The sequence below is a fragment of the Hyphococcus sp. D3-15 genome (assembly GCF_055809375.1).
In genome coordinates this window covers 1,110,640-1,341,325 of sequence record NZ_CM147910.1, presented here as the reverse complement: position 1 = coordinate 1,341,325, position 230,686 = coordinate 1,110,640, and the positions used below count along the sequence as shown (strand labels likewise).

Below are 230,686 nucleotides of genomic sequence, written 5' to 3'. Positions count from 1 at the left end.
GGCCCGGCATCATTGAGGAGGGCGTAAACGCCATCAATGACGCGCCGTTCCTCACCTATGAGCAGAAGAAGGACATCCTCCACGACAATGCCGTGCGGTTTTTGCGGCTGGAGGAGTAAATACTAGGAAGTATCTGCGCTTACTCACACTGGCGGAATGTTAGAAGGTCTTTATCTATCGCATCAAAATGCGACATCAGCGCATCAGAACCTTGACGCTTCCAAAGCTCGTATTCTTCATGTGACAAGAAGCAAATCAATCGAAAACTATAAACTTGTCCATTGAGGGAAAAGTTCTCTTCCAAGTCACATAAGATCCCGGAAACGGAAAGTGGCAGAAGTACAACTGCGACGACCCCACGTTCTCGCAGTTTCGTATCATTAAACGCAACGACATCTGTTGGCTCCAGCCGCCGTCCTTCCAATTCAATCCCCTCCAAGTTTGAGACCACTTGTCGGATTAATTTTCTTTCGCCATCACTTACAGTGATAAAGATAGAAGGCGTATTCCTAGGAATATTGAATACAACGAATAGATCATGATCCGGCTCAATTCTTGCGGTGGCTTGGAGAAATTTTTCTTGTCGCCCGATGAACTCGGATTCAAATGTTTCGCAATCATCATCTACATGTTCCAAGCTGAGAATCCGTGAAACGATTTCTCCTTTTAGGTTTGGAACTTCCATAGATCAGCTTCCAGAAAAATCCGGCTTGCGCTTTTGCATGAAGGCCATGCCGGCTTCGCGAAATTCCGCCGACTGAAGCTGCGCCGCGAAATGCACGCCCTCTTCGCGCATCCGCGCGAGAATGGTTTCGCGGTCGCCCTTCATCAGCCGTTTGGTCAGCGCCATCGCCGTCGGCGCCTTTTCCGCAATCGCCTGCGCCGTCGCCAGCGCTGTCTCACTCAGCGCATCCGCCGCGACCACTTCGTTGACGAAGCCAAGCTCGCGGGCCCGCGCCGCATCGATCTTCTTGCCGAGGATCAGCATCTCCGCTGCGCGCTGATGACCGGCGATTTGCGGCAGCAACAGGCTCGACGCCGCTTCCGGCACAACGCCGAGATTGACGAAAGGCGTGTGAAAGGTCGCGCCCTCCGCCGCATAAACCAGATCGCAATGGAAAAGCATGGTGACGCCGACGCCCACCGCCGGTCCCTGCACCGCTGCGATCAGCGGTTTTTCAGCGGTCGCGATGGCTTCCAGAAAGCGGATCACCGGCGGCTTTTCATTACCCGGCGACGGCGTCGCCGCGCCTGACATAAAATCGGCGATGTCATTGCCGGAGGTGAACATATCCCCGCGCGATTCAAACACTACCGCCCGGATCGCATCGTCGCGTTCCGCTTCAGCGAGGCCGTCCGCCAGCGCCGCATACATGGCGGCGGTGATGGCGTTCTTTTTCTCCGGCCGGTTGAAGCCGAGGCGCAGGAGAGCGCCATCGCGCTTGATCGTGATATGATCCGTCATCAAAAAATCCGCCTTTTAAAGTTCCCCGACTTGACGCGAAGCGCGCGCCGGGATCAAGAACAGGAAGCAGCCAGAAAGCCACTTTATGCATATCTGCATTCTCGAGACCGGCGAACCGCCAGAGCCGTTGAAATCACAATTCGGCGACTACCCCACCATGTTTGAGCAGCTGCTTTCGCGCCATACGTCGCGCTTTTCCTACTCTTCCGTGGCGGCGGAAAAAGGCGCGCCAATGCCCGCGATCTCTACGTTTGACGGGCTGTTGATCACCGGCTCCGCGACCGGGGTCTATGACGGTCATGACTGGATCGATTCTTGCGCGGAGCTGGTGCGCCAGACCGCCAAAGCCGGCAAGCCGCAGGTCGGCATCTGCTTCGGCCACCAACTGATGGCGCAGGCGCTGGGCGGCAAGGCGGAAAAATCCGACAAGGGCTGGGGCGTCGGCATTCACGACTACAAGATCACGGCCGAGGCCGAGTGGATGAACCCGCCTTCCAACCGGCTCGCCTGCGCCGTGTCGCATCAGGACCAGGTGACCGAACTGCCCAAAGGCGCGCGCATTCTCGGCGGCTCGGAGTTCTGCCCCATGGGCGTGCTCGACTTCGCGCAGGGCCCGGCGATCTCCTTCCAGCAGCATCCCGAATTCGCCCATGATTATGGCGAAACCCTGCTGCGCTTCCGCAAGGGCCGCATCCCCGCCGATCGCGCCGATCCCGGCATCGCCAGCTATAAAAATCACAGCGACCGCGAATTGATGGGCCAGTGGATCGCGAATTTCTTCCTGCAGCATGAAAGGTAAGCCATGAGCGATTTCATTCTTGGCATAGGCGACAAGAATCTTTCCTCCTGGTCCTTGCGGCCCTGGTTCCTGATGACCCAGGCGGGCATTCCGTTTACGGAAGAAAACATCAAGCTCGACCGGCCGGAATCGCGCGGTGTCCTGAAGGAAAAATCTCCGTCGGGCCTCGTTCCCTATCTCAATCACGGGGACGTCAAGATCTGGGACTCGCTCGCCATCATGGAATATCTCAATGAGCGGTTTCCCGATAAACAGCTCTGGCCGGCGGATGCGAAAGCGCGCGCAATGGCCCGCTCGGTCGCGGCGGAAATGCATTCGGGATTTTCAGCCCTGCGCGCCGTCTGGCCGATGATGGTCACGCGCAAGGACATGCAGCACACCACCCAGTCCGGCGTCGCTCGCGACATTGAACGCGTCGATTTCCTTTGGAGCCTGTGCCGCAAAGAGTTCGGCGCAGGAGGCGATTTCCTGTTCGGAAAATTCTCCATCGCCGACGCCATGTTCGCGCCCGTCGCGTCGCGCTTTGTCACCTATGGGCCGCTCGATCTGTCGCCGGAAGCGGGCGCCTATCGCGACATGATGATGGCGACGACGGCGATGCAAAAATGGATCGACGGCGCGAAGGCGGAGTTGGCGGCGGGTTAGCAGCAGTCCCAGTGATAAATGGCGTTTTCGAAACGCCGCGCGTTGAGGTCTTCTTTGCGGATGAGGAAACACGCCTCGCCCGCATCGCCCCACATGATGTCGTCGGTCCAGCCGATCTGTAACAACACGGTATCGTAATCGGCCCAGCGGCTGTGTTCTCGAATGTCGCTTTGGGTGAATTTCGGATGGCCCCCCATATAAATCGCTGCGCTGGGAAGGTCGTCCAGCCAATCGTAAAACTTGTTGAGCTCCGTCGTGTCGCCGCCATGGCTGACCGCATCGGCATAGAGTTCCGCAGCGATGGTGGCGCCGGTCGGATACATGTTCCCCGTCTCAAAGCGCAGATCCCGCCCGTCCCTCATGACGCTCTCATTGAGGATCGGCGAAAATTCCGGCAGCCCCGCCTGATATTGATCGCACAGGACAAGGCCGTCGGTGTTTTCGCGATAGATCACGGCGAAGCCTTCGCCAGTCTTGGACGGAAATTCACAGCCATTCACATCGTCGTCTTCAACAAAAAACTGGAGCAGGCCTGTATCTGGAAACCCTTCAAGCGCGGGCGCCTCCGCAAAATTGATCTGGAGAAGGAAGATCATCGGACGGCCGTTTTTGCCGAGAAGCGCCGGCTCACCGGCCGGCCAGGCGGGGCCGCCGCCGAACCGGCTGGCGGACGCCGCGCCGGAGGCTGAACCCTCCTGCGGCGAACAGGAGACAATCGGCTTAGGGTCGGCGAGGATGGCCTGCTTCAGCTCTTCGATGGAAACCCGCGTCGGACCGCGCCGCCGCCCGCCGCCCAAACCGCCCGCTTTGCCAGACAGTTTTTCCATCAGTCGCGTGAAAATATTCATGAAATCCCCTTCCCGAAAGCCGCGAAAATCCACGGTTGCGAAGCTCGCCCATACCTTTTATCCCCTCGCTGATGCAAACACCTGAAGCCCAAGCCATTCTTGAACGCCTGATCGCCGACGCAAAAGCGGCGGGGGCCGAGGCCGCGGATGCGGTCCTCTATCACTCTGTTTCCAGCGGCGTTTCCTGGCGCATGGGCAAGCTCGAGGATGTCGAGCGGTCCGAGGCGGCCGATCTAGGCCTGCGCGTGCTGGTGGGCCAGCGTCAGGCTTCGGTCTCGACCACCGATCACTCGCCCGCCGCCCTGAAAGAACTGGCCGAGCGTTGCACCGCCATGGCCAAGGCTGCGCCGGAAGATCCCTATTGCGGGCTCGCCCCTGCGGAACGGCTTGCGCATGCGCCCTTCCCCGAGCTTGATCTCGGCGATTTCGCAGAGCCCTCTACCGACGCGCTGAAAACCCGCGCCGGCGAATGCGAGGAAGCAGCACTCGCCGTCAAAGGCATCGTCAATTCCTCCGGCGCCGGCGCCGGCTATGGCGAGGGCTATAAATGGCTGATGACCAGCCACGGCTTTTTCGGCCAGTCCGGCGGCTCCAACCATTCCGTCTCGGTCAGCGTTGTCGGCCAGGACGAGAACGGCATGGAGACCGATTACGACTATGATTCCAAAACCCATATTGACGAGCTGAAAAGCGCCGCCGAAATCGGCCGCAGCGCTGGCGAGCGCACCGTGCGCCGCCTCAGCCCGAAGAAAATGAAAAGCCAGACCGCGCCGGTGATCTTTGACAATCGCCTGTCGCGCTCCCTAGTCAGCCAGTTGGCGGGCGCCGTGAATGGCGGCGCGATTACGCGCGGCGTCAGCTTTCTGAAAGACAAAATGGGCGAGCAGATCTTCGCCGCCGGGATCAACATCACCGATGATCCGCATGTGCCGCGCGGCGCGGGCTCGCGTCCCTTTGACGGCGAAGGCGTCGTCAATGCGCGCATCGATCTGATCAAGAACGGCGTTCTCACCGCCTGGCTGCTGAACTCTGCGCAGGCAAAGCAGCTCGAACTGGAAACCAATGGACGCGCCACACGCGGCGCCGGCGACGCGCCGGGCTCGGGCTCGACCAATCTGACGCTTGAGGCCGGGTCGGCGAGCTTTGACGATCTGCTGCGCGACGCCAAGGACTGCCTGCTCCTCACCGATATGTTCGGCCCGCAGGTGAACCCCAATAATGGCGATTATTCCGTCGGTTGCTCCGGCTTTTGGGTCGAGAACGGCGCCATCGCCTATCCGGTGAGCGAAATCACCATCGCCGGAAACATACTCGACATGTATGCGGGTCTGGTTCCCGCAAACGACCTTGAAATCCGCGGGTCAACCAATGCGCCGAGCGTGCTCGTTCCGGCGATGACCATTGCGGGCGACTGATCTTTCGAACGGAGCTATCCATGACCGAGGAAAAACAATTGCTGCATTTCGTGTTCGGCGGCGAGCTGGACAATCTTGAAGAAGTGCATTTCCGCGACCTGTCGAAACTCGACCTTGTCGGCGTCTTCCCTGATTACGCATCAGCGGAAAAAGCCTGGCGCGCCAAGGCGCAACAGACTGTCGACAATGCGCATATGCGGTATTTCATCGTCCATATGCACAAGCTGCTCGATCCCGACGGCGACGGAAAATTCTAAACGCCTCGCATGAGCGCGCACGACAAGCTGAAGGCCGAACTCACCGACTATGACGGCAAGGCGGTGTCGATGCTTTCGGAAATCGCGGCGAGACATGCGGGCGAGAAAAATTTTCTCGATGCATTGATCGCGCTTTGCGGCGATGAAGCCGCAACGATCTCGAACGGCGCCACATGGATGATCAAGGCTCATCTTGACGATGGCGGCGCCTTGAGCGCGAAGCGCGTGGACGCGCTGGTCGCCGCTTGCCCCTGCGTCACCGGCTGGGCGGCGCAACTCCATCTCTGCCAGATCATCGGGCGCCTTTCCCTGACGCCGGCGCACGTCAAAACACTCGCGCCATGGCTGGGCGCCCTGCTGGATCACAAACGCCCATTTCTGCGCGCCTGGTCGGTCGATGCGCTCTGCGCCCTCGCGCCATTGGACACGCAATGCGCGGCGGCGGCGAAAAAGGCGCTGGCCAAGGCGAAGGACGATCCCGCCGCATCGGTGCGCGCCCGCGCACGCAACATTCAGCTTGCGTGACGCCCGCGCCAATCATGCTATGAGGCGGGCATGTCAGATCCATTGACCCGCGAAGATTTCGACACGCCCGCCGGGCGAAACCGGGCGTGGCGCGCGCTGATGCTTGGCGATCACGGATTTCTGCGCGTGATCTATGACAATTCCCACGAGCTCGCGCCGGGGAAGATGTGGCGCACCTATCAGCCTTCGCCAAAGCATCTCGACCGCTGGGCGGCGAAGGGCGTCAAAACCGTCATCAATCTGCGCGGGCCCAAACCCAGCGGGCAATTGTTTCTTGAAGAAGAAGCCTGCAAGCGGTTGGGCCTGAAGCTGATCAATTTTCGCGTCTATTCCCGCGAGGCGCCATCAAAAGAAATTTTGCACGGCGCGCGCAAGCTGTTCGATGAAATCACCTATCCCGCGATCATGCATTGCAAATCCGGCGCGGACCGGGTCGGGCTGATGTCGTCGCTGTTCCTGTTCTTTCACGAGGGTGTTCCCCTCGATCAGGCGCTGGACCAGCTCTCCTTCAAATACGGCCATGTGAAAGCCGGCAAGACCGGCGTCATCGACGCCGCATTCGCGCGCTATATGGCTTACGCGAAGGAAAAAGGAATTTCCCTTTCCGACGTGGACGGATTTTTTCGTTGGGTGGATGAAGCGTATGACCCGGACGAATTGAAAACCTCGTTCCGCTCAAAAGGCTGGGGCGACTTACTGACCGAAGTGATCCTGCGGCGGGAGTAGGCCTCCCTGGCTATTGTCATCCTGGACCGGCAAGGCCCGACCCCCAGACTAAAAGGTTAGGCGCTAAATCCGCATCACCGTCCTTCGAGACGCTAAAATCCTTCATCCTGAGGAGGCGCGATAGCGCCGTCTCGAAGGGCGAAGGATTTTAGCTCCTCAGGATGAAGAGGTGATGCGGATTTTCGTCTGGCGCCTCAAACCAACTGCAACGCCGCCTGCCGCGCATAAGCGCCCTGCCGCGCGACCAGTTCGTCATGGGTTCCGGTCTCGACCACCCGGCCCTGATCCATCACCACGATCATGCCCGCGTCTTTTACCGTTGAAAGGCGATGGGCGATGACCAGCGTCGTGCGCCCGGCGGTGAGGCGCTTTAAGGCGTCCTGAATTTTCGCCTCTGATTCCGCATCCAGCGCCGAGGTCGCTTCATCGAGCAACAGGATCGGCGCGTCTTTAAGGAACGCGCGGGCCAGCGCCACGCGCTGGCGCTGACCGCCGGAGAGATTGGCGCCGCCCTCGCCCAAGGGCGCATCATAGGCGTTGGGCAATTGCGCGATGAAGTCATTCGCCGCGGCATTCTCCGCCGCGCGAATAATCTCCGCCCGCGACGCGCCCGGCATGCCGAAAGCGATGTTTTCCATCGCCGACATATTGAAGAGAATCGCCTCCTGGCTGACCAGCGCCATGCGCGCGCGCAAACTGCGCATGGTTACGCTCGTAATGTCTTCGCCGTCGATGAGAATGCGGCCCGCTGTGGGTTCATAGAGACGCGGCAGCAAATTCATCAGCGTCGACTTGCCCGCGCCCGAAGCGCCGACCAGCGCCACCATTTTCCCGGCGGGTATGTCGAGCGTCACGCCCTCCACCGCATTCGATCCATCGCCATAAGCAAAAGACACATTTTCAAATCGGATCGCGCCGGGACCGGGCGGCAGATCGAAGGCGTCCGGCGCATTCCTGACCGACGGGCTCGCATCGATCAGCGACAGTATGCGCTCATACGCGCCGAAACCTTCCTGCACCACCGCATTCAACGTGCCGAGGCCCCGCCCCGGTTGCGACAGCATGACCAGCGCCGTCAGAAAACCGGTGAATTCGGAAAATGTCGTTGCCCCAGAGCCGATGCGCGAAGCGACCACAGCGATGATCAGCGCGATCGCCGCCGCGCCGGCGATGAAAATCACCGGCTCGTTCAGGGCGCGCGTGTAAGCCATCCTGAGCAGCACCGCGAGGCGATCGTCAAACGCCATGCTCGCCCGCGCGCGTTCCAAAGGCTCAATCTGATAGGTTTTGACCATGCGCGCGCCGGCAACGCTTTCGCCGATCAGCGCGGTCAGATCGCCCGCCTGTTCCTGCGCCTCGCGCGAGGATTTGCGCAGCAGCTTGCCTATGCGCGCGACGACGATGCCGACCACCGCATAGATCGCGATGACCACCGCGAAGAGGATCACATCGTAATAAATCATCACCGCGCAGAGCCCTGCGAATGTCACCGCATCGCGCACGCCCTTGGCGGCGCGGGTCAGCGTCTCGCGCAGCACCGTCACATCATTGGTGAAGCGCGCCATGAACTGCCCCGACACCTCGCCGCGCAATTGCGCGAAATCGAGGGCGGTCATTTTGTCGAACATGTCGTTCTGCATGTCGCGCAAGGCCGAGAGCGAAACCTTCGCGGTCAGCCGCGTGCTGAGATAAAGGCTCGCCGCATAAACCGCCGCCAGCGCCATAATGACAAAAGGCGCCAAAGCGCCGACCGCGGCGAGCGACGGCCCGCCTTCCTCGCCCGCAAGGCCGGCGAAAATCCATTTCACGGAGAGCGCAAAGCCCGCCTGCGCCGCCGAATAGACCGCCATGGCGATAAAGGCCAAGGCGAGCCCCGGCCAATAGCGCGCCAGATAGCCCCGCCAGAGCCGCTTGGCGAGTTGGCGGCTCGAGGTGTCGGGCGCTTCAGGCGCGGATTTTTCAGGCGTATTCTCAGCCACATTCGGCTCCCTTGATCATCGCCGGGCATTGTCGCGAGCGCCGCCGATTGACGCAAGCTATTGACCATCCGGGGGAATTCACCGAACTCGGATAGATGCTGAAACGCCTGCTCAAAAGCCCGATTGTCCTGCGCGCCGTCAGCGCGCTGATCGGCCTTTATATCCGCCTCGTTTATGGGACGTCGCGCTGGACCATGTCCGGCTTTGAACATTTCGACACGGCGGCGAAGGGCGGCAAGGGCGTCATCCTCGCTTTCTGGCATGGGCGGCTGCTGATGGCGGCCACGGTGCGGCGCGAAACCGAGCGGCCGGTCTATATGCTGATTTCCGCCCATCGCGACGGCGAGATCATCGCCAAGGGCGTCTCCGGCTTCGGCGTGCGCTTCATTCGCGGCTCAGCCGCCAATCCCGACAAACCCGGCAAAAATAAAAGCGGCGCCTCGGCGATCGCGCAGATGCTCGCCGCGCTGGAGGAAGGTTCGGTCATCGGCTTCACCCCGGACGGGCCGCGCGGCCCCGGCGAGCGGGCCAAGCCCGGAGTCATCCGCCTCGCCCAGATGAGCGGCGCCCCGATCATTCCCGCCGCCTATTCCGCAAGCCGGGGCAAGCAGCTTTCCACCTGGGACCGGTTCCTGCTGGCCGCGCCCTTTTCAAAAGGCTATTACGTCGCCGGCGCGCCGATTTATGTTCCCGAAGACGCCGACGCGGAAACCCGCGAAGGCTTGCGGGCGGAGCTTGAAACGGCGCTCAAAACCGTAACCCGAGACGCCGACGCCCGTGCAGGGCGCACCGAGCCGCAATCCGCCGTCCAGCCAACCGCGCAAGAGGACTGATCGCCGCCAGATGACCGTAGTTTCGCGCGAACCGCTGGGCCTTAAAATCTACCGCACGGTAAGCCGCGCCGGCGCGCCGGTGGCGTCAATGGCGCTGCAACGGCGCCTCAAGGCCGGCAAGGAAGACCCCTCGCGCATTGACGAACGCCGCGGCGTTGCGAGCAAGGCGCGGCCGGAAGGAAATCTGGTCTGGATCCACGGCGCCAGCGTCGGCGAATCGCTGTCGGTGATTCCGCTGGTGGCGCGGCTCAAGGCGGCGCATCCCGATTGTTCTTTTCTGGTCACCACCGGCACGGTGACATCGGCGAGATTAATGGAAGAGCGCCTGCCCGACGGCGCCTTTCACCAGTTCATTCCCCTGGACCATCCCGACTATGTCGCGGCGTTTCTCGATCACTGGAAACCCGATGCGGCGCTATTCGTTGAATCGGAATTCTGGCCCAATCTGGTGCTCGGCGCGCGGGCGAAAACCCGCTTCATGGCGCTGGTCAATGGCCGCGTCTCCCCGCGCTCCTTCGAAGACTGGAAGCGCCAGCCCAACGCGATCAAATTCATCCTGTCCTCCTTCGACGTCATCATCGCGCAGGACCCGCAAAATGCGCAGCGGCTTTCCACCCTGTCAGGCCGCAGCGTTGAAACCTTCGGCAATCTGAAATACGCCGCGCCGGCGCTGCCCGGCGATGAGGCTGCGCTCGCCGCGCTCAAAACCGAAATCGGTCCGCGCCCTTTATGGCTCGCGGCCAGCACCCATCCCGGCGAGGAAGAGCCCGTGCTCGCCGCGGCGAAACTGTTGAAGGGCGAGTTCCCGCATCTTCTCACCATCATTGCGCCAAGGCACCCGACGCGCGGCGCGGAAATCAGCGCGCTATGCGAAAGCCGCAACATCACCTGCGCCGCGCGCTCGGCGGCGCAGCCGGTTGGGCCGGACACGGATGTTTATATCGCCGACACGCTGGGCGAACTCGGCCTGTTCTACCGGCTTTGCGATGTGAGTTTTGTCGGCGGCAGCCTTGTCGACAAAGGCGGTCACAATCCGCTGGAGCCGGCGCGCCTCGGCGCCGCCATCCTGCACGGGCCGCATATTTTCAATTTCGTCGAGACCTATACGGAAATGCGCAAGACCGGCGGCGCCGCCCTGATCCGCAATGAGCGCGAAATCGCATCCGCCGTGCGCCGCTTATTCGCCGACGCCAAGACCCGCGACGCCATGACCCGCGCCGCGCAGCGCGCCGCAGAAGACGGCGCCGAACGCATTCTCGGCGAGGTCGTCGGGGCGCTTGATCCGCTGCTTGAAAAGAGCGTGGCGTCGGCAGGGCTGGGGGCATGAACGGGGGCCTGAACGGGGGCTTGACCGGGCGCATGATGCGCGAGCCCTGGTTCTGGCGTGCAGACACGGCGACGGCGCGCGCAATCACCGCCTTGCTGACGCCCGCCGCGCTTTTATATCAGGCCGGCCATCGCCTGCGCTGCTCGTTGACGACGCCCGCAAAGGCGAAGCTGCCCGTCATCTGCATCGGCAATGCGACATTGGGCGGCGCGGGCAAAACGCCCTTCGCTATTCTTGCCGCGACCCTGCTGCGCGAAGCGGGCGTCACGCCGGCCTTCCTGACGCGTGGCTATGGCGGCGCGATGGCCGGGCCGGTCATCATCGATGCAAACACCCATGACGCTTATGATGTGGGCGATGAAGCCTTGCTGCTGGCGCGCCATGGGCAGGTGATTGTCGCCCGTGATCGTCCCGCAGGCGCGGCCCTCGCGGAAAAGACCGGCGCGCAGGCGATCATCATGGATGACGGTTTTCAAAACCCGACCCTCGCCAAGGACCTGTCGATCCTGCTGATTGGCGAAAACGAATCCCGCTCCAATGGCGCCTTGTTTCCGGCGGGGCCTTATCGCGAACGCGCGGAAGAAGCAAAAGCCCGCGCCCACATCACTGTCGCGATCAGCAGCGCGCCATCGCCGGATACGGATTTTCACGCCTGGCTGGAGCCAGTGAACGCGCCGGCGCCGGAACGGGTCATCGCTTTCGCCGGGATCGGCGCGCCGGATAAATTTTTTGACACGCTGGAGCGAAACGGCTTCACCTTGTTGCGGCGCATTTCCTTTCCCGATCATCACCCCTTCACCGAGACCGAATTGCGGGTGCTGGAAAAAGACGCCGCAAAGCAAAAGGCGAAACTGATCTGCACCGAAAAAGACTTTGTGCGCTTGCCCGAGGCCTTTCGCGATGAGGTGCTGGTGCTGCCGGTCGCCATGCAAGTGAATGATGCGCCCGCTTTGAAAGCGCGCCTTGTCGCTGCGGCTCAAAGCTTTACGCGGGAAGAGGCGCGCGATGAGTGACGCGCAAATCAAAAGCGATCACGAGGAGACCGCCCTGCCCGCGCGGCGCGACCGGCCGATCACGCTTATGCACCGGCTGGAGCTGGCGCTGGTCATCGCCCTGACCGGATTTTTCAAGTTGGTGGGCGTTGACGCCGCTTCCGCCATCGCCGGGACGACGATGCGCCATATCGGGCCGCTGATCCGGCCCTCGTCGCGCCGCGCCGAAGACAATCTCGCGCGCGCCTTTCCCGACTGGCCGCGGGAAAAAATCCGCGCCGTCACCAAAGACGCCTGGGAAAACATCGCGCGCACCGGGGCGGAATTCGTGCATCTCGAAACCCTCGCCGACTTCGAGACCAATGTCCGGATCGAGATGATCGACCGGGAAAGATTCGACGCGCTTGTCGCGCGGCCCGAGCCGGTGATTCTATTTTCAGCCCATTTCGCCAATTGGGAGGTCGGCCCCTCCGTTCTCGCGCGCGCCGGCTATGATCTCGGCATTGTCTATCGCGCGGCGAATAATCCGCTGACGGATGAATGGATCATCAAGCAGCGCGCGAAAGTGATGTCGCGACGGCTGGTTCCGAAGGGAAAGCGCGGCGGCCGCATGCTGGTAGAGCTGTTGAAACAGAACTGCTCCCTCGCCTTGCTGGTTGACCAGAAGCTCAATAGCGGAATCTCGGTTCCCTTTATGGGCATCCCCGCCATGACCGCGCCCGCCGCCGCGCGCTTGTCATTGAAATATGGCGCGCCATTGATTCATGTCAGCATCACCCGCAAGAAAGGCGCGCATTTCAGCTTTAAGGTGCATGACCCGATCGCCTTCACGCCGACCGGCGACGATCACCACGATGTGGAAGCGCTGACAATGAAAATGAATGAAGCGCTGGAAGCGGATATTCGCGCCCAACCGGGCCAGTGGCTGTGGTTCCACCGCAGATGGCCGAAGGACGAGGGTTAGAGTTATATCATCCATTATTGGGTCACGCCTTCGACCCTTCGAGACACAAAAATTTCTTCATCCTGAGGAGGTCGTAAGACCATCTCGAAGGGCGAAGAAATTTTTGTTCCTCAGGATGAAGGCTCTGCAAGCCAACCGACTTCCGAAATGGCCTAACCGGTGACGCAGGCGCCTTCATAGGCGACGCTAACGCCCGCAGCCGCCGCGCTGCAGGCGCTCGGATAGGTGGCGCCGTCACAGCCGCAAGCGGGACGATATTCACGGGTGCAGACTTGCGGGCGTGGTTTGCAAACCCCGGCGCCATCGGCGATTTCGTAACACACGCCCGGCGCCATGGCGCAATAATCGCCTTCACCCTCACACTGGAAACCGGCTAAACCGCCGCACATGCCGCCGGTTTCGCCGGGGCCGATTTCGCCGCCGCTCTCCGCCGTCGCACAAGCGGCGACGAGGAAAAGCAGCAAAGCGAGCGCGCGCAGCATCAGTCTTCGGTCTTCATTTGCGATTGCAGGTAATTCTGCTCGCCGACCTTATCCATCAGCTCAAGCTGGGTTTCGAGATGGTCGATATGCTCTTCTTCGGACTCGAGGATCTTCACCAGCAGCGCCCGGCTCACATAGTCCTTCACGGTCTCGAAATAGGCGATCGCTTCCTTGTAGAGCGGATGGGCGCGCTGTTCGGCGCGCAGATCGCATTCAAGCGCTTCACGGACATTCTCGCCGATATAGACCTTGTCGAGATCCTGCACATTCGGCAGGCCTTCGAGAAACAGGATGCGTTCGATCAATTCGTCCGCATGCTTCATTTCGTCGATGGATTCGTCATACTCAACTTTGGCGAGCCGCTCGAAGCCCCAGTTCTTGAACATGCGCGCATGCAGGAAATACTGGTTGACGGTGGTAAGCTCCAACCGCAACGCCTTGTTGAGATAGTCGATGACCTTTTGGTCGCCCTTCACGAATACACTCTCCTGTTGATTTGTTTTTCAGGAGGATAGTGATTCACGCGCTGCGTTAAAGCGCTATCTTTGCAAGCGACTATCACTTGCGCAGAAAAATGCGCGCAACGCGCAAGCGACTCTCAATTGCAGATTTATTCGGCGGCGAGTTTGACGGCGGCGCCTTGATCGCGACCATCTTCGATGATCTGCGCCACGTCAGGCAAGCACTTGCCGCATTGGGGACGACGGCCGCAACGACGAAAAACCTCCGCCACGCTGCGCGCATCATCGGCGGCGGCGGCGAGTTCCCGGTCTTTCAGCGCGTTGCAGATGCACACATACATGGACGGCGGCTCTGATCCCAAAGGCCGACGCACCAAGTTGCGACCGGCTCTCAATAAGATGGGTCAGTTAATAATGATTGTCAATTACAAAAGCTTTAAATCGGCGGCTTTCCGCCCCGATTTTCAGCGCTATTCGCCGCCCTTATCCCCGGAGGACGCCGCGGCGTGGACCGGGACGAAGGGGTCGAGGGTCAATTGCGGATCGACCAGACGGCCTTTCCATTTGAGGCTCCAATGGAGATGCGGGCCTGTGGCCCGGCCCGTGGCCCCCACCGCGCCGATCACATCGCCTTTTTCCACGCGCTGGCCCGGCGTCACATCGACCCGGGACATATGCAGGAAGGCGCTTTCGAGCCAGTGGCCGTGATCAAGCAGGACCAGCCCGCCCTCAAAATACATGTCGCCCTCGGCCAGCCGAACGATCCCCGGCGCCGGCGCGCAGATCGCCGTGCCTGACGGCGCCGCGATATCGAGACCGGAATGCGGACGCTTCGGCTCCCCATTGAGAATGCGCTGGGAACCGAAAACGCCGGAAATCCGGCCTTGCAGCGGCCAGTCGAAACCAACCGACCAGTCGGCGATATCCTGGGTTTTCTCGCGGGCGTCTTTTTTCAGTTTCAGAATCGACAGCGATCTTGGCGAGCTGTTCTTCGGTGAACCCGGAGACTTTCGACTGGTCGAGCCCGTCAATGCGCTGCACCGGGAATTCGCGGTCTTCGATGTTAATCGCGCGGCGTTCAACCTCGCCATCCGGCAGGGTGACGACAACCAGCGCCGTCGGCGCGCTGTCGCGGCCAAAACCCAGCAGGAAGCGGCCCTCGTGATCGACCATCACCTCATCGCCGTCGAGGGTGACTTTCGCGCCCGCTTCGGTCTGGCCGAACAGGATGCCGCCCTGGGCGAAAGAGCCGTTGAGCGAAAATTTCTCCGGCTCGCCGGCGAAGACTTTCTGACGCTCGGCCACATCGTTCATCGCTTCGGCGAAATTGGCGCGGCGCGCCAGCGAATCCTTGCCATTGTCGGCGTCCACATTGCCGACTTTCGCGCCCGCCGGCGGCAATAGGTTTTCTGCTTCTTCAGCCTGATCGGTGTTTTTCAGCTCCTCCGCCATCAGCGGCGAGGCGAATGCGGCGATCATCAACGCGGCATATGCGAGTTTCATCAGTCGTTCCCCTTCAGACCGAAACCAATCATCGACGCGGCGGCGTCGGCATAAGGCTCCTGCTTGTCCACATTCCAATAGCGCAGCGCCTTTAACGGAATGCGCACGCCCGTCACCGCGCAAATCACAAACGCGCCAGGCTTCACCATATGAAATTCAGCGTCGTCATAATCGAGGACCGCCTCATCTTCGGGGCCAAAGGAGTCAAACGAGTTCACTTGCGCGCGGAGCCTTTCGATTTCTGACGCCTTCAATACCGCGCCAGGCGGGCGCTAGTCAAAGAGCCGGGGCTGACTTGGCTTTGGCGCGGATGTCCCGGTTTTGGACGCTGATTTTACTGGCGTTTTCGGGCCTTTTGATGGCGCGCCATCATCAAAATGCACGGCGCGGGCGCCGTCGGCGAACTGAATTTCGCCCGCCGCCCCTGCGGGCGCGTCGCCGGCCCGGCGCAACAAGGCGCCATCGGGACCACGCACCAGCGCAAAGCCGCGCTCAAGCACATTCTGATAGGAAACGGCGGCCAGCACCCGCGCCGACGCGGCCAGCCGCGAGCGCCGGTCAATGACGATGCGTTCCGTCCGGTCGGCGATGCGCGCCCAGCGCGTCGCAATCAGATTTTCCCGCTGGGCGAAGCCGGCGGCGAGCAGTCCCGGCGTCAATCGCCCGCTGACACCCGCAAGGGAGGTAAGCGCATTATCGAGACGGGCGCGCAATCCGGCGCGCAATCCGTCAGACGCGCGGTCAAGACGCTGGGTCGCGGCGCCGACAATATCTTCTGGCCGCCCAAGCCCGCGCGAGGCAGATATCAGCGCGGAGCGTCTTGTTTCAAACATCCGCGTCACGGCGCCGGTGAAGCGGCGTTCCTTGTTGAGGACTTCGCTCAGCAATTCCGCGCGCACGGGCACGGCGAATTCCGCCGCCGCGGTCGGCGTCGGCGCGCGCTTGTCGGCGGCGTAGTCGATCAGGGTCGTGTCAGTTTCATGGCCCACCGCAGAGATCAGCGGGATTTCGCTTTCCGCCGCCGCGCGCGCCACCACTTCTTCATTGAAGCACCACAAATCTTCCAGGGAGCCGCCGCCGCGTGCGACAATTAAAACATCCGGACGCGGAATATCGCCGCCGGCTTCGAGCGCATTGAAGCCGCGAGATCGCCTCAGCGATCTTGTCCTCGGCGCCGCGGCCCTGCACCACGGTCGGCCAGACGATCACATGGCGGGGAAAACGCTCGCGCAGCCGGTGCAGAATATCGCGAATAACCGCGCCGGATGGCGAGGTCACAACGCCGATCACTTCGGGCAGGAATGGCAGCGCGCGCTTGCGCTCCGGCGAGAACAGCCCCTCGGCGGCGAGCTTTTTCTTGCGCTGTTCAAAAAGCGCCATCAGTGCGCCGACGCCCGCAGGCTCCAGCAGAATCGATAATCAGTTGATAGCGCGACTGACCGGCGAATGTGGTCATGCGCCCGGTGGCGACGACTTCCATCCCCTGTTCGGGCTTGATCGAAAGCCGCGCGGCCATGCCTTTCCACATCACGCCGGAAATAACGGATTTGTCATCTTTGAGATCGAGATAGACATGACCCGATGCAGGGCGCGTAACGCGTCCTAATTCGCCCTTCACACGCACCAGGCCAAAAGCGTCCTCAATCGTGCGTTTGACGGCGCCGGACAGCTCAGTGACTGAATATTCGTGCAGATTGCCGATGTTTTGTTCACTCATGGCGTGTGTTAAAGCATGTTTTGGCGGCGCGCATAAGCGGCGGCGCATTTGGACCTGAGAAAACAACGGTCCGTCGAATTGGGGAGCTGCACCCTAACCAAAGTCAGTGTTTTTGCGCCAGGGCCCCGCCTAGGGAGCGCGCAACGCCATATTTCATGGCGACGAAAAGCCCGAAAATTGAAATTAAGGGGAGAATGATGAAGACCAAATTTTTATTGAGCGCTGCTGCGGCGGCGATTGTCATGGGCGGTGTTGCGGTCAAGACCCGCATCAACGGCGAAGAAGAAATTGCTGCGCCATTCCTGCATCCGTTGATGATCGCGCGCGCCTTGTGCGGCGAACAGGAAGACGGCCTCGCCAAGCGCCGGGCGTTTTTCGTGCGCGCTGCAACCGCCTATGCGCAAGCAGCCGACGAAGGTGAAAACGCTGCGCCGATGTTGCGCACGAAACTCACCGACATTTCATACGAAGTGACGACAACGCCGGAAGCACAAGCCTGGTTCGATCAAGGCCTCGCCTCGATGTTCAACTTCAATCATGGCGATGCGATCAACGCTTTCCAGCGCGCGCAGGCGATCGATCCCGATTGCGCCATGTGCTATTGGGCGGAAGCGCTGGCGCTCGGCCCCAATATCAACGCGCCGATGGCTGACGAAGCGGTCGCGCCTGCTTATGCAGCGCTGCAAAAAGCCATGTCCCTGCGCGACAAGGCGAGCGCGAAAGAAAAAGCGCTGATCAATGCGCTGCATTATCGCTATGAGCCGCAGCCAAATCCCGATCGCGCAAAACTCGACAATGCTTATGCGGACGCCATGGACGAGGTCGCCCTCGCCTATCCCGATGACGATTTCATCGCGGTCTCCGCCGCCGAAGCCAATATGGACACCCAGCCCTGGGATTACTGGACCGATGGCGGCCGTACGCCAAAGGGGCGTTCCGCCCGGACCGTATCGCTGCTGGAAGGCGTTATCGCGCGCAATCCAGACTACGCCGCCGCGATCCATCTCTATATTCACGCCACCGAAGCGTCGAACAATCCCTATCGCGCGGTTGAGCATGCGGACCGTCTGGCGGCCCTGACGCCGGGCCTCGGCCATCTCATTCACATGCCCTCGCACGCCTATTACCGCACCGGGCATTTCAAAAAGTCGCTTGAGCACAACATCATTGCAGTCGCCACAGACGAAGCTTTTATCGACAGCAATGATGCGAGCATCATGTATGAGTATGGCTATTACACCCACAATGTGCATTTCGCGCTGACCTCTGCGCAGATGTCGGGTGCGGCGGAAAGCGCGCTCGAAATGGCGCAGAAACTCGACGCGAAATTGCCTGCGGAAATGGCCTCGGCGGCGCCCTTCGTACAGCCGATCAAGGCCGCGCCTTATTACGCCATGGTGCAGTTCGCAGATCCGCAGGACGTTCTTGCGCTGGAGGATCCGGGCGATGCGATTCCGTTCCTGCAGGCCGCCTGGCGTTACGCACGCGGTGAAGCGCTGGTGAAAACCGGCGACACTGCGGCGGCGATGCGTGAAGCCGAAGCGATCAGCACGCTGATTGCCGAAAGCGATTTCACCCCGCTCATCGAAGGCAATGTGCCGGCGATTGACGTGTTGAACATTGCGCGCCTCACCGTCATCGCGCGCGCCAGCGCTGCTGACGGCGATCTCGCCACCGCAATTGAAGCGATGGAAGAAGCCGTCGCCCTGCAAGATGCGATTCCTTATATGGAGCCGCCCTGGTGGTACTATCCGGCGAAACAAACCCTCGCCAGCCTGGTTCTGCAGGACGGCCAGCATGAACGCGCGGAACAATTGTTCCTGGAAACGCTGACAGAGTCGCCGAACAACGCCTGGGTGCTGTACGGCCTTTCCGAAAGCTACAAAGCGCAAGGCGACAAATCGGCCGCAAAATATGCGGGCGCCTTGTTCAAGGACGCATGGCTCGGCGGCAAGAAGTCCCAACCGACTCTCGCGTCGCTTTAGCCCGACCGGCCCGCTCCGCCGGCGCCGCCCTTGAGCAGCGCCGGCGGACCATGGGCCCATCTTAAAAATTCACAATGTCAAAGAGCCCGGCAGAGCGGGCGCGAACGCCTCCCTGCCTGGCGCCGGAAGGACCTGTTTCGGGTATTGCGCCGTCACATGACGAGCGCCGGTTTCAAGGCCGCATCCAAACGCAAAGGTAAGTATACGGCCAGCTGAAAAGACGGGGATAACTACGCACCAAATGCGGGATTCACGCAAGAATTCATCACTTTTGATGAATTTTCAGCGCGTCGATTCCCGCTATTGGGGTGCGATTTACTGGCCGCGATGAGCGAGCGCGGATTGTAAAATCCACCAGCCCGAAGCGATGCCGATCAGCGCGGCGACAACGAACGTTCCCTCTTGCGCGACGGCGCCAAGATGCATGATGGCGGACAGCGCCCACAGGACAGCTTCGGAAAAAGCAAAGCCTTCCGACGCGACGAGGACAACCAGCGCGGCGATCCCAATTTTCTCAATCATGGAAACCTCAAAAGGAGTACGGCGCTGCATATAGGCCCGCCGGACGCCAACGCCAATCACGAAATATTTCTACGGGCGTTAATTATTTTCTTCCGCCTCTTTGAGGTCTTTTTCGAGCTGGTCGATCTCTTTTTGGGTCAGTTCGCCATCCTCGCGCAGGGTCCATGACGGCTCAAACGGCGCGGGGCCGACATTCGGCCGGTTGCCCTCAACGCCGCGCATCAAGTTGTCATCGCCTGCGTCGGGCAGGTTGTTGACGTCATCCATACTGCGGCGCGGGTCGCGCAAATCGCGGATCAGATCGTCATGCCGACGGCTCTCGATCTCGGCGGCGACCGGACCGATTGTGGGCCCGGTCACGCCATCGGCGCGTTCGCGTTTCAGCAATTCGGTGGCGCGGGTGAAATCCTCACCGCTCGCGCCCGGCCGCCAGCCGGAGCGAATTTCGCGGCGCCCGGCGCATTCCTTTTGTTTTTCCTCGTCGGTGAATTCTTCCGGACAGAAGATCGCCACGACGCCGGAATCCCCGGGCAGGATCGCCGCCTCGCCGGGCGGTAATTCGCCGCCTGAAAGATCGACGCCGGGCAGCGCCACTTCCGGCAGCACGAAACTGCGGCGGCCGAATACCGGCTCCTCGTCAAACATATCGTCGCCGGAGATTTCCGCAGGCGCGTCGGCGAGCGGCGTTTCTTCTTCCAGCGGCTCTTCCTCAATGTCCTGGCCTTCCGTCTCGGCGAGCACTTCGTCGAGACCTTGCGTTTCGTCATTGCCGGGAATTTCATCAAGGCCGGAATCGGGCGCGCCCGCCTCCTCGACTGACACCAGAGGCTGCTCGGCTTCGTCTTCCGCGATTTGCGGCTCTTCCTGCGGGGCCCGTTCAAGCAGCTTGTCGCTCAGCTTGGAGGGCGGCGCATCGGGAATGAACGGCTCCGGCTCCTGCGCGGTCGGCGCGAATTGCGGCTCGCGCTCAAGATTGAGCTCAAGCTCCGGCTCGACCGGCTCGGGTTCGGGCTCGGGCGCAAGGATTTCAGGTTCCGGTTCGGGTTCCGGCGCTGGCGCGGGCTCTTCGATGATCTCCGGTTCGGCTTCCGGTTCCGGCGCCTCTGCTTCGACTTCGGGCTCCGGCAACGGATCGGGCTCCGGTTCAGGCTCCGGCTCTGGCTCGACGATTTCAGGTTCCGGCTCCGGCTCAGGTTCGGGCTCAGGTTCGGGCTCAGGTTCCAGCTCCACCGGCTCAGGCTCGGGTTCTGGCTCGGGCGCAATATCCGGGTCGCGCAAACTCAGCTCAAACGGCAGCGGCTCCACCAGCGTCACCTGAATCGTGTCGCTCGGCGCATTCGGGATCCAGATCCGGACTTTGGCGAAAGTCGACATCAGCGTCAGCACGATCAGGTTGATCGCAATCGCCAGGGTCAGCGACGCCCGGCGCTGGCGCTGCTCTGTGGCGCCGAGATAATCGATGAGTCGCCCGCTGGTGCGGCCCCAGGGCCCGTACAGGCGCTTCCAAAGCCGGCGCAGCTGCGCCAGGGGCGTTTTCTGACGGCGGCGGGAATCGCCTTTTTCGGCGCCGCTGATTTTTCCCCAGAATCACTCATGCAACCGGACAACCGCCCCTAGCACGCGCGCAAACGGCATGATTGCGGGGGCGAAGGCCGCAACAGCGTTGATCGCGCAGCTTTGGGCGCTTAAACGCGGATAGAGAAAAACGGAGAACGCCCAAGTGAAAGTCCTGTTGGTTGGCGGCGGCGGCCAGGAACATGCGCTGGCCTGGAAAATCGCGCAAAGCCCGCAATTGTCAAAGCTCTATCTGGCGCCTGGCGGCGCGGGGCTCAATCATTTTGGTGAAGTTTTGCCGCTTTCCGGCGGCGACATTGAGGCGATTACTGATTTCGCCGCCGAAAACGCCGTTGATCTTGTTGTCGTCGGTCCGGAAGCGCCGCTAGCCGCCGGACTTGGCGATCTGTTGAAGAAAAAGCGCATTCCCTGCTTCGGACCGGATAAAGCCGCGGCCCAGCTAGAAGCGTCGAAAAGCTTCATGAAAGACGTGGCCAGCAAGGCCGGCGCGCCAACCGCCGCTTACGGGCGGTTTGAAGCCCCCGCCCCGGCGAAGTCATTTCTGCGTGAGCAGCGCCCGCCCTATGTGATCAAGGCTGACGGTCTGGCGGCTGGCAAGGGCGTCGTTATCGCCGAAACGCTGAAAGACGCGGATGCGGCGATCGATGACATGCTGGGCGGCCAGTTCGGCGACGCCAGCGCCGCCATCGTCATCGAAGAATTCATGCATGGCGAGGAAGCCAGCTTCTTCGCCATTTGCGACGGCGAAAACATTCTGCCGATGATCGACGCGCAAGATCACAAGCGCGCCTATGACGGCGATGAAGGACCGAATACGGGCGGCATGGGCGCCTATTCCCCGGCGCCGGTGTTCACCGATAAAGTCCGTGAGCGGACGATGAAGGAGATTATCGAGCCGGTGGTCGCGGAAATGAAACGTCGCGGCTGCCCTTATGTGGGCGTGCTCTATGCGGGATTGATGGTCGAAGATGAAAAGCCGCGCCTGGTGGAGTTCAATGCGCGCTTCGGCGACCCGGAATGCCAGATCCTGATGCGCCGCCTGAAAAGCGACCTCTTGCCGGTCCTCTACAAAGCGGCGACGCAAGACCTCAACACGGCAAGCTGCGAATGGTCGGACGAACCGGCGGCGCTCGTCGTCATGGCGGCGGATGGCTATCCCGGCGCCTATAAGAAGGGTACGGAAATCAACGGCGTTGATGCGGCGAACGCATTGCCGGGCGTCGTCGTGTTTCACGCGGGCACGAAACTCGAAGACGGCAAGCTGCTGGCCAATGGCGGGCGCGTGCTGAACATCACCGCAACCGGCAAGGACATCGAAGAGGCTGTCGCCCGCGCCTATGCCGGCGTCGCTGCGATTGACTGGCCCGGCGGCTTTTTCCGCAAGGACATCGCCTGGCGGGCGCTGGAACGGCGCAAGGCGGAGCCGCGCGCATGATCGCACTGACGGAGTGGCGCAAGGCCGCGCAATATTTCGACCATGCCGGGCGGCGCATTGCGTATTGGACAACGCCAAATCCCGACGCGCAAAAACCTTCGCTGCTGCTTGTTCACGGCTACCCGACCTCGTCCTGGGACTGGTCGCCCATGTGGGAGACGCTGGAAAAACGCTTCAACATCGTCGCCCTCGACATGCTCGGCTTCGGGCTCTCCGACAAACCGGCGGACATCACCTATTCCATTCTCGATCAGGCGGATTTGCAGGAAGCCTTGCTGGAGCATCTCGGGCTCGGCGAGGCGCATCTGTTCGTTCATGATTACGGCAATACGGTGGGCCAGGAATTATTGGCGCGCCAGAATGACCGCACACTGAGCTTTGCGCTCAAGTCGCTGGTGTTCTTGAATGGCGGCCTGTTCCCCGAACAGCATCGCGCAAGACTGGTCCAGAAAATCGGCTTGTCCCCGTTCGGCGGATTGCTGGGCGCCTTCCTCACGCGCGACAAGTTCCGCGCAGAATCTCGATGCGATCTTCGGCCCCGCGACCATGGCCAGCGATGAAGAGATTGACGGCCACTGGGCGCTGATCTGCGAAAATGACGGACGGCGCGTGCTCCATAAGCTGCTGCAATATATTCCTGAGCGCCGGATGATGCGCCCGCGCTGGGTCGGCGCCCTGAAAGAAACACATATTCCCTTGCGCCTTATCGATGGCGGCATGGACCCGGTCTCGGGCAAGCATCTTTACGATTATTACCTTGAGCAGATACCGAACGCCGATGCGGTGCTGCTCGCCGATATCGGCCATTATCCGCATACGGAAGCGCCGGAGCGCGTCCTGGCGGCCTTTGGCAAGTTTCACCATGACTTAGGAACATTTGCACCATGACCGCGTTTTTCACCATTTTCATCACCGTTTTCCTCGCTGAACTTGGCGACAAAACCCAGCTCGCCACCGTGCTGTTCGCCAGCGATGGCGGCAAATCGAAACTGATGGTGTTCGCTGCCGCCGCGCTGGCGCTGGCCGCCTCTACCGGTCTTGCAGTGCTGGCCGGCGCAGCCGCTGACAAATGGCTTTCCACACTGCCATTGAAGCTTATCGCCGGCGCCGGATTTGTTATCATCGGCGCGCTCATGATGCTCGATCATTTCAGGGCCGCATAAGAACGCCACGACAACACGCATAAGGAAACGCCATGACCAGCGCCGACAATGATCCATCTGGCGACTTCACCGGACTTGGCGAGACGCCGGCGCATTTGAAATTCGATGAGGGCGCGCTTGACGCCTATATGCGCAACCATGTCGAAGGCTATGCCGGACCGGCCTCGGTCAAGAAATTCAAGGGCGGCCAGTCAAACCCCACATACCTTCTCACGACGCCGGGCAAGAAATATGTCCTGCGCCGCAAACCGCCGGGCAAGCTGCTTCCCTCCGCCCATGCGGTGGAGCGCGAATATAAAGTCATGACGGCGCTGGGGACGCAAAATTTCCCGGTGCCGAAGACCTATGCTTTGTGCGAAGACGCAGACATTATCGGCACGCCGTTTTTCATCATGGATTTTGTCGAGGGCCGCATCTTCTGGGATGCAAGCTTGCCCGAAGTCGACAAGCAGGCGCGCACGCCGCTTTACCATGCGCTGATCGATACCCTCGCGGATCTGCACAATGTGGATTACGAAAAAGCAGGCCTCGGCGATTACGGAAAACCCGGCAATTATTTCGAGCGCCAGATCGGGCGCTGGTCGAAGCAATATGAAGCGGCGGAGACCGAAACGATTGAGGCGATGAACAACCTCATCAAATGGCTGCCGACCGCAATCCCCGCCGACGAGGCGACCTCCATCGTGCATGGCGATTTCCGCTTCGACAATGCGATCATGCATCCGAGCGAACCAAAAACGCTGGCGATCCTCGATTGGGAATTGTCGACCCTGGGTCACCCCCTCGCCGACTTCACGTATTTCCTGATGGTCTGGCACATGCCGTCCAGCGTCCGTGGCGGCCTGATGGGCGTCGATCTTGAAGCGGCCGGCATTCCGACCATCGAGGACGCGGTTGCGCGCTATTCCGCCCGCACGGGCCGCGACGGCGTGCCGGACGTCAATTTCTGCCTCGCCTATAACATGTTCCGGCTGAGCTCGATCATTCAGGGCGTCTACGCCCGCTCGCTGCAGGGCAACGCCTCGTCGCCGGCCGCAAAGCAGATGGGCGCACAGGTCAAGCCGCTGGCCATGCTGGCCTGGAGCTTCGCGCAAAAAGCCGGGGCGTAACGCGCCAGATCTGACGCCCCGCGCCCGACGCCCCAGATCTGACGCTGCTGCAAGCTACATGATTTCAGAACACAAAAAAGCCGGCCCGAGGGCCGGCTTTTCGTATTCGCTGTGAAGCGAAAGATCAGTTAGGCGGCTGCTTTGCGACGACGCGAAGCGAAGCCAAGGCCAGCAAGACCAGAGATCAGCAGCGGAAGCGCGGCCGGAACCGGAACTTCGCTGACAGTGAACTTGGCGACCACGAAGCCTGCTTCAGGCGTCAGAGCCGTCAGCACGAAGCGCACGCCAGCTACACCGAGCTGAGCCAGGACATCGGTATTCGTGATGTCGTAAATAAGCGAGAAGATCAGCGTGTCCGTAGCGTCGAACACTTCAAGCAAGAACTCGCCGCAAGTGCCTTCGATTGTCGTCGTATCGACATTCGTGCAGCTTGTGTCGCTACCTGCGTTGAATTCAACGTCGGTCACTTTGACCATGCTGCCAAAAGTGAATTCGATCGACTCGCCAGCATCATTCTGCGTTTGGTCGTCATTGCCGTTATCTTCTGACCAAGCGCCAAGGCCTGAGTCTTTCGGCTGACGGTCTTGGATCAGGCGGACTTTTTCGCCGCCAACATATGCGCTGACAGAAACGTCGATGCCGTCCAATGTGTAATCGAGGCTGTTCCAGTCGCCATTGTCGTCCTGAACGTTGCAGATGTCGCCCGGTGCAACTGTCGTTGCGCAGGTCGGATCAAAATCAACGCCAGAAACGCCGAGCGGCGTCACGTTATTGCCAGCGCCTTTGAAGACAAACGTCGTCGCGCTCGCCGGAGCTGCCATCAATCCCGCAGCGGCAAGGGCCGCTGCCATGTATCGAAGGGTTTTCATGGTTTTAGTCCCCCACTCAAACTGTTAATCCGGAATACGCCGGAAACCGTGCCATTAAAACTTCTTTAACGACGCCCCTAAAATCCCTTTTTCATTGACTTTGTCAATTGCTTTACATGCCTTTACCAAAAGATTTTCGCTGCAACGCAACATTGAAGCGCATACGCGCGAGGAAATTCCCGCTTAGCGGGAAAATTAACTCCTCTCGGGAGCGAAATTAAGTTTTCCCCAAGCTTCTCCGCCATTTCTGCGTGATTTAGGACAGTAAACAGCAGTTCGGATTCGCGCCTTTCGCCGGCCCGGTCGCGGGCCGCGCCGGATTGCGGCGGCTGGCGAGCCTGTTTACACCGGAATTGCTGATTTTCTGGCCTTCCCGCAGCGCGCTGGCGCCTCGCCGCCGCAGCGCATCTTCACCGCAAGGAGCCGCCCAATGCCGCGTTTCGCCGCCAAATTCGCCCCAATCGCCCTGTTTTTGCCAATGCTGGCGGCCTGCAACGGCGGCGAAGACGCAAGGCAGACTGCGTCAAACACCGAAGACGCGTCCGCAGCGATCACGATTTTCGCCGGCGGACCGATCTATACCGGCATTGACGGCTCGCCGACCGCCGAAGCGGTCGCAGTCGCTGACGGCGCCGTCATCGCTGTCGGCGCGCGCCAGTTGGTTGAGGACGCCGCCGGCGACAACGCCACGCTGATCGACTTGCAGGGGGCCGCGCTCTATCCGGGCTTCACCGATGCGCATGCGCATCTGCTCGGCATCGGGATGCGCGAACTCACACTCAATCTCGAAGGCGTCGGCTCGGTCGCGGAACTCGTTTCGATCGTCGCTTCGAATGTCCAGCATACGGGCGAAGGCGAAACCGTTTTCGGGCGCGGCTGGATTGAAACCGGCTGGCCCGAAGGGCGCATGCCGAACCGCGACGATCTTGATCCGGTCAGCCCGGACAATCCTGTCATTCTTTCGCGCGCCGACGGACATGCGCTGGTCGCAAACAGCGCCGCGCTGAACGCCGCCGGCATTGACGACGAAACCGCCGACCCCGCCGGCGGCAAGATCGAGCGCGATGAAAACGGACGCGCAACGGGCATCCTGATCGACAATGCGATGTCGCTCGCGGCGGGCCTTGTGGGCGAACCGGGCGACGACAAAAAACGCGAAGCCTACGCCAAAGCCTCCGACGTTTACGCCGCCTATGGCTGGACCGGCATTCACGCCATGTCCGTGGAGCCTGGAAATGTCGAGATGATCGAAACGCTGTCGACAGACAATGCAATCAAAATCCGCGTGTATAATTCCATCGATCAGTCCGGCCTCGCCGCGCTCGCCGAAAACGGGCCGCGCATCAATGAAAACGGCCATGTCATCACCCGCGCGATCAAGCTTTACATGGATGGGGCGCTCGGTTCGCGCGGCGCAGCGCTGATGGAGCCCTATGCCGACCGGCCCGACACAAGCGGCCTTTTGTTGATGACCAAAGAAGACGCCTTGCCGGTCCTTACCACCGCCATCGAATCCGGCATTCAGGTCAACACCCATGCGATTGGCGATCGCGGCAACAAACTGCTGCTCGACTGGTATGAAGAAGTCTTCGCCGCCCATCCGGACAAGACCGGCCTGCGCTGGCGCGATGAGCACACGCAAATTCTGCGCACGGAAGATATTCCCCGCTACGCGCAGCTTGGCGTCATTCCGTCCATGCAGCCATCCCATGCGATCGGCGATCTGTTTTTCGCCGTCGATCGCCTCGGAACCGGCCGGCTCGACGGCGCCTATCCGTGGCGCGCATTGATTGACGCCGGTTCAATCATCGCCGGCGGATCGGACGCGCCGGTGGAGCGCGGCGATCCGCTGATCGAATTCTACGCCGCCGTCGCGCGCCGCGGCCTCAATGGCTATCAGGACGAAAACTGGCGCCCCGACGAAGCCGTCACCCGCGCTGAAGCGCTGAAGATGTTCACCGCCTGGCCCGCCTATGCGTCGTTTCAGGAAGACGAACTCGGCGTGATCGCGCCGGGCAAGCGCGCAGATTTCACGGTCTTTTCAAAAGACATCATGACCGTGCCGGAAGAGGAAATTCTGACTGCGAAACCGGTAATGACAGTCGTTGACGGCGTCATTGTTTTCCGGAGCGGGGAAAAATAGTGACTCATTAGTGTCACAATACTTGCCGTGTATCATGCTATAGTTCCAGTGATTGAAATTTTCTGTGGGGAGACAGATTATGGCGTCAGGATGGGTGCGCGCCTGGAATGAGGATTTCCAGCATTTCCAGGCGGTGAAACGAACGCAAGGTTACGCCGCCGCCAAGCGCGCGCAGGCGAGTTTCCGGCGAAACTTCACGACCGAGCTGAAAGCCGACGCTGCGGCCAATGCGGCGACGCTGGCGGTGCTGGAATGGTCGGACGCGCTTGGCCTTCCAAACGGGATCGGCGCAGGCCCCTGGACGGCGGCGACCTTCATTGACGACAATGACAACGAACTCACCGGCTTTGTGAAAACCGCCGACGTGGCGGAGATCGCTTATGCGCGGCGCAAATCCGCGGCGGAAGAGTCGGACCATGATGACCGCTTCCGCGCGAAGCTGCATTTCATGAACGGCGATGACGCCTATCTGTTGTGGGGCGATATGGTTCAGATCATCAGCCGCAACAATAACGGGCGCTGCCGGGTGATGGCGCGCGGCCTGTTCGGCGAGATCGACGCCAGCGAGCTGACCGAGGAATCACTGCTGGAAGTGTATTTCGTCGATGTGGGACAAGGCGACGGCGTGCTGGTCAGCTTTCCCGACGGCCGCCACATGCTGATCGACGCCGGCATGGAGCGCCGCTTGCAAATGACCGGCAAGAACGCAGCCGACTTTGTCGACTGGAAGTTTTTCAAGGACTATGGCGACTGGCGGATCTATCTCGACGACATGATCGTCACCCATAGCGACGCGGATCACTATGGAGGCCTGCATGATCTCGTCGACAAGGATGCGGCGGGCCTTGATGAACTTGACTGTCTGGAAGTGGCGATTGAACGCTTCGCCCATCCGGGCCTGTCGCGCTTCCCCTCCTCCGTGCATTCCGACAAGCTCGGCCCCCTGGACAATGGATTTTTCACCCGGCTCATGGGCGACCGCGCCGACGCAGAAGCCCTGATCGACGGCAGCGGCGCCGACGGGCTGAAAATTAGCGGCTGGTGGAAAAGTTTCATCAAGGCGGTTCTGGATAACGACGCCGAGACAAAGTTTGAGCGCCTTGGTCTCGACGCCAGCGCCGCAGCGCAGGGCGATTTGCCGATCTATTGCGACGGCGAGGACTATGAGGTGAAAGTGCTCGGCCCGGTCACTGTCCAAAGAAACGGCGAACCGGCGCTGCCCGATCTTGGCGCGACCTCCATCAACACCAATGGCCACAGCGTCTGTTTGCGGCTGGACTATAAAAACGCCCGTCTGCTGATGACCGGCGATCTGAATTCGGCCAGCATGAAATGGCTGTCGGACAGTTTCGGCGGCGCCATGTCGGAATGGGAATGCGATGTCGCCAAAGCCTGCCATCATGGCAGCCACGACATCTCGTTCAAATTTCTTGAATCGATCAAAGCCGGCGCGACCGTGATTTCTTCCGGCGACAATGAAGGCTTCGCGCATCCGCGCCCGGAGATCGTCGCCGCAAGCGCATTGTCAGGGCACAAACAATTATCCGACGATCAGGATCGGGTCATCACCCCGCTGATCTACATGACCGAAATCGAGCGCAGCGTGCTGCTGTCCACCGTCAACCGGATCGAAGTGGAGAATCTCAATCAGGCGGGCGAGAATGCAACGATCCTCGCCAAGCCGGTGCGCGAATATTCCGGCCGCGAACTGATCGACAAACAGGGATGGGACGCGCTTGACGCCCTTCCCGACAATGCAAATAGCGACGCCAAAGACGCCGTCATCGACGCCGCCACGGATCGCACCGAACAGCATCTGGAAACGGTGGAGGTCGGCGAGGCGCAGGCGAGAACCCGCGCCACGCTTTTCGGACGCCGCCCCACCGGGGTTGTCGGCGTCGAATATCCGCTGACGCCTTTATGGCGCTCGCGGGTGATGGAAAAAAACATCTATGGGCTCGTCAATGTGCGCACGGATGGCGAAACCATCATGTGCGCATCCAAGCGCGACAATGGCGAGCACTGGACCATTCATTCCTTCGTGGCGCGCTTTGACGCATAAACCTCCGCCGGGGCTCAACTCGCAAAGAGCTGAGACGGATCGCCGAAATATTTGAACTCCAGCGCGTTGCCCGCCGGATCGAGCAGGAAGAACGTGCCCTGTTCCCCGGTCTCGCCCTTAAAGCGCACGCCCGGCTCAATGATGAAGTCGGTTCCCGCTTCGGTCAGGTGATCCGCCAGCTTGCGCCATTGCGGCTCGTCCAGAATGACGCCGAAATGTTTGGCGGGCACATCCTTGCCGTCGACCTTGTTGGTGACGGCGCGTCCACACTCTTCCGGCGCGAAATGCGTCACAAGCTGGTGGCCGAAAAAGTCGAAATCGATCCATTTTTCGTCGCGCCGCCCGCGCGGGCAGCCGAACAAGTCGCCATAAAACGCCTCCGCCGCGACAAGATCGTCAACCGGAATCGCAAGATGAAACAGCGGCGCAGTCATGGCTCTGGCTCCTCTGCGCCAATAGGGCGCTTGCATAATCAAGGATGACGGGCGAAATATCGCCCATGCGTCAATCTATGCGAATAGCGATTACTTGCCTACGGGTTCTGCCGGTCACATATGCTGTTTTTTCCGCAGCATTCGCCCCGGCCGCCGCTGCGGACGCCATGCCGACGAAGGAGGACATCTTGCCCGATCAATTCAAGGCGTTGCACGCAAACTTTTCGGTCTCCCCGCAGATCTCGGCCGCCGACATCGCCGCCGCCGCCGCAGCGGGCTACACGCTGATCGTCAATAACCGGCCCGATGGGGAAATGATCGGCCAGCCGAAAAGCGCCGAGCTTGAGGCGGCGGCCCGCGCATCGGGCTTGGCCTATATTCACATTCCCGTTGACGGGCGCGGCATCTCCATGGGCCATATTTCCGCCCTGAAAAAAGCGTTGGATGAAGCGGGCGGGAAGACTCTCGCCTTTTGCCGCTCCGGCACGCGGTCGACGATTTTGGAGTCCTATCGCGGCGCCTTTGAAGGACGCGGCGCCGACGAGCTTATCGCCGAGGCTGCCGCCGCAGGCTATGACATCAGCAGCCACCGCCCGGCGCTCGACGCCCTGAAGGCGGGGCATCAAGAGGACTAACCGCCGGACATGATTATGTTTGCGTTTTTGATTTCACTGGCGCTCCAGACGCCCGATCCCTATACGCCGCCGCCAACGCTTTACGGCGCGCCTTCCTGCACATGCCCCGCGACAGGCGACTCCGATCTCACCGTCACCGGTTTCGTCATCGACGCGGAAGTGATTCTCGGCGCCGACCGTCGCTCGGTTGAAGATCGCATGGCGACGATTTTCGATGTGACCAACTCAAGCGATTCAAGCGTCAGCGGACGAACTAAAATCTGGCACAATGTCAGTGAGGCGTCTTGCGGCGTGACATTCGATTATGGGCGGAAATATTCCGTGCCGGCGCGCTATGACGAAGATGGCGCGCTTGAGACCGATAGCTGCCTGATGGGCTGGTGACGGCGCGTCTCTTCCCGGCTTAGTAGTGAATGATGATGCGCGCGCTTGATGCGGCCGCCGGGATGACGATCGTTTCCGTCAGGGTTACACCGCAGTGCAACACAGCCATGTCGCGGCCATCCGCGTCCGTCGCGCGCCCATCCTGGCCTTCGCCGCAATCGAGAAAACTGCCGCGCTCTTTTTCGACGACGTAGAGATAATTCGGCGGCGCCGCCACATAAGCGCGGTCCGTCACCCCGCCGGAGCCGTCGCCAAGCGTGATGCCGCCAGCGGAAACACCGGGTGTTTGCGCTGCAGCAACGCCCGACAGGGTAAACACGGCCAGCATCGCTGCGAGGGCTGCGAGGGGGGCGGCGTTAAGGATTTGTTTACTTTCGACACACATGCGCAGCTCATCGCAAAAGCCGCGCCGCGCCGCCCTATCCCGCCAGTTTCAGCGCCTCACCTTGATTTTATTTCCTTGTCAGCGCGCAAAAAGCCATGTTGATTGCCACAGGGGCGGCGAACGGTCAGTTCTGGTGCGGAGCGTAGATGTCGATCTTTGGCGAGTTCAAAATTAACGGTAATCAGCTGGTGGCGACCGAAACCGGCGCGCAAATTCCGCTGAACCGCGACTTCGCCCGCGACGCGCTGCGGATTGCAAGTTTCGTATGGTTGGTGAACGCGCTCCGTGCGACGCGGGTCATGCGCGGGCGCGAACCGCGCGCGACAATTTCCTTCTTTCCGAAAAAACCGCGCTCCTATTACGCCATCTGGCCGGTCTGTCAGTTGGCAGATGTCAAGATCGTCGATGATCCGGCGGAAGCGGATTTGCATTTCTATTTTGAAGACCGCGAATTCCTCACCGCGCCGCGCATCACGCCGACCGCCAAACCGGCATTCAATGTTGGCTGTTTCGATATTCGCAAAAGCGTCGTGGCGCGCGTCTTTGAAGAGACTTTTGGCTACAATCTGCAAATCGACCCGATGACCCATAACGGGCTTGCGGTTGAAAAGTCAGAACTCAACGGCAAGCATGACGGCCGCAAAATCGAATGCCCTGTCACCTCAACAAAGCCCGGCCATGTCTATCAACGGATTATTGAGAACACCTTTGACGGCGCGGAGCATGTGGACATCCGCACGCCCATCGTCGGCGGCCGGACAACGCCATATGTCTTTTTAAAGAAGCGCACCCGCGATTTGCGTTTCACCAATGACAATCACCGCGTAGACTTGGCGCCGATTGACGCCATGCTGTCGCGCGACGAGCAGGACAAGATCGCCCGCTTCGCCGCCGCCATGCAGCTCGATTTTGGCGGGCTCGACGTATTGCGTGATCGCGATGACGGGCGGATTTACATCGTCGACGCCAACAAGACCGATATGGGCCCGCCCGCTGCGATGAAATATCAGGACAAGCTCACCGCCATGCGCGCGCTGGCCGAGGCTTTCGCCGCCGCCATCGACGCCAAGCTGGAAGCGTAAAAGCCCCATATCCTTTCAAAACTTGCCCGACCGCCCCTAACCGGGGCAGGCTCCCTCTGATCGAAATCGGGAGAGAGTGATGAAACGCAGATATTTTCTTGGAGGCATGCTTCTCGCCAGCGGCTGCACACAGGGAGCCTCAATTGACGCCGCAAAAGGCTGTCCTACACCAGCTAAAGCCCTGCGATATGAGTATTACCGGGATTCTCAGTTCGAATGGCGGTGGCGACTCCGCTCGACCGCCAATGGAAACATTATTGCGCACTCTGGCGAAGGCTATAAAAATAGAACTGCTTGCGAGGATGGCATGCGATTGGTTCAGGCATCATATATGGCCAATTGGGTCGAGACGGACCAGTAGCGAGCAACATATTAGCAATGGCAGCCATCCCCTTCGTAAAAGACATTCACTTCGCGCATGGCGTCGCGGACAAGGTTGCGCCGGGCGTGCGCCGGGTGATCGCCAATAATCCGGGCCCTTACACGTTCACCGGAAGCGGAACCTATATCATCGGCGAAGGCGATGTCGCGGTGATTGATCCGGGGCCGGATAATGACGCGCATCTGGCGGCGCTGCTCGCCGAACTGAAGGGGGAGCGGGTCAGCCATATCCTCGTCACCCACACCCATAGCGACCATTGCGGTCTGGCGCGCAAATTCGCCGAGGCGACCGGCGCGCCGGTGTTCGGCTTCAGCGCCCATCCGGTGAAGGACAAAACCCTCGATGCTCCGGCGCTCGATGAAGGGGCGGATTATTCTTACGCGCCCGACGAAATCATCACCGATGGCGACGCGCTTGAAGGATCAGACTGGCGCGTTGAGACCGTGCACACTCCCGGCCATCTGTCGAACCATCTGTGCTTCGCCCTGCCCGCGCAGAACGCGCTGTTCACCGGCGATCACATTATGGGCTGGGCGACGACCGTCGTGGCGCCGCCCGATGGCGACATGTCCGCCTATATAGACAGCCTCGACAGGCTGCTCGCGCGCGAAGACGAGATTTATTTTCCGACTCATGGCGCGCCGATTGAAAATCCGAAACGCTTTGTGCGCGCGGTGAAAACCCACCGCCTCATGCGCGATGCGCAGATCCTCGATCAGTTGAAAAAGGGCCGCACGACAATCAGGGAGATCACGGCGGCGATGTATGCGGATGTGGACAAACGCCTGCATGGCGCGGCGGCGCTGAATGTGCTCGCGCATCTGATCCGGCTCACAGAAAAAGGCGCCGTCGCTTCCGACGGCGCCTCTGACATGCGCTCAATCTTTCGCTTAACGGACTAGGAGCCGCTCATCCCCGCGGAAGCGGGGATCCATTCAAAAAAAGCATGCAATAATTTCTGGATTCCCGCTTCCGCGGGAAAGAGCGGGGAGAGATGTTTCCCTCACCCGCTTCATGGCCGGATGGCCGACCGGCTCTCGCCCCAGCTAAGGCCAGAGCCTATTTATTCGCCTTGTCGTATTTCTTGCTGAATTTCTGCCAGTCTTTGACCATGTCGGTTTCAAGCTCGACCGTGCGGTTGAATTCATCCAGCGCCGCCTGGCGCACATCAACCTCGAGATCTTCGTTTTCAGAAATCGCCGTGAGGCAGGTGCGGTATTCGTTCAGCGCCGCCTGATAGGCTTTGATTTTCTCGATGGTCGCTGCGCGATCTTCAACGCTCGCCGCCTTCGGGTCTGGCATGGCGGGCGATTCAGCAAACAGCTTGCAGTCGCCGGTTTGCGCCACAGGCTCCATCATCGCCGGTTCCGGGGCGCCCGCGTCTTCCGCTGCTTCATGGTGCTCGGCAAACGCCGCGCCCGTCATGGCGAAGCCCGCCGCCGCCGCCAGAATAAATTTTCTCATCTCCGGTTTCCTTCCGTCATTCGCCTGTCTGGCGCCTATCCGGCCCCTTCCCTCGGGGCCATTCTGTGACAGAATAACGTAAAGCCGCCTCCCGGCGCAAATTCCCCCTGCATTTTCTCGCTTACAGTCTGGCAATATTGCGCTTTGGCGCTTAGCCGGCGAGCAGCACCCGCCGCGCCTCGGCGATCAGCCGGCGCTGCACATCCGTCGGCGGGCCTTCAATCTCGGCGGCGCGTTCCAGCAGGCCCACAAGCTGGCGCTTTTCGTCATCAGTGCAAACCTCAATAACCGGGCGCAAGATTTTGCGCACATTATTGCCCGCATCATTGATCTCCCCCACCGCCATGCGCCCGAACGCATAAAGGCCGTAAGCGGTTTCCTCATCGGCCTCGAACGTGTTGCGCATGTCATCGACAATCTGCGCCGCCTGCCGGTCGGTGACCGCGCCGTCATAGGCCGCCATCTGATAAAGCAGCACGGCGGCGGCTTCGCGCGGGTCGGAGAGATTTTCAATCAGGCGCTGATCGATGCGGCGGTTCCATTTGCCCCGGCGGATGACGCCTTTCACCTCGCCAATCGCTTCGCGCCCCTCATTCGCGGCGCTCATGAAATGAGTGAACGCCCAGAAGGCCGCCGCCAGCGCGCCGAGAATGGCGATGATGATAGACATATGCGCCTCTCCTGATCCGCGAGAAGGCTACGGGAAATGGGCGGAGGCGGCAATCCGCAATCTGCCTAGTCCAGCGGTTTGATCTTGAAGATGCGCTCGGCGTTTTTATGCGCCACTTTCGCTTTGGTCTCGTCGTCCAGCGGCGCGGATTGAAGGAAATCCACCGCCGGCTTCATCGGCTGATAGGGATAATCAATCGCCCACAGAACATTGTCTGCGCCGATCTTTTTGATCGAATAATCAAGCGCCAGATGGTCCTCAACGCCGCTCGTGGTGATGACGAAATTACGCTGGAAATATTCCGCCATGGAGAGTTCGGTTTTCGGCGCGCGGTCGCCCGCTTGCGCGCGGGTGTTCATGAAATCGATGCGCCAGATCCAGAACGGGATCGCCTCACCCATATGGCCGATGCAGATTTTCAGTTTCGGGAATTTATCGAACAGGCCCGAGGTCATCATCCGCACCGCATGGGTGCCGACTTCGACGCCATAGCCCCACATGGCGCTGTCCATGCCGTAATCCTGCAGCGGGCCTTTCAAACCGTATGAGGCCGCGCGCGGGTGAATATAGATGCAGGCGTCCAGCGCTTCGGCCGCTTCAAGGAACGGCCAGTATTTCGGATCGTCGAGATATTCGTCATTGGTGTGCGAATTCAAAATGAAGCCGTTGAGCTTTAAGTCATTGATCGCGCGCTCCATTTCTTTTGCGGCGCGTTTCGGCGATTGTGGCGCGAAACTGGCGAGACCTGAAAACCGGGTCGGATGGCGTTTGCAGATGTCGGCCAAAACATCATTTGCGAGCGCGGCGAGATCGGTCGCGCTATCGGCGTCAAACATCTGCACGCCCGGCGCAGTAAGCGACAACAAATGCATGTCGACGCCATATTCATCCATCTGTCTGAGGCGCTCGCCCTCCACATCCAGCAAGCCCTGCAGGAAGTTCAGCGCGTCATAGCCCTTGCCGTCATTGGAGTCGTAAATGCCCCGGACCAGCAGCTTGTCGAGGCTCTGGCTCGGCCCGCGCGAGGCGTATTTCAGCGCTTCGGCAACCTCGGGGATTGAAAAGGCTTCCTCGGTGGCGATGGTTCTGAGTTTGGCCATGACGCGTCTCCCTGTTGTTCTGAGTAACAGGGAGATTACACAGCCACGACGCCCCGACCCCGCTGGAAAGGAAGCGGGACGGACGCGCTGGCGCAGCGATCAAGGATAAAGCTGTTCTTTGATCCAGCCGCTCTGCACATTCTTGCGACGATAGCTGAGCCGTTCATGCAGGCGGAACGGCCGGTTGACCCAGAATTCAATCTGCGTCGGCATTAGTCTGTATCCGGACCAATGATCGGGGCGCGGAATATCCCCAAGCCCGAATTTCGCGGTTTTCGCCGCCACTGCTTTTTCCAGCGCGAAACGGCTTTCCATCGGGCGCGACTGGTCAGACGCCCAGGCGCCAATGCGCGCGCCGCGGGCGCGGGTCGCGAAATAGGCGTCGGCCTCTTCCGCCGTCACCGGCTCCACCGGCCCGCGAAAGCGCACCTGGCGGCGGATCGATTTCCAGTGAAAGACGATGGCGGCCTTCGGATTGGCGGCCAGCTCTCGCCCTTTGGCGCTTTCCAGGTTGGTGTAGAAGGTCAGCCCGCATGCGTCGAAATCTTTCAGCAGGACCATGCGCACATCGGGCATGCCGCTTTCATCCACCGTGGCGAGCGCCATGGCGTTGGCGTCGTTCGGCTCTTTCTTGCCGGCCAGCGCCAGCCAGTCAGCGAACAGCGCGAACGGGTCGTCTATAGTAAACACGTCGCCCTGGTCGGCGTCGACCGCATAGGCGTCGTCGCTGGGGCTCGGGGGGATGAGATCGGACATGGCTTGCTCCTCCGCCCTTGTCGCCGGGCGGCATTAGGAATTCGATACGGATATGGCTATAAGCTCAGCCCGCGCGAAGCGATTAGTACGGAATAGGCATGTCTTTCAACAGTTTCGGTAGAGCTTTCCGGTTCACAACCTGGGGCGAGAGCCACGGGCCCGCGCTTGGCGTGGTTATTGACGGCTGCCCGCCGGGCATCCTTTTGCGCCCGGAAGAGATCCAGACCGCCCTCGACAAGCGCAAACCCGGCACTTCGAAATTCGTGACCCAGCGCAAAGAGCCCGATGCGGTCAAAATCCTCTCCGGCGTCTTCGAGGACGAACGGACGGACGGGCCGCGCACCACGGGCACGCCGATCAGCCTGATGATCGAGAATATGGACCAGCGCTCGAAAGACTATGGCGATATTCGCGACAAATATCGCCCCGGCCATGCGGATTTCACCTATGACGCGAAATACGGCTTCCGTGATTATCGCGGCGGCGGGCGTTCTTCCGCGCGCGAAACCGCCGCGCGGGTCGCGGCTGGCGTGGTCGCGGAAAAGGTGCTGGCGGAAATGTTCGGCGGCATCTGGATCCGCGCTTCCATGGTGCAGATGGGCCCTTACAAGATCGACCGCGACAATTTCGACTGGATGGAAGTCGAGAAGAACCCGTTCTGGTGCGCCGACGCCAAGGCCGCCGAGTTATGGGCCGACAAGCTCGATGAAGCGCGCAAGAGCGGATCGTCCTTCGGCGCGGTGATCGAAGTTGTCGCCTCGGGCGTGCCCGCCGGATTGGGCGCGCCGGTCTATGGCAAGCTCGATGCGGATCTGGCGAGCGCGATGATGTCGATCAATGCGGTCAAAGGCGTCGAGATCGGCGCCGGCATGGACGCGGCCGCGCTTACCGGCGAGGAAAACGCCGATGAAATCCGCATGAAAGACGGCGCGCCGCATTTCCTCTCCAACAAGGCGGGCGGCATTCTCGGCGGCATTTCTTCGGGGCAGGATATTGTCGCGCGCTTCGCAGTGAAACCGACCTCGTCAATCCTGACGCCGCGCAAAACCATCACCGCCAAGGGCGAGGAAACCACGATCCAGACCAAGGGCCGTCACGACCCATGCGTCGGCATCAGAGGCGTGCCAGTCGGCGCGGCGATGATGGCGCTGGTCCTCGCCGACCATGCGCTGCTTCACCGCGCGCAGTGCGGGTGAGCAGGACGGAATTGTTATCAAGCCAAGGCTTCGTCCTTCGAGACACAAAAATCCTTCATCCTGAGGAAGCGCTTTAGCGCTGTCTCGAAGGATATGAAGGATTTTCGCTCCGCAGGATGAAGCCTTCTCGGCGGACCACCAAAGTTAGCGGCACTCCCGGTTGAGCCATTCGGTGATTTCATGGGCGAGCCGCAGGCGGTTGCCACGAGAATGAATGATCCGCATCGAGACGCAGTTCCGTCATCTGAATGCCTTCAGCGGCGAGAAACGCCTTCATATGCTGTTCGTGCACGGAGATATCCACTGCTTCATCGCGCTCGGCCGCGATCAGGAACAGCTTTTTCCCGGCCAGTTCCGGCGCGAGCGTTGTGTTGTCAAAACTGTCTCCGGCGGCGGCGAGTTCGGCCAGCGCGGTGTCGCCGTTAAAGCCGCTCAGCATCACCGCGTCGTCGGAATAGCGCTTGAAACCTTCCAGCTCTTCGGGAGACGCGCCCGCAAGGTCGGCGCGGTCGCCCATATTCGCGGCGGCCATGCCGACAATGCAGCCGACATTTTCATCGCGGGCGCCGCCCTGCAGCGCGAAAAATCCGCCCATGGAATGGCCGACCAGAGCGATATGGTCCGTATCGACCCGCAGATTTTCATTGGCCGGATCGCGCAGGAACGCCAGCGCTGAGGCGACGTCTTCAATACCGTTGTTGAAACCGTAACTACCTTCCGAACCCCAGGCGCCGCGATAATGGAAGAACAACGCATTCCATCCCGCCCGGCGGATTGCCTGCGCCAGATCGAGGTTTTTTTCGTTGCCGGGAAAACCATGCAGCATGACCACGGTGGGGTGCGGCCCCGGCCCGTCGGCGAGGTAGATATGCCCGTTCATCCGCGCGCCCTGGGAATCGATGGCGAGTTCGTGCACCGCCGGGGGGAACGCCTCATCGATGCTTGCAGGATCTTGGGTGACGGCGGACACATCCGCCCAGACCGGACCGTCATCATTACAGCCCGCCAGCATCATCGCCCCGGCCCCGATCGCCCCAACCATGGATAAAATGCGCATTCGCCCCTCCTTCGCCCGGCGCCTGCCGCCGCTTATTGTTTGCATTACCACCTAACTGACGCTTGCACAAACCAGTATTCAAAAGTAGCCCGGAAGCGGTATGGTTGTCCCATGAAAAAACGTTTCGCCATACCGCTTATCCTCATCGCTTTGCTTGCAAGCGCTGCATTCCTGCTGCGCACGCCGGATACGGACCTGCACGCCATGACAGCGAAATATGCGAATGAAAGCTCGCATTTCGCCCATGCAGAGAGCGGCCTCAGTGTTCACTACCGCGATCAGGGCAATCCTGACGGGCCGCCCATAGTGCTGCTGCACGGCAATTCCGCAACGCTGCACACTTGGGATCTGCTGGCCGCCCGGCTTGGCGGGAAATATCGCATCATCACACTCACCCTGCCCGGTCACGGCCTCACCGGCCCAAACGCGGGTCATGATTACAGCTTCAAGGGCATGGAGGAAGCTGTTAATCTTGTTACGGAGCAATTGGCGCTCGACAATTTTGTGCTGGGCGGCAATTCCATGGGCGGCTGGATTTCCTGGCGTTATGCGCTCGCGCATCCGGAGAAAATCGACGCGCTTTTATTGCTGGACGCGTCCGGCATGCCCCTGCGCGAGGGCGAGGAAGCACCGCCCCTAAATCTTGCCTTCAGGCTGCTCGGCAATCCCATGGGGCGCTTCATATTGCGTTACGTCACGCCGCGCTCGGCGCTGGAAAAGTCCTTGCGCCAGAGCGTCAGCGTTGAAGATTTCATCGATGACGCGGTGATCGACCGCTATTGGGAGCTCTATCGCATTCCCGGCAACCGGGAGGCGTCGGGCGAACGCTTTCTCGTGGACCGCGAGCCGCAATTCGCTGACCGTATTGGCGAGATCACGGCGCCGGTGCTGATCCTGTGGGGCGCGGAAGATCAACTGATTTATGCAAGCGCCGCAACGACTTTCGCCGAGCGCCTGCCCCAGGCGGAGACCGTCATCTATGACGGCGTCGGACATATTCCCATGGAGGAAGCGCCGGATGAAACCGCCGCCGATATTGATGCGTTTTTATCCCGCGCGCTTACGCCGGCTTTTGAAACGCCATGATCTTGGTCAGGAAAGCAAGCGTCTCTTCGGTTTTCTCAAGACCGGCGCCGCCAAACACCTGACCGAGATCAGTGCGGCAATAACTGTCATAATAAGGTTCATGCAAGCCGCGCGGGAAATTTTCCAGCAGGATGTCAAACCCCGGCTCGTCGCCATATTGAATAGAGTCCGCAAGAATGAATACGCCGCCGGGCTTCAACAGCCGGGCGATTTCCATCGCCACTTCCGCGCGCACTTTCGGCGGCAATTCATGGAACAGATAGACAGCGGAGATCACGTCGAATGACCCATCCGCCAGCCCCGTCGCCTCCGCCGGTTGCTGCACATATTCAACATTCTTCGCCCGGCCCAACGCTGTGCGCGCGCGGCCAAGATAAGCGGGCGACAAATCCAGCGCAGTCAACTGAAGCATCGGCCAGTTGTCATTGACATCGGCGAGGAAACCGCCGCCGCCGCAACCAAGATCAAGCAATCGCGCCGCGCCCGCATCCTTTCCCGCCAGCGCCTTGCGCACAAAGGGCAAAGCCTGCCGGCGCATCGCCGCAGCGGAGCCGGTGAACAAGGTCTCCACCTGCATGTCGTAACGTGCGGCGGAAGCGTCAGAGAGCCAGCCATCAGTCTGGTAGTGGAAATTCTGTAAATAATAGCGCGGATATTTTTCACGCGCAGCCTCGGTCAGCACTTCCGAATGGGCGCGCTCGACTTTGCGCCGGGCCACTTTGCGCGCGTCCCGAAAATAGTCGCGGCTTTCGCGCCAGAGCTTTGTGAGGCTGGGCGCACGCCGAACCTCCGGCGGCATTTTATATTCACCCGCCTCGATATTTTTCCAGTCGCGCTGAAACAATTCGCGGAAGGCGTTTTTCAATCGCGCGCGATCAAGCGGCCCAAACTCCTCCGCATAGGGCGCCTCGCCGGGATCGGTGAGCGGGCCCATAAGCCTGCGCCCATAGGCGTAATGGCCGGTATACCAGAGAACACGCGCAGCCTGCGCAGCGCTATAGGCGGCGCGTTTCGCGCCAGTGGCGATTGTCACATTGAGAGGCGCCATCGCTCATTCCTTTGTGAAAAGGCCTGCAAGCTCAACATGGGGCGAGAAGGTGAACTGATCAACGGGCAGCACCTGCGACAAGCGGTAGCCGCCATCGCGCAGAAGCGCCGCATCGCGCGAAAAACTCACCGGATTGCACGAGACGCCGATAATTTTCGGAATGCCGGACTGCGCCAGGCGTTCCGCCTGCGCCTGCGCCCCGGCGCGCGGCGGATCAAACAACACGGCGTCATAGGTCTTCAGCTCATCAGCGAGCAAGGGCCGCTCGAACAAATTGCGCAGATGCGCATTAAGCGGATGACGCAGCCCGGCGGCGCGCGCCGCACCGTTCAGCGCGGTGATTGCGGGCGCATCAGGATCAAACGCATCCACCGCGGCGCCCTTCGCCAGCGGCAGGGAAAACGTCCCGCAACCGGAAAACAAATCGGCGATGCGTTTGGCGCCCGCCGCATGTTCTGTGACGAACGCGGTCAGCGCCGCTTCGCCTTCCCGGCTCGCCTGTAAAAATCCGCCGGGCGGCACGGCGATAGCTACGCCGCCAAAGCGCACCACCGGCGTTTCATAGGATGCTACAGGCGCGCCCTCAACCGTGAGACGGGTGACGCCGCCAGCGCGCGCGCATTCCGTCAGCGCCATGACCTCCGGTCCGGTCAAGTCATCGCTTGCGTCGCCGCCGGTGAAGGCTGCATCAATGCCATTGTCGCAAAGCGTGACGGCGAGATCGAACATGCGCCAGCGCGACGGCGCAGCTTGCGCAAGCCGCCGCAATGCAGGAAGCGCCTTGCCAAGCTCCGGCGCCAACACCATGCATTGATCGATATCGACGATCATCGCCGAACGCCGTGCATTAAACCCGAAAATTTCGGCTCTCTCGGTTCTGCGAATAGCAAAGGAAGCACGGCGGCGCGATTGCGTCGGACAGGAAAATAACGGCGCGATGATTTCGTCGCTGAAGCCTTCGCGCGTCAGCGCATCGACTACAAGTTGGCGTTTCCATGTACGGTAAAAATCCGCTGTGACATGCTGCAAGGCGCAACCGCCGCATTCGCCATAATATTTGCAAGGCGGCTCTGCGCGCAGATTGCTCGCCTCCATCAACCTTTCGATCTCGCCGCGCTGGCCGCGATAGGCGATGCGCGCGACATCGCCCGGCGCGCTCAGCGGCACGAACACACGCGCCTCGCCCACAAGCGCAACGCCGTCGCCGCGCGCGCCGATGTCGCCAATGCGCGCCTCAGCGTGTTTCAGCGGCGCCAAGGGCGCAGCCTTCGCCTTGCGCCGTCTATGCCGTCTTTGTTGCGCCAAGAAGAAATTCCTTATTGCCGTCACCGCCGGTGATCGGACTGTCGATCACGCCGGTCAGACGCCATCCTTGTGCTTCAATCCACTGCGCCATGTCATCGGCGACCGGTTTGCTTAGGCCTTCCTTCACCAGACCGCCTTTGCCGATGCCGTCGCGGCCGACTTCAAATTGCGGCTTCACCAGCGCCGCGAGCTGTGCGCCAGGCGCCGCCAGCGCCAGCGCGAATGGCAGGGCTTTTTTCAGGCTGATGAAACTGACGTCGCAGACAATAACTTCGATAGCGTCGGGAATGAGTGCCGATGTCAGATCTTTCGCATGGGTCTGTTCGAGATTGACGACGCGCGCATCGCCCGCGATTTTTTCGTGCAACTGTCCCGTTCCCACATCGACCGCGTAAACTTTCGCGGCGCCAGCGCGCAGCAGCACATCGGTGAAGCCGCCCGTCGACGCCCCGAGATCGAGACAGGTCTTTTCCGCCGGGTCTATGTTAAACGCCGCGATCGCCGCCTCGAGCTTGACGCCGCCGCGCGACACAAAAGGATGCACCTCGCCGGAAACCGCCACCGCATCGCCTTGCGCCACCTTGTGCGAGGGCTTTGAGACAATTGCGCCATTCACCAATACAAGCCCCGCAGCGATGGCCTGCTGGGCCTTGGCGCGGCTTTCGGTTAACCCTTGCTGGACGAGATATTGGTCAATTCGCATTTTTTCGACGGATAAGCGGCGGCCTTTCGTATAAAGACGGTCAGCCGTTCCGCCAAGGAGAGAAGCCATGCGCCACGCCCCTCTCACCGGCATCGTTACCGCCTGTTGCCTGGTCATGGCGTCGCCGCACGCCCATGCGGATGTAAAAGATGCGGCGAAATACAACGCCAAAAAAGGCGGCGTCTCTTTTGTGGCGGTCAGGGACGGACAGCTTCTATTCGAAAATTACCCCAATGACGGCGAGCGCGACAAAGCATTCGAACTGGCGAGCGGCACGAAAAGCTTCTCCGGCGTCATCGCCGCTGCAGCGGTTCAAGACGGGCTGTTGTCGCTCGATGAACGCGCCGCCGATACGCTCCCTGAATGGCGCAGCGATCCGCAAAAATCGCAGATCACCATTCGCCAGTTATTGACTCTCACCAGCGGCGTCAGGGGCGGCAGCGTCGGCCGGCCGCCAAGCTATGCCGAGGCGATTGCGCGGGAGATGGAACACGCGCCGGGCGCGTTTTTCGAATATGGACCGGTCAACTTTCAAATCTTCGGCGAGATCATGCGCCGCAAATTGCAGTCTTTCGAAAGCGTACGATATGACGACGCGATCGACTATTTACAGGCGCGCATTTTCGATCCGCTCGATATTCACCCGGCGCAATGGAATGAAAAGGCCGGCTATCCGACCTTGCCCTCCGGCGCGGACCTGACCGCGCGCGAATGGGCGCGCTTCGGGCAACTGGTTTTGCAAGGCGGCGCCTGGAAAGGCATGCAGCTTGTCGACCCGGCGACGCTGGCGCAGAATTTCACCGGTTCGGCGGTCAATGCCGGTTATGGCCTAACCTGGTGGTTGAACGAACAGCCAAGCGCGGAAACACTCAACGCGTCGAAAACCATGACCGTCGCGTCGGACCTGTTCACCCATCCGCGGCGCGGCGAACTGCCTGACGATTTGTTCATGGCGGCGGGCGCGGGCGGACAGCGGCTTTACATCATACCGTCGATGAAGCTCGTTGTTGTGCGGCAATATCCGCGCATCTTTGAGCGCCGCCTGGGCCAGCGCCGGCGCGGCGGCCCCTATTCTGATGTGGAGTTCCTGCTGGCGCTGCTCGACTGAGCCGAAAGCGTTTCCAACGCGTCCGGTCAGCCGGCGCGTTTACGGAATGGGCCTTCGATCAAGCCCACGACAACATAAACGCCCAAGGCGACAACGACGGAATAGATGAAATAGCCGGGGATCGGATCGACATCGCCGGCGAGCGTCGCCTGCAATGCGGGCCATAATGATAAGCCCGACGCCATGGCGTCCATGGTCGGCAGCACCAAAAGCGTCGCAAGGTTGAAGGCGACGCAGCTATAGACGCAGGCGAGCGCCGCCGCCGGTCCGCCAAAACGCGTCCGCAAACCGATCAGGGTCGCGACCACAATGGCGCCTTGCCCGAAGACGGACGTCATGGCGATCAATTCATAAATATCGGAACCGGCGAGCGCGACACCAAGGGCGCCGACGCCCGCAAAGGCAGTGCCGAAGCGCGCGATCATCAACTGACGCCCCTGACTTGAGCGCTGGTGCAGTTTTTTCAAAATGTTGATCGAAATCAGCGATGACACCGCCAGAAGGTTGGAGTCGACGGTCGACAAGATCGCCGAGAACAGCGCGCCGACAAAAAGGATCGCCAAAGCCGGCGGCAGGAATTCAACAGCAATAGCCGGAATAAAATTGTCGCCCACAGCGCCCGCCACATCGAGATGCGCGCCGGAAAGGCCGATCATCACCGGCATTAAGCCGATTGCGATGTAAAGTCCTGCTGCGGAGAACGCCGCGCTCTGCGCGACGCGGTTGGATTTCGCCGCGAGAAACCGCGTGATGATTTCCTGCGTCACAAGACTACCCACAACCGGGATCGCCCATGCGTCGGCGCGCGAGAACAAGGTCTCGCCCGGCGCGATCAGGCGCAGTTGTTCCGGCTCGATGGAGGCGACCATGGCGACGACGCCGCCAAACTGATGCGCCACGACAAAGAACAACATGATGACGCCGGCCATTAGCAACACGCCCTGAATGACGTCGGTCACCACATCGCCGATCAATCCGGCGAACATGCTGTAAAAAATAACAACGCCGGCGGCGGCGAACAGCGTCACTAGTCCCGGCAAGCCGAGCGTGGTCTCAAGGATCGCCGCGATCGCCAGCAATTGCGCGCCGGCCCAGATCACCGAAATCACGACAAGCACGATCGCCGTCACGAATTCCGCATGCTTGCCGAACCGGTCTGCAAAGAAATCGGCGATGGTGACGTAACGATGGTTGCGGATAGGGCCTGCGACAAGGAACGCCATCAACACCAGGCAAAGCGCATAGCCGAAAGGTTCGGCGCGCGCGCCGGCAAGGCCGCCCTCCGCCACCGCAGCCGATGAGCCGAGGATCGTCTCCGCACCAAACCAGGTGGCGAACAAGGACAAGGTAATCGGCAGGAATCCGAGACGGCCGCCAGCGATGTAATATTCGGTGTCGCTTTTTGTTCCGCGCGCGAACCACAATCCAATTGCGATCTGAATGACCACATAGACCGCGATGAAGAACATTAACTCGTGGCGTTCAAGATCCAGCACTGCTCAGTCCCCGTCTTACAAGCGGTCTATAGAGCCGCAAATCGGGAAGCTTGAAAAGCAGAAATATGACTTTGCTGTAAGCTTTGTCGGCGGTCGAAACGCCGCAGCGCGCGCCAGCCGGGAGATTTCCTCCCTCTAAGGGAAGGAACCCTCTAACGGCGAGCGACTTTTTTGCGTTTGGCGAAGAAAGCTTTCACCAGCCTGACACGCATGCTCGCGCATGCCGGGCAGCGCAAGCGGATATGCGATAGCCGCAGCAAACGGGCTGACAGTCGGCAAAAAAGATTTCCGCACTGACGAAACGGCGAGAAGCCCCGCCGCCGCGAAGAGCCGTTAGCCGCGCAGATTCACCACATTCGATTCCATGCCGAGGGCCTCGCGGGCGCGCTCGACAATATGGGTGGCGTTGAGCCGGGCGTGATCATACATCTTGGCGGGGCTGTCCTGATCCTGGAACACGTCAGGCAGGGTCATGGTGCGGATCTTCACGCCATTATCGAGCAAGCCGGTCTCCGAGAGATAATGCAGCACAAAGGCGCCGAAGCCGCCGCGCGAGCCCTCTTCGATGGTGATCAGCACTTCATGTTCGCGCACCAGACGCATGATCAGATCATGATCGAGCGGCTTGGCGAAACGCGCATCGGCGACTGTGGTGGAGATGCCTTGCGTCTCCAGCGTGTCGGCTGCCTTCAATGCTTCCTGAAGGCGCCCGCCAAGCGCGAGCAGCGCAACCGTCGTGCCTTCGCGCATGATCCGGCCCTTGCCGATTTCGAGGATCTTGCCCTGCTCCGGCATGTCGACGCCGACGCCTTCACCGCGCGGATAGCGGAACGCAATCGGGCCGTCATCATAGGCCGCCGCCGTCGCGGTCATATGCACAAGCTCAGCTTCGTCGCCCGCCGCCATGATCACCATATTCGGCAGACAACCGAGATAAGCGATATCAAACGAGCCCGCATGGGTCGCGCCATCGGCGCCGACCAGCCCGGCCCGGTCCATCGGGAAACGCACCGGCAAATTCTGGATCGCAACATCATGCACGACGCTGTCATAAGCGCGCTGCAGGAAGGTCGAATAAATGGCGCAGAACGGACGCAGCCCGTCCCCGGCGAGACCGGCGGCGAAGGTCACTGCATGCTGCTCGGCGATGCCCACATCGTAGCAACGATCCGGGAACGCCTCGGCGAACATGTCGAGCGAAGTGCCCGAGGGCATTGCTGCGGTGATGCCGATAATCCGTTCGTCTTTTTCGGCTTCCTTGATCAGCGTCTTGCCAAAAACTTTTTGATAGGCCGGCGCATTGGGCGTGCCCTTTTGCTGCTTGCCGGAAACCACGTCGAATTTCGCAACGCCGTGATATTTGTCAGCGGATTCTTCCGCAGGCGGATAACCGGCGCCCTTGCGCGTCACTACATGGACGAGGACCGGGCCCTCTTTCATGTCGCGGACATTTTCCAGCACCGGCACCAATTGATCGAGATTGTGGCCGTCAATCGGGCCCACATAATAGAAGCCAAGCTCTTCAAACAGCGTGCCGCCGGAAACCATGCCGCGGCCATATTCTTCCGCCTTGGCGAGCTGCTTGTAGATCGCTTTCGGCAACCGCTTGGCGAGCTGTTTGCCGAAGGAGCGGAAGCCCTGATAAACCCCGGAAGATGACGCGCGGGCGAGATAGGCGCTCATGGCGCCGACTGGCGGCGCGATCGACATGTCGTTGTCGTTCAAGATGACCACAAGCTTCGAACCGAGATGGCCGGCATTGTTGAGCCCCTCATAGGCCATGCCGCCGGACATCGAACCGTCGCCGATCACCGCGATGGAGGTTGTGTCTTTTTTCAGATGCCGCGAAGCTTCCGCGAAGCCGGTCGCCGCCGAAATCGACGTCGCCGCATGGGCCGCGCCGAACGGATCATATTCGCTTTCCGAGCGCTTGGTGAAACCGGACAGCCCGCCCGGCTGGCGCAGCGTGCGAATACGGTCGCGGCGGCCCGTCAGGATCTTGTGCGGGTAGCACTGGTGGCCCACATCCCAGACCAGCCGGTCATCGGGCGTGTTGAAGACGTAATGGATCGCCGCCGTCAGCTCGACCACGCCGAGCCCGGAGCCGAGATGGCCGCCGGTCACCGACACCGCATCGATCATCTCCGCGCGTAATTCGTCAGCGAGCTGGCGCAGCTGACTGCGCTCGAGCTTCCGCAGGTCGGCGGGGAATTTTACGGTATCGAGGAGCGGTGTTTCGATGGCCATGGGGGTCTGCCTCTTGGTGTTGTTCTTAGTGTTTTTAGGCCTTGGCGATGGTCAGCCTGCTTGGATTCTTTTCGACACTACAATTGCGAGTCGTGCGAGCCGGCGTAACCGGCTCAGTTCGGGGCTCCCAGCGGCATTTCACTGATGCTCCCCTCGCTGCAGTGCAGTAGCCGACATTTCTAGCGCTTCGGGGGATTTCTCCACCCCTTTTTCGGTGAAAAGGCGGCAATCCCGCGGAGATTTGAAGTCCGATGTGGCGAATTGGACGCGTCTTGTCTGGGTCTTTTTAGGGTTTTGTGAGCATTCGAACGATAGCGTCGGAGCCTGCGGCAGGGATGGCGCCGCACCGGCGGCGTCTGGCCTGAAGCAAGGCGTTGAGCGGAAAATGCGCCGCCTCACCCGCGCAGAAATATACAATTGTTTCGAAAAGGCAGGGCAGATGGCCTCTCATTTGAACAGCAAGCTTCGCCGGATGGCCGCGATCGGCTTGTGCGGCGCTGTGCTGTTCGGTCTCGCCGCTGCGCCGGCCCGCGCCGACGAACCCCGCCATGTCCTCGAATTCGCCAATTACCGGCAAGCCGTCGCGATGGGCGACGCCGCAGCGGCGGAGCAGCACGCCTATGCCGCCTGGCGGGCGGCGGAGACAGAACTGGGCGCAGCGAGCCTCACCAGCACGCTCGCCTTCAATTATGGCCGCGAGATCGCCATCGGCGCCCCGGCGCTGGCGCGCCCCGCCCTCAACCGGGCGCAAGAGCTGATGGATTCCGGGCTGGGCGGCGCCTCGCAGAGCCTGCTCGCGCTGTACAAGACTTATGCGGATTTCGCCCTTGGCGATCCGAAGGACCGCAAGCCCGAAGCCCTGCGCGACGCCCTGCTCGCGGCGGAACAGGCGCCGGACCGGCGCATCAGCCATGAGATCGCACTGTGGCTGGAATATGCGAAAGCGGAACTGGCGCGGGAGAATTACGACGCGGCGGCGACCGCCGCCGGCAAGGCGGAAACCGAGATCGTTCTGTCCGCGCCGGAAAACACCGCAGGATTGGCGGAGGCGTTTTTGGTGCGCGGCATTGCGGCGATCATGCCGAAGCGGCGCACGCTGAAAGACGCCGTCACCGCGCGCGAATATTTTGAAAATGGCGAGCGCCTGTTCCAGCCGCAAAAAAGCTTTGACCGCTTTGACCCGACTTTCGCCAAGCTCGCCGGCTGGAAGGTCGCCGCCGATGGCGTGATCTTGTCGCTCGCCAGCAAGGACGACCCGGCGGCGAAACCAAGCCGCGGCAAGAATACCACATTGTTTGAAGTCCCCGCAGGCCAGCCCGCCGACTGTTTGATACGTTGGGCGGCGCGCACGGCGCCGGACTATCCGCGCGGCGCAATCCAGAAATCGCATATCGGCGCAGTGATCGCCGTATTCGACCTCGCCGACGACAATGCGGTGCACAATCTGAGGATTCTGTCGGAAGTGCCGTCCAAGACATTTAGCGACGCGGTGTTGAAAGCCATGCAGGATTGGCGGCTGCAAGCCCCCTCGCTCGCCCATCCCGGCTGCCGCAAGAACAACACAACACAGTTTACATTTGTCATCGAAGAGTGATTGTTCGTCCTATGACGAACAGCTTTTCAGAAAAACTCTGCATCATCACCGGCGCCGGGTCCGGCATTGGCCGCGCGCTCGCCCTCTCGCTTGCCAGCCAGGGCGCTCGGCTCGCCCTTTCGGATATCAATGAAGACGGACTGGCGGAAACCATTCGCCTGATCGAACAACCCGCTTCCAATCATATCCGCTCCGACCGGCTCGACGTCGCCGATGCCGGCGCCATCGAAGCCTATGTGGCGATGGTGAAAGAAAGCCTGGGCGATGCGGATTATCTGTTCAATGTCGCCGGCCTGACGCGCATTGGAGATTTCACAGAAACCTCGCTCGACAATTTCGAGAAGGTGATGGAGGTCAATTTGTGGGGCGTCGTCAGGATGACCAAGGCGTTCCTGCCGCAGTTGATCGAGACCAAGGGCGGCCTGGTCAATATCTCAAGTCTGTTCGGTCTGATCGGATTTCGCGGACAGTCCCATTATTGCGCGTCGAAATTCGCCGTACGCGGATTTTCAGAAGCGCTGGCGATCGAATTGGACGATGCGGGCGTTCGCGTCACCTCGGTTCATCCGGGCGGGGTCGCCACCAATATCGTCCGCAACGCCAGTCTCGATTCCCTGCCCGAAGGCGTCGCCGACCGGGCGGAATTTGACAGCGGTTTCGACAAGCTGGCGATCACCTCAGCGGAAAAAGCCGCCGCGATCATTCTCGCGGGCGCCGCGAAAGGCAAACGCCGCGTCATTGTCGGCCCGGATGCGAAATTCATGTCCGGCCTGCAACGACTGTTTCCCCAAAGCTACGCGAAAATTCTGAAAAGGCTGCGGAAACAATAGACAAGCCCCGTCCTGCCGGTATTTGCCGGGCCTCGCATTCTATTATACGGTTATTGCGGGTTTTCTTGCGGGGGCAATCATGAAGAAAACAGGATTTCGCTGGTTTGCGCGTGTATTCGCCATCGCAACTTTGAACGCCGCGCTTGTCCTGACGCCAGCGCACGCACAGACCTATCTCGAAGAATTTGACGCTTATAATCAGGCGCTGAAATTCGGCGATCAGGAGAGCGCCGCAGAGCATGGCTACGCCGCCTGGCAAGCCGCCGAAGCCGAACTCGGCGATCACAAACTCACCGCCATACTCGCTTATAATTACGGCCAGCTTGCGCTTTTTATGGAACCCGAAAAAGCGCTTGTCGCATTGAAGCGCGCGGATGCGCTGGCCCAGGCGGGATTGGCGGAGCTGCCGTCGCCCGAATTGAAACTATACATCGCCTATGCGGAATTCGCGCTTGCAGAGGGCAAGCGGCGCGAGGCCAATGCACTGCGCGAGGCGTTGCTGCGCTGGGACAAGGAAGGGATCCCGCCGAACAGCGTCACGGTTAGAATGTGGCTTGAACTCGCCACCTCAGATCTGGAAAATAAACGATATGAGCATGGCAAGCAGAGCGCCGGCCGCGCACAAACCCATATCACCATCGTGCTGCCTGACAATTACCGCCTTCGTGCTTCGGCTATGGTCTTGCAGGGCGCTTCCTATGTCATGCTTAAACCTCGCAGAGAAGCGAACTTGATCACAGCGATTGAAATACTCCGCAACGCCAGCGCATTGTTTCCGTCTCAAAAAAGCATCGAAGATTTTGATGATGTATTCGCCAAAGTTCTGGCCTGGCGAGTAGCGACGGCTGCGCTTTTTAGTTCCGAAGGGTTTGATGAACGCGATATTCCCGAGAGTGAAGTAGCTGAAAAACCGTCGATAGAAGGTTCGCCACTCAATGCGGATGTCGTCTGCAATGACGTGTGGGAAAACCGCCCGATTCCCAAATACCCTTCCGACGCCCTTAATCGAGGCTATGTGGGCGCGGTCTTGATCGGCTATCACCTCGATGATGGCCTGACGCCCAATGGCGTACGAATTCTATCCGAAGTCCCCGCCGGCCGATTCAGCGACTCCGTGCTGAGCGCCATGGCGGAATGGAGATTGAAAGACCCAACTCCGATGCAGGACCATTGCCGTAAAAATCGGCTTACCAATGTGTCATTTGTGATCAAATAGGGTCAGCAGGGCGCGCCGCAAAACGTCCGCGCTCTACTCAAAGCTGGCTTTTGACGCTTTCGGCTTGCCGTCGCTTCCGACCACGATCTTCTCGATCTTTTCCTGGGCGGATTTCAGCGTCTTCTCGCAATGCGCCTTGAGCGCGGCGCCGCGCTCATAAAGGGCGATGGAATCCTCTAGCGCAGCCTGCCCGCTTTCGAGCTTGGAGACGATCTCTTCCAGCTCGGCGAGCGCTTTTTCAAAAGAAAGGGCGGCGATGTCATTGGGTGCTTTGGCCATGAGCGATGTTTAGCGGGCCCCGGCGGGCCATGGCAAGGTGCTTGTCGCCCTATCCTCCCCGACCGCAACCGCATAAGACCTCGCCCATGAGCAATTCCCCCCATACAGATTTCGACGTGATAGTCATTGGCGCAGGCGCCGCCGGCATGATGGCCGCGATTGAGGCCGGCCGGCGCGGGCGCCGGGTTCTGCTGGTCGATCATGCAGAACACCCCGGCGAGAAGATCCGCATTTCCGGCGGCGGGCGCTGCAATTTCACCAATGTGAACACCGCGCCGAAACATTTCCTGTCGAACAATCCGCATTTCTGCAAATCGGCGCTGAAGCGCTATCGCCCGGCGGATTTCATCAAGCGGGTCGAGGCGCGCGGCATCGCCTATCACGAAAAGACGCTGGGCCAGTTGTTCTGTGATGAGACGTCGAAAGACATCATCTCGATGCTGGTGGATGATTGCCGCGACGCCAAGGTGGAAATGCGCATGGAGACCCATCTGGGCGCCGTCGACAAGACCGCCGACGGGTTCAAGCTGTCGGCGAATGACAGCGCGCTCACTTGCCGGTCGCTGGTCATTGCGACGGGCGGCAAGTCGATCCCGAAAATGGGCGCGAGCGACTTCGCCTATCGCATCGCCAGACAATTCGGCCTTGAGATTATCGAGCCGCGCCCGGCGCTGGTTCCCCTCACCTTCACTGGCGAATTGCTAGAGGAAATGAAAGCGCTGTCCGGCGTCAGCACGCAAGCGAGCGTTTCGTGCAATGGCGCGGCGTTCCGCGAAGCCCTGCTGTTCACCCATCGCGGCATCTCGGGCCCCTGCATCCTGCAGATTTCATCCTATTGGCGCGAAGGCGATGACATCACCATTGATCTCGCGCCGGATGTTGATGCGTTCGCCCGATTGCGCGAAGCGCGGCAGACCAAAGGCAAGCTGGCGCCGCAGACCGTGCTCGCCGAATTGCTGCCCAAGCGCCTCGCCGATGCGGCGGCGGCGCGCGCCGGTCTTGAAGGCCGGATCGGCGACGCCTCCGACAAAAAGCTGAAAGTCTTGTCCGACGCCGTAAAACAATGGCGCGTCAAACCGGCGGGCAGCGAAGGCTGGCGCACGGCGGAAGTGACGCTGGGCGGCATCGACACGGATGGGCTGTCGTCAAAGACCATGGAAGTGAAAGCAACGCCGGGGCTCTATTTCATCGGCGAAGCGGTCGACGTCACCGGCTGGCTCGGCGGCTATAATTTTCAATGGGCGTGGTCGTCAGGATGGGCCGCGGGACAGGTGGTTTAGAGTCATCTGAGTGCTGGGCCAGACGCCTTCGATCCTTCGAGACACAAAAATTTCTTCATCCTGAGGAGGCCGTTAGGCCGTCTCGAAGGGCGAAGAAATTTTTGCTCCTCAGGATGAAGGCGAAGCGAGCGCTCGCTTACGCCGCGGCCTTAGCCCTCTTATCCGCCTGCGTAATCAGCGCGCGGTAATCGTCGAGGTCGCCGGCGTAAGGTTTCGCCTCGCCGTCCTTCACCAGCCAGAGCTGATCGGCGGTGGCTTCCGCGAGGAAGACGTCGTGAGTGATCAGCAGCACCGCGCCTTCATAATCATTGAGCGCGTAAATCAGCGCCTCGCGGCTGTCGATGTCGAGGTGAGACGTCGGCTCATCGAGGATCAAAATATGCGGCGCATCGAGCGACATCAGCCCGAGCAGCAAACGCACTTTCTCGCCGCCTGAAAGCTTTTCAACCTTGGTGTCGACTTTTTCATGGGAAAAGCCCATTTGCGCGGCCTTTGCGCGCTGCTTGCCCACGGGCGTATCTTTCGCCAGGGCGCGGCGGACATGGTCGAGCACGGTGTCGCCCAGCGTCAATTCGTCGAGCTGGTCTTGCGAAAAATAGCCGATGCGGATCGAACGCGGCGCCGTCAGCTCTCCGCCCAACAGCTTCAAGCGACCGGCGATGGATTTGACCAGCGTCGTCTTGCCCTGCCCATTGGCGCCGACAATCGCGATGCGGTCTTCCGGGTCAACGCGCAAATCAACATCCGACAGGATCAGCGCATCCTCGCCATAACCGAGATCGGCGCCGGCGAGATGCAGCATGGGCGGCGACAAGGGGTCTTTCGGCGCGGGAAAATGGAACGGCGTCGTGCGCTCGGCCAGCGGGATCGACACGTCCTGCATCTTTTCCAGCTTCTTGACCCGCGACTGCGCCTGACGGGCCTTCGACGCCTTGGCCCGGAAGCGGTCAACAAAGGCCTGCAAATGCGCCTTTTCCGCGTCCTGTTTGGAACGCTGGCTTTCGAGTTGCGCGACTTTCGCGGCGCGCAGTTTAAGCCACGCATCATAACCGCCGGGGCAGACTGTCAGTTGTTTGTGCTCAAGCGCCATGGTGTGGGTGACGCAGCGGTTCAACAATTCGCGGTCGTGCGAAACGATGAGCACCGTATACGGATATTTCTTGATATAGGTTTCGAGCCAGGCCGCGCCCTCAAGATCGAGATAGTTGGTCGGCTCGTCGAGCAGCAGCAGATCCGGCTCGGCGAACAAGATGCCCGCCAGCGCCGCGCGCATGCGCCAGCCGCCGGAAAATTCGCGCGTCGCGCGGGAGAGATCGCTTTCGGAAAACCCGAGGCCCTTCAGCACTTCGGCGGCGCGCGATTCCGCCGACCAGGCGTCAATGTCGATGAGGCGCGTGTGAATGTCGGCGATGCGCATGGGGTCTTCGGCGGTCTCAGCCTCGGCCATCAGCGCATGGCGCTCATGATCGGCGGCGAGCACGACCTCAAGAATGGTCTCGTCCGTCGGCGCAACTTCCTGCGCGACCCAGCCAAGCGACGCCTTGCCGCTCATGCGGATGGCGCTGTCGGCGGCGGGATTGGCGATTTCCTCGCGGATGAGGCGCAGCAATGTCGACTTGCCGGCGCCGTTGCGCCCCACCAGCCCGACCTTCCAGCCGGACGAAATCTGGGCGCTCGCGCCCTCAAACAAAGGGCGCGCCTCAACGCGGAAATCGAGATTGGTAATCGTCAACATTGGCGGGTCTTACCGCAATGCAGCAATTAGGCAAGGGGTGGACGGTTAATGGCCCTCGCCCGCCTCCCCGCGCGGCCAAAAAAACGGCGCCTCAGGTCTCCCTGAAACGCCGCTTGTTTTCGTGCAGCTTCCAACCGGAAGCCGTCGCCCGTTCGGTTACTTCACGTCGAAGCGGTCGAGATTCATCACCTTGGTCCAGGCGGCGACAAAGTCTTTCGTGAACTTATCTTCCGCGCCGGTGAAGGCGTAGGTTTCGACAACAGCGCGAAGCTCCGCATTGGAACCGAAGACCAGATCGTTTTCCGTCGCGGTCCATTTCAGATCGCCATTCTGGCGGTCGCGGCCTTCGAAAATATAATCGCCGCTTCCCGATGGCGCCCATTTGGTGGACATGTCGAGCAGGTTGACGAAGAAGTCATTCGTCAGCACGCCCGGACGCGTGGTGAACACGCCATGATCGGAGCCGTCAGCATTCGCATCAAGCGCCCGCAGGCCGCCGACCAGCACGGTCATTTCAGGCACGGTGAGCGTGAGCAGGCTCGCCCGGTCGACCAGCGACTTCGCCGGCGATCCGTCCGCACCACCAAGATAGTTGCGGAAGCCATCCGTTGACGGTTCGAGCACGGAGAATGAAGCCGCGTCGGTCTGCGCTTGCGAGGCGTCCATGCGACCCGGCGTGAACGGCACGGAGACCGTCTGGCCCGCATCTTTCGCCGCCTTCTCGATCGCCGCATTGCCGCCAAGCACGATGACGTCTGCGAGGGAGACTTTCTTGCCGCCGGTCTGCGCGGCGTTGAAGTCTGCTTGCACTTTCTCAAGCGCCGGAAGGACTTTTGCGAGTTCGCCCGGATTGTTCACCGCCCAATCCTTTTGCGGCGCAAGGCGGATGCGCGCGCCATTGGCGCCGCCGCGCATGTCGGTGCCGCGGAATGTGGAGGCCGAGGCCCATGCGGTCCGGACCAGTTCAGGCACGGAAAGACCAGAAGCGAGAATGTCGGCCTTGATCGCTGCGGCGTCCTGCGCATTGATCAGCGCGTGGTCGACCGCCGGAATCGGATCCTGCCAGATCAGTTCTTCAGCCGGGACTTCCGACCCGATATAGCGGGCGCGCGGGCCCATATCCCGGTGGGTCAGTTTGAACCACGCCTTGGCGAAAGCGAGCTCGAACTCTTCCGGGTTCTCGTAAAAGCGCTCGGAGACTTTGCGAAACTCCGGATCCATTTTCAGCGCGAGGTCGGTGGTGAACATGATCGGCGCGTGACGTTTGTCCGGATCATGGGCGTCGGGCGCCAATTGTCCGGCGGCTTCTTCGGTTGGAATCCACTGCACCGCGCCGGCCGGGCTGCGCGTCTGCTCCCATTCGAAGTTGAACAGATTGCCGAAATATTGGTGCGTCCATTCGGTCGGGTTCATCGTCCATGAACCTTCAAGCCCGCTGGTGATCGTGTCCGCGCCGGAGCCGGTCCCGCATTTGTTGGTCCAGCCAAGGCCTTGCGCTTCAACGCCGGCCGCAGCGGGTTCAACATCGAGACACTCATCGGGCTTGTGCGCGCCATGGGCCTTGCCGAAAGTGTGGCCGCCCGCGATTAGCGCAATGGTTTCCTCATCGGTCATCGCCATGCCGCGAAACGCCTGACGAATATCATTCGCCGCCGCCAGCGGATCGGGATTGCCGTTCGGGCCTTCCGGATTGACATAGATGAGGCCCATCTGGGTCGCCGCCAGCGGTTTGGCGAGTTCCCGGTTGCCATGGAAGCGATCGCCCGCGAGCATTTCCGCCTCCGGGCCCCAATCGACCAGATCGGCTTCCCAATCATCGGCGCGCCCGCCCGCGAAACCAAAGGTTTTAAAGCCCATGGATTCCATCGCGACATTGCCGGTCAGCACCATCAGATCGCTCCATGAAATGGCGCGGCCATATTTCTGCTTCACCGGCCATAACAGACGGCGCGCCTTGTCGAGGCTGACATTGTCTGGCCAGCTATTGAGCGGTTCGAAGCGCTGCTGGGCGCCGCCCGCGCCGCCGCGACCGTCATACATCCGGTAGGTGCCGGCGGCGTGCCAGGTCATGCGCACGAAAAATGGTCCGTAATGCCCATAATCGGCCGGCCACCAATCCTGCGAATCGGTCATCACCGCTTCAATGTCGGCTTTCACCGCCGCGAGATCGAGCTTTTCAAACTCCGCCGCATAATCGAAGTCGCCGCCCATGGGATCGGACACCGCCTTGTTATGGCGAAGCGGGCTGAGGTCGAGTTGTTCAGGCCACCAGAACTGGTTCGGTTTCGGCGCGCCGGCATGGGCGGCGGCAGCGCTGGCGGGCGCCGCGTCGGCGGCCATATCGCCATGCGCCGCAGGGGTTTCCGCCATGTCGGACGCCGCGCCTTTTTCAGGAGCGGGCGCGCTGGTTTCGTTGCCGCATGCGCTCAACACCAAAGCCATAGCAGAGGCGGTTACAAGGCCGAGTTTAATTGTCCGGGTCACAATAATCCTCCGTGAAAAATGGGTTACGAACTCCATACGCAGCTCGTGTGAAGGCGACAGTAGAGGTTTCGAATCGGTTGTCACTCGATACCGCATATCGACGGAATCGATCATGACTGCAGTGCAAAAATAGCAGGAAACACCGCGCCGTTCTTGACCAGGATCAAGCGCGCGGCGCGGCGCGAAAACATTAAAAAAGCGCGCCGGTTTTACAGCGCGCGTTTCATTGCGGGAAATGAGACTGGGTTTCGTTTGCAGCGCGGCGCGTTAGTGCAATGCAGCAATTTTAGACGTAAAACATGCAGTTGAGTCTGATGATAATATTCCGTGCGCATTGGACCACGGATTGAGGCACGGTCAAAAGACTCAAAAAGTTTTACGCGGCGAAAACCGCCGGGTTAAAACCCTACCCCTTCGCGCCCAGCGCTTTCACGTCGGCGCCGGTGGGTTCCTGGAAGATGCGCAAATCGAATTCCGGCGCGGCGGCGAGGATGTGGTCGAATATATCCGCCTGGATGCCTTCATAATTGATCCAGTTGGTGTCGTTGGTGAACACGTAAAGCTCGATCGGCAGGCCATGGGCGGTTGGCTGTAGCTGGCGCACCAGCAAGGTCAGCTCCGTCGAGATTTTCGGATGGCCCCGCAGATAGGCTTCGATATAGGCGCGGAAGGTGCCGATATTGGTCAGGTGGCGGCCATTGACCAGCACGGAGCGGTCGACCTTGGCCTGATCATTATGCTCGGCGATTTCGCGGCGTTTTTCGTCGATATAGCCGGCGATGTGCTGGATCTTGGAATAGCGCGCCAGCATCTCCTCATCGCAGAAACGGATCGAGGAGACATCCACATAGATCGAACGCTTGATGCGCCGTCCGCCGGTCTCCTGCATGCCGCGCCAGTTTTTGAAACTGTCATTGATCAGCGCCTGTGTCGGCACGGTGGTGATGGTCTTGTCGAAATTGCGGATCTTCACCGTGGTCAGCGCAATTTCGATGACGTCGCCGTCAACGCCGAAGCCTGGAATTTCGATCCAGTCGCCGACCGCGACCATGCGGTTGGCGGAAAGCTGAATGCCGGCGACAAGACCCAGAATGAGGTCCTTGAAGACGAACATCAACACCGCCGCCAGCGCGCCAAGCCCGGCGATAAAGGTCATCGGCGACTCGCCCAGCAGCACCGACAGAGTTGCGATGAAGCCGAGGAAATAGAGGATGAGCTTGGCGACCTGCGCGAAGCTGGTGATCGGGAAGTCGCGCGAGATCCGGAAGGTGCGGTAAATCTCAAGTCCCGCATTGACCAGCCCGTCCACGAAAAGCACGCCGACGACGATCATGTAGACAAGGCTGAGCTTCACTGCGAAGGCGGCGGGCGCGGGATAGTCGCCCAGCGCCAGCGGCGCCAGAGCGTAGATGACAAAGGCCGGCGCAAGCTGCGACAGGCGCACAAAGACGCGGCGGCGCACAAGAATGTCGTCGCGCTCCGACTTAGTGCGCTCAAGCAGGCGCCGGATCGCGACGATGATGATGCTGCGGGTGACGAGATTGGCGATGAAGGCGAGTATGGCGACGCCGAGCAGCGCGGTCAGGGCCGAGAGCGGCGCGGCGTAATCTGCGATGGCGGGAAACTGCGCGTAGAATGTTTGAATGGATTTCATTGGCTCTTAATGTGCTGAAACGTCCGCCGCCCGGTTGAAGCGGCGCACAAGAAAACGCCGGCGCGTCATGCGCGCCGCTGCGCCCTATTCCGCCGCGACTTCCGCGCCGACCGTGCGCTTGGCGCCGGGCGGTTCATAGATGCGCCATGACCAATAGCGGTTGCCGCCATCGCGTTCTGTGCGGGTCCAGCCATCACGCAGGAGCTGTCGGTCGATCATCCAGTTGAGATAGCCATGGGCGCAAAGCAACACGTCGCCCTTCGCGGTGTGCATTTCGAGGCGCGTGACAATCTCGGCCACGCGCGCCCATGCCTCTGCGCGCCGTTCTATGCCGTTCGGGGCGTAGCCCAGCAGCCAGAAAATGCGCGAAACGACGCCCCACGGGCCGGGCTTTAATTTCAGAAAATCAGGCAGCGGCGGCGGCGGCAAAGGCGCTTCCACAAACATCGGGTCGGCGGGCACGTCGCGGGCGCCGCCGGTCGCTTGGGCCGCGGTCTCGATGGCGCGCGGCAGGGTCGAGGAAAGCACCGTCTTGGCGCTGCGGGCGATGGCTATCAGGCTTTCGGGCGGGCGCTCATCGGGGTGCAGGCCGCTTTCATCATAGCGGGCCCACCAGTCGCCATATTCGCGCGCCGTGATGGTGACATCACGGGAGAGATCGGGCCGCCCGTGGCGTGCGGTGATGATGCGTCCAGTCATGAGATTACTGCTTTACCCGCCGCCCTTATGACGTGGTTTTCACACTTCCATCAAGGCTTTGACATGTGCGGCGGCGCTCGCCCCCAGAGCCGTCAGGTCATAACCGCCCTCGAGCAGGGAGACCAGCCTTCCGGCGGCCTTGTCCCGGGCGACGCCGGCAAGTTCCCTTGTGACCCAGGCGAAATCCGCCTCGGTGAGCTGCAGCCCGCCCAGGGGATCGGCCCGGTGGGCGTCGAATCCGGCGGAAATCACGATCAGCTCCGGCCCGAAATCGGACAATGCCGGCAGCAAAATGTCGCCCCAGGCGCGGCGGAAAGCCTCGCTCCCCTCGCCGCCGGCGATCGGCGCATTGGCGATATTGTCAAAAGCGCCCCGGTCCGAGCCGCGTCCCGTTCCGGGATATTGCGGATATTCGTGGGAGGAGGCGTAGAAGGCGTGTTCGTCATGCCAGAAGGCCGCTTCCGTTCCATTGCCGTGATGGACGTCGAAATCCACCACCGCGACACGCTTCGCCCCATGGGCCGCGCGCGCATGAAGGGCGGCGATCGCGGCGCCGTTGAACAGGCAAAAGCCCATGGCCCGCTCCGGCTCGGCGTGATGGCCCGGCGGGCGCGCCGCGACAAAGGCGTTCTTCGCTTCGCCCGCATAAAGCGCATCCACCGCCGCACAGGCGCCGCCCGCCGCGCGCAAGGTCGCATCCAGCGAATGGGGCCCGGCGAATGTGTCCGCATCGAACTGCGCGAGGCCTTCGCTCGGGGCGTTGTCTTCGATGAGCTCGCGGAAACGTTCGGGATGCACCAGCTCGACCTGCCCGGCATTGGCGCGCGGCGGGACGCGCCGTTCCAGCGCGGCGAAGTCTTCGCCCGCCAGCGCTTTTTCAACCGCGCCATAGCGGCCGGAATGCTCAACATGGCCCGGCGGCGTTTCATGGGCGCCGAATGAGGCGTGGGTGTAAAGTAAGGTGGTCATGGGCTGATCATATCGGCGTGAGGGGGCTTTGGAAATGGCTTCCAAAGCAGTTCGCGATCTCGACGTCAGCGCCCGCGCCACGCATAACATCACCGGGTGCAGTTTCAGGATGCAGTAATGATAAAAAAGTTGTGTTGAGTGTAACAGGAGCGATTGCGTTCCTCATACTGATCCTTGTCGCCCGCACATTGATGTTGTCCGCGCCGTCAAATCAGCCCGCGCTTTACGCCGCATACGCGCCCTATGACGGTATGGAAATCGCCGAACGGCTATCGCGCGCCATTCAGATCAAGACGATCTCCTGGGACACGCAGACGCCGCCTGACGATGCTGCGTTCAGCGCTTTCGCGGACTTTCTCGAAACCGCCTATCCGGCGGCCCACCGCGTCTTGACGCGCGAAACCGTCGGCGGTCATTCGCTCCTCTATAAATGGGCGGGCGACGGCGAGAAGAAGCCGATTGCGCTGATCGCCCATATTGATGTTGTGCCGGTTGAAACGGGTACGGAGGGTTTGTGGACCAGCCCCGCCTTTGCCGGCGCCATTCACGATGGCGCGGTCTGGGGTCGCGGCGCCATGGACAATAAAGGCCAGCTCATCGCCATTATGGAAGCCGTCGAGCACCTCGCTGCAGAAGGATTTGCGCCGTCGCGCGACATCTATTTGATGTTCGGCCATGATGAAGAACTTGGCGGTTTTGCCGGCGCCGGCGCAATCGCGAACCTAATGAAAGAACGCGGGGTGCATTTCGAATGGACGCTGGATGAGGGCTCAGGGCTGGCGCAAGGCCTGATCCCCGGCATCGCCTCTCCGGTCGCACTGATTTCAACCGGCGAGAAAGGCTCGACCACTTTGCGCCTGACAGCGCACGCCGATGGCGGTCATTCCTCGGCGCCGCGAGAAGACACAGCTGTCAGCATCGCCGCCCGCGCGGTGGTCGCGGTGACCGACAGTCCCTATCCGCTGGAGATTGACGACAATATGGTCGCTTTCCTCCACGCCATCGCTGCGGAAATGCCGTTCACTCAACGCATGGCCTTGGCCAATCTCTGGCTGACCGCGCCGCTTCTTAAAGCCCAACTCGCCAAAGACCCGACGACAGCGGCGGCGCTGCGCACCACAACCGCCGCGACCATCATCAATGGCGGCGCCAAGGTGAACATCCTCCCGCAGCAGACATCGGCGCTGGTCAATTACCGCATTCATCCGCGCGACAATGTTGAAGCGGTGAAACAACGCGCCATCCGCCTGATCAACGATGACCGCGTCAGCGTTGAGGCGGTGGGCGGGCGCGAACCGAGCCCCTCCGCCTCGACGAAATCGCCGGGCTATGGCGCAATCGAAGCCGCCACGCAAACCGTGTTCGGCCCGGTTTCGGCGGCGCCCTTTCTCACCCTGCAGGGCACGGACACCCGCCACTATATCGGCCTTGCCGACGACAATTATCGCTTCACGCCCTTTATCTATCAGAGCGACGACCTCGCCCGCATTCACGGTAATGACGAGCGCATTTCCATTGAATATCTGGCGCGCGGCGCGGCCTGGTACGAACTGCTGTTGCGTCAGAGCGCAGAATAGGCTTTCACTCGGCGTGAAACAAAGGATCAGCCCATGCCGCAATTTGACATGATCATCGTCGACCCGGAACGCGCCAAAGGCGTCGATGTCGAACAGCACACCGCCGGAAAACCCCTGCGCGAAGGCGGCGGCGATGAGACCTATCGCTGCGGCGGCTGCAAGACAAAATTACTGGTCAATGTCGGCCATCACGACGCCCATGGCGCAGTGATCAAATGCGGCAAATGCGGCAAGATCAATACCGAACCGCATCACCATCATCACTAGTCGAGCGGGGCGAGCGGCCAGCCCTCGGGGCGGGCTTCAATAATCTCGACCGCATCGCCAATGGCGATTTCGCCTTCCCCGCGCGGGGCGGCGTTCCAGCCAAACAGCACGACATTCGGCAAATCGGGATGTACGGAACGCCGTATTTTATGCAGCGTCTTTAGCGGCTCGCGCCCGGTTTTCTCGCCCGTCGCCGGATCGAGCGTGGTGACGATGCAGCGGTCGCAGGGTTTGACGACATCAATCTCCACCCCGCCAATCTTGATCGCTTTCCAGAAATCCTCCGCCCACGGATCGGCGCCCTCAACGACAATATTCGGGCGAAAGCGCGACATGGGAACCGCTTCGCCGCCATTGGCGATGATCGCTTCATTCAGCGCATCAAGCGACGCCTTGTTCGCAATCAGGATTGGATAAGCGTCAGCGAAACTGACCGGGCGTTGCGGTCCCCACCGCCCGGATGTGGCGCGCGCGGCAGCCTCATCCATAAAAAAGCCGCGCCGGGCGTCCGACCGCATCGCTGAGCCAGCGCGCGGCCTCGTCGCCCGCATCCGCCGCGTCAACCGTGTCGTTCCACACGGTAACCTGACGGCGTTGGCCGGACGGCGCCGCCAATTCGATTGACCGATCGCCCTTGCTAAGGCGCAGCACGCCCTCAATCACCGCCGCATCTATCCGCGCCAGGGCGGGCGCCGTGCGCTGGGTCAAAAATCCGCCCTGCTCATCGGTCGCTAGCCAGCGCCGGTCGCCGGCAAGCCCGCGCGCCTCGATGCGCGCCTGCGCGACATTGCTGGCGCGCATTCCCTTGACCGGATGAAGATGCAGCGACTGAACCCGCATGAATTAACCAAGCATGCCTTTCATCAGTGTTTCGGCGACGCCCGGCGGCGGGGTTGCGCTGTCGGGCACAAAGAAGTCAGGCGCAAGCTGCTTGCTCGGGTCGACACGGTATTTTTCAAAATCCTTGACGCCGTTTTCATAAAGGAAATTGTCGTCGATGATGAAATTGCCGGAGAAGTCTTTCGCCGTCTTGGTGAAGATCAGATGCGCGCAGTCGGAAAGAATATCGACGCTGCGCGAGGCCTGCATCATCGCCTCTCCGCCCAATGCGAATTTAACGGCAGCGGTTGCAATGGCCGTGCGCGGCCAGAGCGCGTTAAAGGCGATGCCGTCATTCTTGAATTCCGCCGCCATGCCAAGCACGCACATGGACATGCCATATTTCGCCATGGTGTAGGCGGTGTGACCGGCGAACCATTTCGGCGACATGTCGAGCGGCGGCGACAGCATCAGCACATGCGGATTGTCGGACTTTTTCAAATGCGGAATGCAGGTCTTGGAAACCAGAAACGTGCCGCGGGCATTGATGGAATGCATCAGGTCCCAGCGCTTCATTTCCGTCGATTCCGTGCCGGTCAGGGAAATCGCCGACGCATTGTTCACGCAAATATCGACGCCGCCGAATTTTTCCACGGTCGCCGCAACCGCCGCCTCGACCTGGTCTTCATAGCGAATGTCGCAAACGATCGGCAGCGCCTTGCCGCCCGCCGCCTCAATCTCCTCGGCGGCGGTGTAAATCGTGCCGGGCAGATGTTTGTGCGGTTCGGCGGATTTCGCCGCAATGGCGATATTGGCGCCATCTTTCGCGGCCCTGAGCGCAATCGCCAGACCGATGCCACGGCTCGCGCCGGTGATGAACAGGGTTTTGTTTTTCAAAGTCGTCATGAGCTGTCTCCTCTTGGCAGGAGCCTAGCCTTCCGGCAGCGCCATGCAACAGAATTTGGCGCCTGTTCAGTGCGCCGCGCGCTCGCAGCAACAGCCGATGGCGCAGCGCGCTTCTTCCAGAGATTTCACCCTGACGATGGTCTGTCGAAGAGGCCTGGCGCTGGTCGCATCCGAACCGGACGCATGGTTGGAAAGGCCAATAGCGACATGGTCATCAATGATGACGGAGCCGAAGCCATGAAGGTCAACGTGATGTTTGATTTCTGCCAGCAGCGACAAGTCGCGGGCGCCCTCGAACATTTTCTTCCCCTTTGATAGATCGAAAAATTGAAATGGCCGGGACCACATGGACACGGCCATCAATCTCAAGCTCCATAAACAACATGGCGATTGAATGACGCAAAGGGAATTTTTCGAATGTTGAAAAAAATAACGACGGCGCGAAAAAGTGTTTCGCGAGTCTCAAAATGAGCGCGCCATTCCGGCGCCGATCGCCGTCAGGTTTGAATAAAATTCTCGATTGCGCTAGCGGCTATCGACTCAATCCTGACGGCGGAACCTTTATTAGAAACGGCGCTTTTTATTGCGCGCGCTTTCCACTTCTTCCCAAACCCGCAGCGAATTGCCGCCGAGAATTTTTTCAATCGCAGTCTCATCATAACCGCGCGCCAAAAGCCCGTCGATCAACACCGGATAGGTCGAGACATCTTTAAGGTCGATGGGCAGCGTATCGCCGACACCGTCATAATCCGTGCCGAGCCCCACATGATCGATGCCGGCGAGCTCCACCGCGCGGTCAATATGGTCAAGCACCTGATCGAGTGTCGCAAACGGGTAAGGATGGTCCGCCATCCACGCGGCCTGAAACGCCGCCTGTTCCGAATCCGTCATTTTGCGACCGAGCCGTTTCTGCTCCGCATTGCGCGCAGCCTCCGCCGGCTTGCTGTAATTATTCGCGGTTTCATTGAGGAAAGTGGAGCCGATGGCGATCATGATCACGCCGCCATTTTCACCAATCTTGGTCGCAAGTTCGTCAGGAAGATTGCGCTCCCAGCCGGGCGTGAAATGGCGCAGGGAAGAATGCGACGCGATGACCGGCGCGCGCGTGGTCGCCAGCACGTCTTCAATCGCTGCGTCTGACAAATGGCTGACATCAACCATAATGCCGAGATCGTTCATCGCGCGCACGACCTGAAAGCCGAAAGGCGACAAACCACCCCACTTTTTATTGTCGTCATAGGACGAGTCCGAAATGTGGTTTGCCTGGGAGTGGGCGAGCGTGATGTAGCGAATGCCGCGATCGTAGAAATGTTTCAGATTGACCAGGTCGCCTTCGATGGGCGAGCCATTTTCCATGCCCAGCGGCATGGCGATTTTACCCTCCGCGAAAATCCGGCGCACGTCTTTCGGGGTGTAGGCGATTTCAAATTTATCAGGATAAAGCGCTGCGACCCCTTCCATCAAGCCGATCATGACGTCGGCGCGCGCTTTCGCCCCGCCCTTTTCTTCATACTCAGCCGCGACATAGATCGACATGAACGGCGCATCGAGCCCGCCCGCTTGCGCCCGGTCAAAATCGAAATCAACCGTCTTGGCGCCGGTGGCGAGATCGCCGCCGCCATCCGCAACCGTCGAGGGCGCATCCACATGACCATCGACGATCACATATTTATGAGCGATCTCGACCGCGCGGTCAGAGGGCTGCGCGAAGGCCGGCGCAGCGGCGAAGGCAGCCACGGCGAAGGCAGCGGCGGCAGGACGGATGAGACTTTGCGGACTTTTCATGGACTAACTCTTTCCCTGGAGGCGCGAGGCGCGAAATGATCCAGCCGTGATTTGTGCAGGGTGCGCGCCTCAAATCAACCGGTTTGCTGCGGATGCGAAAAAACAGGGGTTGGTCGTGGGGGCTGGCAGCCGCAAGTCGCCTCGGCCAGCCCCCACTTAGAGAGATGTTGCCGGAACCGGACGCAGGGGGAGAATAGCGCCAATGGCTCCGAAAACCCTTCGAATCCTATAGAGTTTTCTTCCAAATAATTGTCGCAAAGGCGACAAACTGGCTCGTTTGCAGAAGAAAATAGCGCTTAATCAGCGTCAAAATTTCATCCGCAGCGCGGTTTTCGGGCCTCCCGCCAGAATTCGCCAATGGCGACTGAATAATCTTCGCCATTGCCACGCATCGCCGCGGCGTCGTTCCATCCGATCCGCGCGCCGGGCCAGCGCACGGAAATTTGATTTGTGTACGAATTTTCCCATCTTTCGCCGGGATGGTCCGAGCCTGCGCACAGGTTCATATCGAGCTTCCCATATGGCGCATGCCCTTTGCCGCCGGGTTTGATACGCTGACAGTCAAAACCCGCCATGATGAGGGACCTCCGCGATGAGCCAAGCATCGACGTTCGACCGGCGCCGGTTTCTGGCGACGACCGCCGCTGCGGCCGCCCTCCCCGCCGTAGCGCGCGCCAAACAGGGTGGCCGGCCAAACTTCCTGTTCATCATGGCGGATGACCTCGGCTGGGGCGATCTAGGCTGTTACGGCCGCAGCGACATCGCAACGCCAAATCTCGACAAGCTGGCGCGACAGGGCATGCGTTTCACCGACGCCTATGCGAACTCTTCCGTGTGCTCGCCGACCCGCGTCGGCCTGATCACCGGCCGCTATCAATACCGTCTTCCTGTCGGCGCCGAAGAACCGCTCGGCATCGATAGCGAACACGAGCTTCCCGCCGGCGGCGCAACAATGCCGGGACTGCTGGCGAAAGCCGGTTATCAGACCTCGCTTGTGGGCAAATGGCACTTAAGCGGCATCCATAAATCGGGACCGCTTGATCATGGCTATCAAACCTTCTGGGGGATCAAGACCGGCGGCGTCGACTATTTCCGTCACAGTTTCATTTTAAACGGCGAGGAAACGCGCGATCTTTGGGATGGTGAAACGCCAATCGAAGAAGTCGGCTATCTGACTGATCTGCTCGCAGACCATGCGAGCCAGGAAATCACGCGCATGAGCGCCAATGATGCGCCCTTCCTGCTTAGCCTGCATTTCACCGCGCCGCATTGGCCATGGGAAACCGCCGAAGACATTGAAGCGGCGACGTCACTGCGCGAAAGCCTCGACTTCGAAGGCGGCTCCATGAAGATTTATCGCGGCATGGTGGAAAGCCTCGATGCGGCGGTTGGGCGCGTGTTGACCACGCTGAAAAAAACCGGGCAGGACAAAAACACCATTGTCGTGTTCACCTCAGACAATGGCGGCGAACGCTTTTCAAAAACCTGGCCGTTTAACGGCGCCAAAGGCGAATTGCTGGAAGGCGGCGTCAGAACGCCGCTGATCGTGCGATGGCCCGGCAAAATCGCAAAGGGCGGCGAAACCCGCCAGACCGCCATCAGCATGGACTGGCTGCCCACAATGCTGGATGCAGCGGGCGCGGAAATTGACGCTCCCGCTTTTGACGGCGTCAGCCTTTTGCCGGTGCTGACCGGCGGCGATGCATTCGACCGCAAATTGTTCTGGCGCTATTATGCGCATGATCAAAAAGCAGTGCGCGAAGGTCCGTGGAAATATCTCTCCATTGAAGGACATGACTATCTATTTAATGTCGATGACGATCCCATGGAACGCGCCAACAAGAAGAAAATAGAACCCGGCCGGTTCGCGCGCATGCAAAATGACTGGGCCGCGTGGAATGAATCCATGCTTTCCTATCCCGAAAACAATAAAAGCTGGAGCAATAAATTCGGCGCCTTCATGCCGGACCGATACTAAACCCGACGACCATCAACATGCGCGCCGGATAGAAGCGCGCCCACAAGCGAGTGCGAAAAGCGCCGCATCAGGGAAAGATTATGGCAAACAAGGAAGACTGGCCGTCGCCGGCGCGCGCCTATTGGGGGCTTTCCGTCCTGACGCTCGCGCTCCTGGTGGCGACGCTTGACCGCTCGATCATTTCGCTGCTGGTCGAACCGATCAAGGCGGACCTCAACCTCTCCGATACGCAATTCTCACTGCTCACCGGCTTTGCATTCGTATTTTTCTACGCTTTTCTCGGCCTGCCGATTGCGCGGCTCGCCGATGTCAAAAGCCGCCGCATGATTATCGGGATCGGCATCGCTTTTTGGAGCTTCGCCACCATGTTGTGCGGGCTCGCCAATAATTTCTGGCATTTGTTCTGGGCGCGAGTCGGCGTCGGCGCCGGCGAGTCTTCATTCGCCCCCGCCACCTATTCGATTATCACCGACAGCTTCCCGCCGGAAAAACTGCCGCGCGCTTTCGCTATTAATTCGCTCGGATTCATTGCCGGCGCGGGCGTTTCCAATCTCGCCGGGGGCGCGATCATCGCCGCGATCACCGCGGTCGGCGTCATCAATCTGCCGATCGTCGGCGATTTGAAGCCCTGGCAGATGGTGTTCATTCTTGTCGGCCTGCCCGGCTTTGTCGTCGCGGCGATGATGGCGACGGTGGTCGAACCGAAGCGCAAGGGCCAACTGAAAAAAGTCGAAGGGAAAGCGAAAGCGCTGCCGGTGAAAGAGATTTTCGCCTATCTCAAACAAGAACGCCGCACCTATGGCCCGATGTTTTTGTCTCTCGCCGTGAAAGTGCTGCTGTCCTACGGTGCGGTTTTGTGGCTGCCCGCGCTCTTCATACGCACTTATGGCTGGACCGCGCCGCAGATCGCCTATGTGCTTGGCGTCACCTCGCTCATCACCGCGCCCGCCGGTTTGTGGCTCGGCAGTTTCATCTCCGAACGCTGGGCGAAAGCCGGCCGCAATGACGCTTATATGCGCCTCGTGCTCTACGCCTCCATTGGTCTTGCGCCCTTCGCCATCGCCTATCCGCTAGTCGACAATGCCTGGCTCGCCATCGTGCTTTATGGCTGCAACACCTTCATCGCCGCCATCGGAATCGCGCCGGGCAACGCCGCGCTGCAAGTGGTGACCCCGGCGGAAATGCGCGGCCAGGTTCGCGCGCTCTACCAATTCGTGTTCAACGTCGTCGGCTATGCCGCCGGGCCTTTGATCATTGCGCTGTTCACGGATTATCTGTTCGGCGCCGAGGACCAGCTGCGCTATTCCATGGCGCTGCTTGCATTTCTGCTTGCGCCAGCGGCTATCGTGATCACCTGGTTCGGCGTAAAACCTTACGGCGAAAGCTATGCGCGGGCGATGGCGCGCTATGCGGCTGAAAACTGAGGCCCGCATGTCAATTCGTGAAACGCTGAACCAACGCCGTTCCTATCGCGCTTTCCTCGACACGCCGGTGGAACAGAGCCTGCTGGAAGATGTGTTGACGGCCGCCATGCGCGCGCCGTCCAACAGCAATATCCAGCCATGGCATGTTTACCTGGTTACCGGCGCGCGCCTGAAAAGGTTGAAAGAAGCCACGAAGGCGCGCTCCACCGTGCCGCCGCAATTCGATCCTCATATCTACAAGATCTACCCAGACCCGCTGGAAGAACCCTATGAGAGCCGCCGCTTCCATTGCGGCGAGCGGCAATATGCGGCGATGAATATCGCGCGCGAAGATCAGGCTGGGCGTCTGCGCTATGTCTATAACAACCATCAGTGCTTCGGCGCGCCGGCGGTGATGTTTCTCTACATCGACAACAAGGCCGGGCCGTCGCAATGGGCCGATCTCGGCATTTATCTGCAAACGGTGATGTTGCTGTTGACCGAAGCCGGTCTCGGCTCTTGCGCGCAGATCAGCTGGAATGTGTTTCACCAGACCGTGCGCGAGGTCTTAGGCGCGCCAGAACAACTGACGCTCTATTGCGGACTGTCGATTGGCTATCCGGATATGGACGCGCCGCAAAACGCCGTCATCGCCGACCGTGCGCCAGTCGATGAGATCATCACGATCTTGCGGGATTAATCGTCGCTAACAGGAAGCGCCGGGACTTCTTTTTGTCCGTCATAGATCGGGTTGTAGATCAGCGTGCCGAACAGTTTAACCACATCCGTGCGCGCCTGATTTGGCGGGTCCTGCGGGATTGAGCGCAACAGAGCGTTGTTGCGCGCGGCCAGCCCGTCCCTGAATTCCGGATGCGACATGATGAAAAGGTCGCCGCGATGAATGCCGCGCAGCACGCGTTCGCCGACTTCCTCCGGGTCCATGAAAATATTCGGATCAAAGGGCGGGATTTCGCGGCGCGGCGCGGTGCTCGCCGGCGCCTCATCCTGCAAATGCGCCGGGCGCACTTCGTGGGTTGTCTGTCCAAGGCTGGTGCGCACCGGACCGGGAAAGAAAACCGATGCGCCGATATTCGTTCCCTGCAAGTCCGTGGCGAGCGATTCCATCATGCCGGCGACCGCGTATTTCGCTGTGCAATAAAGCCCGGCGCCGCCGACAGCGGAAAAGCCGCCTGTCGATGAGGTGGTGACCACATGTGACGGCTCGCCATGTTTCAACATGCGCGGCAGCACCGTGACGAGACCGTTGACGACCCCGCCCACATTGACGCTCAGGTTGAAATCCCAATCCTTATAGGTGCAGTTCTGCATCGGCTTGCCGGCGATGCCGACACCGGCATTGTTCACCAGCACATGGATGTCGCCGTAAACCCGCTCAGCTTCGTCCACCGCTTTGACCCATTCATCACGGTCAGCGACGTCGAGCTTGATCGCGTGAACTGCAAAATTTGTGTCTTCAAACTCCTTCATCGCTTCGTCGAGCGCGTTCTGACGAATATCGGCGATGATGACATTCATGCCATGCCTGGCGAATACTTTCGCCATGCCAAGCCCCATGCCGCTCGCGCCGCCAGTGATGAAAGCGGTTTTCCCGTTCACATCTTTCAACATTTCAGGTTCCTTTCGGCGCGCTGGGCCCGCTCACTTATTTGTCGGTTTTGGGCAATCCAAACAGCGTGTGCATGCCCGGATGACGGCCAAGACCGTCATAAAGATCGAAGCCGCGATCAAGATAACCGCGCAGCGGTTCATCATCATGGAGCGGCGGAATTTTCGCCACGGACCCGCACCACAAAAAGGCCGCCAGCACGCAATAGTCTGCGTAGTTCGGCGTTTTTCCGCCAAGCCACGGCGTATCCGTCAGAAGATCGCGCAAGGGCTGCAATAATGGAATGACTTCCGGCAGGCGTTCTTCACGCCCCGCCTGCACCTCTTCAAGCTTGCGGCCGCCAAGAAACAAACGCTCCCGGCTTTCACGCACATAGGCCTGATCGCGCGGCATCGAAAGATCGTGATAGTCGAGGATATAGCACTGAAACCATGGGCGAATGATTTCGCGCCAGATCCACGCGTCGATGAACTTGGTCAGGATTTTCTGACTCTCATCTCCGAACAGCATCGGCCGATCAGGATATTTTTCATCGAGATATTCCGCAATCAGCCAACTGTCTTTGACCCAATGGCCGTCATCGACGATGACCGGAACCCGGTCGGAAAAACCGTTGGTCAATTCCTTGATGCCGGTGAAACCATTGGGCACGAGATCAAGCTCGAAGCCTTTGTGTTTCAGGGCGTATTTGGTGCGCCAGACAAACGGGCTGATCGTGCAGCCGGTTTCCAGATTGAGATCATAGAGGGTGATTGTGTTGTTTTTCGCCATAGGTTCTGACTCTATTTATTGTACCGATTGATACTATCCAACGCAGGAAGCAAGACCATTCCGCCGGTGCTTTCGCATGCGGAGGATGATTAATCGTTGCGCTCACGCGCCGCCACGACTGCGCGCGCGTAAGGCTTCAACGCCTTCCAGCTAAGGAACAATCCGATCGGACCAAGGATCGCCGCCGCAGCCGCCATGGACGCGCCGAGCATCGCTTCATCGCCGAACACATTGTCTGTCATCAACGCAACGATCAGCGGTCCCGCGCCGTAACCCATAACATTGAAGACAGCGATATAAAGCGCCGACACCGTGCCACGCATGCGCCCCGGCGTGATGGTCTGGATGGCGGCGTTCGCCGGCCCCGCGCCAAGCGAACCGAGAAACAAAAGCGCGCCATAAAGCGTGAACGCCATCCATGCCGCCGGAACGAGCGGATAGATGATGGCGAGCGGCACCAGGAAAATCGAAACCAGGAGGACGATGCGCATATTCGCGTCGTCATGGCCCTTTTGCGCAAGCCAGGTGGCCGCCTGCCCGCCGATGATGAGCCCGAGCGGCGCCACGACCAGCGCAATGGCGCCAAGGATCGGCCCCGGTTCGCCCGGCGCATAACCGAAACTGCGTTCAAAAAACGCCGGCGACCAGACCGCATTGCCGAAGCTGAGCATCGACTTGACGCCATTGGCGATGAACATCGGCCCGAAAGCAGCGCCCCAAAATCCGAGAAAGCCGAGCACCTTGCCGAAGGAAGGCGTTTTCGCTCCGGTCCCGGCGTCCTTGCGCGGCGGTTCAGGAACCGTCAGCACCATGAGCAATGCCCAGAGCATGCCCGGCAGGCCGACAATCACGAACGTCATCTGCCATGGTTTTAACGTGCCGACGATCGGAAATGTCTGCGGACCCAGCTCTGTCAGCCAGACAATCAGCACCCCACCCACCAGCAAGGCCATGCCGGAGCCCATCACCATGCCGATATTGATGATCGAGATCGGACGGGCGAGCTTTTCCCGCTCGAACATGTCAGCGGTCATCGAATAGGTCGCCGGTCCGTTGCAGCTTTCACCTATGCCCACGCCCATGCGCGCAATCGCAAGCTGCCAGAAATTCTGCGCCAGCCCGCACGCCGCCGTCATCAGGCTCCAAAACGCGATCCCGGCGCCGATGATCCATTTGCGCGGGCCGCGATCGACGAGACGCGAAATCGGTATGCCGACGCTGATGTAGAACAGCACGAACATGAAGCCGACAAGAATGCTGATCTGCGTGTCGGTGAGATTGAGATCCGCCTTGATCGGCGTGATCAGCAAAGTCAGCAACTGCCGATCGAGAAAGTTGAACATCAGCGCGATGGTGAAGACGAAAATCGCCCACCATGCGCGAACGGGACTTACCGGCGGTTGGGCTGTCGGGCGAGCCGCCGTAGTGTTTGAAGGCGCAGAAGCTTCGGTCATAAGCGACTATGCGCCTCCCTGTTTCATGGCGGCGCTCGCGCCCGTCATGGCGCCCACAGGCGTCTGGCTTTCGACCGGCGTCAGATCCTGCGTGAAGCGATATTTCCCGAGGAACCAGTAAAGCAGGAAGGTGATCGCCATGAGGACCGACAGAATAACAAAGACCAGATCGTAATTGCCGTATTTGTCGAAATACATGCCCACCAGCAGCGGCGACACGCCCATGCAGAATGTTTGAAACGGCGTCTGGATGCCCACAAGCGAACCAAAAGACTTCAAGCCGAAAAAGCGCAGCTGGAACACTGTGCCCATTGGCCGTTTGGCGCCGCCGGAAAACCCGATGAAGATCGTTGCGAGCAACAGGAAGGAAAAGCCCATGGTCCCTGCGCCCAGGAACAAATAGAACAACAGGCCAAGCGCCGTCATGGCGCTGAACGGCGCCGCGACCTTGGCGGTTTCAAATTTGTCCATCAGAAATCCGCCGGCAATCGTCCCGACGCCCATCGCGAACTGCGACAGCGTCGCCATCCACACCGCTGTATCGATGCTGATGCCGCGCGACAGAATAAAGGGAATGAGATGCGGCTGAAGGCCCATCGCCGGCGCCATCGCGATGACGCTGGCGAGGAGAATGAACCAGAAGTCGCGCGTTTTCATGGCTTGCATCGGGGTCAGGCCCGGCGCTTCCCCTGCCCCCGCGCCCGGCGCCGCATCAGGAATTTTCGGCGCCTCCGGCTCTTTCAGCAACAAGAGAAGAATTGGGATGACCGATAGAATAATCATGCCGAGCCCGACAAACATGCCGCGCCAGCCATAGCCATCAATCAGAAATTGAATGAGTTTGGGCGCGAACATGCCCGCAATGCTCGACTCAACGCCGAAAATCGCCAGCGCCTTGCCGCGATGCTTGTTAAAGAGCGCGCCAATAATTTTCCCGTAGCCGATCGCGGTCGTGCCTGCAAAACCCAGCACCGCGAAACCGAAATAAAATTGCCAGAGCGAACCGTCCTGCCGGGACATCGCCATGGTGATCAGGCCGACAATGAACGTGCCGCAAATGATCATCATGCGCGCGCCGATCTTGTCCACCATCCGGCCAAGGAAAGGCGCCGAACATCCGCCAACCAGCATCATCGCCGTCAGGCCGCCGGAAAATTGCGTGCGCGACCACCCGAATTCTTCGGTCATGGGCAGAGTCAAAAGCATGATCGCCATGAAAGGAAGGATCGACGAGCCGAACAATGTGCCGACCAGAATCGCAAAGGCGATCTTCATCTTGCGGAAGGAAAAATCGGATTCCTCTTCCACTTTGTCCAAAGGCGCACTCTGCCCGTCTGTCGTCATCGTAACCCTCCCAGATATTTTGATGCGCGCCGTTTGCCGGCGTCTATTTTTTCCAGATTTCCACTATTCCCTGATCGCCATCGACCTTCACATGATCACCGGTTTCGATCACTGAAAACGGATCAACGTCGAAATCAGTGATTGTCGGCGCATGGGTGACCACCGCGCCAAGCGCCGCCTTGGCGGTCATGTCCGTAAACAGCATCGCCGCCGGCGCGGTCCCGGCGAGGCGCGCAAAATGGAAAATCGCCGACCAGCCGGAAGATCCCTTGGCGCCGCGAAACAACAAAACCTTGCCGGAGAAACTCTGCCCCACAAGCTCATGCCGGGTTTCGATGATCTCGCCCTTCATCGGATTGACGCCGCCCCAGCCGGAAATGGTCTCGCGGGTCACCAGCGCTTCAGCTTCCGCAATGCCGGGCACAATGGCGCGGCCGCGAATGATGATCGGTTCTTTCAAGGCTGCGGCGCTCATGACAATTCTCCCCGCCATTTGCCGGTCAGCGCCGCGTTGATGCAGTCCTGCGTCGTGCCGAACCAGGCTTCAATGCCGAGAAAGGCCGGCAGATAATGCGTTTGCTTGGCGCTATCGAGGGCGACGACTTTCGTACCCTTCGGCACGCTTTGGGCGATCGCCGAACAAGTGTCGGTCATGACGAGACCGCCGGCCTTGTGAATAATGTCCACATAGCCTTTCGCCTGCGCCTGTGTTTTCACATAGCGCGAGGTGAAAATCCAAAGCGCCGTCGCATCGTTTAGTTTCTTGCCCTCAAGCAGGCGCGCCGCCTCTTCGATCTGCTCAATCGCCGCATGAGGACAGCCCAGCATGACATAGTCCACATCCGCCGACTTGCCGCGAAGGTTCAGATTTTCATACGTCTTGCGTCGTTCTTCCGCCCCGTAGCGAATACGGCTTTTGATCTGGTTGCCGCCAAACGCCTTGTCGCGGGTCGGCGCCTCGGGTGTGAATCCGACAAGGTGATACATCTCTACGCCGCCCGACGATGCGGCCGCCGCGCCGAAATGTTTCAACTGCGTCAGCCCGGCATTTGAAATGGCGCCGTCGATAACGGGAATTTCTTCCTGCACGATTTCGCCCACATAATAACCGAGCATGCCCCATTCGAAGATGTCGTTCACCGGCGTATCAACCTCGACGAGATGATTGCCAAGCCGGAATTCGTCGCGATGAAAGCCCCAGTCCGGAATGCGATGGGTGATCATCGCGGCGCTGGTGGATTCGCGCCCTTCCGTATTGGTGCGCGCGCCAAGCACGGAATTGCAATAGACCACCGCGGAGCTTTCCATCCACGCGCAATGCTCGCCAAATGTCGGTTCGTTGCCGGCGAGATAAGGCGTGCAGGTTTTGAGGACTTTGATGTTGTGCGCGGCGGTTTCGCGTTCGTCGCTTTGCGCATTGGCGAATGCTTCGGGCGAATAGCCTTGCTCGCGCCACAAGACAGGGTCCATGCCCCCTTGAAGGTGGCAGGCATTGCCGCTCATCACCGGAATATCGAAGGTTTCATCCGCATCGAGATCGAAATTACAAAACACCGCGCGGTAATCGCCGCCCTGGTCCTTATATTGATCCTTCAGCCATTGATGCGCAGACCCCGGCACCCCGGCGACATTTTGCGTTTCCACGAAACGCTCCGCGCCCAGCGCATTGGCGTAGCGAATAAGCAGGTCCATGGCCTTTTCCGCGGCCTTGCCCTCGCGGCCGCTCGCCATGGCTTCTTCTTCAGGCGTCAGCTGCAACATAAGCGTCCTCCGTTTTCGATTGCGGGCCGCGCACCACCATGCGGATGCCCATGACGGCAAAGGCGAGCACGATCGGACCGGCCATCATGAACAAAAAGATTTTGATGACGGGCAAGCCGCTCGACAGAAACGCGCCGCCAAGAATCGGACCGGCGACGCCGCCCAATTTGGCGATCGAAGTGGCCCAGCCGCCGCCATTGGCGCGGATGGCCGTCGGGTAATAAATGCTGGCGATGCTCAAAATGCCGTAATGGCCGCCGGAAATAAGCGCCACCGCCAGCACGCTAAGACAAAGGAATAATGGTATCGGCATTGCGACCGTGCCCATGACCAGCAGCACCGGCAATGCGGCGACCGGGAATGCGGCGATGGCGAATGGACCAAGGCGATCGGTAAAGCGCATGAGCGACATGCCCGCGACCGCGCCCGCAAGCGCCGAAGCGGAACTGACCCACGCCGCCGTCTGGCGCCCGACATCGAGATTTTCAAGGATGATCGGCCCCCAACTCGCATGGAGGTACACGGTGAGCGTGGATATCGTGTAGCCGAGCCAGATCAACGGCGTCAGCAACAACAAACGCCCCTCAAACAATTGCGACACCCGAAAGGATTTTTTGAATTTGGGTTCGTCGCTCAACACGAAGTCGGTATCGGGACCGACATCGGCAGCCGGGTCGAGCCGCTTGACGATGCGCGCGATTTCTTCCGGCCTGTCGCCCTTGGCGGTCAGAAAGCGGATGGATTCCGGCAAATTGAAATAGAGCGCAGCAGCGCAAAGAATTGTCCCGATCCCGGCGAGAAAATACACGCTTTGCCAGCCATGATCCGGCGCGACCCAGTTGGTGAGCGGTCCGGCGAAGGTCGTGCCGAGGGAATAGCCGACCATGATCAGCGTCACCACGGTCGCGCGAATGCGCTTTGGCACAAATTCAATATTAAGCGCCCAGGCGAGTGGCAGCATGCCGCCAATCGCGAGCCCGTCCAGAAAACGATAGGCGAGCAATTGTTCATAGCTCTGCGCGAAGCCAGTCATGAAGGTCAGCACGCCGAACGAGAACGCCGCGATGATTATGGTGACACGGCGCCCGATGCGATCGCCCAGATAGGCAAAGCCAAAGCCGCCAATCATCATGCCGAGAAGCCCGGCGCTGAACACATTGCCGAGCATTGTGCGATCAAGCGCCAAACCTTCGGCCATGTAAGGCGCCGTATAGGCGACCATCATCATGTCGAGCCCGTCGAAAAAAGTGATGAGCCATGACAGAACAATCAGGCGAATATTGAAAGACGACAGCCGCCTCCCGTCGATGAAGGCTGAAATGTCGAAGACGGGCTTCGCCGCGCTTTGCATCATTTAGCCTTCAATATTCGCGGCGATGCGTTTTTTGAGCGCGCCGATATCGATTTGATGAACGCTGCCTGAGCCCGCAAGATCAAGCGCATGAGCCGCCGCCGCGCCCATGGCGATGCAAGGCCCCATCACCCGAACCGAAGAAAGCGCCGCGGAGTCAGCGTCGATGCAGCGGCCAACCGCGCAAAGATTATCCGCGCCAGCGACAGTGATCGAGCCAAGCGGCACGGTGTGAACATGGTCTTCGTCAAAGACCTCCCAGACATAGCCTTCGCGATTGTGATGTTGCTCCAGCGGCCATGAACAGCGTGCAATCGCATCGTCGAACTTTTTCGCCGCGCGCACTTCGTCAATGGTCAGGTGATGGGTTCCGACAATCCATCGCGTTTGGCGAATGCCCGGCAAGCCGTAAGCGCGAATTTTCGCGTCACGGAAGGCTTCGGGGAATTCATTACGCAAGAACACAAGCGTCCGGTCGGCCTGGTCCTTGCCGTCGATCTGTTTTTCCGCCGCATCAAAAGGGTCCAGCGGCGTTTCAATATGAGTCATATTGACGATGGCGACATCGCGCCCCGGATAGCGCAAAGCGAGATCCGTCGCGGCGCATCATGCCGTAATCGCCGCCCTTGTCGAAAATGCGCTTCGCCATCTCATCCCAGTCGGGGCGTTTGGAGTCGTCGAAATTTTCGATGACGAGCATTTGCGAGCCATAGATCTGGCCGTCTTTTTGCACGCGGCAATCAAGGCCGGCTTCCCATGTTATCGCCGCATCGCCGGTCGCATCGATGAACCCGTCGGCCTTGATCCGCACATCGCCATGACGCGTGGCCGCTTCAATTGATGTGATCCGCCGCCCGTCGCGATTGACCTTGCGGATGATGGCGCCGCTGAGCGGCGTCACGCCCGCGTCGAGAATTTTCTTCTCCACCCAGCGCCCGAGCGCCACTTCGTCATACATGGCGACTTTCATCACGCCGCCGGTAATGACGTTCAAGTCGCCGCTCGCGCCAAGTTCCGCCAGCAACTCATCGGCGACGCCATGGGTCAGTTGTTTGCCTTCCGGGCCCGGCGTGTAGAGCCCGCAAAACATGCCGATGATGGAGTTCACCGCCTGCCCGCCCAGCGACGGCAGCCCGTCAATCAAAATCACTTTGCGCCCGGCGCGCGCCGCCTCAATTGCAGCCGACATGCCGGAGGCGCCGGAACCGACAACGCAGATGTCGCATCCGCGTTCGATCACATCCGGCCGGGATGCGCGCGACACAATTTTGGTTTCTGGATCGAACGGCCGGTCAAGCGCCATGGAATACCCTTCCTTGAAATGCGCCGCCCGGCGCGCCTGTTGCGTTGCAGCAAAACTTCGCGCCGCAAGACTTGGATAAGAGCATAGTTCACCGGCGCGCACGTAGGGAAACAAGAATGAATTCGTTCCTTACGATGAACGCAGCCGGACAGCTTTCACCGCGCAGAAAGTTTGATCGCCGCGCCCGCCACGCTGTAGCGTTCGCCGGTCAGTGGAGAATTCTATGAAGCGAAGTTTATTTCTGTCGGCCGCTCTCATGTCGCTGGCCGCATGCGGGTCCGGGGACGAGCCGGCGAACATAGAGGCCAATACACATTCGCAAAGCGCAGCGGCGGTCGACGGGGCGCGGCTTTCAAACGCCGGCGCAGACCTCGATAACTGGCTTACCTATGGCCGCACCTATGCAGAACAACGTTTCTCTCCGCTCGATCAGATCAACGACGCAACCATTGGCGATCTCGCCCTCGCCTGGTCCGTAGAGCTCGACACCAGCCGCGGTCAGGAAGCAACGCCGATCATCGTCGACGGCATCATGTATATCTCCACCGCCTGGTCGAAAGTGATGGCGCTTAACGCGGCCACGGGCGAGGTGCTCTGGAAGTTCGATCCGGAAAATATCGGGGCGAAAGCCGCCCATGCCTGTTGCGACGTAGTCAATCGCGGCGTCGCCGTCTGGAACGGCAAAGTCTATGTCGGCACAATCGACGGCAGGCTGATCGCGCTCGACGCCGAAACCGGCGAAAAAATCTGGGAAGAGATCACCGTCGATCAGGCGAAGCCCTACACCATCACCATGGCGCCGCGCGCCGTGAAGGGCAAAATCATCATCGGCAATTCCGGCGCGGAGCTTGGCGTTCGCGGTTATGTTTCCGCCTATGACGCAGAGACCGGCGATCTTGTCTGGCGGTTCTACACCGTGCCCGGCAACCCGGCTGACGGCCCCGATGGCGCGGCGTCAGACAAGGCGCTTGCCGAGCTCGCCCTGCCCACCTGGCATGGGGAATGGTGGACGCTTGGCGGCGGCGGAACTGTCTGGGATTCCGTTGTCTATGATGAAGAATTCAACCAGCTGATTATCGGCGTCGGCAATGGCGCGCCATGGAACCATGAGTATCGCTCCAATGGCGAAGGCGACAATCTTTTCCTGTCGTCAATCCTCGCAGTCGATCCCGATAGTGGCGCCTATAAATGGCACTATCAGGTCAATCCCGGCGAAACCTGGGACTACACCAACACGCAGCAGATCACGCTGGCCGATCTCGTCATTAATGGCGAAGCGCGAAAGGTGCTGATGCAGGCGCCGAAAAACGGCTTCTTCTATGTGGTCGATCGAAAAGACGGCGCGCTGATTTCCGCCGAGCCTTACATCTATCAGAATTGGGCGGAGCGCATTGACCTTGAAACCGGCCGGCCTGTCGAGAAACCGAATGCGCGCTATCTTGATGGACCGCAGATGATTCTGCCCGGCGGCATTGGCGGGCACGCCTGGCACCCGATGAGTTTCAATCCCGAAACCGGGCTCGTGTACATTCCGGCGATGACCGTGCCGCTGGTCTATGAAAAGAGCGACGATTTTGAAGTGCATCCAGGCCGCTGGAACACCGGCGTTTCCTTCACCGATCCGCCGGAATCCGAAGAGCTTCAAGGCGATGTAGCGGCGCGGCGCGAGCAGATGCGCGCCATGCAGAAAGGCAAGCTTGTCGCCTGGGATCCGGTTGAACAAAAAGCCCGCTGGACCATCGAGCGGGACTGGCCGTGGAATGGCGGCACACTGTCCACCGGCGGCAATCTGGTTTTTGAAGGCACGCCCCATGGGGAGTTTGAGGCGCGCGCCGCCGATACGGGCGACTTGCTGTGGTCGTTCCAGAGCTATCGCGGCATCATGGCCGGCCCGGCGACCTATCGCGTGGACGGCGAACAATATGTTGCGGTGCTGGGCGGCTATGGCGGCTCCATGGGCATGGCCACGCCAACACCTTTCGCCAAAGATCGCCCGCCGAATGGCGTCGTCATGGCGTTCAAACTGAATGGCGCCGCCACGCTGCAGCCGCCGCAAGCAACGCCCAAACCAATTCCAGCGCCGTCATCGGAAACCTTTTCCGATGCGCAGCGCGCGGTCGGGATGGAAAAATATTTCACCTATTGCGTGATTTGCCATAGCGGCCCGACCAATCCGGACCTTGATCGCACGCCCTATATGCAAAACGCCGACGCCTGGCGGGCGATCGTTATCGACGGTGCGCTGGAGGACAACGGCATGGCGAGCTTCCGCGATTACCTCTCGCCGGAGGAAGCGGAGTCCATTCGCGCTTATGTAAACTCGCTGGCGGCGGAACTCGCGGCGCAAGACCCCGCCGCGCAATAGGCGCGCTTAATGTATGGTGTCGGCCATCAGCGCACCGGTCGCGGATGTTTCCGGACCATATTCGTTGATGGTGGCGCGGCGCAGATCGCGCCGGTCGACAAAGCGATTGAAATCCGTGCCGCGATGAAGCGTGCAGCGATTGTCCCAGATCACCAGATCGCCTTTGCGCCATTTATGGGAGTAAACAAACTGCCGCTGTGTCGCAAAGGCCATGAGCTCCGCCAGCAACGCTTCGCTTTCCGCTTCTCCCATGCCCACAATACGCAAGGCGTGCTGGCCGATATAAAGCGTCTCGCGCCCATTGGCTGAGCGGCGCACCAGTTCATGCACCACCGGCGGCATCATCCGCTTCATTTCATCCGTGACAGCGCCGCCAAATTCATATTTCACCCGCGCGCCCCAAAGGTCATGCACCGCCTTCAGACCCTGCACGCGGGTTTTCAGATCACCCGGCAGCGCGTCATAAACCGCGCGCATATCGACAAATTCCGTATTCGCGCCATTTTCCGGCGTTTCATAAGCAAGCAATAGCGACCATTTCGTCGGCAGCGCGTTAAAAGAGCTATCCGTATGAAAACGCTCATTGCCGAGATTGAATTTCGTACGCGGATCATCCGCCGGAATGATGCGGCCTTCCGCATCGAGATTGGAAATATCGTAGAGCGCCGGATCGATCCGGTATTTCATTGTCGCCGGACGGTCGGACATTTTCGGCGGCAGCTCCAGCGGGCCAAAGGTACGGGCGAAACGCAAATGCCCCTCATCGCTGGGGTTCAAATCGCGCAGCACCAGCACGGCGTGCTCAGCCATCAGGTCTTCGATAAAATCCGCCTGACGGGGCGCAATGTCAGCGTCCAGATCGAAGCCGGTCATCTCCGCTGCGAAAATCGGGTGTAAGGTGTTGATCTGATAATTCATGGCCTGTCTTCCCAAAAAAAGCCGCCGCCCCGATTGTGTTGGGGCGGCGGCTCTGTTCGCTACAAGTCTAAAAGCCTAGAACCGCTTCTTGACCTGAATGTACCACTCGCGCGGCGCGGCCGGCTGGCCTTCCGTCGAGGGCTGACCAAAGGCGGTCAGATCGAACACATTGAGGAAGTAGTCGTTGTCAAAGAGGTTCGTGGCCCCGACGGCGACCTGGAAGTCGCCATCGTCATTCACATAGGTGATGCGTCCGTTAAAGACAGAATAGGCTTCCGTGAACGCGATCGCCGAGAGCGAGTTGTAATTGATCTCGCCCGAATAGAACCAGTCCATACGCGGTGTGATGGAGCCGCCCAGCGCCGGGGCCGGGATTTCATAGGCGATGCCAGCCGAACCCGTCCATTCCGGCACGTACACCGGCTTGTCGCTGACGAACGGACCGGTTTCGAGTTCCGGTGCGGTGAACTTGGTCCAGCCGCCGCTTGCGTTGATCATAAGGCCTTCGATCGGACGCCAGTCAAGTTCAGCCTCAATGCCTTTCACCGTGCCCGGCGTATTGACGTAGTTGGTTTTCGGAATACAGGTGACGCCGATGCCAGCGGCCACATTGCGCGGTCCATCCGTCAACGCATCATAAGCACGGCATGTGGAGCCGTCATCACCTGCGGGCTCCTCCACCTCGTTGCCGGCGACAACGCAATCGCCAGCGACGCCGCTGTCGATACACTCGAAGCCGCCCGCGGGGATCAGACGCTGTTCATAGTCGGTGTAGAAACCGGCGATGTTGATCCGCATGGTGTTCTCGAAGAGATCGCCCTTGAAGCCAAGTTCGTAAGCGATCGCTTCTTCACCATCGACGCCCACAAGCTGGGACGCCTGGAACGGCCGCGGATTGAATGCGCCCGGACGGTATCCCGTCGCCGCAGAGCCGTAGACAGTGATGTCTTCCGTCAGTTGGAAATCGAGACCGGCGCGCCAGTCAAAATTATCCTGCGAGATATCGAACGTCGTGTCGATGCCGCCCTGACCATTGTTGAAGCTGACGTCTTTCTGGTCATCCGAATAACGCGCGCCAAGCGTAATGCCGAGACGCGGGCCGAACGGCCGGAAGACACCCTGACCATAGACAGCCTTCGCCGTTGTATCGAACTGGATCAACGCATTCTGCTGCAGCTGAATGAAGGGGATCGCGACATGGGAAGTCGTCGTCGAGATCGCCATTGTAGAAGAAGCCGCCTACCGTGACATCCATGAAATCGGAGTTGTAGGTGACGCGCGGCTCGACGGTCCACTGTTCGTGTTCGATCTGCGTTTTTACGGTCTGAATGCCGAGCGGCGAACCGTCCGTATCGTTGATGCCGGTGGTGAAGACATCCCGGAAAGCGGCGATCATCGTGAAGGAGAGGCTTTCGGTCAGATCGGCGTTGAACTTGCCGCTGAAGCCGAACTGCTCGATGACGGCTTTGCGCTCAAGCTGGGCGCCGCCGCGATCTCCGGAACCGTTGTAGTATGTCCCGGGAATGTTCGTGCCTGCCGGAATCGGATCGGCGTAGGTGGCGTATGTCGAGTAATTGTCGTTGGTCAGGAAGCGCTCGTCATAGCTGATGCCCCAAAGAGGCTGGTAAACGAGTTGATCCAGCCGTGCGGTGCCGCCGTCAGCGATGCCGTCGCCGCCCATGACCGGCATGCCGGCTGCGTCTAGATCATCTCTTGGCGTCCCGTCAGCATTATAGCCTGTGGGCATAATCTGAATCTGCTTGTCGGCGACCGGAGACGATTGGTCATCCGTGTAGTCGCCGGTCAGCGTGAAGTCCCAGCCGGAGCCTTCATACTTCAAAGCCCCGCGCAGCGCCTGAACGTCTTCGCCGCCATAGGTGTCGATGACGCAGTCATCACCAGTATTGCCGGCGACAAAGCCGCCTGACGGATCGAGCGACGGGAAGGCGCCCGCAAGCGCCGGCGTGCCGTTCTGGAACATGGCGCAACGGAAGTCGAGAACGTCCTGATAGCCTTTGCGATGTTTCGAAACGCCCGACACGCGCAGGAACAGATTGTCCGACAGCGGATAGTTGAAACCGGCGCGCATATCCGTGCGGTTATAGGCGCCGTAGGTGGCGTCGATATAGGCTTCCGGCTCCGGTCCAGGCTCTTTCGAGATGATGTTGACCGCGCCGCCAATGGCGCCACGACCGAACAGCGTGCCCTGCGGACCGCGAAGGACTTCGACGCGCTCAATGTCGAGCAAGTCGAAAACCGAACCGGCGAGCAGCGCGTAATACTGATCGTCAACATACATGGCCACGCCCGGCTCGAAGGCCAGGTTGAAGTCGTTCTGGCCGATGCCGCGGACATAGGCGGTCACCGCGCGACCGAAAGCCACCTGCGCTTGACGGAAGCTGGCGTTCGGCACGACAGCGGCGACGTCTTCGATTGAATTGAAGGCGCGCGCTTCGAGCGCATCCGCTGTGATTGCAGTAATGGCGAGCGGCGTGTCTTGCAGGTTCGTTTCCGAACGCGTCGCCGTAACCGTGATGTTGTCGAGTCCGCCACTGGACTCACCGCTCTGCGCAAGCGCAGGCGCCGTCAGAGCAAGCGCCCCCACGGACGCGCCGAGCAAGGCGGACTTCCGCCGGCTCATCTTAATTCTTGGCTGTTTCACTTTCTTCTTTCCCTTCCCTAGACTGCGTTTAGTTGGTTAACGTCTTTGTTGTTAAATCGTTTAGAAACCCTTACTTTTTAGTGTTTCAGGGCGTTCGAACAAAGGAGATCGCCAATCACCTGGCGTCCTCCATTGGAGGCGGAACCGCTAAATTCAACGTCTTTAAAGCCGGCCTCGCGGCAGAAAGCGCCCGCCGCGTCCGAGTCGGCGGCGTCGATCGCCGCTCCGTCCCACATCGGATTCTTGAAGAAATAAGCCTGGTGGCCGCGCAAAACGGCCTCGGCGCTGGCGACCGGCGCGCGCGGCGTGTCCGGCGAAGATCCGGGCGCCGGCTCGGCGCCGACAATTTCCATCGCCTCAGGCGCGTCCGGGGCTGTAACAGTGCGCACGCCGTCAATCGGACGCAATGAACGAATGCGCGCGAAAAAGCCGAAATTCTTTTTCAGGCTGACGATTTCGTCGCCCGGCCCCACATCAAGGCAAGCGCCTTTGAAATTGTTGCGCGTGCAAAGCTCCCAGCGACCGGATTTAACCGCCGCGCTGTGAAAAGGATACCGCACGTCGATATCGGCGACCGGGGCGCTATAGGCTATCTCCCGACCGTTCATCCCGACTTTTTCATACATGACGAGCACGGGGGACTCCAAACTCTCCGCCGCCGCCCTTGCTGCAACAGCCGTCGCAACAATGGCGAAAGCCATACAAAACCGTAAAGCCCAAGGCGCTTTTGATCGCTTATCCAAAATCAAATCCCCCGGACTTGCTGCGCATCATGACTTGCTTTCTGTGCGCCTTCAACATCGTTTCAACGCACAGGCATCGCCCAACTTTCAACGCATGGGAACAATTCTCCGTGCGCAGAACATTAACAGCGCACGAACATTCCTTGAGCTGTTACGAGATTACAACAATCGCTTCGCGGATGCGGCAATTAATATTGCAACGCAACAATCCATATCGAATGTGAATCAACCTGTTGAATAGGAATGCAAAATAACAATTTTTCACGCGCGTCGGGAAACCCCGCCTCGCGGCAATCGTTTCAAATGCAACGATCGGCTTTTCGGAACGACTGAATCTTTTTCAAACGCTTGATTCTCGGTCACACTTGCAGCGCATGACATTGGTTCGCCTTTTGTCGAAACTAACTTCCGCGGCGGACGGATGGGTTAATAGCGCCCATGCCCGACCGTCTGTTGGGAGCGCCGTTCGCCCGGCGTTTATCCTAGCAGGGATCCCGTTATTCGGATGTCGCCTCGCGCCGAAAGACCGGCCGACCATCGAGCAGGGTCAACACCACATTGATGTCGCTTAACGCTGACGGGTCGACGGTCAACGGGTTTGCATCCACCAGGATGAGATCGGCCCGCTTGCCCGGTTCGATCGATCCGCGCGATTCGCCCTCGCCCATCAACACGGCGCCATTGGTGGTCAGCGCCCGAAGCATGTCTGTCACCGTGAGGCGCTGCTCCGGCAACCAGACAGGCGTATCGCCATCATAAGACACGCGCGTGACCGCGACTTCGATTGCATCAAACGGATCGGACGTGGAAACCGGCCAGTCGCTGCCCGAAACCAGAAAGGCGCCAGCATCGCGAAGCGCGCCGAACGGGTACAGCCATTTTGAACGCTCCGGCCCGACAAAGGGCTCCGTAAGGTCGGTGATGTAGCTGTCCCCATAGGCCCACAGGGTTTGCATATTAGCGGCGGCGCCGACTTCGGCGAAGCGGGGAATGTCCGCCGGATCAATCAACTCGATATGCGCGATGTGATGGTGGCGTTCGCGCGCCGGATTCACCTGTCGCGCATGCTCCACCGCATCGAGCCCGGTGCGTATGGCCAGATCGCCAATTGCGTGCATGTGAAAATCGAATCCGGCAGCGTCGAGCGCCGCCGCATATTCATTCAAGAGTTCAGGCGCCATGTTGAGAACGCCTTGATGCGCCGGCCCCGCCTCGGCGCCTATATAAGGTTCGATCAGAGCGGCGGTCTGGTTTTCCAGCACGCCGTCGAGAAAGATCTTCACCATGCCGCCGGTCAGCAAATCCGTGTTCGCCGCTTCGATCTTTGCGCGCCGCGCCTTAAGGTCTTCAATCCGCGCCGGGATCTGCGCCGCAGTGAACGCCTTGTCCGTAAAGTCCGATGTCGGCAGCATGGAAAGCTCCACACGAAGGGTGGCTTCGCCGTTTTCCACCGCCGCGATAAACGCATCGGCGACGACTTCCGGCGGCACCGACGCGTCGATAGAGGCGGTGTACCCCATCGCGTTTTGAAACCGCATGCCGGCGAGCAAATCTTCCAGCGCAGATTCCAGCGTCATGGGCGGGATCAGATCGGCGACAAGCTGGGTCGCCGATTCACGCAAGGCGCCTGACGGCTCGCCGGTCTTAGCGTCACGCTCAACCTTGCCGTTGACCGGGTCCGGCGTTGACGCATCGACGCCCGCCGCTTCCAACGCCGCCGAATTGACCCAGGCATTATGCCAGTCCGCCGCCCAGAGAATGACGGGCCGATCCGCCACTACGCTGTCGAGCATCGATTTGTGGGGATTGCCGCCCTTGAACAACGGCAACGCCCAACCGGACCCGACAATCACCTCAAGATCAGGATGCGCATCCGCATAGGCGCGCACCATCTCGAGCAACTCCTCCACCGTCTCCGCGTCCTGCACCGCGAGGGAGGTGAGCGTGTCGCCGCCATCCACCAGATGCGTATGGGCATCCGTAAAACCCGGCAACAGCATGCCGCCCTGCATGTCGATGATTTCGGTTCCCGCGCCCGCAAGCGCCATAATGTCGTCGCGGGTTCCGGCTTTGACGATCAGCCCGTCGCGGATCGCCGCCGCTTCCGCGATGGTGTTTTGCGCATCGGCGGTGAACACCGCGCCATTGACGAAGATCGTGCTGGCGGGCGGATCGGCCGGCGCCTCCTTACTGCAGCCGCCAAGCATGGCGCCGGTGATGAGGAGAGCGGCGAGAGAATGTCTGATCATGTGGGATGCCCGCAGGTGACTTGCGCCGCCGAGCTTACGCTCCTTTTCTTCGCCGCAAAATGGGGGATGTCCGCGGCAAAAAGAACCGCCCTTTCCATGCGGAAGGGCGGTTCCTTTAGTGATTGCAAGTGTTGAGGACGGCGTCGTCAGAATTTGTAGCGAAGCCCGCCATAGATCGAGGCGCCCGCACCCGGCGTGAAAATGCGCCCGTTGGACAGGGCCTGCGATTCGACCGGCGTCAGGCCAGTCGCGTATTTTTCGTCCGTCAGATTTTCACCCGAGGCGAAAATTTCAAGATTGTCATTCATGCGGTAGCCGGCGCTGAAACCGATCAAAGTATAGTTCGGCGCGGAAACTTCGTTTTCATGGTCAGCGAAATAGGCGCCGCCTGACATTTGCACATTCACGCCCGCGAACCATTTATCGCCAGCGCTGTAGCGCAGTTCCCCGCGATAGACATGCTGCGGTACGCCCGCAATGCGGTTGCCGTCCACATTCAGCGGATCAGCATCGACAAAGCGGAAATTGTTGTGGTTGTAGACGCTGCGCAAGGTCAGCGCATTGCCGGACCGCGAGAACATGCCCGGGAACAAATTGATGTCGACGCCCGCCTCAATGCCGCTATGGCGTGTCTTGTCCACATTGACGAGCGCATCGCCAAAGCCGTTGGTCTCGGGCTCTTCAACATTGATGATTTCATTTTCGATGCTGGTTTTGAAATAGGCGATGTCCCACCCGATCCAATCATTGATCCGCCCGCGCAGTCCCGCTTCATAGGAAAACGTGTCCTGCTCTTCGAGATTGATGATGTCTTCGGGATCGCCGGAAACCAGTTCGCCGAAAGATGGCGGCTCGTAGCTGCGCGCAGCATTGGCGAAGACTTCCAGCGATTTAAGCAGCTGATAGGTGACGCCGCCGCGCGCGGCCACACCGGTATAGTCTGCACTGTCGTCATTATCATCGACGGTGAGCGTTCGGTCGACCTTGATGAATTTCGCGCCAAGATCGACAACCAGCGAGCTGATCGGGTTAATCGCCGCTTCAACAAAGCCGGTCAGCTTCTTTGACTTCTGTATGGTTTCCGCAGTCAGATTGCCGCTCTCACCATCGAGATTTTCAAACCAGGCGACATCTTTTGAGCCCGAGCCGTAAGTCCCGCCGATACGCAGATCGGTGTCGAAAATCCAGATTCTGAAATTCCGGCGGGCTGTGAGGTTGGCGCCCCACTCGCTGCCGTTTTCATCGAGGATGCCGGCGAAATCGATATGCGGCGCATAGACATCGCGGCGCAGATAATGTCCGCCGCCTTCAAACTCGAGGCCGAACAAATCAAAATTCGTAACATTGGCGATGCGCGCAGTGGTCAGCTCGCGGCCAATCTCGCTGTCTTCAGCGCTGCCCGAGAACTCAATGATCGGCCCGCCGGAAAATAGCGGCCCAAGCGTGATCGCCGGCATGCCTTGCGAAGGATCGTCATCGAGCTGCGCCTGCGTCAGGCCGCCCGCATATTCATCATCGCTGCGCGAGACATCCAAAAAGAACCGGGTCCGGAAGTTCGGCGAAAATTCGTATCCGAGATTGCCGGTGAACAAGGCGTCGATGCGCTGATTATTGTCGCGGAACCCTGTCTCATAGCGCCCGGTGACGCTGGCGTAATAGTCAAGCGCGCCGGCAACCGCTGCAAGCTCCACATGGGCCTGCCCGCCTGGCGTGCCGTCCTTTGTAGAGCCGACATCGAAACGCGCAGAACGGGGCGCGCGCGCCGTGTGGCCAGTGGGCGATACGAAATTGACCGCTCCGCCCAGATTGTCGCCGACAAATTTGAAATCTCCGCCGCCGCCGCGGTAAATATTCACTTGCGAAACGGCGAGAAGGTCGACCTCCGCCAGGTTGGTTTCACCGTGAATGTCGGTCAGCGATACGCCGTCGCGAAACACATTCACTGTCGAGCGTTGCGCGCGATTGCCGACCGCATAACCGCGCATCACGATGCGTGGCTCCACAAGGTCCAGATAGTTGATAGTTACGCCGGGAGCGAAGAAGAAGGCTTCGCCCGCATCGCCGGCATAATTGTCCACATAGTCATCCGCTTCGCGAATATCGATCGCGCTGGGCTGCGCCCATACGCCGAGTTCTTCTAGCGGGCGGTCCCGCAACAGGCTTGGCTTGGCGACAAAGGGCTCGCCTTCCGCCGCGGCTGCGGTCGCCAGGCACAGCGCAAATACGCTTGCCGTCAGCGCTGGTTTGATTTTCATGCGTCGCCCCTATTTCGAATTCTTATGCGCCGGCGTCAGACTGAAACGCCGGTGAACAAACCGATATCCGTATTCGAGAAATTGCTGAGCCCCGGCAGCACGTCGTTAAGTTCTGTGTCGTTAAGGCCGAACCAGCGGCCGAAAGTCGCCGCATATTGATCGACCGATGTCGTTGGAATGAGACGGCCATTGCCGGAATCCTGCGAATGCTCAAGCACCGGCAATGGGAAACTTCCGTGCATGCGATTGCCGGCGAGCCCGCCGCCGACGACCAGATGGTGCGCGCCCCAGCCATGATCAGTGCCGTCGCGATTGACGGTCAGGGTCCGGCCGAAATCCGACGCGGTGAAAGACGTCACTTCGTTGCCGACGCCCATATCAACGGTCGCATCATAGAATGCGCGCATAGAGGTCGCGATTTCGTTGTGGCGGTTGGGAATGGAGTTCGCCTGGTCGGAATGGGTGTCGAAACCGCCAATGCCGACAAAGAAAACCTGACGGCTGACGCCAAGCACCTGGCGCAGCGCGATGATGCGCGCCACCACTTGCAGCTGTTGGCCAAGGCGGCTTTGCGGGAAGACCGTATCAAACGGCGCCGGCTGATCGAACGACTCGCTCAATGTCCGGTTGGCGTCGATCGAACGATTGACCGAGTTCACATAATCGCGCTGAAGCAGATTGGCGAGCGTTTCGTTCTCGGCGCGCAAATGCGATTCCAGCAGCGTCGGCAATGCATCGGAGCCGAGATAGCTGTTGTTTTCAATGCCGCGAATGACTGCAGGGCCATTGGTGCCGACTTCAAACTGGCTTGCGAGTTCGCCGGAGAGAAACACCTGGTTGCCGGATGTGGAGACCACCGTAAAGGTCGAATCCGGATTGGCGTTGGCCGCCAGCATGATGTCCGCGAGACGCCCGCCCCAACCGAACCGCGCGCCTTCGGGCTGCGACGCCATCCAGGTGGATTGCTGGTCATTATGGGAGAACAGGCGCGGCGGCAGCGGCCGCGACCGGTTGCGGTATTCTTCGCGATTGACCGGCACAACCAGCGGCCCGACATTCGAGACCAGCGAGCAAGCGCCGTCGCCCATCAATTCATGCAACGGCCCGAGCTCTGGCGGCAGCGCGAATTGGCGTCCGCCAAAATCCGAAGCATTCGCGAGGTTCATCGGCAGCAGGCGATCGCGCGCGCGGGTGGAGCCGCCCTCAAGATCTTCATACCGGTCGAACAACGAACTGCGGATATTCGCGTAAGCGTTGTAGTTGGCGGTGTCATAGGGAATGACCACATCGTGGCAGTCCATGCCGCCGAACAGAAAGACACAGACCAGCGCCCGGTAGCCGCCCGTATCCGCCGCAAAGGCGTTAAAGCGTGCGAGGTCGAGCGCGAAACCGGCGCCGCCCGTCATCGACAGCGCAGCGGAGGCCTTCAAAAATTGTCGTCTGGAGGGGTTCATGTGCGCCGCCCTTTTACTAACGCTGAGTGATGTAGTCGGCAGACGTCATCATCATGAGGACGGCCGCAGCAACGCGGGTTTCTTCGCGCGGATTATTCTGATTGCCCTGAATGGCGGTGACCGCTTCGATGATACGCGCCCGGCTTTCCGCCCGCAGCGTGCCATAGGTCAAAATTTCGTCGAGATGATCGACCAGCGCCGCCGGATCATTCGCCAGCGCAAGCTCGGCGGAATAGTCCGGCACATAGGTGCTGTCGGAAACGCGCTGACGCACAAAGCCTTCGATGAAATTGGCGTAGCCCGTGATGCTCGATCCCGTGGTGATCTGGAGTTCCGGCGCAACCAGCCCAGCCGCGGCGCTTTCAGAGCCCGGCAGCACAAATCCCGGACGGTAGAAGTTGAACACCGACGGAGAGCGATAAGCCTGTTGGCCGAGCCGCGACGGCGCAGAGGTGTTGCGCAGGATTTCGGCGCCGTCCGTCGTGGTTTCTTCAACGCCAAAGGCGCGCGCCCAATGGGTGAAGCGCAGCACCGGCTCGCGCAGCTTGCCAAAATTCGGATCGTCAATGCGAGCGACGTCGCGTGCTTCCGCATCGAGCAGGATCGCCGCCACAACAGCACGCATGTCGCCGCGCGTGCCGTCGCCGACGCTGCTGCCATTCGGCAGCGCGAATGAACCGCTACGGAAGGCGTCTGCAACGCGGCCGACATAGCCGCGGCTCGGATTACTGGTGACCAGGCGCTGAATAAGCTGGCGAGAGATGAAAGGCGGCGTATTCGGGTGATTGTACAACACGTCGAGCGCCATGGAGATGCTTTGATCGCCCGGCGTGTTCGCCGGTATCGTTGCGCCGAGGAAGCTCTTGGCCTCCGGCGAATGTTCTTCTTCAAACATCACCAGCGGCAGATATTCAGACTCCAGCGTTTCGGGACGTCCGAGGAAACGGTCGCGCGAGGCCCAGCTAAGGCCGGTGAAGACCTTCGCCATCTCGGTGACATCGTCATTGGTGTATGTCTCGATCGGGTTGCCCCCGCCATCGAGGCGAACCACGCCATCGGGCTCAAGCTCCAGCAATCCGATCGTGAATAGCTGCATCACTTCGCGCGCATAGTTTTCGTCCGGCACGACTTCGCGTTCAGCATCCGCTTTCTGATTTTGGAGATAGGTCAGAAAGATCGACATGGCCGGGCTGTAGGTGACATTTTCCAAAGTCTGACGGAAATTGCCAAACGCCCCGGCGGACATGATGTCCATATAGTTCGCCATCGCGACCGGGCGGTCAGCGAGTTGCGAGTCCGAAAAGGACGCCACGAGGATTTGAGACAAGGCGTAGCCAACACGCTGGCGCAACTGGTCGTCGCTGGTGATGGCGCGGGTCCAGAATGCTTCGGCGAGCGCATCCGGTCCGATGTCTTCGCCCGACGCTTCCGCGATCAACACTTCCTGCAGGATCGATTCTTGCGGCTTGGCGAATTCCGACAGCATCCAGGCCGAAACGCCCGATGCGACAAGCCCGTCAATATCAGCCTCTGAAGGACCGAATGTCGACTGACTGAGAAAGCGTGAGGCCGCTTCACTGGTCATGATATCCGCAGCGGTCGGCGGCGGCGGCGCTGATGACGCCGGCGGCGCCTCAGCATCATCGCTGGAGCCGAAACATGCGGATAGCAGGAACGCCGCAGAACAAACGGCGCCCATTCGCGTCAATTTATGAAGATCGCGCATATGCATCATCACGCCCATTTCCTACCTGGTGCGTAAGAAATTACGGGGCATCTGGTAAAAGGGCGTATACAAAAGCCCGGCAATTTGACTAAATGTCTCGCTGAAATCCGCATACGGAGCGGAATAAGCGCAGCAAATGCACACCTTACGAAAAAGAGAAGTTTGCATTTTCACTAGGCTTGAAATAAATGCGCTCGATCACGCGTTCGCCATCAATGCGTGCGACCTGAATGATAGTGTCAACGATGGACAGAATGTAATCTATCGTCTCCTGACGACCGAGCGGCAGGCCCGCCTGCATCACCATCAGCGCAAGTTGGTCTAGCGCCCCTTCGGGACTGTCTGCATGAACAGTGGTGATTGAACCCGGGTGACCGGTGTTGATCGCGCGCAAATACGCCGCTGCTTCAACGCCGCGAATTTCGCCCAGAATGATGCGGTCAGGACGCATGCGCAGCGCCGCCTCCAGCAAATCCGTGATGTTGATGCGCGCTTCACCCAGATCGCCTTTGGCGGCGACAAGGCCAAGCCGGTTTGGCTGGTTGAGACGCACTTCGCTGGTGTCTTCGACGGTGATGATCCGCTCATCTTCGCCGATCTCGCGCAGCAGCGCATTGAGAAGGCTGGTCTTGCCGGTCGACGTCCCGCCGGACACCAGAATCGATTTGCGACCGCGCACCGCAAGACGCAGGAAGTCTTCAATCTGATGCGCGTTCAGGCATTCGCAGAGTTTGCGATCGAGCGCGCTTAACGCGCCATCGCTTTTTACACGCACATTATGGAAGCCCTGTGCGCCGGCGAAATCAGAAAGCTTTAGATCGCTGACCACATGACGACGGATCGCCAGCGTCCAGTTTTCACCCGCAGCGGGAGGGCCGGCCATCTGAATGCGCTCGCCGCTGGGCAGGACCGCCGACAGCAAGGGTTGTTCGCGATTGACCGCCTGCGCACTGACGCGCGCAATCTGTCCGGCCAGACGCTGCAATAAAAGATTATTGATCGCGGCGTCTTCATGTCGCTCGAAACCGCCCGCCGCCCGCTCGATCCAGACCTCGCCGGGACGGTTGACCATGATCTCGGTGATGTCCGGCGCGCTGAGCCACCGCTCAAACGGTTTTAAAAACGATTTGAGATAAACGTCGCGGGATTCCGCCTCGTCGATCAGCGCCGGTTCGCTCATGGGCGCAGCCCTTGATCCTGCCCCTGCCCTCCGGCAAGCGGCGGAAAATAGAGATCGCGCGCAAGAAAGATGCGTATCTCCGTACCCTGCTTCACCTTCACCGTCGGCGGGATATTGATCTGTTGCGACAATGCCTGCGCGGCGATCGCCTGCGCTTCGGAAGTCGAGCCGATGATGATCGGCGAATTATTGTCATAGACCAGCGCATTGGCGCCGACATCAATCACCGACAGCAAGATCGCCGACCCAAAACGCTGAAAGAAATGCCTGTTGACCTTGCCGGGCAATCCCGCGCGCCCGAGCGTATCGGTGGCGGGCGATGCGAGTTCGATGGAAATCCCGTCCGGCGTCAGCAGTCGCGACCAGATGACGAAGGCGCGCGATTCTCCAATCGCGAGGCCGGAGCGATATTGCCCGATCAACCGGCTGCCGCGCGGGATCAGCACGGTGCGGTTGTCGAGGCTTCTAATGTCTTCGCTGACGACCGCGCGCGCATAGCCTGGCAGGTCTGAATTGATCGCGGTTTCCAGAACCCCGGAAATAATGGTGCCTTGCGGCGCGGTGCGCGACAGATCCGTGATCCGGGTCGCCCGCACGGTCTCCGTTCCGCTTGAGCCGACGCGGTTCGCAAACACATCCGATGCGGTCAGCCCTTCAACCGCCGCCGCCACAGAAGCGCCCGCCCCCGCAGTATCGGCGTCCGCCTCGCGCGGGCGGCTATTGTCGATCACCAGCGCCGGTGAGCGCAGGCTCGATTGCGACGGCGTCAGATCAGGCTCGGCATTGACCCGTTGGCGCTGATTGGCGGTGTTGTTCATTGTGATCCGCGCTTCGGCGCGGCGGGCGTCGGCCCGCGCCTGCGCCGCTTCACGGCGGGCCGCTTCCGCTTCCGATTGCGCGGCGGTGAGTTGCGTGCGCGTTTCGCTCATCATGTCTTCGACGGACGCCGCCTGACGGCCGGCGCTTAATTGGTTGAAGACAAAGACGCCGAGCATGGCGAGGGCTGCAAAGCCCACCAATGCGCCCAGACGGTCGCCGCCGTCATTGGCGACGCTTGGCATGGCGTAAGCGTTCGCTTCTTTCAGCGCGCTGTCGCTCATTTCCTGTCTCGGATCATGACCGCCGCTACGATACATCAGCCCTGCTCCTCATCGCCGCCAAAGACCCGGCCGAAAAAGCCGCGCTTTTTCGCGCGCTCGCGCGGCGCATCAGGGCCGGGATCAACCGGCGCATAGACGTCGTTGTAGATCAGCGTTTCGAAGTCGCCATGCTTCAACGAAAAGACCGGTGCAATTCGATCCACAACGACAAAACCGTCTTCAAAGCCGTGATTGACGACGCTTTCCTTATCATCCTTGTTGACCAGAAAGATCGCCGGCGCGGGCGCGCCTTCGGGCCATTTGAAATAGGTTGAACGGCCATCATCGAAAACTTGCGAGGGAACGATCTCGCGCGAGCCCTGATAGCTGTAATTGCGATTGACGACGCGCTCATCCGGCGCAGGCGGCGCGACATAGGCCGCCGCTTCCGCTTCCAGCGCCTTCGCCAGTTGCTTTTGTTCGGGATAGGTGAAGCGCAACACATACACCATCTCGCCGGGCTTGGCGTCGCTGGCGCTTTTCGCCGTCAGTTCAAAAATATAGTGGCGCAACGTGGTGACGACAGTCAGATTGGTCGCCGGCGCTTCGCTGATCGGTTTCAGGATCAACACATCGCCGCGACGATTGGGCGTCACCTGCCAGGCGGCGGAATCGCCAATCGCCACATTCTCGATCACTTCATCATCGTTGAATTCAATGATGGTCTGAAATCCGAAATGCCCGGTCAGCGAATAGACTGCGTTGTCAGCGAATGTACGGGTTTTGATGCGCGAGTCCGCATAGGCGTGCGGCGCGGCCAGAACCAAGGCGCAAACAAAAACTATGAGGCGAAAATTGATCATGCAAAGCGCCCCCGCGCCCCAAGACGGTTTTCAAAACTGCGATAGGCTTGGCCCGTGCGGCGGCTGGCATAGGTCGACGGATTGCCCTGCGCGGCGAAAGCCGTCTGCGCCGTCGCGCTGGAACGATTGTCCCGCGCCGCGCCGACGCTGCGCTCCACCGCGACGACCATGTCTGCGACGCGGCCATTGCTGGTATGCGATGCGGCGGCGGCGGATTCTGCGCTGCGCGCTTCGCTGGGCGCTATGTCTTCGCGCCCCTTCGGCAGCGCCCAGGAACCTGTAAGTTTTGCGCACATGCGCAAGACCTGAACCATGAGCAGCGCAAAGACGAAGACGGTCACGGCGAGCACGAAGACCGGTTGCGGATTGACGTCGCCGCCTGCGCGCGCATCAGCAATCGTCAGCACCATAGGTTCGACGAGAAGCAATACGCCGCCCGCCAGCGCCATCGCAAAGGCCGCAACCAGCGCATAATTCGCCAGTGTTTTCAGCCAGCCTTCAAACAGGCCGCGCGTCGCCGCAAAAAGCGCCAGCACTACCAATGCAGGGCCAAGCGCCAGCAACAGCCCAAGCACGATTTTCGCAATGATCAACACGCCCGCAGTCGACAGGGCCAGCAGGATCGCGCTGAACCAGAGCAGATTGACGATGCCGTTCGATTTCGCCGGGGTCGGCGTTTCGATTTGTTGCGGCGGCAAGCCATTAGCGAGTTCGCTGGCGCGATTGATCGCGGTGTCGTTCCACTCGCTCGCCAGCCGGATGAGTTCGCGCAATACATTATCAAGCCGCGTGAACACGCCATCGCCGCCGGAGAGCAACATCGACGCGATATGATCGGCGCCCCCGTAAAAGAGGTTGAGAAACACCGCCTGATAAGCGCCCCACCGGGTCGCGAAAGCGAGCACCAGCCCGATCAGCAACACTTTCGGCGCGAGTCCGGACAAGGAAAGCCCGCTGCGCCCTAAAATGAGCTGGAAGCCATAGATCGCGATGTAAATCGTGAGCGCGCCGGTCAGCGCCGGTTCAAGAAAGCCGAACGGGCCGAACATCGCATTATAGGTGGTCTCCACATAGGCGGCGACCTGGCAATCGACCTGATCGAGCAGCGGCGCGACAAGGCCGGTTCCATCCGTTGGGGCGCAAGCGATCTGGTTCATTCCGCCGCCTCCCGATAAGAGACTTTCGGCAGATCGAATTCGCTTGCGGCATTGCCCAGAAATGCAGGCAGCCAACAGGCCGGATCGTCGCCGACTTCGCTGCGCAACCGATCAAGCTCGCGAATACTGCTTTCGCGGCCGGAGAGAATTTTCAAGACGCCCGGCATGCCGGACAGATCGAGCCGGGCGACAACGCTATGTCCGCCCTTTTTGATGAGCACGCAGCGCGAATGTTCCGGCAGGGATTTCACAATGTCGAATTCATGCGACGTCAGCCCGAAGCCGCCGCGATATTCCGCATCCTGCGCCCGCGGGTTCGGCAGGAACATCTGCACCGCCGTCTGTTCGGTGATCGTCGCCGCAATGCCGCTATCGAGAGCATCGCGCGCAGATTGCGTGACGAAGCCGACAATGCCGTTGCGCTTACGGATGGTCTTCAGCCAATCCTTCAGGCGATGGGAAAAGACTTCATCGTCCAGCGCCTTCCAGCCTTCATCAATGACGATGGCGGTTTTCGTTCCATCAAGGCGCTGACCGATGCGATAAAACAGATAGAGCATCGCCGGGCCGCGCAGATCGGGCGCGTCGAGCAGGTCGGTCATGTCGAAGCCGGTGACCGCCGCGTCGAGATTCAGCTTGTCGGCGGGATTGTCGAACAGCCAGGCATATTCGCCGCCGCTGTGCCAGCGCGCCATGCGCGCAGTAAGGCCGCTTGCAGACATCCGGCTGGCGCCGCCAAGCATTTCAACGAAATATCGTAAACGCCGGAACGAAACATCCTGTTCGAAATTGCTGTCTACCGCGTCGGCGATGATGGCGCGTTCGTCTGACGTCAACTCGCCGCCGGGGCCCGCCGCCAGCCGCGCAATGAAGGTGCGCAGAAAGGCGCGGTTCGCCGGAATGTCATCAAGCGCCAGCGGATTAAGCCCGGACGGCGCGCCCTCGCGCAGCACATCATAATGTCCGCCAATGGCGCGTAGGAAAATTTCCGAGCCGCGATCCTTGTCGAAAAAGATCGTGCGCGTATCGAGCTTGCGCGCCTGCGCCAGCAGAAAGTTGAGAATGACGGTCTTGCCGGTGCCGGACGGACCGAGCACCAGAAAATTGCCGAGATCGCCTTCATGAAAATCAAAAAGTACGGCGTTGACGCCGTGGTTTCGAAAAGCGTGACGGGCCCGCCCCAATGACCGCCATCCGGGGCGCCGATGGGAAACCCGTGCATGGAACAAAGTCCGGCGAAATTCGCTGTCGAGATCATGGCGCGCCGGGCGATGTAGTCTTCATTGCCGGGAAACTGCGCCCAGAAAGCCGGTTCAAGATTTAGATCTTCGCGCACGGCGATGGCGCCGATATCGGCCAACGCCGCCTGCGCCAGCGCCGCTGCATTGTCGAGCGCTTCAACGCTCTCTGCGCGCGCCATGACGGTCAGATGATGCTCGCCAAACCCCGCCGCGCCGGACGAGGCGTCATCCTTGGCAGATTGCAGGCCTCGCTTCAGCGTAACAGTGTCGTCATCGGCGGCGCGCAACCGGCGCAATGCGAGGTCGATCCGCTCCTGCGCGGCCTGACGCTCCACAAAGCGGAAGCTTTCAGAAACAACCAGTTCGAACGGCAAACGCAACAGATTATCGATGACGCCGGGCGTGGTGACGGACGGATAGTCCTTCACCGACAACAGGCAGCCAAGAGACGCCGCTCCGGCGCCGCGTTGCTCCAGCGCATCGGCGCCAAAGGATGTGCGCTTATAGGGAATGTAATTCCCGCAATCATCCGCCGGCGCCATGACCGGTTGCAGATCGCCATTATAAAGAAGAGAGATAAACTCAAGCGGCTCCGAGCAACGCCCTGCAGCGCCGTCGTAACATTCAAGCAGACGCGGCCCATAGGCGCCGAGCGAGGCCATCAATCCCTCGCGCGCGCCATTGAGCGTTTTCACCGCCTGCACCCGGCGGGCGTCATCATATTTCTTGCCGCGCGGTCCAAGCTTTTGCAAAAGGCCGCGCTTGCCCGATTGCGGCCAGTAGACGAGCGTCAAAAACAGCTCATTCACAAATAGCCGCTTTTCGCCCATGCGCGCGCGCCAGAGCCGATCAATGCCGGAGGTGACAGGATCAGCGAAGCCGCCCTTCAGGTCCGGCGACACTCTGCGGCGGACGATATGGTGATAGAGCGTGAACTGGTGATTATTGATGGCGCGCAACATGGTGTCGCGCACCGCCTGGCGATGATTCAATTCTTCGGTGTCGGCGGTCTCAAAAGCCAGACCTGCAAGATGGATGGTTTGCATGACCGCGCCATCGCGCAGCAGCAAGGTCGCGCCATCCGCATGCGCCGCATAGGGCAAGCGCGCGCCGGCCCGCTGTTCTTTGCGGGTAAGACGTGACGTTTTTTGCTTGCTGGCGCGTTTTTCCATTATCGCCCGCTCACGGCATATAGCTGTTGCAACGCCAGAAGGCGTAATTCTTGATGCGAGGACAGCGGCTGACGCGCGTGATCCAGAGATCGAAAATCCGCGGATCATAAAGACAGGCGATATAACCGACCGCGTGAATGCCGAGCGCCGCAAGCAGCGACCAGCCCGAGCGCGTGATCAAAAACAGCTCTGTCGTCACCACCAGATTGATTACAAAGAAGCTGTAGGTGACGCCGGCGAACATTTGCGGCTGGGTCAGAGCGCGAAATACAGGCGCCGCATTGAGGGATTCCATAAAATCACCCTCCGGCGGCGGCGCGAATTCCCGCAACAATCGACGTAGCGCCGAAAAGAATGAAACATCCGACAACGACCGTAATGCCGTAGCGCCAGTTCAAGCGGCCGGTCAGCATCATGAAGCCGACAGCCGCAACGGCGATCACCGCCGCCGTCGTCGCAACATTGCCGAGCAGGCTTCCCTGCATCCAGTCGAGCGCCGCGATGATCGGGCCAGAGCCTTGCGGATCGGTCGCCGGGCTTTGCGCAAGCGCATGCGTCGGGGCCATTGCGGCCGCCGCCATAGCGAGCGTCGCGCGACATCGCATTAACCAGTTTAGGCCTTTACCGTCCATGCGCACACCATCCGATTCACACGGCGCGTTAAACATGCGCCACAGCATGTTCCGGTATAGGAAAAGCGGGTTTAAAAAGGATTTAACCAAACAATTGCAATTTGCGTTTGCGCCCGCCCCGCCCCATTTCGCGACGCGTATTGCTGAAAGGTAATCAACGCAGCGCGGCAGGCGACAAGCGCCGGACCGGCGCGACGCTTCTTGCGAGCAACCTTTTGTTAAGGCGGCGCGGAAGTCGCCCGTCCCGGCCAGGGTAATGTGACTTCGTCACATGCTGTGTTGGCGACCGCCGGGCTTCTGCAAGTCAGCCGTTTGGCATTTGGTTTCTATTTGCAGTGCAGCAATACACTTGAACCAAACGCGAACAAATACTTTCTCTCGCATGCTAGCCAAAAGCTGCACCAAGCGAGCAGTTAACCATTGAAGTTCATGAACAAGTTGCAATTTTTACTGCAACATATTTGCTTCACTTTGGAAAAACTCGCCGTTTTCTGTGGGAATACCTCGCTTCGGCTCTCCAATCAGACATAAAATTGCGTGTTTCGATTCAGTGTTGTGTTGCGTCTGTTTCCCCTCGGCGCGCCGGCGGGACAGACAAAGTGAGCCGGAACAAAATTAAGAAACAACGAGAGGGAAGTATGAAAAAAGCACAACTAAAGTATTCAGTTGCTTGCGCAGCAATTGCCGCCGCCGTGACACTGCCGGCGGTTCCGGCACACGCGCAAGGCGACACCGCCGAAACCAGTGACGTCATTATTACCGTCGGTACGCGACGCGACGCCCGTTCCGCGGCGGATACGCCGGCGCCAATTGACGTGATCGGCTCTGACGAGATTCTCAATCAGGGCGACAGCGATATTCAAAATATCCTGCGCACGTCCGTGCCCTCTTACAACGTCAACACATATCCGATTTCCGACGCGGCGACGATCATCCGCCCCGCCAACCTTCGCGGTCTTGCGCCGGACTCCACCCTCGTGCTCGTCAATAACAAGCGCCGCCACCGCGCGGCGGTCATTTCGTTCCTTGGCGGCGGCGTTTCCGACGGGGCGCAAGGCGCCGACATCTCCGTCATTCCGGCCATCGCGCTGAAGCAGGTTGAAGTGCTGCGCGACGGCGCATCCTCGCAATATGGCTCTGACGCGATCGCAGGCGTGATCAACTTCGTCCTGAAGGACTCTGCCGAAGGCGCGACGTTCGAAGCGGAATGGGGCCAGTCCTATGAGGGCGACGGCGAACAATATTCCATCTCTGCGAATGTGGGCTTGCCCTTGCCGCTTGCTGAAGGCGGCTTCCTGAATCTCAGCGCCGAGCTCGGCGAAACCGGCGCGACCAGCCGCTCGGTCCAGCGCGACGACGCCGCCGCCTTGATCGCCGCGGGCAACACCGCCGTCGCCAATCCGGCACAGATCTGGGGGCAGCCTGAGGTGCGCGACGACTTCTCGCTCTTCGCCAATGCGGCGCTGCCCTTCTCCGACGCCTTTGAAGTCTATTCTTTCGGCAACTATTCCGGCCGCGAGACCGAAGGCGGCTTCTTCTTCCGCAACCCGACCAATCGCGGCGGCGTGTTCGCCGGACCGCAGGTCAACCCAGCTACCGGCAACCCGCTTGTTGTGGACGACAACGGCACGCCGGGCGATCCGCTTGACGATTTCTTCCGTGACGCATTCACGTCCGCTATCGTCGCCAATCCCTCAGCCTCTGTTCGTGTGGGCGATCTTTCGGTCGACGATACCGGCGATTGCCCAGCGGGCATCCCCTAACCTCCGGGGGCGGACTTATTCCAGACGAAACCATCCTTTCTGCTGTCGAAGCTGACGACAACTGCTTTTCTTTTGTTGAAATGTTCCCTGGCGGCTTCACGCCTCGCTTTGGCGGCGAACTCAGAGACCAGGGCGTCGTTGCCGGCGTGCGCGGCCTTCTCGGCGCTTTCACTTATGACCTCAGCTATTCCTACGGTCAGAGCGAAGTCAACTTCTTCATCAACAACACGATCAATGCGAGCCTCGGGCCGAACACCCCGACTTCATTTGATCCGGGCGGCTACACCCAGACTGACAATAACTTCAATGCGGATTTCTCAGTAGCGATTCCGAACGGCATGTTCGCATCTGACATCATCTTAGCCTTCGGCGCAGAGCACCGCAAAGAAGCCTTCACCATCCGCGCCGGTCAGCCGGAATCATTCGCTATCGGCCCGCTTGCTGCGCCGTCCCTTGCCTATCCCGGCGGACAAGGCTTTTCATCCAGCTCTAACGGCTTTGGCGGTTTCACCACCGCAAGCGCCGGCACACGGTCGCAGAAAAACTACGGCATTTACGGTGAAGTGGAAGCGGACATAACGGAACAATGGACGCTTCAGGGCGCTGTCCGTTACGAAGATTTCTATGACTCCTTCGGCGACACGCTGAACTACAAGATCGGCTCGCTGTTCCACGCCACCGACGACCTCACCTTCCGCGCAACCTATTCGACGGGCTTCCACGCTCCGACAGCAGGTCAGGCGACGGTGACGAACATCACAACGCAGTTCTCCGGCGGCCAACTCCAGGATCAGGGAACGATCCCGCTTTCAAGCGCTGCGGGCCAGTTCATCGCGGACCGGCTGGAATTGTCGTCGGGCTTCCGTCCGACACTCGGGCCTGAAGAGTCCAAAAACGTCACGGCGGGCATCGCCTTCGGCCTCGGTCCGATTGACCTGACCGTCGACTATTTCCGCATCAAGGTTGCAGACCGCATCGCGATCTCTGACCAGCAGGATTTCCTCGCTGAGTTGCAGGAAGTCGCTACCGAAAACATGGTGGCGTTCTCGCCGACCGACTCAACCAGCCAGCTCCTGAACCTGCTGGATGCAGCGTCTGTCCTCACCGCTGCTGACTTCGCCGGGTCGGAAGATCTCGCGAGCTTCGGCTTCTTCACAAACTCGTTCGACACGCGCACCCAAGGCATAGACGTCGTGGCGAACACCAGCTTCGAGCTCTATGGCGACACACGCACAACCGCAGCGCTCGCCTTCAACTGGACCGACACCAAAGTGACGGATCAGGGTCTCGATACCGCGGCGCCGCTTTCCGAAGGGCGCCGGCGGCAGCTTGAAGACACGATCCCAAGCACAAGGGCGAACCTGACCTTCAATCACTTTGCCGGTCCGGTTCGCGGCATGGTGCGCGTCAATTACTACGGCAAGTTCTTTGAATGCCATCTCGACGCCACAAACTCCACGCCGCCGACCTTCTGCGATCTTCCGCATGATGGCGGCGCGCAGTTCCCGATCGATCTCGAAATCGGCGCCGAGCTTATCGACGGCATCGAGTTCATCGCCGGCGCGCAAAATGTCTTCAATTCATTCCCGGATGAATTGTCGGCGGCGAATGCCGGCGTTGCCGGTTCGAAATATCCGCCGATCGCCCCGGCGGGTTATCTCGGCGGCTTCTACTACTTCAAGGTCCGCGCAGAATTCTAATCTGCAACCTCGACACGAAAAACAAAGCGGCCCCATCTCGGTGGGGCCGTTTTTTCTTGTTGAACCCGGCCGCATATTGATCATTCACCCGCAAGCAGGCATAGGCTTTCGCCAGTTCGGTAAGCTTTGCAGGTAAGTACATCGTAATGCGTCATTCATGCGCTCTGTCAGCGTTGATCAGTTTATCTATCACTCTCACAAGTCCTGCTACGGCGCAGACGTCATCACTTCAGGACGAAGTCACCGTCACAGCGTCACGGCGCGCTCAACGCATCGAAGACATCCCCGCAAGCGTCAATGTGATCACAGGCATTCGCGCAATCGACGCGGCGACGCTGAATGGCGCGGAAGACATCACCCGCTATCTCACCGGCGTCGAAGCGGCGGTCGCCAACGGGTCGCAAGTCGCTTTTCAGATTCGCGGCATCGGCGCTGTCGATCATCAGGCGCTGACGCCAAGCGCCGCAGCGGTTTATGCCGATGGCGTATTCCTCGCCACCAATGTGCAAACCAGCTTGTTTCTGTACGATCTTGAACGCATCGAAGTGCTGAAAGGCCCGCAAGGCACATTATATGGGCGCAACGCTTCTTCCGGGGCGATCAATTTTCTCACCGCCCGCCCGTCGAAAGAGCAGGCATCATATCTGCGCGCATCTTATGGCCGGTTTGACCGGGTTGATTTTTCCGGCGCAGTCGGCGGCGCCTTGACCGACAGACTCTCCGCCCGAATAGCGGGCCGCTATCTCTCCGAAGGCGCGACGCTGGAGAATGTTCAAAGCGATGCAAGCATTCCCCTGGGTCCGAAATCCGCTGGCGGCGAGCGCAATGAATTCGGCTTGCGCGCCAGCTTCCTTTACGAATTGAGCGATGATGCGTCGCTGCTATTGCGCACGCATTATGAGGAAGACAATGGCGTCAACGCCACGCCGCGCAATAGCAGCCTGACGCTTGGAAAACATGAAATTTCGTCCGAAGGCGACGGCGTTCAGGATACGGATAATGCGTTTTTCGGCGCTGCGCTTGAAGGAAACGCTCAGCAAGGCCGTTGGTCGCTTTACTCATTGACAGCGATAGAAGGCTATGACCAGCGCTATGGCTTCGATTTCGACGGAACCCCCGCGCCTTTCGGCAACGCCAATTTAAACGCCAATCTCCATTATGATCGTGACTTCCTGCAGGCAAGTCAGGAACTGCGCGCGAATGCCGAGATCGGACGCGTCAATGTGCTGATCGGCGCCATGGGCGCATGGGAAGATTTTTCTCAGGACTATCTTATCTGGTGCGGTGAGCTGGACCCCGCAACGCAAATCGGAACTTGCCCCTATGTGGGCGCGCCGGGCCGCGTCGGCCCCGCTCCGGCCTCCGCCGGAACAGCCATGAGCCTTCTCACACATATCGACCAAACCCGCGAAACGCTGGCCTTGTTCACCTATAATGATCTGACCTTGAGCGAACGGCTGACCCTGACGCTTGGCGGCCGTTACACCTATGAAAATATCAAGGGCGAAGGCTTTGGCGTCCATATATTCGATGACGGCGCCGCCGCCTTCAACAATCGCGACGGGTTGGGCGCCGCGCTTGGCGAAAATCGCATCAAAGAAAATCGTTTCACAGGCAATGCCGCGCTGCGCTATGCGTTCAGCGAAGAAACATCCGCTTACGCTTCTTTCGCCAGCGGCTATAAGAGCGGCGGTTTCAATGGCGAAGTGCAAAATAACGCCACCCATTGGCAGGATGAAGGCTTGTTCGGCGCGGAAACAGTGAATGCATGGGAGCTTGGTCTAAAGACGCGCCCTGCGGAAAACTTTGCACTCAATGCGGCAATGTTTTTCCAGGATTACGATGCGCCGCAAGCGCGTATCTTTGTTGACTTTCCCTTGCCCGATGGCGGGCGCATCACCTCAAATTCGCTGTCAAACCTCGATGCGGCGGTCTCTTATGGTTTTGACGCGGATGCCCGATGGACGCCGCTGTCCGGCCTCGACCTGACAGCAGGCTTTACCTGGCTCGCCACTGATATCCGCCAGGAAACCGACGATGCAGGCAACGCCGCATTGTTCGACGGCAATCCGCTGCCCTTTGCGCCGGAGATTTCAGCAAGCCTCAGCGCGCGCTATGAATGGCCCGTCGCAGCGAGCATGCGCGCCGCATTATCCTCCAACGCTAAATTCAAGAGCGCTTTTTATCTCGATGCGGAAGGCCTCGCCGAGCGGCGGCAGGGCCCCAGCACGACAGTGGATGCGGAGGCGACGCTTTATTTCGACGCCAGCGCCATTGCGCTCGGCCTGTGGGGGCGCAACCTGTCCAATCAGGACACCGCCGTGTCGGGATATGGCTTTATCGGATACAACACATTCCGCTCCTCCCCCGGAGCTATGGCGTGTCCGCGCAAATCTCGTTTTAGCGCGCAGCGTCCCCGGTCGCGACGGGAAACCCTGCGAAGGCGCGGTATAACTCGACCGCATTGTTCGCCTTTTCAAGCTTGAGCAATACAAGCTCCTGTTTCGCGGCATAGTCAGCGCGTTGCGCGTCAAGCACCGCCAGATAATCATCGACGCCGTTTTCAAACCGCGCATCGGCGAGTTCAAATGTCTGCGCGGCCGCCCCTGCGAGTTTTTCCGTCGCATCCATCCGCTCCGCCAGCGTGTCATTTGTCGCCAGCGCATCAGCAATATCGCGGAACGCCGCCTGAATGGCTTTTTCATACTCGTTCAGCGCAATGTCGCGATCTATTCTGGCGCCGGCGAGCTGGGCCCGATTGCGCCCGCCAGTGAAAATCGGCAGGGAAATCGAAGGCGCAAAACTCCAGACGCCCGTTCCGCCGGAGAACAAATCGGCCAGTTCGCCGCTGGTCGTTCCCGCGCTGGCGGTCAACAGGATGCGCGGAAAAAACGCGGCGCGCGCGGCGCCGATATTCGCGTTCGCCGCGCGCAGGCGGCGTTCTGCGGCCAGCACGTCTGGCCGGGCGAAAAGCACGTCAGAGGCAAGGCCCGCGGGCGCGGCTTCCGGCACGTCAATGGCGTTCAGCGTGTCCACGCCGCCAAAGTCGATCGGCGCGGATGACCCGACCAGCAATCGCAACGCATTTTCATCTCGCCGGATCTGCGCTTCCAATGCGGCGGAATCGGCGCGCGCCCTTTGCACGGATGTCTCAACCCGCTGCACGTCCAGCGCATTTCCAAGACCGTTATCCACAAGCTCGTTGGTCAGCTCAAGCGAGGAGCGTTGGCTCGCAACCGTATCCTGCGCGATCTTCTGGCGCTCGCGATCGGCGAGTAGCTGGAAATAGGCGCGCGCCACTTCCGCCACGAGTGAAATCTCTACTGACTTGCGCGCTTCTTCCGTCGCGAAATATTGCTCCAGCGCTTGCGCGTTGAGGCTTCGCACCCGGCCGAAAAGGTCAAGCTCATAGGCGCTGACCCCGGCCGTTGCAGAATACTGCTCGATTGTCGTCGGACCTGTGCGGCTGGCGCCGCCCGATGCGCCTGCGGTGCCCAATGATGCATTCTCGCCGATGCGCTGGCGCGAATAGCCGCCTTCCGCATTGATGGTCGGCAGGCTCTCTGAACGCTGCACCCGGAACAACGCCTGGGCGCGCTCTACATTCAAGATCGCAATGCGTAAATCGCGATTATTTTCCAGCGCCGCATCAATCAGCGTCGCAAGTTTTGGGTCCGTTATGAAGTCGCGCCAATCCGCAAGTTGCGGCTGCGCGACCGCCATCGCGTCACCCTCAGTAAAACTTTCAGGCGTCGGCGAAGCCGGGCGCTCATAGTCCGGCGCCATTGTCAGCGTCGTGCAGCCAGCCAGCACCACCGTGATCGCACCAACTGAAGCCGATCTCAGCCCATTCAACAACACGGTCATGTTCATCCAGACTCATATAGTGATTTTAACGCGCTCGATGGCTCGGCCTCTTGCGGCGCCGGCTTGCCAAACACCCGGCGCACCAGAACGTAAAACAGCGGCGTGAAGAAAAGGCCGAGAAACGCCGCCGCCAGCATGCCGCCAAGCACCGCCGCGCCAATGGCGTTCCGGCCGGCCGCGCCGGCGCCGCTGCTTAAGATGAGCGGTGTAACGCCGAGGCCGAAAGCAAAGGAGGTCATCAAGATCGGCCGCAAGCGAACGCGCGATGCTTCGATCGCCGCATCCATCGCGGAGCGCCCCTGCTTTTCAAGAAGGCTGGCGAATTCGACAATCAAGATCGCATTTTTCGCAGAAAGCCCGATCGTCGTCAGCAAGCCAACCTGAAAGAAGATGTCATTTGGCAAGCCGCCGAAAAACGCCGCCATGCTCGCGCCCATGACGCCGAGCGGGACGACAAGCAATACAGAAACCGGAATGCTCCAGCTTTCATACAGCGCGGCGAGGCACAAAAACACAACCAGGATGGAAAGCGCATAAAGGAAGGTCGTTTTAGAGCCTGCGTCGATTTCCTCTTTCGACAGGCCCGTCCACTCAATGCCGAATCCATCGGGCAATTGCTGCGCCAGCCTTTCGATGGTCGCCATGGCTTCGCCCGAACTGACGCCGGGCGCCGCGGAACCCAGAATTTCGACCGACGACACGCCATTATAGCGCTCAAGCTTGGGCGAACCCATCGTCCAGGATATGTCGGCGAATGCGGAAAACGGAACGAGCTCGCCATTGGCGTTCGGAATTCGCCACAAGCCCAGATCTTCCGGGGATGACCGGTACGGACCGTCAGCGGCGAGATAGACGCGCTTCACCCGGCCGCGATCAAGGAAGTCGTTCACATAGACGCCGCCCATCGCCGTCGCCAACGTCGAATTGATGCCCGACAGGTCGAGGGCCATGGCTTGCGCCCGGCGCTGGTCGATATCGACTTTCATCTGGGGCACATCGCTTTGCCCGTTAGGGCGCACCGCCACAAGAGTCGGCTCCTGCGCCGCCATGCCCAGAAACTGGTTGCGCGCGTTCATCAGGGCGTCATGCCCCAATCCGCCGCGATCCTGCAGGAAGAAATCAAAGCCGCCCGACTGGCCAAGGCCGGGTACAGCCGGCTCGCCAAAAGCAAAGACCTGTGCGTCGCGAATTTTCGAAAACGACATCTGCATGCGCTGAATAACGGCGTCCGCGCTTTGATCTTTGCGCTTGCGCTCTTCCCAGTCTTCCAGCGGCACAAAGCCCAGTCCGATATTCTGTCCAGAGCCTGAAAAACTAAATCCGGCAATGGTGAAATAGGCCCGGACCGTCCCCATTTCCTCTTCTTCTTTGTGCAGAATATCTTTGACCTGGCTGAGAACGGCGAGCGTCCGGTCATAGGTCGCACCAGGAGGGAGCTGCGCCATCAGCACAAACCGGCCCTGATCTTCATTCGGCAGAAACCCGCTCGGCAAACGCGAAAACAACAGGCCCGTGACGCCGCTCAATGCGAGAAAGAGCATGAAAAACCGCGCCGGGCGCCCGATAATGCCGCGCACGCCCTGCAAATGCCGCCGCGCACTGAAATCAAAAACACTGTTGAACAGACGCAATGGGGCGGACAGGCGATAGACCAGCGATCCCGGTTGCGGCTCCTTGGCGGCGTTGCGAGGTTTCAAAATCGTGGCGCAAAGCGCGGGCGTCAGAATAATCGCCGTCAGCACCGAAAGCCCCATCGCAGAGACAATCGCCACGGAGAACTGGCGATAGATCACGCCCGCCGTACCGCCAAAAAACGCCATGGGCACAAAAACGGCGGACAGAACGGCGCCGATGCCCACCAGCGCGCTGGTGATCTCAGACATCGCCTTTTGCGTCGCCTGTTTGGGCGGCAAGCCTTCTTCATCCATGACGCGGTCGACATTCTCGATCACGACAATTGCATCGTCGACAAGCAAACCGATGGCGAGAACCATCGCCAACATGGTGAGGGTGTTAATCGAAAACCCGAACGCCAGCATCAGCGCGAAAGTGCCAAGCAACACCACCGGAACGGTGATCATGACGATCGCCGTGGCGCGAATATTCTGAAGGAACAGGAACATGATCAAAGAAACGAAGACAGCCGCTTCGAGCAGGGTTTTCACAACCTCCTTGATCGACTCGCGAATGAAGGGCGTCGAGTCGACGGGAAAGACGACCGACATGGTTTCCGGCAGAAACTCTTCCAGTTCGGCGACGCGCGCCTTGACCGCATCGGCTGTGCGCAAAGCGTTCGCCCCCGGCGCAAGCTGCACGGCCATGCCCGACGCCGGAATGCCTTTATATTCAGTGATCCGGTTGTAGGATTCACTGCCGATTTCCACCCGTGCAACATCGCCCAGGGTCACTTGCGACCCATCCTCAAGGGTTCTCAGCGCGATGGCTTCAAACTCTTCCGGAGTCTGCATGAGAGATTGAATAGTGATCGTGGCGTTTAATTGCTGTCCCGGCATGTGCGGGCCGCCGCCAATTTCACCGCCGGTGACTTGCGTGTTCTGCGCCGCAATCGCCGCCCTCACCTGCTGAGTCGAAAGGCCGTAATTCGCCAATTGCAGAGGATCGATCCAGATCTCGCATCGCATATTGCGAACCGAACAGCATGGTCTGGCCAACGCCGGGAACGCGGCTTACCGGCTCTTGCCAGTTCGAGGCGATATAGTCCGCGATGTCGGCTTCAACCAGCGTGCCGGTTCTGTCCACCAGCGCGACGGCCATCAAAAACCCGGCGCGCGCCTTGTTCACGGTGACGCCTTGACGCTGCACTTCCTGCGGCAGGAAAGGCGTCGCCAATGCGAGTTTGTTCTGCACCTGAACCTGCGCGATATCCGGATCGGTTCCCGCCTCAAAGTTCAGCGTGATCGACATCGTGCCGTTTGAATTCGAGCTGGACGAAATGTAACGGAGATTATCAATCCCCTTCATCTGCTGCTCGATCACCTGCGTGACCGCATCTTCAACGGCCTTCGCCGATGCGCCCGGATAGCTGGCATTCAGCGTGATCGCAGGCGGCGCAATATCGGGATATTGCTCAATCGGCAGATTGATGATGCTGATGACGCCCGCAAGCATCGCAATGATTGCGATGACCCAAGCGAAAATAGGGCGTGATATGAAAAAATTCGCCACGGAAAAGCCTCTTAATGCACCGCCGTCAGGGCGTTACTGCATGCCTGATGAATTAGACGCCGCCACCGCGCCATTATTGGTCGCCGGCGTATGCTCAAGGGGCGTCACCGTTCCGCCGGGGCGAAACCGCTGGAATCCTTCAATGACAATGCGCTCGCCGGGCGCGAGGCCCGAAGCGATCAGCCATTGGTCGCCCTTCGCCCGGTCAGTGGTGACAGTGCGCTCTTCAATGACGTTCTGCGCATTGACCACATAGACAACGCCGTCGCCCTGCGCATTGCGGGTCATTGCTTTTTGCGGGATCATGATCGCGTTTTCCCGCACGCCCTCAACGATCTCTGCGCGAACAAACATGCCCGGCAACAGCAATCCGTCCGGGTTTGGAAAGACCGCGCGCAAGGTCACGGCGCCGGTTTGCCGCTCGACATAAACTTCCGTCAACTCAAGCCGGCCGTCTTGCTCATATACGCCGCCATCTTCGAGGGTGAGCTTCACCGCAAGCTCGGCATTTTCCTGTGTTTCAAGTTCACCGCTTGCCAGCCGGCGTTTCATCCGCAACAAGCTCGCGCTTGATTGCGCCACATCCACATAGATTGGGTTGAGCGCATTGATGACCGCGAGTTCTTGCACCTGATTGGCGTTGACCAGCGCACCGCTGGTCGCAAAGGAACGCCCGATCCGTCCGTCAATCGGCGCTTTGATCACTGTGCGGTCAAGATTGATCTTCGCACTGTCGAGGGCCGCGCGCGCAAGCGCCACATCCGCGCGCGCTTGTTTTGCGGCGGCGGATGCGTCGTCATAATCCTGCTGGCTGACGCCATTCACTTTAACAAGGCGCGCAAAACGCTCTTCGCGATTCTTCGCGGCGACCGCCATCGCTTCAGCCCGGTCGAGCGACGCCGCCGCACTGTCGACCGCCGCCTGATATGGCGCCGGATCGATGAGATAGAGCGGTTGCCCGGCGGTGACGGCTGCGCCCTCTTCAAAGGTGCGCTCTTGAATGATCCCGGAAACCTGCGGGCGCACTTCCGCCACGCGGTAAGCGCTGGTCCGGCCGGGCAGCATAACCGTCAGCTGCGCGGCGCGTGCTTTCACCGTCTGAACAAGGACTTCCGGCGCGGGCGGCGGCCCCGCCGCCTCCTGCGCACCGCCGCATCCGGCAAGCGCCAGGGCGAAAATCCCGAGGGCGAAAAAATTTCTCTGTCTAACAGGCAACATAACGATTGGCGCTTTCCGGCGATCCAGGCCCGCTTCAGACCCGATAAACGACCCTCCCAATACCGAAAGGTAGCGAGGACTTGATTAGAATGAACGTTCATTCTAAATAAACAATTACACCGCTGAAATGAGCGAAGCAAGCACTTTTTGTGCGGTGCAATAGGAGCGAAAAGAGTGTCTGAACCCTTACCGAAACCGGTCGATGACCGCCGAGAACGCATCCTATGCGCCGCAGAACGTAGCTTTATCGCCAGCGGGTTCCATGGCGCCCGCATGACTCAGATCGCCAAAGAGGCTCAGATGAGCCCGGGCCATATTTATCACTATTTCGAGAGCAAGGAGCAGATCATCGCGGAGATGATCCGGTCCCATTTCGACGACAAGCTGGCGATGCTCGAAAACTACAAGGATGGCGGCGGCCGCGTCCTCGATTTGATGATCGAAAATCTTGGCGACAGCGTCGATTCCAACACCGATCCGTTCTGGTCCACCCTGATGCTCGAAATCGCGGCCGAGGCTACGCGCAACGAGGAAATCGCAAATTCCTTGCGGAATATGAATGCGAAAATGCGCGCAAAAGTCATCGGCCTGTTGCGTCAGGATTTGGATGAGAGCGATCTGGAAGCCAGGCTCGAGGTCTTCGTCGCGATCGTCCAGGGCATTGGCATCCGGAACATCATAAACCCCAATCTCGACAAAGTGGCTGTCGCACGCATTGTTCGCGAGATTGTCGAGCAATTATTCCGCCGCAACGGCTAGGCGCAGGCTTCGTCCGCATGCGGTAAATCAAGCGGCCGGGCTTAAAGGCGCCCCGTCAGGCTCTTTTTGCGATATTGCGCTCAGCGGAGTCGATTGTGTTTTCCAGCAGCATGGTCACCGTCATCGGGCCAACCCCGCCCGGCACCGGCGTAATGTAAGAGGCTTTTTTCGACACGCCTTCAAAATCGACATCGCCGACCAGCTTTCCGTCCGCCAGCCGATTGATGCCCACATCGATCACCACAGCGCCGGTTTTGACCATTTGCGACAGGATGAGATTGGGCACGCCCGCAGCAACAACAAGAATATCGGCAAGGATTGTGAACTGCGCGAGATCGCGGGTCTTGGCGTGACAGATCGCAACCGTGGCGTCCTGCCCCATCAACATCAACGCCATGGGCTTGCCGACAATATTACTGGCGCCCACCACAACAACATTCTGACCCTCGACGGGAATGTTTTCGCTCTCGAGCATTTTGCAGACCCCATAGGGCGTACAGGGCGGGAAGAAATCGCCTTTGCCGAGAACCAGACCGCCCACATTATAAAGATGGAATCCATCGACATCTTTATCGGGCGAGATAGTTTCAAGCACGCGCTCCATGTCGATATGCTTCGGCAATGGCAGCTGCACCAGAATGCCATGCACGCCTGCATCTGCGTTGAGCTGGTGGATGAGCACGACCAGGTCTTCAGTGGTGACAGCTGCGTCGAGGCGGTGCGTATAGGATTTGATGCCGACCGCATCGCAGGCGCGCATCTTGTTGCGGACATAGACCGCCGATGCCGGGTCGTCGCCAACCAGAACAACAGCGAGGCCCGGCGTGACGCCGAACTTATCCTTGATCGCGTCGACCCGCACTTTGCACTCTTTACGGATGTCGGCAGCCACCTTGTTGCCGTCGATAATTTTCGCTGTCATTGCGGCCGCCTTAGCCATTTTTTGCTATCGGAATGAACGATTTCGTTTGTCTAGCATACGATTTGCGCCAGCTCTGGCGGCTGGTCAATGGGGCAAAGATGTATTGATCGCCGGATATGGCGGCAATAGCTTCAAAATTGCCGGTTAATCGCCAATGACTTCGCCTTTTGCAGACGATCCATGCGGAAAAACGCAGCGCGCGCCGGTCGCACCATTCGGCGCTGGCGGAACCACCACCAGCCGACTTGCTTCACCCAGCAGTGAGCGAAGACCATCAGTCTTCGAGGCGCAATCCGCCCTCTAATATGACATTCGCAAGGGCGGCGACGGGCGGCGCCATGGCGCGGTTCGCGCTTACGACCACGAATTCAACTTCGCCAAGCTCCGGCAATTGCGCGCCAATTGGCGAGACGATCAGCGAGTGCGGGGTCAGATGACGGGACTGCGCAGAAATGCCCAAGCCCGCTTCAACAGCCGCCAAAATGCCGCTGAGACTTCCGCTGGTGCAGGTGATCCGCCATTCGCGGCCGGCATTTTCCAGCGCCTCGATAGCGCCGGTTCTGGTGATGCTTGGCGGCGGAAAAGTCACCAGCGGCACCGGGCGGTCCGCCCAGAAATCAAAGTCCTCGGCGGCGATCCAGACCAGCTTCTCACGCCAGACGGTCTTGCCGCGATCATCGCCCTTTCGGCGTTTTGAAAACAACAGATCGAGTTCGCCGCCTTCGAGCTTTTCATAGAGCGGTTCGGCGAGCCCCACGGACAGCTCCAGATCTACCGACGGATTGGAGCGTCTGAAGCTTTTCAGCACGGATGACAATCGCGAAAGCACGAAATCTTCTGAAACCCCGAGCCGCACCCGCCCGCGCAAGGCCGACGCGGCGAAATGCGCATGCGCGCGCTCTTCGATTTCAAGAATGCGTTGTGCAAATTCCAACATCGCCGCGCCATCAGCGGTCAGCGTAACGGTATGGGTGTCGCGCACCAGCAGGCGCCGGCCGACCGAACCTTCGAGGCGTTTGATATGCTGGCTAACCGTAGATTGCTGCAAGCCGAGCTTGCGGCCGGCGGCGGTGAAACTGTTCGCTCCCGCAACCGCAAGGAACGAACGAAGCAATACTGGATCAAAACCGCGAGAATTCATAACGCCTTATAGGTGAGCTGGAAGTTACTGCAAACGGGTGAAAAAATTTTTAGGGCGCCGCCGCATCGGCCGCCGTCCCAAGCTTTTGGTCGGCGGCGTGACGATAGCCGCGCGCGACAAACGCGCAAACGATGAGCTGTATTTGATGGAAAATCATCAAGGGCAGCACCACGGCGCCGATAGACGCCGCAGGAAATAAAATGCTCGCCATGGGCACGCCGGTAATGAGAGATTTTTTCGAACCGCAAAAAACCACGGTCGCTTCATCCGCCAGCGAAAGGTTCAGATAGCGGGACACCGCGCGCATTGCGACCATGACAATTGTCAGAACGCCAATGCAGATCAATACTAATATTGCAAGCTGTTGCGGTGAAATAGAGTTCCATATCCCGTTATTCATTGCTTTGCCAAATGCTGCGTAGACCATGATCAACACTGATCCGCGGTCAACAAGCCCGACTATCGGTTTGTGCCGCGCCAAAAACGGGCCAAGGCGCGTCTGCACAAGTTGGCCGACCAGAAACGGCGCGAGAATAGTCCCGATGATTGAGGTCCAGGAATCCAACGAGACCGCACTGTGCCGGGCCAGCAGCAACCCTGCAAGCAAGGGCGTCAAAAACACGCCCAGCAAGTTAGACAAGGAAGCAGAACACACAGCCGCCGGAACATTGCCCCGCGCGATTGACGTGAACGCGACAGAGGACTGCACCGTAGACGGCAGGCAACACAGAAACAGCAGGCCGATATACAAAGAATTATCGATCACGACGTCGCTTAGCGGGCTGAGCGACAAGCCGATGATTGGAAATAAAACAAAGGTGCTCGAAAAGACGATCAGATGCAGTCGCCATTCCTTTATGCCGGCCACCACCGATTCTCGCGAGAGATTGGCGCCATGCAGGAAGAACAGTAAAATGATGGAGCCGCGCCCGACCATGTCCGTCGCCCCGACAAACCCGCCTTTGGCCGGAAAAATCGAAGCGATCGCCACTGTTGCGATCAGCGCCAGCGTGAAAACGTCGGGGGTCAAAGCCGTCCAAAAAGATCGCTTCGCCGGAACGTCCTGGCCGCTCAACTGCTCAGACGTCATCGTTGCCTCACCGCCCCATCTCGGTCCAGCCATGTCTTGCGCATGCGCCGAAACCCTGTGAATTCCGTCCAAAGTGAGCTTGCTCCGCCGCGAATGCGGCAGGATTTTTCGCCGTAAAAAGCACAAGCCATCGTAAAGATTCCTCTCGCACAGCCCTGCGCCGTTCTGCATCGCGACAGATCGGCTGACTGCGCCGGCCTAAAGGGCCCGCGTCGGCCACATAATCGTGCGCCACATATGCGCGCTCGGACTGTGGTCAAATCCGAGTCCCTCTTTCGGCTGACGGAAATGGCGCCCGATAAGATCGGTGAATTCTTCGATCTCGAGTTTGCGCATATCAGAATCGAAAGCGTAAATATCGTTCATCGTGATGATGCGCCCGGTCATGTACCATTTGTGGTCGCGCGCGCGCTCATAAGCTTCGCGCAGATAGGGCGCGGGAACGAAGTCCTCGCCAAAATATTTGATATAGGCCTGCGGGTATTCGTAACCGACAGACTCATCGGGGAAGAACCGCAAATACTGGTGCGCCTCGATCGCCCAGGCCACTTCCTCATCGACATAGGGCGCGACAAGTTGCGCGGCCCAGTAGCCGTGATCGCCGCTAATGAAACTTGTAACGCTGATATCATGCAGCAAGCATGCGAGGACCACTTTTTCTTCATGTCCGTTTTTCAGCGCCAGCCGCGCACTCTGCATCAGGTGCTGCGTGTTGCACATGCGGTGATTGAAAAAATCCATCAATGTCGGCTTGTCCGGCATTTGCGACAGCCGCGGGTCCGGCCCCATCAGCCCAAGCCTGCCGGAAGCAATGACTTTATCGAAGTCATGGGTAAACGTCGTCGGATCTTCCGCCCCTGACCGATAAATGGTTGAGCGGATAGGCACAGAGTCGAAGCTCGCTTCAAGTTCGCGAGCCATTCTGTCTTCCAGCTCGTCGGCGTGATCTGACGGTGAAAGCGTTTCGTTCAACTCACAAACTCCTTTTTCGCGGAAGCCCATAGCCACGGGCTTTTCAGTAAATATCGCAGCATCGCCCCCCGCATCAAATCACAGTCGCTGGGGGACTGTGATCTGAAGTGGAAGGACGGGAGGAAGGGGGAAGGACCTTCCTCCCGCAGATTTCGCTAGAAATTTTTCCGTAGCGAAATACCCCATTCGGCGCCGGGGGCTGGAACGCCCTTCATTTGCCAGTTCCCGGAGACGAAGTTTTTCTGGTAGAAATATTTCTCGTCAAAGACGTTGTATCCGATGACGGAGAATTCCCAGTCTTCGTCTTTGTCGACAAAGGTCAGGCGCAAATTGGCGACGCCATAGGCGTCCAGTTTGAGCATTTCCAGATTTCGTACATCAGGATACTGCTCGGACTGGTATGCATAGTCGCCATTCAATGTCAGCGTGCCATGTTCCTGCAAGATCGGCAGGGTGGCGTTGAAACCGAAATTGAATTGCCATTTTGGCGTGAAGCGCTGGGTTGAATCCAGCGTTGGCCCGTTGGTTGCGGCGAATTCCGCAGCAACACCAAGATCTTGATATTTGAAGTTGGTGTGGCTGGCGGAGCCATAGAAGTAGAAGCTGTCGCTGACGCTCGCTTCGACTTCCGACTCAACGCCCCAAATCCGCGCCTTGGCGGCGTTGGTGACAACCGAAACCGGGAAGGCTTCGCCTGAAACGATCGAGTCGATCCGGCCATTCAACTGGATGCCTTTATACTGGGCGTAATAACCAGTGTTGTTCCAGCGAATGCGGCCATCCAGGAATTCGCTGCGAATGCCGCCTTCGTAACTCGTCACTTCTTCCGGATCGAACGGCGTCACAGACTGCAGGTTCGCAGGACGCGGGTTAAAGCCGCCGCCACGGAAGCCGGTCGATACGTTGAAGTAGACCATATGCTCGTCATTGAGCTGATACTGAGCGCCAGCGCGCCAGTCAGTGCGGTCGTAAGACGTTTCCGCCGGCACATCGAGACCGCCGGGGAAGACGCCGCTTGGCGTGCCCGGAATATCGTTCTCAATGAAGCGGTAGACTTTGTCTTCCGATGTCCGGCGAATACCGCCGATCAGTGTCAGGGCGTCGGTCAGATCATATTCCATATGCAGGAAGCCAGCATAGTTCTGGTGCTCAGGAAAGCTGTTGACCTGAATAGCGAAGTTGAACGGCACCGCTTGAATCGTGCCGATATCGCGCTGCGTGGCGTCGTAGTAAAAGCCGCCAAGCGTCCAGTGCAGCCGTTGGTCAAGGGACTCACCGCTGATCCGGATTTCCTGGCTGAACTGCTCGTGCTTTTGCGTGTCGATAACGCCGTCTGTCGCCAGCGGCGAGCTGTCCGAGTCATAAGACCAGGTGCCGCCAATTTTTCGCCATGCGGAAATCGACTGAACAGCGATGCTGTCGCTAACCTGCCAGTCCATCGTAAGCGTGGCGTCTTTGGTGGCCAGCGTCGCTTGCGGTTCGAAGTCGAGACCATAGAACGGATCTTCGAAAGTCGAATAGCTGGTGTAGTTATCGGGCGGCAGGAAGCGCGTGTCATAGGGAACGCCATAAGCCGTTTCAAAGAATGGCACGCCAGGCATGCTCGGTTCTTCGTAGTTGGTGTATCCTGACGGATCCAGGAACAGCAATACGTCCGCCGCGCCGCCGGAATTGTCGTCAATGTAATTGCCTGAGAGGTTGGCTTCAAAATTGTCTGCCGGCGTCCAACGGAACTGCATGCGCGCGCCATGAACACGGCTATTGCCGAGCGTGCCGCGTTCGCAACTTTGCGCAGGCTGCTGGTTTTGAATCGAATATGGCGCCGATGTGTCGCCGACCAAATCCGGATTGGCGCAACCGAAGTCCAGAAGCTTGACTACACCGTCCTGGCTTTCAGAGAACGCGGAAACCCGCATTGCAAGTTCGTCAGAAATCGGCGCATCGAACGCGCCTTTGAAGCGCAAGAGATTGCGCGAGCCGGTTTCCGCAATCAGATAGCCGCTATTGTCGCCTTGCGGTTTTTTGGAAATCAGTTTGACCGCGCCGCCAATGGCGTTCTTGCCGTTCAGCGTGCCTTGCGGTCCGCGCAGGATTTCAGCCCGCTCAAGATCGACCAGTTGCAAGAGCAGACCAAATGACGGCCCGAGATAAACGTCGTCCAGATAGAAGGCGACGCCCGGCTCGATGTTGAAGTTGTAGTCGCTGGCGCCGACGCCGCGGATAAACGCGCCCATGGTTTTGCCGCCATAGGGGCCGGTGCTGCGGAAGTTCACGCTAGGCGCGATTTTCGCGAGGTCCTGCGTGTCGTTGATGCCTCTTTCAAGAAGGTCTTCGCCCGACACCGCCGTAATCGCGAGCGGGGTTTTTTGCAGGCTTTGCTCGCGGAACTGCGCGGTGACAACGATTTCATCTTGCGCATAGGAAACAGCCGGGAGCGCGACCACCGCACTCAATGCCGTCGCGGCCATCAGGCCGACTTTGCGCCGGCAGCTCGCCGCCGACCCTTTCTCAATCACTCTGTACTCACCCATTGTAGCCTCCCTTACTGGTTTTTTTGCCTAACCCCCGGGTTACAGGCATTTCAGTTTTTCAGTTGTCGTTAGTACCAGCGCGCATCACCTGGTACGTTGTGGCGACCTCGCGATATGTATTCATACAAAAGGTCGGCATCCTCTTGAGTTAGTTCGTCTCCGAAGTTCGGCATGCCGCGCGGAACCAGAGCGCCCTCAAGAAGAATCGATTGGAATGTTTCCTTGCCCAGCTCAGGCACGCGCGCGAGGTTCGGCAACATCGGCGTGCCGCCGCCCGTGCTGTGACAACCGGCGCATTTCAAATAGAGCCCCTTCGCCATTGCAGATTGCTCTTCCGACAGAGGCGGCAGCGTATCGTTTTGCGGCGGCGGCCCGAGCGGCGTGTCGCGTTTTTCAGGAAGCGGCACTTCTCCGCCGCCGAGTTTGAAAACAATCAAACGGCCGGTGTTTTCATAGTTGCGTATTGCCGCGTCAGTGCCGATCGACAACATGCCCGACCCACCATAGCCGGCATTCAGCGCAATATATTGAACGCCGTCGGCCATATAGGTGACCGGCGCCGCCATCGCGCTTGTGCCGATGAATGTGTGCAGCAAACGCTCGCCTGTCGCCGCATCATACGCGCTGAAATAACCGTCGCCCGAAGCCTGGAAAACAAGGTCGCTTGCAGTCGCCAACGTGCCGCTGTTCCAGGTGGTCGCGAGCGGGACCTTCCATTTCAATTCACGATTGGCCACGTCCCATGCTTTCAGGAACCCGCCCTTTTCGACTTCAGGTTCGCCTTCGGTCATGCGCGCCAGTTCGTCAGCCGGCACGCCAAGATCGTAAAAATAACGAAAGCCCGGCTTTGTGCTGTTCACCCACGGCACATCGAGCGCAGGGATATATGCAAGTCCGGTTTGCGGGCTGAACGACATGGACTGCCAGTCATGGGCGCCGTTCGGATTCGGATAGATCAAACGGTCTTCCTCATCGAAGAAGGCGTGTTTGGTCAGAACCGGACGGCCGGTCTCCATATCCACATGGCTGGCCCAGTTGGCCACGCCGTATTTGTCAGCCCCGAGCAATTCGCCGGTCTTGCGGTCGAGCAAATAGAAGAAACCGTTTTTCGGCGCCTGAAACAGCACCTCGCGCATGGCGCCGTCGACTTCCATGTCGGCGAGAATGATCGAATTGGTGGCGGTGTAATCCCAATTGTCTCCGGGCGTCGTCTGGTAATGCCAGGCAAGCTTGCCGGTATCGGCATCCACCGCGACGATGGAGGAAACATAGAGATTGTCGGTGCCGTCGCGCGGATGTTTCTTTTTCCAGGAACCGCCATTGCCGGTGCCGATATAAAGCAGGTTCAGCGCAGGATCGAACGCCATCGCGTCCCATGCGGTGCCGCCGCCCTTGCCTTTCCAGACCGGATCGCTCGGCCAGGTTTTCAGCGCAGCAGCCACATCTTCGTTTTCCGGCGCATCGTCTGGACCTTCCGGTACAATCCAGAAGCGCCATTCCTGCGCGCCGGTTTGCGCATTATATGCGGTTACATATCCGCGCACGCCGCGGTCGGCGCCGCTATTGCCAATGACGACGCGGCCTTTGATGACGCGCGGCGCACCGGTTAGCGTGTAAGGGCGGTTCGGATCTTCAATTGTATTGACGATCCAGACCGGCTTGCCGGTTTTGGCGTCAAGTGAAACCAGGCGGCCATCCAGCGTGCCGAAAAAGACCTTGCCGTCATGCACCGCAGCGCCGCGATTGACGACATCGCAACACAGCAGTCGCCCGATGCCGCGCGGAACTTTGGGGTCGTAACTCCAGAGTTTTTCACCGCTCACCGCGTCAAACGCAAAAACCCGGCTCCACGTTCCGGTGACATAGATGACGCCATCCTGAACGATAGGTGTCGCTTCAAGGCCGCGCGTCGATTCCATGTCGCCGGCCCATGCGAAGCCAAGTTCGGCGACATTCGACTTGTCGATCTGAGTCAGAGGTGAAAAACGTTTTTCAGAATAGTCGCCGCCAAGGACGCGCCATTCCGTGCCGTCGCCTTCAAGCGCAGCGGCCTCCGCCACCGGATCAACAACTGGCGCCTCGACGCTTTGTGCGCTTTCATCAGCGGCGGCAGATTCCGGCGCCGCCGCCTCACGGCCGCAACCAGCCGCAGCAAGCATAAGCGAGGCAAATCCCACACGAACAAACGTTGACCGAAAGAAATTCATATCCGTATTATTTCCTCGTGGTTCCAAAATTCCGCGCGTAGAAGTCAAAGGGGCTCCAACGACCAGCTCACGGTCTGGTCATCCTCGGACAATGTTGGTTTTGTGTTCGGCTTTGCGCTCGCCCGACTTACGGGTTCGAACGCTCGTTAAGTTCTATGATCTGGCCGTCAGGATCGACGACATAAATGCTTTTTCCGTGGGGCGAGACCAGCATCTCTGACACGAAGCGGATATTGGCTTTCTTCATCTTCTCAAGCAGCGCCGGTAAGTCGGTCACCATGTAAGCGTTGTAGCCTTTGCCGCGAAGATAGCCGGTCGGGTTCTTGTTCAAGGTCTCGTCAATCGGCACGCCTTGCACTTCCCAGAATTCAATCTGCGGAATGTGCGTGCCGTAGCTCGCGCCGCCCGGCATGGTGACCATTGCGTGCAGGAATGTGGCGCCCTCAAACCCCAAAAGCACATTCATGCGCTCATTCATCGGGGGATCTTCGCCAATATCCTGAATTTTCATAATCTGATCGAAGCCGAGAATATCCACGTAAAAATGCAGCGACTTCTCGATGTCTTTGGTGATCATGTGGGTGTGTTCGAGCCCATACACGCCGGCCTTGTTGGGCTTGATCGGAACCGGGCTGTCGGGCGACGGCACATTGTACCAGGCCTGCCCGGTCGGCTCGCCATATTCCAGCGGCGTCGGATAAAGCTCGGTGTCTACCGTCTCGCCTGCGAAGGCGCATCCCTGCGCCAGCATGGTAATCGCTATTCCGGCAGCCAAAGCACCAGTATTAGTTTTCGTGATAAACATAATCCCTCCCGTGACCCTCCTCTTCGGGAGGTGTCGTTTACTCGGAATTTCCGCAACGGGATCGTGAGTCAAAAAAAGTGCGCTGCGGTAGTTCTTTTCCAGCTCATTACGGCAACGTTTTCACAATCCAGAGATTATTGGAACGACCGCTTTGACTCTGACTGATATCGCGTTTCGTGATAATCAGCTCAGAATTTTTGAGCGCAGCCGGCGCAAGCCATTCCAAAAAGTGATGCTTGCACTCGGCCACACATGCTCAAGTTGTATTTTTATTCCTCGCCAAACGGCTTCGGAAACTGATCAAGCTCCACGATCTGCCCATCCGGGCCGATCGCGTAGATGCCAGAGATTTCATCGTTGATGAAAACCTGCTTCGAAACGAATTTAACGCCCGCCGCATCAAGCTTCTTGATCAAGCCAGCAAGATCCTTCACCCGGTAGGCGTTATATCCCTTGCCCTGCAGGTTCATGGCCGGATTGTTGTAGAGCGTCTTGTCGAGCGGGACGCCTGACACTTCCCAGATTTCAATACCCGGCACATGCTTGCCGTAAGAGGCGCCGCCCGGCATGGAGAGCATCGCCGTCTTGAAAGACGCTTTGCCGCCGAAGCCCAGCATTTCGTTCATCAGCGCATCGCGGCCGATATCGCGAACCGGCGAGCTAAGGTGGAAACCAAGCAGGTCGACATAGAATTCGATGACCTTGTCGATGTCGCCCGTAATGTAATGTGTGTGCTCCAGGCCATAAATGCCGACTTCATTAGTCTCCAGCGGCAGCGGATACTTCACTTCCGGCAAATTATAGGTTGCGGCGGGACGATCTTCGCGGCTCACCATCGGCTCTTCGCTTTGCTCTTCCGCTGCGCAGGCAGACGCCGCCAACAGAGCAATAGCCCCGGCAACGCCGGCCTTGAGACGCCCATTGCGCCCTGAAAAGAGTTGATCTGTATTCATGATTTTGGTCCTCCCTATTTGACCACCTTGTCGCCTGTCCATTTGCTTTATTATCGAACTGGCTTTTTGTTCACTTGAAGAGTCACACAAGGCTGCGCTAGGCGCTAGCTGACTTGGCGCACTCAACATCATCACAAAATATGATCTCTCGAGCACTTCCATCTCTCACCAACGGGCGACTCCCTCCAGGGAGCAACCGGGTGCAGCAAAAATGCACGCTTTTTTCGCGCTCTGCAAAAGCTAGCGGGTCTGGATTTGCTCAGATGCGCACATGGAGCTTGCCTTAGCGCGCGAGATTACAAAATATAATTTCTGTTATTAGAAATTGAAATGAACGTCTCGGAAAAAGACCTTGCGTAAAAAAAAATGTAAAATTCCAGCAGGGCGCCGTTTATCCGCCATCCGCCATCACGGCGGCGCCGAGCAACGCGGCGCCGTCGCTGATGATCATGCGCACCGGCACATCCTCAACATAATATCGCATCCGGCCCTTATCGAGAAAACGCTCGACAAAGGCGCTCTGCAAAAACAGGTCGCGGATTTTTGGCAGAATGCCCCCGCCCAGCACAACACCGCCGCGCGCCCCGGCGCCAAGCACCGCATCGCCGGCGACGCGGCCAAGCAATGCGCAAAACATATTCACCGCGCCCACCGCAACCGGGTCATCGGCGCTGATCGCCGCCGCCGTGATCTCGTTGGCCTGCAGCGAGCGGCAGTTTACGCCCTCAATTTCACACAAAGCCCGGTACAGATTGACAATACCCATGCCGGACAAAATTCGCTCGACCGAAACACGCGGATGATCGCGCAGGATAAAGCGCATCAGCGCAATTTCTTCTTCTGACCGCGGCGCAAAGGCGACATGGCCGCCTTCGGTCGGAACGACGCGAACGCGATCGCCGAAAGGCACGATCAATGCCTGTCCGAGGCCGGTGCCCGGCCCCATGACCAGGACCGGCGCCTTAGGATCGCCCGCGCCGGTTTTGACCGGCAGGAAGTCGTCATTTCGCAAGCAGCGCACGCCGGTCGCCAAGGCTTCAAAATCGTTGACCACGCGAAATCGCTTGAAGGCGAATTTGCTTTTGAACTGGTCGATATTGAGGACCCAGGGCGAATTGGTGAATTCCACCTGTTCATCGGTGACAGGCCCGGCGACAGCGAAGCACGCAGCCTGAGGCCACGCGTCGATTGAACCGAGATAAGCGCCGGCGGCTTCATGAATGCAGTTGAAGTCTTCCGCGCGGAATTTCCGCACCTCTTCAACCACAACATCGCCACCCGCAGATCGCGCCAAACCAAAACGGGCGTTGGTTCCGCCAATGTCTGCAACGAGACAAGCCTCAGACATCCGCAGCCACCCGTTCCGAAAGATCAAAGGTCATCGCGCCTTGCTCGGCGCCGGAAACAAGCCCGCGCATGCCAGCGAACAACTCTCGGCCCGATCCCCACCGGTCTGCTGAAATATCGGGCGGTCTTGTTTCCCGCGCCGCCAGAGTTTCAGCATCAATCATGACTTCAAGACGTCCCGCTACCGCATCCAGGCGAATGATATCGCCATCTTGAATTTTGCCAACCACACCGCCGTCAAGCGCCTCCGGCGTCAGATGTATCGCGGCGGGAACTTTTCCGCTCGCGCCCGACATGCGTCCGTCTGTGACCAATGCAACTTTAAAGCCTTTATCCTGAAGCACGCCGAGCGGCGGCGTCAGCCGGTGCAGTTCCGGCATGCCAATGGCTTTCGGTCCCTGAAACGGCACGACCGCAATGAAATCCCGATTGAGCTCACCCGCCTTGAAGCGGTCCAGCAATTCCTGTTGCGAGTGGAAAATGATCGCCGGCGCCTCGATAATGTGACGATCCGGCTTTACCGCAGAGACCTTGATCACCGCCCGGCCGATATTGCCGTCAAGCACGGCGAGCCCGCCCGATTTCGAGACCGGGTTCGAGGCCGGCCGCAATACAGCGTCATCGCCTGATTGCGCAGGCGGCGCGCGCCAAGAGAGCGCGCCATCATCGAGATAGGCTTCCCTTGCGTAATGCGACAGCCCCTCGCCCATGGCGGTCATCACGTCTTCATGCGCCAACCCGGCATCAATCAGTTCGCGAATGACGAAGCCGAGCCCGCCAGCCGCATGGAAATGATTCACATCCGCTGATCCGTTTGGATAAATCCGCGACAATAACGGCGTGACGTCCGAAAGCGCGGCGAAGTCGGTCCAGTCGATCAAAATCCCGGCCGCGCGCGCCATGGCGACGAGATGAATAGTGTGATTGGTCGACCCCCCGGTTGCATGCAGGCCGACAATGGCGTTGACGATGGCGCGCTCATCAATGATGTCGCAGAACGGAATATACTCATCGCCCAATGCCGTCGTCGATGCAGCGCGCAACGCCGTTTCTTTCACCATGGCGTCACGCAATGGTGTGCCGGGATTGACGAAAGCGGAGCCGGGAATGTGCAAGCCCATTATTTCCATCAGCATCTGATTGGAATTGGCAGTGCCGTAAAAGGTACAGGTGCCGGCGGAATGATAGCTTTCACTTTCCGCTTTCAGCAATTCGTCGCGACCAACCTTGCCTTCCGCATAAAGCTGGCGCACCCGCGCTTTTTCATCATTGGAAATGCCCGACGTCATCGGGCCCGCGGGAAGAAAAATCACCGGCAGATGCCCGAACCGCGCGGCGCCAATGAACAGCCCCGGCACAATCTTGTCGCAAACCCCCAGCATCAAAGCGCCGTCAAAGACATTGTGAGACAAAGACACCGCTGTCGACATGGCGATCACGTCGCGCGAGAACAGCGACAAATCCATGCCCGCTTGCCCCTGCGTGACGCCATCGCACATAGCGGGCACGCCGCCGGCGATTTGCGCCGTCGCGCCGGCTTCTTCCAGCACCGCTTTGATGATGTCCGGATACGCGCCAAGCGGCTGATGCGCCGACAGCATGTCATTATAAGCCGTAACGATTGCGATATTGGCGCCGCCGCCTTTTGCGAGCGCGCGTTTCGTCTCCGGCGAACAGGCCGCCGCCGCATGGGCGAGATTGCCGCAAGAGACGTGAGAACGATGTGGGCCTTGCGACGCCGCCGCGCGCATCTGCTTGAGATAGGCGTCGCGCGAATGCCGGCTGCGCTCGCGCACGCGATCAGTCACCCGCGCCAATGTCTCATTCAGTTTCGTCACGTCAACTCCTTCACGGCGCCCAACACGCCAGCATATCGGGCCGCGCGCGCATAATCGCGCGCACCGGCATGTCTTCGACTGATCCGTCTTCAGCCGCTTGTTGAAATACGGCGCGCTTTTCCGCCCCCGTCATCAACAGGCAGATGAACGCCGCCTCCCCCACTGCGCCGAGGGTCAGGGTCATGCGCTCTAGATGGTTTCCCGTCACGGCGCTTTTTTCCGCGGTCACCGCCGCAAGCGGCGGCCCGTTCGCAGCCAGCGCTCTATCAAGCCCCTTCGCATGCGGAAACCATGACGCCGTGTGACCATCGGCCCCCATGCCGAGCACAACCGCATCGCATGAACTGGCCGCTGCGCCATAGCGCGACGCAGCATCATCAAGCCCTGCCGCCGCCGAAGGCGCATCCGACCACATGCCGATGATTTTCACATCAACCGCGTTGTCGTGCTGAAGACAATCGCGAATGAAGCTTTCATTCGACCCTTCTTCGCCGGGCGCAACCCATCGCTCGTCAACAAGCAGAACCGTCACCCGTGACCAATCAAGATCACGACCGGAAAGCTCCCCATAGAGATCAGCAGGCGTCGACCCGCCAGAAAGGGCGATCACCGCTTCTCCGCGCTGGTCAATCGCACGCGAAAGCCGCGCCGCAATTTCATCCGCCAGCAGCCGCGCCATCGCTTCGCGCGAAGGAAATTCGGTGATGTTGACCTCAGACTCCATCGCACCACTCGCGTCCATCGCGATCGAGCATCATCGCCGCCTGCACCGGACCATCCGTACCCGCCGCATAAGGGTGCGCCGGCGTTTTGTCTGCCTCCCACGCCGCAAGAATGCCATCGACCCAGCGCCAGGCGGATTCCACTTCATCGCGGCGCATGAACAACGCCAGATCGCCGCGCACCACCGCCATCAACAAGCGCTCATAGGCATCGGGATAGCGCGCCTCGAAGGCATCCGCATAGGAAAGGTTCAAAGGCACATAGCGCAGCCGCATGCCGCCCGGCCCCGGATCCTTTGTCACCAACAGCAACCGCACACCCTCATCCGGCTGCAGGCGGATCACCATGCGCGTCGGCGGCGGCGGCCCGCCATCATTGATCAACGAATGGGCCACATCCTTGAACTGAATGATGATCTCCGATCGGCGCTCGCGCATACGCTTACCGGTGCGCAAATAGATCGGCGCGCCCTTCCAGCGCCAATTGTCGATATTCGCCTTGATCGCAACGAAAGTTTCCGTGTCGCTCGCCGCGCCCAATTCCTCGACATAGCTCGGCGCCACGCCTTCATCGGCGGCGCCTTTGCCATATTGGCCGCGCACGGTAGTCTGACGCACATTCTCGCGAGTAATCGGGCGCAGCGCGCGCAGCACTTTGATCTTTTCATCGCGCACCGTGTCAGGGGAAAGATCGAGCGGCGGCTCCATCGCCACAAGACACAAAAGTTGCAGCAAATGGTTCTGCACCATATCGCGCAGCGCGCCCGCCTTGTCGTAATAGCTCGCCCGCCCGCCGGCGCCGATCGATTCCGCCACGGTGATTTCAATATGATCGATCGCGTTGGCGTTCCACACCGGCTCAAACAAGGAATTCATGAAGCGCAGAACGATGAGGTTTTGCACCGTTTCCTTGCCCAGATAGTGATCGATCCGGAAGATCGCGTCTTCTTCGAACACCGCGCCCACCGCTTCATTGATCATGTGAGCGCTGGCCAGATCGGTTCCTATTGGCTTTTCAAGGACAATGCGCGCGCCGGGCGACTTCAATCCGGCCGCCGCAATATTGGCGCTGACCGCACCATAGAGCCCCGGCGCGAGCGCGAGATAAAACACCCGTTGCTTGTCTTCACGGTCCGCCAAAATGTCTTTGAGCGCCGCCCAGCCGCCGCCTTCCTTCACCGCGTCCAGCGCCACGTAGTGAAGCTGGCGCGCAAACGCCTCCCACTCTTCTTCGTCGAGCGATTCTTTTGGATTGAATTTGCGAAAGCTTTCCATCGCCAGCAGGCGGAACGCATCTTCACTCATCTCCGTCCGCGAGACGCCGATGATTTTTGACTCCGCCGGTATCTGCTCATCTCTCCAGCGGTGAAACAATGACGGGATCAGCTTGCGCAGCGAAAGATCCCCCGCCGCCCCGAAAACGACAAGGTCAAAAGCGGTGACCGGAACAAATTGCGAGCCAGAGGGCGTAGTGTTCAACGACATTTCTTTTCTTCTTCAAACGGCTTCATGAGAAAGGCGATCGCGCAATGCTCATTCATGCCGGGCGTGCATTTAGTCCCGAAGCCCATGGAGCTATTGGCGATCATAAAGAAACCCGCCCAATGATGGTCAGCGTAGACGCGTTATGCTGCATTGCAAAATCGATAGTGTTTTCAATTCAGAAATAACGAATGCGCGCTGCCGGTCAGGCCAGCTTTCCCTTGTAAAAGCGACTATGTTAGCCCTAACATAATTCCGACGCCCGGCCTAGACGTTCGCCCCTTCAATGTGGGAAAGCTTGGGAAAACAAAGGCGAAAAACCATGACGACATTGTCCCTGCATCCGGACAGGCTGTTCCCGGCAGGCGAAACCGAACGCGCGATCGCCCGGCGCTTGTTTTCACAGGTTGAACACCTGCCGATTATCAGCCCCCATGGCCACACAGACCCCGCTTGGTTTTCCGGCAATGAAAGCTTCACTGATCCGGCGTCGCTCTTGATCATCCCGGATCATTACATCTTCCGGATGCTTTATTCGCAGGGCATTCCCCTCGAATCATTCGGCATCCCGTCGCGAGACGGCGCCGCCGTTGAAGATGATCCCCGCAAGATCTGGCGGCTCTTCACTGAGAATTATTATTTATTCCGCGGCGCCCCCTCACGCATGTGGATGGACTGGGTGCTGTCCGCCGTGTTCGGCGTTGCCGAAGCGCTCAACGCAAATTCTGCGGACAGAATTTTCGATCGCATTATGGACTGCCTTCCAAAAGATGAGTTTCGCCCGCGCGCCTTGTTTGATCAATTCAATATCGAGTTGCTGGCGACCACGGAAAGCCCGCTCGACCCGCTCGACCACCATCGCACCATCCGCGACAGCGGTTGGAATGGACGCGTCATCACAGCCTATCGGCCTGACCCGGTCGTCGATCCTGAATTTGAAGGTTTCGCCGACAACATCGCAGCGCTTGGCGAGATTACCGGCGAAAACACGCAGAGCTGGCCGGGCTATCTCGCCGCCCATCGCAATCGCCGCGCCTTTTTCAAATCCATGGGCGCCACCTCAACCGACCATGGCCACCCGAGCGCGCGAACGGAAAATCTCAGCGCAAGCGACGCCGCCGCGCTCTATGCGAAGATTTTGTCAAAGACGTTCAACGCTGACGACGCGGAACGCTTTCGCGGGCAAGTGCTGACGGAAATGGCGCGCATGAGCCTTGATGACGGGTTGGTGATGCAGATCCATCCCGGTTGCTTCAGAAACCACAGCGCTGTGCTTTATCATCGGTTCGGGCGCGACAAGGGCGCGGACATTCCGATGCGCACGGATTATGTGCATGCATTGAAACCACTTCTGGATGAAGTCGGACACGAGCCGGGCTTAACGATCATCCTCTTCACACTTGACGAAACGAGCTATGCGCGCGAGCTGGCGCCCTTGGCGGGCGTTTATCCGGCGTTGCGGCTCGGCCCCGCCTGGTGGTTCCATGACAGCCCCGAAGGCATGCGCCGCTTCCGCGAACAGGCGATGGAAACGGCGGGTTTTTATAATACCGTCGGATTTAATGACGACACGCGCGCCTTCCTGTCGATACCGGCCCGCCATGATGTAGCCCGGCGGATGGATTGCAGCGCGCTTGCGCGTCTCGTCGCCGATCACCGCCTCGATGAAGATGAAGCAGGCGAGCTTGCGGTCGACCTCGCCTATACGCTTGCAAAGAAAGCTTACAAGCTTTGACGCTGGACCATGAAACTGCACCGCGCCTGTCCGGCGCGACGCTGCCGCTGCTGAATGGAGCAGTGAAGCAACCGGCGCGGGATCGCAACCAAGTCGCTGTCGGCCAGGTTCATCTTGGCGTCGGCGCGTTTTTCAAAGCGCATCTGGCGCAATATACCCAGGCCGCAATTGAAGATGCGGGCGGCGATTGGAGCATACGCGGCGTCAGCCTGCGCAGTCCGGATGCGCGCGATATACTGGCGCCCCAGAACAATCTGTTCACCGTGACGCAAAAAGACGGCGCAGGCGCGCAGACCACGCTGGTCACAGCGCTCAGGGAGGTGCTGGCGGCGCCGGAAAACCCCGCCGCGGTGATCAACGCGATTGCAGATCCGGCGATCCACATTGTCACTGCGACAATTACGGAAAAAGGATATTGCCTGGCCCCCGCCTCGTCTGGATTGAATTTCGACCATCCCGACATCATTCACGATCTGGCGAATCCAAATGGGCCGCGAACAGCGATTGGCCTGCTTGCGGCGGCGCTGACACGCCGCATCAAAGCGCGCGCGCCGATCACCGTGATCAGCTGCGATAATTTGCCGGGCAATGGGACGCTGTTTCACAACGCCGTCAGGGACTTCATCGCGGAAACCGCCCCTGACGCTGCAACGGCGCTCGACGAATTTGTTCGCTTTCCCGCCACAATGGTCGACCGGATTACGCCTGCGACAACGGATGCGGACAGGCTCGAAGTCTGCGGCCGGATTGGCCTTTATGACGAAGCCGCCGTTATGACTGAGCCCTTCACCCAATGGGTGATAGAAGACGACTTCGCCGGACTAAGACCCAGTTGGGAAAGCGCCGGCGCGCTCCTTGTCGATGATGTCGCGCCCTATGAAATGGCCAAGCTCCGGCTGTTGAATGGCGCTCATTCGGCAATCGCCTATCTGGGTTATTTGATGGGATGTGAATTCGTTTCAGACGCGATGAAAACGGATCTCGCGACATTCATCCGCGCCATGCAGGAAAGCGAAATTGCGCCGACCGTCCCGGCCCCGCAGGACTTGCCGCTCGCTCCTTATATCGCTGAATTGCTGGAGCGGTTCCGCAATCCCGCCTTGCGTCATCGCACCTGGCAGATCGCCATGGATGGATCGCAAAAACTGCCGCAGCGACTGGTCGAAACGGTGCGCGCACAACTCTGCCGCAACGGACCGCTGCAGCGCTTGTCGCTCGCGATCGCCGCCTGGACTCAATATGTATCGGGGATCGACGAGCAAGGCGGCGCCATTGACGTTCGCGACCCGATGGCGGCGCAACTAAAGGCCATCGGCGCGCAAGCAGGCGATCACCCGGCAGATCGCGCCAGAGCCTTTTTGAGCATTCGGGAAATTTTCGGAACGGACCTCTCCGATTCCGCGCGCTTTACCGCGGCGCTCGCAGACTCGATCGCACTGCTGCGCAAGCATGGAGCGGCGCACGCCATAAAAAAATCAATCTGGAGGAAACGCGATGAACATGCTTTCAAGACCAGCGCGACGCCAATTCGCAATCTTATCCGCGCTGGCGGCGCTTGTATTTTCCGCGCCGCTTGCACATGCCGCTGAGCCGCTGCTCAGTCCGGTATTCACAGATCACATGGTGTTGCAGCGTGACGCGCCCATAGAGGTATGGGGCGTCGCGGCGCCGGGCGAGCGCATCACGCTGAAGCTGGGCCGGCGCTCAAAATCTGCAGAGGCGGATGCAAATGGCGACTGGCGGACAAGCTTTCCCGCGATGAAGAAAGGCGGGCCTTATTCATTGACCGCAAGCAGCGCAGGAGACGCATCACAGACTATTTCCGACATCCTGATTGGCGATGTCTTTTTATGTTCAGGCCAGTCCAATATGGAGTTCCCCGTATCGCGGACCCTAAACGCCGTGCGTGAGGTCGCCGCTGCGGCGAATGCAAATATAAGACTTCTGCATATTGACCATGCCAGCGCGGTCACACCCAAACGCGCCTTTACAGATCCGCCGACATGGGAAATTGCAAGCCCTGACAGCGCCGCCGAGTTTTCGGCGCTTTGTTTTTACTTCGCCCAGAACATCATCGCGGACGCCAAGGCGCCCATCGGCCTTATCGATTCTTCTTGGGGCGGCTCCAGAATCGAAGCCTGGATGAGCGCGCAATCACTCGCCGCCATGCCGGAATTTCAGAACCGGCTCTCCCTGCTTGAACAATATGCAAGCGATCCGGTCGGCGCCGGGCGGCGCTATGCAGCGCTGTGGACCGAGTGGTGGAGAGATGCGGCGGACTCGCCCGCTCTGCCATGGGAGGATGGCGCGCCATCGACGAAATGGAAGAACGCGCCCGCAGAAAAGATCGACTGGAAGGAATGGGGCGACGCGGACCTCGTTGACCATAATGGCATGGTCTGGTTTCATACGCAGTTTGTGTTGAGTGAAGAGCAAGCCGCGCAACCGGCGACGCTATCGCTTGGCGGCATCGACGAAATCGACATGAGCTGGATTAATGGAGAGTTTGTCGGCGGCATGTTCGGGTGGGGCGATGCGCGGCGTTATTCCGTGTCTACAGAAGAGCTGCGCCCCGGCAAGAATGACCTCTATGTCAATGTTTTCAGCTCCTGGGGCGCCGGCGGCATGTATGGTCCGGACGAAGACATGGCGCTGCGATTTGCTGACGGCTCTTCGGTTTCTATCGACAAAGGCTGGCGCTATCAGGTGATCCCGGCCGCCATCGGCGCGCCGCCGCAGGCGCCATGGCAATCGATCAGTGGGCTGACGGGTCTTTACAATGCGATGATTGCCCCGCTTGAAGGGCTCAGCTTTTCCGGCGCTCTTTGGTATCAGGGCGAGTCCAATACGGGCCGTGCTGAAGCCTATGAAGGCTTGCTGCGCGCGATGATCGCAGATTGGCGCGAAAAATTTGGCGAGCGCCTTCCGTTTATCGTCGTGCAATTACCGGACTTTGGCGCCCTACCTGTCACGCCCGCCGATACCGGATGGGCGCGCTTGCGGGACGGCCAGCGCCGCGTCACCGAATCGGATCCGAGGACAGGTCTGGTCGTCGCGATAGATTTGGGCGATCCCAGCGATATTCACCCGCCCAACAAACGCGTTGTCGCGGCGCGCGCCGCCGCGCTCGCCCGCGATCTCATCTATGGCGTTGGCGATGCTGGCGATTCTCCCTCGCCGATGCGCGCTTATAAAGAAAACGGCGCAGTCATCGTTGAGTTTTCAAATCTGACTGACGAGGCGCAAACAGTCAGCGCGGCAAGCCCGATAGCCTTTGAACTTTGCGACGCTGCGGGCCAGTGCCGCTTTGTCGGGGCAGAGGTCGCGGTAACGCGCGTCACACTGACAACGCCCGCAGGCGCCGCCCCAACGCATGTGCGTTATTGCTGGGGCGATGCGCCGATTTGCAACTGGTATGACCAGCATGGCGCGCCCATCACGCCATTCGAATTGGCTATCGAGTAGCGGGTTAATCGCTGACGGCGCCGCAATCCTTGGCGCCGTTGGCGTCCTGGGCGAGATGAATATCCGCCACCGCGATGATCGCCGCGCCATCGGTCTCCAGAACGAAGGGCGCCGACAATGCTGACATATCTGCGCCAGCATCGGCGAAACAGCTAAGCGAAATTCGCATGCGCCGCCAACCCGCGCCTGTTTCACTGCGCAACGTGTCCCCGGCTTCGATAAAGCCGCCGCAAGCATCGCCAGCTGCGCATGTCGCGCCGATCCGAACTTCGCCATCCGCCAGCGCCTTGACGTTGAATGCAAAGGAAAGCTCGAGCTGGCCCACCGTCTCCCGCGAAACATCTATCGCCTCCGCGCTCGACAAGGCCGTAGCGCCGCCGCCTTCACCAAAGGTCAGTTCGATGGCGTCTTCCTGCGCACGGTGATCAACGCGGCGAACAGAAACCGCGCCTTCCCCGGTCGATAATTCGATCCCCGGCGCAAACTCGCCAGAGGCAAAATACACGCCGGGTTTGCCGCGCTCATCGGCCCCAAGCCCGGAATCTTCGGACAATTCCGGCAAGTCGCCCTCATCCGCATAGGACAAGCCATAGCCAAGGGCAAAAAGCGGGTCATACCCGTCTTCGCCTTTGTTGAGCGGCGTCTGAACGGCGCTTTTCGGCCAGGAATAGGAAATTTTGCCGGTAAAGTCGTTTGCAATGGCGCCGTCATTCTGTCTGAAGAGCAAATCAGCGACGCCGCCCCCTTCGCTGCCCGGCAACCAGGCCGCGACAAACGCATCCGAGGCGTTCAATTCCCGGTTCACCCATAAAGGCCGGCCGGAAAGGAATACGGCTACTATTTTTACGCCGTCCGCCCGCAGCTTTTGCATGGTTTCAAGCGCTTGTCCGGACGGATCGTCAAACGCGACATTGTCCAGATCGCCCTGAAACTCTGCATAGGGATTTTCACCAAAGACGACGATGGCGACATCCGGCTTCTCGCTATAGTCGCCATTGGCGCTTAACGTGACTTGTCCGCCGCCTTCTTCGACGGCGGATTTAACGCCCTGAAAAATGGATTCGCCATGCGGGAAAAGCGAATTGGCGAGGCCGCCGCCCTGCCAGGTAAGCGTCCAGCCGCCAGCCTGTTTGGAAATATCATCTGCGCCGTCGCCCGCCACCAATATGTTCAGGTCGCGGCGCAGCGGCAATGTTCCGCCATTGTTTTTCAAAAGGACGAGCGATTTGCGAACCGCCTCGCGCGCAAGCGCTTTGTGCTCCGGCGCGCTCAACAGTGACGCATCGCCAGCATGCGCCCGATCCGACGGGCGGCCCTGATCGAAGGCGCCAAAGTGAAATTTCGCGCGCAATATGCGACGAACCGCATCATCAAGCCGCGCAGGCGATATCTCACCCGATTGCGCCTGCTTTAAGGTGTTTTCGTAAAGCCCTTTCCAACTGTCCGGCGCCATGAACATGTCGAGCCCGGCATTGATCGCCGCGGGACAATCCTCATTGGTGCAACCTGCAATTTTACCGTGACCATTCCAGTCGCCGACAACAAAACCCTCAAATCCCATTCGGTCTTTGAGCACATCGGTCAGCAGATATTTGTGACCGTGAAGCGCTTCACCATGCCAGCTCGAAAAGGACGCCATGACCGACATGGCGCCGGCGCGTATCGCTGGCGGATATCCAGCGCCGTGAATCCGCGCGAGATCCGCTTCGCTCGCCGTCGCGTCGCCCTGATCGCGGCCGCCTTCCGTGCCGCCATCGCCAAGATAATGTTTGGCGGTTGAGATAACCCGGTTCGGCCCCATGAAATCGTCGCCGCCAAGTTCGCCTTGCAGGCCTCTGACGATTTCGCCCGAATAGGCCGTCACAATCGCCGGGTCTTCGCTAAACCCCTCATAGGTGCGCCCCCAACGATCATCCTGCGGAACCGCAACCGTCGGCGCGAAGGTCCAGTCGTGACCGGTGACGCGCAATTCTTTCGCCGTCGCTTCGGCGATGCGCCCAACCAGCGCCGGATCATTTGCGGCGCCCAGGCCGATATTGTGCGGAAAGACCGTGCCGCCAATGACATTTGTGTGGCCGTGCACTGCATCAATGCCAAGAATGATCGGGATCGCTGTTTCAACGCCGTCGGGATCAACCGATGCATCATAAAAGGCGTCCGCCATGGCGAGCCATTCTTCGGCGGTCGCATAGGCTTCATCGCCCGGCGCGGAATTGCCGCCGCTCAAGACGGAACCGAGGCGATATTTTTTGACCTCTTCCGGTGTAACCGCAGTGTTGTCGGCCTGAATGATCTGCCCGACTTTCTGTTCTATCGTCATGCCCGCAATGATCGCGTCGATGCGCGCTTCAATCTCCGGATCGACAAGGCCGGGCGCTTTAATCGATGGCCACTGCGTCACGTCATGTTTTTCAGAGGCGGGCACAACGGAGTCGGTCTGCGAGTCGCTTCCTTTGTCAGCGCAACCGGCCATCGCAACAAGCCCTGTCGCCGCCGCCCCCAGCAGCGCAACGCGCAATTGATTCCTCTTCCTCATGACCTAAACCCTCCCGGTATTTTTGTTTCTAATTTGTCGTCAGTGTCTCACGGACATGCAATTTCGTTGTCGCCGTCCATTCTTCACCCGGCTGCAAGACGCGCAGCCCCGTATCGTCGCGCCGTTTTGTCCAGTTGAGCGCATCGTTCATTTGGCTAACCGGTTCAAAGCAAAAGCAACGCTCCTTTTGCGAAACATACACCACCGCGAACGCCAATGCAGGATCAGCCGTCATATCGACGCCAAAAGGCCTGTCGCGCCAGTCAATGCGCGCCTGCCCGCGCCAGCCGGTAAAACACTGATCAATCTCAACGTCATCCAGCGGACGCCCGGCGGAAAAATCCTGCGCCATATCGAGAGGCTGCCACTCCGCCGGCAGATTTTCCCGGTCAGGAAGCCATGCGCCATTCGCCGAGAACGCCAGGCGCGCCATATGGGGATCAGCGAAATAGGGGTGAAAGCCCAACCCGGCGGGCATTGGCGATGTCGATGTGTTTCGCAAGGTCAGGCGAATGGAAAGCCCGGCGCCGTCAATAACGATAGCCTGAGAAAGGCTGAACGCCCAAGGCCATCCCTCGTTTGAACGATGCACATAGTCCAGCAATAACGCTTTACTCGTACTGGCCGACAGCGACCAGTTTCCAAGCCATGCAACCCCGTGCAACGGATGAGCCTGGCCTGGCGCATTCGGCTTTATACGGAATGTTTTACCGTCAAACTCAAATTCACCATTGCGGATTCGATTTGAATAAGGCGCAAGGGGAAATGGCTTACGCTGAATGGATCCCGTTCCCAGCCTCTGCGTAAATTCGTCCGGCGCAGAATTTCACACTGTTCGAAATCGGCCCAGACAATCGCGCCTGAAGACGGCGCAACGCCAAGCGACCAACCATCGGCGGACAGTTCAATGACTTCTATTATGTCCGACGCGAGGCTCAAATTCGCTGCGCCTTTATTACTGCGCCGCCGGGTCCAAAGCTGTTGAAACGCGTTCCCGAAAACTCGCGACGAATTAAACTGAATGGTGGCGCCATGGGTTCCCCTTTGCTCAATGTTTACGGTAACATGATGCGGCCGGGGCGCAATGCTTTTGCCCGCCGGCGCGGGAGGAATAAATAACATGCTGAATTTGCTTATATTTTTTAAAACCGTCGCAACGCCGAGCGATTCCTCGCCGAAAAGCCCCGGCTGCCGCCGAAAATCGTCCAAATGGGTCCTGCTGTCGCTCGCGACGTTGTTTGCAGCTTTGGGGCGCGCCCATGCGCAACCCGAACCGGCCATGGTTTTGCGCGATGCGGCGCCCTCATCCTTCGCGCTGATCCGCAAGTCGGCGCCGGCCCCAATTTACGTCGACGGCGCCGATGACGCCGGCGTGCTGATCGCAGTGAAAAACTTGCAGTCCGATCTCGCCGCAATCGCCGGCAAGCAGGGCGGCCTTACCGAAACCGCAACCCCGCAAGCAGCGACGCGTGCGGTAATTGTCGGAACAATCGGACATTCCAGCCTTATCGATGCGCTGATCGAAAGCGGAAAGCTCGATGCCGGCGCCATTGCCGGCAAGTGGGAAGCCTATATTCAGACTGTCATTGACCAACCCTTTCCAGGCGTCGCCCAAGCGCTCGTGATCGCCGGCTCAGACCGGCGCGGCGCAATTTTCGGCGTCTATGACCTCAGCGACCGCGCCGGCGTTTCACCCTGGGCATGGTGGGCGGATGTTCCCGTAAAATCAGCGAAAAACCTGTATATTTCCCCCGGCGCGCGCATTGAAAATCCGGCCATTCGCTATCGCGGAATTTTTCTCAATGACGAACGCCCCGCGCTTCAAGGTTGGGTCGAGCAAACCTTTGGCGGCTTCAATCACCAGTTTTACGAAAAAGTTTGCGAGCTCATCCTGCGGCTCAAGGGCAATTATCTTTGGCCCGCCATGTGGGGGAAAGGCTTTTATGACGATGACCCGATGAACGCCGTGCTTGCGGACAAAATGGGGGTTGTTATCGGCACATCGCATCACGAACCGCTGGCGCGCGCGCATGTGGAATGGGCGCGTTATGGCGAAGGTCCGTGGGATTATGCGGAAAACAGCGCGGTTCTGCGAGATTTCTGGCGCGAAGGCATGATGCGCCGCGGCGATCATGAAGCCATTATCACCATTGGCATGCGCGGCGATGGCGACGAAGCCATGACCGAAGACACGGCTATCGACTTGCTGGAGCGCGTGGTTGCTGACCAGCGCAAAATCATGGCCGAAACAACCGGCGAGGACCCGTCAAAAACGCCGCAACTCTGGGCCCTCTATAAGGAAGTACAGGACTATTATGACCAGGGCATGGATGTTCCCGACGATGTCACGCTGCTTTTCGCCGATGACAATTGGGGCAATATCCGCCGCCTCCCCGCTCCCGGAGCGGAACGGCCCGGCGGATACGGCGTTTACTATCACTTCGATTATGTGGGCGGGCCGCGCAATTACAAATGGCTGAACACAACGCAGATCGAACGCGTCTGGGAGCAAATGTCTCTCGCCTGGGAATATGGCGCGAAAGAAATCTGGATTGTTAATGTCGGCGATCTAAAGCCGATGGAATTCCCGATGGAATTCTTTCTCGACTATGCATGGAATCCCGAGGCTTGGCCGCTTGAACGCCTGCCCGATTACGCGCGCCTGTGGGCCGCCGAGCAATTTGGCGAGGAGCATGCAGAGGAGATCGCACAACTGCTGTCGAGCTATACGAAATACAATGCGCGGCGAAAGCCTGAGCTCCTAGATGCGCAGACCTATAGCCTCATCAATTTTGGCGAAGCAGAGCGTGTCGTTGCCGAGTATGACGCACTCGCGCGCAAAGCCGATGCGCTGCGCGGAAAATTGCCGGCGCGTTATGACGACGCCTACATGCAGCTTGTGTGGCACCCTATTCATGCGAGCGCCAATCTGAATGCGCTCTATTATGCCGTCGCGAAAAACCATTTATGCGCGGATCAAGGGCGTTTTTGCGCCAATATCTGGGCCGACAAGGCGGAGGAGCTATTTGCGAAAGATGCTGAACTGACTCGCATTTTCCACGAAGACATCGCCGATGGGAAATGGAATCACCAGATGGCCCAGACGCATATTGGCTACACTTACTGGCAACAACCGGACCAGAATACGATGCCCCCGGTAAAGCGCATCAGCGGCCCCATCGGCGCAGAGTTCGGCGTTGCGATCGACCGCCGTTTAGAAGCGCTGACACCCGGCGGCGAACCATTGAAGTCCCCGCTGGTGATCGACCGCAACAGCGCCTTGCCACCGCCAGTGTTGACGATTTTCAATCGACGCGAAGACGCATTCGACTTCACCGTCGAAACCCCGCCATGGCTGCAAGCCAATCCTAACCAGGAAAAGGTGAGTAACACGCGGGAAATCACTTTGTCCGTTAACTGGGCGCAAGCCCCCGCTGGCGACGCCGCAGCGGCAATCACGATCAACCGCGAAACCGCTGGCGGTTCTCAGAAAGTGAATTTGCCGATCATTGCGCGCAACAGACAAGCCGATTCGGATGGAGGCGCTTTTGTCGAAGCGGATGGCTATGTTTCGTTCCTTGCAGAAGACTATGCGCGTGCGATTAATAGCGACGGCGTCGAATGGCGCCTGATCCCGAATCTCGGCCGCCTCGCCTCAAGCGTAAGCGCCTTTCCGCGCAATGGCGGCGCGATTAACCTCGCCTCTGATAGCGCGCGCCTTGAATACGACTTCTTCCTCTTCAACGGGGGCGATATTCAGGTCGATGTCACGCTGGCGCCCACCCTCGATTTCAAAGACGAAGGCGGGCTGAAATATGCAATCTCCATCGATGATGAAGAGCCTGTGATCATCAATGTAAACGAAGATGCATCCGAGGATGCATGGAACAAATCCGTCGCTGACTATGCGCATCTTCGCACCAGCCGCCATGGACCGGCGAAACCGGGGGCGCATACGTTGAAGCTCTGGCTTATCGATCCCTCGCTCATCTTCGAGAAAGTCACGATACATGCGGGCGACCTGCCCGGCAGCTATCTCGGCCCGACACAAAGCCTGCGCGCCGCCGACATAAAATAAGGCGTCGCGTCACGCGCGAACCGAAAAAAAAATAGATACTCTTTCTACGGAAAGAAGTTTTATTTTACCGCTGATCAATAGCGCTTGCTTCGCGGTTGCGGAATCAAGCGCGCAGTCATTAGCCCTTTGATTCCAGCAATTTTCTGCCGCTTGCAGTGGACGCAAAAGCGATTCCTTTCGCAGTTGCGCCTTGTGTCATTTTTGCCGCGGTCACCTCGTTGGACAAGAAAACGCCGCATTTGCCGTTCCCGCCCATAGCGAGGCAAAAAAATATGTTAGCGTTACCTTTATCGATCAAAGAACATGACGGCAGTAGTGCGTGAGTAAGCCAAACTGCCGCGATCTGGGAAGGAAGCACAATCAGGGGTTCCCCCAAACGATTGTAATTCCAAGTTTTTCTCGCGCAGTGAGCATCGCTTGCGCGTGAGCACCCGCGGCTTAGCCACACGGGGCGCGACGCTTATTTAGGGGCGGCGGTCTGCATGCGGATCTTTAGGCGTGGGACGTCGCGGGACGCCTTTGGAGGAGGAAAAAAGGGCATGAATATGAAGAAGAAATCAGCAACAAAGCAGATCGCAGGGCATGGCGCCGGACCGACCTATATGAAAATAGGACGGACGGCGTTGCTGACCGGCGCGTCGGCGATGGCGATGGCCGCCATCTCCCCCGCCGCTCTGGCCCAAGGTGATGCGGCAGATGAATCTGACGTCATCGTTGTGACGGGGATTCGCGGATCGCTCGCGCGAGCGATGGATGTGAAGCGCAACGCAGACGGCGTCGTCGACGCTATCTCCGCTGAAGACATCGGCAAGTTTCCAGACACCAACCTCGCTGAATCGCTGCAGCGCATCACCGGCGTCTCGATTAACCGGGTGAACGGCGAAGGTTCGGAAGTCACGGTTCGCGGTTTCGGGCCAGGCTTCAACCTGATCACGCTGAACGGCCGCACAATGCCGACGGCGGAAGTTCGCGCCATCGGCCAGCGGGGCAATTACGGCGCCGGCGGCGACCGCGCATTCGACTTCTCGAATCTCGCATCGGAAGGCGTCAGCGGTCTTGAAGTTTACAAAACCGGTCAATCCACTCTGCCTTCAGGCGGCATCGGCGCAACGGTTAACATCCTGACCCGCCGTCCGCTTGATACGCCGGGCATGGAAGGCACGCTCAGCGCCAAGGCGATTCACGACAGAAGCGTTTCAGGCGGCAATGACATCACGCCGGAGTTTTCGGGCCTCTTCAACTGGACCGATGACAATGAAATGTTCGGCGTCGGCTTGTTCGGCTCCTATTCCCGCCGCGATTCCGGCGCGCCAACGCAACAGATCAATGACTGGATCGTGCGCCGCTCTCCGGACGGCACCATTCACGAGAGCTATCTGCGTGGTGACGATTCAACGATTGTTGAAAACGCGCCGGCTGCTGACCAGCTCTACGCGATCGCGCAGGATAGCCGTTATGACTTCTCGGATCTCTCCCGTGAGCGGATTAACGGTCAGGCGGTACTTCAATTCCGCCCTGTAGATACGCTCACACTGACCGCAGATTATACTTTCGCCCAAAACAAGTCGGATGAACTGCGGTATGAGCAAACCAACTGGTTCGCCACGCCACTGGACCACATTATTTTTGACAACTCCGGTCCGGTCGCTACTGCCGTCTACATGCAGGAGTTCAATACCGGCGGCACCAAGGATATGGGCTTCGAGCAAACCAATCGCGCCACCAAGGATGAGATGAATTCCTTTGGCGCGAATGCTGAATGGAATGCAAGCGATTCCTTCAAGGTTGTTCTGGATGCTCACCACTCGAAGTCCGAGTCCGGCGGCGACAACCCGCTTGGCCACGTCGCTACGTTCACTACTTTCGCCGCGCCGGTCATTTCTCAGCACTCGGTCGACTATCGCAGCGGATATCCGATCCAATCCTATACGATCGACGACAGCGGCAAAGGCAACGACAATGGCGTTCTCGACGTTGGGGATCTTGGCTCCCAGGTATTCCGCAGCAGTTCTGCGAATATGGAGCACAAGGTCAAAGAAGTTGATCTGCGCATGGTCTGGGAAGCTGATACAGACTTCAATCTGGGCTTCTGGGACAATACCGGCTTCAGAATGACCGTGGGCGGCAACTATCGCGACACGGAAATGACGCGCACGACCCTCACCACCCAACAAGACCTCGGCAGTTGGGGTGTCGGCAGTCCTGGCGATATCGAGCAATTTGCGCCGGGCGTCGTCGAAGCCTACTGCCTCGCCTGCGAGTTCAAGGATATTCCTGTAGGCCAGGCTGACGTCGCATTCCGGGCTGATGCGGTTGAACTCTTCCAAATCATGTCGCCTATTTATGAGGCGATTCTTGACCCGATGACGGGAGACTCTCTGCACCCGATAAACTCGACGCCTGGCTTCGACAATGTCAGAGAAGACATCGCCGCCGCCTATGCGCAATTCAACATGGAAGGCGAACTGCTCGGGCGTCCTGCGCGCTTGAATGTCGGCTTCCGTTACGAAGATACGGACGTCAATTCGCTCACCCTGCAAGCCATTCCTTCGGCTGTGCTCTGGACCGCTGACAACGACTTCCTAATTCAGCAATCAGGTGTGGCTGAAGAGGTGATCGGAGCCGGCAGCTACGATCACTTCCTGCCGAATGTCGATTTCCAGGTTGAACCGATCGACAATGTCATGGCTCGCTTCTCCTACAGCAAGACCATCGGCCGTGCGGCATACAGCAATCTGTTCGCCTCCACGACCGCCGATGCGCCTAACCGCCCGACAGTGCTTGGCGGTCAGGTGACGGGGTCTTCAGAGAACCCGGGACTTCTGCCGCTTGAATCAAGCAACATCGACGCGTCGCTTGAATGGTACTTTGATGACGCCAGCTATGTTTCGGTTGGCTATTTCAGAAAAGACACCAAGAACTTCATCGGCACAGGCGTTGTGAATCGCACTCTCTTCGATCTTCGCGACGCGACTTCAGGTCAGGCCGGCACCCGGTCTGGTGATGCGCTGGACATCATCAACGATCTTGGCATCGACCAATCTGAGGCCAACCTGTTCACGCTGGTTGCACTCATTGACGCAAATAGCGGCGATGTCGCTGCAGCACGCGCCGAATTCGAATCGAATTTGGTGATGGGCGTCCTTCCCCAGACCTATGTGGATACGATCCTCGGCGCCTATGACGTCACGCCAAACGCTTCCGATCCGCTCTACACGTTTGGGGTTGAACAGCCACTCAACGCGGACGAAGGCACGATCGACGGTTGGGAATTCGCTCTGCAATACTTCCTCGGCGACACCGGCCTCGGCGTCGCGGCCAACTATACGATCGTGAATGGCGACATCACGGCCGACCCGGCTAACGATCCGAACGCCAACCAATTCGCCCTTATCGGCCTTTCCGATACGGCGAACGTTACGCTTATTTATGAAAATCACGGGATCTCAGCCCGTCTCGCCTATAACTGGCGCGACACCTTCCTGTCAGAGACCAACCAGACAGGCGACCGTAGCGCCATTTATATCGAAGACTTCGGTCAAATCGACCTAAGCGTCAGCTACGATATTTTCGAAAACCTGACCGCTTCGTTTGAAGCGATCAACCTGACGGGCGAAGACCAGCGTGTTTATCACCGCGTGCCCGAGCAGATTTACTACGCCTACGAACTCTCACCGCGCTTCACCTTCGGGCTGCGCTACAAGTTCTAAGGCCTGACAACTCATATGACGGAAAAGGCCGCTGTTTACAGCGGCCTTTTTCTTGCAACACATTTCCAAAAACCGGTCTTGCCGATACACTAACCGGAGCATTGCTGCTGGTCTGTAGACGCTCCATTCAGGCCGGGAGAAGAACAAGAGCCCTTTTCGGCCAAAGCGCCATGGGCGAGTTATTAGAGGAACGAATTTGTCATGGCGAACCGGGTAATGCTCGACAATATTGAGCACCAAAAATTGAGAGTCGCCCCCAAATACGGGCCCGAATTCGGCGACAATGTTAATCAGGTACTGGTGTTCCCCACAGAGTACGCCGAAATCCAGCGCGAATATCCGATCCTGTTTCGAAAAGACGCGAATGGCGACTATGTTTCCGTTGCAATTTTAGGCCTCGATAAAGATGAAAATCTTTTTCTCGATGGAAGCGAGTGGCGCGCGCGCTATGTGCCGGCGATGCAGGCGCGCGGCCCTTTCCTTATCGGAATACCCAAAGACGGCGCCGGCAATGACACCCAGGCGGATCCCAAGGTGAATATCGATCTCGATGATCCGCGTGTCGGTGAAACGCAGGGCGAGCCCTTGTTTCTGCCGCACGGGGGCAACACGCCTTACCTTGAACGCATGGCGCGCGTGCTCCACCAGATCCATCAAGGCATCGCGCTTTCAAGGCAAATGTTCACCGCTTTCGAAACAGCAGGGTTGATTGAACCGGTCACAGTCGAAGTCGCTCTGGGCGACGGCGCCAAATACGCCGTCTCGGATTGCTTTACGATTTCACGCGAACGGCTCGGCGCGCTCGATGGCGCGGCACTCGAAGCGCTCAACAAAGACGGCTTTCTTCATCTCGCCTACATGGCCGCCTCGTCGCTGGGAAATGTGAGCCAATTGGTCGAGTTGAAAGAACGCAAGCGCGCAAATGTGACGTAACCGCATGGTGGAAATCTCCCGCAAAACTGAAACACGAAGCGACATCGCGCCCGACCGGATTCCCTATGCCGAATTGCTGGAGGCCGGGCGTCCGGTCATCCTGAAAGGCATCGCTAGTGACTGGCCATTGGCGCGTGCGGGCGAGAAATCCGCGAAGAGCGCGATGGACTATCTCCGCTCTTTCTATAGCGGAAAGCCGGTTGTCTGTTCTGCTGGCGGACCTGAAATGGGCGGGCGGTTTTTCTACAATGAAGCGGTTACAGGCCTCAACTTCGACGCCCGCCGTGCACGGCTCGACGAAGTTCTGGACCGGCTCGCAGCGCATCTGGGCGATGACAGCGCGCCGCATTTCTACGTCGGCTCGACGGAGGTCGATGTGTATTTGCCGGGTCTTAGGAAAGACAATGACCTTGTTCTCAACGACCCGATGTTCGAACGAAATCCGCCAATGGTCGGCATCTGGCTCGGCAATCGGACGATCGCGTCAGCGCATTACGACATGTCGAACAATATCGCCTGCAATCTTGTGGGCCGTCGGCGCTTTACACTGTTCCCGCCAGACCAAACGCCCAATCTGTATCCCGGCCCGTTAGAGCCGACTCCCGGCGGTCAGGTTGTCAGCATGGTGAATTTCGACGCGGCGGATTTTGAACGCTATCCGCGTTTTCGCGACGCGCTGGAGACCGCTGAGGTCGCCGAACTCGAGCCAGGCGACTTCCTCTTCTACCCGGCGCTCTGGTGGCATCATGTTGAAGGTCTCAACGACTTCAATGTCATGATCAATTATTGGTGGAACACCTCACCCGCTTTTATGGATACGCCGCAAAACACCTTGCTCCACGGCATTCTCAGCCTGCGTGATCGACCCGAGAGCGAAAAACGCGCCTGGCGAGACCTGTTCGAGTATTATGTGTTCGGCCCTGCGGAACAGGCGGGCGCGCACCTGCCCGAACATGCGCGAGGCAATCTCGGCCCGCTTGATGAAAATAAGGCGCGGCGTCTGCGCGCTTATCTCTTGCAACGGCTCAACCGGTAAATACGAAACGAGGCATTTGGTGGCGGAACAACAGATCAAAAAAGTCGTCATAGCCGGGGGCGGCACCGCCGGCTGGATCGCTGCGGCGGCGCTGTCGAGTCAGCTCGGGCCGCTTCTCGACATTACGCTTGTCGAGTCCGACGAGATCGGCACGGTGGGCGTCGGCGAAGCGACAATACCGACCATCCGCACGTTTCATCATTTGCTTGGTCTCGACGAGCGCGAATTCATGCGCGCTTCGCGCGCGACCATCAAGCTCGGGATCGCGTTCGAAAATTGGGGACAAAAAGGCGACCGCTACATTCACTCCTTCGGCCAGGTCGGAAAGCCCGTATGGATGGGCGGCTTTCACAATATCTGGCTGCAGGCGCGCGCCGATGGCTTTAAGGGCCCGCTGTCGGACTATTGCTTCGAATTGCAGGCGGCGGAGGCCGGAAAGTTTTTCACGTCAGAGTCCGCCAACATTAATTACGCCTTTCATCTCGACGCCAGCCTATACGCCAAACATCTGCGCAAGGTCAGCGAGGCGAAAGGCGCAAAGCGCGTCGAAGGAAAGATCGCCGAAGTCGAACAAGACCCGCAAACCGGCTTCATCAAGGCGCTGTTGCTTGAATCCGGCGAACGAATCGAAGGCGATCTTTTTCTCGATTGCACCGGCTTTCGCGGGCTCCTGATCGAACAAACATTGCAAGCCGGCTATGAGGACTGGACGCATTGGCTGCCGACCGATAGCGCGCTTGCGGTGCAGACGCAGTCAGTCGGAGAACCCCTGCTTTACACGCGCGCAATCGCGCATGACGCCGGGTGGCAATGGCGGATTCCGCTGCAGCATCGCGTTGGAAACGGCCTGGTCTATTGCAGCGCTCATATTTCTGATGACGAAGCGCGCGCGACGTTGCTTGGAAATATTGAAGGCGAAATGCTGGTCGACCCCCGGCCTATCCGCTACTGCACAGGCCGGCGGCGAAAGGTCTGGGCCAAAAACTGTGTCGCGCTTGGACTGTCCAGCGGCTTTGTCGAACCCCTGGAATCAACAAGCATTCATCTCATCATGATCGGCATGACGCGGCTCATCAAACTGTTTCCCTTCAGCGGCGTCACCGATTCGCTTGTGCGCCGATATAATCAAATGGCGGACACAGAGCTGGAGCGGATCAGGGACTTCATCATCCTCCACTACAAAGCGACCGAACGTGACGATACATCGTTCTGGCGCCAATGCCGTGACATGGAGATCCCCGACACGCTGAAGGAACGCATGGAGCTGTTCCGGGAAAACGCCTATGTGGTTGAAGAGCCGGATGACCTCTTCCGCGTCGATTCATGGCTGCAGGTCATGCTTGGTCAACGCATTGAGCCGAAAGCCTACCATCCTATGGGCCGCCTCATGACACCGGAACAAAGAATGCGGGCGCTGGACGGCATGAAAAACGGCATCGCCGCGGCAGTCGCGAAAATGCCGTCGCATCAACAGTTTCTCAGTCAGTATTGCCCGGCTGACAAGGCCTAGCTTGGCATCTCCCGTATAGGCAAAGCGTAGTGTCTATTCGACATAGATTCCGAATACGGCGCCGACAAACCCGGTGGCGACCCGTGTCGACAGGATTTTTCCATCGGCGCCTTTTTTCAACATGGTCCAGCCGCCACCCTGCTCCTTATATTCAAAATCATATTCCACGCCGCGCGCGCTGATGCGCAGGCGCACCGGCTCGTCCGCCTCTCCGCCTAGTGGTTCAACCATCAGTATTTCACCTTCACGCGGCGTCTCCGGTCCCGCGCGACGGCGCAATTGGATCACGCGTTCGCCCTCCTCGCTGACGCCGACGCCGAGCGCATAAAAATACTCGTCATTTTGAAACGCAGCGAGACCAGCCTCCTCGCCGTGCTTTTTCGGATCAAACAAAACAGACGTTTCCGCAACAGCATTGAGATGCTGCTGGCGACGAGCGAGAAATGCGGGACGGCCGAAATCGCTGAGCCTGTCCTGCTGCGCAGTCAGCACCGCATCGCCTGCCTCGACATTAAACCAGGGCGCAACCGGGCCGCGCAAGGAAAGCCAATAAGGCGCAAGCTCTGCTTCGTCGAATGTCACTGCGATGGAGAAATTCCCATTCATTGGAATAGCGGGCGCCTCGCTTACAGGCAGCGCCGGACGCTTCGCCTTTAGCGGCACCGCTTCGCCGTGAGCCAGAATATCCGGCCACTCATTCTTCCATTCCACCGGCAGGAGAAATGTCTCCCGGCCGGTATTGTAATAGTCGCCTTCATAGGGGCGCACGCCGAGAAACACCGCCTGCCATCCACCCGCGCCGGTATTCACCATATCGACATGACCAACCGAGGTGACGGGGTTTTCGCGATCTTCAGGCAAGTCGCGCTGCGTCAGGATCGGATTGCCGTCATAGGGCGTATATGGCCCGAGGACATTGTCTGCGCGCAACACCACCTGAGAGTGATTGATCGCGGTGCCGCCTTCGGCGTCGCTTAGATAGTATTTTCCGTCAACCTTGTAGATATGCGGACCTTCGATCCAGATTGGATTTTCTTCCGGACGCACGCCGCCATTGACCAGCACGGTGGGCTTTTCGAGCGACTGAAATGTTTGCGGGTCGACCTTGCGCAACCATATGGCGCGGTGCCCGTCATAGGTTGAACCGCCAGGCGGCTCGTCATTATTCATAATGTAAACAGACCCGTCATCATCGAAATAGAGTGACGGGTCGATGCCGCCGACTTCCGGCAGCCATATCGGATCCGACCACGGGCCAGCCGGGTCTGTTGCGGTGACGATAAAATTGCCGCCGCAGTCTACGCAAGTGTTCGCGACGTAATACACGCCCTGGTGATATTCAATTGTCGGCGCAAATACGCCGCGCGATAAAGCGAGGTCGCCGAAGTCAAGCATGCCCGGCCGATCAATCACATTGCCTATCTGCGTCCAGTTTACGAGATCGGTGCTTTTGAAAACCGGGATGCCGGGAAAATAACAAAAGGTGGAATTGACGAGAAAATATTCATCGCCCGCTTTTGTGATGCTCGGGTCTGGGTAAAAGCCCGCAAGTATCGGATTGCGATATTCATCCGGACCCAGCGTATCGGTGTAATCCGCGCCCGAATAGAGAAATTCCTGAAACCGCGCGACGGATTGTTTTTCTGCGTCAGCTTGTTGCTGCGCGCACCCTTCCACCATTAAGGCGATGGCGAATATCGCCGCCAATGCTCTCGACATGTGGCGTTCTCCCCGTTGTTATTCTTGCGCCAGCCAGCGCTTGACTTTATGATAGCGATAACAATGCGCATTGAAAAGCCGCAACGGGCCGCGCGCACCAGAGGAGGAATAAGGCGATCATGACCAAGATCACCCGCCGTCAGACCCTGAAATACGCAGCGGGAACCGCGGCCCTGCCGCTGCTTGGCGGCGCCTGCGCCGACACCGCGCCCAAGGCTGCATCCGGTGCGACGGCGCTCAAAGATCTCGCGGCGGCGAAAGGCTTGCGCTTCGGCTCAGCGATGGCGGCGCATCAGTTGAATGACCCCAATTATGTCGATCTCGTCTTGCGCGAATGCGCCGTAATCGTCGCAGAGAACGAGCACAAACAATATACGATCCGCGCTGAACCGGATCAGTGGAATTTTGAACCGGGCGACGCTCTTGTAAACTTCGCCAAGGCAAACGATCTCGGCATGCGCGGCCATACGCTCCTATGGAACCGCACAAAATGGACGTCCGATTGGCTGAATGCAGTGGAATTCCAATCCTCCGCAGAAGCTGAAAGCTGGCTTAGTGAATATATTACGCGCGTTGCGGGCCGCGATGATCCGTTCATCTATTCCTGGGATGTCGTCAATGAAACCATCGACCCCGATTCCGGCGAATTGCGCGAAACAGTGTTTTCCAAGGCGATGGGGCCGGAACTCATTGACTATTGCTTCTTCCAGGCGAAAGAGGCCGCGCCCAACGCAACACTCGCCTATAATGACTATATGAGCTGGGAAAGCGGCAATGAAAATCACCGCAAGGGTGTATTGCTGCTACTTGAGCGGCTCCTTAAAAACGGCGTTCCCATTGATGCGCTCGGCATTCAAAGCCACTCAAATTACGACATGCCTGACGAATTCACCGCCGACAAGCAGCGCGCCTGGCGCGGCTTCGTGGAGGAAGTCATCGGCATGGGGCTGGAGATCTATCTGACCGAATTCGACGTCAACGACACGCGCCTCGGCCCTGACGCAGCGATGCGCGACGAACTCATCGCCAGCTTCACGAAAGACTATCTCGATATGATGCTGGGCTATGAGGCGACCAAAGATCTGTTGGTGTGGGGCCTAGTTGATTCATATAGTTGGCTGCAGGGCTTTCTCCCTCGCACCGATGGCGTGGAGAAACGTCCGGTCCCGTTTGATTCGCAGTTTCAGCCCAAACCCATGCGCGATGCGATCGCCGCAGCGCTGCGGGCCGCTCCGGCCCGGTAGCCCAAGCGGGCGCGGCCTTATTGTCTTTTGGCATACGCGCCCGAGCGTGTGGCGTTTCCCGTCTGTACACCCTATATATTGAAGGGAGAGAGACAGGCAGGACAGGACGATGAGAGCAAACGGCCGGCGAGGCAAAAAGCGCCAGGTAGTGACCATTAAGGAGGTCGCCGAAAAGGCCGGCGTCTCCCAGATGACGGTTTCTCGCGTCCTTAACCAAAAAGAGATCGTAAAATCCGCGACCCGCGAGAAAGTCGAAGCGGCTATGGCCGCCCTCAACTACCGCCCCAACATCATGGCGCGCGGCCTTGCAGGCGGAAAATCCGTCCTGATCGGCTTTCTCTACCACAATCCGAGCTATGGCTATCTCAACGAATTCCTGATTGGCGCCCTCGATGAATGCCGGGAGCTCGGTCACCATCTGGTGGTCGAGGCGATTGACGTTCACACGATGAAATCCGCGCAGGAGCGTTACGCCGAGCGGGTCAGAAGCATTGGCGTCGACGGCATTATCGTCAATCCGCCCTTGAGTGAAAACCGGGCGCTGGTCGATGCGCTCCATAATATTGGATTGCCGTTCGTTCGCATCGCCCATGGCGATCTGTCCTGCGTCGATTTGAGCGTCGTCATCAACGACACTGAAGCCGCCAAATCGATGACGAACTATCTGATCAAAAAAGGTCATCGCCGCATCGCCTTCATTCTCGGCGCGCGCGATCACACTTCCACCGCCATGCGCCTCGCCGGCTTCAAAGCCGCGATGACCAAGCACAAGCTGAGCTTTGGCAAGGCGTATCTCGAATCCGGCAATTACACATTTCAGTCCGGGGTTGAGGCGGCTGACCGCCTCCTGTCATTGCCGGAAGCGCCGACCGCGATCTTCGCCAGTAACGATGAGATGGCGGCGGGCGTCATTGCCGCAGCCCATAGGCGCGGCCTGAAACTGCCCGATGAATTGTCCATTGTCGGCTTTGACGATACCGCCATCGCGCAATCTGTCTGGCCCTCCCTGACAACGGTGAGACAGCCCATCGCCGACATGGCGCGCAAATCTGTGGCGCTTCTCGCGGAAAATATCAGCTATGGCGAAGTCGAACTCGCCGAGCGGTTGCAGATCCTCGATATCTCGATTGTCGAGCGACAGTCCGTAGCGCCGCCGCCAAAATCAGCGAAATAAAAAGGCGGCGCGTATTTGGCGCCGCCTTTTTTTATTGAAGCGCGGTTGCTAGTTGCGCATGTCTTCTAGCTCAAGCCCTTTGGTCTCGCGCACCGCGAACACCACAAAGGCGATCGAGATGATGGCGCAAATCGTATAGAACCCATAAGCGCCGGTGAGGCCGATCCAGGCGGTCGTCAGCATGATCGGGAAGGTCATGGTGATCGCAAAATTGGCGATCCACTGGAAGAAGCCAGCGACAGCGAGTCCCGATCCGCGAATCTGGTTCGGGAACATTTCACCGAGCGACACCCACATTACGGGGCCCCAGGACATATTGAAGAAGAACACATAGGCGTTCGCGGCAATCAGCGCCGTTCGCCCGACACCCGCCGGCAACGACACAGCGCCGTCAACCACGCTCGCCTGCGAGAAGGCGTAAACCAGCGTCGCAAGCGTCACCGCCATGCCGACCGAACCGACAGCCAGAAGCGGTTTGCGGCCGATTTTGTCGATCAAGAGCAATGCGACGATGACGGCGAGGATCGACACCGCGCCGCTAATCACATTGATCAGCAATGCATCGCCTTCTGAAAAGCCGACGGCCTGCCACAGCACCGCGCCGTAATAGAAAACCACGTTGATGCCGACGAGCTGCTGGAAAGTCGCGAGACCGATCCCGATCCAGACGATCGGACGCAACACAGTGCCCTTTTGAAGAACATCGCCCAGGCGCGGTTTGTGATCGCGCGCCAGAGACGCCTCGATTTCTTCGACCTTGGACTTTGCGCGCGCAGCGCCTGTGATGCGCGACAGGACTCCATGCGCTTGATTTTGCTTGCCACGAACAACCAGAAACCGAGGGCTTTCCGGGATAAACAAGAGCGCGATTAGAAAGATGCTCGCCGGAATCAATTCAATCCAGAACATCCAGCGCCATGCCGCAAATCCCATGAGCCAATCCGTATTGGCGGAACCAGCAGCGCCCGCGATCAGGTAGTTGCTGACAAACGCAACAAAAAGTCCGGTGATGATTGCCACCTGCTGGATCGATGAAAGCCGACCGCGCAAATGCGCCGGCGCAACTTCGGAAATATAGGCGGGCGCCATGACGCTGGCGCCGCCGACAGCCAAGCCGCCAATCACGCGGTAGATGATGAATTCCAAGGACGATGAGGCGACGCCAGAACCCCATGCGCTGACGATGAAAAAGATCGCCGCAACGATCATCATCATCCGCCGGCCGAACAAATCCGAAAACCTGCCGGCGAGCGCGGCGCCGACGGCGCAACCGAGCAGCATTGAGGCCACATTAAAACCGGTGCCGACGCTGTCTGAATTGAACGCGACCCGCAATCCATCGACCGTGCCGTTGATGACCCCGCTGTCAAATCCGAACAAAAATCCGCCAATCGTGGCGACGCAGCTGATGAGCAATACGAATGCGAAATCGCCGTCCGGCTTCGCTGCCGTGGTGATGGTTGCTGACAATGGTCCCTCCCAGTTAGGGCTTGATTCTATTTGTTTTTATCCGCCGCGAGCCCGACGGCCAGATGGCATGTTAGGGCTAACAGTCCACTTCGTCCATATGCTTTCTGACCAGTCACCAATTCCACATCGCGCCGTCAGTCAGGCGGGCGACCGGCAATTGCTTGGGATCATAGGGGAATTTCGCCGCCAGCGCCTCATCGATATCGACCCCATGCCCCGGCGTCTCGCCAGGATGCAGGTAGCCGTCGTCGAAACTATAGGCATGAGGAAACACCGCATCGGTTTCGTCTGTGTGCATCATGTATTCCTGGATGCCGAAATTCGGGACCCACAGATCAAAATGCAACGCCGCGCCCATGGTCACCGGGGAAAGATCAGTCGCCCCATGACAGCCCGTGCGAATATGATAGAGGCTCGCAAGATCCGCGATGCGCCGCAAATGCGTAATCCCGCCCGCATGCACAACCGTCGTGCGAATATAGTCAATCAGTTGCTCTTGTATCAGCGTCCGGCAGTCGTGAATCGAGTTGAACACCTCGCCAAGCGCGATTGGCGTCACCGTATGCTGACGTATCGTGCGAAACGCTTCCTGATTCTCCGCAGGCGTCGGGTCTTCCATCCAGAAAAGGCGGAACGGTTCAAACGCCTTGCCGAGCCGCGCCGCTTCGATAGGGGTTAATCTATGATGAATGTCATGCAGCAACTCGATAACCGGACCATGCGCATCGCGCAGCCGCTCAAAGAGTTTTGGGGCAAAGTTTAGATACGCCGTAGTGTCCCAGACCGTTTCCGTCGGCGCCGCGGCATCCGCCGGTTCATAATACATCTTCCCCCGCGCCACGCCATATGCGCCTTGTACGCCCGGAATGCCGGATTGGGCGCGAATAGCCTTGTAACCAAGGGACATATAGCGTCCGACCTCATCGACAGTCGCGTCAATATCCGCACCATTTGCGTGGCCGTAAACCAGGACGCGATCGCGCGAGGCGCCGCCCAATAGCTGGTAGAGCGGCATGCCGGCGGCCTTCGCCTTGATGTCCCAAAGCGCCGTATCTACTGCGGCGATCGCCGTCATCGTCACGGGTCCGCGCCGCCAATAGGCGCCGCGATAAAGAAACTGCCAGATATCTTCGATCCGGCTTGCATCGCGGCCGATCAGGATCGGCGCCACATGATCTTCGAGATAGGACGCGACGGCTTTTTCACGACCATTCAGCGTCGCATCGCCAATGCCGTAAACGCCCACATCGGTTTCGATCTTCAGCGTAACGAAGTTTCGCCCGGGACAAGTGACGATGATTTTTGCACTTTTGATTTTCATAAGTTCATTCCGCAGACATGAGCGCGCCGGGTCCGTTGGTTGACAGAATTATTCAAGCTTGTCATCGTCAAAGTCATATCATGCCTTAAAACGACAAAAAATCTCAACGGCATCATGGAAACGTCCGAATGCGCCGACCGATAATGACGCAAGGCAAAAACGCTTCAGACGCTGGCGCTTCTCTTTCCAGGCTGAAGGAAACATTTTCCTCCGTATCCCGCAGATCCGTCACCGCTTCTTTGATGGCCGGCGGCGGACTAAGCTTGCTTGGGTGCAGCGCAACAGACGCGCATATCCTGCGATCAGCCGACGCGCATCCCGCAGATTACCCGACCGTCACCGCCGTCAATGAGATGGGCAGGCTCCTGCGCGAGCGCTCAAACGGGCGTTTATCCATAAAAACCTATGCCGGGGGGCAACTTGGCGCGGAAAAAGACGCTCTGGAAATCACCGTGTTTGGCGGCCTGGACCTGACGCGGGTCAGCATCGCGCCGCTCAGCGCTATTGCTGAAGAAACTGTCGTGCCGGCCCTGCCCTTTCTGTTCCGAAACACAGCCCATATGCGCGCAGCGCTGGACGGAAAACCAGGCCAGCAAATCCTGACCGCGCTAGAACCGCACGGGTTGATCGGGCTTTGCTTTTACGACGCTGGCGCGCGCTCTTTTTATACGCGCGGGCGCCCCATCAATAAGCCGGAAGACCTGCGCGGATTGAAAATCCGCGTCATGAATTCAGACATGTTTGTCTCCATGGTCGAAGCGCTGGGAGGCGACGCCGCGCCCATGCCTTATGGCGAAGTCTATCAGGGACTGTTGCAAGGCGTTGTCGATGGGGCGGAGAACAACTGGCCATCCTACGAGAGTTCGCGCCATTTCGAAGTCGCAAAAACCTATAGCATGACGCAGCATGTCATGGCGCCGGAAGTGCTTGTGATGTCTGCGAAGCGCTGGCGCAAAATTTCTGAGGCCGATCAAGCGTTGATCCGCGAATGCGCTCTGGACAGCGTGCCCTATATGCGCGCGATCTGGGATGAGCGCAGCAGAACCGCGGAAATTCATCTGCGCGACGCGAATGTGGAGATCATCACGCCAAACATTAATGCCTTTGTGCAAAAAGTGAAGCCGGTTTGGGACAAATATCTGACTACCCCTGCCCTTCGCCAGCTTGCAGAAGACATTCAGGCGATAGACCCAATGACCGGCAAAGACGATGCTTAAACTTCTCGCCGCAGCTTCAAGACTTACAAGCCGTGCAGCGCTTTACATTTCATTCTGCGGACTTGTCGGCATGGTGGCGATCATTTCGTGGCAGGTCTTCGCGCGTTACGTGCTGAATGCGGCGCCTGCCTGGACGGAACAAGCAGCGCTGTTGTTGATGTTATGGTTCATTCTTTTTGCAGCGGCCGCAGGCGTTCGCGAAGGCTTTCACATTCGCCTGACCCTTATGGAAGATCGTTTGCTGAAAACGCGTCAACGCGCTTTGCGCTTTTTTTGTCACGCAATCGTCCTTGTCTTTGGCTTGAACATGGCTTGGGCTGGCGCCGGTCTCATGATGGAAACATGGAGCCACACAATTCCGACGCTGGGCGTGTCGCGCGCGATAGCCTATACGCCAATCGCGCTCTGCGGCGCGCTGATTGCTCTTTATGCCCTTGAACTCCTCATATTGGAGGGCCGCGGCGAAGAGGCGGAGCGCATATGGAACTGACCGCGCTGCTGGTTTTGCTGGGTCTTTTATTGCTGGCAGGCGTGCCGGTGGCCTTCGCGCTTGGCGCAGCCAGCCTCGCCATATTTTTCATGCTCGACATCCCCGCGATTGTCGCTTTTCAGCGGCTCGCCGCCGGCATGAATGTCTTTGCCCTGATGGCTATACCTTTCTTTGTGTTCGCCGGTGAGTTGATGGCGCGCACCGGCATTGCCGAACGCCTGATCCATGTCGCGGAGGGCGCGTTTGGACGCTCACGGGGCGGCCTCGGACAAGTCGATGTGGGCGCCAGCATGTTGTTCGGCGCGGTTTCAGGTTCTGCGGCGGCTTCCGTTTCCGCCATGGGTTCGACGCTCATGCCAATGATGAAACAGCGTGGTTATGACGACGATTACGCGGTCAATGTCACAATCACCGCCGCCATTCTCGGCATTCTCATCCCCCCATCGCATAATATGATTATATACGCGGCGGCCGCGCCGGTCGGCATTGATGTGGGCGCGTTGTTTCTCGCGGGCGTCATGCCTGGTTTGCTCGCTGGCGGCGCCTTGATGGTCGCTGCATGGGCCGTCGCCGTTCGCCGCAATTACCCGCGCGGCGTCTTTCCCGGCTGGCGGATTTTTCTGCGGTCCGCCGCCGCCGCGATTCCCGGATTATTGACTGCTGTCATCATCGTGTTCGGCGTTCTTTTGGGCGTATTCACGCCGACCGAAAGCGCCGCCATTGCCGTTGTTTACACCATCATCATCGGCGCAGCGCTTTATCGCACACTGGGCATGAAAGAGTTCTTCGCCGCTGCGTCAGCCGCAGTGAAAACCACCGCCATGGTGATGCTGATCATCGGAGCGGCCGGCATGTTCGGCTGGCTCTTCGCTCTTCTCGAAGGCCCGCAGGCGCTTGCCGGCTTGCTCACCGCCGCCTCGGATGAACCCGCAGCGATCATGCTGATGGTCGTGCTTATCCTGCTAGTTCTCGGCGCATTTATGGACATGGCGCCGCTATTGATCATCATGACGCCGATCATGCTTCCCGTGGCGATGAATGTGGGGATCGACCCGATCCATTTCGGCATTGTGATGCTGATGACCCTGGCGATCGGCCTCGTAACCCCGCCCGTTGGGTCTGTCCTGTTTCTCGGTTGCGCGGTTGGCGGCGCGAAACCCGAAACCGTGGTCAAAACCATCTGGCCATTCTACCTGGCCCTGCTCGGCAGCTTGCTGCTGGTCGCCTGCTTCCCAAGTCTATCGCTATGGCTACCCGCAGCGCTTCGGTAATATGGCATTGTTTTCAACATATTATCCACATTCTGCGCTTTCGCCTCGCCACAAGCGCAAAAAAATGTTAGCGGTATCTTAAAAGCAATAAACAGGGAGGCCACCACCATGACCCATCTCAAATCAGGCTTGGGCTGACGGCGCTAAACTAAAATCGACGAGGCCCGCTGCGGGCGTCAAAGATTGACCGCCAACCTTTCGAGATGATAGCGTTACCAACGCTACGTAACTGATAAGCCATTCATTCTGCTATGTTTTTAGGCATTGATATTGGAACCTCCGGGGTCAAGGCCGTCGCCGTCGACGGAGATGGCGCTGTTGTTGATCAGTCCGTCGTTGAACTCAGCGTTTCGCGCCCTGCGCCGCTTCATTCCGAGCAAAATCCTTCCGACTGGTGGGCTGCGACCAACAAGGCCGTCGCCAATATCGCGAAGGAGCATCGCAAGGCGACTATGGCGATCGGCCTTTCCGGGCAGATGCATGGCGCAACACTGATTGATGCTTCCGGCAACGCCATTCGCCCCGCCATTTTGTGGAATGACGGACGCAGCCTGAAAGAATGCGCAGAGCTGGAGCAAGCCCTCCCCTCCCTGGGCGAGATCACCGGCAACCGCGCCATGCCGGGTTTCACCGCGCCAAAACTCCTCTGGTTGCGCAAGCACGAGCCCGCGATTTTTGAAAAAATCGTGAAAGTGCTGTTGCCGAAAGATTACGTCCGTTTGCGGATGACCGGCGATTACGCCTCCGACATGTCGGATTCCGCCGGCACCTTATGGCTCGACACCAAAGCGCGCGACTGGTCCGACACAGTGCTGGAGGCATGTTCGCTGAACCGCGATCACATGCCGGCGCTCTATGAAGGAAATGAATTCACCGGGAAATTGCGCGGCGAACTGGCCGAGGCCTGGGGCATGGCGCGCGTTCCCGTCGCGGCGGGCGGCGGCGACAACGCCGCCGGCGCGGTTGGCTCCGGCACAGTGCGGACGGGCGATGCATTTCTGTCGCTCGGCACATCAGGCGTCACATTTCTCGCTGATAACGCGTATCGTCCCAACCCCGCAGGCGGCGTCCATACATTCTGCCATGCGCTCCCCCATCGCTGGCATCAGATGTCTGTCATGTTGAGCGCAGCAAGCGCTGTCGACTGGGTCGCGCGCACCACGGGATTTTCGGATCCCGCTTCCTTCTTCGCCGCCATCGAAAAGCGCAACCAGCCCGCTACGACGGAGATTTTTCTTCCTTATCTCTCTGGCGAACGCACGCCGCATAATAATCCGCTGGCGCAGGGCGTTTTCTTTGGCCTTACCCAAACCTCTGATGCTGCATCGCTCGGCCAGGCTGCACTTGAAGGCGTTGCATTCGGTCTCGCGGACGGCATTGACGCCCTGCATGATACTGGCGCGCGTATTGAAACGCTGACCGTCATCGGCGGCGGCGCGCGCTCACAATATTGGGGCAAGATCTTAAGTTCGGTGTTTGACCAGCCCTTGATTTACCGCAAGGGCGGCGAAGTCGGCCCGGCATACGGCGCAGCCCGCCTGGCGCGATTGGCGCTTACAGGCGAGGAGATTGAAGATGTCTGCGCCCCGCCCCCGATCGAAACCATTATCGAACCTTCAGAGAAACTGAGCGAGCAGCTCGCCATCCGGCGCCCTCTTTTTCAGGCGCTTTACAAGTCACTCGAAACGCATTTCACGGAGAACGCATGATGTCCCGCGGATATTTTTCCGACATTCCCAAAATCGAATTCAAAGGCCCGGAAAGCAATGATCCGTTCGCCTATCAATATTACGACAAGAACCGTGTCGTACTCGGCAAAACCATGGCGGAGCATTTGCGCTTCGCGGTTTGCTACTGGCACAGCTTCTGCTGGGACGGCTTTGACGTTTTTGGCGCCGGCACCTTTAACCGCCCGTGGCATGGCGGCGATCTGAACCAGGAAGCGGCGGATCACAAGCTCGATGAAGCCTTTGACTTCATCTCGCGGCTCGACGTTCCCTATTTCTGCTTCCACGATGTGGATGTCATGGCGGCGGCGTCAACGCCGGCAGAGCATGTGCGCAATCTCTCCGTCATGGTCGACAAGATCGAAGAAAAAATGGCTGCGACCGGCGTAAAGCTGTTGTGGGGCACCGCCAATGTGTTCAGCCATCCGCGCTATATGGCGGGCGCCTCGACCAACCCTGACCCTGAAGTGGCCGCCTTTGCAGCGCTGCAAGTGCGCCATGCGCTTGAAGCGACACAGCGGCTCGGCGGTGAGAACTATGTTCTTTGGGGCGGACGCGAAGGTTATGATTGCGGGCTTAACACGCAAATCGGGCAGGAACTGGATCAACTGGGCCGGTTCCTCAATATGGTCGTGGAACACAAACACAAGATCGGCTTTAAGGGCATGATCCTGATCGAGCCAAAGCCGCATGAACCAACGAAGCATCAATACGACACTGATGTCGCGACCGTTTACGGCTTTCTGAAGCGCTACGGCCTTGAAGACGAAGTGCGGGTCAATATCGAAGCCAATCATGCAACACTCGCCGGCCATTCCTTTGAACACGAAATTCAGCTCGCCAACGACTTTGGCATTTTCGGGTCCGTCGACATGAATCGCGGCGATCCGCAAAATGGCTGGGACACAGACCAGTTCCCGTATGATCTTCGTGAAATCACGCTGGCGGTCTATTACATTCTTCAGGGCGGCGGCTTTACCAGCGGCGGCTTCAATTTCGACGCCAAGGTTCGCCGCCAAAGCATCGACGCGGAAGATCTGTTCCACGGCCATGTGGGCGCAATTGATCTCACCGCTCGGGCCCTGCTTAATGCGGCCGCGATGATTGAAGACGGCACGCTGTCGAATTTCGTTGAGGACCGGTATGCTGGCTGGAAGGCTGGCATCGGGTCCAAGATGCTCTCCGGCGCCGCTGATCTTGCAGCCGTTTCTGATTATGCGCTGGATAAGAACATCACGCCGAAACAAAAATCCGGCCGCCAGGAATATCTGGAAAACTACGTCACGAAATTTGTTAAGTAACGGGGCGTGCGGCCATGAAGTTCTTCGCAGACACCGCTGACGTCGAGGAAATAAAATCCTTGAACGATGCCGGCATGATTGACGGCGTCACGACCAACCCGTCGCTGATCAAAAAATCCGGACGCGATTTTCGCGCTGTGATCTTGGAGATCTGTCAGGCGACCAAAGGCCCGGTTAGCGCCGAAGTGACCGCGCTTGAGGCCGACGCTATGGTGAAAGAAGGCCTGTCGCTGGCGGAGCTTGCAAGCAACGTCACGGTGAAACTGCCGCTGACCATGGACGGCCTGAAGGCCTGCCGGCGGCTTTCAAGCGATGGCGTCAAAACCAATGTCACCTTGTGCTTTTCCGCTAATCAGGCGCTGCTCGCCGCAAAAGCCGGCGCCAGCTTTATCTCCCCCTTCATCGGGCGGCTCGACGATATCAATGTTGACGGCATGGCGTTGATCCAGGACATCCGCACGATCTATGACAATTACGGATTTGAAACCGAGGTACTCGCCGCTTCGATCCGGTCCGCCAACCACATCAAGGATTGCGCGCTGATTGGCGCTGATGTCGCCACCGCGCCGCCGGATGTGTTGTGGTCGCTCGCAAAGCATCCGCTAACGGACAAAGGACTTGATGCGTTTCTCAAGGACTGGGCGGCGACGGGCCAAAAAATCCTGTAGGCGTCATAGCAACCGGCTGGAAATCCGGCCTTGGTCACACCCCCTCCCAAAAAAAGAGCGGCCGTAAGCTCCAATTGCGGAAGCTTACGGCCACGATATTACGTCGTCATTGGTCGTTATACGCGGTTAGAAATCCAACCGCGCGCCAATGACAAAGCGGCGTCCCAGCGCATCAAAGAGCGAGGGGTTGTGCTGGTTCGTGTAGCCGAGAAACGCGCTGTAATATGGCGTAATCGGCGGGTCCTGATCGAGCAGGTTGGTGATGGTGCCGTAAAGCTCGATCCCCGGCCCGTCCTTGATGTCCGGACGGAAAGAAAGTCCAAGATCAAGATAGAAAGCGGAGCCGACATGATTGCGTGAAATATCGACGCCTTCCACCAGACTGTTTTCCATGGTGCCGCTGCCGATATAGCGTCCTTGCAGGAACGTGTTGACCGGCCCGTAATCATAGGAAAGGTTTGTGGTGAATTTAAACTCCGGCAAGGCGTAAGCGACGCCATCAGATTGCTGGATCCCCGTTTGTCCGGCGCGATCGATTTTATTCGTGCCCGCGAGAGTTTCCGAGTTTTCATCCAGCCATGTGCCGAAGAACCTCCAGCCCAGCGATTCGTCACCGCCAAACAGGCTGACATCACGCTGATAGCTCATTTCAACATCGACGCCGCTGATCTTGGCTTCGTCCACATTGATGAACACGTCGCCAATCAGCACGATGCGGTCCGTCATTGTATCGCGCGTGACGAGGTCGCAAAGATCCAGTGCGCCTTCTTCACAGCGATCAGCAACCGCCTGTACGCCCAGCTGCCCGATCGCATCCGCGATCTCGACCCGATACCAGTCGGCGGCGATGGAGAAACCTTCAACGAATGACGGCTGGTAGACAAAACCCGCCGTAATTGTATCCGCCTTCTCCGGCGAGACTTCGGGGTTGCCGCCCGAAAAGCGCGTGACGTTGATGACGCCATCGCCTGCATAGCGCGGATCAGTGATCGTCGCTGACCCACCCGTCTTGTCGAAGCGCTCGGACAAGTTAGCCGCCCGCACATCGCGTGAATAAGTGCCGCGCAGGCGGAAATCTTCCGTCACTTGCCAGTCGAGACCGCCTTTCCAGGCCCAGACGCTGCCCGAACCGGTATAGTCCGCCCAGCGCGCCGCAGCGTGCAAGGTCAACTGATCTATCATGGGCTGATCAGCGATCAGCGGCACCAGCAATTCGGTGAACGCTTCGGTGACTTTGATCTTGCCGTTGATGTTGGAGACCTTCGAATATTGAAGACCAACTGTGTTGGCGCAATCCGGACCGCTTACCCCGCGCAGACCCGCTGCAATCGCTTCGGGATCGGAGTTACACAACACCGGACGGGCTGTTTCATGGTCCGACGCCGGGTTGGTTGGGTCGCGAACGATCTGACGTATCTTCTCCTGCCGATGGCTTCCGCCGATCGCCATGGAGATCGGTCCTGCGCCCCATCCTTCGTAAATCTCGCCATTAGCGGAGAGTTCGAACAGATGCTGACGCATATTGGTGATGTTCACCTTCGCTTGTTGTGTTGTGTATGTGTCAGTCAACCCGAGCGCATAGCCGGTGTCCGCGAAGAACAATGGCGTCGTGATTGTTTCGCCGGGTTCATACCCTGTCACCCAGTCAACGGCCGCATTCGTGGCGTTGCCGCGGCCAAACAGGTTAAGCGGTGCGCAGTCGGCGAACATGTCGTTGAACAATGTCGTTCGGCAAACGATTTCATCTGTCTCGGGGTCGCGAACCGCGTCCACCGCTGCATGGATCCGGTCGACGCGCAGGCCGACCTGGTTCCACTCACGGCGGTTCTTGCCATATTGATAGTAACCGTCAACCGCCCAGCCGTTCATGAAGCCGCCGCTATCAACCTGCCAGTTAAACCCGCCGGTGAAGGACTGCAGCACGCTGTCGTCAGAGATCCGCATATCGCGGCCAATATCCTGCAGGCTGCCCATGCGCTTCAGCGTGAACAGAATCAATGGATTCATCGATCATCGTCTGGCGCACGGAATCAGGAAGGAAAGCATTGTCCTGAAAAATGGTGATTGATGTCGGCGTGCCGTGCAGCGAACCGCGCGGCGTGTTGTATTGCGAGGTCTGGTTCTGACCGCGAATATATTGCCCGAATACGGTGAAATTATCCGCCACTTCATAATCCGCGTAAGCGAAAATATTGTTGCGGTCCACATCCGGATAAATCGTAGACGCTTCCGCACCCAAATCATCGCCGCTGCCGCCATTGGCGATTGAATGCCGCGCCGGCGGAATGCCAAACGGGAATGCGGAAGGAGAACCGGTCACGAAGGGCGATATGCCGGACCCGTCAGACAGGAACTGCATGGCGTCAAGCGATGTGCCCGGCGCGACAATGAGGCCGTCAAAACTCGAATTGCGGGAAACGACATTCGGCACAATCTGGCCTACGCCATCGCCATCTGGAATAACGCTCCATCCTTGATACCAATCGCGATCCTGATAGCCAAACACGCCTTCCTGGCTGAACACTTCGCCCGAAATCAGAACATGGCCGCGATCACCAACATCAAAACCGAAAGCGCCGGAAAGCTCATAATTGCCGCTATCGCCCCGTGTAGTTTCACCCCACTGGGCATGCGCCCGCCCGCCGGTGAAGTCCGTATCGAGGATGAAGTTGGTTACGCCCGCCACGGCGTCGGTGCCATAGGCCGCGGATGCGCCGCCGGTCACCGTTTCAACCCGGCTGATCATGGCTTCTGGAAATGCGTTGATATCCACGCCGCCAAAAGCCGTCGAGGAAATCATCCGCCGACCATTCAACAAGGTCAGCGTCCGGTTAATGCCAAGTCCGCGCATATTGAGATTGCCGTAGCCGCCCCGGACAAACCATCCATCTGCTGAGTTTGGCGTTTGGTTGCCAAAAAACTGCGGCAACTGGCTAACGCCTTCTACAAGGTTGCCCGGCGCCATTGTCGCAAGAAGATCGCCGTCGACCACAGTCACGGGCACCGGCGTTTGCATGCCGGTCTGGCTGATCCGCGTGCCGGTTACGATAATCTTGTCGGAATCCTCTGCGCCGCCCTGCGCCATGGCGGGCAAAGCGCTAAGCCCAAGCGCCGCGCAAGCCAGACAGTATGGCAATTTGTTGGGACGGCTTTGCACCGGCCCTGTGTTTGATTTGTTCTTCCTCATTTATTCCTCCCATCGCATTGTTGTTAGTCTCAATCACGACTTCGACGCCCCCCTGAAGACGCTCAAGGCCGTAAGCCGTTCTCCTCGTGATATTGCTTCCAGAGCGCGATCATCGCCTGCAAACGCTCTGGTTGGTTTTTGCTCAGATCGTTTTGCTCTTGCGGATCATCCGCCAAATTGTAGAGACGCCAGCCGACATCCGCGGCGGGATCCCACACAAGCTTCCAGTCCATCTGGCGCACGGCGCGATGGTCGTAGAGTTCCCAACCCATGAATGTAGATGCGTCATGCACCGGTGTTTTCGGATCTGTCAGTGAGGGAATGAGCGACCTTCCCTTAACAGGAAGCACCGGCCGCCCCCGGTAAGTTTCGCCTGGATGCTCCGTACCCGCCAGTTCAAGAAAAGTCGGCAGGACGTCCATAACGGTGCTGAATTGATTGTTCCGCTCGCCGCCCGCGATAGCGTTCGCATAGTGCACGAAAGCGGGCACATGAATGCCGCCTTCAAAGCCCGTGCCCTTGGCGCGATAGAATGCAACGGAACTCGCTCGGGCCCAGTTCGGTCCATACATGATGTAGGAATCGCCATTGCCGAGATTCTCGTAAGAATTATCACAGCACTCCGCCACCCAATCTGACAGGGGCTGCGCCAGGTCGCGGCGAAGGTCTTCGGGCCCATTGTCCGACATGAAAAAGATGAAGGTGTTGTCGTATTCGCCGATCTCTTTCAGGTAGTCGATCAGTTGGCCGATATACGCATCAAGGTCGCTGACCATGGCTGCGTAGATTTCCATCTTGCGCGCTTCAGCGCGTTGCTGCTCAGCGCTCAACTCGTCCCAAGCAGGCTGACCATCGATCGGCGGCAAGCCGGGCGCATCTTCCGGCACAAAGCCGAGCGCCTTCATTTTTTCAAACCGGCGCTGATACAACGCCTCATACCCGTCGTCATATTGGCCGGCGAATTTTTCGATGCTGGCGCGCGGCGCCTGCAGCGGCCAATGCGGCGCTGTGTAGGCGAGATAGGCGAAGAAGGGCTTTCCATCACCGCGCCCGCTCTCGATATAGTCGGTCATGCGTTCGGTGTAGAAACGCGTCGAATAAAAATCGTCGCCGACGGTGACCATCTCCTCGCCGTCGCGATAAGGCGCAAGGCCCGGTCCGTCCCAAGACAATCCACCGAGATGGCTGGCCCCGTCGATCGATACAAATGATTGATCAAACCCCCGCGCGCGCGGGCCGGTTTCAACCGTGTCGCCCAAGTGCCATTTGCCGGTCATATAGGTGTGGTAACCAGCATCGCCCAGAAGACTGGCGAGACTTGCAACCCGGAAATTGAGAAACCCCTCATAGCCGGGCTGGCCGATTTGAGCGGGATTGGTTGGCCGCGCCATCACGCCGAGGCCCGCTTGATGATTGTCCGTGCCGGACATCAAACTCGCGCGGGTCGGCGAACAGGCCATGTTGGAATAGAAGTTTGTGAGCAACATGCCCTGGCGCGCAAGCGCGTCGATATTGGGTGTTGCGATTTCGCTGCCGTAAAGGCTGAGATCGGCATATCCCAGATCGTCAGCGACGATGAGCAGAATATTAGGGCGCTTCGCTTTGAGGGACGGCGCCGCAATGGTAGCGCTTTCGGGCCCCGGGGAAACATCTTTGCGCGCCTGCTGACAACTTGCGATACTCACCGCAAGCAGGCAAAATGTGATGTTACGGATGCAACTCAAATATTGCAGCGTGGCCTCCCCTTACTCTCGCGCAAGCGCGATTGCTTTCGCGCTCTTGAAAGTTACGCAAATCAAAAATGCTCAATTCAAACGTGTGCGAAGCTCTCGGCGGTCACCTGTGAGAATTGCGCCGTGGCTGTCCCGCGAACCGCTCTACCCCCTGCCCGTCATGCCGCCGCAGGATCGCGCCTCAATGAAGGGGCAGCGAAATCCTGGAAATCCTGTTCCTCAGCGAGCTCTCAATTTACATGGGTGACCAAAGCAAAGCAGAAACAACGCTCCATGGGGCAAATGCCCAGAAAGAATGACCGCCAAAGCCCGTCGCCATAATGTGAACTCATATATACATTACGGTTTCATATTTCTAAAGTCAAGGACGCCGGACCCGCATCAATGATGGAAAAAATCAGCCGCTCCCCGCAGCAGAAACGTAGCCGCCTGACGACGAAACAATTCGTCGACGCGGCGGTGAAGCTCTTGGAAAAACAGACTTTTGCGGAATTGTCGGTGAGCGAACTCGCCAAAACGGCAAAGCGATCAGTGGGAACGTTTTACCAGCGCTTTGGCAGCAAGGAGGAATTCCTCAAGATACTGATCACCGAGTTTCTTGAAACCGGCGTCGGTGAGGAAGCCGCCATGCGATGGGAAGCGCGCAGCCCGGCGGAGATATTCGCGAACTTCCTGGGCGATTCCTATGACCGAATTCTGCAGAACCGAAATCTCTGGCATGCCGCTTTGGAGCTTTCCTCAAGCGACCCCAATTTTTGGGCCGAATATGGATGGCTTCGCGCAAAGCGCCTGGAGCAACTGATCACAGCCATCGAAAACAGTCGCAAAAAGAAATTGACCCCGACGGAGATCAAGAACTTTGCGATTGCCGGTCAGCTCTTCAACAGCGTGATCAACAATCAGATCATCAATAGCCCGGGCCCGCTATCGCTTGGAGACGACGAATTTCTGCCGACCATGACCGACATCGCATTGAAAGTGTCCGGCCTTTCGAAATAGGCGGCGCCCAGATCCGTACCGTGCTGTAACGACGTGGCGTCAATTCGAAGGTTGCTCGTCATAAGCGACTCGAAACCCGATATGATTGGTGCCAAGACCTATCTCCTGGGCGTGGCGCGCCGCCGGCCTGTATCGCATGCAATAATTCTTCGCACATAAATAACTGCCGCCCTTAATGACCCGCACGGGAGCGCCGGGGTTCGCCGGGTCATAGCTAGCGTCAGCGGCAGGCCCTTTGGGATCGCTTGTTTCGTCAGGGCGCTGCGGCGCATACCAGTCAGCGGTCCATTCCCAGACATTGCCAATCATGTCGTAAAGACCATTGGCGTTTGGCGCGAAGCACCCGACGGGCGCGACGCCGTCATATCCGTCCTCCAGCGTATTCTGCACCGGAAAAAACCCTTGCCAGGTATTGGCCTCTTCAGGCGGGTCCATGTCGGAGGCGGACGGCTGCGTAGCCTTGCGCGCCGCGAACTCCCATTCTGCTTCGCGCGGCAATCGCCCGCCCGCCCATGCGGCGAAGGCGAGCGCATCTTCAAACGCAATCTGTGTCACTGGTTCATCCGGACCGGCCGCGGGCATGGTCGGCCCTTGCGGATAGCGCCAGGACGCGCCGTGCACGTAGGTCCACCAATTCAAATTATTGACCGCAGCCTCGGCTGCAGGATGAAACACCGCGCCGCCAGGCTGGATTGCAGCATCCTCCGGCTTTTCAGCAAGTGTTTGATAGCCTGTTTCCGCAACAAAAGCGGCGAATCGTTCGACCGTAACTTCCGTCGAGTCGAGCCAGAAGGAGGAGATGGAGACGTCACGCGACGGCCCCTCCTCAGGATATGCGTCGTCACTTCCTATCCGGAAGCGCCCGCCCTCAATGAAAACAGGTTTTGAATCTGGCGCGCAGGCTTCTGGTTGCGCCGCTCTATCGGCAACGCGCTCAGACGGCTTGCCGCAGGCGCTAATGGCGGCAAAAGCCGCACTCGCCAACAGCCAAAAGCACTGTACCCGCATCGAAAACCGCCTCGCCCTTTCTCCGTAAAGTCACAACCTACGGATCACAGCGGCGAACCATAGCAGCATAATCGCCCGCTTGCCGAGAGGGGTGATCATCAGCAAAAATAGGCGCCGCACTCAGATTGCGGCGGTTTCCGTTTCTAAAATGTCTTTGAAAGATTGAAAAACCCGCGCCAGCTTTGATCGCTTTGCGTAGCAGGAATACCATCAAGCGGCTTCACCAGTTCAGCATTCAGGCGCACATCATTTTCGAAGGTCAGGCGCAGTCCGCCGCCGGTCGAAGACAGGTTCAGCATCTCATATTGCGCAGCGACATTGTCATTCCAGACCGCGCCAAAATCATAATAGCCGAAAAACTGATAGGACTTCAGGAAATCGAGATTGGTTTTTCCGCCATAGCGAATTTCTGTATAGGTGGCGACGCCGTCATCGCCTTTGAATTCGCCATAGTCATAAGCCCGGCCATAGCGCGCCCCACCAAGTGAAAACTCTTCCGATGAAAGCAACGGGTCGAGCGAAAGCTGCCCGGACACGTTCATATAGACGCTGATGTTTTTGTTCAGCCTTTGAAGACGGCTGAGTTCGGCGCCGAATTTTGTAAACTCGTTCGTCGCATCTGCGCGGGACAGCGCCCCGCCGACAGACGCGTTCAAAATGTTGACGCCCTGCGTCACCGTAGCGGATACAGAGGAAATTCCATTCAAATGCGCTTTGCGCAATGTTGACGTTGCATAGACAGAACGCAGCTTGTCGTTAAACCGCTCCTGGCCCAAGCGTTGTTCTTCAAAATTTCGGCCTTCAATTCCCAACTCCACCCAAAGGGTCGTCTTGCGTTGGCGAATGATTGGGTGCGTTATGCTAACGCTAACCCGTTTTGACTGGCTTTTCGTTTGCGTCGCCGCGCGCGGTCCGCCAGCGTCAAAATAAGATGTCGTCGCCGCAACCCGCATACTCGTTCCTTCGCGCCCAATAGGGATCGCGTAGGAAATTTGCCCGAGCACTAGCTCATCGGGGTCCGCCGGCGTGATGAAAACACCGCCGCTAAGTTGATCGCCGGATTTAACGACTGAATTTGCGCTTGCGCTCAAATAGGTTTGAAGCGGCCCCGCATCCGCTGTGCCGCGATTGTCTGCATATACGCTGGCTTCAAAAAAATCCTGCTTGATTTTGACGACAAGCCGGTGCCGCGCCAGATCGTCCATATCCGGCTGAATTTGCGAAGACAGAACAGTCATGCCAGCCAGATCTTCGATAAGCGCGAGCGAGCGTTCCAATGTTGAAATACGAAGCGGCGCTTCTTTGGTGATGTCCAGCAGACGCAGCCTGATATCCGCCGGCGCGCCGCCGTCTATTTCCACATCGGCGACATAGCCCTCAATAATCTGAACCTGAAGCAGCCCCCCTTCGGCGGTTTGCGCCGGAATAATCGCGCGGGAAAGGAAATATCCCTCCTCGCGATACATCGCGGTGATTGCCTCGGCGAGCGCAGCGACATCCGCTACCGTCACATATGTAGCGAGCATTTCGTCATACAGCGGCGCAAACTTTTCTGGTGAAATTGCAGTCGCGCCAGAGATGTCCACCGCCGTCAGAATAAACCGGTCAACGCCGACATCATCGCTTTGAGCGGAATCCAGCATTTCTGTTTCAGGCAACTCAAGCTGCCGTTCAGATACTCCGCCTGCCGCACGCTCTGCAGATGGCAGGCGTTCTTCAATATTGTCGACTTCCTGGGCTAAGGCGGATGCATGCACTGTCGCCGAAAGGGCCGCGCAGAAAAAACACCAACGAGAAAAAGACCTAAGCATGACGCTCCGAACGCTGGCCACGGCATTAGGATCTGTCACACCAACCCCAATGCAGCGGTCACTTACAGATCTCCCCTTCACAGCTTATGAAGCAACATGCCTAACGGACTGTTTACGATGAATGCTAAGTTAACCAGCGGGCAGTAAGTTTTAACAAAATTGAAAGACCAAAATTTTATCTCAGTTTGGTGATCCGAGGCATATGAGCGCCTCGTGGATTAGTTGTGTTGTTTGGGTGTATGTGATGATGGCTTTCAAACGGTTCATTGGCGTCGTTAGCGGACTACTCGTTCTTCTTGCTGCTGCTTATGCCGAAAATGGCGGCTGGCGTGTCGCCGAGACCTCAGGCGCAGTGCGCATCGCCCATTCCATGGCAGGCATGCAACTGGTTTCGACAGGCGAGACCCTGAAAGGCGGCGACGTCCTTTCTACGGGGCTTGACGGACGGGCGGTTCTCATGCGCGGGGAACAAAAAATCGTCGTCGGCCCGAATAGCCGCATGGCGCTACCCGCAATTGAAGAAAAAGGCATGACGCGGATCATGCAGGATCTTGGCACGCTGATGTTCAAGGTGGACAAACGCCAATCACAGCACTTTCGCGTTGAGACACCGGTGATCGCCGCTGTCGTGAAAGGCACGACTTTTACAGTGACCGCCGGTTCCGACAATCACACCGTCCATGTTGCGGAAGGCCTGGTCGAAGTTCTGTCATTAAAAACAAATGAAAGCATCCTGGTTCCTGCGGGTGAAACAGCGCAAGTTTCCGCTGCGGATTTTACTTTCCGGACGCCGACGAATAGCGGCGGGGAACGCAAAACGCTCGATCCGACAAAAGTCACGCCGATCAAGGGTGACAAACGCGCTGACACCCTGATGATCCCAGACAATATTGGCCTCGATCCGCTTGACTATGCTGAATTGTCAGAGGGTCTTGTGCGTGCGCGCAACACAAACGCCCCCGTCAATGACGTAACCTTAGCGGAGTTCAACCCCGTTGGACTAACGGGTGCCGGCCCTAGCGTTTCATCAGTCACTAACTCTGGCGGCGGCCTCGCCCTAGGACAAGATAACCAGGCGCCAGGACTTGGGCTCGGCCTTGGTCAAGACGGCGCGGGTGCGGGCATTGGCCTCGGTCTTGGGCAAGACGGTGCAGGCGCAGGCGTTGGCCTCGATCTCGGTCAAAACGGCGCGGGCGCAGGTGTTGGCCTCGGTCTCGGTCAAGACGGCGCAGGCGCAGGTGTTGGCCTCGGTCTCGGTCAAGACGGCGCAGGTGCAGGCGTTGGACTCGGTCTCGGGCAAGACGGCGCAGGTGCAGGCGTTGGACTCGGTCTCGGGCAAGACGGTGCGGGCGCAGGCGCTGACCTTGGCCTTGGGCAAGACGGTGCGGGCGCAGGCGCTGACCTTGGTCTTGGGCAAGACGGTGCAGGTGCAGATGTTGGGCTGGGTCTGGGAGAAGACGGACCTGGTGTTGACCTCGGTCTCGGCCTTGATGATGACGGCGCTGAAGCCGGCCTGGATTTAGACCTCGGTGATGACGACCTCGGCATCGAGCTTGACCTGGATCTCGATGAAGACGGCCTCGAACTGGACCTCGGCGATACCGGCCTGGGGCTAGGGTTAGGTAAGGGTAAAGGCCCGAACAAATAAGGCCGGTTGAACGGCGCGACCCCGCCATCTCCAAATTTTAACGCTTCCTGCGCTACCTTCACCTGACAGCAGTGCAGTGATGACGGAATGCCGGAAGCGGGCGCAACATCGAATATCGCAATTTGGCGGCGCATATCGCGCGCCGCCAAACCTCTCGCTGCGCCAATAGGACTATTTCTCCTTTTAACAGTTTTCGCTCTCTCCGGATTTTTCACTCCGCTCGATAATGCGTTGATGGATGCGCGCTTTCGATTGATCAAACGCGCGCCCACCGACACCCTCGTTCTTGTAGAAATCGACCCGCAGAGTATTCGCGACGAAAACCGCTGGCCCTGGCCGCGAGACCGCTACGCGACGGCGATTGCAAACCTTCAAGCCGCGCAAGCGGGCCTGATCGCATTCGACGTCGACTTTTCGTCGCTTTCCAGTGCTGAAGGCGATGCAGCTTTTGCACGCGCGTTGGCGCAGCGGCCGGGCGAGGTCATTCTGCCAGTATTTTGGCAGTGGTCCTCCAGCAGCGGCGGCAGGCGCGAATTGATGAAGACGCCGCCAAATGAAAAGTTTTTAAATCATGCAGTCATCGCCAGCGTGACGCTGACAGCGGAAAAGAGCGGCATCGTGCGCCGGGGTTGGCGCGCGGTCGAAGATGGAGACAGCTATCGCACAGCGATTGCAGGGGTGCTCGCGGGCATACCGGCCGACCGGCATGATACTTTCTATATCGACTACAGCATCGACAGCCGCGCCATTAAACGCCTTTCCTTTCGCGACCTTCTGTCCGGCGACTTTGCGCCTGAGATCGTCAGGGGCAAGAATATCCTGATCGGAGCGACCGCCCTGGAGCTTGGTGATGAGTTCGCTGCGCCGGTGCTCGGGGTTACGCCTGGCGTGATGCTCCACGCGATAAGCTATGAAAGCCTTGCGCAGAACCGGGCGCTTGCGCGTCCGCATCCCGCCATCCCGCTAGTGCTTGGCGGCTTCTTGCTGATCTGGCTTTGCCGAAACCCGCAAGCCAAACAAGTGGCGCCTTTGCTGGTCACGCATGCTGTCTTGTTCGCCATTTTGTTCACGGCGCCGCTGGCGCTACAGACATATGCGCCATACAGCTTCGATGTCGGCGCCATCCTCTTCGCGCAAGTCATGGGCCTGCTCTATGTCGCAGGTGCGCTACTGCATCATCGCGCGCGACAAATCATCCGGCACCGGTCGGCGACGCTAAGGTTTCAGGAGCTGACCAGCATTGTTGTCCGTGACAATGCCGATGGCGTCATTGTAACCGACGGCGCCGGCGCAATCGAGCTGTGCAATGAAAGAGCAATGGAACTGCTTGGATTCGATTCACCGCTCCAATCAGGCGCTATGCTGACAGAGCTTGTCGCAGATTTTCCCATCGCACCGGCCCTGACGACAGGCCCGGAAGTAACCGCACGCTACGAATATGCAGCGCCGGAAAACGGCGTCATGCTCGAAATTGTCGCCAGCCGCCGCATTGTCTCGCTTGGAAACACGCGCGCGCGCGACAACCAGATCGTCACCAGCCTCGCTGTCTACACTCTACGAGATATTTCTGCGCGCAAACGCATCGAAAAAGCGGAACTGGATGCAAAGAATGCGGCGATCGCCGCAAGCTCCATGAAGACGCAACTCATTTCGAACATGAGTCACGAATTGCGAACCCCGCTAAATGGCGTGATCGGTTTCGCCGGTATTATGGTGCAGGAATCATTCGGCCCCCACGGCGTACCGGAATACCAAGAGTATTCTCAAAACATCCATGAATGCGGCAAACGACTGCTTGGGCTTGTAAACAACATGCTGAATATCGCCCGGTTGGACGCTGGCGAGTTTGAATTGTCTCTGGACCGCACGTCGCTCGCGGATGTGGTCGAAATCTCGATCTCTAAATTTGAGAACGAGGCCGCGAAACAAAACGCAACCATCAGCCAGGACATTCAACGCGGCCTGCCCGATGTCAAAATCGACATGAGCGTATTTGAAGAGATGCTCGCGCATTTGTTGTCCAATGCACTGAAATTTGCGGGCGATGGGGCGAAAATACAGGTGCGGGCAAAGGAAACGGATGGCGACCTCCTGCTGGAAGTCGAGGATAATGGATGCGGCGTCAACGCTGACCTGCTGCCAAAACTGACAGAAGCGTTTTTCCAGGGCGACGGCGCTCTCAACCGCGCCCATGAGGGCGCGGGTCTCGGCCTCTATCTGGTATCAAAATATGTTGCGCTACATGGCGGCGAGCTTCGTTTTGAAAGCGAAGCCGGTTCCGGCTTTACCGCCATCATGCATTTTCCCGGCCTCGCGCAGCGCACCACAAAACCCGGCGGCCAAGCAAAAGACGCCGCGTAAAAACAATTGCGAAACTGGCCTGCGCTCGCCCAAAGCAGTCGTGAACGCGCCCGCGAGACCGCGTTCGCGGCTCGCGCAAGGCGCACTTTGTGCGCACTCCTCAAGATTGCAAATCTTCAAGCTGCTATGATAGGACCCGAAAGCAACGCCGGGCGAAGCATCGCCGAGCAAACGACACATGCTTGTCGTCGGCAAAAAAGGGGCCGGGAAATTGATCAAAGAGTGCTCGACAGAGGAAGAACTGGAAAGAGCTATCGCATGTCGCGACTCTTTGCCTTCGCGCGAAAGCTATCCGACTCCGGAATTGCGGTTCACCGTTCAGCTTGTGCTCGCCGGGCGGATGTGGCGATCGCTGCTAGACGAGAAGCTGCGCCAATTGGGCCACTCAGCCTCCCGCATGGAAGTGATGGCCGCGATTCTTTACTCGCCGCCCCTCACCACGCAAATTCAAATTGCAAAACGCGTCGGCATTGAAGGACCAACCCTGACGCGCACGCTAGATATGTTGGAGGCGGACGGTTTTGTGGAGCGCCTGCCAGACCCAGCGGACCGGCGCAATAAACACCTTCGCCTCACTGACGCAGGCATAGATGCGTTAAACGAAATTTTTTCCATCACAGTGGAAATGCGATCGCGCCTACTGGAAGGCTTACCAAAAGAAACGGTCTCGCAATGCACCGAGTTGCTCGCGGAGCTTCTGTACCGGATCTCAGAGCGAACACCGATGCCTTCGCAGGAATAGTATTTGACCGCAACCAGCACAGTGCAAGCGCTTCACTTGCCTGAACCAGGTAAGGGCGTAACTTCAGCAGCTGATTGCCAGGTTCAAATCGCTCCCGCAGCGCTATCCGGCGGCTGCCAGACCCGGCTGCGGGAACTTCTGGAAATGACTTAGTATTTAGCCTTTTCCGGCAGGCGCATTCTTGCCTGCACTGGCCAATTCACGTTCTGACTGGGTGAAACCATATGCTGGCACAATCTCTTCTTTGCGATCACTGATCGCGTCCCACATCTCAATCACCTGTTCGGCACCCTCTTCGCCGCCGCCCACATAGGCACCGTTTGTAAGGGTGATATTTGCGCGCGCAAAGTGACCGGCGCCGGCGCACAAGATCGCCCGCGTTGGCGCATCCTCGCAAACCAGCGCGAGCAACCCTTCACTGACGAGTTCAGGCGCGAGAAGATCCAGCGCTTCCTTGGCCAGCACGCCGTCAGTCATTTGCGTCGCAGCGGTCGGCGCCAGGCTGTTCACTTTGATGTCGTATTTTTCGCCTTCAATCGCCAGAGTCTGCATCAGTCCGACCAGCGCCATTTTCGCGGCGCCGTAATTCGCTTGACCAAAGTTGCCGTAAAGACCCGAAGATGAAGTGGTCATGACAATGCGGCCAAAGCCTTGTTGGCGCATAATTTCCCAGACCGCCTTTGTGCAGATCACCGCGCCCATAAGGTGGACATCGACCACAAGCCGAAAATCCGAAATCTCCATTTTAGCGAAACTCTTGTCACGGAGTATCCCGGCATTGTTGATCAAAATATCGACCCGTCCCCACGTCTCCATTGTGTGCGCAACCATGGCGGCAATCTGATCTTCATCCGTGACGGAAGCCGCATAGGCGATCGCTTCGCCGCCCTGTGAAACGATCTCTTGCGCAACGCGTGTGGCATTGGCTTCAACCATGTCATTGACAACAACCTTGGCGCCCTGACCGGCGAGCATCAGCGCGTGACACCGCCCCAATCCCCCGCCTGCACCGGTGACAATCGCAACTCGATCTTGCAACTTCATCATCAAATCCTTTTACTTAGACCTCAATCAAATTAACTCACCCGTGAGTTAATTTGATAACTGTGAAAAATACGCCTGCAACGCCCAGATCAGGACTTTCGCTCCGCCGTCCGTTGCTTGCAAACTTCCCGAAATCCCGCCGCCATAAAAGTCGACATTCGCTTTTTCACGGCGAGAAAATCATCCGACTTACACAGACCATTTGAGAGTTTGTCGATGCGACCAGTACGCGCAAGCGTCAACATCAGCGCGCCAGTCACGAAATGGTATCCCCAGAAAATATCTTCCTCGGCGCAATCTGGGAGCGCTTTTTTGAGCAGCCCGATCAGTTTCAACACGACGGGATCGAAATGCTGGTCCATCATTTCCGCGCCCCATTCGGGCGTGTTGGCCACCTGCGCGCTCAGCGCCGCGTAATTTCTCCAGCCCTCGCCGCCCTCAATATAAAGATCAAGGTCAGTGTCCAAAAACGCCCGCAGCGCGCCTTCGACTGTCGGCTTTCCTTTTGATGCTTTTTCATACTCATCGAGCATCCGCATGCGACGTTCGCTCGTCACCACGGCGCGCCGTTCGAAAACTGCATCAAACAATTTCTTCTTGTCGTCGAAATAGTAGTTCAACAGCGTGTGATGAACGCCGACACCTTTCGCGACATCCTTCAAGGTGACGCCGTAAAACCCGTGCTGAGAGAAAAGAAACTCGGCCGTATCGAGCATTTGCTCAATCGTCTCGGCGCGTTGCTCCGCCTTGGTAAGCCGTTTCCGCCGGTTTTTTGCACCTATGGACAAAGTTAGGCCTTTCTTTCATTTGCCGTTCGCCGAGCCATCGAACGATCCATAGCTCAAGACTGACTATATTCGGCCCTCAGGCGCATTTTGTCGATTTTTCCTGTAGAGGCCAGCGGCATCGCCGCCACGCGCACCACAATATCAGGTATCCACCAAGGCGCCACGCGCCCGCGCAGCGGTTCCAAAAGTTCCTGGTCAGTGATCGCTTTGTGCTCACCCAATTCCACAAGTAGTACTGGCCGCTCCCCCATTTGGGATCAGCCCGACCGATCACCGCCGCCATCGACACCTGGGGCAACGCCCCCACGACAGCCTCGATCTCTGCTGGGTTTATCCACTCCCCGCCCGACTTGATCAAGTCTTTAGCGCGGCCCGTGATGATGAGGTTTCCCTTGGCGTCGATTCGAGCGAGATCGCCGGTGTCGAACCAGCCATCGGCATCGGTCGCAAGCTCATCATGCCCGAAATACCGCTCCAGAACGGCCGCTCCGCGCACGCGCAGCCGCCCCTCCGCCTCGCGCTGTTCAGGCAGCGGCTTCCCATCCTCCGTCGTCAGCAGCAAATCGACCCCAATCGCCGGCCGTCCGGAAACCAGCGCATTGCGCTCGGGATCATTGGGGGTGAACTCGTACCCAATGGAGAAAGCTCCGTCATGCCCCAACTTGTTTGCACGCTCGCGCCAAGCCGCCGTTCAATTCTATCCATCAGCGCCGGCGCCATTGGCGCGCCGCCAACAAGAATCCTTTGCAAAGACGGTGTTTCACCGCCATGCGCTTCGAGATGTTCAACAAGTCCAAGCCATACAGTCGGCACGCCAACCGCGACCGTCACATTCTCGGATTGAATCAATCTCGCTAAATTCGCACCATCATTCTGGCGACCGGGCAACACCAGTTTCGCTCCCGCCGCTGGCGCTGCAAAGGGCAGCCCCCAAGCATTGGCGTGAAACATCGGCACAACCGCCAAGATTGAATCTGCAGCGGTAATGCCGACAACATCAGCCTGCAGCAACCGAAGGGTATGCAGGTAGGATGATCGGTGCGTGTATGAAACGCCTTTTGGCGCGCCGGTCGTACCCGACGTGAAGCACAGCCCCGAAGGCGCGTTCTCATCGAAGTCACCCCAAGAAACTTCTTCGGTCGCTGTGATGAGGTCAGGTTCCAGGGCGCTCACCGCAACATTTGCATTAGCAATGCATCCGCTGACCGGCGATCCGTCAATCACCAACACGGTCGCAACCGAAGGCGCATGCTCGACAATCTGATTGACCAGCGGCATCAGATCGGCGCTGGCGATCAGCACTGCTGCTTCTGATTGCTTCAACATGGCCGCGAGATGCGCCGCCGTAAGGCGCGGGTTGAGCGTATGACATACCGCGCCCATGCCCATGATTGCGTACCAGGCTTCAACATGCGCCTGCGTGTTCCAGGCAAGCGTTGCGACACGGCTTCCCACGCCGACACCAAGCTCGGCCAGCAGCGCGGAAACACGCTTCGCCCGAGCTTGCAGCGACGCATAGCCGATACGGTCTATCGCGCCATCGTCACGCGCCGTTACGACCTCGGCATCGGGGCGCCATTTAGCTGCGTGATCGATGAACTTATTGAGGGTAAGCGCATAGGGTTGAATGGCGCCGTCAATCATCGGCACTCCGGAACCTGCGGCGGCAAAGGAGGCGAGACGATTCCCACATTCCAGTTCCAGGCAATATTGCCTGCGGCGCGGCGGCGACACATGACTTCCTCATGCAGCTCATACCTGCCCGGTAAAAGATGGGTCGCGGCCTCGGGCTTTTCATCAAAGCGCATATAGGATTCATTGTCCGAAAATGGCAGCCATTCAGGCTGGCCCTCAGCACTGGGGACGCCGGATTTTGCGAAAGACGACCAATAACTCAAAACCGCTTTTGAAAGGTCCTGTTCCTCGTCATTGTTTGGCGCTTTCGGCCAGAATTTCGACGTGCGCTGCATGGTGCCGAATACATAAGGAATTTCGCTGGCGTGAAAGGCGCGCAAGCCGTCGCGATTGGCGGACGGGTATCCGTGGTCCCAGAAATAGAGATATGACGGCGCGCCAAGCGCGGCCTGCTTCACGGCGAGCCTTTCTGAGGTCCAGCCATACATCGCATCCCGCGTCGTTTCGAGCATGCTCTCCTCGATCTCATTGACCGGATAATGTTCGAGGAAGGTGTCGGCGAGTTCGCCATAACCAGTCTGGATCGCCTTTTTATACGCCACCTTGCTGTCCGGAACCGGCGCCAGCAAAAAGCGCAAGGAACGAATTTCTCCCTCATTAAAACCTGCGAGCACCGGCACGGGCGCCTGCTCTCCCCGGTCGAACACGTCTACAAGTTGAGCAGGAAGCGTAACGCCATCAATCGTTCCCCATGGCAGAAAGCCGGTGGTCACGGACGAATTGGTGATGTCGTCTGCGTCCTGCGCCCGAAGTTCTGCAAGATTACTGGCGCCGAGCTGGCCCGCGAGCCACACGCCAACCGCTTCATAGGGCGGCATGCCATGACGCGCCTCGCGCAGTTCCGGCATGGTGATCATATAGGCGCTCTGCGCGATCGCTTTGGCGAACAGACCGCGTGCAGAAGGGGCGGCCATTAAATACATAACGCTGAGAGCGCCCGCAGACTCGCCGGCAATCGTCACATTGCCCGGATCGCCGCCAAATGCCGAGATGTTTTGGTTGACCCATTTAAGCGCCTGAATCTGATCAAGCAGCCCGTAATTGCCCGACACATTATCCGCCGACTCGGCGCTCAATTCAGGATGCGCCAAATAGCCGAGAATGCCCATGCGGTAATTGATCGACACAACAACGAGACCGCTCTTTGCTAGTTCTTCGCCATCATACGCCGTCTGGCTGCTCGATCCCGATGTGAGCGAACCGCCATGTATCCACAGAAAGACCGGCGCGTCCTGCGCGCCCTTCGGTTTCCATATATTGAGGGACAAACAGTCTTCGCTCGTTTCGGCCGGGTCATCTGCATAAATACTGAAGCCGCGCCGTTTGGGCTGGATGCAAGCCGGACCGTATTCGATCGCATCAATTTCCGTTGCCGACGCAGGTACAGGAACCGGCGGTTTCCAGCGCGCATCGCCAACGGGCGGAAGCGCATAGGGTATGCCCTTGAATATCTGCAAACCATCCTGTTCGACGCCGCGTATGGACCCCGCAGGCGCTTGCACGACCGCGCCGCCATCACCGGCATGCGCAGCAGCGACTGAGGCTAGAGACGTCGCTGCAACGACCGCCGCCAAGTGAAGGAACAAAGATTTCATTTCTGCTCTCCGGTCAAAACGGGCTCGCGGCGTAAAACGCGCGCGAGCACAAGGAAAAGCACCACAGCCAGGATGTAGAACGGGACCAGCGTGTAGAACGCCCATTGCAGGGAGTGATCAGGACTGCTTGCACGGAAGAAATCACTGACCGCGCCGAGATAGGTCGGCCCCAGACCAAGTCCGATGAGATTCATCACCAGCAACAACAACGCGCCTGAAAGCACACGCTGGTCGGGCCGCACTTCTTCCTGCACAAGCGCAACCGCCGGCGAGAGATAAAAATAATTCAGGAATGTCGGCACCGCCAGAAACACCATTGCGAGTTGCCAGCTCGGGGCCCAGACAAAGCCGATGAAAAACGGGATGGCGATCGCCAATGCGAATGCCGGCACATACGCATACGCCGCCTTGGTGCGTTTGCCCAGCCAGTCAACCAGACGCCCGGAAACATACATCCCGGCGCTGATCGCTATGCCTACAAGCAAGGCGTAGTAGACGGCGACCTCGCTCAGGGTCATGCCTTTTTCACGCATCAGGAAAAGCGTGGTGAAGTTCATCACCGCATAGGTCACGAACTGCGTGGCGCCGCTCGCAAATGCGATCAGACGCAGACCGGGATGCGCAAAAAACATGCGGCATGTCGCCCAGAAACTTTCGCGCGGCGCAGCGACTACGGGCTGCACCGGAACCGCCTCCCCTTCAGCCTTAACGTCGAGGCCTCCGCGTTTGGGCTCACGCACAAAAATATAGACGAGCAGCGCAGTAACGATCCCGATGGCGCCGACGGAAATGAATGCATCCCGCCAACTATAGGCCGCAGCGATGGACGCGCCAAAAGCAACGCCGAGCGCCATGCCAATCGGCGGCCCCATATTGTAAATGCCGAGCGCCGCGCCGCGCGTGCCCGACGGGAAGTAATCCGAGATAATCGCATAGGACGGCGGCACGCCGCCCGCCTCGCCAATGCCTACGGTCATGCGCGCCAGAACAAGTTGCGGATATGTCGCTGACAATCCACACGCCACCGTCGCGGCGCTCCACAATGCACAGGCAAAGGAAAGAACGCGGACGCGATTGGTTCTGTCCGCCAGCCATCCGACCGGAATCGCGATGATGCAGTAAAACATCGCGAAATAGAGGCCGCCGATCAGCCCAAGCTGGCCGTCTGTGATCTGCAAATCGTCCTGGATCGGCTTCGCCAATATCGACAGAAGCTGGCGATCCAGAAAATTCAATACATAAACAAAGCACAACATGCCCAGCACAAACCAGGCGCGAGCATCTGGCCGCGCCGCTTGCGCGGCGCGGCCAGATTGTGACGCAGTATCTGCTGCGCCTGATGGCGCGGTATTGCTAACTGTCATGGACTAGTAATCAAACCCGATGCGTACACCGATAGTCCGCGGCCGCAATGTGCTAGCGCGCGAGTATGCGAAGGCTTCCGGATGACGGTAGATAATCGAATGGTTGTCCGTCAGATTCTCCACATACAGCGTCGCCGTCAGGTTATCACCAAATTCCGCACCGAGAGCCATGTTTATGTTCTCATAGGATTCAGTAAAACCGTATGTCGGGCTGATCGCGCTCGGATTGCCCGGCACATTCGGGAACTGGTTGGGATAATCGCCGACATATTGTGCGTTGACGGCGTAAAAACCGCGAACGTTTGGCGTAATGTCGGTAGTGTATTTCAGATAGACCGCTCCCTGGAAGCGGGGGAAAGCCAGCCGAGCGCCCTCGACGGCGCCCGAGACCGCAGCCTCTTCCGCCGTCAAGTCAGTAACCTTCGCATCGTTTACCGACCCGTTGAAACCGATCGAAAGCCCCTCGGTCGGAAACGTATTGACTTCAAATTCGAAGCCTTTGCTGCGCGCATTGCCGATATTGGTAGCGAACTGAATAGAGTCCGACACGCGGTTGGCTTGCACCTGAATGTTGCTCCAGTCGATCAGATAGGCAGCGAAATTAGCGTGCAGCTTGCCGTCGAACCAGTTCCCTTTCAGGCCGATCTCGTAGTTTTTCAGCTTGTCGGAAGAGGCGCCGTCAGGAATGATAATGTCATTCGGATCCAGCGAGCTGACCAGTCCGGCGCGCGCATTGACCGACGGCGTGCGGAACCCGGTCGAATAGGTTGCGTAGGTCGTGATATTCTCAACCGGCTTGAACGACGCACTGAATTTGTAGGATGGCCCCGTTTCCTTGCCTTTTTCGCCTGTCGCCGGCTCAATAGGCGCCGTCATCACGACGCCGGGAAAACCAAACCATGCATAGGTGATGAAGTCGCTTGTATACCCGCCCTCTTCGGCGAACCCTTGCACGTCCAACTTGCCGTAACGCAATCCGCCGGTCAGCCAGAATTTATCACTGAAGCGGTAGGTCAACTCTCCGAAGCCAGCAAGCTCATGCGAGACCGCATAATTGTAAGCCCGTGAGTAATACTCACTGTCGAGACCGGTAATGTTGCGCGCCACGAGGAAATTCGGATCCGTGCGATAGTTGGAGTCCACATCCCGTCTTTTATAATAGTAGAAAACGCCGGCCGCCCATTCCAAGGGGCCGTCCGTTGCGGACACCAGCCGCGCCTCTTCCACGAACGCTTTATCATAAGCGAAAGCATCGAGCGCAAACGGAATTGGCCCTGCAGGCGCCGCCGCATAGGTTGCGTCGAGATCAATGATGAAGCTCTGATCATAAAGCGAGTAAGTCGAAGAACTCGTGAAATTCGCAAACCCCAGATCGTAGCTCAGCGTGGCGTTGTAGGAGTCGAGATTGCCGGCGTAAATATCCGGGCGAATCGTGTTGCGAGTCTCCCGATCCGGGTAACGAACCGGATCGATCATTTGCGCGTCTTGCGGATCGCTCTCTTCATGCAGGGCCATCAGGCGCAGAGACGCGCGGTCGGTCGGCTCCCACAGCACAATGACGCGGCCGCCCCAATTGACGAGCGTATTGGCGTTTTGAACGCCGGTGCCGACATTTTCGACCCAGCCTTCTTCGTCGCGATAGAACCCGACAGCGCGCACCGCCAGCTTGTCCTCGACAAGCGGCACGTTGATCATTCCATTATACCGTTGGCGAAGGGAATCATCATCTGTCAAGCCGAAATCGACAAGCGCTGCCGCGTCGAAATCATTGAGGTCCGGACTCTTGGTCAGCAGGCGAATGGCGCCGGCGAGCGAACCCGATCCGAACAGCGTGCCCTGTGGGCCGCGCAGAAATTCCACCCGCTCAACGTCAAAAAGCGTGGAGTCGAGCTGCGTGGAGTTGCCGTTCGCGGAGATCGGCAGTTCGTCGATATAGACGGCGACGGTGTTTTGCAGATTGGCGCCATATCCGTTTGTCGCGATGCCGCGTACGGAGAAGGTGTTGAAATTCGCTGTCGGCTTGTTGAGGATCGCGCCTGGCGTCTCAAACGCCAATCCTTCATATCCGACGATGCCCTTTTCGGTCAGCTCATCTTGTGCAAAGGCGGTCACACTGAGCGGGACGTCTTGAAGACTTTCTTCACGACGTGTCGCGGTGACGACAATCCTGTCGTCATCCGAAGCAGCAGCTTGATTTTCTGCAGATTGGGCGGCCGCTGGCGTCAGGGCCGAACCAGATAGAACAAATAACGCGACCGCAGACGCAGACGCAAAAAGCTCACGTTTCATAATCCTTGAATCCTCCCGGTAGTCGGTCTTTGCCGCCGACATGAAGGGAGCATTGTCTAGAAAATCCGCCAAGTCAACATTCACTAACTCGAGTGTGAATGTTTTGCGGGAAGGTGTGGCGCGCTTGCATTCGCCGCCCGCAGCGCCCCGATCAGGCGATCAGAATCAAAAGAAAAACCGCAGAAACACTGGGGTTCAGGCGCTCATACCCGCCAGAATGATCCGCTAAATCTCGCAGAAATAGAGGGCGCCAAACGTCAATAGCTGGACAGCAAGGCCGCACTTGGCTGATCGAGCGCCACGCCCTGCTCTTCCATTTCAAGCTCTCTCGCCCGGACGCTACGCTGCTCCGCAGTCAAATAAGCATGAATCGCGTCTGCATCAGCTTCAGACAATAAATCGCCCCAAGCCGGCATGCCATTCGCTGCCAGCAGGCCATCACGCACAATGCCATTGAACACTTCATGCGTGGAGGGCGCCATGCGGCGCAGATCCGGCGCAATTGAGCGATGCTGGTTAGAATGACAGATTGCGCAATTGCCAAAGAAATGCTCGCGACCCATCGCGATTATTTCCGGAGAAGCATCCGTATAAAGACCATCAGGCGGCGCGGCAGCTGGCTCCAACGGCGGCAGCGCCTCCGGTTTCGGCGTTTCACCACCGCCCAGCTTGAAAACCAAAATGCGCCCGTCATTGCGCCGCTCATAGGCGGCGCCATAGCGCGGCACATAGGACCAGCCACCACCACCCCAGCCCGCCATCACGGCGACATATTGAACGCCATCAATTTCAAAACTCATTGGGGCGGCGATGATCGTGGTTCCGGTATCAATCGACTTCAATAGAGCGCCGGTTTCAGCATCGAAGACTTTAAACAGACCACGCACATCCCCCGCGAATACAAGACCGCTCGCCGTCGTCAAAACGCCCGAACGATCCTGCCAACCCGAATATGGCGCCGCCCAGACCGTTTCACCGGTCAACGGATCGATTGCCCGCAATTCCGACTTCCACGGATTTTCCTGAATGCGCTCCCATTCCGGCAACGCCTTCACAATGTCCTGTATAAAAGGCGGCAAGGCAGGCAAAACGCCCGGAAGGTCCGGCGCGAAAATAAGTGACGCGTCATTGTTAAACGCCTTTTCCCGGAACGGCTTTTGTCCGGGCGTCGTCATCAGCAAATTGCCCATGTCGAGGACCGCACCGTAATACAGCCCGGTATCCGGATTAAAGGAAAAGGGATGCCAGTTGCTTGCGCCCGGCGAGCCCGGAAAAACAATTTTCGGTCCGGTTGAATAGTCCGCATGCTCTGGCGTCAATTGCGGCTTGCCCGTCGCCATATCAATACCGGATGTCCAGTTCTGATAGACCAGCGGATTTGCACGCAGGAGCTTTCCGTCACGCCGGTCCAGCACATAAAGAAATCCATTTTTCGGCGCGTGCAGAAGAACCGGCGTATCGGCGCCGTCAATTTCAAGCCGCGTCAATGTCATCGGCGCCGTAGCGGTGTAGTCCCAACTGTCGCCCGGCGTTTCCTGATAATGCCACTTCACGGCGCCGGTCGCCGGATCGAGCGCGACGATGGAAGACAGATACAAATTATCTCCGCCGGAAGGAGACCGCTTGGCGCGGTGATACGGCCCGCCATTGCCCGTGCCGATATATATCGCGTCAAATTCCGCGTCGTAATGAATGGCGTCCCAGACCGTCCCGCCAAGCCCGACATCCCAACGGCTGTCGGGGTCCCAGGTTTTTACTGCGTCCTCTAATTCAGGGTTGTGCTGCGGGCCGGCATTGGGATCGCTCGGGACCGTATAAAACCGCCAGCGCTGCGCGCCGGTCGCCAGGTCATAGGCCGTTACATAGCCGCGTACATCATACTCAGCGCCGCCATTGCCGATCACCACCACATCACCAGCGATTTCCGGCGCACCGGTTATATTCACGCCGCGGCTCGTATCGCCCGCCGTATCCGCTTGCCACAAGATTTTTCCGGTCTTGATGTCCAGCGCATATAGAACCCCATCAAGCGCGCCGACGAATACGCGGCCATCGCGCACGGCAACGCCGCGATTGACCATGTCGCAACAGACCGTGCGATTGACCTGCATGTCGATGTCCGGATCGAACCGCCATAGCTGCTGACCGGAAGCCGCATCCAGCGCAACCACCCTGCCCGCCGTACTGCTGGTCACGAGCACGCCGCCAACCATGATCGGCGTCGCCTCCTGCCCGCGATCTCGTATAGAGAGGATATTCCCAGGCAAGACCAAGACTCGCGACATTATCGCGATTGATTTTTTCGAGCCGCGAGTAATAAGTCCCGCCCGCATCGCCGCCGGAAAACAACCACTCCTCGCCGCCGCCCACTAAAGCCGATGCCTCGGCCCGCTCCGCAGCCATTTCCGCAGCGCGGCTTTCTTGCGTATCTGACGGTGGCCGGCCGCAGGCTGCAATCACGAGCAATGCCGCAAGCGGCAACAAACGGATGTTCTTCATCGTTCATCCCACGGGCTTGGCATTCGGTATGGCACCGTAATGAAATTTGCTTCGATCTGCCGGATGGCGCCGCTTTCAATTTTGAACAGCTCAAACAGGTAAAAACTATGGGGGCGGCGCACCAGTGATTTCACCGTGCGCCCATCCGTCAATTGGTATTCATCCAGCTTGCCGGAATGATCGATAAATCCGGCCGCCAGAACCAGGCCACGCTCTTCGTCGATCAATGGAAAACGGCGCGCGCGCAACTCATCATCATAGCGATAATTGCCCATCCGAAACTGCTCCTCACAGCCGAGCGCAGCGACAGGAACGATCTTGGCGAATTCCGGATTATTCGTCGTCTGCACGCCATTTTCGACGCGCTGGCAATCGGGATGAAAATGCGTAAACAACACGCCGTCATTCAATTGCAACGTATCGAAATACCCATCGGCGAGCGAGATCATGCGCATGCGTGGCGTGCGTGTCCTGTCATCGACAAATGCATTCAGGACGGGCTTATCCCAATAGCGCTGGTTTTCGAATTTGATGCCGCTATCTGACTGGCGCACCACAATCGTTTCGACTTCCGAAATCCGCCCGTCCCGATCGATTTTAAGGCGTATCGTAACGCCGGATTCCTCAAGCGGTTCGATAGCGACGCCGAAAAATCCAACCTGTCCGGTTTTTACATCGGCGAACTGTAGTCGGTACTCTCCCAGCCGAACGAGCGTGCCCCACATTCCGTCGCCAATATCCAGGCAAACATTGTTTTCCGTATTGAATACATAGTCGGCCCAGGGAAGACCGGAAGGATCACGCGCTTCTAGCGCGGCAAGGTACTCTTCGAGACTTTGGTAGAGCCCTTCGCGCGTGTAAGGGGGCGGCGCCGCGTTTTCGACTTTATGGCTCACAGCAAACTCCGGTTTTTGTGGCGGCATGCACTGTTGCGACGCAGCAATTGAGATTTCGGATGCGTTCGGAAAATTCATTTCCACCCATACACTCTGTTCTTGCAAGCGCATTTTTCTATCAATTGGTAGATCTGTAATCTATAGTGACACGGCCCGCAATCAGTGAACTCTTCACCGGAGAAGTGAAATGCCGCGCTCAGAGGAAGAACAAAAAAATCTCGATTTTACGCTGGAAATGTACCGCAATGTGCTCATCGCGATGAACCCGGATGCCGTCGACAAATATATTTCCCCCGACTATGTGCAGCATTCATCACTGGCGGCGCCTGGCGTTGCGGCGCTGAAGGAGTTTCTAAAAAAGGTCGGGGCGGAATCGCCCGATGCGGAGCAAACGATCAAACGCGCCTTTGTGGAAGAGGACCACGTCATCGTCCATGTTCATGTAAAGCGCTGGCCAGGCGATCCCGGTCTCGCTGTGGTTGACATTTTTCGCCTCGACAACGGCCTGATTGTCGAGCACTGGGATGTGATACAGGAAGTTCCGTCCACTCCCGTAAACCCCAATCCTATGCTGTAGCCCACAATTTCGGAACCATACGCATGCCGGCACATCGCTTCACAGACAAACATGTCTTCATTTTCGGCGGCAATAGCGGCATCGGCCTCGCCGCCGCTGAAGCCTTCATCGCAGAAGGAGCAAGGGTTTCGCTCACCGGACGCAGCCGGAAAACGCTGGATGAAGCATCTGAAAAAACCGGCGCGCTCGCATTGCAAAGTGACATCAAAGACCCGAAAGCAAGCGTCACCGCCATCGCAGAAGCCGTGGAAACAAACGGGCCGATCGATGTACTATTCGTCAATGCAGGAGTTGGCGGATTTTCGCCGGTGGGCGAAGTAACCGAAGACTTCTGGGATGATGTGACAGACGTCAACCTGCGCGGCGCATTCTTCGCCGCCCAGGCGGCGCTTCCCCATTTGCGCGATGGCGGCTCCGTAATCTTCACGGGGTCCATTGGCTCTGTACTCGCCCTGCCGGGAAACGTGGTTTACGCCGCAGCAAAGGCAGGGCTGCGCGCTATGGCGAGGGTTTACGCAGCAGAACTTGCGCCCCGGAAAATTCGCGTCAATTTGGTCAGCCCCGGACCGACAGAGACGCCATTGTTTCATCGCAATCCCGGCATGACAGAAGCCGACATTGAGGGCATGCGCGCGCAAATGCGCGCGGCGGTGCCGTTGAACCGTATTGGCGAGCCGGAAGAGATCGCACGCGCGGTTCTCTTTCTCGCCTCAGGCGAGGCGAGCTTCATCACCGGCGTTGACCTGTTTGTCGATGGCGGCGCGGTAGAGCTTTAATCAGGCAAACCCCGCCGGGGCGCCATCGAGCAGAATTGTCTTGGTTTCCAGGTAAGCCGCAAGACCTTCTTCACCGCCTTCCCGCCCGATCCCCGATTGCTTGAAGCCGCCAAAGGGAAGACTGAAATCAGCGCGCATGCCATTCTGCGCAACGCCGCCCGACCGCATTTTGCGCGCGATTTTATAGGCGGCTTCGTGATCATGGGTGAGCACCGATCCGTTGAGACCGTAATTGGATTCATTTGCAATCCGGATCGCATCTTCTTCATCATCACACGGAATAAGGCTTAGCACTGGGCCGAAAATTTCCTCCTGCGCAATGACGGAATTATTGTCCACATTGGCGAAAAGGGTGGGCTCAATGAAATATCCGCGATTTAACTGGCTCGGCCGCCGCCCGCCCGTAACAAGATCAGCGACTTCTTTTCCTTTTTCGAGATAGTTTTCGACACGATCGCGCTGACGCGCCATGGCGAGCGGTCCCAGCATCGTGTCCGGCTCATCGCTATAACCGATTTTTATTTTTTTCATTTCGCCGGCGATGGCGTCAGCCAATTCGTCATGACGGCGGCGCGGAACAATGGCGCGGCTCAACATGGCGCAGACCTGCCCGCTAAATACGGTGATTGTCGAGGTGAGTAGTTTCGCAGCATCTTCCGTGCTGAAATCGTCCCTGACAATCGCCGCCGATTTGCCGCCAAGCTCCAGCGTGCAACGCGCAATACGCTCTCCGCAAACACTGGCGATACGTTTTCCAGCAACCGTCGAGCCGGTGAAACTGACCTTGTCGACGCCATGATTGCAGACCAGATGATCAGACGCGGCCCGATCGCCACAGACGAGATTGACCACGCCGGGAGGCAATCCGATTTCTTCCGCCGCTTCGGCGATGATATACGCCTCAAGGGGAGTTTCCGGCGACGGCTTCATGATCACCGTGCAGCCAGCGGCAAGCGCGCCGACAACCTTGTTCAACATGATCATATAGGGCGCATTCCATGGCGCGATGGCGGCCACCACGCCGACCGGTTCGCGCACGACAATCGCCGTGTCCGCTTCCGTTGACGGCGCCCGCTTTTCAAATTCATAGCGCTCCGTAACCATCGCCATATGTTGGACTGACGCAGAACCACCGCTGACAATGAAGGGCGCGATCGTCGATAAAACGCCAATCTGTGCGCTCCAGGCCTTGGCGATTTCCGGCTCGCGCTTCTTTAAAGCGTCCGCCAGCCTATGGAGGTATTTCGCCCGTTCAGACGGCGCCGTCGCCGGCCACGGCCCATGGTCGAATGCCTTGCGCGCAGCCTCCACGGCGCGATCCATGTCTGCCGCTACGGCCTCGGCGACACGGCCTACCGGCTGTTCCGTATTTGGATTGATCAACGTGATTGTCTTGCCGCTCGACGCCTCAACCCAGGCGCCGCCGATGAATACCTTTTCTGGATTCTGAATTCTCACGCCTTCCGGCAAAAGCATGTCAGACATGGACGGCTCCTTTCGGTGTTTGTTTTGGCAAATCGATTTCCTGCGCCGCTATCTGGAAGACGGAGCCTGTTCCGCTGCAGCTTGATCCGACGTTTCAGACCAGTTTCCCAATTGATCGTTTAAGAGATTTACGAGCCGCTGAAGCTCCACCCTGTCTTTTTTGTTCAAAGAAGCGAAAAGTTGTGAGGACACCGACCTGAAATTCGGAAGCATCGCATTGTAGTAGCGCCAGCCTTTCGCGCTGATGCGAAACGGCCTGCGGCGGCGATTGCTTGCGTCTCCCTCAAGCTCAATCCAACCCTTTTCATGTAAGTTCGACAAAGCGCGGCTCACATTCATCGGCGGCATCGACATGACCTGTGAGATTTCCTGGCCCGCAAGCGTGCCCTCGCCGCCAAGACAAATAAGCACCTTCAACTCATGACGGGTCAGCCCGTTCGGTTCGCTCACTTCTTCTTCCATAGGAGCGGTGATCAGGCTTGCACATTTCAACACCGAGATCAGCAATTGGATATCCGACCCCAGATTTGAAAGTGATTTCACGTTTTTCGTCATTTCCGTCTCGTTTTTCGTCCGGCGCTCAAGCGAGGAAGTTTCGCCCATTGACGGTAATGGTTTCATCGATCCGCGCCTTTTTCAAGACACAATACCGTTTGGTAGAATGGTATTCACATCATCCTTGCGCCACGCGAATACGACTGGCCTATATAGCGAAGTTGCTTTCGATGCGCGCATCGCAATTTCATTCACTTAAACCAAAAAAACAAAACGCGGCGCCGAAGTCCCGGCGCCGCGCTGATCGTTAAGAGTCGGAATTCCGAGCTAAGCAGCCTACGCTGATCAGGCGCTTTCTTCCAGCGGCACGGAATTGACAATGTGCGGCTGCGTATATTCGAGCAGCCCTTCCTGGCCGAGTTCGCCGCCCATACCGGACTGCTTTGAACCACGGAAAGGAATAGTGGCGTCAATCGCGAGATGCTGGTTCACCCAGACAGTGCCAGCGTCGATGCGCATCGCCACATCTGTCGCCCGCTGCAGGTCTTTGCCCCAGACAGTGCCCGCAAGACCATATTCAGAGGCGTTCGCGCGTGCGATGACATCTTCGATGTCTTCATACTTCAACACCGGCAGAACCGGGCCGAACTGCTCTTCCTGAACAAGCATCGCTTCTTCCGGCAGATCGCGAACGATTGTCGGCGCAATGAAATAACCCGGGCGATCGAGAGCGTCGCCGCCCGCAATCACTTGTCCGTTTTTGCGCGCGTCAGCAAGGAAGCCCTTGACTTTCTCGTATTGCATGCGGTTCTGCACCGGACCAATTTGCGCGCCCTGCTTGGCGCCGTCATCGACGACAGCGTTTTTCGCGAGGACTGCAAGCTCGTCGCAGACTTCGTCATACAACGCTGCCGGCACATATGCGCGCTTGATGGCGACGCAGATCTGACCGGCATTTGTCATTGCGCCGTCAAAGACACGTTTCGCAATTGCTTTTGGGTCCACGTCATCCATGACAATCGCCGCATCATTGCCGCCGAGTTCAAGCGTGACGCGTTTTACTGTTTCAGCCGCAGACTGCATAACTTTCTTGCCGGTCGCGGTCGAGCCCGTGAAAGCGACTTTGGCGATATCCGGGTGCGATGTCAGCAATGGACCAAGTTCGTTTTCGTCACAGACGATGTTGAACACGCCTGCTGGCAAAATATCGTTACAGATCTCGGCGAACAGAAGAGACGTCAGCGGCGTCGTTGGCGCCGGCTTCGCCACCATGGTATTGCCTGCGACAAGACAAGGCCCAAGTTTGTTCATGAGTAGAATAAGCGGAAAGTTCCACGGCGTAATCGACGCAACAACGCCAAGCGGCGTTCTGTGTTCGATGACCTTGTTGCCGCCATCTTCACGCAGCGTGCGTTGCTCGATCCGCATGCCGGCGAAGGCTTTGAGCGTAAACACGCTACCCATGACTTCATACATGGCTTGATCGAGCGGCTTGCCCTGTTCCGATGTCAGCAGCCGCGCGAATTCGTCCGCCCGCGCATGCAGCGCATCGGCAAGCTTGTCCACGAGCGCGGCGCGCTCGTCAATCGATGTTTTTGACCAGGACTTAAACGCGGTCTTGGCGGCTTTGACCGCCTGTTCGAGTTGGTCCACATCCGCTTTCGGACATTTGGCGAAGGCTTCGCCCGTCGCCGGGTTGACGACATCGAACTCAGATGCGCCAGGCGTCATCTTGCCGTTGATAAGCAGTTGGTATTTGTGCGTCATGGAACCTCCCGAGATGTTCTTTCAAGCGCCCTTGTTTTAAAGCGCTCACGCGTGTGATAATAACGGTCGTTACGATTCAAGCAATAAAACGATACAGAAGTCCCGTCCCTTTTATTGGCCGCCCTTGGCCGCCTGCTTCCCTCCGGAAAGCAAAACAAGCCAGCCCAGCGCGCGCCCGCAGCTTATACGTAAACCTGACCAAAAAAAGCGTTCAATGAGCAAAAAAACAACGCCGAAACCGCAACCCAACGCCAATGTCGATTGCGCTGCAGACCCCTTCGACGTGCTGCACCGCCTTTTGAAGCTGGGCAACAGGCTCGGCGCGCCCTTTGCCGAGCACTTAGAGAAACGTTTTCAGGTCACCATGAACGAATTTCGAGCAGTGATGCTGATCGGTCGCCTGGGCGAGGCCGCCTCGCATGAGCTTGCTGAAATATCCGGCGTCACGACAATGAGCATATCCCGTGCTGTCACTTCGCTGCAGCGCAAGGGCTGGATCACCTGCAGCGTTGATGAGGAAAACCGGCGCCGCAAGATCCTTCGATTGAGCAAAGACGGGCAAAAACTGTACCAAAAAATGCTTCCGACCGCCGACAAAGTTGCGAAATATCTGTTCGACTCCCTTCGCCGGGATGAAATGATGGCTTTCGACCGCTATGTCGCCACATTAACCGAAAGCCTTGAAGCGCGTGACGACGAAGGCCGCTCTATCTTTATTGAAAAGACGCGGCCGGATGTGTGAACCACATTCGCTCTTCCCCCAAGTCAATGCGCCTTCACAATAAGCGTCACCCGATCGCCGGCATGCAAATCATGGCCCCGCATGACATGATCGCAGATCAACATACCCCAAGGAAAGCACGCAGCGACAGTCGGCAAAGCGATTTATTCAGACGGCGATTGGTTGCGCGTCAAATATTCAACGATTAGCTCCAGTTCCGCGTCGCTGACCTCAACGCGGGTAATCGCCGGCATGGTGTTGAGCCCGTTGCGCACCACCAACTTGACGTAATCATCCGTTAGGTCCGTCCGGTTGGCGAGAAGCGCATCGTCCGGCCCGAGCCGTTTGGCGAGCGTGATCGTGCCCGGCCCCATCTGGATATGACAGTATTGGCAGCGCGCCAGATACACAGCTTCAGGATCGCCTTCGGCCGCCTTTGCGAAAACACCCTTCGCCTGCTCCGCCGCGGCCGCTTGTGACGTGACCTTGGTAAACTCTGACACCGGCGCGGCTTCTTCGGCAATTCCTGTTTCCTCGACCACAGGCGCATGCGCTTCGGTAGCGGCAGGCTCCACATCTTCCGGCGCAGGTGTGGTTTCATCCTTCTTGCCGCAAGCAGCCATGGTCAGCGCCAGCACGGCGACCCCGATGCGGGTGGCGGACATTTTCGTGATCATCCTTTCCTCCCTTCACGCAGGCGGGCCGGCCAGATACCGTTCTTGCCTGGTGCGACAATACCGTTCGGATCAAGCGCATCCTTGACGGTTTCGTTCAGGCGCATTAGCGCATGATTATTGTAGTCATATGTCTCGGCGACAGGATCCATAAACTCAACATGGGTGCGGTACTCGCCATAGCCTTCCTCGCGCGCATCTTTAATCATCTGCGTAAAGAGCGTGCGCGACCGGCGAACCATGTCTGCGTCGTCGCGATTGTAGAGGATCATGTTGACGTTTGCGATATGGCGATGACCGACCGTAAAGCTGGAATAATAATCGAGCCCAGCATCCTCAAAGCGGCGCTTGCGCCGCAAAAACGCCTGATAGGCAAGCTCGCCGGAGGGCGGCAGGATCGGCGAGAAACCGATATGACCGCCGCGCCCGCCCATCCAATTGACGACATTGAGCGGCAGAACCATCGGCACGCCAACGCCGATGCTGAACGGCTCGCGCGGCTCGCCTTTCCGCCAGTGTCGCCATGCAAGCGCCTTGCCGAGACGCGGCGCAAACGCATCGTTGACAATCTTCTGCTTCGCTTCGACCAGACTGCCCTCGCCGAACAACGACAAGTGAAATGTCCACCAGCCCACATTATAAGTTTGCTGAATTTTTTCGGCCACCGCGTCAGGGATAGGCCCGTCCCCGTCATACCAGTCGGCGCGCGTCGTAAAAGCGGAGGCGTCATGCAAGTAATTTCCAAACACCACATTGTGTTCGATAATTCCACGCAGGCGTAAATCCGCGAGGATATCCATCGCCCATTTGATGTCTTCCATCTCCGGGAGGTTGATCTGAGTATGCGCGCTCATTTCCGGTTCAGGCATCATCCAGATATTCGCCTTGGTGACGACGCCGAAATTGGATTGCACAAACATCTGGTCCCAGCTCGGACCGAAGCTATAAGGATAATGCGCCCAGGATTTATTGCCCTCCATGGCGCCCATCCCGGTGCGGATGACTTCGCCGGAAGGCGTCACCACCTCAAGCCCGCAAATTTTCGTCGTGTTGTCGCCATAGGGCGTATAGCCAATGCCGCGCTCCAGCGCATTGCCGATCACCGAGCCCCATCCATTAGCAGGCACAGACATCCATAAAGGTATCTGGTTATTCGTCAAATGCTCGTGAAACTGATAAAACCCGACGCCCGGCTCCAGCGTTGCATAAGCATAACGCGAATCCACTTCGAGAATTTTGTTCATCCGCGTCATGTCGAGCACGGCGCTGCCGGCGAGCCTTGGGGCGGCGGCGCCGTATCCCAAATTTTTGCCGCGCGCGACCGGCCATAGCGGAAGCTTGTGCTCATTTGCGACACGCATGATCGCCTGCACATCTTCTACGCTGGTCGGCGCGAGGGCCGCTGACGCCGCATGATTAAGGCCATCACCCAACGCATAAGGATCAATATAGGTGTCGCGGTCCAGCTCGGTAGCGAAAACCTTGTCTTCGCCAAGTTCTCGTTTAAGCGCGGAGACGGCCTTGTCAAAGCTGCCGGCATCCAGCCCCGGCGGAAGAGTTCTTTCAGCCATTTCCTGCTCCAGTTTCACGGCGCTTTGCGTCAGCACCGCCGCTCTTCAGCTATCGCTGTTGCGCTTCATCCCTATTGCCTGCATCATAACGGTCGTTATAATTGTTGCAACCGAGAAAACAGCAGCGTCGCCGGAGAACTGCCGAACTTGGTTTGCGCGTGATAAGAAAAATGCCACCGCGCGCGCATATCCCGGGAGGAGACAATATGCCGAACATGAAGCGCAGGGATATGTTGATGGCGACGGGCGCCGCCACGACCGCAATTCTGTCTGCGGGGAGCGCTGCATCCAGCCAACACGCTCTCACTGGTGATGATGTGTTGACTCTATATACCCAAGGTTCTCTACAGGCGCGCAATCTGGCGCGAAAAGCAGCATTCACGTCGAGCCGCGCGATCCCCTTGGCAGGCGATTTAGTCGGATGCTGGAAAACACGGATCGCAAAACATCGCGGTCCCATTCAAGGCTTTACGAGCTGGAGCGAGTTTGTGCTGTTGCGCGGGATGGCGGAAGAAAATGGAATGCGTCTCCGCGCCGAGGCGCAATTGCACAGCAATGTCGGCAAGCCTGTATTTCGCTGGATCATGGCCTGAAGGCCGGTGCGCTCATGACGCAAATTCCGAACATTCCTCTCAAAGGTTCTTCCGCGCCGGATGCGCCGTCGCTCGAATTTGTATTTGAAATCGAAATCAATTTCGCGCGCTACGATTCCATCAATGACATGCCCAGCGGCGCCGGACGCGGCTTCGTCTATATCGACAGCGGCGTCGTGAAAGGCCCAAAACTCAATGGCGTCGTGCTGCCGGGAAGCGGCGGCGACTGGGCCCAGTTCAGGCCCGATGACGTGCTCGCCAGCGATGCCCGTTATATGCTTCAGGCCGAAGACGGAACTAAAATCCTGATGCATAATCGCGGTTTTCTCTGGGGCCGCGAGCCTGACACGCTGAAACGCATGCAAGACTGGATGTTCAAAGATGGACCGGAAGTGCCATTTGAAGAATTCTATCTTCGCTCATCGCCCTTTTTCGAAACCGAAAAAGGGCCGCATGAATGGCTGATGCGTCACATCTTTATCGGCATCGGCCGCCGCAGACGTGACGGCAATACTATCCGTTATTACGCATTGCTCTGACTCTTTTGGGTCCGGGCGATAGTAACTACACGAACAAAGCTTTTATGTGTTCGCATTTTGAAATGGTAGTGGGTGTATGACGAAGATCGTAATTACCGGCGCGTCAGGCCAGTATGGCGGAATAGCGACAGACAAGCTTATCGCCAAGGGGCTTGCTTCGGATCTCATTCTAATTTCGCGCACGCCCGCAAAGCTCGAACACCGCAAATCCGCAGGATGCGAAGTCCGTTACGGTGATTTCGACAAGCCGGCGACGCTTGCCGACGCCGTAAAGGGCGCCGAGAAAATGTTGTTGATTTCCGGTACGCGCGTCGGCGCGCGAATTCCCCAGCATAAAGCTGCAATAGACGCTGCTGCGGCCGCTGGCGTGAAACACATCATCTATACTAGCTTTGTGAATGTGGCGGAGGAAAATCCCGCTATTGTCACCAGGGATCACCGCGAGACCGAAAACCTGATCAAGGCGAGCGGCTGCGCGTGGACGTTCCTGCGCGATGCGCATTATGCGGATGCGATGATCCTCCATGCGGGGCCGGGATTCATCGCATCAGGCGTCTGGATGACCAGCACGAATGGCGGTCGCGAAGCAATGGTCTGGCGTGAGGACTGCGTCGACTGCGCAGTCGCGGTGCTGACCCAGCAGGGCCATGAAAACAAGGCCTATCCCATCACCGGGCCGAACAGCGAAACCTTCGAAGAGGTTGCCGCAATGTTGAGCCGCACTTGCGGCAAGGACATCAAGATTGTCGAAACGACCGATGAAGGCATGTATGCGCATTTCGATACGCTCGGCATTCCGCGCGAACCGGTGGATGACCAGTCCGTCGCTGGCATTCCCTGGAACAGCGACGACATGGTGAGCTTTGAACATGCCATCCGTGACGGACATCTCGATATTTGTACTGATGACGTAGAGAAACTCACAGGCCGCAAAGCGCGGTCGGTGGCCGACCTCATTGAAGAAAACGCAGTATTCCTGAAACAGATTGCAAAAGACAACGCCGGTTAGCGCGGCGGCGCAACCTCCCCTTCATCGGCTGTTTTTACCCGCACGCTCAACGCGACAAGCGCTACGCATACAAGGATGGGCGCAGCGCAAAGCAGCAGATATGACTGCGGCGACAAATCGCGCGCAACCAGCATTCCGCCCACCAGCGGCCCTGCGATCGCGCCGATCCGGGCGACAGCCACCGCCAGCCCGATCGCTGATGAAAAAACCTCCTGCGAGTAAAAAGAAGCGCTGAGCGCCATGATGGCGAGATGCGCGCCGGAAACACCGCCGCCGATGATCAGCAATAACAGCGCCCACAGCAGTGCATCACCCGTCGCCGCGCCAGTCGCAAAGAAAGCCGCGATAGCGAGCCCATAGGCGATTGTAAACGCCGCCACCCGTCGGCCGCGATCGATGAACCAGGAGATCGCAAGACCACCCGCGAGACCGCCGCCCTGAAAAAACGCGGTCAATTGCGACGCCGCATCCGGCGACAATTGCGCCTGCGTCAGCAGATAGGGCAGCCAACTGACGATCATATAAAGGATGAACGCATTGACGGTGTAGAGCCCGACAAAAATCGCCGTCGCGAAAAGGTAGCGCGGGCTCAAGGGTGCGAGAATAGATCCGCGCAGCGCCGGCGCAGCGACCGACTGATCGTCCTGAACGCTCTTGGCAGGAAGCGCCAGAAACAAGGCCCCCGCCAAGACAAAAATGAAAAAACCCGCGACGTAAAAAATCAACTGCCAGCCGCCGGCGCTCACCAATAGCGGGGTGACAAGACCCGCAAGGATGCCGCCAACCGCAATGCCGGCGGAAATGACCGCCAATGTGGTGGCTTTGCGCTCTGGTTGCGCAATCTCTGCGGTATATGCCGTAACATTGGGCAAGCACGCCCCAAGTGCGACCCCGGTCAAAAAGCGCCACAGCGTAAAATCCGCAATAGACGTAGAAAAACCTGTGCCCACTGTCGCGACGCCAATCAGGAGAAGCGAAAGCACAATCAGCATGCGCCGTCCGAAACGGTCGCCTAGCGGACCGATCAACAGCGCCCCCACGCCAAGCCCGAGCAATACGGCGGACAAGGCGCCGCTGAAGGCGCTCGGTTCAACGCCCATGTCTCTTACAAGATAAGGAAGCGCGAGCGGCAGCGCGGCAAGATCGTAGCCGTCGATCAGCATGACCATCATGAACAACGGCAAAATCAATCGCGGCACTGGCGCCCCTTTCTTCGCTATGCGTTCCGGCCAGCCATGCTTACACAGAGCGACACGCCCGGCTACCTGAAAGGAGTGAGTAGAGTGCGCTAGAGGCCACCATACGGCAATCCGATCACTGCCCTCGGACTGATGCCGCCGTTCAATCTTTGATCCAAAGCAATCTTATGACTACAGTTATATTGTACGAGTAAAAGCAACACACGACGCCCCATCAGCAACAAATGGCGACGCATGCGGAAATCAGGTTCCCAGGTCAGCGGCCAGAAAAATGCATTTCTCACAAAGGGCTTGTCGAAAGTCTATGGCGAGGGGCCCGCGGCGGTGCACGCGCTGCGCGGCGTAGATCTTGAAATTCCCGCCGGCGAGCTGGCTGTTCTGCTGGGGCCTTCCGGAAGCGGTAAGTCGACCTTGCTCAACATTCTTGGCGGCATCGATCGGGCTTCAAGCGGCAACGCCTATTTTCAAAACGAAGAACTGACGGCGATGAACGACCGGCAACTGACCGCCTATCGTCGCCGCCATGTCGGTTTTGTTTTTCAATTTTACAATTTGATGCCAAGCCTCACGGCGCTTGAAAATGTTGATCTCGTCGCCGAGATCGCGCCAAAGCCGATGTCGTCAATGGACGCGCTGGAGCTGGTGGGACTTAAAAATCGTGCAACGCATTTTCCGTCTGAGCTCTCCGGCGGCGAACAACAGCGCGTTGCCATCGCCCGTGCCATCGCTAAAAATCCGACCGTTCTTTTTTGTGACGAACCCACAGGCGCCCTCGACAGCGTCACGGGCGTAGGCGTTCTAAAAGCCCTGCAAGATCTGAACAGTCGTCTTGGCACGACAACATTGATCATCACCCACGCGGCGGCGACCGCAGCCATGGCGGATCGAGTAATCCATTTCGCTGACGGCCAGATTCGCGAAGTCATCGAAAACCGCGACAAGGCCTCCGCCGAAGAAATTAGCTGGTGACCGGGATGCTGGCGCATTTAAGTATTCTCGACCGAAAGCTCCTGAGAGATTTGTGGCGCATCAAAGGGCAAGCCTTGGCGATCATTTTCGTAATTGCGGCGGGCATATCTCTGTTCGTCATGTCCCATGGCATGATGATCTCCCTTGATGAAACCATGCGCGCTTATTACGAGCGCTACCGCTTCGCTGACATGTATGCACCCGCAAAGCGCGCGCCAGATCATGTGCTGGCAGAACTGAGCGCATTGCGCGGCGTAAATGACGTGGAGGGCCGCATCAGCGGCGGCGGGCTCGTCAGCTTGCCCGGCGTTTCATCGCCGATCAGCGCGCGCGTTGTCTCCTTCGATCCCGAAGCGACAGCGCCGATCAATGGCGTGCACCTCGCTGCGGGGCGGATGATTTCCCCGACGCATATGGATGAAATCCTGTTGCTTCAATCTTTCGCAGATGCGCGCGGACTTGCACCCGGAGACACCCTGTCGATCACCATGAACGGCGTTCGCCACGAGTTCATCATCGCGGGGCTCGCTTTGTCGCCGGAGTTTATCTACGCATTGCCGCCCGGCGATTTCGTCGTCGATGCCGGACGTTTCGCAGTCTTGTGGGCAAACAAGGACGCGATGGAAGCCGCTTACAATCTCAATGGCGCTTTCAACGAGGCTATTCTCACTTTTTCCCGTGGTGCAAGCGAACCGTTTTTAATTGCTGAGCTTGACCGAATTCTGGCGCCTTACGGCGCCACCGGGGCCTATTCCCGCGCGGACCAGGTTTCCAACAAGTTTCTTGTTGAAGAATTAGCGCAACTGAAAACCATGGGCCGCGTAATGCCTCCGATTTTTCTCGCCGTATCCATTTTTCTTCTGAACATCGTAATTACGCGACTTGTGCAGACCGAGCGCGAGCAAATCGGACTGATCAAAGCGTTTGGCTATTCAAACCGCGACGTCGCTGTCCACTATCTGAAATTCGTTCTGGTGATTGCATTCGCGGGCGCGCTGCTCGGTTGGGGCGGCGGCATATGGCTTGGCCGCATGATCGCCTCGATCTATCAAATCTATTTTCACTTTCCATTTCTTGTTTTCATTGCAGATTTTTCAACGCTCGGCATCGCGCTCGCGATCAGCGCGCTGGCGGCGGCGGCCGGCGCATTTTTCGCCGTGCGGTCCGCCGTAAATCTGACTCCTGCGGTCGCCATGCGCCCGCCGGCCCCGCCGAAATACGCGAGCGGAAATTTTTTCGCAAAGGCGGTCATCGGGTTTCTGGATCAACCAAGCCGCATGATCTTGCGCCGTCTGTCACGCCACCCTGGCAGAGCGCTCCTGACCGCTTTCGGAGTCGGCGCGGCGATGGGACTGTCGGTTATGATGCGCTTCAACGTGAACGCCACAGACTACATGCTCGATGTCAGCTTCAATGTCATTGACCGTAGCGACGTGTTGGTGACCTTTGTCGAACCACAGTCAGACAAGACAGTCCTGGAGCTGGCCCGGATAGACGGCGTAACCCTGGTGGAGCCGTTTCGCGCAACGCCCGTCATGTTCAAACACGACCGGATTGATTTTTTAGGCGGCATCACCGGCTTGCCCGACAACCCGGCGCTGAACCGCGCCGTCGATTCCGATCTTCAGGCGGTAGAGATCACCGGCGACGGCATCGTGCTGTCGAAGCAACTCGCAGAGATATTACACATATCACTCGGCGAAATGCTTACCGTCGATGTGCGCGAAGGCCGGCGCCCAACGCTCGACATCCCGGTTGTCGGCATTGTCGAAGCGTTGATCGGCACCCCGGCCTATATGGACATGAGCGCGCTCAATCGCCGCTTAAAAGAACCGAACAAGGTGTCTGGCGCCTATCTGAAGATTGATGCGCAAAAACGTGAGGCCGTCTACTCCAACATAAAAGCGATTCCACTCGTCGCTGGTGTAAGCTTGCGGCGCGAGGCTTACGAAAATTTCGCGCAGATGATCGATGAAGGCCCCGGCGTCTTTCGCTATATCATGACCGTATTCTCGATCGTGATCGCGGGCGGCGTGGTGTATAACAGCGCCCGCATTGCTTTCATCGAACGCGAGCGCGATTTGGCCAGTCTACGCGTTCTCGGCTTCACAAAGATAGAAACCGGATATGTATTGCTGGGTGAACTTGTCGCCATCGCAATCATTGCGCTGCCTATTGGCTCGGCGCTCGGTTATCTCATCTGGTCATATCTGGCGACAGCCATGTCAACAGAGCTTTATCAAATACCTGTCATCTACAAAGAGGACGGACTTGGCTATGCGGCGATCATTGTTTTCTTCGCCACCGCCTTCGCCGGCGCCTTCGTACAACGAGACGTCTCCAAGCTAGACATGGCTAGCGCCTTGAAAACTCGGGATTGAGTGCAATGCAGGGAATAAAGTCACGGACTTCAGTAATCGCCGCAGCGACCATTATTATCGGCGCTTTCATGCTCTACGCATTCTGGCCCCGGGCGCTGGGCGTTGACCTCGGACGCGCAGAGCTTCGCGCAATGATGGTGACAATCAACGAGGAAGCCAAAACGCGCGTGCGGGACGCTTATGTGGTTTCGACGCCGGTTACCGGCAGATTGTTGCGCGTCGAAGTCGAGCCGGGAGATGAAGTATTCGAAGGCGAAACCGCCATCGCTCGCTTGACGCCGACAACCCCATCGGTTTTGGATATCCGCACGGAAGAGCAAGCCCGCGCCGCGATTGACGCAGCCGAGGCAGCCCTGTCTCTTGCCCGCGCAGATGTGCGGCGGGCGACCGCTGACGCAGACTTCGCCAAGGCAGAACTGACTCGCACGGAAAAATTGCGCGAGACCGATACGGTTTCCGAGGCCGCGCTTGACCGCGCCCAACGCGCCTATCGGTCGGCTGACGCCGCGCTCGACACGACGCGCGCCGCAGTGTCTTTGCGCGAAGCGGAACTCGACAACGCCCGCGCGATGCTCATGACGCCGACGGAAGCAGAGCAAAAATCCTCCGGGACCAATCCACATCCGCAAACATCAATCCCGCTCAGAGCGCCAATCTCGGGGCGCATTCTGCGCGTCATGCAGGAAAGTGAAACCGTACTTCCCGCGGGCACGCCCATTCTTGAAATTGGCGATCCATTAGGCGACCTCGAAATTGTCGCGGAACTTCTTTCCACCGACGCTGTAAAAGTCTCTCCCGGCGACCGCGTGATCATCGACAAATGGGGCGATGCGCCGCCGCTGGAAGGCCGGGTTGAGAAGATCGAGCCATGGGGCTTCACAAAATACTCCGCGCTGGGGGTGGAAGAACAACGCGTAAATGCGGTTATTCAATTTTTTGGGCCGGAGAAGTCTCGCGAGCGCCTGGGGCATGGATTCCGGGTGGAAGTGAAAATCGTTATTTGGGAAGATGAGGCCGCTCTGAGCATTCCGGCAAGCGCAATTTTTCGCATTGGCGATGAATGGGCGGTTTTCCGCCTTGAAAACGGGCGCGCCAGAATGCGCAGCATCGAAATTGGCCGCAACAACGGCATTCACGCACAAGTCACGCAAGGCCTGGAGCAAGGTGATGAAATTGTTCTCTATCCGGGCAATCGCGTCACTGATGGCGCACGGGTCAAGCAACGAATGCTCGAATAGTTCAGCGCTGGGCCGGACGCCAATTGACCAGCCCCCCGCCGGAATCATGCGTGTGTTTCCCAATCGGCCCTTTCCTGAACGCACACCCGCGCCATCGGGACGGAAACCACCACACACGCCATTTTTACAGATCGTTTGATTCAGATCAGGCCACGCTTCCGCACATAGTGTAGAGTGCTGGAAACAGGGCCGTAATGACGCCCGGCAAGGTCATGCATTTTAGAAGTTCTTGAACGCAGCGAAGGATTTATTCCCTGGAACCTCGGCGATCTTGGCATGCACTGAGCATTGAGGAAGCCTTCCACGCGCTGGATGCGAGGGTGGAAGGCCTTTCTGAAGCTGAGGCACACCGGCGTCTCGAAATTCATGGCCCCAATAGCCTGCCTGAACCCGGCCGGCCGTCACGACTTCTCATCGTCCTCCGCCAACTCAACAATCCACTGACATTTATTCTATTCGCGGCCGCCGCCATTGCCTTTGCGCTCGGTGAAAATACGGATGGCGGGTTTGTCTGCGTCGTAGTTGTAATCAATGTCATCATTGGCGCATTTCAGGAATGGCGCGCAGAAGCCAGTGCGGCATCGCTCAAAAAAACGCTTCATATAAAGCCGACGGTGATCCGGGGCGGCGTGCGACGCATAATTGATATCGAGGAATTGACCCTGGGTGACGTTGTGCACCTGGAATCTGGCGTCGCATCGCCTGCGGATTTAAGGCTCACCTCCACACAGGATCTCAAAATTGACGAATCGCTTCTGACGGGAGAGGCGAAACCCGTCACCAAGGACAGCGCGGCGCAGCTTCCTCCGGACACGACGCTTGGAGACCGGCGAAATATGGCGCTAGCCGGGACAATGGTGGTCGCAGGGCGCGGCTCCGGCATCGTTTGCGCCATCGGCGAAAAAACGGAAATCGGCCTGATCGCCAAAATGCTGGGCGCTCGGGGCGCGCGTCCGCCGCTGCTTATTCGCATGGAGGCTTTTTCCAATCGAATTGGCGTGTTTATCGTACTGCTGGCGGCAGGCCTCGGCGGCGGCCTCTTGATGCAAGGCGCGCCGCTCGCCGAAGTATTTTTGCTATCGGTCGCGCTCACCGTCTCCGCCATACCCGAAGGGCTTCCAGCCGCGATAACAGTCGCGCTCGCAACCGCCTCGTCTCGCATGAGCAAGCGCAATGTGATCGTACGCCGTCTTCCCGCCGTTGAAGCGTTGGGTTCATGCACGCTCATTGCAACAGACAAAACCGGCACGCTGACCGTCAATCGCTTGACCGCAAAGAAAGTCGTTCTCGCGACTGGTGAAGAATTTGATGTTTCCGGCGAGGGGTTGAACCTTAAAGGTGAATTACATGCTACTGGCGGTGAAGCAGTCGGTGAGCATCCTCCGCCCGCCGTCTTGCAACTGGTCCGGGCCGCTGCGCTAACCAACGAAGCTCGAGTCGAGAATACCGGCGGAGTTGTTGAAGCACAGGGAGATTCCGTTGATATCGCGCTTCTGGTGCTCGCAGAAAAACTAGGCGCGGAAAAACGGACGCTCGACACTTGCTACCGGCGCCATTCCGCCCTGCCCTATGAGCCGCGGCAAGGCTACTCCGCATCTCTCGATATCGAGACCGAAAATGGCTTGATCTCGGCCAAGGGCGCCCCTGAGCGGGTGCTCGCCATGTGCGCAGACGTTGACAAAAGCGCCGCAGACACCTCTCTGCACCGCCTCGCATCCGCCGGCTATCGCGTGATCGCTGTCGCGCAAGGCGTCGCGTCAAAGGAAAGCGCAACGCTTTCCGAGGAGGACCTGGACGATTTGGAGTTTCTCGGTTTTGTCGGGCTGATCGACCCATTGCGGAGCGAAGCCCCGGCGGCGGTCGCCTGCGCTCGCGCCGCCGGCGTCGATGTCCGCATGATCACCGGCGATCACCCGGAAACAGCCTTGGCGATCGCCCGTCAGCTCGACCCCGCTTGGGCGCCGCAAAGCGTCCTGACCGGCGCGGAAATCTCCGCCCTTGAGGGCAACGCGCTGCAACAAAAAATCAATGGCGCCGCGGTGTTTGCACGCGTCGAACCGGCGCAAAAAAATCTGATCGTCAAGGAGCTGCAGCGACAGGGGCACTTCGTCGCCGTAACCGGCGATGGCGTCAATGACGCTCCGGCGCTCAAAGCCGCGCATGTCGGCGTCGCCATGGGCGCGGGCGGCACAGATGTGGCGCGCTCCGCCTCCGATCTTATCATTACGGATGACAATTTCGCTTCTATCGTCGCCGGCATAGAAGAAGGCCGCGCCGCCTATGACAATATTCGCAAGATCGTCTGGCTGTTGCTCTCCACCGCAGCAATAGAAGTGATGATTTTTGTGCTGGCGCTATCTCTGAACATGCCGCTGCCGCTAACCGCAGTTCAAATTTTATGGATGAATCTTGTTACTGAAGGCATCCAGGATGTGGGGCTCGCCTTTGAAGGCAAGGAGCCGGACCTAATGCAGCGGAAACCGCGCGAGCCGAAAGAACCAATTTTCAACCGCCAGATGATCGAGCAATGCCTGGTCGTTGGCGTCGTGATCAGCGCCATTTCATTTTGTCTATTTTACTATCTCTATGTAGTTCTCGGCATCGACATCGGCGCGGCGCGTAATCTGGTATTGCTTTTTCTGGTTTCGTTTAACAACTTTCATGCCTTCAATTGCCGTTCGGAGACAAGATCGGTCTTCCAAATTTCACTGGCCGCAAATCCTGTTCTTGTTTTCGGTGTAATCGGCGCACAGTTGCTGCATATTCTCGCCATGCATGTGCCGATGACCCGCTCAGTTCTTGAGCTCCGCCCGGTTGCCATATCGGAGTGGGCGGCCATCTTCACACTCGCCACATCGGCAATCCTGATCGGAGAAATCTACAAAATGCTGGTCGCGCGCCCACGCGCGCAAGCAAAACTCATGACCACAAGCACCGCGCATGACTGAACAAGACCGCAAGCAAGAAGAGAAAACCCCGGAAGCTGCTGCGCTGGCGCCGCAATGGCCTGCGCCACACCATCCGCGACGCCGGCGCCTATGGTATTTTCTGTTGCTGGTGGGGCTGTCGGCGCTGGCGGTGCTAATCTTGTTCATAGCGCATATTGGCGACATAGCTGGTTTCGCCAGACAAGCAGCGAATGCGAAAGCGGGACCGCTCTTCATTGCGATCGCCCTCCAAACCGTTCCATATTTTCTGGCGGCATTGGTATGGTTTGTTTTCCTATGGCGCGTCAGTTCGCCGTTGAAACTCGGATCCCTTGTGCCATTGTCCTTGGCCAAGCTGTTTGCGGATCAGGCGCTTCCCACAGGCGGGCTATCCGGCGCGGCGTTTTTATTGTTCGCGCTGACGCGTAGGGGCGTCCCCGAAAAGATCGCCTTTCGCACATTCGCATTCACAACATCCGCGTATTTTTTGGCTTTTTCGCTTGCCGCCATCATCAGTCTCATCGCGCTGTCGACAGCGGAAAAGGCGCCGCCTGCGCTTTCTGCAAGCGTTTCGGCATTTGCCGGGCTTGTTCTTTTTTGGCGGTAGCGGCGTTTCTATTCGTCCTTTACCGGCCATCGCTGGCTCCTTCTTTGATCTCGAAAAAACAGGCTCGCAGCGAAAGGAGCAGAGTTTTTAAGCGCCGCCCTCCACGATATTCGATTTCTGCCGGGACTTTTCTTGCGCCTGGCGGCGATGCTTTTATTGATCCGCCTGATCGACGGGCTCACGCTCATGCTGGTTTCTGAAGCAATCGGCGCACCGATCAGCATTGGTGCGGGCTTTGTCGCTGTCGCTATCGCCTCTATCGCAGCAACCATTGGCCCGGCGCCTATGGGGCTCGGCACATTCGAGGCGGGCATGATCGCCAGCCTCACAGTATTCGGCTCGACGGTCGAAGATGCGCTCACTGCCACGCTCATTTATCGCGGACTGACCCTATGGGTTCCATTGATACCCGGCTTCATCATCATTCAGCGTGAATTCCTGCAGGCCCGCAAGAAAGGCATAGCTGTATCTGAGACCGAACAAGGTGAAGGTTGAACAGAGGTGAGCCGTTCCGCTCTGCAAATCGCCGACCTCGCCACAGCGCAAGCCCGCACTCCAATCGATACGCGTCATTTTATGAGGTCAATCCAGCCGCTTCACCGGACCAAAGAACTGGGTTACATTTTGCTTTCTGTAAGCCGATGCCATACGCAAGACATGCCATACGGAAACAAACTTGGGGGCGTTCTGGTGCTTTTACGTGTACTGACAAAGATAAAATTCGCAGGCTTGTGCGCAGCTTTCACCGCCATGCCGTCAGGGCATGCACTTTCCGAAGGCGCTGTCTCAGGCGGCGACGCAACCGAGCCATATGCAACCCTTAGCGCCGAAGAAGTGGAAGCCGCGCGGGGCCTATTTGTGTCGTGGTCCTGCGGCGGGTGCCATGTTTTAGCTCATGCCAACTCTATGGGGCCCCTTGGCCCGTCGCTGGACGGCAATCCGAAGCTAACTTATGCCTTTGTTAAAAATCGCATTGAATACGGGCAAGGCGCTATGCCGCCCTTTGGCGGAGACCTGACCGATGAAGAAATCGCGGCGCTGGCTGCATATATTATGCAAGTCAGAGAAAAATAATTCGTCCCGCGATTATTCCTCCGCCCCTGCGCTGTTCCCGATCTGGGCGAAATAATTGGTCACGCCGTCCGGATCATTCAGCCAGACGAAACGCAAATCGAACCCCGGCAGGCCGCCAAGCGGCGTTTCAACGGCGATGCTCCGCCGCTTCGCATTGGCGTCGACCGCATCAACATCGCTGACTACATATTGAATGCCGGCGCTCCCCGTATCTGCAGGCAGGCTCTCACCGACCGACCAAAGATTGATTGTAGTCTCACCGTGACGATAAGGATATTTCGTTACGCCCAGCAATTCATCTTTTACCGGGTCCAATTCGTCTAGCCCGATAAATTCGCGATAATATTCACGGCTTGCGGCAAGGTCGGAGACGTTGACGCCAATCTCGACCTTTCCATATTCATTTTCCGGCGCATCAGGCGCAATCACCAGTTGCAAAAAAAAGCCGCCCGGGTCCTCGACAAGCGCGGCGCGCGCTCCTTCACTCATTTGCACGAATATAGGCGCATCATAGCCATGCGCCGTGAAGCGGCTGACAAGCGCCGCTTCGTCCGGAAAAAACAAGGTGAATGTCCGTATCCCCGTGGCGTCATTTAGATCGCCGAGATGATATTGCCGCCCTTCCTTCAGACCAGCAGCCAGCTTAATCTGACCACTGCCGATTTTGAACAGGATCATCATCTGCCCGCCGCCAAGATTGATCGGCGAGAGCGGCTCCAAATCCAAGACTTCGTCGTAAAACTCGACCATTTCCGCGGTCTGTTTCGGAACAAAACGCCGATAGACGTTCATCGAGTCCTGCTGGATCAGCGAGCGAACCGAACCGGCAGCGGCACTTTCAGCCTGCGCTTCTTGTTCGGCCAACGCCTCCGGCGCCGAGAGCGCCATTCCAAACAACACAGCAGCCATTAAACGGGCGGGCATAGCGTTTCTCCAATTTATTCAGGCAGCGCGAAGACGACGAGGGATTCAGCGTTGAGTGGCTTGCCGTCCGGCCCGCGCTCTCCCGCGCCGAAATTGGCGGCCACCACCGCAACATACTGCCTGCCGTCTTTGCCGCGATAGGTAATCGGGACCGCCTGCGCATGATAATCCAGCTTCGCGCTCCACAACTCTTCACCGGTTTTAGAATCGAAGGCGCGAAAATGATGATCATTCGTTGCGCCAATAAAAACCAGACCGCCTGCCGTGACGATCGGTCCACCAAATGCATTGGGCGTTCCTGTAATGCGCTTACCTTCCGGCAGGTCCTCGCTCACGCCGAGACGGGTTTCCCAGGCGATCTCGCCGGTATTGGCGTCGATGGCGAAGAGGCGCCCCCATGGCGGCTTAATGCAAGGCAGAGTTACCTTTTCGCCCTGACCATTCTTAAAGCTCGCACTGAACGTTGAATAGGCGCCCGGTCCGCTGAGGCTCGCTCGATCATAGGGCTGCGTCGAATTTTGCGTGCCGCGGCCGTAATCACCTTTGGCGTCTCTCTTTTCGATAAAGCCAATGCTGCCGCCTTCGCTCGTGTTGACGTAGACATATCCTGTACCCGGGTCAGCCGCGCTTCCGCCCCAGTTGGAGCCGCCATTATTCGGCATATTGATGGAGGCTTTCACCGGGCCGCCCTTTTCATAAAGGAAAAACGGCGTGAATGCGCCGGCATTGAAAAACGATCCCCCATAGCTATCAAGCAGCGCGCGACAGGCCGCAGCATGGACGTCGTTCGTATCGTCAGCAGTGACGATATCATCCGAGGTCCAATCGCTGCGCGATAGGCGCGACGGCTTGATCGGAAATGGTTGCGTCGGCGAATACCATTCTCCCGGAACATCAGCCGCAGCGACTGCACGTTCTTCAACGCCGAACACCGGCTCGCCCGTATTCCGGTCAAGGATGTACATGAACGCCGTCTTGCCGGTTTCTGCGAGCGCAGGAATTTTCTTCCCGTCCACCTCAATGTCTATGAGCACCGGCGGGGCGGGCAAATCCGAGTCCCAAAGATCATGATGGATTGTTTGAAAATACCATTTCAACGCGCCCGTGTTTGCGTCCACGGCGACAACAGAATTGCCGAACAGATTATCGCCGGGCCGGTCGCCGCCCCAATAATTTGCCGCGGGCCCGCCGACGGGCATGTAGAGCGTGTCGGTTGCCTCATCCACCGTCATATACCAGATCCACACATTGGTTCCGGACCGGCCTTTCCAGCCACCGTCGAGCCAGGTCTCATGCCCCGCCTCTCCCGGGCGCGGAACCGTGTGAAATTCCCAGAGCTTTGCGCCAGTGCGCGCGTCGTAGGCGCGCGTATTTCCGGCGTCGCCAAGCTGTGTCTCGGCGGTGTTTGCGCCGACAATGAGGATATTTTTATAAACGGTCGGTGGTGAATTATAGGCGACACCCAACGCGACCGCACCATCCACGCCAAAATCAGCATCAATTTCGCCGGTTCGCGCATGTAATGCGACAATGCTTTTGCCTGTCGAATAGAAAATGCGCGCAGCATGCCCGTCATCTCCGGGCCAATAGGAAACAGCGCGCCGGGCAAGACCGCCCGTCACGTCGTGTCGCCAGACTTCCTTGCCGGAATCACCTTCAAGCGCCACGACCGCGTTACCGATGGGAAGGAAAAGAACATTGTCTATGACAATTGGCGTCGCGGAACTGACGAGCATGCCGCCGCCTTCAGGTTGCACCCGGAAAGACCATGCCTGCTTGAGGTTGGCGACATTTGACGCATCAATCTGCGTCAGGGGAGAATAGCGCGAACCGGCAAGGTCTCCCGCATAGCGCGGCCAATCACCCGATTTGAGTGACGAGTGGCGAGACTGTGCGCATGCGGACAAGAAAGTCAGCGCGGCAAGTGTCGCCAACACTATTCGAATTCGCATGATTAAACCTTCCCCCGTTGGTTATCCAGATGCGTCAGCGCCGCTCATCCAAGCCTATTTATGCGCCATCCAATGCCTGATTTCTTGACCGCTTCCAGAAGCTCCGCCGCAAGACTATAACACCATACACAGAGGATCACTGGATGAAAACCACTTCACTTATGAGGCGATGATGAAGCTTCGCAGACCTGCTGTCGCAATTCTCCGTGAACCGCTTTTGCACTTTCTTGCAGGCGCATTGATGTTGTTTTTTGCGTTCGGCATTGTGTCTCCTCCGGAGGCATCGACGGGAAATACGATCGAAGTCTCGCGCACCGACCTCATTGATCACCTTCAAAACCAATCGCGCACCTATGCTGACGGCGCCCTCTCAAATTTTTTTGACAATATGTCGCCAAATGAACGGCGACAAATAATCGACAGCTTTGTACGCGAAGAAGCCCTCTACCGCCGGGCAAAAGCACTGGGTCTCGATACGGAAACCTATGCCGCACGTTTGCGTCTGGTGAAACAGTTAGAGTTTATCGTTCAGAGCGACATACAATCCGACGCATCCTTATCCGACGAAGACGCCGCTTATTATTACGAGCTACACAAATCGGACTTTACTGAGCCGGCATCCATTACATTCGCCCAAGTGTTTTTTGAAAATAAGCGCGGCGAGGAGATCGAGACACGGCGCCGCGCCGAAGAGGCTCTGCGAAAGTTAAACGCGCAAGCCGCACCCTTCGGCGTTGCGACCGCGTATGGCGACCGGCCTCTCTATCATCAGTTCTACGCAAAAAGGGACAGCGCCTATGTCGCCAGTCATTTCGGCGCCGCCTTCGCTGAAATCATTTTCAAGCTAGAGCCAAAGCCGCTTCACTGGTACGGACCAATCCCCTCACCGCGAGGCCTGCATCTCGTACAGGTTTCAAGCATGACGGCAGAACGCACGCCTCCTCTTTATGAAATCCGCAGCGACATCGACGAGCGGGCGCTGACTTCGCGCAACAACGAACAGACTGAAGAGGCGATTGCCGACATTGTCTCTTCATTCCAGGTGCGCATTGCAGATGATGTAAACAACAAAAGCCCGGTGCGCGGTCCATGACTCATCTGCGCGTTCATTTGGCGGCCATCTTCCTCATCACCTTTTCCTCAATGTACAGCTTGCAGAGCGAGGCGTTTGCGGATGAGAGCCGTCCTCTTTACCTTGGCATCACAGAAACTTCGTCAGGCGCTTTTCAGCTTGTCTGGAGCATGCCGACTGCGATCGCAGACATAAACCGGCCGGGTATATCCTTGCCCGATGACTGCATTTGGAATGATGGAGCGCCCACGAAGCGGCTTATTCACGAATCCGGCATTTATACATTCACTTGTCAGACGTCGGTTTTCGGGCACCCCCTTGCCATAGCTTATCCGCGTTATAACCCTTCGATTTCGACAATCATTCGGTTCAAACCCGCCAGAGGCGGAGACTATATTGGCGTGCTGACTCCGACAGACACGGCATGGATTTTCCCGGCGGCAGAGTCCGGTGCGAGCGTCGCAAAACAATATACAAGGTTGGGAATGACACACATATGGGACGGGAAAGATCATCTATTGTTTCTCGCCTGTCTGATCTGGATCGCAGGCAGTGTAAAACGCGTGCTGATTACCGTTACCGGGTTTACGCTCACGCATTCGATCACGCTCGCACTCTCCGCATTCGAAATCATACGCTTGCCCATTCCACCCGTCGAAGCCGCCATCGCCTTGTCGATCGTATTTCTTGCTCGCGAGATCGCACTTGACCGCAAGGATAGCCTGACCTGGCGGCATCCGATTGCAGTTTCATCCTCGTTCGGCCTGCTGCATGGGCTTGGCTTCGCCGCAGTGCTGGGTGAAATCGGACTTCCACAAACCCAGGCGATCACGGGGCTTTTGTTTTTCAATATCGGCGTTGAAGCAGGACAAGTTGTGTTTGTGATGGCGGTCGCCGCGGTTTTGTTTGTCTGGAAACGCGCAGCGGCTGATCGCTTCTTTCTGGCGCACCCGCCGCTAAGCAGAGTGCTCGATGCAAACGGCAAAATCGCTGGCTACGCCATTGGCGTTATTGCGACATACTGGATGATCGAGCGCACGCTCTCCTTCACCGCCTAGACGGCCCCGCTTGACCGCGTCGCTACGCAATTTCAGGCGCACAGCACTTGCATCAGAAAACTTTCCACCGCCTTTTGTTGGGGGCTCGCCGCACCGGACTGAAACAATCCACGATAGACCGGCGGGAGATCTATTCCAAGATTTAGGACCTCTCCTCGCTGCTCTGCAGCCTGCACCATGGACTCCATTAACACCGCCAGACACAGATTCTGTTTGGCCATTGCGAGCATCACATCCGTATATTGAGTACGGGCGAACACATTCGAACAGCTAATGCCCGCACCCGAGAGCAATTGTGAGATCTGCGTGTCGACAAGAGAGCCCGCGATCGGGAGCACAAAAGGCACTTTGCTAATCTCATCAGACGACGAAAATCTATGATGCCGAAATTTGGGGCCTGCATAGACGCCCAATTGCGTTTCCCGCAGCACCGTAAACCCTTTAAACCCGGAATATGCTTCAGGGTCGCGGACGGAAAAGACCAGCATGTCCGCTTCTCTGCGCTGGATCAGCCGTATGCCTTCCTCCGCCGACTGAACTGCGCTGCACTCCAACTGCAAGTCAGAATTCGACGCATAAAACTCAGGCAGATTAGGCCGAATACAATCTTCCAAAAGATGCGTTCCACAAAACAGACGCACAACAGGCGAATCGGATTCTGTGACTGGAGGTTTGCGGTCGTTCCCTCCATCTCCATCAGCGAGGAGTCGTTGCGCCCTCCCCTTGAACTGACGCCCCGCATCGGTCAGCAAGGGCTTGCACCCCTTGCGCCTTGTAAAAAGCGCCTCACCAAATTGCTTTTCGATACTAGAGATATGCTTTGTGATGGCGGGCTGCGAAACGCCAAGACGCTCAGCAGTTCGATTAAAATGGCAGTCTTCCGCCGCGGCGAGAAATATCTCTAATTGTCGATGCGTATAGGATAGCATTTCGAGGAAAACCCGGTTCAATCCACGAGGCTTCACTATGCCATAGGCGTGCGACCCAAGCCAGTCCGGCGCGTCCGGAGAGTTACCTCGAGGCTATCATCACGGCGTGTACCAGATCGGGGACGAATATGCGCGTTCCTGAATAGTGGGCGGGTATTTCGTAGCTTCGGGATCGAGCCCCATCGCAACGGCGTCATAAACATGATGCCTCGGCGTCGCAATTTCGAGCACGCGCACATAATAAAACGCTGCTGAGGCGGCATCAAATTCCGGATCAATCCAGACGGTGGAAATGCTCTCTGCACCTACGGAATTTTTATAGGACGCACTTTCCAATTCCACCGTGGGCGCTAGAGGGGGTAGTCTCCCATCTACGTCAAGCGTGCGGTCGCCCGCCCAGGCGGCTTCAAACACCTTTTCATGCGTCGAGCCACCTTCATCAACCCACCCTTTGACAACTTGCACGCGATCCAGATTGGCGCCGGTCGGATCTTTCACCGCATGAATAAGCAAGGATGGACGCCTCTTGTTCGGCGCATTCGTGATTTCACCGCCCATGGGCACGCCGCGCTTATGTCCAACGGAAGCAATATTCCGCGCCTTTGCATGCGAATCCTTGAATTCAAAGCCGCCAAAAACCTGCAGGCTAATTCGAGGGCCCGTCGTCGCGTAAACTTCCTTTCGTTTAAATGCAGCCGTGATCGACTCTCGCGTATTCTCATCGGCCCACACGCCGGCGAGCCCTGATGCTGACATTTCCCAAGCGGGAAAAATACCTGTCTCTTCATCGCGCTGTTCCGGCAAACCGTCGAGTAGCGTCTTGCCGAAAAAATTATCTTCTTCCGCCGAGACAAGGCCGGTATGAGAGTCCGTGCTGCCAATCATGCCGAATTTATAAGGGTTGGCGCCAGTCTCCCGCTCTATTTCCAATCCCGCGAGCAACGCGGTGCGCGCATAAGACCCCGCTAATGGCGGCTGCACATCGCCGATCAGCAGCTTACTGCGAATTTCAAAACCGGCGAATTCGTCATTCGGCGACAAAACGGGATGCGTTTCTGAGGTTCCTTTATATTGCGTCACCTCCATTACGGGCTCCCAGCGCATACGGCGGCTGGCGTAATCGGCGGTAATGGCGCCGCCATCACTGTCGACTGTCTCAAACATCAATCCGGCAGACATGTTTGGGTTATGGGGAATCGCAACAAACTCCGCGCCGGTTTTTTTGCTTGTCGCCTCGAGCCAGGCCCAGAGGTCTTCCGGCCGCTGGCTATCGAACGAACTGAAGGGCGTGAACTTTTTCGCGACCTCAGCGCTGGCGGGCGTAAATATGACGCGGTGAAGATCTCGCCCAGTTCGGCGCTGAAGACCATTCCCACCCGATAAGCGCCGTAAACACGCCGGGCTTATTATGCTTGTCTGCAAGATCAACCTGACGGGACCAGACGGACTCGCGCAGTTCCGGCGTAAAAAGCTGCTCAAGCGCTTCCTTTCGGCTGTCTTCGGAATTGAGGCTGGCGAACATTTCACGCGGACTAAGCTCCATGAGCTCTCGCCCCTTTGTCGTTCCAATCCATGCGGAATCTTTTTCTGCAAGACGCACAGGCAATTGAAGCCACTCCGCATGATCGGCGACCACCAGAAAGTCTAGCGTGCGCGCGATCCGAATGCGCTGCCGGGTTTGCGGATGGAGCACAGGGATCCCTTGTGCATAGCGATAGGCGACATCGGGACCAGCGAAATAATTCCCGGTCGCAAACGCGTCCACCGAGTATGAACTGTGAAGATGCGTATCGCCCCAAAGCAATTGTCGCTCTTGCGCGTGCGCGGACGACAGAAAAATGCTCGCCAATGCCGCAACAATTACGCAGCTTTGTCGAAACGCAGCCAACCATTTCGACGATACTTGTTTTGTCTCTAAGACCATTTTGTCCATCATATTCTGGAGGCGCAGTTTTGTGGAGTGAACAACAATCGTCGCGGGATCACAACGGCGCCGGCTGCGTTCGTTTCATTTTAAGAGAACAGTACACGTGAAAGGCAGAGCGCCGTTGCGCTCTAAGGTTATAACCTCAGCAATGTTTGGTTATAACCTTAGAACCGCCCGCGCCTAGCTGACGCCGCATATCACATCATTCGGATTTGATCGTTGTAATGGGCTTTGTTCGACTACGGATTTGAACCGATTATCCTATATTCAATCGAAATCGTGCTTCGCGTTGCGAACCATCCTTGTGCCTGACAACGAGGCGCAGAGTCCAGGTTTTTGCGCTGGCGAATGACGAGGCTGGAATCGCAGCAAGCCGTCCACCATCTCGGACAGGGACAGTGACCTCACCTGTTTCGCTCCATGACGTCGGGTCGTCTCCGCTGCCCAAATAAAGCGTGGCGCCGTCAAACTTGTCCGCATCGGCCGCGCCAAACACCGCCAATTGCTGCTCTCCGTTTTCGCCCGTCACAACGCTCGTATTCGAAATAGCGGGCGCAATGAAATAAGCTGGATCAGCCGCTAATGCCGCCGCCGCATCAAGGAGACCGTATCCGGTCAATTGATCGACCCCTGGCGTTTCAATATCTGCTGCAGAATTCACAATCATGCGCATGACATCGCGATTAGAGAGAGCCGAGTTTCGCGACAACAACAGCGACGCCACGCCGCTGACCAGCGGCGCGGAAAAGGAGGTTCCTGTCGCTCTGTAATATCGCTTATCCTCGCCCACATAGGCCGAGCCCGGAGCATAATCGTCAGGATTTTCTGTGATCCGCATCGTATCTGTCCGGCGCGCGCGCAGCCCGATAATGCCTATACCCGGCGCGGCAATGTCGATGCTCGGGCCAAAATTTGAAAATGCGAGACGATTGCCTTCGGGGTCCGTCGCCGCGACACTGATGACTTCGTCAAACCCCGCAAGACCGTAGGCGGTCGCATCTACACTTTCATTGCCCGCAGCCACAACAATGACAGCGCCTTTTTCATAAGCATATCTGACTGCTTCATGAACGACGGCGGATACACCTTTTTCCCCGACACTCAGATTGATGACTTTCGCACCATTATCAGCGGCATACACAATTGCCTGGGCCACCCATGACGCGCGCGTATTGCCGAAACTGTTGAGCGCCTTCAACACCATCAATCTAGCGCGAGGATTGACACCTGCGATGCCGACATCATTCCAGCTGGCTGCAATGATGCCGGCGACCATTGTGCCATGCCCGTCAAAATCCCAAGGATTGCCGCGCCCGGTTGTGAAGTCCCAACCAATCACATCATCGATATAGCCATTGCCGTCATCGTCCACGCCATTGCCCGGAACTTCACCGGGGTTTCGCCAAAAAGAACCCTCGTCGAAATCTAAGTGATGCCAGTCGACGCCGGAATCAATAATCGCCACAACCACCGGCGCGTCGCTGTCTCGCGACCAGATATCCTGCGCTTGCGAGTCCAGCCCAATATGCTTGAGCGCCCATTGGTCATCATAGGCTTGCTCCCATGCGCCAGCGGTCTGGAAAAAAGGGTCCTTCGGCAGGGATTGCGCCGCTGCCTCTGAATCATAGAGGGCGCAAGAAAGCGTCACCGCCAATAGAGTCAGCACGCGCGCGATCATTCCATCCCCCAACGGATCGTTTCGCCGGGTATGCTTACAGGGACTTGCGCGCCTTCTGGTGCCGAACCATCTAAATTCAAGGCCGGCTGTTTTCTCATGCACAGATCACGCCCGACGCTTCGCAAGCGCCCGCCAAAATCGAGAAAGTTTGAAAAATCCGCCGCGTAGTTTACGGGCGTGCCGACTTCCCCGCGCGGAATGAAATTCGGTAATTGCGCGCGCAGGGAATAGGCATCAATAGATGGAATTGAGAGTTCAGGCACAGCCGAATTCAGATAGTCTGCAAGGTAAGTATTCTGGTTCAGCCTATCTGCAAAGGCCGACCAGTCGCCCGGCGGTGACGCGTTCCGCCAATCATATTTTACGCTAAGAGACCAATCGACCGACAAACTTGAAAGCGGGTCGTAATTTATTGAGCTAAAGTGATTTCGCAAACTGCTCAGCTTTCCGGCGTAGCCCGAAAAGAGATTATTCGCAGGGTTTTTAGCACTGACAAAGCCTGAAAAGCCGGTCAGAAAGTCACTCATTGAGGCCGGCTCGGCCCCACTGACAAAAGCGTTGTTTAATGGCAGTGAAAATTTATCTGTCAGCCAATTAGTAACATCACTGACAGGATAGCCGCTTCCGGGCAGCTCCAGAGTAAGGGCCGTTTTATCACCAATCCCGGTTACATCTGCGAGCCAGGGACGCAGGCCGCTATCAAGCATGCCATAGGCATCCTCAAGCGGCGCATCGACACCGAACGTAACGCGCGTCGACTTCATGTCATAAGCAGTGATTTCCATTTCATTAAACTGCGTGCTGACAAGCGGCTGGCCATTATTGGAAAGCCAGTCAATCGGCAAATCCAACGTCAACAGTCCATTTTGATCCGCACGCCCCTGCACAGGATCCGCCTCAGCGTCAATTTGCGGCCTGCTGTCAATCTCCCCCGGCAGGAGTTCAGAAATCTGCAATACCTGCGGAGAGGTAAACTTCACCTGCTGATTTGGCAGCGCATTTTGACCGTCAGATGCTGTTACTGTTATCGGAACGGTGTTTACAACCGCATGCACGATTGTCGTCTTTGCTATCAACATGATCACCGCCGCGATTATAACGGTGAAGCCCATGATTGACTTGCGTTTAAAAATGCAGCCTGAGCTGAAAGCGTTATGGGTCATTTGGGATTGAATCTCTCGATGTCGTCCGTATCGTCTACGCTGTCGTAGAACAATGTCTGCGTTTTATTCGGCGCCCTGACTTCAGTATCGAGATAATCCGCCACCACTTGACCGATGCGCTTCCCGCCCCTGCCGCATGCGATATCACACGACCAAAACACCACACGCCCGCCGACACACATGCGTGACTTCAAAAACGCCATGAACGCCATCGCTTTTGGATCGCTCGCAAGCTTGTAAGGCTTGTCGTCAGACTCCCGGTCCGCCCGCAGATAGTGTGACCCAGCGATGCCAAATGCGTTGGGATAGCCATGCTGGTACAGCGTAAGCGATTGTATGCAGTCTCGGCACACGCCCTTCGGGTCAATCGGCTCCCGCAATGCAGACCCTATTTGCGCCTGCAAATCATCCAGATCCTTATAGCTGGAGCTGCCTGTCAAGGTCGCCTTGAACGCTTCCATCGTTGAAAAGGCTACATCCTCGTGAACCCCAACATAATGATATGCAAGATTTCGCCGTTTGCCGTCGTCGCATTTGGTATTTGTTGTTGAAGAAGCGGTCACCGGCGCGATGCTAGCGCCGCCGGTCAGCGGCGCGGAATCCAGGGAGCCGGGCGATAAGAGAATATCGTTGATGGGAATGACAGGGGCGTCTTCCTTTTTGACTGGCGGCTTGTTCTGCGCATTGCCCAAATCCGGAACGTTATTACGGATGAAGGACGCCGGCCCGCCAAACTGAATTCCGCCCAGCCCCCGAAATGGCGCGCCGCCAAAGGTGCAAAAATCCACACCGTCGCTTGAGACCGGCAAGTTCGAAAGATCGGAAACATCAAAAGTCGATTCCGACAGGCTCTCGGCGTCAATGACCGAAACGGGCGACGCACTATTTAGAGGGCGCTCTTTCGAGCTTGCGCCAGCAAATGGCGAAAGGGACAAGCCAAAGGATATGACAACAATCAACGTCAGCGCGAATTTTTGCATCATAGCTTTCCCTGAGATTTGCGCAGCGGGCGCTGTGTCAACTCAAACCCCGCCCGCCGCGTTTCATCCCTCTCCCCTGCCGCCCTGCTTAAAACCTTAAACGCGCCGAAAACATTCCGCTGGGCCTCCATGCCGTGTCCTGCAAAACAAACCCGGGTCGGCCAACACCATCCGTTTGCTGACCAAACTGATACAAGGCGCGACGGCGCACGCCGCCATCGACTCTCAACTCGACATTTTCTGCAAATGGGAGCGTGTACCCAATGCCGGCGCGAAATTCAGCGCCGTGAAAAAATTCTGTTTCGTTATACTCAAACATTTGAGGCACACTGGCGGGGAAGAAGTCAATCTGACTTTCAACCAACTGGCTTGCATTGATTTCCGTATCATTCCAGCGGGGCTGGTATTCAATGCCGCCGGACAAGGTGATGTCGCCTAAAATTCGTTCATATCCGATGCCGATATCCGGACCGAGGGACTCATTAACCTGCCAGACCGATTGTGTGTTGGTGAGCGTGCCGAAAGGCGAAGTCAGCGTGGAGAAGATGTCTGAGTTCTGTTCGAGTTTCTCGTGCTCAAATCCGACGATCGGAAACAGCGAACACCGGCCCTCTTTTCCAGAGACGCCCAGCGGGTAGAGCGACAAGGAAAGGTCCAACCGGTCAAGCGTGATGTCGCTGAAAGCATCTGTGTCAATGACGCCCTCGCCAATGGAGAGCCCGGTGCCGAAGGTTGCGTCCACACCATAAAAAGCAAAGCCCGCCGACTGGTTGGAATCTGTTACTGAGTAAGACTGGGAATAGTCAAAATCATGCGTTGCGTGCGTATAGCTTGCTGACAGCCCCAGATTCCATTTGCCGGACCTGTAAGTTCCGCCAACCTGAAAGCCGTCGAGCCGCCCATCGGGGATAACCAAGTTGGCGCCGGCGTCCGAAAAAACACCGTCATTGTTTGTAACGATCGTACCGCCTTCTAGCGGCACGCCCAGGTCAAGATCTTCAAGATAATATCCCGCGCCGATTTTGAAAATGTCAGGCGCCACGCCATCCCCAATACCGCTCAATGGTCTTGGGCTTGGCGCCGGGGCGTTGCCTGTCGTGTAAGCAATCCCGCGGTCGAGATCGATATTCAAGGTCTCACCCGGCGCAGTCGCGGGCGTCTCGATTGTCTGACCTCCGATTGTGACAACACCCGCAGTCGATGAGCCATCTGAAAATGAAATCGCGAAAACAGAAACATTCTTTTCGTTTTCTTCTTCCTGCTCAATATTTTGAACATCGCCCAATGTGGGCGCAAAACTGATCTGCTGCGCACCAACATCATCGGCATTCTCGCCGAGCAGCACCACTTTCTGGACATACGCCGCCCATGCTGAAGGTGTGGTCATCGCCATAAGCGCAATGGTCATCGCCGCCGCAGAAGGCAGTCGCATCAGATTGGCCGGACGGGTTGAAGCCGCCATCATGAAATCTCCCCAAATTCGCCGCGCCAAGCACGCGTCATGTCGAGGGGTTATTGGCGCTGTACAAAGGCCAAAGCCCGCCTCACCATTCCATGCGTCAAACAGAGGGAATTCGCGCCACAAAAACGCGAAAAAAAATTAGATGCTTGATATATTTATATTATTCGATCTTTAGCGCCGCCTTTTTGGCGGCCCAGGACGCCGCCTCTTCGGCGCGTCCCCTTGCGGTTTCAAGATCTGCAAAGCCACCATAAAGCGCTGCAGCGACAATATTCTTTTGCTCGCCCTCAACATATTCCAATTGACCAAGGCCCTGCGTCAGACTCGCTGATGCTTCATCAAGGCGGCCAAGCTTCACTAATGCGGATGCGTAATGCCCGCGCGCCTCAACAATTCGCCAGTGACGCGGAGGCTCTTCGCGTGGCTGAGATTGCAGGAAATCGCCGAGCCAAGCAGCAGCGCCTTCGCCATCGCCCGAGGCCAGCATCAACTCGCCGACACGAGCCATATCTTCAATGATATAGCTATGAGTGTCCGGATAGTGGCGGCGGTTTATGTCAAGTGATTTGCGGATATTGTCTGCGGCGGCGGCGAAGCGGCCCTGGCGCGCATCATCGCTACCCATATTGTAGTAGGTCTTGGCGATATCGACATGATCATCGGGAAGCAATTGCAACTGTATTGACAACGCACGGTCATTTAACTCGCGCGCCTCGTCAAAGCGGCCCTGATTGCGCACCGCGAGCGCGAGGGTCATCAGCGCGCGGGCCACGCGGTCATGCACCGGCCCCGTAAGCGCCTCAAATCGCGCCAGAGAATCCCGCAATACGAGTTCCGCCTCTACGTAATCGTCAAAACGATTCAAGAAAGATCCATAATGTCCCAGCGTGTTCGCCAGTGTGAACTGCGAAATTGACTCATCATTAGCAAGCGCAAGCGACTTTTCATACATTGACCGCGCTTCGTCTATGTTGCCCTCAAAGCTCAACAGACGGGCGAGATTGTTATAGGCATTGACCATCACCTCGTCGCGCCGGTCGCCTGCCGCCTCAACCGCCTTTCGTCCATAAGTCTCCGCGCGTTCATACTCCTCTGTTCGGCCAAGCGTGATGACCAGCGCCGTAAGGGAGCGAATGTAGTACTCGTAACCCGACGGATCTTTTCCGCTGCTCTGAAAATACGCTTCATATGCGCTGACGGCCGCCGACAATGTTTCGCGCGCATCCTCAAGGTCGCCCGATTCCATCGCCCGCAGGCCAAGAAGCGCGAGCAGTTCCGCCCGTCGCGGATCATTTTCCTGCAAGCGCTCCACAGCGATCGCATAGGCGCGATCAAGATGTATTTTCGCCTCGTCATACTGAGCGAGTTGCAAATACAACCGACCAAGCGCGCGCCTTACGTCGAGTTCCACATCGGGGTGAACATCCGCACCGGCCTCAAGGCGTTTCGCCGCCGCCGCCGCCATATCGAGCAAAATTTGCTTGTCGCGCCCTTGCGCCGCAGACGGCCCGGCGCCTTGCAGCAACTCGGTCAGGAATGCATTCGTCGCCTCCGCTCTTTCCGCTTGCGCCACCGCTTCATGTTCTGCTGCGAGCGCGCGCACCCAACCAAGCGAAGCGACGATGCTTCCGACAATGATTGTCGCGCCCAAGATCGAGGCGAGCGAGAGCGCAATTCGATTACGTCCGGCGAATTTTCGGAACCGATAAATGCGGCTGGGTGGGCCCGCCTCAACCGCGCGACCGTCATGATAACGCTTTAGGTCCGCTGCAAGCGCCGCCGCGCTTTCATAGCGCCGTGACCGATCCATCTCGAGCGCCTTGACGACGATCCAATCGAGGTCACCCCGCACCGTACGGGTCAACGCCTCCGGGGTCAGCCGCCGCCGACGCGCAATCAGTTGCGTGTCGCCTTCCCCTTCGCGGTAGGATCGACTTGGCGGCTTCGCTTCCGGGCGGTCATGACTGGTGGCGAGCGTTTTCGCGTCATATGGCGTCGCGCCCACGAGCAGCATGTATAAAATCACGCCGAGCGAATAAACATCCGATCGCGTATCGATATCGACGCCGCCAGTGCCCGCCTGTTCCGGGCTCATAAATTCCGGCGTGCCGAGAATGCGTCCGGATCCGGTCTCAAAAGCGCGCTGGCTCAATGTCCCGTGCACGGCCTTGGCGATGCCGAAATCCACGACCTTCACCGATGCGCGCCCGGCCTGATTGGAGACAAGCACGTTTGAGGGCTTCAAATCGCGGTGAATGATGCCTTTTTGATGCGCGTGCTGAACCGCTTCGCAAAGCGATATAAACAACTCCATGCGTTCATGAATGGACAACGCATTGTCATCACAAAATTGATCTATGGGCGCCCCGGAAACATATTCCATCGCGAAATACGGGCCGCCATCCTCAGCAACACCCGCGTCATAGACTTGCGCGATATTTGGGTGCCCCATCAAAGCGAGCGCCTGACGCTCAGCCAGGAAGCGCGAAACGACTTCACGGCTATCCATTCCGCGTTTGATTAACTTGATCGCCACCGTTCTTTCGATGGGCTCACGCTGCACGGCCTCATACACCACCCCCATGCCGCCGCCGCCGATAAGGCGCGTGATCGAATAGTCGCCGATCTTTTCACCCACCAGCGCCTCGGCGTCTTCAACAGCGAAATCGGCCAATGTCGGAGGGCTTTCCAGAAAGTCCGGCGCCCGGTCGAGCGCGGCGATCAACGCGCTGACATGATCATGCAGCGACTGATCGCCGGCGCATACCTTCGCCAAAAATCTTCGCGCTCGGCGCCATCCAGTTCGCAGGCATCATGAAAAATACGCCACAGCGCTTCCCATGCCTCGCCATCGCGAGTCACGCAGACGCTCCATCAACGGCGTTTTCATCGAGAGCCATGCGCAACCACGCCCGCGCCGCATTCCATTGCCGGTTGACTGATCGGGCGGAGAGATTCGTAGCCTGCGCAGTTTCTTCAACCGTAAGCCCAGCAAAATAACGCAGCTTCACGATCTCCGCCATTGCTGCATCGCGATCTTCAAGTTGATCAAGCGCTGCCGAAACAGCAATAAGCTCGCTTCCATCATCAGAGAACACAGCAATGTCGTCCTCCAGGGTGACTCGCACCATGTCACCACCGCGCTTTTGCCGGTTCTTGCTACGGGCATAGTCGATCAAAATACGGCGCATCGCTTCCGCCGCGGAGGCGAAAAAGTACCGGCGGTTCGCCCATGGCACTTCATTTCCCTCGGTCAAACGCAGGAAAGCCTCGTGAACCAGGGCGGTAGGTTGCAGCGTATGACCTGCCCTCTCCTGCAACATTCTGCTGCGCGCCATGAGGAGAAGTTCTTGATAGACGGCCGGAAAAAGTTCGTCGGCGGCCTTCGTTTCACCGGCCTCTATCGATTCAAGAACCAAGGTTATCGGAGACTTTTCCGACATCCGGCATTTCCCCAATTGCCTTCAAAAACCGCGCTATTAATTGATTAAAATCTCGCCATTAGCAAGCGCGCGATTTACCCGGCGCAATCTGCGGCGAATCGAATGGCGCTTCTGGCGTAAGGGAATAAGGCCAAAATCATGTATGAAGACCGAAGCTTAGAGCCGTGACCTTTGGACGGCGCGGCACACGCCGCGCCGCCGGTCAAATTCAGTTGATTTCAGGAAAACACGCGGCGCCGATGCTTTTCAACTCATCGGAGGCTTCACTTTCCCAATCCGTGACGGCGAGATATTCATCCGCCTGCTCATCTGAAATGTTTTCGACGAAACAAACGCACTGCGCTTCGGGGTCAGGCGACCCCAGCGGCGTTACATCGGCGATGCATTTGTCCATGACGTCGTCAGCAAAAGCGCCTGTCGAAAACAATAACGCGCCTGCCGTAATCAGTAATGCCTTTTTCATTGATGTCACTCCCTGCTCTGATTTCATAAAATTGTTTTGAAGCCGGCGCTTCGCGCCACAAAATGCCTGCAGCCGAAACACCGATGGCTTCTGGTACGCTACTGCGATCTCGACAACCCGGTCGTAACTCGCGCGCCGAAACCGGAATCTTCAACTCAACAGCCGTCATTCATTGCGTGCGCCGACCGCAACGCATGACAATCAGTGTAAAAATTATTTTCGGTTCATAATCCCTTCTATAAACTCCGCCAAAACTGCATTATAACTTTCTGCATTGCAGAGATTGCAGACATGCCCGGCATTTTCGATTGTCACCCCTCTGGCATAGGGCGCGCCATAGGCGATTGCATCGGCGACAAGTCGTCGCCATGGCGCTTCCTGATCGCCAGTCACGACCAGTGTCGATAAAGGAATCTTCTGCAATTCATGCGCTCCGATCCCCAGTTGCCGCGAGGACAGCGCCAGCAGGTCACGCCCCTCATAGGATTGCAGCATTTCATCAACGAGCACGGAGGCGTTTGCGTTCGGCGTATGCATGAGCGGATGGGCGCGCCAAAGCCGGCGCATCTCATCCATCTTCCCGCCCGCCGCCAATGCGCGATACTTTTCGATCGGGATTGTTTCCGCCGGTTTCGCCGCCGGCAAAAAGCCATCAAGCTGCGGCCCCTGAAGCACTAGCGCCCTGGCGCGCGCTGGATGCCGAACCGCAAACTCCAGCGCTACGCGGCAAGCCTGCGACATGCCCACAAGAATGCAGGACCGAGCAGCCAGCGTATCCAATACCGCAATGACGTCATCCGGCTCGCTATCCAGCCCAGGCGGCGCAGTCGAACCGCCAAATCCACGCCTGTCCATCGCGATAACCGAGAACCGCGAAGACAGAGCCTCCATTTGCGGCGCCCACATGCGCCGATCAAATGTCCATCCATGCAGAAACAACACGAGCGGTCGCGGATCGTCAGGCGCAACGCGCCGAAACTCAATTTCCAGATCGCCGCCTGCGACAGGAACCTTGACAATTTGCGCCGGTGCAACGGACATTCAGGTCACGCAAGCAATGTGAAAGCAAGACGCATGCGCGCTTGCTAGCGATAGTCATTATTGTTTGAGTGGTCGCCCTCAAGCCAGCGCTTCAGCTCCGTATGCGCCCTCGACCGCCATTCCTCGGTGCGGTCCGTGGCGTGCGGATTGTCCAGAACGAACTCAACAATCATGCCGTTCGGATCGACGATATAGACGGACCGGCAATAGCCATGTTCAAGCACATAGGTGTCCGGCTCTTTATATCCCGCCGCCGCGATGCGCTCTTCAATCGCTTGCTGTGCCTTTGCATCCACATGCAGGGCCACATGGTGAAATGGCGAAGGCGGCATTTTTGGCCCGAACAAATCCTGATCTCCGGGATCAGCGAACTGGAAAAACGCCAGCGCGCTATCGTCGCCCAGCGCGAAAAAGCAATGGATGTAAGTGCGCTCTGCGCCGAAAAGCAGATCTTTTTCACACCAGGTAGCGACAAGCGGCAGGCCAATAACATCTTCATAGAACTTGCGCGTCGCTTCCATGTCCCGGGTCACATAAGCGGTGTGATGCAACCGGTTCGGCAGAGATCCCTTCGCCATTATCTTGCTTCTCCATCAAATGCGGGTTTCGCTTGCAAGCGCCCGAACGGTTATTTCGACAGGCGCGCAGCGATTTCCGCCACATGCCGCCCCTGAAACTTTGCGCCCTCTAATTCATTAGCGCTCGGCATACGCGATCCGTCCGCCCCGGCGATGGTGCTTGCGCCATAAGGCGTGCCGCCGCTCACTTCGCTCATGATTGAAGCCCCGTCCCATGTATAGGGCAAGCCGACAATCACCATGCCGTGGTGCAATAGCGTTGTGTGAAAGGACGTAATCGTCGTTTCCTGACCGCCATGCTGGCTCGCTGTCGAGGTGAAGACGCTGCCCACCTTTCCGACCAATGCACGCGACGCCCAAAGCCCGCCAGTCTGGTCAAGGAAGTTGCGCATCTGCGCCGCCATATTGCCGAAGCGCGTGGGCGTTCCGAAAATCACCGCATCGTAATTCGCCAATTCGGCCGGCTCTGCGATGGGCGCTTCCTGATCAAGCTTTACGCCGGATTTCGCGGCGATATCGTCGGGCACAAGTTCCGGCGTGCGTTTAACGTCAACCGTCACCCCAGATACCGATGCCGCGCCCTCGGCGACAGCACGCGCCATCACCTCCACATGACCGTAGCTCGAATAGTACAACACCAATAGTTTCGTCACCAATTTCTCCTCGTTCGGCTGCACATAGCCGCCTCATCAGAATCGCACAGTCAGATCAACGCCCCACCGCATGGGTTGCGCCTTAAAGAGAAACCCGCCGGGCGAATATTCCGTATTGTATTCTTCATCGAAAAGGTTTTTCGACCAGAACATCAAAGACCATTGATCGCTTTGCACGCCCGCGCGCAAATTAACCAGATCAACCGGTTCACGCGCAACCGGGAAAGCGTCAAGCGCCAGTTCCGGCGCCGTAAACGGGATTGTGAATGTCGTGTCGCCGAGCCGGTTGTAATCGACGCGAACCAGCGCTTCGATATCGGATGTCAGGGGCGCGGTATATTCGGCGCCGACATTTACCGTGTATTTCGACACAAGCGGCGCCTTGGCGCCGATCGCAACGGGATCGGGGAAGTCCGTGATTTCACTATCCGTATAACCGAATCCGGCATTGAACATGAAATTATCCGTCACTTGAGCATTAAATTCCAAGTCGAAACCCTTGTATTCGACCTCGTCGATATTGCCGAGATTTTGTGTTGAGTTCGCGGCGATAAAGACAAAGAAATATGTGCCCTCGGCCTTGGTGAAGTATCCACTGCCATTGAGACTGGCCCTGCCGTCTAGAAAGGTGGATTTAAAGCCTGCTTCGTAAGTGTTCGCTGTCTCCTGATCGAAGAGGTCGCCAACATTGAAAAAGCCGCTCGCCGCAGCCAGTCCGCCCACCCCTGTCTGGTTGAAACCGCCGCTGCGGAAGCCCCGGCTGTAACTTGCAAACAGATTTAGATTGTCGCTGGCCGTATAGCGCAGAACCGCTTGCGGCTGCCAGTCATCCCATGTGTTCTCACGCACCACGCCGTTTCCGCATGTCGCGCTTGGCATGCAAGGTAGAAAACCGGTAGGCGTCAGCGTCGTGTTCTCGCGCTTGTCATGGTCATAGCGAACATTCAGCGACAGCTCGAGCGCATCTGAAATGTCGTAGGAAGTGTTCAGATAAACCGCCCAGGCGAACTGATCTTGCGCATCCGCAAGGAAGGTAAGCTGCGGGTGATCCGGGTCAGTGCTCGGCGTGCGGTAAACCGGAATGACGCCGGCGCCGGTATCGATCTGGTTGCCGGTCGAAATATACCGGTCGGTGGCGTAAATCTGACCGCCGACAATATACCGGAAGCGGTTTTCTGCTGGCGAGGTGAAGCGTATTTCCTGTGTGAATGTATCGACGTCCAGAAACTGGGTCTGACTGAAGTTGAAGCCGACCCGGTTAGTCGGAAACGGCCCGAAAGGATCGAACGGATATCCATCGCCTGTCAGCAGCTCTTCGACGCTGTTGTATCCCGTAATCGACGTGATCGTACCGGCCGATGTTTCATAGGCGAGCTTGAGCGACGCGTCATAAATATCGCGCTCGTTCACGCCTGAGTTGTTCAGGTCAATTGGACGGCCGGTATAGTTCGGATTGTTAAAGTTCGGATCGGAGAAATCCGGAATTACATAGTAGAGCGCCCGCGTATCAAGAATATCAGCGGAAAGCCGCAAATCGGCTGTAAAGTTTTCCGTCGGTTCGTAGAGGAATGATACTCGCGCATTCAAATTCTCCACCGGATCGACATTCTCTTCGGCGGATGCATCGACAGTATTGACGTTGGTCAGGTGGCCTTCCGTGTCGAAATACGAAACGGCGCCGCGCATGTAAAAATTGTCAGCGAGCGGCACGTTGACTGCGCCCTGAATTTTGTAACCGGGGCCCGATTCATATCCAGCGGTTATTCGCCCTTCGAACTCGTCGCTTGGTTTTTTCGTCGTGATGACAATCGCGCCGCCAATAGCGTTGCGCCCATAGAGCGCGCCTTGCGGTCCTTTGAGCACCTCGATCTGTTCAATATCAAATAGCGCCTGATTGAATTGCGCCGGCTGCGTCATCGGCACGCCGTCCACAACGATTGCCGCCGAAGGTTCGCTGTTGCGCGCTTGAGAAATGCCGCGAATGACGAGGAAGCTGGTCCCGGCGTTCTGCGTTTCGACGAAGGTGACGTTCGGCACCTGTTCGATGAAATCTGCGGGCCGTTCGATGCCGCGATTTGCAATTGCGCCTGCGTTGAGGACCGTGACCTGCGCCGGCACGTCCTGAATAGATTCGTCGCGCCGGCGTGCGGTTACGACAATTCTGTCATTCGCCGATGCGCGATCCGCGCCTTCATCCGCGCCCTGCGCAAATGCGAATGCCGGCATCATCACAGCCGCAATGGCTGAAGCCTGAAGCAATCCACGCCGATATTTCGATGCAATGCCCATCCCAAATTCTCCCTAACGTCTCGTGGTCCGCCGGACGGTTTTCCGCCTCTTCAAGCCATCGATTCATGGGCCGCATGGTAAAACTTCGTAAATCGAAGTCAAGTTCGATATACGAAGTTTGCACAAGCGCGCCCCGGCGAAAATTCGCCATTTGACGGCAAAAAGGATGGATGCACGCGGACTTAGACGCCGCCGAGCGAGTGAGAAATATAGGGGTGCCGCGACAACGCGATCTGAATTTCCGCGGCGGCGCGTTGCAGCGCCGGCACATGGGCGCTGATCAGTTCATCTACGGAAATGCGCGTCGTTGATGTGGAGCAGTTGATCGCCGCGACGATCCGTCGGTCGCGATCAAATACCGGCGTTGAAACGGAAACAATGCCATAGTCGAGCTCATCCAGCGCCGAAGCGAAACCGTTTGCGCGCACCTCCGCAAACATCTCGCGCAACGCAGAAGGCTCCGTGATGGTCCTCTCTGTAAAACGTGTAAGCGTCGCCGTGTTGAAATAGGTGTCTATCGCCTCCTCGCCCTGAAAAGCCAGCAACACTTTGCCAAGCGAGGTTGCATGCGCCGGAAAGCGTGT

At 58.5% G+C, this 230,686-nt stretch carries 187 protein-coding genes and 6 pseudogenes (2 of these 193 running past the window's edge); 76 read left to right on the top strand and 117 right to left on the bottom strand.

Going from position 1 to position 230,686, the window contains the following annotated elements; translation table 11 throughout:
- Window positions 1-119, top strand: partial view of an amidohydrolase family protein gene (locus AC0L8G_RS06645; RefSeq protein WP_473387849.1) — the final stretch only. Its footprint begins 880 nt before the window's first position; 119 of the gene's 999 nt are visible here — the last part of the coding sequence; the start codon falls outside the window, past its left edge; its stop codon occupies window positions 117-119.
- Between the two features lie 20 nt (window positions 120-139).
- On the opposite strand, the gene AC0L8G_RS06640 is transcribed toward AC0L8G_RS06645, so the two are convergent.
- Window positions 140-685 carry a hypothetical protein gene (locus AC0L8G_RS06640; RefSeq protein ID WP_473387846.1) on the bottom strand — a complete coding sequence of 182 codons (546 nt, stop codon included), beginning with the start codon at window positions 683-685 and terminating at the stop codon, window positions 140-142.
- Between the two features lie 3 nt (window positions 686-688).
- Window positions 689-1,465: an enoyl-CoA hydratase gene (locus AC0L8G_RS06635; RefSeq protein WP_473387845.1), complete on the bottom strand. Its 777-nt coding sequence runs from the start codon at window positions 1,463-1,465 to the stop codon at window positions 689-691.
- A gap of 85 nt (window positions 1,466-1,550) precedes the next feature.
- Between AC0L8G_RS06635 and AC0L8G_RS06630 the strand changes: the two genes are divergently transcribed.
- Complete coding sequence (locus AC0L8G_RS06630; protein WP_473387843.1) at window positions 1,551-2,264, top strand: glutamine amidotransferase-related protein; 714 nt, start codon at window positions 1,551-1,553, stop codon at window positions 2,262-2,264.
- A gap of 3 nt (window positions 2,265-2,267) precedes the next feature.
- Window positions 2,268-2,909, top strand: a complete 642-nt coding sequence (locus tag AC0L8G_RS06625; RefSeq protein ID WP_473387841.1) for a glutathione S-transferase family protein — start codon at window positions 2,268-2,270, stop codon at window positions 2,907-2,909.
- Here AC0L8G_RS06625 and AC0L8G_RS06620 read toward each other — a convergent pair.
- Complete coding sequence (locus AC0L8G_RS06620; RefSeq protein ID WP_473387839.1) at window positions 2,906-3,757, bottom strand: YwqG family protein; 852 nt, start codon at window positions 3,755-3,757, stop codon at window positions 2,906-2,908. The genes AC0L8G_RS06625 and AC0L8G_RS06620 overlap by 4 nt on opposite strands.
- A 71-nt stretch (window positions 3,758-3,828) precedes the next feature.
- On the opposite strand from AC0L8G_RS06620, the gene AC0L8G_RS06615 reads away from it, so the two are divergent.
- The 4 genes from AC0L8G_RS06615 to AC0L8G_RS06600 are packed head-to-tail and all read left to right on the top strand — an operon-like array spanning window position 3,829 to window position 6,680.
- Complete coding sequence (locus tag AC0L8G_RS06615) at window positions 3,829-5,172, top strand: TldD/PmbA family protein (RefSeq protein ID WP_473387837.1); 1,344 nt, start codon at window positions 3,829-3,831, stop codon at window positions 5,170-5,172.
- Between the two features lie 20 nt (window positions 5,173-5,192).
- Window positions 5,193-5,429, top strand: a complete 237-nt coding sequence (locus AC0L8G_RS06610) for a DUF4170 domain-containing protein (RefSeq protein ID WP_473387835.1) — start codon at window positions 5,193-5,195, stop codon at window positions 5,427-5,429.
- Between the two features lie 9 nt (window positions 5,430-5,438).
- Window positions 5,439-5,954, top strand: coding sequence for a hypothetical protein (locus AC0L8G_RS06605; RefSeq protein ID WP_473387834.1), 516 nt, complete (start codon window positions 5,439-5,441; stop codon window positions 5,952-5,954).
- A 30-nt stretch (window positions 5,955-5,984) separates the two neighbouring features.
- Window positions 5,985-6,680 (top strand): fused DSP-PTPase phosphatase/NAD kinase-like protein, encoded by a 696-nt coding sequence (locus AC0L8G_RS06600; protein ID WP_473387833.1) that lies wholly within the window; start codon window positions 5,985-5,987, stop codon window positions 6,678-6,680.
- 194 nt (window positions 6,681-6,874) lie between these two features.
- Here AC0L8G_RS06600 and AC0L8G_RS06595 read toward each other — a convergent pair whose 3' ends face one another.
- On the bottom strand, window positions 6,875-8,659 hold the full coding sequence (locus AC0L8G_RS06595; RefSeq protein ID WP_473387831.1) for an ABC transporter ATP-binding protein: 1,785 nt from the start codon (window positions 8,657-8,659) through the stop codon (window positions 6,875-6,877).
- 95 nt (window positions 8,660-8,754) lie between these two features.
- Between AC0L8G_RS06595 and AC0L8G_RS06590 the strand changes: the two genes are divergently transcribed.
- Genes AC0L8G_RS06590 through AC0L8G_RS06575 form a run of 4 tightly spaced genes read left to right on the top strand, consistent with a single transcriptional unit; the run spans window position 8,755 to window position 12,775 of the window.
- On the top strand, window positions 8,755-9,492 hold the full coding sequence (locus AC0L8G_RS06590; RefSeq protein ID WP_473387830.1) for a lysophospholipid acyltransferase family protein: 738 nt from the start codon (window positions 8,755-8,757) through the stop codon (window positions 9,490-9,492).
- Between the two features lie 10 nt (window positions 9,493-9,502).
- Entirely contained in the window at window positions 9,503-10,819 is a 1,317-nt protein-coding gene (locus tag AC0L8G_RS06585; RefSeq protein WP_473387828.1) for a 3-deoxy-D-manno-octulosonic acid transferase, read from the top strand.
- Window positions 10,816-11,832 carry a tetraacyldisaccharide 4'-kinase gene (lpxK, locus tag AC0L8G_RS06580; protein ID WP_473387827.1) on the top strand — a complete coding sequence of 339 codons (1,017 nt, stop codon included), beginning with the start codon at window positions 10,816-10,818 and terminating at the stop codon, window positions 11,830-11,832. Before AC0L8G_RS06585 ends, lpxK begins: the two co-directional genes overlap by 4 nt.
- Window positions 11,825-12,775: a lysophospholipid acyltransferase family protein gene (locus tag AC0L8G_RS06575; protein ID WP_473387826.1), complete on the top strand. Its 951-nt coding sequence runs from the start codon at window positions 11,825-11,827 to the stop codon at window positions 12,773-12,775. Before lpxK ends, AC0L8G_RS06575 begins: the two co-directional genes overlap by 8 nt.
- A 152-nt stretch (window positions 12,776-12,927) precedes the next feature.
- Here the strand turns inward: AC0L8G_RS06575 and AC0L8G_RS06570 are convergent, their stop codons facing one another.
- The 7 genes and pseudogenes from AC0L8G_RS06570 to xseA form a co-directional block, all read right to left on the bottom strand.
- Window positions 12,928-13,257: a Kazal-type serine protease inhibitor domain-containing protein gene (locus tag AC0L8G_RS06570; RefSeq protein ID WP_473387824.1), complete on the bottom strand. Its 330-nt coding sequence runs from the start codon at window positions 13,255-13,257 to the stop codon at window positions 12,928-12,930.
- Window positions 13,257-13,733, bottom strand: coding sequence for a bacterioferritin (gene bfr, locus AC0L8G_RS06565; RefSeq protein WP_473387823.1), 477 nt, complete (start codon window positions 13,731-13,733; stop codon window positions 13,257-13,259). Before bfr ends, AC0L8G_RS06570 begins: the two co-directional genes overlap by 1 nt.
- A gap of 134 nt (window positions 13,734-13,867) precedes the next feature.
- Complete coding sequence (locus AC0L8G_RS06560; RefSeq protein ID WP_473387821.1) at window positions 13,868-14,059, bottom strand: (2Fe-2S)-binding protein; 192 nt, start codon at window positions 14,057-14,059, stop codon at window positions 13,868-13,870.
- A 129-nt stretch (window positions 14,060-14,188) separates the two neighbouring features.
- Window positions 14,189-14,503 (bottom strand): M23 family metallopeptidase, encoded by a 315-nt coding sequence (locus AC0L8G_RS06555; protein WP_473388817.1) that lies wholly within the window; start codon window positions 14,501-14,503, stop codon window positions 14,189-14,191.
- Window positions 14,448-15,221: a hypothetical protein gene (locus AC0L8G_RS06550; RefSeq protein WP_473388951.1), complete on the bottom strand. Its 774-nt coding sequence runs from the start codon at window positions 15,219-15,221 to the stop codon at window positions 14,448-14,450. The genes AC0L8G_RS06555 and AC0L8G_RS06550 overlap by 56 nt, the downstream gene beginning before the upstream one ends.
- On the bottom strand, window positions 15,221-15,439 hold the full coding sequence (locus AC0L8G_RS06545; RefSeq protein WP_473387820.1) for a DUF2093 domain-containing protein: 219 nt from the start codon (window positions 15,437-15,439) through the stop codon (window positions 15,221-15,223). Before AC0L8G_RS06545 ends, AC0L8G_RS06550 begins: the two co-directional genes overlap by 1 nt.
- A 54-nt stretch (window positions 15,440-15,493) precedes the next feature.
- A pseudogene (xseA, locus tag AC0L8G_RS06540) lies at window positions 15,494-16,938 on the bottom strand (exodeoxyribonuclease VII large subunit).
- A 194-nt stretch (window positions 16,939-17,132) separates the two neighbouring features.
- Between xseA and AC0L8G_RS06535 the strand changes: the two are divergent.
- Window positions 17,133-18,923 (top strand): hypothetical protein, encoded by a 1,791-nt coding sequence (locus AC0L8G_RS06535; protein ID WP_473387818.1) that lies wholly within the window; start codon window positions 17,133-17,135, stop codon window positions 18,921-18,923.
- Between the two features lie 315 nt (window positions 18,924-19,238).
- On the opposite strand, the gene AC0L8G_RS06530 is transcribed toward AC0L8G_RS06535, so the two are convergent.
- Window positions 19,239-19,445 (bottom strand): hypothetical protein, encoded by a 207-nt coding sequence (locus AC0L8G_RS06530; RefSeq protein ID WP_473387817.1) that lies wholly within the window; start codon window positions 19,443-19,445, stop codon window positions 19,239-19,241.
- 78 nt (window positions 19,446-19,523) lie between these two features.
- On the bottom strand, window positions 19,524-20,831 hold the full coding sequence (locus AC0L8G_RS06525; RefSeq protein ID WP_473387815.1) for a hypothetical protein: 1,308 nt from the start codon (window positions 20,829-20,831) through the stop codon (window positions 19,524-19,526).
- Between the two features lie 334 nt (window positions 20,832-21,165).
- Here AC0L8G_RS06525 and purD point away from each other — a divergent pair, with 334 nt between their 5' ends.
- From purD to AC0L8G_RS06505, 4 genes and pseudogenes are all read left to right on the top strand, one after another.
- Window positions 21,166-22,455, top strand: a complete 1,290-nt coding sequence (gene purD, locus AC0L8G_RS06520) for a phosphoribosylamine--glycine ligase (protein WP_473387813.1) — start codon at window positions 21,166-21,168, stop codon at window positions 22,453-22,455.
- Window positions 22,452-23,343 (top strand): annotated as a pseudogene (locus AC0L8G_RS06515) (alpha/beta fold hydrolase). The gene purD and the pseudogene AC0L8G_RS06515 overlap by 4 nt, the downstream one beginning before the upstream one ends.
- On the top strand, window positions 23,340-23,618 hold the full coding sequence (locus AC0L8G_RS06510; protein WP_473387811.1) for a TMEM165/GDT1 family protein: 279 nt from the start codon (window positions 23,340-23,342) through the stop codon (window positions 23,616-23,618). The pseudogene AC0L8G_RS06515 and the gene AC0L8G_RS06510 overlap by 4 nt, the downstream one beginning before the upstream one ends.
- 32 nt (window positions 23,619-23,650) lie before the next feature.
- On the top strand, window positions 23,651-24,727 hold the full coding sequence (locus AC0L8G_RS06505) for a phosphotransferase family protein (protein WP_473387809.1): 1,077 nt from the start codon (window positions 23,651-23,653) through the stop codon (window positions 24,725-24,727).
- A 128-nt stretch (window positions 24,728-24,855) separates the two neighbouring features.
- On the opposite strand, the gene AC0L8G_RS06500 is transcribed toward AC0L8G_RS06505, so the two are convergent.
- The gene (locus AC0L8G_RS06500) at window positions 24,856-25,578 is read right to left on the bottom strand and encodes a VPLPA-CTERM sorting domain-containing protein (RefSeq protein WP_473387805.1); all 723 of its coding nucleotides are present in this window, start codon (window positions 25,576-25,578) and stop codon (window positions 24,856-24,858) included.
- A gap of 448 nt (window positions 25,579-26,026) precedes the next feature.
- On the opposite strand from AC0L8G_RS06500, the gene AC0L8G_RS06495 reads away from it, so the two are divergent.
- Together AC0L8G_RS06495 and AC0L8G_RS06490 are read left to right on the top strand one after the other, a co-directional pair.
- Entirely contained in the window at window positions 26,027-27,739 is a 1,713-nt protein-coding gene (locus AC0L8G_RS06495; protein WP_473387802.1) for an amidohydrolase, read from the top strand.
- A 79-nt stretch (window positions 27,740-27,818) separates the two neighbouring features.
- Window positions 27,819-29,801 carry a ComEC/Rec2 family competence protein gene (locus AC0L8G_RS06490; protein ID WP_473387801.1) on the top strand — a complete coding sequence of 661 codons (1,983 nt, stop codon included), beginning with the start codon at window positions 27,819-27,821 and terminating at the stop codon, window positions 29,799-29,801.
- A 14-nt stretch (window positions 29,802-29,815) separates the two neighbouring features.
- Here the strand turns inward: AC0L8G_RS06490 and AC0L8G_RS06485 are convergent, their stop codons facing one another.
- Window positions 29,816-30,235 carry a VOC family protein gene (locus tag AC0L8G_RS06485; protein ID WP_473387800.1) on the bottom strand — a complete coding sequence of 140 codons (420 nt, stop codon included), beginning with the start codon at window positions 30,233-30,235 and terminating at the stop codon, window positions 29,816-29,818.
- A gap of 188 nt (window positions 30,236-30,423) precedes the next feature.
- On the opposite strand from AC0L8G_RS06485, the gene AC0L8G_RS06480 reads away from it, so the two are divergent.
- Both AC0L8G_RS06480 and AC0L8G_RS06475 read left to right on the top strand, forming a co-directional pair.
- Window positions 30,424-30,870 carry a TIGR01244 family sulfur transferase gene (locus AC0L8G_RS06480; RefSeq protein ID WP_473387798.1) on the top strand — a complete coding sequence of 149 codons (447 nt, stop codon included), beginning with the start codon at window positions 30,424-30,426 and terminating at the stop codon, window positions 30,868-30,870.
- A 9-nt stretch (window positions 30,871-30,879) separates the two neighbouring features.
- Window positions 30,880-31,254, top strand: a complete 375-nt coding sequence (locus AC0L8G_RS06475; RefSeq protein WP_473387797.1) for a hypothetical protein — start codon at window positions 30,880-30,882, stop codon at window positions 31,252-31,254.
- Between the two features lie 19 nt (window positions 31,255-31,273).
- Here AC0L8G_RS06475 and AC0L8G_RS06470 read toward each other — a convergent pair whose 3' ends face one another.
- Entirely contained in the window at window positions 31,274-31,639 is a 366-nt protein-coding gene (locus tag AC0L8G_RS06470; RefSeq protein WP_473387794.1) for a hypothetical protein, read from the bottom strand.
- Window positions 31,640-31,785: 146 nt separating this feature from the next.
- Here AC0L8G_RS06470 and AC0L8G_RS06465 point away from each other — a divergent pair, with 146 nt between their 5' ends.
- The 3 genes from AC0L8G_RS06465 (at window position 31,786) to AC0L8G_RS06455 (ending at window position 34,005) form a co-directional block, all read left to right on the top strand.
- Window positions 31,786-32,721 carry a hypothetical protein gene (locus AC0L8G_RS06465; RefSeq protein ID WP_473387793.1) on the top strand — a complete coding sequence of 312 codons (936 nt, stop codon included), beginning with the start codon at window positions 31,786-31,788 and terminating at the stop codon, window positions 32,719-32,721.
- A gap of 79 nt (window positions 32,722-32,800) precedes the next feature.
- On the top strand, window positions 32,801-33,082 hold the full coding sequence (locus AC0L8G_RS06460) for a YegP family protein (RefSeq protein WP_473387791.1): 282 nt from the start codon (window positions 32,801-32,803) through the stop codon (window positions 33,080-33,082).
- A 17-nt stretch (window positions 33,083-33,099) separates the two neighbouring features.
- Window positions 33,100-34,005 carry an MBL fold metallo-hydrolase gene (locus tag AC0L8G_RS06455; protein ID WP_473387790.1) on the top strand — a complete coding sequence of 302 codons (906 nt, stop codon included), beginning with the start codon at window positions 33,100-33,102 and terminating at the stop codon, window positions 34,003-34,005.
- A gap of 157 nt (window positions 34,006-34,162) precedes the next feature.
- On the opposite strand, the gene AC0L8G_RS06450 is transcribed toward AC0L8G_RS06455, so the two are convergent.
- The 4 genes from AC0L8G_RS06450 to pdxH all read right to left on the bottom strand — a co-directional run bounded on the left by AC0L8G_RS06450 (window position 34,163) and on the right by pdxH (window position 37,093).
- Window positions 34,163-34,567 carry a hypothetical protein gene (locus tag AC0L8G_RS06450; protein WP_473387788.1) on the bottom strand — a complete coding sequence of 135 codons (405 nt, stop codon included), beginning with the start codon at window positions 34,565-34,567 and terminating at the stop codon, window positions 34,163-34,165.
- A gap of 151 nt (window positions 34,568-34,718) precedes the next feature.
- Complete coding sequence (locus AC0L8G_RS06445; protein ID WP_473387786.1) at window positions 34,719-35,237, bottom strand: hypothetical protein; 519 nt, start codon at window positions 35,235-35,237, stop codon at window positions 34,719-34,721.
- 65 nt (window positions 35,238-35,302) lie between these two features.
- Complete coding sequence (locus tag AC0L8G_RS06440) at window positions 35,303-36,337, bottom strand: amidohydrolase family protein (RefSeq protein ID WP_473387784.1); 1,035 nt, start codon at window positions 36,335-36,337, stop codon at window positions 35,303-35,305.
- Between the two features lie 99 nt (window positions 36,338-36,436).
- A complete protein-coding gene (pdxH, locus tag AC0L8G_RS06435; protein ID WP_473387782.1) occupies window positions 36,437-37,093 on the bottom strand; it encodes a pyridoxamine 5'-phosphate oxidase in 657 nt (218 codons plus the stop codon).
- A gap of 98 nt (window positions 37,094-37,191) precedes the next feature.
- Here pdxH and aroC point away from each other — a divergent pair, with 98 nt between their 5' ends.
- The gene (gene aroC / locus AC0L8G_RS06430) at window positions 37,192-38,289 is read left to right on the top strand and encodes a chorismate synthase (protein ID WP_473387780.1); all 1,098 of its coding nucleotides are present in this window, start codon (window positions 37,192-37,194) and stop codon (window positions 38,287-38,289) included.
- A 178-nt stretch (window positions 38,290-38,467) separates the two neighbouring features.
- On the opposite strand, the gene AC0L8G_RS06425 is transcribed toward aroC, so the two are convergent.
- On the bottom strand, window positions 38,468-39,346 hold the full coding sequence (locus AC0L8G_RS06425; RefSeq protein WP_473387779.1) for an alpha/beta hydrolase family protein: 879 nt from the start codon (window positions 39,344-39,346) through the stop codon (window positions 38,468-38,470).
- Between the two features lie 111 nt (window positions 39,347-39,457).
- Between AC0L8G_RS06425 and AC0L8G_RS06420 the strand changes: the two genes are divergently transcribed.
- On the top strand, window positions 39,458-40,432 hold the full coding sequence (locus tag AC0L8G_RS06420; RefSeq protein WP_473387776.1) for an alpha/beta fold hydrolase: 975 nt from the start codon (window positions 39,458-39,460) through the stop codon (window positions 40,430-40,432).
- On the opposite strand, the gene AC0L8G_RS06415 is transcribed toward AC0L8G_RS06420, so the two are convergent.
- Genes AC0L8G_RS06415 through AC0L8G_RS06405 form a run of 3 tightly spaced genes read right to left on the bottom strand, consistent with a single transcriptional unit; the run spans window position 40,407 to window position 43,557 of the window.
- Window positions 40,407-41,480: a class I SAM-dependent methyltransferase gene (locus AC0L8G_RS06415; RefSeq protein ID WP_473387774.1), complete on the bottom strand. Its 1,074-nt coding sequence runs from the start codon at window positions 41,478-41,480 to the stop codon at window positions 40,407-40,409. The two genes, AC0L8G_RS06420 and AC0L8G_RS06415, sit on opposite strands and share 26 nt — an antisense overlap.
- A 3-nt stretch (window positions 41,481-41,483) precedes the next feature.
- A complete protein-coding gene (locus tag AC0L8G_RS06410) occupies window positions 41,484-42,785 on the bottom strand; it encodes a class I SAM-dependent RNA methyltransferase (RefSeq protein ID WP_473387772.1) in 1,302 nt (433 codons plus the stop codon).
- Window positions 42,763-43,557, bottom strand: coding sequence for a TlyA family RNA methyltransferase (locus AC0L8G_RS06405; RefSeq protein WP_473387771.1), 795 nt, complete (start codon window positions 43,555-43,557; stop codon window positions 42,763-42,765). Before AC0L8G_RS06405 ends, AC0L8G_RS06410 begins: the two co-directional genes overlap by 23 nt.
- Between AC0L8G_RS06405 and AC0L8G_RS06400 the strand changes: the two genes are divergently transcribed.
- Window positions 43,556-44,596, top strand: coding sequence for a serine hydrolase domain-containing protein (locus tag AC0L8G_RS06400; RefSeq protein WP_473387769.1), 1,041 nt, complete (start codon window positions 43,556-43,558; stop codon window positions 44,594-44,596). The genes AC0L8G_RS06405 and AC0L8G_RS06400 overlap by 2 nt on opposite strands.
- Before the next feature lie 26 nt (window positions 44,597-44,622).
- Here the strand turns inward: AC0L8G_RS06400 and AC0L8G_RS06395 are convergent, their stop codons facing one another.
- Entirely contained in the window at window positions 44,623-46,092 is a 1,470-nt protein-coding gene (locus tag AC0L8G_RS06395; protein ID WP_473387768.1) for a sodium:solute symporter family transporter, read from the bottom strand.
- Between the two features lie 333 nt (window positions 46,093-46,425).
- Window positions 46,426-48,339 carry a 1-deoxy-D-xylulose-5-phosphate synthase gene (gene dxs / locus AC0L8G_RS06390; RefSeq protein WP_473387766.1) on the bottom strand — a complete coding sequence of 638 codons (1,914 nt, stop codon included), beginning with the start codon at window positions 48,337-48,339 and terminating at the stop codon, window positions 46,426-46,428.
- Between the two features lie 439 nt (window positions 48,340-48,778).
- On the opposite strand from dxs, the gene AC0L8G_RS06385 reads away from it, so the two are divergent.
- The 3 genes from AC0L8G_RS06385 (at window position 48,779) to AC0L8G_RS06375 (ending at window position 51,979) form a co-directional block, all read left to right on the top strand.
- A complete protein-coding gene (locus tag AC0L8G_RS06385) occupies window positions 48,779-49,933 on the top strand; it encodes an energy transducer TonB (RefSeq protein WP_473387765.1) in 1,155 nt (384 codons plus the stop codon).
- Between the two features lie 11 nt (window positions 49,934-49,944).
- Window positions 49,945-50,763, top strand: a complete 819-nt coding sequence (locus AC0L8G_RS06380; protein WP_473387763.1) for an SDR family NAD(P)-dependent oxidoreductase — start codon at window positions 49,945-49,947, stop codon at window positions 50,761-50,763.
- Between the two features lie 79 nt (window positions 50,764-50,842).
- Window positions 50,843-51,979, top strand: a complete 1,137-nt coding sequence (locus AC0L8G_RS06375) for an energy transducer TonB (protein ID WP_473387761.1) — start codon at window positions 50,843-50,845, stop codon at window positions 51,977-51,979.
- Between the two features lie 33 nt (window positions 51,980-52,012).
- Here AC0L8G_RS06375 and AC0L8G_RS06370 read toward each other — a convergent pair whose 3' ends face one another.
- Complete coding sequence (locus AC0L8G_RS06370) at window positions 52,013-52,258, bottom strand: exodeoxyribonuclease VII small subunit (RefSeq protein WP_473387759.1); 246 nt, start codon at window positions 52,256-52,258, stop codon at window positions 52,013-52,015.
- Between the two features lie 86 nt (window positions 52,259-52,344).
- Between AC0L8G_RS06370 and AC0L8G_RS06365 the strand changes: the two genes are divergently transcribed.
- Entirely contained in the window at window positions 52,345-53,538 is a 1,194-nt protein-coding gene (locus AC0L8G_RS06365) for a BaiN/RdsA family NAD(P)/FAD-dependent oxidoreductase (RefSeq protein WP_473387757.1), read from the top strand.
- 136 nt (window positions 53,539-53,674) lie between these two features.
- On the opposite strand, the gene AC0L8G_RS06360 is transcribed toward AC0L8G_RS06365, so the two are convergent.
- The 5 genes from AC0L8G_RS06360 to AC0L8G_RS06340 form a co-directional block, all read right to left on the bottom strand.
- Entirely contained in the window at window positions 53,675-55,273 is a 1,599-nt protein-coding gene (locus AC0L8G_RS06360) for an ABC-F family ATP-binding cassette domain-containing protein (RefSeq protein ID WP_473387756.1), read from the bottom strand.
- A gap of 156 nt (window positions 55,274-55,429) precedes the next feature.
- Complete coding sequence (gene katG, locus AC0L8G_RS06355) at window positions 55,430-57,613, bottom strand: catalase/peroxidase HPI (RefSeq protein WP_473388816.1); 2,184 nt, start codon at window positions 57,611-57,613, stop codon at window positions 55,430-55,432.
- Window positions 57,614-58,163: 550 nt separating this feature from the next.
- Window positions 58,164-59,411 (bottom strand): mechanosensitive ion channel family protein, encoded by a 1,248-nt coding sequence (locus AC0L8G_RS06350; RefSeq protein ID WP_473387754.1) that lies wholly within the window; start codon window positions 59,409-59,411, stop codon window positions 58,164-58,166.
- An 84-nt stretch (window positions 59,412-59,495) separates the two neighbouring features.
- Window positions 59,496-60,110, bottom strand: coding sequence for a histidine phosphatase family protein (locus tag AC0L8G_RS06345; RefSeq protein WP_473387753.1), 615 nt, complete (start codon window positions 60,108-60,110; stop codon window positions 59,496-59,498).
- Window positions 60,111-60,149: 39 nt separating this feature from the next.
- On the bottom strand, window positions 60,150-61,079 hold the full coding sequence (locus AC0L8G_RS06340; protein ID WP_473387751.1) for a histone deacetylase family protein: 930 nt from the start codon (window positions 61,077-61,079) through the stop codon (window positions 60,150-60,152).
- A 134-nt stretch (window positions 61,080-61,213) separates the two neighbouring features.
- Here AC0L8G_RS06340 and AC0L8G_RS06335 point away from each other — a divergent pair, with 134 nt between their 5' ends.
- Together AC0L8G_RS06335 and AC0L8G_RS06330 are read left to right on the top strand one after the other, a co-directional pair.
- Window positions 61,214-62,656: a M20/M25/M40 family metallo-hydrolase gene (locus tag AC0L8G_RS06335; protein ID WP_473387749.1), complete on the top strand. Its 1,443-nt coding sequence runs from the start codon at window positions 61,214-61,216 to the stop codon at window positions 62,654-62,656.
- Window positions 62,657-62,689: 33 nt separating this feature from the next.
- On the top strand, window positions 62,690-62,923 hold the full coding sequence (locus tag AC0L8G_RS06330; RefSeq protein WP_473387747.1) for a hypothetical protein: 234 nt from the start codon (window positions 62,690-62,692) through the stop codon (window positions 62,921-62,923).
- Here AC0L8G_RS06330 and AC0L8G_RS06325 read toward each other — a convergent pair.
- From AC0L8G_RS06325 to AC0L8G_RS06305, 5 genes are all read right to left on the bottom strand, one after another.
- Entirely contained in the window at window positions 62,920-63,411 is a 492-nt protein-coding gene (locus AC0L8G_RS06325) for an MOSC domain-containing protein (RefSeq protein ID WP_473387746.1), read from the bottom strand. The two genes, AC0L8G_RS06330 and AC0L8G_RS06325, sit on opposite strands and share 4 nt — an antisense overlap.
- Window positions 63,404-63,763, bottom strand: coding sequence for an MOSC domain-containing protein (locus AC0L8G_RS06320; protein WP_473387744.1), 360 nt, complete (start codon window positions 63,761-63,763; stop codon window positions 63,404-63,406). The genes AC0L8G_RS06325 and AC0L8G_RS06320 overlap by 8 nt, the downstream gene beginning before the upstream one ends.
- Window positions 63,764-63,766: 3 nt before the next feature.
- Window positions 63,767-64,648: an SDR family oxidoreductase gene (locus AC0L8G_RS06315; RefSeq protein WP_473387743.1), complete on the bottom strand. Its 882-nt coding sequence runs from the start codon at window positions 64,646-64,648 to the stop codon at window positions 63,767-63,769.
- 66 nt (window positions 64,649-64,714) lie between these two features.
- Window positions 64,715-64,948, bottom strand: coding sequence for a hypothetical protein (locus tag AC0L8G_RS06310; RefSeq protein WP_473387741.1), 234 nt, complete (start codon window positions 64,946-64,948; stop codon window positions 64,715-64,717).
- Window positions 64,949-65,212: 264 nt separating this feature from the next.
- Complete coding sequence (locus AC0L8G_RS06305; protein ID WP_473387740.1) at window positions 65,213-66,433, bottom strand: dipeptidase; 1,221 nt, start codon at window positions 66,431-66,433, stop codon at window positions 65,213-65,215.
- 592 nt (window positions 66,434-67,025) lie between these two features.
- Between AC0L8G_RS06305 and AC0L8G_RS06300 the strand changes: the two genes are divergently transcribed.
- The 3 genes from AC0L8G_RS06300 to AC0L8G_RS06290 all read left to right on the top strand — a co-directional run bounded on the left by AC0L8G_RS06300 (window position 67,026) and on the right by AC0L8G_RS06290 (window position 70,514).
- Complete coding sequence (locus AC0L8G_RS06300; protein ID WP_473387739.1) at window positions 67,026-68,411, top strand: sulfatase family protein; 1,386 nt, start codon at window positions 67,026-67,028, stop codon at window positions 68,409-68,411.
- 80 nt (window positions 68,412-68,491) lie between these two features.
- Window positions 68,492-69,835 carry a spinster family MFS transporter gene (locus AC0L8G_RS06295; protein WP_473387737.1) on the top strand — a complete coding sequence of 448 codons (1,344 nt, stop codon included), beginning with the start codon at window positions 68,492-68,494 and terminating at the stop codon, window positions 69,833-69,835.
- Between the two features lie 7 nt (window positions 69,836-69,842).
- Window positions 69,843-70,514, top strand: a complete 672-nt coding sequence (locus AC0L8G_RS06290; protein WP_473387736.1) for a nitroreductase — start codon at window positions 69,843-69,845, stop codon at window positions 70,512-70,514.
- Here the strand turns inward: AC0L8G_RS06290 and AC0L8G_RS06285 are convergent.
- The 9 genes from AC0L8G_RS06285 to AC0L8G_RS06245 all read right to left on the bottom strand — a co-directional run bounded on the left by AC0L8G_RS06285 (window position 70,511) and on the right by AC0L8G_RS06245 (window position 79,539).
- On the bottom strand, window positions 70,511-71,443 hold the full coding sequence (locus AC0L8G_RS06285) for an SDR family NAD(P)-dependent oxidoreductase (protein WP_473387735.1): 933 nt from the start codon (window positions 71,441-71,443) through the stop codon (window positions 70,511-70,513). The two genes, AC0L8G_RS06290 and AC0L8G_RS06285, sit on opposite strands and share 4 nt — an antisense overlap.
- Window positions 71,444-71,477: 34 nt before the next feature.
- Window positions 71,478-72,212, bottom strand: coding sequence for a glutathione S-transferase family protein (locus tag AC0L8G_RS06280; protein WP_473387733.1), 735 nt, complete (start codon window positions 72,210-72,212; stop codon window positions 71,478-71,480).
- 89 nt (window positions 72,213-72,301) lie between these two features.
- Window positions 72,302-73,666: a spinster family MFS transporter gene (locus AC0L8G_RS06275; RefSeq protein WP_473387731.1), complete on the bottom strand. Its 1,365-nt coding sequence runs from the start codon at window positions 73,664-73,666 to the stop codon at window positions 72,302-72,304.
- Window positions 73,667-73,672: 6 nt separating this feature from the next.
- Complete coding sequence (locus tag AC0L8G_RS06270) at window positions 73,673-75,010, bottom strand: MFS transporter (protein WP_473387728.1); 1,338 nt, start codon at window positions 75,008-75,010, stop codon at window positions 73,673-73,675.
- Between the two features lie 43 nt (window positions 75,011-75,053).
- Window positions 75,054-75,485 carry an aconitase X swivel domain-containing protein gene (locus tag AC0L8G_RS06265; protein ID WP_473387727.1) on the bottom strand — a complete coding sequence of 144 codons (432 nt, stop codon included), beginning with the start codon at window positions 75,483-75,485 and terminating at the stop codon, window positions 75,054-75,056.
- On the bottom strand, window positions 75,482-76,768 hold the full coding sequence (locus tag AC0L8G_RS06260) for an aconitase X (RefSeq protein ID WP_473388815.1): 1,287 nt from the start codon (window positions 76,766-76,768) through the stop codon (window positions 75,482-75,484). The genes AC0L8G_RS06265 and AC0L8G_RS06260 overlap by 4 nt, the downstream gene beginning before the upstream one ends.
- Window positions 76,752-78,125 (bottom strand): MFS transporter, encoded by a 1,374-nt coding sequence (locus AC0L8G_RS06255; RefSeq protein WP_473387725.1) that lies wholly within the window; start codon window positions 78,123-78,125, stop codon window positions 76,752-76,754. The genes AC0L8G_RS06260 and AC0L8G_RS06255 overlap by 17 nt, the downstream gene beginning before the upstream one ends.
- Entirely contained in the window at window positions 78,126-78,707 is a 582-nt protein-coding gene (locus tag AC0L8G_RS06250) for an FAD-dependent oxidoreductase (RefSeq protein WP_473387723.1), read from the bottom strand. It abuts the gene before it with no gap.
- Window positions 78,658-79,539, bottom strand: a complete 882-nt coding sequence (locus tag AC0L8G_RS06245; protein WP_473387721.1) for an FAD-dependent oxidoreductase — start codon at window positions 79,537-79,539, stop codon at window positions 78,658-78,660. Before AC0L8G_RS06245 ends, AC0L8G_RS06250 begins: the two co-directional genes overlap by 50 nt.
- 109 nt (window positions 79,540-79,648) lie before the next feature.
- Between AC0L8G_RS06245 and AC0L8G_RS06240 the strand changes: the two genes are divergently transcribed.
- Window positions 79,649-81,790: a PQQ-dependent dehydrogenase, methanol/ethanol family gene (locus AC0L8G_RS06240; RefSeq protein WP_473387720.1), complete on the top strand. Its 2,142-nt coding sequence runs from the start codon at window positions 79,649-79,651 to the stop codon at window positions 81,788-81,790.
- 6 nt (window positions 81,791-81,796) lie between these two features.
- Here AC0L8G_RS06240 and AC0L8G_RS06235 read toward each other — a convergent pair whose 3' ends face one another.
- From AC0L8G_RS06235 to AC0L8G_RS06220, 4 genes are all read right to left on the bottom strand, one after another.
- Window positions 81,797-82,708, bottom strand: coding sequence for a TauD/TfdA dioxygenase family protein (locus tag AC0L8G_RS06235; protein WP_473387718.1), 912 nt, complete (start codon window positions 82,706-82,708; stop codon window positions 81,797-81,799).
- Window positions 82,709-82,783: 75 nt separating this feature from the next.
- Window positions 82,784-83,869, bottom strand: coding sequence for a TonB-dependent receptor (locus AC0L8G_RS06230; RefSeq protein WP_473387717.1), 1,086 nt, complete (start codon window positions 83,867-83,869; stop codon window positions 82,784-82,786).
- Window positions 83,766-85,349, bottom strand: coding sequence for a TonB-dependent receptor (locus tag AC0L8G_RS06225; RefSeq protein ID WP_473387715.1), 1,584 nt, complete (start codon window positions 85,347-85,349; stop codon window positions 83,766-83,768). Before AC0L8G_RS06225 ends, AC0L8G_RS06230 begins: the two co-directional genes overlap by 104 nt.
- 98 nt (window positions 85,350-85,447) lie before the next feature.
- Window positions 85,448-85,996: a beta/gamma crystallin-related protein gene (locus tag AC0L8G_RS06220; protein ID WP_473388814.1), complete on the bottom strand. Its 549-nt coding sequence runs from the start codon at window positions 85,994-85,996 to the stop codon at window positions 85,448-85,450.
- On the opposite strand from AC0L8G_RS06220, the gene AC0L8G_RS06215 reads away from it, so the two are divergent.
- Window positions 85,995-86,354, top strand: coding sequence for a hypothetical protein (locus AC0L8G_RS06215; protein ID WP_473387712.1), 360 nt, complete (start codon window positions 85,995-85,997; stop codon window positions 86,352-86,354). The genes AC0L8G_RS06220 and AC0L8G_RS06215 overlap by 2 nt on opposite strands.
- A gap of 256 nt (window positions 86,355-86,610) precedes the next feature.
- On the opposite strand, the gene AC0L8G_RS06210 is transcribed toward AC0L8G_RS06215, so the two are convergent.
- The 11 genes and pseudogenes from AC0L8G_RS06210 to AC0L8G_RS06160 form a co-directional block, all read right to left on the bottom strand.
- Window positions 86,611-88,362, bottom strand: coding sequence for an amidohydrolase (locus AC0L8G_RS06210; RefSeq protein ID WP_473387710.1), 1,752 nt, complete (start codon window positions 88,360-88,362; stop codon window positions 86,611-86,613).
- A gap of 146 nt (window positions 88,363-88,508) precedes the next feature.
- A complete protein-coding gene (locus tag AC0L8G_RS06205) occupies window positions 88,509-90,617 on the bottom strand; it encodes a TonB-dependent receptor family protein (protein ID WP_473387708.1) in 2,109 nt (702 codons plus the stop codon).
- A gap of 35 nt (window positions 90,618-90,652) precedes the next feature.
- Window positions 90,653-92,071, bottom strand: a complete 1,419-nt coding sequence (locus tag AC0L8G_RS06200) for a DUF1501 domain-containing protein (RefSeq protein WP_473387705.1) — start codon at window positions 92,069-92,071, stop codon at window positions 90,653-90,655.
- A gap of 16 nt (window positions 92,072-92,087) precedes the next feature.
- On the bottom strand, window positions 92,088-93,806 hold the full coding sequence (locus AC0L8G_RS06195) for a DUF1800 domain-containing protein (RefSeq protein ID WP_473388813.1): 1,719 nt from the start codon (window positions 93,804-93,806) through the stop codon (window positions 92,088-92,090).
- Window positions 93,807-93,942: 136 nt separating this feature from the next.
- Entirely contained in the window at window positions 93,943-94,977 is a 1,035-nt protein-coding gene (virB11, locus tag AC0L8G_RS06190; RefSeq protein ID WP_473387703.1) for a P-type DNA transfer ATPase VirB11, read from the bottom strand.
- The gene (gene virB10 / locus AC0L8G_RS06185) at window positions 94,974-96,113 is read right to left on the bottom strand and encodes a type IV secretion system protein VirB10 (RefSeq protein ID WP_473387701.1); all 1,140 of its coding nucleotides are present in this window, start codon (window positions 96,111-96,113) and stop codon (window positions 94,974-94,976) included. Before virB10 ends, virB11 begins: the two co-directional genes overlap by 4 nt.
- Complete coding sequence (locus AC0L8G_RS06180; protein ID WP_473387699.1) at window positions 96,113-96,919, bottom strand: TrbG/VirB9 family P-type conjugative transfer protein; 807 nt, start codon at window positions 96,917-96,919, stop codon at window positions 96,113-96,115. Before AC0L8G_RS06180 ends, virB10 begins: the two co-directional genes overlap by 1 nt.
- Window positions 96,916-98,076, bottom strand: a complete 1,161-nt coding sequence (locus AC0L8G_RS06175; protein WP_473387697.1) for a TrbL/VirB6 family protein — start codon at window positions 98,074-98,076, stop codon at window positions 96,916-96,918. The genes AC0L8G_RS06180 and AC0L8G_RS06175 overlap by 4 nt, the downstream gene beginning before the upstream one ends.
- Window positions 98,073-100,489 (bottom strand): annotated as a pseudogene (locus AC0L8G_RS06170) (VirB4 family type IV secretion/conjugal transfer ATPase). The gene AC0L8G_RS06175 and the pseudogene AC0L8G_RS06170 overlap by 4 nt, the downstream one beginning before the upstream one ends.
- A gap of 10 nt (window positions 100,490-100,499) precedes the next feature.
- The gene (locus tag AC0L8G_RS06165) at window positions 100,500-100,784 is read right to left on the bottom strand and encodes a VirB3 family type IV secretion system protein (RefSeq protein ID WP_473387696.1); all 285 of its coding nucleotides are present in this window, start codon (window positions 100,782-100,784) and stop codon (window positions 100,500-100,502) included.
- Between the two features lie 4 nt (window positions 100,785-100,788).
- Window positions 100,789-101,094: a TrbC/VirB2 family type IV secretion system protein gene (locus tag AC0L8G_RS06160; RefSeq protein ID WP_473388812.1), complete on the bottom strand. Its 306-nt coding sequence runs from the start codon at window positions 101,092-101,094 to the stop codon at window positions 100,789-100,791.
- Between the two features lie 665 nt (window positions 101,095-101,759).
- On the opposite strand from AC0L8G_RS06160, the gene AC0L8G_RS06155 reads away from it, so the two are divergent.
- The 3 genes from AC0L8G_RS06155 to AC0L8G_RS06145 all read left to right on the top strand — a co-directional run bounded on the left by AC0L8G_RS06155 (window position 101,760) and on the right by AC0L8G_RS06145 (window position 107,070).
- The gene (locus AC0L8G_RS06155; RefSeq protein WP_473387693.1) at window positions 101,760-102,884 is read left to right on the top strand and encodes a TonB-dependent receptor plug domain-containing protein; all 1,125 of its coding nucleotides are present in this window, start codon (window positions 101,760-101,762) and stop codon (window positions 102,882-102,884) included.
- On the top strand, window positions 102,863-104,584 hold the full coding sequence (locus AC0L8G_RS06150) for a TonB-dependent receptor domain-containing protein (RefSeq protein WP_473387691.1): 1,722 nt from the start codon (window positions 102,863-102,865) through the stop codon (window positions 104,582-104,584). The genes AC0L8G_RS06155 and AC0L8G_RS06150 overlap by 22 nt, the downstream gene beginning before the upstream one ends.
- Window positions 104,585-104,757: 173 nt before the next feature.
- Complete coding sequence (locus AC0L8G_RS06145) at window positions 104,758-107,070, top strand: TonB-dependent receptor (protein WP_473387690.1); 2,313 nt, start codon at window positions 104,758-104,760, stop codon at window positions 107,068-107,070.
- Here the strand turns inward: AC0L8G_RS06145 and AC0L8G_RS06140 are convergent.
- The 3 genes and pseudogenes from AC0L8G_RS06140 to AC0L8G_RS06130 all read right to left on the bottom strand — a co-directional run bounded on the left by AC0L8G_RS06140 (window position 106,985) and on the right by AC0L8G_RS06130 (window position 112,855).
- Window positions 106,985-108,457, bottom strand: a complete 1,473-nt coding sequence (locus AC0L8G_RS06140; RefSeq protein WP_473387689.1) for an efflux transporter outer membrane subunit — start codon at window positions 108,455-108,457, stop codon at window positions 106,985-106,987. The two genes, AC0L8G_RS06145 and AC0L8G_RS06140, sit on opposite strands and share 86 nt — an antisense overlap.
- Window positions 108,454-111,637: pseudogene (locus tag AC0L8G_RS06135) on the bottom strand (efflux RND transporter permease subunit). The gene AC0L8G_RS06140 and the pseudogene AC0L8G_RS06135 overlap by 4 nt, the downstream one beginning before the upstream one ends.
- Window positions 111,638-111,670: 33 nt before the next feature.
- Window positions 111,671-112,855: an efflux RND transporter periplasmic adaptor subunit gene (locus AC0L8G_RS06130; RefSeq protein WP_473387687.1), complete on the bottom strand. Its 1,185-nt coding sequence runs from the start codon at window positions 112,853-112,855 to the stop codon at window positions 111,671-111,673.
- A gap of 174 nt (window positions 112,856-113,029) precedes the next feature.
- On the opposite strand from AC0L8G_RS06130, the gene AC0L8G_RS06125 reads away from it, so the two are divergent.
- Complete coding sequence (locus AC0L8G_RS06125; RefSeq protein ID WP_473387686.1) at window positions 113,030-113,614, top strand: TetR/AcrR family transcriptional regulator; 585 nt, start codon at window positions 113,030-113,032, stop codon at window positions 113,612-113,614.
- Window positions 113,615-113,669: 55 nt separating this feature from the next.
- On the opposite strand, the gene folD is transcribed toward AC0L8G_RS06125, so the two are convergent.
- The 12 genes from folD to zwf form a co-directional block, all read right to left on the bottom strand.
- Entirely contained in the window at window positions 113,670-114,536 is an 867-nt protein-coding gene (gene folD, locus AC0L8G_RS06120; RefSeq protein ID WP_473387684.1) for a bifunctional methylenetetrahydrofolate dehydrogenase/methenyltetrahydrofolate cyclohydrolase FolD, read from the bottom strand.
- Between the two features lie 274 nt (window positions 114,537-114,810).
- Window positions 114,811-115,677, bottom strand: a complete 867-nt coding sequence (locus AC0L8G_RS06115) for a LysR substrate-binding domain-containing protein (protein ID WP_473387682.1) — start codon at window positions 115,675-115,677, stop codon at window positions 114,811-114,813.
- A gap of 49 nt (window positions 115,678-115,726) precedes the next feature.
- Entirely contained in the window at window positions 115,727-116,767 is a 1,041-nt protein-coding gene (locus tag AC0L8G_RS06110) for a bile acid:sodium symporter family protein (protein ID WP_473387680.1), read from the bottom strand.
- A gap of 198 nt (window positions 116,768-116,965) precedes the next feature.
- Window positions 116,966-117,739: a hypothetical protein gene (locus AC0L8G_RS06105; protein WP_473387678.1), complete on the bottom strand. Its 774-nt coding sequence runs from the start codon at window positions 117,737-117,739 to the stop codon at window positions 116,966-116,968.
- A 155-nt stretch (window positions 117,740-117,894) separates the two neighbouring features.
- A complete protein-coding gene (locus AC0L8G_RS06100; protein WP_473387676.1) occupies window positions 117,895-120,270 on the bottom strand; it encodes a TonB-dependent receptor in 2,376 nt (791 codons plus the stop codon).
- 68 nt (window positions 120,271-120,338) lie between these two features.
- Window positions 120,339-122,429: a PQQ-dependent dehydrogenase, methanol/ethanol family gene (locus AC0L8G_RS06095; RefSeq protein ID WP_473387675.1), complete on the bottom strand. Its 2,091-nt coding sequence runs from the start codon at window positions 122,427-122,429 to the stop codon at window positions 120,339-120,341.
- 175 nt (window positions 122,430-122,604) lie between these two features.
- Entirely contained in the window at window positions 122,605-123,282 is a 678-nt protein-coding gene (locus AC0L8G_RS06090) for a VOC family protein (RefSeq protein WP_473387673.1), read from the bottom strand.
- 269 nt (window positions 123,283-123,551) lie between these two features.
- Window positions 123,552-124,235, bottom strand: coding sequence for a VOC family protein (locus tag AC0L8G_RS06085; RefSeq protein WP_473387672.1), 684 nt, complete (start codon window positions 124,233-124,235; stop codon window positions 123,552-123,554).
- 391 nt (window positions 124,236-124,626) lie between these two features.
- Window positions 124,627-125,583 carry a glucokinase gene (gene glk, locus AC0L8G_RS06080; RefSeq protein WP_473387670.1) on the bottom strand — a complete coding sequence of 319 codons (957 nt, stop codon included), beginning with the start codon at window positions 125,581-125,583 and terminating at the stop codon, window positions 124,627-124,629.
- Window positions 125,576-127,420, bottom strand: a complete 1,845-nt coding sequence (gene edd / locus AC0L8G_RS06075) for a phosphogluconate dehydratase (RefSeq protein WP_473387669.1) — start codon at window positions 127,418-127,420, stop codon at window positions 125,576-125,578. Before edd ends, glk begins: the two co-directional genes overlap by 8 nt.
- A 10-nt stretch (window positions 127,421-127,430) precedes the next feature.
- Window positions 127,431-128,144: a 6-phosphogluconolactonase gene (gene pgl, locus AC0L8G_RS06070; protein WP_473387667.1), complete on the bottom strand. Its 714-nt coding sequence runs from the start codon at window positions 128,142-128,144 to the stop codon at window positions 127,431-127,433.
- Window positions 128,134-129,627 carry a glucose-6-phosphate dehydrogenase gene (gene zwf / locus AC0L8G_RS06065; RefSeq protein WP_473387666.1) on the bottom strand — a complete coding sequence of 498 codons (1,494 nt, stop codon included), beginning with the start codon at window positions 129,625-129,627 and terminating at the stop codon, window positions 128,134-128,136. Before zwf ends, pgl begins: the two co-directional genes overlap by 11 nt.
- 319 nt (window positions 129,628-129,946) lie before the next feature.
- On the opposite strand from zwf, the gene uxaC reads away from it, so the two are divergent.
- The 3 genes from uxaC to AC0L8G_RS06050 are packed head-to-tail and all read left to right on the top strand — an operon-like array spanning window position 129,947 to window position 134,824.
- Entirely contained in the window at window positions 129,947-131,359 is a 1,413-nt protein-coding gene (uxaC, locus tag AC0L8G_RS06060; protein ID WP_473387664.1) for a glucuronate isomerase, read from the top strand.
- Window positions 131,356-132,948 carry a mannitol dehydrogenase family protein gene (locus AC0L8G_RS06055; RefSeq protein WP_473387662.1) on the top strand — a complete coding sequence of 531 codons (1,593 nt, stop codon included), beginning with the start codon at window positions 131,356-131,358 and terminating at the stop codon, window positions 132,946-132,948. The genes uxaC and AC0L8G_RS06055 overlap by 4 nt, the downstream gene beginning before the upstream one ends.
- On the top strand, window positions 132,854-134,824 hold the full coding sequence (locus tag AC0L8G_RS06050) for a sialate O-acetylesterase (protein WP_473387660.1): 1,971 nt from the start codon (window positions 132,854-132,856) through the stop codon (window positions 134,822-134,824). Before AC0L8G_RS06055 ends, AC0L8G_RS06050 begins: the two co-directional genes overlap by 95 nt.
- 4 nt (window positions 134,825-134,828) lie before the next feature.
- Here AC0L8G_RS06050 and AC0L8G_RS06045 read toward each other — a convergent pair whose 3' ends face one another.
- The 3 genes from AC0L8G_RS06045 to AC0L8G_RS06035 are packed head-to-tail and all read right to left on the bottom strand — an operon-like array spanning window position 134,829 to window position 138,641.
- A complete protein-coding gene (locus AC0L8G_RS06045) occupies window positions 134,829-137,360 on the bottom strand; it encodes a glycoside hydrolase family 3 protein (RefSeq protein WP_473387659.1) in 2,532 nt (843 codons plus the stop codon).
- A gap of 28 nt (window positions 137,361-137,388) precedes the next feature.
- Complete coding sequence (locus AC0L8G_RS06040; protein WP_473388811.1) at window positions 137,389-138,099, bottom strand: aldose 1-epimerase; 711 nt, start codon at window positions 138,097-138,099, stop codon at window positions 137,389-137,391.
- A complete protein-coding gene (locus AC0L8G_RS06035; RefSeq protein WP_473387658.1) occupies window positions 138,054-138,641 on the bottom strand; it encodes a hypothetical protein in 588 nt (195 codons plus the stop codon). The genes AC0L8G_RS06040 and AC0L8G_RS06035 overlap by 46 nt, the downstream gene beginning before the upstream one ends.
- On the opposite strand from AC0L8G_RS06035, the gene AC0L8G_RS06030 reads away from it, so the two are divergent.
- From AC0L8G_RS06030 to AC0L8G_RS06010, 5 genes are all read left to right on the top strand, one after another.
- Entirely contained in the window at window positions 138,640-141,438 is a 2,799-nt protein-coding gene (locus AC0L8G_RS06030) for a glycosyl hydrolase 115 family protein (RefSeq protein WP_473387656.1), read from the top strand. The two genes, AC0L8G_RS06035 and AC0L8G_RS06030, sit on opposite strands and share 2 nt — an antisense overlap.
- Before the next feature lie 545 nt (window positions 141,439-141,983).
- Window positions 141,984-145,148 carry a TonB-dependent receptor gene (locus AC0L8G_RS06025; protein WP_473387655.1) on the top strand — a complete coding sequence of 1,055 codons (3,165 nt, stop codon included), beginning with the start codon at window positions 141,984-141,986 and terminating at the stop codon, window positions 145,146-145,148.
- Between the two features lie 201 nt (window positions 145,149-145,349).
- Entirely contained in the window at window positions 145,350-146,081 is a 732-nt protein-coding gene (locus tag AC0L8G_RS06020) for a SapC family protein (RefSeq protein WP_473387654.1), read from the top strand.
- A 4-nt stretch (window positions 146,082-146,085) separates the two neighbouring features.
- Window positions 146,086-147,117 (top strand): cupin-like domain-containing protein, encoded by a 1,032-nt coding sequence (locus AC0L8G_RS06015; RefSeq protein ID WP_473387652.1) that lies wholly within the window; start codon window positions 146,086-146,088, stop codon window positions 147,115-147,117.
- A 19-nt stretch (window positions 147,118-147,136) separates the two neighbouring features.
- Entirely contained in the window at window positions 147,137-148,627 is a 1,491-nt protein-coding gene (locus AC0L8G_RS06010; RefSeq protein WP_473387651.1) for a tryptophan halogenase family protein, read from the top strand.
- Window positions 148,628-148,660: 33 nt separating this feature from the next.
- Here AC0L8G_RS06010 and AC0L8G_RS06005 read toward each other — a convergent pair whose 3' ends face one another.
- Window positions 148,661-150,346 carry a glycoside hydrolase family 43 protein gene (locus AC0L8G_RS06005; protein WP_473387648.1) on the bottom strand — a complete coding sequence of 562 codons (1,686 nt, stop codon included), beginning with the start codon at window positions 150,344-150,346 and terminating at the stop codon, window positions 148,661-148,663.
- A gap of 119 nt (window positions 150,347-150,465) precedes the next feature.
- Here AC0L8G_RS06005 and AC0L8G_RS06000 point away from each other — a divergent pair, with 119 nt between their 5' ends.
- Together AC0L8G_RS06000 and AC0L8G_RS05995 are read left to right on the top strand one after the other, a co-directional pair.
- A complete protein-coding gene (locus AC0L8G_RS06000) occupies window positions 150,466-151,590 on the top strand; it encodes an endo-1,4-beta-xylanase (protein WP_473387647.1) in 1,125 nt (374 codons plus the stop codon).
- Window positions 151,591-151,738: 148 nt separating this feature from the next.
- Entirely contained in the window at window positions 151,739-152,764 is a 1,026-nt protein-coding gene (locus AC0L8G_RS05995; protein ID WP_473387646.1) for a LacI family DNA-binding transcriptional regulator, read from the top strand.
- 48 nt (window positions 152,765-152,812) lie between these two features.
- Here AC0L8G_RS05995 and AC0L8G_RS05990 read toward each other — a convergent pair whose 3' ends face one another.
- Both AC0L8G_RS05990 and manD read right to left on the bottom strand, forming a co-directional pair.
- Complete coding sequence (locus AC0L8G_RS05990; RefSeq protein WP_473387644.1) at window positions 152,813-154,234, bottom strand: sugar porter family MFS transporter; 1,422 nt, start codon at window positions 154,232-154,234, stop codon at window positions 152,813-152,815.
- A 112-nt stretch (window positions 154,235-154,346) separates the two neighbouring features.
- A complete protein-coding gene (gene manD / locus AC0L8G_RS05985) occupies window positions 154,347-155,555 on the bottom strand; it encodes a D-mannonate dehydratase ManD (protein ID WP_473387642.1) in 1,209 nt (402 codons plus the stop codon).
- 128 nt (window positions 155,556-155,683) lie between these two features.
- On the opposite strand from manD, the gene AC0L8G_RS05980 reads away from it, so the two are divergent.
- From AC0L8G_RS05980 to fsa, 6 genes are all read left to right on the top strand, one after another.
- Window positions 155,684-156,772 carry a TRAP transporter substrate-binding protein gene (locus AC0L8G_RS05980; protein WP_473387641.1) on the top strand — a complete coding sequence of 363 codons (1,089 nt, stop codon included), beginning with the start codon at window positions 155,684-155,686 and terminating at the stop codon, window positions 156,770-156,772.
- Window positions 156,765-157,262, top strand: coding sequence for a TRAP transporter small permease (locus tag AC0L8G_RS05975; protein ID WP_473387639.1), 498 nt, complete (start codon window positions 156,765-156,767; stop codon window positions 157,260-157,262). Before AC0L8G_RS05980 ends, AC0L8G_RS05975 begins: the two co-directional genes overlap by 8 nt.
- Complete coding sequence (locus tag AC0L8G_RS05970) at window positions 157,253-158,533, top strand: TRAP transporter large permease (RefSeq protein WP_473387638.1); 1,281 nt, start codon at window positions 157,253-157,255, stop codon at window positions 158,531-158,533. The genes AC0L8G_RS05975 and AC0L8G_RS05970 overlap by 10 nt, the downstream gene beginning before the upstream one ends.
- Before the next feature lie 251 nt (window positions 158,534-158,784).
- A complete protein-coding gene (xylB, locus tag AC0L8G_RS05965; protein WP_473387636.1) occupies window positions 158,785-160,242 on the top strand; it encodes a xylulokinase in 1,458 nt (485 codons plus the stop codon).
- Window positions 160,242-161,561: a xylose isomerase gene (xylA, locus tag AC0L8G_RS05960; RefSeq protein ID WP_473388810.1), complete on the top strand. Its 1,320-nt coding sequence runs from the start codon at window positions 160,242-160,244 to the stop codon at window positions 161,559-161,561. Before xylB ends, xylA begins: the two co-directional genes overlap by 1 nt.
- Before the next feature lie 14 nt (window positions 161,562-161,575).
- Window positions 161,576-162,229, top strand: coding sequence for a fructose-6-phosphate aldolase (gene fsa / locus AC0L8G_RS05955; protein WP_473387635.1), 654 nt, complete (start codon window positions 161,576-161,578; stop codon window positions 162,227-162,229).
- A gap of 126 nt (window positions 162,230-162,355) precedes the next feature.
- Here the strand turns inward: fsa and AC0L8G_RS05950 are convergent, their stop codons facing one another.
- The 3 genes from AC0L8G_RS05950 to AC0L8G_RS05940 form a co-directional block, all read right to left on the bottom strand.
- Window positions 162,356-164,236 (bottom strand): TonB-dependent receptor domain-containing protein, encoded by a 1,881-nt coding sequence (locus AC0L8G_RS05950; RefSeq protein WP_473387632.1) that lies wholly within the window; start codon window positions 164,234-164,236, stop codon window positions 162,356-162,358.
- On the bottom strand, window positions 164,160-165,416 hold the full coding sequence (locus tag AC0L8G_RS05945) for a TonB-dependent receptor plug domain-containing protein (RefSeq protein ID WP_473387628.1): 1,257 nt from the start codon (window positions 165,414-165,416) through the stop codon (window positions 164,160-164,162). Before AC0L8G_RS05945 ends, AC0L8G_RS05950 begins: the two co-directional genes overlap by 77 nt.
- Window positions 165,417-165,478: 62 nt before the next feature.
- On the bottom strand, window positions 165,479-167,101 hold the full coding sequence (locus AC0L8G_RS05940) for an arylsulfatase (RefSeq protein ID WP_473387626.1): 1,623 nt from the start codon (window positions 167,099-167,101) through the stop codon (window positions 165,479-165,481).
- 432 nt (window positions 167,102-167,533) lie between these two features.
- On the opposite strand from AC0L8G_RS05940, the gene AC0L8G_RS05935 reads away from it, so the two are divergent.
- A complete protein-coding gene (locus AC0L8G_RS05935; RefSeq protein WP_473387625.1) occupies window positions 167,534-168,148 on the top strand; it encodes a TetR/AcrR family transcriptional regulator in 615 nt (204 codons plus the stop codon).
- Window positions 168,149-168,187: 39 nt separating this feature from the next.
- Here the strand turns inward: AC0L8G_RS05935 and AC0L8G_RS05930 are convergent, their stop codons facing one another.
- Together AC0L8G_RS05930 and AC0L8G_RS05925 are read right to left on the bottom strand one after the other, a co-directional pair.
- On the bottom strand, window positions 168,188-169,156 hold the full coding sequence (locus tag AC0L8G_RS05930) for a formylglycine-generating enzyme family protein (RefSeq protein ID WP_473387623.1): 969 nt from the start codon (window positions 169,154-169,156) through the stop codon (window positions 168,188-168,190).
- Between the two features lie 143 nt (window positions 169,157-169,299).
- Window positions 169,300-170,913 (bottom strand): ShlB/FhaC/HecB family hemolysin secretion/activation protein, encoded by a 1,614-nt coding sequence (locus AC0L8G_RS05925; RefSeq protein ID WP_473387621.1) that lies wholly within the window; start codon window positions 170,911-170,913, stop codon window positions 169,300-169,302.
- Window positions 170,914-171,211: 298 nt separating this feature from the next.
- Here AC0L8G_RS05925 and AC0L8G_RS05920 point away from each other — a divergent pair, with 298 nt between their 5' ends.
- From AC0L8G_RS05920 to AC0L8G_RS05910, 3 genes are all read left to right on the top strand, one after another.
- Window positions 171,212-172,615 (top strand): FecR domain-containing protein, encoded by a 1,404-nt coding sequence (locus AC0L8G_RS05920; RefSeq protein WP_473387620.1) that lies wholly within the window; start codon window positions 171,212-171,214, stop codon window positions 172,613-172,615.
- A gap of 87 nt (window positions 172,616-172,702) precedes the next feature.
- A complete protein-coding gene (locus AC0L8G_RS05915) occupies window positions 172,703-174,976 on the top strand; it encodes a CHASE2 domain-containing protein (protein WP_473387618.1) in 2,274 nt (757 codons plus the stop codon).
- Between the two features lie 178 nt (window positions 174,977-175,154).
- On the top strand, window positions 175,155-175,718 hold the full coding sequence (locus AC0L8G_RS05910) for a MarR family winged helix-turn-helix transcriptional regulator (protein ID WP_473387616.1): 564 nt from the start codon (window positions 175,155-175,157) through the stop codon (window positions 175,716-175,718).
- A 156-nt stretch (window positions 175,719-175,874) separates the two neighbouring features.
- Here AC0L8G_RS05910 and AC0L8G_RS05905 read toward each other — a convergent pair whose 3' ends face one another.
- The 8 genes and pseudogenes from AC0L8G_RS05905 to AC0L8G_RS05870 all read right to left on the bottom strand — a co-directional run bounded on the left by AC0L8G_RS05905 (window position 175,875) and on the right by AC0L8G_RS05870 (window position 187,888).
- Window positions 175,875-176,762, bottom strand: a complete 888-nt coding sequence (locus tag AC0L8G_RS05905) for an SDR family NAD(P)-dependent oxidoreductase (RefSeq protein ID WP_473388808.1) — start codon at window positions 176,760-176,762, stop codon at window positions 175,875-175,877.
- 89 nt (window positions 176,763-176,851) lie between these two features.
- On the bottom strand, window positions 176,852-177,478 hold the full coding sequence (locus AC0L8G_RS05900) for a TetR/AcrR family transcriptional regulator (protein WP_473388807.1): 627 nt from the start codon (window positions 177,476-177,478) through the stop codon (window positions 176,852-176,854).
- A 125-nt stretch (window positions 177,479-177,603) separates the two neighbouring features.
- Window positions 177,604-179,194 (bottom strand): annotated as a pseudogene (locus AC0L8G_RS05895) (AMP-binding protein).
- Window positions 179,191-180,840 carry a carboxylesterase/lipase family protein gene (locus AC0L8G_RS05890; RefSeq protein WP_473387614.1) on the bottom strand — a complete coding sequence of 550 codons (1,650 nt, stop codon included), beginning with the start codon at window positions 180,838-180,840 and terminating at the stop codon, window positions 179,191-179,193. The pseudogene AC0L8G_RS05895 and the gene AC0L8G_RS05890 overlap by 4 nt, the downstream one beginning before the upstream one ends.
- Complete coding sequence (locus AC0L8G_RS05885) at window positions 180,837-182,204, bottom strand: spinster family MFS transporter (protein WP_473387611.1); 1,368 nt, start codon at window positions 182,202-182,204, stop codon at window positions 180,837-180,839. Before AC0L8G_RS05885 ends, AC0L8G_RS05890 begins: the two co-directional genes overlap by 4 nt.
- A gap of 3 nt (window positions 182,205-182,207) precedes the next feature.
- On the bottom strand, window positions 182,208-184,493 hold the full coding sequence (locus AC0L8G_RS05880; protein WP_473387610.1) for a TonB-dependent receptor: 2,286 nt from the start codon (window positions 184,491-184,493) through the stop codon (window positions 182,208-182,210).
- Window positions 184,494-184,750: 257 nt separating this feature from the next.
- A complete protein-coding gene (locus AC0L8G_RS05875; protein ID WP_473387608.1) occupies window positions 184,751-186,760 on the bottom strand; it encodes a PQQ-dependent dehydrogenase, methanol/ethanol family in 2,010 nt (669 codons plus the stop codon).
- Window positions 186,761-186,988: 228 nt separating this feature from the next.
- Window positions 186,989-187,888, bottom strand: coding sequence for a DUF8021 domain-containing protein (locus AC0L8G_RS05870; RefSeq protein WP_473387606.1), 900 nt, complete (start codon window positions 187,886-187,888; stop codon window positions 186,989-186,991).
- 187 nt (window positions 187,889-188,075) lie between these two features.
- Between AC0L8G_RS05870 and AC0L8G_RS05865 the strand changes: the two genes are divergently transcribed.
- Both AC0L8G_RS05865 and AC0L8G_RS05860 read left to right on the top strand, forming a co-directional pair.
- A complete protein-coding gene (locus AC0L8G_RS05865; protein ID WP_473387605.1) occupies window positions 188,076-188,465 on the top strand; it encodes a nuclear transport factor 2 family protein in 390 nt (129 codons plus the stop codon).
- Between the two features lie 23 nt (window positions 188,466-188,488).
- Window positions 188,489-189,241: an SDR family oxidoreductase gene (locus AC0L8G_RS05860; RefSeq protein ID WP_473387603.1), complete on the top strand. Its 753-nt coding sequence runs from the start codon at window positions 188,489-188,491 to the stop codon at window positions 189,239-189,241.
- Here AC0L8G_RS05860 and AC0L8G_RS05855 read toward each other — a convergent pair whose 3' ends face one another.
- The 3 genes from AC0L8G_RS05855 to AC0L8G_RS05845 form a co-directional block, all read right to left on the bottom strand.
- Window positions 189,242-190,726, bottom strand: coding sequence for an aldehyde dehydrogenase (locus AC0L8G_RS05855; protein WP_473387602.1), 1,485 nt, complete (start codon window positions 190,724-190,726; stop codon window positions 189,242-189,244). It abuts the gene before it with no gap.
- A 48-nt stretch (window positions 190,727-190,774) separates the two neighbouring features.
- Window positions 190,775-191,347 carry a MarR family winged helix-turn-helix transcriptional regulator gene (locus AC0L8G_RS05850; RefSeq protein ID WP_473387598.1) on the bottom strand — a complete coding sequence of 191 codons (573 nt, stop codon included), beginning with the start codon at window positions 191,345-191,347 and terminating at the stop codon, window positions 190,775-190,777.
- A gap of 219 nt (window positions 191,348-191,566) precedes the next feature.
- Window positions 191,567-192,988, bottom strand: a complete 1,422-nt coding sequence (locus AC0L8G_RS05845; protein ID WP_473387597.1) for an aldehyde dehydrogenase family protein — start codon at window positions 192,986-192,988, stop codon at window positions 191,567-191,569.
- 124 nt (window positions 192,989-193,112) lie between these two features.
- Here AC0L8G_RS05845 and AC0L8G_RS05840 point away from each other — a divergent pair, with 124 nt between their 5' ends.
- On the top strand, window positions 193,113-193,730 hold the full coding sequence (locus AC0L8G_RS05840; protein ID WP_473387595.1) for a MarR family winged helix-turn-helix transcriptional regulator: 618 nt from the start codon (window positions 193,113-193,115) through the stop codon (window positions 193,728-193,730).
- 143 nt (window positions 193,731-193,873) lie between these two features.
- Here AC0L8G_RS05840 and AC0L8G_RS05835 read toward each other — a convergent pair whose 3' ends face one another.
- Both AC0L8G_RS05835 and AC0L8G_RS05830 read right to left on the bottom strand, forming a co-directional pair.
- On the bottom strand, window positions 193,874-194,386 hold the full coding sequence (locus tag AC0L8G_RS05835; RefSeq protein ID WP_473387594.1) for a c-type cytochrome: 513 nt from the start codon (window positions 194,384-194,386) through the stop codon (window positions 193,874-193,876).
- Window positions 194,383-195,954: an FAD-binding oxidoreductase gene (locus tag AC0L8G_RS05830; RefSeq protein ID WP_473387592.1), complete on the bottom strand. Its 1,572-nt coding sequence runs from the start codon at window positions 195,952-195,954 to the stop codon at window positions 194,383-194,385. The genes AC0L8G_RS05835 and AC0L8G_RS05830 overlap by 4 nt, the downstream gene beginning before the upstream one ends.
- A 236-nt stretch (window positions 195,955-196,190) precedes the next feature.
- On the opposite strand from AC0L8G_RS05830, the gene AC0L8G_RS05825 reads away from it, so the two are divergent.
- The 3 genes from AC0L8G_RS05825 to AC0L8G_RS05815 all read left to right on the top strand — a co-directional run bounded on the left by AC0L8G_RS05825 (window position 196,191) and on the right by AC0L8G_RS05815 (window position 198,095).
- Window positions 196,191-196,547 (top strand): hypothetical protein, encoded by a 357-nt coding sequence (locus AC0L8G_RS05825; protein ID WP_473387589.1) that lies wholly within the window; start codon window positions 196,191-196,193, stop codon window positions 196,545-196,547.
- 14 nt (window positions 196,548-196,561) lie between these two features.
- Window positions 196,562-197,086 carry a DUF3237 domain-containing protein gene (locus AC0L8G_RS05820; RefSeq protein WP_473387587.1) on the top strand — a complete coding sequence of 175 codons (525 nt, stop codon included), beginning with the start codon at window positions 196,562-196,564 and terminating at the stop codon, window positions 197,084-197,086.
- Between the two features lie 76 nt (window positions 197,087-197,162).
- Window positions 197,163-198,095 carry an SDR family oxidoreductase gene (locus tag AC0L8G_RS05815; RefSeq protein WP_473387586.1) on the top strand — a complete coding sequence of 311 codons (933 nt, stop codon included), beginning with the start codon at window positions 197,163-197,165 and terminating at the stop codon, window positions 198,093-198,095.
- On the opposite strand, the gene AC0L8G_RS05810 is transcribed toward AC0L8G_RS05815, so the two are convergent.
- Window positions 198,092-199,294 (bottom strand): MFS transporter, encoded by a 1,203-nt coding sequence (locus AC0L8G_RS05810; protein ID WP_473387585.1) that lies wholly within the window; start codon window positions 199,292-199,294, stop codon window positions 198,092-198,094. The genes AC0L8G_RS05815 and AC0L8G_RS05810 overlap by 4 nt on opposite strands.
- A 234-nt stretch (window positions 199,295-199,528) precedes the next feature.
- On the opposite strand from AC0L8G_RS05810, the gene AC0L8G_RS05805 reads away from it, so the two are divergent.
- The 7 genes from AC0L8G_RS05805 to AC0L8G_RS05775 all read left to right on the top strand — a co-directional run bounded on the left by AC0L8G_RS05805 (window position 199,529) and on the right by AC0L8G_RS05775 (window position 208,490).
- Window positions 199,529-200,263, top strand: coding sequence for an ABC transporter ATP-binding protein (locus tag AC0L8G_RS05805; protein WP_473387583.1), 735 nt, complete (start codon window positions 199,529-199,531; stop codon window positions 200,261-200,263).
- Window positions 200,264-200,268: 5 nt separating this feature from the next.
- Window positions 200,269-202,644, top strand: a complete 2,376-nt coding sequence (locus AC0L8G_RS05800) for an FtsX-like permease family protein (RefSeq protein WP_473388806.1) — start codon at window positions 200,269-200,271, stop codon at window positions 202,642-202,644.
- Between the two features lie 5 nt (window positions 202,645-202,649).
- Window positions 202,650-203,882, top strand: a complete 1,233-nt coding sequence (locus tag AC0L8G_RS05795) for an efflux RND transporter periplasmic adaptor subunit (protein WP_473387581.1) — start codon at window positions 202,650-202,652, stop codon at window positions 203,880-203,882.
- 245 nt (window positions 203,883-204,127) lie between these two features.
- Window positions 204,128-206,830 carry a cation-translocating P-type ATPase gene (locus tag AC0L8G_RS05790; RefSeq protein ID WP_473388804.1) on the top strand — a complete coding sequence of 901 codons (2,703 nt, stop codon included), beginning with the start codon at window positions 204,128-204,130 and terminating at the stop codon, window positions 206,828-206,830.
- Window positions 206,823-207,416: a hypothetical protein gene (locus tag AC0L8G_RS05785; RefSeq protein ID WP_473387580.1), complete on the top strand. Its 594-nt coding sequence runs from the start codon at window positions 206,823-206,825 to the stop codon at window positions 207,414-207,416. Before AC0L8G_RS05790 ends, AC0L8G_RS05785 begins: the two co-directional genes overlap by 8 nt.
- A 147-nt stretch (window positions 207,417-207,563) precedes the next feature.
- On the top strand, window positions 207,564-207,911 hold the full coding sequence (locus AC0L8G_RS05780; RefSeq protein WP_473387578.1) for a lysylphosphatidylglycerol synthase domain-containing protein: 348 nt from the start codon (window positions 207,564-207,566) through the stop codon (window positions 207,909-207,911).
- Window positions 207,912-207,917: 6 nt separating this feature from the next.
- Window positions 207,918-208,490, top strand: a complete 573-nt coding sequence (locus tag AC0L8G_RS05775; protein ID WP_473387577.1) for a c-type cytochrome — start codon at window positions 207,918-207,920, stop codon at window positions 208,488-208,490.
- Window positions 208,491-208,502: 12 nt separating this feature from the next.
- On the opposite strand, the gene AC0L8G_RS05770 is transcribed toward AC0L8G_RS05775, so the two are convergent.
- Window positions 208,503-209,414: a VOC family protein gene (locus AC0L8G_RS05770; protein ID WP_473387576.1), complete on the bottom strand. Its 912-nt coding sequence runs from the start codon at window positions 209,412-209,414 to the stop codon at window positions 208,503-208,505.
- Window positions 209,415-209,428: 14 nt separating this feature from the next.
- Window positions 209,429-211,366 (bottom strand): outer membrane protein assembly factor BamB family protein, encoded by a 1,938-nt coding sequence (locus AC0L8G_RS05765; RefSeq protein WP_473387574.1) that lies wholly within the window; start codon window positions 211,364-211,366, stop codon window positions 209,429-209,431.
- A gap of 241 nt (window positions 211,367-211,607) precedes the next feature.
- On the opposite strand from AC0L8G_RS05765, the gene AC0L8G_RS05760 reads away from it, so the two are divergent.
- Both AC0L8G_RS05760 and AC0L8G_RS05755 read left to right on the top strand, forming a co-directional pair.
- Window positions 211,608-212,459, top strand: coding sequence for a peptidylprolyl isomerase (locus AC0L8G_RS05760; protein ID WP_473387573.1), 852 nt, complete (start codon window positions 211,608-211,610; stop codon window positions 212,457-212,459).
- A 464-nt stretch (window positions 212,460-212,923) separates the two neighbouring features.
- A complete protein-coding gene (locus AC0L8G_RS05755; RefSeq protein ID WP_473387571.1) occupies window positions 212,924-213,496 on the top strand; it encodes a HupE/UreJ family protein in 573 nt (190 codons plus the stop codon).
- A gap of 32 nt (window positions 213,497-213,528) precedes the next feature.
- Here the strand turns inward: AC0L8G_RS05755 and AC0L8G_RS05750 are convergent, their stop codons facing one another.
- The 14 genes and pseudogenes from AC0L8G_RS05750 to AC0L8G_RS05685 form a co-directional block, all read right to left on the bottom strand.
- Window positions 213,529-214,446 (bottom strand): LysR family transcriptional regulator, encoded by a 918-nt coding sequence (locus AC0L8G_RS05750; RefSeq protein WP_473387570.1) that lies wholly within the window; start codon window positions 214,444-214,446, stop codon window positions 213,529-213,531.
- A 78-nt stretch (window positions 214,447-214,524) separates the two neighbouring features.
- Window positions 214,525-216,349, bottom strand: a pseudogene (locus AC0L8G_RS05745) (DUF3604 domain-containing protein).
- A 259-nt stretch (window positions 216,350-216,608) separates the two neighbouring features.
- The gene (locus AC0L8G_RS05740; protein WP_473387569.1) at window positions 216,609-218,030 is read right to left on the bottom strand and encodes a S8 family peptidase; all 1,422 of its coding nucleotides are present in this window, start codon (window positions 218,028-218,030) and stop codon (window positions 216,609-216,611) included.
- On the bottom strand, window positions 218,027-219,193 hold the full coding sequence (locus AC0L8G_RS05735) for a hypothetical protein (RefSeq protein ID WP_473387568.1): 1,167 nt from the start codon (window positions 219,191-219,193) through the stop codon (window positions 218,027-218,029). Before AC0L8G_RS05735 ends, AC0L8G_RS05740 begins: the two co-directional genes overlap by 4 nt.
- Window positions 219,190-220,176, bottom strand: coding sequence for a hypothetical protein (locus tag AC0L8G_RS05730; RefSeq protein ID WP_473387567.1), 987 nt, complete (start codon window positions 220,174-220,176; stop codon window positions 219,190-219,192). Before AC0L8G_RS05730 ends, AC0L8G_RS05735 begins: the two co-directional genes overlap by 4 nt.
- 85 nt (window positions 220,177-220,261) lie before the next feature.
- Window positions 220,262-221,521 (bottom strand): hypothetical protein, encoded by a 1,260-nt coding sequence (locus AC0L8G_RS05725; RefSeq protein WP_473387566.1) that lies wholly within the window; start codon window positions 221,519-221,521, stop codon window positions 220,262-220,264.
- Between the two features lie 274 nt (window positions 221,522-221,795).
- Window positions 221,796-224,411 (bottom strand): protein kinase domain-containing protein, encoded by a 2,616-nt coding sequence (locus AC0L8G_RS05720; RefSeq protein WP_473387564.1) that lies wholly within the window; start codon window positions 224,409-224,411, stop codon window positions 221,796-221,798.
- 82 nt (window positions 224,412-224,493) lie between these two features.
- The gene (locus tag AC0L8G_RS05715) at window positions 224,494-225,078 is read right to left on the bottom strand and encodes an ECF-type sigma factor (protein ID WP_473387562.1); all 585 of its coding nucleotides are present in this window, start codon (window positions 225,076-225,078) and stop codon (window positions 224,494-224,496) included.
- A 208-nt stretch (window positions 225,079-225,286) separates the two neighbouring features.
- Complete coding sequence (locus AC0L8G_RS05710; protein WP_473387560.1) at window positions 225,287-225,622, bottom strand: hypothetical protein; 336 nt, start codon at window positions 225,620-225,622, stop codon at window positions 225,287-225,289.
- Between the two features lie 132 nt (window positions 225,623-225,754).
- Window positions 225,755-226,582, bottom strand: a complete 828-nt coding sequence (locus tag AC0L8G_RS05705) for an alpha/beta fold hydrolase (protein WP_473387558.1) — start codon at window positions 226,580-226,582, stop codon at window positions 225,755-225,757.
- 44 nt (window positions 226,583-226,626) lie between these two features.
- Complete coding sequence (locus tag AC0L8G_RS05700) at window positions 226,627-227,160, bottom strand: VOC family protein (protein ID WP_473387556.1); 534 nt, start codon at window positions 227,158-227,160, stop codon at window positions 226,627-226,629.
- Window positions 227,161-227,210: 50 nt separating this feature from the next.
- Window positions 227,211-227,813: an NAD(P)H:quinone oxidoreductase gene (wrbA, locus tag AC0L8G_RS05695; protein ID WP_473387554.1), complete on the bottom strand. Its 603-nt coding sequence runs from the start codon at window positions 227,811-227,813 to the stop codon at window positions 227,211-227,213.
- A gap of 36 nt (window positions 227,814-227,849) precedes the next feature.
- Window positions 227,850-230,102, bottom strand: a complete 2,253-nt coding sequence (locus tag AC0L8G_RS05690; RefSeq protein WP_473387551.1) for a TonB-dependent receptor — start codon at window positions 230,100-230,102, stop codon at window positions 227,850-227,852.
- Window positions 230,103-230,284: 182 nt separating this feature from the next.
- A protein-coding gene (locus AC0L8G_RS05685) for an IclR family transcriptional regulator domain-containing protein (RefSeq protein ID WP_473387549.1) crosses the window boundary here: on the bottom strand, window positions 230,285-230,686 show its final stretch. Its footprint extends 411 nt past the window's final position; 402 of the gene's 813 nt are visible here — the last part of the coding sequence; its start codon lies beyond the right edge, outside the window; it ends in the stop codon at window positions 230,285-230,287.

What these genes read in the sequence shown, in the direction of transcription:
- AC0L8G_RS06620 (WP_473387839.1), bottom strand. Translation starts at nt 3,757, where the DNA reads ATGAATATTTTCACGCGACTGATGGAAAAACTGTCTGGCAAAGCGGGC.
- lpxK (WP_473387827.1), top strand. Translation starts at nt 10,816, where the DNA reads ATGAACGGGGGCCTGAACGGGGGCTTGACCGGGCGCATGATGCGCGAG.
- glk (WP_473387670.1), bottom strand. Translation starts at nt 125,583, where the DNA reads ATGTCTGAGGCTTGTCTCGTTGCAGACATTGGCGGAACCAACGCCCGT.
- AC0L8G_RS06345 (WP_473387753.1), bottom strand. Translation starts at nt 60,110, where the DNA reads ATGACTGGACGCATCATCACCGCACGCCACGGGCGGCCCGATCTCTCC.
- AC0L8G_RS06280 (WP_473387733.1), bottom strand. Translation starts at nt 72,212, where the DNA reads ATGGCGAAAAACAACACAATCACCCTCTATGATCTCAATCTGGAAACC.
- AC0L8G_RS06265 (WP_473387727.1), bottom strand. Translation starts at nt 75,485, where the DNA reads ATGAGCGCCGCAGCCTTGAAAGAACCGATCATCATTCGCGGCCGCGCC.
- AC0L8G_RS06255 (WP_473387725.1), bottom strand. Translation starts at nt 78,125, where the DNA reads ATGATGCAAAGCGCGGCGAAGCCCGTCTTCGACATTTCAGCCTTCATC.
- AC0L8G_RS06455 (WP_473387790.1), top strand. Translation starts at nt 33,100, where the DNA reads ATGGCAGCCATCCCCTTCGTAAAAGACATTCACTTCGCGCATGGCGTC.
- AC0L8G_RS06420 (WP_473387776.1), top strand. Translation starts at nt 39,458, where the DNA reads ATGAAAAAACGTTTCGCCATACCGCTTATCCTCATCGCTTTGCTTGCA.
- AC0L8G_RS06350 (WP_473387754.1), bottom strand. Translation starts at nt 59,411, where the DNA reads ATGAAATCCATTCAAACATTCTACGCGCAGTTTCCCGCCATCGCAGAT.
- AC0L8G_RS06470 (WP_473387794.1), bottom strand. Translation starts at nt 31,639, where the DNA reads ATGTGTGTCGAAAGTAAACAAATCCTTAACGCCGCCCCCCTCGCAGCC.
- AC0L8G_RS06635 (WP_473387845.1), bottom strand. Translation starts at nt 1,465, where the DNA reads ATGACGGATCATATCACGATCAAGCGCGATGGCGCTCTCCTGCGCCTC.
- AC0L8G_RS05980 (WP_473387641.1), top strand. Translation starts at nt 155,684, where the DNA reads ATGCGCCGACCGATAATGACGCAAGGCAAAAACGCTTCAGACGCTGGC.
- AC0L8G_RS06100 (WP_473387676.1), bottom strand. Translation starts at nt 120,270, where the DNA reads ATGGGTGAGTACAGAGTGATTGAGAAAGGGTCGGCGGCGAGCTGCCGG.
- AC0L8G_RS05825 (WP_473387589.1), top strand. Translation starts at nt 196,191, where the DNA reads ATGGCGACGGGCGCCGCCACGACCGCAATTCTGTCTGCGGGGAGCGCT.
- AC0L8G_RS06095 (WP_473387675.1), bottom strand. Translation starts at nt 122,429, where the DNA reads ATGCTTGCTGCGGCTGGTTGCGGCCGTGAGGCGGCGGCGCCGGAATCT.
- AC0L8G_RS05785 (WP_473387580.1), top strand. Translation starts at nt 206,823, where the DNA reads ATGACTGAACAAGACCGCAAGCAAGAAGAGAAAACCCCGGAAGCTGCT.
- AC0L8G_RS05830 (WP_473387592.1), bottom strand. Translation starts at nt 195,954, where the DNA reads ATGGCTGAAAGAACTCTTCCGCCGGGGCTGGATGCCGGCAGCTTTGAC.
- AC0L8G_RS06570 (WP_473387824.1), bottom strand. Translation starts at nt 13,257, where the DNA reads ATGCTGCGCGCGCTCGCTTTGCTGCTTTTCCTCGTCGCCGCTTGTGCG.
- AC0L8G_RS06285 (WP_473387735.1), bottom strand. Translation starts at nt 71,443, where the DNA reads ATGTTGAAAGATGTGAACGGGAAAACCGCTTTCATCACTGGCGGCGCG.
- AC0L8G_RS06575 (WP_473387826.1), top strand. Translation starts at nt 11,825, where the DNA reads ATGAGTGACGCGCAAATCAAAAGCGATCACGAGGAGACCGCCCTGCCC.
- AC0L8G_RS06130 (WP_473387687.1), bottom strand. Translation starts at nt 112,855, where the DNA reads ATGTTGCCTGTTAGACAGAGAAATTTTTTCGCCCTCGGGATTTTCGCC.
- uxaC (WP_473387664.1), top strand. Translation starts at nt 129,947, where the DNA reads ATGACGACATTGTCCCTGCATCCGGACAGGCTGTTCCCGGCAGGCGAA.
- AC0L8G_RS06085 (WP_473387672.1), bottom strand. Translation starts at nt 124,235, where the DNA reads ATGAATACAGATCAACTCTTTTCAGGGCGCAATGGGCGTCTCAAGGCC.
- AC0L8G_RS05945 (WP_473387628.1), bottom strand. Translation starts at nt 165,416, where the DNA reads ATGAGGAAGAACAAATCAAACACAGGGCCGGTGCAAAGCCGTCCCAAC.
- xylB (WP_473387636.1), top strand. Translation starts at nt 158,785, where the DNA reads ATGTTTTTAGGCATTGATATTGGAACCTCCGGGGTCAAGGCCGTCGCC.
- AC0L8G_RS05715 (WP_473387562.1), bottom strand. Translation starts at nt 225,078, where the DNA reads ATGTCGGAAAAGTCTCCGATAACCTTGGTTCTTGAATCGATAGAGGCC.
- AC0L8G_RS05820 (WP_473387587.1), top strand. Translation starts at nt 196,562, where the DNA reads ATGACGCAAATTCCGAACATTCCTCTCAAAGGTTCTTCCGCGCCGGAT.
- AC0L8G_RS06505 (WP_473387809.1), top strand. Translation starts at nt 23,651, where the DNA reads ATGACCAGCGCCGACAATGATCCATCTGGCGACTTCACCGGACTTGGC.
- AC0L8G_RS05860 (WP_473387603.1), top strand. Translation starts at nt 188,489, where the DNA reads ATGCCGGCACATCGCTTCACAGACAAACATGTCTTCATTTTCGGCGGC.
- AC0L8G_RS05880 (WP_473387610.1), bottom strand. Translation starts at nt 184,493, where the DNA reads ATGAAACGTGAGCTTTTTGCGTCTGCGTCTGCGGTCGCGTTATTTGTT.
- AC0L8G_RS05765 (WP_473387574.1), bottom strand. Translation starts at nt 211,366, where the DNA reads ATGCGAATTCGAATAGTGTTGGCGACACTTGCCGCGCTGACTTTCTTG.
- AC0L8G_RS06495 (WP_473387802.1), top strand. Translation starts at nt 26,027, where the DNA reads ATGCCGCGTTTCGCCGCCAAATTCGCCCCAATCGCCCTGTTTTTGCCA.
- AC0L8G_RS05770 (WP_473387576.1), bottom strand. Translation starts at nt 209,414, where the DNA reads ATGCCCGCCCGTTTAATGGCTGCTGTGTTGTTTGGAATGGCGCTCTCG.
- AC0L8G_RS06030 (WP_473387656.1), top strand. Translation starts at nt 138,640, where the DNA reads ATGGTTTTGCGCGATGCGGCGCCCTCATCCTTCGCGCTGATCCGCAAG.
- AC0L8G_RS06385 (WP_473387765.1), top strand. Translation starts at nt 48,779, where the DNA reads ATGGCCTCTCATTTGAACAGCAAGCTTCGCCGGATGGCCGCGATCGGC.
- AC0L8G_RS06365 (WP_473387757.1), top strand. Translation starts at nt 52,345, where the DNA reads ATGAGCAATTCCCCCCATACAGATTTCGACGTGATAGTCATTGGCGCA.
- AC0L8G_RS06610 (WP_473387835.1), top strand. Translation starts at nt 5,193, where the DNA reads ATGACCGAGGAAAAACAATTGCTGCATTTCGTGTTCGGCGGCGAGCTG.
- AC0L8G_RS05805 (WP_473387583.1), top strand. Translation starts at nt 199,529, where the DNA reads ATGCGGAAATCAGGTTCCCAGGTCAGCGGCCAGAAAAATGCATTTCTC.
- AC0L8G_RS06000 (WP_473387647.1), top strand. Translation starts at nt 150,466, where the DNA reads ATGACCAAGATCACCCGCCGTCAGACCCTGAAATACGCAGCGGGAACC.
- AC0L8G_RS05835 (WP_473387594.1), bottom strand. Translation starts at nt 194,386, where the DNA reads ATGATCACGAAAATGTCCGCCACCCGCATCGGGGTCGCCGTGCTGGCG.
- AC0L8G_RS06195 (WP_473388813.1), bottom strand. Translation starts at nt 93,806, where the DNA reads ATGATGCATATGCGCGATCTTCATAAATTGACGCGAATGGGCGCCGTT.
- AC0L8G_RS05730 (WP_473387567.1), bottom strand. Translation starts at nt 220,176, where the DNA reads ATGATGCAAAAATTCGCGCTGACGTTGATTGTTGTCATATCCTTTGGC.
- AC0L8G_RS06050 (WP_473387660.1), top strand. Translation starts at nt 132,854, where the DNA reads ATGAACATGCTTTCAAGACCAGCGCGACGCCAATTCGCAATCTTATCC.
- AC0L8G_RS06200 (WP_473387705.1), bottom strand. Translation starts at nt 92,071, where the DNA reads ATGAACCCCTCCAGACGACAATTTTTGAAGGCCTCCGCTGCGCTGTCG.
- AC0L8G_RS06205 (WP_473387708.1), bottom strand. Translation starts at nt 90,617, where the DNA reads ATGAAAATCAAACCAGCGCTGACGGCAAGCGTATTTGCGCTGTGCCTG.
- AC0L8G_RS05915 (WP_473387618.1), top strand. Translation starts at nt 172,703, where the DNA reads ATGCCGGAAGCGGGCGCAACATCGAATATCGCAATTTGGCGGCGCATA.
- AC0L8G_RS05800 (WP_473388806.1), top strand. Translation starts at nt 200,269, where the DNA reads ATGCTGGCGCATTTAAGTATTCTCGACCGAAAGCTCCTGAGAGATTTG.
- AC0L8G_RS06425 (WP_473387779.1), bottom strand. Translation starts at nt 39,346, where the DNA reads ATGCGCATTTTATCCATGGTTGGGGCGATCGGGGCCGGGGCGATGATG.
- AC0L8G_RS06210 (WP_473387710.1), bottom strand. Translation starts at nt 88,362, where the DNA reads ATGATCAGACATTCTCTCGCCGCTCTCCTCATCACCGGCGCCATGCTT.
- AC0L8G_RS06300 (WP_473387739.1), top strand. Translation starts at nt 67,026, where the DNA reads ATGAGCCAAGCATCGACGTTCGACCGGCGCCGGTTTCTGGCGACGACC.
- AC0L8G_RS06445 (WP_473387786.1), bottom strand. Translation starts at nt 35,237, where the DNA reads ATGTCTATCATCATCGCCATTCTCGGCGCGCTGGCGGCGGCCTTCTGG.
- AC0L8G_RS05845 (WP_473387597.1), bottom strand. Translation starts at nt 192,988, where the DNA reads ATGACGCACAAATACCAACTGCTTATCAACGGCAAGATGACGCCTGGC.
- AC0L8G_RS06045 (WP_473387659.1), bottom strand. Translation starts at nt 137,360, where the DNA reads ATGAGGAAGAGGAATCAATTGCGCGTTGCGCTGCTGGGGGCGGCGGCG.
- AC0L8G_RS06475 (WP_473387797.1), top strand. Translation starts at nt 30,880, where the DNA reads ATGATTATGTTTGCGTTTTTGATTTCACTGGCGCTCCAGACGCCCGAT.
- AC0L8G_RS05920 (WP_473387620.1), top strand. Translation starts at nt 171,212, where the DNA reads ATGATGGCTTTCAAACGGTTCATTGGCGTCGTTAGCGGACTACTCGTT.
- AC0L8G_RS06460 (WP_473387791.1), top strand. Translation starts at nt 32,801, where the DNA reads ATGAAACGCAGATATTTTCTTGGAGGCATGCTTCTCGCCAGCGGCTGC.
- AC0L8G_RS06490 (WP_473387801.1), top strand. Translation starts at nt 27,819, where the DNA reads ATGGCGTCAGGATGGGTGCGCGCCTGGAATGAGGATTTCCAGCATTTC.
- AC0L8G_RS05900 (WP_473388807.1), bottom strand. Translation starts at nt 177,478, where the DNA reads ATGCTCGATACGGCCGAGTTTCTTTTCTCTCAGCACGGGTTTTACGGC.
- AC0L8G_RS05865 (WP_473387605.1), top strand. Translation starts at nt 188,076, where the DNA reads ATGCCGCGCTCAGAGGAAGAACAAAAAAATCTCGATTTTACGCTGGAA.
- AC0L8G_RS06140 (WP_473387689.1), bottom strand. Translation starts at nt 108,457, where the DNA reads ATGAACATGACCGTGTTGTTGAATGGGCTGAGATCGGCTTCAGTTGGT.
- xylA (WP_473388810.1), top strand. Translation starts at nt 160,242, where the DNA reads ATGTCCCGCGGATATTTTTCCGACATTCCCAAAATCGAATTCAAAGGC.
- AC0L8G_RS06590 (WP_473387830.1), top strand. Translation starts at nt 8,755, where the DNA reads ATGCTGAAACGCCTGCTCAAAAGCCCGATTGTCCTGCGCGCCGTCAGC.
- AC0L8G_RS06290 (WP_473387736.1), top strand. Translation starts at nt 69,843, where the DNA reads ATGTCAATTCGTGAAACGCTGAACCAACGCCGTTCCTATCGCGCTTTC.
- AC0L8G_RS05850 (WP_473387598.1), bottom strand. Translation starts at nt 191,347, where the DNA reads ATGAAACCATTACCGTCAATGGGCGAAACTTCCTCGCTTGAGCGCCGG.
- AC0L8G_RS06440 (WP_473387784.1), bottom strand. Translation starts at nt 36,337, where the DNA reads ATGGCCAAACTCAGAACCATCGCCACCGAGGAAGCCTTTTCAATCCCC.
- AC0L8G_RS05910 (WP_473387616.1), top strand. Translation starts at nt 175,155, where the DNA reads ATGCTTGTCGTCGGCAAAAAAGGGGCCGGGAAATTGATCAAAGAGTGC.
- AC0L8G_RS05950 (WP_473387632.1), bottom strand. Translation starts at nt 164,236, where the DNA reads ATGAATCCATTGATTCTGTTCACGCTGAAGCGCATGGGCAGCCTGCAG.
- AC0L8G_RS06020 (WP_473387654.1), top strand. Translation starts at nt 145,350, where the DNA reads ATGGCGAACCGGGTAATGCTCGACAATATTGAGCACCAAAAATTGAGA.
- AC0L8G_RS05780 (WP_473387578.1), top strand. Translation starts at nt 207,564, where the DNA reads ATGCTTTTATTGATCCGCCTGATCGACGGGCTCACGCTCATGCTGGTT.
- AC0L8G_RS06295 (WP_473387737.1), top strand. Translation starts at nt 68,492, where the DNA reads ATGGCAAACAAGGAAGACTGGCCGTCGCCGGCGCGCGCCTATTGGGGG.
- AC0L8G_RS06510 (WP_473387811.1), top strand. Translation starts at nt 23,340, where the DNA reads ATGACCGCGTTTTTCACCATTTTCATCACCGTTTTCCTCGCTGAACTT.
- AC0L8G_RS06450 (WP_473387788.1), bottom strand. Translation starts at nt 34,567, where the DNA reads ATGAGAAAATTTATTCTGGCGGCGGCGGCGGGCTTCGCCATGACGGGC.
- AC0L8G_RS06500 (WP_473387805.1), bottom strand. Translation starts at nt 25,578, where the DNA reads ATGGCAGCGGCCCTTGCCGCTGCGGGATTGATGGCAGCTCCGGCGAGC.
- AC0L8G_RS05935 (WP_473387625.1), top strand. Translation starts at nt 167,534, where the DNA reads ATGATGGAAAAAATCAGCCGCTCCCCGCAGCAGAAACGTAGCCGCCTG.
- AC0L8G_RS05855 (WP_473387602.1), bottom strand. Translation starts at nt 190,726, where the DNA reads ATGTCTGACATGCTTTTGCCGGAAGGCGTGAGAATTCAGAATCCAGAA.
- AC0L8G_RS05905 (WP_473388808.1), bottom strand. Translation starts at nt 176,762, where the DNA reads ATGAAGTTGCAAGATCGAGTTGCGATTGTCACCGGTGCAGGCGGGGGA.
- AC0L8G_RS06270 (WP_473387728.1), bottom strand. Translation starts at nt 75,010, where the DNA reads ATGACGACAGACGGGCAGAGTGCGCCTTTGGACAAAGTGGAAGAGGAA.
- zwf (WP_473387666.1), bottom strand. Translation starts at nt 129,627, where the DNA reads ATGTCGTTGAACACTACGCCCTCTGGCTCGCAATTTGTTCCGGTCACC.
- AC0L8G_RS06585 (WP_473387828.1), top strand. Translation starts at nt 9,503, where the DNA reads ATGACCGTAGTTTCGCGCGAACCGCTGGGCCTTAAAATCTACCGCACG.
- AC0L8G_RS06370 (WP_473387759.1), bottom strand. Translation starts at nt 52,258, where the DNA reads ATGGCCAAAGCACCCAATGACATCGCCGCCCTTTCTTTTGAAAAAGCG.
- AC0L8G_RS06630 (WP_473387843.1), top strand. Translation starts at nt 1,551, where the DNA reads ATGCATATCTGCATTCTCGAGACCGGCGAACCGCCAGAGCCGTTGAAA.
- AC0L8G_RS05700 (WP_473387556.1), bottom strand. Translation starts at nt 227,160, where the DNA reads ATGGCGAAGGGATCTCTGCCGAACCGGTTGCATCACACCGCTTATGTG.
- AC0L8G_RS06220 (WP_473388814.1), bottom strand. Translation starts at nt 85,996, where the DNA reads ATGTATGAAAAAGTCGGGATGAACGGTCGGGAGATAGCCTATAGCGCC.
- AC0L8G_RS06400 (WP_473387769.1), top strand. Translation starts at nt 43,556, where the DNA reads ATGCGCCACGCCCCTCTCACCGGCATCGTTACCGCCTGTTGCCTGGTC.
- AC0L8G_RS05705 (WP_473387558.1), bottom strand. Translation starts at nt 226,582, where the DNA reads ATGTCCGTTGCACCGGCGCAAATTGTCAAGGTTCCTGTCGCAGGCGGC.
- AC0L8G_RS05930 (WP_473387623.1), bottom strand. Translation starts at nt 169,156, where the DNA reads ATGCGGGTACAGTGCTTTTGGCTGTTGGCGAGTGCGGCTTTTGCCGCC.
- AC0L8G_RS05795 (WP_473387581.1), top strand. Translation starts at nt 202,650, where the DNA reads ATGCAGGGAATAAAGTCACGGACTTCAGTAATCGCCGCAGCGACCATT.
- fsa (WP_473387635.1), top strand. Translation starts at nt 161,576, where the DNA reads ATGAAGTTCTTCGCAGACACCGCTGACGTCGAGGAAATAAAATCCTTG.
- AC0L8G_RS06305 (WP_473387740.1), bottom strand. Translation starts at nt 66,433, where the DNA reads ATGAAAAGTCCGCAAAGTCTCATCCGTCCTGCCGCCGCTGCCTTCGCC.
- AC0L8G_RS06320 (WP_473387744.1), bottom strand. Translation starts at nt 63,763, where the DNA reads ATGCGGGTTCAGTCGCTGCATCTTCATCCGGTCAAGGGAATGCGCGCC.
- AC0L8G_RS06340 (WP_473387751.1), bottom strand. Translation starts at nt 61,079, where the DNA reads ATGACCACCTTACTTTACACCCACGCCTCATTCGGCGCCCATGAAACG.
- AC0L8G_RS06240 (WP_473387720.1), top strand. Translation starts at nt 79,649, where the DNA reads ATGAAGCGAAGTTTATTTCTGTCGGCCGCTCTCATGTCGCTGGCCGCA.
- AC0L8G_RS05735 (WP_473387568.1), bottom strand. Translation starts at nt 219,193, where the DNA reads ATGACCCATAACGCTTTCAGCTCAGGCTGCATTTTTAAACGCAAGTCA.
- AC0L8G_RS05890 (WP_473387614.1), bottom strand. Translation starts at nt 180,840, where the DNA reads ATGAAATCTTTGTTCCTTCACTTGGCGGCGGTCGTTGCAGCGACGTCT.
- AC0L8G_RS05975 (WP_473387639.1), top strand. Translation starts at nt 156,765, where the DNA reads ATGCTTAAACTTCTCGCCGCAGCTTCAAGACTTACAAGCCGTGCAGCG.
- AC0L8G_RS06330 (WP_473387747.1), top strand. Translation starts at nt 62,690, where the DNA reads ATGCCGCAATTTGACATGATCATCGTCGACCCGGAACGCGCCAAAGGC.
- virB10 (WP_473387701.1), bottom strand. Translation starts at nt 96,113, where the DNA reads ATGTATCGTAGCGGCGGTCATGATCCGAGACAGGAAATGAGCGACAGC.
- AC0L8G_RS05815 (WP_473387586.1), top strand. Translation starts at nt 197,163, where the DNA reads ATGACGAAGATCGTAATTACCGGCGCGTCAGGCCAGTATGGCGGAATA.
- AC0L8G_RS06535 (WP_473387818.1), top strand. Translation starts at nt 17,133, where the DNA reads ATGATGAAGACCAAATTTTTATTGAGCGCTGCTGCGGCGGCGATTGTC.
- AC0L8G_RS06550 (WP_473388951.1), bottom strand. Translation starts at nt 15,221, where the DNA reads ATGAAACTCGCATATGCCGCGTTGATGATCGCCGCATTCGCCTCGCCG.
- AC0L8G_RS06155 (WP_473387693.1), top strand. Translation starts at nt 101,760, where the DNA reads ATGAAAAAAGCACAACTAAAGTATTCAGTTGCTTGCGCAGCAATTGCC.
- AC0L8G_RS06180 (WP_473387699.1), bottom strand. Translation starts at nt 96,919, where the DNA reads ATGATCAATTTTCGCCTCATAGTTTTTGTTTGCGCCTTGGTTCTGGCC.
- AC0L8G_RS06600 (WP_473387833.1), top strand. Translation starts at nt 5,985, where the DNA reads ATGTCAGATCCATTGACCCGCGAAGATTTCGACACGCCCGCCGGGCGA.
- AC0L8G_RS06465 (WP_473387793.1), top strand. Translation starts at nt 31,786, where the DNA reads ATGTCGATCTTTGGCGAGTTCAAAATTAACGGTAATCAGCTGGTGGCG.
- virB11 (WP_473387703.1), bottom strand. Translation starts at nt 94,977, where the DNA reads ATGAGCGAACCGGCGCTGATCGACGAGGCGGAATCCCGCGACGTTTAT.
- AC0L8G_RS06315 (WP_473387743.1), bottom strand. Translation starts at nt 64,648, where the DNA reads ATGACGACTTTGAAAAACAAAACCCTGTTCATCACCGGCGCGAGCCGT.
- AC0L8G_RS06165 (WP_473387696.1), bottom strand. Translation starts at nt 100,784, where the DNA reads ATGGAATCCCTCAATGCGGCGCCTGTATTTCGCGCTCTGACCCAGCCG.
- AC0L8G_RS05760 (WP_473387573.1), top strand. Translation starts at nt 211,608, where the DNA reads ATGTTGTTTTTTGCGTTCGGCATTGTGTCTCCTCCGGAGGCATCGACG.
- AC0L8G_RS06360 (WP_473387756.1), bottom strand. Translation starts at nt 55,273, where the DNA reads ATGTTGACGATTACCAATCTCGATTTCCGCGTTGAGGCGCGCCCTTTG.
- AC0L8G_RS06405 (WP_473387771.1), bottom strand. Translation starts at nt 43,557, where the DNA reads ATGGCTTCTCTCCTTGGCGGAACGGCTGACCGTCTTTATACGAAAGGC.
- AC0L8G_RS06175 (WP_473387697.1), bottom strand. Translation starts at nt 98,076, where the DNA reads ATGAACCAGATCGCTTGCGCCCCAACGGATGGAACCGGCCTTGTCGCG.
- AC0L8G_RS05885 (WP_473387611.1), bottom strand. Translation starts at nt 182,204, where the DNA reads ATGACAGTTAGCAATACCGCGCCATCAGGCGCAGCAGATACTGCGTCA.
- AC0L8G_RS06160 (WP_473388812.1), bottom strand. Translation starts at nt 101,094, where the DNA reads ATGCGATGTCGCGCGACGCTCGCTATGGCGGCGGCCGCAATGGCCCCG.
- AC0L8G_RS06115 (WP_473387682.1), bottom strand. Translation starts at nt 115,677, where the DNA reads ATGAATTCTCGCGGTTTTGATCCAGTATTGCTTCGTTCGTTCCTTGCG.
- AC0L8G_RS06215 (WP_473387712.1), top strand. Translation starts at nt 85,995, where the DNA reads ATGACGAGCACGGGGGACTCCAAACTCTCCGCCGCCGCCCTTGCTGCA.
- AC0L8G_RS06090 (WP_473387673.1), bottom strand. Translation starts at nt 123,282, where the DNA reads ATGTTTATCACGAAAACTAATACTGGTGCTTTGGCTGCCGGAATAGCG.
- AC0L8G_RS06325 (WP_473387746.1), bottom strand. Translation starts at nt 63,411, where the DNA reads ATGGATGAGGCTGCCGCGCGCGCCACATCCGGGCGGTGGGGACCGCAA.
- AC0L8G_RS06380 (WP_473387763.1), top strand. Translation starts at nt 49,945, where the DNA reads ATGACGAACAGCTTTTCAGAAAAACTCTGCATCATCACCGGCGCCGGG.
- AC0L8G_RS06235 (WP_473387718.1), bottom strand. Translation starts at nt 82,708, where the DNA reads ATGAATTATCAGATCAACACCTTACACCCGATTTTCGCAGCGGAGATG.
- pdxH (WP_473387782.1), bottom strand. Translation starts at nt 37,093, where the DNA reads ATGTCCGATCTCATCCCCCCGAGCCCCAGCGACGACGCCTATGCGGTC.
- AC0L8G_RS06640 (WP_473387846.1), bottom strand. Translation starts at nt 685, where the DNA reads ATGGAAGTTCCAAACCTAAAAGGAGAAATCGTTTCACGGATTCTCAGC.
- AC0L8G_RS06310 (WP_473387741.1), bottom strand. Translation starts at nt 64,948, where the DNA reads ATGTTCGAGGGCGCCCGCGACTTGTCGCTGCTGGCAGAAATCAAACAT.
- AC0L8G_RS06110 (WP_473387680.1), bottom strand. Translation starts at nt 116,767, where the DNA reads ATGACGTCTGAGCAGTTGAGCGGCCAGGACGTTCCGGCGAAGCGATCT.
- manD (WP_473387642.1), bottom strand. Translation starts at nt 155,555, where the DNA reads ATGAAAATCAAAAGTGCAAAAATCATCGTCACTTGTCCCGGGCGAAAC.
- AC0L8G_RS06035 (WP_473387658.1), bottom strand. Translation starts at nt 138,641, where the DNA reads ATGGCCGGTTCGGGTTGCGCATGGGCGCGCCCCAAAGCTGCAAACAAC.
- AC0L8G_RS05690 (WP_473387551.1), bottom strand. Translation starts at nt 230,102, where the DNA reads ATGGGCATTGCATCGAAATATCGGCGTGGATTGCTTCAGGCTTCAGCC.
- folD (WP_473387684.1), bottom strand. Translation starts at nt 114,536, where the DNA reads ATGACAGCGAAAATTATCGACGGCAACAAGGTGGCTGCCGACATCCGT.
- AC0L8G_RS06005 (WP_473387648.1), bottom strand. Translation starts at nt 150,346, where the DNA reads ATGTCGAGAGCATTGGCGGCGATATTCGCCATCGCCTTAATGGTGGAA.
- AC0L8G_RS06560 (WP_473387821.1), bottom strand. Translation starts at nt 14,059, where the DNA reads ATGTATGTGTGCATCTGCAACGCGCTGAAAGACCGGGAACTCGCCGCC.
- pgl (WP_473387667.1), bottom strand. Translation starts at nt 128,144, where the DNA reads ATGGAGTCTGAGGTCAACATCACCGAATTTCCTTCGCGCGAAGCGATG.
- AC0L8G_RS06015 (WP_473387652.1), top strand. Translation starts at nt 146,086, where the DNA reads ATGGTGGAAATCTCCCGCAAAACTGAAACACGAAGCGACATCGCGCCC.
- AC0L8G_RS06530 (WP_473387817.1), bottom strand. Translation starts at nt 19,445, where the DNA reads ATGATTGAGAAAATTGGGATCGCCGCGCTGGTTGTCCTCGTCGCGTCG.
- AC0L8G_RS05740 (WP_473387569.1), bottom strand. Translation starts at nt 218,030, where the DNA reads ATGATCGCGCGCGTGCTGACTCTATTGGCGGTGACGCTTTCTTGCGCC.
- AC0L8G_RS06225 (WP_473387715.1), bottom strand. Translation starts at nt 85,349, where the DNA reads ATGAGCCGGCGGAAGTCCGCCTTGCTCGGCGCGTCCGTGGGGGCGCTT.
- AC0L8G_RS06275 (WP_473387731.1), bottom strand. Translation starts at nt 73,666, where the DNA reads ATGACCGAAGCTTCTGCGCCTTCAAACACTACGGCGGCTCGCCCGACA.
- AC0L8G_RS06375 (WP_473387761.1), top strand. Translation starts at nt 50,843, where the DNA reads ATGAAGAAAACAGGATTTCGCTGGTTTGCGCGTGTATTCGCCATCGCA.
- AC0L8G_RS06615 (WP_473387837.1), top strand. Translation starts at nt 3,829, where the DNA reads ATGCAAACACCTGAAGCCCAAGCCATTCTTGAACGCCTGATCGCCGAC.
- aroC (WP_473387780.1), top strand. Translation starts at nt 37,192, where the DNA reads ATGTCTTTCAACAGTTTCGGTAGAGCTTTCCGGTTCACAACCTGGGGC.
- AC0L8G_RS06485 (WP_473387800.1), bottom strand. Translation starts at nt 30,235, where the DNA reads ATGACTGCGCCGCTGTTTCATCTTGCGATTCCGGTTGACGATCTTGTC.
- AC0L8G_RS06605 (WP_473387834.1), top strand. Translation starts at nt 5,439, where the DNA reads ATGAGCGCGCACGACAAGCTGAAGGCCGAACTCACCGACTATGACGGC.
- katG (WP_473388816.1), bottom strand. Translation starts at nt 57,613, where the DNA reads ATGGCCGCCGACGCGGCGCCCGCCAGCGCTGCCGCCGCCCATGCCGGC.
- AC0L8G_RS06625 (WP_473387841.1), top strand. Translation starts at nt 2,268, where the DNA reads ATGAGCGATTTCATTCTTGGCATAGGCGACAAGAATCTTTCCTCCTGG.
- AC0L8G_RS05970 (WP_473387638.1), top strand. Translation starts at nt 157,253, where the DNA reads ATGGAACTGACCGCGCTGCTGGTTTTGCTGGGTCTTTTATTGCTGGCA.
- dxs (WP_473387766.1), bottom strand. Translation starts at nt 48,339, where the DNA reads ATGGCCATCGAAACACCGCTCCTCGATACCGTAAAATTCCCCGCCGAC.
- AC0L8G_RS05755 (WP_473387571.1), top strand. Translation starts at nt 212,924, where the DNA reads ATGACACACATATGGGACGGGAAAGATCATCTATTGTTTCTCGCCTGT.
- AC0L8G_RS06025 (WP_473387655.1), top strand. Translation starts at nt 141,984, where the DNA reads ATGAAGAAGAAATCAGCAACAAAGCAGATCGCAGGGCATGGCGCCGGA.
- AC0L8G_RS06415 (WP_473387774.1), bottom strand. Translation starts at nt 41,480, where the DNA reads ATGGCGCCTCTCAATGTGACAATCGCCACTGGCGCGAAACGCGCCGCC.